Genomic DNA, 230,686 nt, shown 5'->3' with positions numbered 1-230,686 from the left:
ATGGGCAAACTTACATCACAGGCAATTTAAACAACTATAGAGTAACTGTATCTGATTATGGAATAAGCCTGAAAGGAAGCCTGCCAAAACTATACTTTGGAGATAACCTGCATACCCTAACCAGGAGCGACAGCAAACGGGCTTTTGAAATGCTTTCTGACACCTTGTGCCTTCCTATACAAAGAGCAACAGTTACAAGGATAGACATAGCTCAGAACCTAATAGTTAAATATAAGCCTGAAGCTTATTTCCCCTATTTAGGACATAGTAATTACTACCAACGGTTAGTTCAGCCTAAATCTATTTATTACAACAACACCCAACGGGTAAAACTCTTTTATAACAAGATAGCAGAAAGTAAAAGGCATGACTGGGAAATTCCACAAGTACTACAGAACCAGCATGTACTCAGGTATGAACTAAGGTACATGCAAAGGCTTAACAAGCAGTTAAAGCTAGCTTCTATAACTCCTCAGACCCTTATAGATGAAAGCTTTTATATGAGCTTAATTGACCAATGGGCCAAAGAATATGAATCAATACAAAAAACAGCATTAATCAAGATGGACTTAAACAATATTAGAACTCTAAAGGATTACCTCAATCAGATAATAACTTTAACCATTCAGGAAAAAGGTTTAGATGCTTTCCTGCATCATGTGGACTTACTTAAAGAGCAGAAAACATTTGATAAGCCAGAATATTATTCCCGGTTAAGAAGTAGGATAAAGCAACTGGCAAAAAGTACTTCTTTGGCCAACACTCCAGAACTGGTAGAAGAACTAAACCGGAAAGTAAACCGTGTAAAACAAAGCTACAGGTAAGATTAAAATAGCAAGTTCCTTAAAGATTTAGGTTATTATGCCCAGACATTCATCTTTCCCTACCTTATTTAATGATGTACTCAATATTTCTATCTCTAACCTCAAACAATGGGAATATCTAAAAACTGAACAAAGAAAAAGTGGGACGATTACCTGGAGTAGGAACTGTAATATGACCGGCAGGATCAATATAATGGTTAATACCTATGCTGAATCGCCCTATTTAGAACTAGATTATAAATCCAGAGATAAGCCAATTAATTATAAAGTACTTCTAGTTACTGTTCCTTCAAACATTGGTAAAGGTAAGGTATGGTACTTCCTTTGTCCAGCTACTAATAAATTATGTAGGATTCTTTATTCAGTTGGTGGAAGATTCCTGCATAGGGAGGCTTTCACTGGCTGTATGTATGAATCTCAAACTTACAGCAAGAAGAACAGGAGATTATTTAAAATGTATGAGAAAGCTTTTGGTAGTGATAAGCTCTATGAGCAGCTATACGAAAAGCACTTTAAGAAAACTTATGCAGGTAAACCAACTAAAATTTATATGAAGCTTATGAATAAAATAGTTGAGGAGGGTAAAAGCATAGCTTACAGTGAAAAGGAACTATGGTTTCTAGCTTAAGTTAAGTGTTGACACAATGAAAATACACAAAGAAAAGTTCTGGAAGATTGGACATTTATATTGACTTTCAAAATGCTTTTCTATTGTTAGTTGGTGTTTAGGGAATAATGTTAAACAATAAAAAAGTGGCTGAATTATCTTCATTTGTTCCTGTTCAATCGGAGGAGAGCGCATTATTGGCTGGGTGTAAGAATTACCCTATAGTAGCTTGATGGTAAAATGTTATCTATTTTAGAGTCATCATTTACTATTCAGAAAGCTTTAATTGAAACTAATCGATATGTACAAGGATTAGTGTTCATAATCTAAAGCAATATTCATATCTATTTTTCCAACTTGGGGAATGGAAATTGAAGGTCCTTCTTGGCTCATATATCAATTAACATTTTTATCCTAATTATTTAATAAATTCATAGCTGTTGAGTCATTCAAAACTTTTTCAACTACCAAATCTGCCCCAAATTTTGTAACATGATTCATATCAAACATATAAGGTTCGTTCTTAGAGGATAATGTAGGAAAGGAATTTTTATTTATTACTTTAATATAACTTGCTCCTAAATTATCACTTAAGTATGTATCTATTTCATAGCAATAATCATCAAGATATTTCTCTCTCTCAATTTTGCTTTCAAAATTTTTTGCAGCAACAACAGGATATGGGATTGTATACCCTTCTGTTTGGCCGATTATAATAGTATTTATATTGTACTTCTTAAGATAATTAACCGCTTCTTTGATATCATTTAAAATTACCTCTTTATCTATATCCTTTACAGCAGCCCAGTGTGCACTTATAATAACTCCATCGATTTTAGCAGCATTCTTGGGAACAAAATCAAGATAAATATAATCCATTAATTCCCTAAGATGTGGATTTCTTTTGCCTCTTTTTTCTATAGTAGGTAAAGTAGCTGAAAGTGTTAATTGCAATAAGTTAATATTCCTCTTTTCTAAATGTTCCCTTAATGATAAAGATAATTGAGCTAAATGGCTATCACCTATAAGTAAAATGTTCTTTTTACCCTCCTTTATACATAGACACCGCTCCTTATTAAAATCCTCCGCCTTAGTGTCAATATGGCAAACGTTCCTGCTAAATTGTTTGATTTGTTCTTTTTGGTGATTCTTATTATAACTTGCTATGCTAATAGCACTCGCATTATGCAAAAATTTATTTAATCTGAAATACCCTAAACAAGCAGCACTAATACAGAGCAATACCATAGCAGCAATAATTATTTTACTACTATAAAATTTATTCGTCTCAATATATGTAAATGAAATATATCCAATAACAATTGAAAGCAAGGTGAATAATGCTGCTGATCCTAAATTGGCTTGTACCCCAAAATATTGAGCTATAACATAAATAGGCCAATGCCAAAGGTATAAAGAGTAGGAAATTTTACCAATAAATTGAATACTTACATGCTTAACTACTTTGAATTCATTGTAATTCGCTATTATAACTAAGAATGTAGCAAATACTGGGAAAATGGTATATACACTTGGCCATACCATAGAGGTGTTAAGGAGTAAAAAGCATGCCAATAATGAAGTATATCCAATCCAAGCTATAGCCTTTCTCCATTTAATGTTTTTTATTAAATCCTCTGAAAAATAAGCAATCCCTCCAAACATCATCTCCCAAGCCCTAGTAGGGAGCAAATAAAATGAGGCAGTAGGATTTATACTTGTATAAATGGCAGATAATATAAATAATATAATTGTTAATCCAATGAAGAATACAATATAGTATGCTCTTCTGTTGAACACTTTGTTTAATATTAATAGAAAAATAGGATAAAGAATGTAAAATTGCCATTCAACTGATAAAGACCACGTGTGCAAAAGTATATTAGTATCAGAAGAAGGAGCAAAATAATCTGAAGTTCGCCAATATAATATATTTGATAAAAACAGAACACTTCCCGCCGCATTCTTTTGGCTTAACCAATAATCTTCGGGAAATAAAACAAAAAAGCCTATTAAAGTAATCGTTAGAATAAGGATTAATAATGCAGGTACTATTCTTTTAAGTCTTTTTTCAAAATAATCTTTAAAGTTAAACTCGTTTTTATTAATTGATTTAATAACGATTCTACTCATTAAATAACCAGAGATAACAAAGAATATATCTACACCCGTAAAGCCTCCTTCAAAAACTTCAATTTTATAATGAAAGAAAATTACTCCCAGAATCGCAATTGCTCTTAGCGCATTTATATCATATCTAAAATTTAATCCTAGGTTATTTTTATTTGTCATTTTGTTTTCAATGGAGTACTATTCTCTTATAAGGAGCAGTAAAAAAATATTTTCCACTAAATTAATACATAAATTGTGATATTCTAACAAATCTAGTTTTTATTAAAAAATAATATATTATGACTTGCTATAAAAAACGCACTTAAACATTATGTTTGTAACAATAAAACAGGGTCATAATGAATAAAATATTTATCGATTATTCCTTGTAAAGAATATGGAATTAAATACATTTAAGAAGTGACTATAAATATTTTAAGATGCAAATAGTCAAAAGATGGTTCATAAAATGTTTTTTCTAAAGCCCCTTACTTTTATTTGAAAAATATGAACCTGTAACCGCAGCCCTAGGAATTCATTTATACCGGCAAGTTAAAGGTAAAAGGGGGTGAAATCGTTATAAAGCTTTTGAGGGTAGTCTGGGTAAATTCTTAGGCATTTCACTTCATTAATCGCAGCCTTACCAATCTCTATCTGCGTGCAAGTAGGTAAGTAAAAACCTTGTATTACTATTCAGGGGGAGGGGGTATAAAATCTCTGGAAGGTTTGGAGAAGTAACCGCAGCCTTAGACAAAAGTTTCTGCTGCCAAAATTAAGGTAAGGGGGGTAAAGGCCATAAATTGAAAAGTAACAGGGATAACAATATAGATTTTGTTACCCCCTTGTTACTTAATTAATAATATCTAATATAATGCTTTGAATATCAAAGCATTATATATGGTGTTTAGTAGCCGCGACGGGAATCGAACCCATATCAAAAGTTTAGGAAACTTCTATTCTATCCATTGAACTACGCAGCCTTAATATGGCAAGAACACTTATAGCTTTTGCCTTAACCAACAATATCAGTTACGCAAATATACATTTTATGGCAACATCACACAAAGCGGTTATAAAACTTACTTGATTGGCATAAGCAGTAATTTCCAGAACCACCTGGAATTACCAATAGAAATAGTTTATTAAAATTCTGTTAAATAAGCATATTAATTATCCGTTTAGTTAATTAACAAAATTAAAGGCAGCACTTAAAGGTAAAGGCAAATTTTGTAGCAACTTAGTTTAAATTCATCTCTTAAAACTAAAAAGCAAAAGATTGGGGAGAAGTTACTTTTTTTGTAAATAACCGTAATAGCGAGGGATATTCCGCTATAAAGTACCTTTACGTATAGTTAAATAAGTTTCAACTTTATGCCCGATTTAGTTTCTGATGCCGATGATATCCAGGCGGCTCTAATTTTTATTCCGGATATTAGCGGCTTTACAAAATATGTAAATGAAACGGGTATAAAGGTAAGCCGTACCCTCATTGCCGAATTATTGGAGATAATAATTGAGGCCAATATTTTGGATATGTCTATCTCTGAAATACAGGGTGATGCCGTTTTATTTTATCGTCTGGGAGAGCCTCCTACTGTACAGGAAGTAGTTAATCAGTGTAAACAAATCTTTCTGGATTTTCAGAACTACCTGCGGATAGTAGAACGGGATACTGGCTCAAGCATGGGGGCATCTTTATCTAATAGCAATTTAACCTTGAAAGTAGTGGCCCACTATGGTCATGTCAGTGTTACCAACATTCGGGAGCACATAAAATTAATGGGTAAAGATGTTATTATTGCGCATCGGTTACTTAAAAATAATGTAGAAGGCGATGAGTATTTGCTGTTGACAGAAGATTACCTGAAAACGCAGCCTAAAGAAACCATTAAGCCTAATTTTGGTTGGACCCGATTAAAAAAGGGATGCACTACTTACGAATATTTAGGGGATATTAATTACCGGTATGCTTTTTTAACACCTTTGCGCTTATTGGTAACTAATAACCGCCCGCTGGATAATAAAAAGGACTTTCCTAATGTTTATTCGGCCAGCATCACTATTAAAGCACCAGCTCGCTTTGTTTTGCGCGTAGTCAGTAACTTTAGGCTAAAACCAGGTTGGGTGTCGGGCATGAAGCAGGTACACTTTGATACAACCAAAGCCAACCGAATGGGGATGTCTTATAAATGTGATTTAAACAACGGGCAGATTGATATCCAGACGGTACAAAGTTTTATAGGGGAAGAGCGGATAGAATACGTAGAGAAGATTGCGAACTTTCGGATATTCCCGAATGCCATGCTATTTTATTACCTGATGGCCGTTGATGAGCACCACACTTATATAAATATCAAATTCCATTATAGCCGTATTATCCTAACTCAGCGGTTTTTCCACTTTTTTATGCGGAGGCGCATGAAGTTGTTTTTAGGAAAATCTTTACAGCGCTTAAAAGCCTTATGTGAGCGTATGTACCAGGCTAATTACGCAAACTAAACAACTAATTCAGGAGCGGCCATTGCTGAAAGCAATCAGGTGTGCCTACAGCAATTACCGCGTGTCTTTAAATCAGTTCTTTGGTCTTAGTTATCTGGACATAGCTACAACAAAGGAAAGCACAGTTAAGATTAGCCCAATCATAAATATGGTATAAGAGATGCGCAGCAGGCGGTACTTTTTACTTAATACCTCGCCCAAATAATAGATATCCGTAATCATATTACTATACAAGGCATCTTTTTCCCGCATGAGTTCGTGCATGCCAGCCTGAAAATCAGAAAGTGGTATTTTAGTAAAGTTACCGAAGAAAAGAATATTTACTTTTTTACTCTTTACTTTATTAGGTCGGATATTAAAACTGGTAACCTCTGGTTGGGCCGACATAATAGCCGATACCACAGAACCCAGCGTAGTTAGTAAAAGTGTGCCCACGGGTACCAATAAAATAGGATTTCGGGTAAACTCAGTACCCAATACAGAAGTTTTAGCTCCTAAATAAGTTATAATTACTGATAATATAATAGAATTTAAGCTGATCATCATGTTTGCCTTATTGTCGGCAATGTTACTTAAACTCATGTGGTTGTTATAGGTGGTGTGAAACATGGTTTCGATGCCACGTTTGGGTTGGGCTAAAGTTTCGCGCTGCTTTTTCTCTTTTTTCTTGTGTTTTTCGCTTACCTCTTTTAACCGTTTCCGCTGCTCCTGAATATTTACCGTAAGTTGTTCGCCAAACCTTTTTTGGGCAGCCTGGGTTTTAAAAGAGGCTGATAATAAAAAGTCAAGCTGTTGCTGAGCCCATTCTGTATCGGAGTAAAAGCGGTTTAAAAAAATTTCCCACTCAACCCGAAGTAATTCTGCAGTAGAAAAGAAAGTGTCTTTACCAATATTAGAAATATCGGCATCGGCCAGAATTTCCTGTAATAAATTAGCAGTAGTAAAATTGGCTTTGGTAGCCATAATACAATCCGTTACTACCTGAATACGGTCTTCGGGGTAGCCTTGTTCCTGAAGAAAAGTTACGGCAATGTCATTGCTTCTGTCTTCGTGGCCATTGTAGGTCTCACTGTATCCCGTATCATGAAACCAAGCAGCTAGTAATAGGGCTTCCTGGTCAGCATCCTCCAAATTATATTCTTCCGACAGGTTGCGGACTTCCTTTACAATTTCAGAAGTATGTTTATAATTGTGATAAACAAGCTTTTTGGATAGCCTTTCTTTAAATAAAGAAAAAACATATTCGCTTGCTTTTCTAATAATTTCTTCGTCTCTCATAATAGTGCTGCGTCAGCCCATATACGTTGCCTGAAGCCGGTTGGTAATAAATATAGATCAAAATATTCAAATAATACTATTGGGTTCTGAAACGCATTTATAAGCGTAAAGTTTAATTTAAAAAAAGCTCATCTTTTGGTAAAGAACTGCTAATAAATTTTTCAGAATAGCTATATAAAAGTAGTAACCTGCCGTATAAGCATTTACTTATTTGAATACTGAAATAAAACTTTCTGGAATGTTCTACGTCAGATAGCATATTCTGTATATAGTATATAAATAATAAACCAGGAAGCTCCTGAATTGTTATGTTATAAGTAGTAAAACAAGTAAAATAATTTAAATATCTCCATATCAGCTAACCTGGTAAAGGTGTAGCTGTTTTAAGTAAAGTATTGTCCATGAAACAAGGATATCGTTTTTATATTTTTTTGATTTTCTTCTTTTTAGTTAACGCCTGTACTTTAATAAAACCCTATTATAATGAGGAGGCGAGAAACTGGGAGTCTAACAAGGCTACACCGGACCCCAGTCAACTTAATTATAGTATCTTTCTTATTGGTGATGTGGGAGCGCCTAACAAAGATCCGTTAGAACCATCGCTTAAATTGCTGCAAAATGAAATAATGAAAGCCCAGGAGAAAAGTGCTACTGTTTTCCTGGGAGATAATATTTATAATTTCGGTTTAACAGAGCCCAATGCACCCGGAAGAAAAAGGGATGAAGAACGGATGAATACCCAACTGGATATTTTTAAGGGGTATAGGGGCGAAAAATACATGATTCCGGGCAACCACGATTGGGCACAAGGTACTCCGGGTGGCCTGAGAGCGGTAATCAGGCAGGAAGCTTATGTGGAAGCTTACCTAAGGGATTCTACCGTGGTAAACGGAGGTAATTTTTACGTGCCTGATCAGGGATGTCCGGGACCATTTGAGGTGATTTTGCAGGATGACGTAGTGTTAATTGTACTGGATTCGCAATGGTGGTTACAAGACCAGGAGCGTCCCTACGGTGCCAATAACTATTGTGATGTAACCGATGAGGCGGAAGTACTGACCCAGTTAGAAGATGTAATAGGGCGTAATGCCGATAAGCATGTAATGGTTGTGGCCCATCATCCCTTATTTACCAACGGTACCCATGGTGGCTATTTTACCTTAAAAGATCATTTCTTTCCGCTAACCATGCTGAAAGATTATTTGTATCTGCCAATGCCCATTATTGGGTCCATATATCCTTTTGCCCGCAAATACGGCGGAATCAGTCAGGATGTAGCTCATCCTAAATACCAGGCCTTTATTCAGGGATTAATGGGAGTTTTCCGGAAATACCCTAATGTGGCCTATACTGCCGGCCATGAGCACGGTTTGCAGTATTTTAAAGTAGATAATGTACCAACAATTGTAAGTGGTTCCGGATGTAAAACGCAGCATATAGCTGCGGGTGGACAAGCTGTTTTTGCCCACGAAGCTAAAGGATATGTAAAAGTAAATTATTATCAGAATGGAGAGGTTTGGGCAGAATTCTGGGAACCGGTAGGCGATGGCAGCGAGGGGAAAATGTTTTATAAAACCCTTATGTACAAGAAAGAGGCCAGAGCCGTAGTAGCCAAAGGCCAGGAACCTCAGATAAATTTACGTGCCGGTCGGCCAAATTACAGCGATAGTACTGTTACCGTAGCGGCTAACCCAGCTTATAAGGCCGGGGCTATAAAAAAGGTGTTGTTGGGAGAGCATTACCGCTCTATTTGGAGTACCCCGGTAAAAATGCCGCTGTTAGATTTAACTACTGAAAAAGGCGGATTACAACCATATAGAATGGGCGGCGGAAAACAAACTATTTCGCTGCGTTTGCGCAATGAAGAAGGGCGGGAATACTCCTTACGTTCCATAAATAAAAATCCAGAGGCTGTGTTACCTGAGCCCCTGCGGGAAACTTTTGCCCGTGATATTCTACAAGACCAAATCTCAGCTCAGCACCCCTACGGATCACTGGTATTGCCTACGTTGTCTAAAGCAGCCGGGGTTTTTCACGTAAATCCAAAATTAGTTTATATACCTAATGATCCTTTATTAGGTCCGTATCTGCCACGGGTAGGAAACACCGTTGCTACACTGGAAGAAAATCCAGACGAAGACCATCAGGATGTAGCCAGTTTAGGGTATGCCCGTAATTTAGTGGGTACTGAAAAAGTACTGGAAAGAAAGCAAGCCGACAACGACAATGTAATAGATGAAAAAGGTTTTGCCCGGGCCCGGTTGTTTGATATGCTGATAGGCGACTGGGACCGGCACGAAGGTCAGTGGCGGTGGGCAGAACGGAAAATGGAAGAAGGCAGATTTTATGAGCCTGTACCGAAGGACCGGGACGTAGCCTTTTTTAAAGCCGATGGTTTGATTCCGTATCTAACCACCCGTAAGTGGGCAGTGCGAAACTTCCAGAACTTTGGATATGACTATAACGATTATATCGGGCTAAATTTAACGGCTTTAACAAATGACCGTACTTTTCTTTCAAGTGTTACGAAAGAGCAATGGGTTGCTATTGCTCAGGATATAAAAGCCAAAGTTACTGATAATGTAATAGCAGAAGCCTTGCGGGAACTCCCGGAAGAGGTATATAAACAGTCGGCTCCGGAACTTGCGGCTAAATTAAAATCTCGTCGCGATCTTTTACCGGAGTTAGCGGCAAACTATCATACTTTCCTCTCTAAAATAGTTGATGTTACTGGTAGCGATAAAAGAGAACATTTTGAAATAAAACGACTTGAAGGCGGCTTGACAGAAGTGCATGTCCGGAATATTAAGCGGGACGGCACGCTAGGCAGGCATTTGTATAGGCGCACCTTTGATCCAAAGGAAACAAAAGAGATCAGGCTGTATGGGCTTGATGGGAAGGATGTATTTAATGTAACTGGTAATGCAAATAAAGGTTCCTTGATAAGGATAATTGGTGGGAATGACCGGGACAGTATTGTCGATAATTCTTCTGTAAAAGGTTTGATGCGGCGCACTTATGTTTATGATACAGAATCAAACAACGTGTTTCATTTTGGTCCGGAAACAAAAAACAAAACAGATGATTATCCGGAGGTTAATAAGTATGAGCGTACCGCACATAAAATTCCTTATGTAGGTCCAAAAATTTCTTTACAGTATAATATAGATGATCGCTTATATATAGGAGGTGGGTTTGTTTACCGCACCCATAAATTCCGGAAAGAACCTTTTGCGGCCCAACATACTTTTTTAGCAAATTATGCCTTTGTTACCTCCGCCTATAATATTAGGTATAACGGGTTATTTACAGATGTTATCAAAGATTGGGATTTAGAATTACATGCCAGCCGAAACGGACCTCAATTATTGGCTAACTATTTCGGACAAGGAAACAGAAGAGATGCAGATGAATCGCGCATTGAAGATTATAGGGTACGGTTTTCCCGGTATATAGCCTCTGCCACCCTTAACTATGATGTTTTTCATTTTGTAAAAGTAGGTATTGGTCCTAGTTTCGACATGTTTCAGGTGGAAAGGAATGAGACAGGAGCCATTGCCCGTGAGCTGATAGCCCAAACGGAGCCAACCTCTTTTGATTTAAATAAATACTTGGGCGCCCGTATGTTTATGAATATATCGGCAGTAGATAATATCATAAATCCTAAAATTGGGATACGGTGGTTAAATGAAGCTAATGTAAGTCGTCAGTTAGGCGGCGAGAATATGTCTTTCACCCGATTTGCTTCCGAGGTAAGGTTTTACCTTACACCGCACTTCCCGTTTCAGCTTACCTGGGCTGGCCGGATAGGAGGAACTCATAATTTTGGTGACTATCGCTTTTACCAGGCTAATACTTTGGGTGGTACAACCAATTTAAGAGGTTATCGGATCGCGCGGTATGCTGGCCGGAGTACCCTTTATGCTAATTTTGAGGCGCGGGTAAAGCTATCTAACTACAATATTTATTTGTTTCCTGGCAGTTTTGGAGTGTTAGGATTAGTAGATCACGGTCGGGTTTTCACAGATGATGATCCTTCAAGAAATCCCTTCAAGGGACTACATCGGGGAGTTGGTGGAGGTCTCTGGTTTGATATAGCTAAACAAGCACTAATTTCTGGTACTTATACCGTTGGAGAAAGCGAAAAACTTTTTAACGTGACCTTTGGCTTCCTGTTCTAAAAAGGATTCCATTAAAATCTATGCTATTGGTTTAAATAAAACTATGAAAATGAATAAGCTTTATTACTGGGGAGTGCTGTTGAGTTTTACATTTTTTCAGATACAGGTAAAAGCACAAGACACATCTAATCCAAGCGAATTACCGGTATCTCCAAAAGAATTTGCTAACCCATCGGTAGAGGGGATGGGCAAGAGCAAGGGAGTAGTTATTAATTACGAACGACAATCAACTTTTGGCATAAGGTCCACTTCCCCGGATCCGAGCATAGGCAACCGGGAGGGAGATGTGCGGCGAAATAATAAATTTAATGTAAAGTTTTATGTGCCGGCCCTTAATAATCCACATTTAAAGATAATTGCTGGTTTTGATTATTCTTTTGAAGAATTTAATTTTAACTACCCGCAGCCTCCGGCTTATAAATTTTATAATAACATAGAAGATAAAAATTTAAAAAGCCTTGGCGGCCAAGTGGTGGTATTACGGCCTATAAATGAGCGAAATTATTTCATTTTCCGGGTTAAAGGTGAGTTGAACGGGGATTATGAATCGCACCAGGTAGCAGTGCCGGATTACCTGAAAACGACAGTAGAGTTTTTGTATGGCTGGAAGAAAAGCCCGATGCTGTCTTATGGCGTGGGAGCTCAATTAGGTTATGTACTTGGGCGCCGCCGTATTTATCCTGCCTTTTTATATAACCGCACCTTTAATGCAAAATGGGGCTTAGAATCTATTTTGCCGGCCAGGTTTGATATCAGGTATAACGCCTCCGAAAAATCTTTGTGGTTTGCCGGACTCTCTGTGGATGGTGCCAATTATAACATAAATGTGGTAGATCCTAAATTTACTAATTTGGAAACGATGGAGTTACGTAGGTCGGAAGTTAGGGGCCGGGTGCGCTGGGAGCGGGAAATATACGACTTCTTGTGGGTTGGAGCAGAAGCAGGCTATCGGGTAAATTTTTCTTTTGATGTATTTGATAAAGAAAGCAACAACGGCTTCCTTTTTTCTAAACGAGGAGAACCCTTAATTGATAACCGATTAAAAGGTTCGCCATTATTTAAAGTAGAAGTTTTCCTGGTGCCGCCAAGAAGATTCCTAAAACAATAAATATCCACTTCAGGTAAATAAAAAAGCAGCCATTTAAAAATGAGGCTGCTTTTTTTATACTGTATACTTTTTAAGAACAGGTAGTTTTATCGGCCCGGAATATCTAATAGCCTGGTGCTTTTTTTCAGGGTACGGAGAACTATGAATAATACGGCTCCAAGAACAAAAACTGCTTGCCATAAAACATCAACTTTAATTTCTTCTAAAACAAAAAAGTTACTGATAATATTAATCAAAACAAAAGATACGACGGTAGCAAACATACCATTGTATTCACGTTTTAAAACGTTTCGGAAAGAGAAATCTAGTTTGGAAGGTACCCAACCAGATAAACGGGGGAAGAAAGCGGGTGTCCGGCTGGCCCAGTTTTCGTAATCAGCTGAGTAGTGGCGGCGCAGGAACTCTTCTTCTGCATACATGATGCGCTCGTAATAAATCCAGTAAGCTAAAGCGCATATTAGTACAAACCACCAAACACCAATAAACATAAAGAGCCCCAGCCACATTAAAAAGTTGCCCAAATAAAGCGGGTGCCGCACCACGGAGTATATACCGGTTTGGTTTAACGTTTCTGCTACCTGACCTTGTGAGGTATTACGACCTGAAGTTCCTTTGGGAGTAAAACCTACAGTAATAGCCCGGACTACCTGACCTGAAAAAGAAACTAGAAAGCAAAAGATGCCCCAGCGGTCATTGGAAATATAGTGATGGGTAGTTTCCGGGTAAAAATAAATAATAGCAATGGCAAATGGGTATAACAATACCGGTAACCAACTTCTTCTTACAAAAAGCCAATTGCCATTTTGTTCAAACTCTTCTCTTAAAGGCATGGATTAAAATACAACTTTACCCGTAGGTATTAGGAAGTCAAAAGTACATAAAAACATTTAGTTTGAAATAATCTTATCAACTCTTCCTTTGCAATAAGTTACTCTTAATTTTATGCCTTATCATGCAATACACATGTGTTATTTAGCCTAAATATTTAATCCATTCATTTAAAGTAGGTAGGTACTTATGGTTTTATAAATACCTATTTGCTACTGGGTTCGCTTTCGGATGGCTTTTCGAGCGCGGGGTTCAACTGCTTTAAATAATCGTACTTAGCATACTGAGATCTTACCTCAGGTTCCTGAGACCGGCGCAAATAAATATTGCGGGAGTTACGGGCTTTTACATTGTCCTTTCTTTCAAACTCTACCATATCCCTAACTTCCTGTTGTAGTTTGGGGTCTAGCAACGGAAATCCTACTTCTATCCGGCGGCTTAAGTTCCGGGTCATCCAATCGGCAGAAGCCACATAAAGCCGTTCCTGATTATTATTACAGAAAATATAAACCCGCGCGTGTTCCAGGTACCGATCTATAACACTACGTACCGTTATATTATCACTTAAACCCGGAATTCCCGGAATTAAGCTGCAGATGCCGCGCACAATAAGTTCTACCTGTACGCCGGCTTTGCTGGCTTCGTACAACTTCATTATCATGCGCTCATCCTGTAAGGCATTCATCTTTAAAATCATGTAGGCCGGTAAGCCTTTTTTTGCGTTTCGTATTTCTTCGTTTATAAGCTGCGTAAATTTTTCCCGCATATTAAACGGAGCCACTAATAAGTTTTTAAATCGCTTATTAGGTAAGCGATCTGTAAAGAACTGGAACACTTTCTCTACATCTTTGGTAATGCGGGTATCAGCGGTAAAAATGGCATGATCGGCATATATATAGGAGGTAACTTCATTAAAATTGCCGGTGCTCAAATAGGCATAACTTACCATTTTTTGACCTTCCTGTCGGGTTACTAAACCTATTTTACTATGCACCTTCAGGTCCGGAATACCATAAATTACCGTTGCCCCGGCCTTCTCTAATTTGCGAGCCCAATAGATATTAGATTCTTCATCAAAGCGGGCCTTTAATTCTACTACCACCGTAACTATCTTTCCATTTTTTGCTGCCTTCACCAAGGCTTTAGCTACCTGCGATTTTTCTGCCACCCGGTATAGCGTAGCACTTATAGATTTCACGGCCGGATCTACAGCTGCTTCGGAAAAAAAACGAATTACATACTCAAAGGACTGGTAAGGATAATGTAATAAAAAATCCTGGTGATGAATAGCCTCTAACAAACTTTTATGGAAACGCAATTGCGGATGGGGCAAAGTTGGTTGCGGTTCGTATTTTAAATCGGGCAAATTAAAGTTAGGAAAACCAAAAAAATCCCGGAAATTATGGTATTTGCTGCCTGGTATTAATTCATCGGAGGTTATGCCGGTTTTATCCTGAATGATTTTTAATAAAGAATGAGGGGTATCTGCATCAAATAGCAAACGAGCAGGATATCCGGTTTCTCGTTTTTTTAAGCTTTTCTGAATTTTGGCCATTAAATTTCCGGATACTTCCTCTTCAATATCCAGCTCTGCATCCCGCGAAATTTTTATGGCATAAGCCTGCGCACTTATGTAATCGGGAAATACTTGCGGCAAAAAGTAACGGATTACATCATCCAAAAACATAAAGTAACGGTTTTCGCCTTGCGTAGGTAGTTTCACAAAACGACCGCCGTGTTTTTTTACCGGTACCTCCAGTAAGGCAAATGCCTCTTGCGCTAAATGCGAGTGGCGTGGTTGAACGAGACGAATAATCAAGTATTCTACCTGATCTTTTAAAAAGAAATAACTTAAGCCGTTTAGCAGTACGGGAGCAAGAATGTCCTTTATATGTTCTTCGTAATAACCTTTTAAAAATTCCTCCTGTTCAGGCTGTAATTCTTTTTCAGTTACCAGAAATATTTGCTGCTTTTTTAGGTCTTCCAGAATTTGCGTCCGGAAAATTACTCCGAGTTCATCCTGCTGTCGGGCAACCTCCTCCAGTACCTGTTCCAGTTCCTGAGCCGGATCTTCCGTTAATTTTTCCCGGGTCTTTTTCTTAAGTTTAATAAGCCGTTTTAGCGTGGCTACCCGTACCTTAAAATATTCATCCAGATTAGAAGAAAAAATAGCCATGAATTTAATGCGTTCCAGTAAAGGCACAGAAGCGTCTTTAGCCTCCTGCAATACTCTATAGTTAAAAGCCAGCCAGCTTAATTCACGGTTTAGAAATTTTTTATCTTTTTCCATAATAGATTATCTGCCAGGTAAGCATAGAAAAAGCAGTTTACTTTTGCTAATGCGTTTTATACCTGTTTAAGCTCAAAAAATAATGCTTCATCACCAACCAGGCAATCAGCTAGTGGTGTTTTATTTGTATACTTGTATTAAGAATGGTTTTTGGGATAATCAAAGAAAAGAAAGGTGCTGTTTTCTTTAGTTATCTCGCGCCAGGTAGTACAGGTAAAGTTAAGGCCCACCACGCCGGCAGTTGGTATTTCAGCAATTATTTCTGGCGAAATCAAATTGGCCACTTCGGTAATAGAGTAATTATGACCAAGTAATAATACCTTGTCAAACTGGTTAGGTATACTCCTGATAATATCCAGCAGCTCGTGCTTGTTGGCTTTATAAATGCTTTCCTCAATAGCTATTTTTTCCGCGTCATATTCTAATTCTTTGGCCACCAGGGTTGCGGTGGTAAGCGCCCTAACGGCAGAGCTGGACATAATCAGGTCTATTTCTATTTCTCTGGATACTAGTTCCCGGCCCATGAGCGGCGCATCTTTCCGACCCCGGTTGTTTAGTGGTCGGTCGTGGTCGCTAAGGTCTTCAAAATCCCAACTGGATTTGGCATGACGCATTAAGAATAAGGTTTTCATAGGTTAGTGTTTAACTAGTACAGGGTTTATGCCTTTTACTTATTTTTAATTAAAAAGATGCTTTCTCTATATTAAGTGGCTTGCTAGCTTTAAGCAGCATAGCAGTACACTAGAAATAAAAAAGAGTATAAGCTGACTTATACTCTTCACCTAATTTATTAAAGTCTTATTTGAATGGTTCTTGTAACCATTATTATTGGTTATTATCTAATGGCTGCTCAATATTATTAGGATAACGCACAAAATGAACGGCCGCAATTCTACGGGAGAGTTCTTCCCGCAGGGTATCAATGTTTAGGCGTTCGGCCGCCGAAATAAATATAGCCGGCGCATGCATTTTGGCCATATAGGTTGTTTTTAGTTCTTCTATCGTTGGCCTTTCCGCACCTTCTCCCATATCATTCATCTCATCTGCTTCCTGTACCCGGTACTGGTCTATTTTATTAAATACCAGCATTACCGGTTTATCAGCAGATTCTATATCCTTAAGAGTTTGATTTACTACTTCAATGTGTTCTTCAAAGGAAGGATGCGAAATGTCTACTACGTGAATCAGTAAATCAGCTTCTCGGATCTCATCTAGCGTAGATTTAAAGCTTTCAATTAAACGGGTAGGCAGTTTCCGGATGAAACCTACAGTATCAGAAAGCAAAAATGGTATGTTATCAATGACTACCTTTCGTACAGTAGCATCCACGGTAGCAAATAGCTTGTTTTCAGCGAATACTTCTGATTTGGAAAGCAGGTTCATTATAGTAGATTTGCCTACGTTGGTATAACCTACCAAGGCTACGCGTACCATTTCAGTCCGGGATTTACGCTGCTGGAAATTTTGCTTATCCAGCTTTTCGAGTTTATCTCGAAGCAACGCAATTTTGTCCCGCACAATCCGTCTGTCAGTTTCAATCTCTGTTTCACCAGGACCACGCATTCCAACTCCACCTTTCTGCCGCGATAAGTGGGTCCAGAGGTTGGTAAGCCGAGGTAAAAAGTATTGGTACTGGGCCATTTCAACCTGCGTGCGGGCCTGTGCTGTTTTTGCCCTAATAGCAAAAATATCCAGGATAAGTAAGCTCCTATCAACAATTTTAACGCCTAATTCGGCTTCAAGATTTCGAACCTGGGAAGGCGTAAGGTCATCATCAAAAATGACCATATCTATATTAAACTCTTTTACAAAAGCCTTTATTTCTTCAAGTTTTCCTTTGCCTACATAGGTCCGGATATCCGGTTTATCCAGCTTTTGTATGAACCGCTTTACAGTAACGGCGCCTACTGTTTCGGTTAAAAAAGCTAATTCATCTAAATATTCGTTTGTTTTTTCCTCTGCCTGAAGTTTGTTTGGTACGGCAACTAAAATAGCCGTCTCTTGTTCCTTTGCAGTTTCGTGAAGTTTTTTTGCCATGTAATTTATTTATTTCGCCATTTCAGCTATACCAATTTTTATTAATGGTTACCAGCCACTTTTACTGGAACCAGTCAAGTGTATACGCAGAATGCGTGGGTAAAAGTAATTAATCCTACCAGAAAAGATGTATTAAAATAACTGAATCTAAATAGAGTAAAAAACAGTAAAGGTGGGAAACCCTAAAAATACTTAATATCTGTCCGGCTATCTTATATTTGTCTCCGGAACCAACGCTTCTTATGCGCATCGCCATTGTAATAAATAAATCCTGGAACATTTACAATTTTAGGATGGGATTGGTAAAAGCTTTCTTGAAATTAGGACATGAAGTTATTGCTATTGCTCCCGAAGATGAGTATTCTCCCAAGTTGATAGCGGCTGGCTGCCAGTATGTGCCGGTTGAAATGGAGAATAAAGGGACTAATCCGCTACAGGATTTGCTTTTGACCAAGCAGTTTTACAATGTCTACCGACAGGTAAAGCCGGATGTTATTCTGCAGTATACAATTAAGCCTAATATTTATGGTACTATTGCCGCTAAATTAGCCGGTATTCCCACCATTAATAATGTGTCGGGCCTGGGTACAGTATTTATTGTAAAAAATTTTGTTTCGAAGGTAGCATTAGCCTTATACAAATTTGCTTTTCAGTTTCCGGCTAAAGTTTTTTTTCAGAATGAAGATGACCGGCAGCTTTTTCTGGAAAATAAATTAATAAAAAACAAGATAACCGATGTCTTGCCCGGTTCAGGTATTGATACAGATAAATTTAAGCCTGCAGAAGTCTTTATCCGGAATCCGGATTTCACCTTTTTGATGATAGCCCGGGTGCTATATGAAAAAGGGGTAGTAGAATATGTAGAGGCGGCCCGGATAATCCGGCAGAAATATCCGAATGTACGAGTGCAATTATTAGGCGGAATAGATGAATCCGGTAACGTAGGTATTAAACGAGCAGTTTTTGAACCATGGGTACAAGAAGGGGCTATTGAATATTTAGGCGTTTCGGATGATGTGGCGGCGCATATTGCCAAAGCAGATTGCATTGTGTTGCCTTCTTACCGGGAAGGTACTCCAAAAACATTGTTAGAAGCAGCGGGTATGGGTAAGCCTATCATTACTACTAATGTGCCGGGCTGCAAAGAAACCGTCATAGATGGTTATAATGGATTTCTATGCGAAGTGCGAAATGCCGTTGATTTAGCCCAAAAGATGATTGAGATGTATGAATTATCCAATGCAGCTTTAGAGCGCATGAGTAAGGCCAGCAGGCAATTGGCCGTGGAAAAGTTTGATGAACGTTTTGTTATAAGTAAATATTTATCGGCTATACAATCTGTAAAAACTAAATGAGTTTATGCTTAGCTTTACAACCGGAAAAAAAATCAATACCAAATGGAGTTTAAAAGATATCCGATTGAAGGCATTATAGAAATCATACCCCGCAAATTTGGAGATCCACGAGGTTATTTCTTTGAATCGTATAGTCAAAAAGTTTTTGCAGAGGCAGGAATAGACGTTACATTTGTTCAGGATAACGAGTCTTTCTCGCAAAAGGGAGTATTACGAGGCCTGCATTTTCAGAAACCACCTTACGCGCAGGGTAAACTAGTCCGAGTTTCCAGAGGCAGCGCTTTGGATGTAGCAGTAGATATTCGGAAAGATTCACCTACTTACGGGCAGCATGTAACCTGTTTGTTAAACACAGAGCAGAACAACATGTTTTATGTGCCGGAAGGATTTGCGCATGGTTTTGTAGCCTTGGAAGATAATACTACTTTTTTATATAAGTGCACCAATTACTATCATCCGGCTTCGGAAGGGGGGATTATCTGGAATGATCCGGCTCTGGGCATAAACTGGAATATTACTGATCCATTGGTATCTGCTAAAGATCAAATATTACCAACATTGGCCAAGCTTAATTCTCCTTTTTAGTTAATGTATAAAAAAAAGGTGCCAACTTGAAATTATATAGCTGACACCTTTTTTTTAAATTAAATCGGGGATATTATTTTCTGGAAGTAATTAATATTAGTTGCTTCTAATATTAATTACTTCCAGAAAATAATGTTTTTTTGTTGAACTTAAAGCTTATAAAAGTTCTACCAGGTTTTCCAGCCCCATCCCTCTGGATCCTTTAACTAAAATACTAGCGTTTTGAATAGGATTGGTTTGTAGCCACTCCTGGAGCTTATCCCGGTTCTGGAAATAAATAAATTCGGGATGCTGGGCTGCCGCGGCCTGCATTTCTTTTCCGCATAAAATTACTTGGTCAAAACCAGATGCAGCAGCCAACTGCCCTAACTTTTCGTGTTCTTCAACACTATCCGGACCAAGCTCAAACATATCACCCAGAATAACTACTTTCTTGTTGGCTTTAGCTTTTGCAAAATTTGTAACTGAGGCACTCATAGAAGAAGGATTAGCATTGTAGGCATCCAGTAAAATAGTGTTGCTACCTTTTTGTACTACCTGCGAACGGTTATTGGAAGGAGTATAACCGGCCACTGCCTCGTTAATTTTTTCAATAGGCACTTCAAAATATTTTCCTACACAGGAAGCCGCCGCAATATTTTCAAAATTATATTCTCCTATTATTTGCGTGGTTACTGTGGCGCCGTTTTCTGATTTATAGATAACAAAAGGTGAAGCCTCCAGAAACTCGCAATGAAAGAAGTCTTGAGTTGCCGGATACATAACTTTATTCTGAATGCGACGAGCCATGCGCATTAAATGTTCATTTTGACTGTTTATAAAAACAAGTCCTTGGTGGTTGTCCAGGTGCAGATACAATTCGCTTTTAGCACGGGCTACGCCTTCAAAACTTCCAAAGCCTTCTAAGTGGGCTTTGCCAATATTGGTAATTAAACCATGAGTAGGCAAGGCTATACTACAGAGCTGAGCAATCTCGTTTAAATGGTTGGCGCCCATTTCTATAATGGCCATATTGTGTTCGGGCTTAATGCTAAGTACCGTAATGGGCACACCTATGTGGTTATTTAAATTGCCTTTGGTATAAAGGGTATTATATTTCTGGCTTAAAACGGCATTAGTTAGTTCCTTGGTAGTAGTTTTGCCGTTACTACCTGTAATGCCTATAACCGGTATAGTTAGCTTTTGCCGGTGATAGCGGGCCAGATCCTGTAAGGCCTGAAGTGTGTCTTCCACCACAATACAACGGTCGGTGGCGTAAGTGGCATCGTCTATTACAGCATATAGGGCGCCTTTGGCTAAAGCTTGTTCGGCAAAACGAGCACCTTTAAAATTAGGACCGTTCAAGGCAAAGAACAGCGAATTATTCTGTTCCGCCCGGGAGTCGGTGCTTACGTACTGGCACTGTAAATATTTTTGATATAGAGCTTCTATGCTTTCAGCCATTATTTGGTGTAGTTTTATTTTAAATTTAAAGCCAATGAAACACTTGCGACTCGTAGCGCTTTTTAGCTTTCTTTTCTGGTTTCAATCAGTAGTTGCGCAGCAGCAATATACGTTTCAATTCCGGAATGATGTAAAAATAGTTATTGATTCTGATACATTAAAGAATGCCTGGGCAGGTGGCATTAATAGTGCTGTTTTATCTAAAATAGATCTTAATGGCGACGCCACGGAAGATTTGTTTATTTTTGACCGAACTCACAGTAAAATTTATACTTTTTTAGCTAAAGAGTATAATAGCGGGTGGCAGTGGCAATATGCGTCGCAATTCGAATTGCTTTTTCCGGCTGATTTAAACAGCTGGGTTTTATTGCGCGATTACAACCAGGATGGCCTAAAAGATATTTTTACTAAAACCAGCCAGGGAATAAAAGTTTATAAGAATACTACAACAGCGGGTGGTTCCCTTTCTTTTGAATTGGCAAAAGAGTTTATCCGCTTTAATAATAATGCAAACCTACAGGTAAGTGGTGATAATTTACCGGCCTTGCAAGATATGGACAACGACGGTGATTTAGATATTCTGACTTTCGATTTTTCGGGCAGTACAGCAATTGAGTATTACCGGAACCAACAGATGGAGGAAAACTTGTCCGGCGAAATCTTGAAATTTACTTTAGAAACCAGCAAGTGGGGCAATGTAAGCCGTTGCCAGCATGTTTGTAATGGATATGTGTTTAATGGCAATTGCCGAACAGCTGGCACAAACCATAACGATGGAGTTTCCTTACTCGCTATAGATCTGGATGGAGATCTGGATAAAGACATTTTAGTAAGCAGCGATGCCTGCCCGGATTTAGCCAGGATTATTAATAGTGGTAATCCCACGGTGGCAGCTATGACGAGTGCCGATTTGCAGGTAGCATTTCCTAACAATACCACCAGGGCCAGCCTGAATTACCACCCCGTGGCTTACTACGAAGATGTAGATTTTGATAATAAACCAGACTTATTTGTTTCGCCTTTTGTTAGAAGCAACACCAATGATGAAATAAATTTTTCGCAATCGGGGTGGTTCTACAAAAATACCAGCAATACTAATGTGCCGGCTTTTAATTTTCAGCGACCAGATTTCCTGCAGAAAGATATGGTGGATGTGGGAGAGCAATCGGCACCAGCCTTGGCAGATGTAGATGCCGACGGTGATTTAGATTTGCTGGTTGGTAGCGGAACGGGAACTATTTGGTTTTTCCGGAATAAAGGTACTGCTAGCAAGGCTGTTTTTGAACGTGAAAGCTTTAACTATTTAAATCTAAGCAGCTTGAATATTCGAAATATCAGGCCTCAATTTACAGATATCAACAGCGATGGTACTTTAGATTTAGTGTTAGCAGGTACATCCGGTTCGGCCGGGACTATAAAGTATGTGTTAAATACCGGGGCTGCTGGTTCTCCTTTTAAATTTGATTTATCCGCTGTAAAAACGCTGTCTGTCGGTACTGGAGTGGGCGATAATCCAGCTTTTTATGACATAGACGCCGATGGAGATAAGGATTTGATTTTAGCTTCAAATATTTATCCAACTGAGAAAAGTGGCGCCCTCCGCTATTACCGGAATACGGGTACGCCAGCGAATCCAGTTTTTACGTTAGCTAATGAAGCGTGGGGTAATATTGCTGCTGATTTTAACAGGCGTAATGTCTTTCCTTTGATAATGGATTTAAACCAGGATAATAATCCGGAACTTTTATTGGCCGATGAAACGGGTGAGATCCGGATTTACAGTGATTTTCTGCAAAATACGAGTAGTACCTTTACTTATGCTTCTGATATATTAATGAACCCAGGCAGCAATGCCTACCAGGCTAGCAAACTTGGCGGTGGACTTACTTTGGCCGCGGCAGATTTGGATGGCGACCGCAAGCCCGAAATAATTTCTGGTAGTCAGGGGGGAGGCTTACATTTGTTTAATCAGCAGGTTCGTGGCGCCTTGGGAAATAAAGAGCCAGTAGAAGCTATCTTAAAGTCGGTGGTTTATCCTAATCCGGCTACAAATGAAATTACGGTAGAGAGTGCAAAAAAGGTGACAGTTAGCATTTATAATATAACAGGACAGCTAGTATTGCCAGCTACCGGGCAATATCTTTTAACTCAGAAAATAAATACAGATACCTTACAACCTGGTCTTTATGTCGTTCAACTCGAAACCCAGGAGCATACACGAATTGGTTATAAATTAATTATTCAGAAATAATGGCTACGGCTTTTTTATTTATTCAATTAGCAGAGTCTGCCTCTTTTATGTACCAGCAACCGTTGTTAAACTGGGTAAAAGCACATTGGCCTCAGACGGATATTATAGATATCGACTCGCAATCAGATGATTCTCTGGTGAGCTACGTGGTTAGATTGGCCAAAGAATCAGAGCAGCTAGTTGTGTATTTCAGAACTTCATTCCCCAACATGGCTTTAGGAAAAGCATTTCGGGTGGTAGAGGAAATTATTGGGGAACGTAAACCTAACTTAATATTATTGGAAGGAACACATCGCCAGTTATCTGGAATTTTTGGTGCGAGGGAATATTTAAATTTTGTACAGGCAACAACTGAAGAACCGTTAAAAGCGGAACTGGAGAAGTTTTTAAACCTTAGTATTTAAATGGATAGAATCAGCATCCAGGTAAGCTGGGAAAACTTCCCTATATTTTTCTAAAGCACTTTTGCTAAGACGAATGGTGTGCATATCTACGGCGTGGTCGCGTTGCCAGAGTATTTCGCCAGAAGGCCCATGTACAACAGAACCACCCGAATAATAAATACCATTGCCATCTACACCCACCCGGTTTACACCCGCAACATAAGCTAAATTTTCAATAGCCCGGGCCTGCAATAAAGCTTTCCAGGCCAAACTGCGTTTGTCGGGCCAGCTGGCAATGTAAATTAATAAATCATAAGCATTATTTAAGTTGCGGCTCCAGATTGGAAAACGCAGATCATAACAAATAAGCGGGCAAATGTTCCAACCTTTTATTTGTTCAATTAATCTGGAAGTGCCCGCGCCAAAAGTATGGTGTTCATTAGCCATCCGGAACAAGTGTCGCTTATCGTAGTAAGAATAACTGCCATCCGGACGCATCCAGATTAGTCGGTTAAAATTCTGCCCGTTTTCCTGAATAATTAAGCTCCCGGTAATAACAGCTTTATTTTTAGCCGCCTGCTCAGTTAGCCACTGCATGGTAGGACCAGCCATGCTTTCAGCTAAATTAGGAGCTTCCATGGTAAATCCGGTCGTAAACATTTCCGGTAATATAATTAAGTCGGTGTTCCTGCCCAGGCGCTCAAATTGCTCTTCAAGTTGGTGTCGGTTGGCCTCGGGGCTATGCCAGCGAAGAGCGGTTTGAATGAGCGTTATGGTCAGGTCCTGCATCATAAGAAAGTTTGCCTTCAGGTTTTAGATTAGCTTTCCAGTAAAAAAACTTTTTACAAGTTACATAATTTATCGGCGGCAAGTCGCAAAGTATCTTCATTTTTAGCAAAGCAGAACCGCAAAATTTTGTTGTCTTGCCGGTTCTGGTAAAAAACCGAAATAGGAATGGCCGCTACCCCTAACTCGCGGGTTAAACGTTTAGCAAACGTCAAATCTGGTTCATTGGTAATATGCTGGTAACTTACTAATTGAAAATAAGTACCGGGAGAAGGGGTCAATGTAAACTTGGAACGGGCCAATAACTGGCAGAATAAGTCCCGCTTTTGTTGGTAGAAGTGAGGTAAGTTTAAGTAATGTTCTTTATTATCTAAAAAATCGGCAAGGGCGTATTGAATGGGCGTAACGGTGCTAAAAGTTAAGTATTGGTGGATTTTTCGAAACTCGGTAGTTAGTGCCGGGGGAGCAATACAATAACCAACCTTCCAGCCCGTAGCATGATAAGTTTTACCGAAGGAAGATATTACAAAGCTTCGGGCTGCTAAGGCTTTATGCCGCAAAAGGCTTTGGTGCTGACGTCCATCAAAAACAATATGTTCATACACCTCATCCCCAATTATGTACATGCCCGTATGGTCTGCTATTTGGGCTAGATTTTCTAAATCTTCGCGGGTTAAAACAGCTCCGGTTGGGTTGTGCGGGGAATTAAGAATAAGTAAGCGCGTTTTGGAAGTAATTTTGGCTGCTACCGCTTCCCAGTCGATTGAGAAATCCGGAAGGGTTAGTTGTACAAATACCGGAATACCGCCATTCAATACAATAGCCGGTACATAAGAGTCGTAAGCCGGTTCTATTACAATAACCTCATCGCCGGGGTTTACTACGGCTGCAATAGCCGCAAATAATGCTTCAGTAGCGCCGGAGGTTATGGTAATTTCTGTTTCAGGGTTGGGTGTATGTTGGTAAAGAAGCTGGGTTTTAAGGCTGATTTGCTCCCGCAGCGTAGTTAAACCAGCCATAGGCGCATATTGGTTAAAACCAGCTTTGGTATAATGGCTAACTAAATCGGCCAGAATTGTTGGGCAATTAAAATCCGGAAACCCCTGCGAAAGATTAATGGCTCCGTATTCTGAAGCTAATTGTGACATAACCGTAAAAATACTGGTACCAACAGCCGGTAGTTTCGAGTCAGGAATCACGTTTAAGTTGTAAAAGGTCCAGAAATGAAGCGGGCCAGAAGGCTAATCAGCGTTGGCAGGAAAATAATCTTTAATTATTTCTTTCACATCATGATCGGCAAGAGGTTTGGAAAAATGCCTTTTTACCTCTTCGTAAGTTTCCAGTTTTTTCAAATCGTAAAAACTGGCCGAAGAAGTAAGCATCATGATTGTAGTAGGTGCTGTTTTACTTAAACCTAATGTTTTGTAAGCTTCCAAAAATTCAAAGCCATCCATAATAGGCATTTTAATGTCTAAAAATATCAGGTCCGGGCAAGGGTTTAAAGCTGTTCCGTCGGTGCCGCAGACAGAGTTCTTGATGTAAGTTAAAGCCTGTTCTCCGTTTGTAAAAACTTTTATTTCGTGAGCAGCATTGGTACGTTGTAAAGTTCGTTTATTAACGTAATTGGTAGTGTCATCATCGTCCACTAATAAGATCAGATCTAAAGGTCTCATTCGGTAAAGCTAGTAATTTTTTTAAATCATTTTAAAATAAACCCGGAAAGTGCTGCCTTCATTTTCTTTGCTTTCTACCTGAACATACCCGTTGTTATTTTGCATTATCCGGTTTATAATATAAAGCCCTAAGCCTGTACCCGGTACATGGTTATGGAAGCGTTTAAACATTTGAAAAAGCTTATTTTGATGTTGGTCTAAATTGAGGCCCAGGCCGTTATCCTGCACGCTCAATACGTTATAATCATCCTGGGGAGTTATACTGATTTTTACTACAGGCAGCCGTTCAGGTGAGGCATATTTAATGGCATTACTCACCAGGTTATACAAAATGCTCCGCAAATTAGCCCGGGAAAAATTTATTTTAGGACAGCCTGTAAAATCTGTTAGAATGGTAGCACCAGCGGTTTTAATCATTTCCTGAATACTCAACTTTACCTCTTCCAGAAGTTCTGGTACATTTATTTCTTCTGTTTCGGCATCTATATTCTTCTGGATTTTAGCTATCTCGGATAAGTCTGTAATAGTGGTATGTATCTGTTCCAGCGATTTATGAAACATTTGAATAAGTTTCACATTATCCGGATCTGTAAATTCACAATTGGCGACTAACTCTTCAAAAATGCTTCCCATGTTAATAATAGGAAGTTTTAAATCGTGCGAAGCGGTATAAACAAACCGGTCTAAGTCATCATTCCGTTTTGTAAGCTCATTATTGATAGCAATTAAATTTTGCTGGGCTATTTTTTGCTCATGAATATCGGTGTTGGTGCCTACCCACATTGCCACTTCCCCTGTATCATTTTTCATGGGAATACCCCGGCTTAAGTGCCACCGGTAGGTTCCATCGGCATTTACCAGCCGGTGTTCCATCTGAAAATCAGTAGCTTGTTGTAGCGCATTTTCCCAGATTACGGTGGTTAAGTGCTGGTCTTCAGGATGAAAAGCTTTCGTCCAGCCAAAGCCTTTTAGGTTCTCAAATGATAGGCCTGTATAAGTTAGCCAATGCTGGTTAAAATAATCTATATAACCATCAGCTTGGGCGGTCCAGACTTTTTGTGGCATAGCTTCGGCCAGGAAGCGGAAACGGTTGGTACTTTCTTCCAGTTTTTCCTGAATAAGTTTTTGTTCGTGAATGTCAGTACAGGTGCCAAACCATTTAACAATAGTGCCATACTGATCGCGCATGGGAACTCCTCGGCCCAAAAACCAACGGTAAGTACCATCAAATTTGCGCAACCGGTATTCTATTTCGTAGGGTTCGCCGGTTTTGGCCGAATTATTCCATTTTACCAGGGTAAGCGGTAAGTCTTCCGGGTATAAAGCATCCTCCCAGCCCCAACCTAGACTTTGCAACGGATCTACGCCTGTATATTGCTGCCATTGTTGGCTAAAGTAATCTACAGAACCATCTGGGTGAGCCGACCAAACCAGTTGGGGTACAGACTCAGCTAAGAACCGGAAATTTTCTTTTTCGTGCTGGAGGCGGTTTGCCAGCGCCTGGGCCTGATGCTTGGCCAGTACCTGCTCTGTAACTTCTACCGCAAAGCACATAACGCCTTCTACTTGCCCTTTTTCATTTAAAAGGGGTTGAATAGAAAAATTAAAAAAGCCGGAATCCATTTCCCCATTACCGTAGCGGTCATAATTTAAAGGATACTCATTGCTTTTATAGGCTGTGCCTGAATGGTATACATTTTCAATAATGTGAATAAAATCTTGAGCTTCCAGTTCTGGCCAGGCCTCTTTGGCCGGTAAACCTATAAAAGTCCGGTTATTGTATAATTTATTAAAGCTAGGGTTGGTAAAAGCGCAAACTAAGTTTTCCGTCCGGAGCATGAAAAACAAAATTGGTGCATCCGAAAGCATGCGTTGCAGATACGCATCCCGCTCCAGAATTACCTGTTGTACTTCTTTTTGTTCCTGAATATCAATAGATGTACCAAACCATTTTACAATGGCACCAGCTTCATCACGCATGGCATGGGCCCGGGAAAGAATCCAGCGAAACTCGCCACTTTCAGAATGAATGCGGTGTTCTATTTCGTAAGGCCGCCCGGTATTTACCGATTGAATCCATTTATTAACTGTGTCTTCCCGGTCTTCCGGATGAATAACTGTAGACCAGTCAAAATCAGGATTATTTACCTGGTGTTTGCCTATGTAGTTATAATAATGTTTATTCCGATAATCGGTGGTGCCATCCGGGTTGCTGGTCCAGATAAAGGCGGGAACAGTATCTGATAAGAACTGAAAACGTTTAGTGCTTTCTATTAAATGCTCATTTAGTTTTTTCTGGGCATCAATATCGGTTGCCGTTCCTACCCACTTAATTATTTCTCCATTGGTATTATATTTAGGAGTGGCCCGGGCTAATGTCCAGCGGTATTCCCCGTTTTTAGCCCTAATATGGACTTCCATTTCAAAAGGCTGGCCTAGCATCAGGTTAGTACGCCATTGGGTTGCAACTTGCTCCCTGGTGTCAGGAGGCAGAAGTTCTGAGAAATGAAAAGTGGCAGATTTATCTTTGCCTACGTAATCCAGGTAATATTTATTCCGGTAATCTGTAACGCCATCAGGATTAGTCGTCCAAATAAAAGTAGGAACGGAATCAGCTAAAAACTGAAAGAAATCCGCTTGTTCCTGTAATTGTTTTTCATACTTCTTCTGCAGGGTTATATCCAGCATGGAACCGATCATGCGGCATGGTTTTCCCTGTTGATCGTAATGCAAATAGCCCCGGTCCAGAATAAAACAATAGGAACCGTCGGCACATAAAAACCGGTATTCATCTGACCAGAACTTATCACCGTTAGCTTTAACTTTTTGTAAACTTGCGGATACCCTATCCCGGTCTTCAGGATGAATGAGGTGGTACCAGGAGGTAAGGGTAGCGTCTATTTGAATATAACCAAATAAGGTTTTATAGGCTTCGTTCCAGGTAATAACATCGGTCTCCAGGTTCCAGTCCCAAACAGCATCATTGGTAGCTAATGATAAGGTTTCGAAGCGTTCCTTGTTTTGTTTAGCTTCCTGAGATGCTAAATACTCATTGGTTATATCTTTCGCTTCATGCAAAATATATAGTAGTTGCCCTAGCTCATCAAAAACCGGCGTATTTACTGTGTGCCAGTATTTTGTTTCACTTTGGCCATGCGGGATGGCTACCGTAATGCAATCTGTTCCCAGATTATGTGGCTTCTGGTATTGGATAAGAAAATTTAAAGAGTTTTGCCATTTTTGCTGATGGTCAGATACGGTGCCGGGTAAAAATTTAGCACAAAATTCTGCCATGCAAGTGCCAATAAGGTCAGACTCAGTAGTGCCGCTAACCCGCTCAAAACTTTTGCTGACTGCCAGTATTTTAAACTCTGGCGAAACAGCAACAAGAAGACCTGGTAAAGCTCTGAAAATTGCTCTAAAGTTAATACTGGAATCGGGCAGATTCGATATCATGGGGTAACTGAATGTAATTGAAATTCAGGAAATAGGCTTTGTAAGTAAATGTAAAGGTTTTATCGGTTGGATTTAAAAAAAATGCTTAAAAACAGAAAATAAGAAATAAAGTTTGCAGATTTACGCTTTCTTTAAATATCTACGTAGTAATACTTATTCGTGCAATTCATACTTCAGGAGTTTTGGGGTTGAATTGAATAGGAGATAGTGAAGACAAGCATTGAGTAGCAGCATTGGCTATAGGTAGCGGGTTTAATGAATAACCTTTATAATACATTAAAAATCTAGTAGGGCAAAAACGTATGGCACTTGAAGTGTTGGTTCGTAAACCATTTATAGAAATTTCCTATGATACAGAAGGGAAATGGATTTATGCGAACTGGTTAGGTTTTAATACGGTAAGAACAGTAAAGGAGGGATGTGAGGATATTTTACAAGCCCTGAAACAATATTCTTCTGACCGGGTACTGAATGATAACACCCATGTGCAGGGTATATGGTCAGGTGCTTCTGAATGGGTGGCGGTAGATTGGTTTCCGCGCATGCGGGATGCCGGGATGAAATGGTTTGGCTGGGTTTACTCACCAAGTGTTTTTAGCCAACTTTCTACTGATAAAACATTAAATCACACCAATGAAGGTTTTGTGAAAACCTTTTATGATTATGAACATGCCGCACAATGGCTACGCTCTGTTTAAAAGTTAAATAACTTATTTAGTAATCAAAATTAAGAGGCCTTTTAAAAAGTATATAACCTACTATATACTTTTTAAAAGGCCTCTTAATTTTAGTAGTTTACAATTATTAGATGGCTAGCAAATCAGTAAAAATTCCTTTTGCTTTATCTACTGAATTTACCTTATCAAATATAACAATTAATTTATCCTTGCTATCTTTCAGGCGGCTGTTACGGCTGTGTTGTTGCACGTATTTTAATATTTTACCAAACTGCTCGCTCTGGAAATAAGCTTCGTTTTTTTCTGTAGGCAGGTAGCCTTTCATGGTTTCTTTTTTAATTGTTAACTTCTCAAAACCAAATTTTTGCGCCTCCCAGCGCAATTTTACAATGTCAACGAGTTGCACAACCTCCCGTGGTAATGGCCCGAAACGGTCGGTAATGCTATTGACAATTTTGTCCAGGCTTTCCAGGTCTTTTACCCGGTCTAGTTTGCTGTAGAGATTTAACCGTTCCGAGATATTGCTTACGTAAGTGTCTGGTATTAATATCTCCATATCGGTTTCCAGCGTACATTCGCGCACCACATCTAAAAACTGGTTCAAGTCTTTTTCTGTTCCCAGGAACAAATCGCGGAATTCAGTTTCCTTTAGTTCTTTCACGGCATCATCCAGAATTTGGTGGTACATCTCAAAGCCTAAATCGTTAATAAAACCGCTTTGTTCACCTCCTAATAGATTACCAGCTCCCCGAATATCCAGATCGCGCATAGCAATTTTAAAGCCTTCCCCTAAGTCAGAGAATTCTTCCAGGGTGCTTAAGCGCTTACGGGCATCCGAAGGTAAACCTGAAACGGGCGGCGTTAATAATATACAATAAGCTTTTTTATTGGAACGACCCACCCGACCCCGCATCTGGTGCAAATCGCTGAGGCCAAACATGTGCGCCCGGTTTATAATAATGGTATTGGCATTCGGAATATCCAGCCCCGACTCGATTATATTGGTAGAAACCAGCACATCGTATTCGCCTTCCACAAATTTCATCATGCGCTTTTCCAGTTGCTCGCCTTCCATTTGGCCGTGAGCATAACTTACTCGGGCATCCGGTACCAGTTTTAAAATCAGGTTCGCCATTTCTTCAATGTCGCTAACCCGGTTATGCACAAAAAATACCTGGCCACCGCGTTTCAACTCATTCATGATAGCATCCCTGATAATAGTCTGGTCGAAAACATGTAGTTCCGTAGTTACCGGTTGACGATTAGGCGGGGGAGTGGCAATAACCGACAAATCTCGGGCTCCCATTAATGAGAAATGCAGGGTACGGGGAATAGGGGTGGCCGTTAAGGTTAAAGAGTCTACGTTTACCCGCATTTCTTTCAAACGTTCTTTTACCTTTACCCCAAACTTCTGCTCTTCATCAATAATCATCAACCCCAAATCCTTAAATTTTACGTCTTTGCTGGCAATGCGGTGAGTTCCTATTAATATATCGGTTTTGCCTTCTGCTACGCGTTTAAGGGTTTCCTTAATATCTTTGGCGGTTTTAAAACGGTTAATAAACTCCACATTTACCGGAAATTTTTCCAGGCGGTCGCGGAACGTTTTGTAGTGCTGCATGGCCAGGATAGTAGTGGGTACTAAAACCGCTACCTGTTTGCCATCGCAGGCAGCCTTAAAGGCAGCCCGGATAGCTACTTCGGTTTTCCCAAAGCCCACGTCGCCACAAACCAGCCGGTCCATCGGGTGGGGTTGCTCCATATCGGCTTTTACATCTTCGGTGGCTTTGCCCTGGTCCGGGGTGTCTTCATAAATAAACGACGACTCTAGCTCGGCCTGTAGAAAACCGTCTCGGGTAAAAGCGTAGCCAGGAGCGGTTTTGCGTTTAGCATAGAGCTTTATTAACTCCTCTGCTATATCTTTAACTTTTTTCTTAACCCGCGACTTCTTGTTTTCCCACTCCGGCGAACCCAGTTTACTCATGGCAGGAGGGGTGCCTTCTTTGCCGGTATATTTGCTGATTTTATGCAATGCGTGAATACTCACATAAAGCAAATCGTCGTCGCGGTATACCAGCCTAATGGCTTCCTGCAACCGTCCGCCAACGTCCACCTTCTCTAAACCGGCAAAGCGGCCAATACCGTAATCTACGTGCGTTACATAATCGCCGGGAGAGAGGGCGCGTAGTTCTTTTAACGTTAAGGCTTTGGTTTTAGAAAACTTCTCCTTGGTTTTGTACTTATAATAGCGCTCAAATAATTGGTGATCGGTGTATAGCGCAAGTTTCAGGATATGGTCTACAAAGCCTTCGCGCACCGAAATAGCCAGGTGCTGGAACCGTACATCGTGGTCCAGTTCGTCAAAAATAGTGGTCAGTCGATCAATTTGACGCGGCGAATCCGACGAAATAATATTGACTAAATCCTGGCCCTGGTTTTCGTGTAGGTTGTTTACCAGTAATTGAAAATCTTTATTAAAGGAAGGTTGTGGCTTGGCCTGCCAGGTAATAACTTCATTTGCTTTAAAATGGAAGCGCTTGCCAAACTCTACCGTTACATAATTATCCAGGTGCTTCTTAAAGGTTTTGCTGCTTTCGAATAGGTCTTCTGGCTTGGAAACAATTTGCGTATTGCCACTGGTTAGCATGAGGTACTCAAAGGCCTGATTGGCCTTGTCAAACGATTCATCAATAACATCAAAGGCCTGTTTTGCATCTTTAAACCAGATTTTAGTACTATCCGAGATAAATTGTAAAAAAGGCTCCCGGGTTTCCTGCAACAACTTGGTTTGCACGTTAGGTACAATGGAAACATGTTTTTTAGTTTCTACCGAAAGTTGGGTATTAGGATTAAAAGTCCGGATGCTTTCAATCTCGTCGCCGAATAATTCAATTCGGTAAGGTAAGTCGTTTGCGTAAGAAAAAATATCTACAATGCCCCCTCTGATAGCAAATTGGCCGGCTTCATACACAAACTCAGTGCGCTCAAAATCATACTCAGTTAATACCTCCGTTAAAAAGTTGGTATCAAGCTTCTCGCCTACTTTTACACCAAACGTATTTTCTACCAGCGACTTTTTATTGATTACCTTTTCGGTAAGGGCTTCTGGATACGTTACTATTAATAAACCTTTGCCGGTTTTATTATTTAAATGGTTTAGTACCTCAGCCCGCATTAAAATATTAGCGTTCTCGGTCTCATCAAAAGAGTAGGCCCGTTTGTAAGACGAAGGAAACAATAATACTTCTTTTTCACCGTCTGTAATATTCTGCAAATCGGCGTGAAAGTAAGCGGCCTCCTCTTTATCGTGTAGAATAAACAGGTGATGGCTATCGTCCAGCAAGGTTGAGACAGCAGCAGCCAATGCAGCATCCAAACTGCCCACTAACCCTTTCAGGTGAATATGATATATTGGATCAGACTTTAACCGTTCGGCAATGGTTTGTACCAAGGCATCGTGGCGGTAAAGGTCCAGGAAATCTTTTATTTTCAATGCGTTGATTCCTTTACTTAATGAAAGTGCAAAGATACGGCTTTTTGTGCTCTTACTCCTTAGTATTGCCTGATGTTTCCTTAACTGTCAGAATATCGTTTTCAGAATAAATTCGTAATATTAAGTAATCGGGATACTGTAAAGTAGAATTCTATGGAAAATGCCGCCGCCCTCAAAGGTAATACCGGTTTTAGAAGTTCTGTAAATGCACATCTAAATGCCATAATTAACGCTTTTACTTCTGGCTTATTACTAACTGGTATGGGCGTTTTGTTAGGAGTAGTTTTAAAACTCATGCATTTGATAGGACAAGATGTTGTGTTTGTCTTTTCCTTATCAGTTATGGCCTTGCTGTTGATTTTGCAGATTGGGCTTTCGCTGGTTTATATTTTTTCTCATCTACGATTAGCTTTGCTGGGTGCTTTTAGCAGTTTAGCCAACGCTATGGCTTGTTTAAGCCTGGTATTTTTGTTTGAGCAATGGTGGGGTAGTTCCCTCATGATTTTTCTCACAACACCCATCTTTGTTTTAAGCGTTGTTTTTTTAATAGCCTATTTTCTGGTGGGTGAGCACCGGCATACTACCCATCGTAAGTTTTTATACCTGAATATTCTGCTGCCATTTCTGTTTGTATTGGCTTTAGGAATAGTGTATGCCGTGTGGAGTGGAAAGCAGGAAAACGAAGAAGTACCAGACCCAAATTCGGCTATAGCAGTAACCGGAAATAGCTTTACAGCCTGGAAGTACTAGCAGAGGTTACGCCTCGGTCTTAATCGGTATAAAATTTTATTAGTCTTATTCTATCATTTGGCTTTAGCTACATCCAAATTTATGGGTTTTAATTAAACAAGTTTTTAGAACCATAAAGCACACCAAATCTATTCCAACTGAAAAGTACCAGGGTTTACCTAAAATGCTAACTTTGCTTTTCCTGCTACGTGTAATAATCATTCAAAAATTTAATTTAAACTTAAAAGATAAACATGGCCTCTTTTGATATTGTAAGCAAAGTAGATCCTCAAACCTTGGAAAACGCCATCAATACGGTAAAAAAGGAAATTCAAACCCGATACGATTTCCGGGATACCAAAGGAAGTATTGAATTAGACAAGAAATCCAATGTTATCCATGTTACTACCGAAAACTCTATGCGGGTAAAGCATATTGAAGATATCATCATCAGTAAAACCGTAAAACAAGGTATTGATGCTACTGCTTTGGATTTTAGTGAAGAAGAATTTCCTTCCGGACCCATGATAAAGAAAGATATTAAGGTTAAGGCCGGGGTAGATAAAGAAACTTCTAAAAAAATTATAAAGCTTATAAAAGACAGCAAAATAAAAGTACAGGCTGCTATTATGGATGATCAAATTCGGGTTACCGGCAAAAAAATTGATGATCTACAGGAGGTCATTAGTTTGTTGCGCCGGTCTGATCTGGGTTTACCCCTGCAATATGTAAACATGAAATCCTAAGGTTCTTTTTGTCTTCCAAAATACTTTACCTATGGCCTCTTTAGCTTGCGGTCATTTATTTCCTGCAAACCCAAACAAATTAATGGTTGTAAAGTATTTATCGGAATATACCACGCTAAACACAAAATAAAACTATGTTTGATATCTTTCTTACCGCCGATACTTGGATTAGCTTGCTAACCCTAACCTTTATGGAAATAGTATTGGGTATTGATAATATTATATTCATTTCTATTGTAGCCAGCAAGTTGCCGGCCTCGGAACAAGGCAAAGCCCGTAAAATTGGTTTAACCCTGGCTCTTATTTTCCGAATATTGCTGCTTTTATCCATTTCCTGGATTGTAGGTTTAAAAGAACCGCTTTTTGTGCTGGATTTACCTTTTAGAGAAGGAGATTTTGGGGTTACCGGTCGTGATTTAATTTTATTAGCCGGTGGTTTATTTCTCATTGCTAAAAGTACCACCGAAATACACCATAAGTTAGAAGGGGAAGAAATGAGTAATGATGGACCGGCCAAAGTTGTTCAGAGCTTGGGTAAAGTAGTAGTACAGATAATTATGGTTGATATTGTTTTCTCGTTTGACTCTATTTTAACTGCAGTGGGTCTCGTGGATCATGTTCTGATCATGATTATTGCGGTTGTTATTTCTATGGGAATTATGCTGGCCTTCTCTAAATACATTGCTGATTTTGTAAACAACCGCCCAACCATAAAAATGTTAGCTTTAGCCTTTTTAATTATGATTGGGGTCATGCTGGTATTGGAAGCTACCCATTTGCACGTGCCAAAAGGCTATATTTATTTTGCTATGTTCTTCTCGTTATCCGTAGAAATGTTAAATTCCAAAATACGCGGAACGAGCACCCCTGTTAAGTTGAAGGATGATAATATAGTAGAATAAATATTTTTTAAAAGCGTAACTAAAAAGCCTGCAACAGACAAATTGCAGGCTTTTTAGTTTTTTATGTAAAATTTAAGCAAAAGTTTAGAATTCTACTTTGGTTAAATAATCCCAAACTACTACGCCAACGGTCACGGAAATATTTAAAGAGTGTTTAGTACCAAACTGTGGAATTTCTACTACCGTATCAGTTAAACTCATAACTTCTTCAGCTACTCCAAATACTTCGTTGCCAAAAACAAAAGCGTATTGCTGTTCCGGGTCCGGTTTAAAATCTTGCAACATGGTACTGCCTTCTGCCTGTTCCAGCGCAATTATTTGATAACCGTCTGCTTTCAACCTTTGGGCTAGCTCGCCTGTGTCCGGAACATGCTCCCAAGCTACTGAATCGGTGGCACCCAGAGCGGTCTTATTTATTTCTTTATTGGGCGGAGTGCCGGTAATGCCGCATAAGTAAATTTTTTCAACCCGAAAAGCATCACCGGTTCGGAAGGCTGAACCAACATTATGCAGGCTGCGCACATTATCTAATACCAGCACGACCGGAATTTTAGGTAAGGTTTTAAATTCTTCTACCGAAACTCGGTTTAACTCATCCATTTTAAGTTTGCGCATAATTATACCTGTTTAAGCTATTTAAAAAATATGTTCTGGGGGAGCAAAATTAGGCAGATACACTGTATCTTGCTATAATATTTTGGAAAAGGGACGATTTGTGAAATCAAAAGAAAACGATCCGGAGATTCTGGAGATAGAAGATAAAAAAAAGAATGCGAAAGGAGCGGAAGCCACTACAACCCCGCTCATGAAGCAATATAACGCCATAAAAACCAAGCATCCTGGAGCTTTGCTCCTTTTTCGGGTGGGCGATTTTTATGAGACCTTTGGCGAAGATGCCATTAAAGCAGCTAAAATTTTAGATATTGTGCTTACTAAACGCGGTAACGGGACGGCTTCTGAAGTGGCACTGGCCGGTTTTCCGCATCATTCCCTGGATACTTATTTGCCCAAATTGGTAAGAGCAGGCCAGCGCGTAGCTATCTGCGACCAACTGGAAGATCCTAAAATGGTGAAAGGGATTGTGAAACGAGGCGTTACGGAATTGGTGACGCCGGGCGTTTCTTTTAACGATCAGGTACTGGAAAGGAAATCCAATAATTACCTGGCGGCTCTGCACATTGGCCGCGACCAGACGGGCATTGCTTTTCTGGATATATCTACCGGTGAATTTATAACAGCTCAGGGAAACCAGGAATATGTTCGGAAACTTTTACAAAATTTTAATCCGGCAGAAATACTTTTTTGTAAGCGAGCTAAGGAAGAATTTTTTACCAATTTTAATCAGGATTACTGTCATTATGCTTTAGATGAATGGGTTTTCGGGTATGATTTTGCCTATGAAAATTTAACCCGCCATTTTAATACCGCTTCTTTAAAAGGTTTTGGAATCGAAAATTTGCGTGAAGGCATTATAGCGGCTGGTTGTATTTTACATTACCTTTCCGAAACCCAGCACCACGACATTAAGCACATTGCCGCCATATCCAGGCTGGAGGAAGATAAATACGTTTGGCTCGATAAATTTACTGTCCGCAACCTGGAACTGATTTATCCGCAGCAAGCGGAAGGTATTCCGCTTATCCAGATTTTAGATCAGACGGTAACGCCCATGGGTGCCCGGTTGCTGAAAAAATGGGTGGTGCTGCCTTTAAAGGAAATAAGCCAGATCCAGCGCCGCCTCGATACCGTGGAAGCCTTGATTAAAAACCAGGAGTTGCTGCAGGATGTGGTGCATTACCTGAAGCAAATTAATGACCTGGAACGATTAATTTCTAAAGTAGCTGTAAAACGGATTAATCCCCGAGAATTACTGCAACTTAGCCGAGCCCTGGAAGCTTTGTTGCCCATAAAAGAATTAATGGCTTATAGCAATATTCCGGCATTACAAAAACTGGCCGGACAGCTGGCGCCTTGCGAAGAACTACGGGAAGAAATAAAAGCTAAAGTAAAGCCCGATGCTCCTATGCTAACTAACCTGGGTAATATTATTAATAATGGTATTCACGAGGAGCTTGACGAGTTACGCAAAATTGCTTTTTCGGGCAAAGATTATTTATTGCAATTACAGCAGCGCGAAGCTAAAAATACAGGTATCACTTCGCTAAAAATAGCTTATAATAAAGTGTTTGGCTATTACCTGGAAGTAACGCATGCCCATAAAGATAAAGTGCCGCAGGAATGGATTAGAAAACAGACCTTGGTTAATGCGGAGCGTTACATTACCGAAGAGCTAAAAACTTACGAAGAAAAAATACTAAATGCTGAGGATCGTATTTTTAGCATTGAACAGCAACTATTTAATGAACTAGTGCTGTCGTTGGCGGATTATGTGCCCCAGATTCAGCAAAATGCCAAAGTAATTGGTATGATTGACTGTTTGGCCTCTTTTGCCAGCACAGCTGTTCAGTTTAATTACGTGAAGCCTGATGTTAATGAGAATAAAGTTTTAAATATTAAAAAAGGCCGCCATCCGGTAATTGAGCGGCAGTTGCCTCTTGGCGAAGGCTATATTCCAAATGATATTTTACTGGATACGGATGAGCAGCAGGTAATGGTAATTACCGGGCCAAACATGGCTGGTAAATCTGCTTTACTACGTCAAACGGCTCTTATTGTATTAATGGCTCAGATTGGCTCCTTCGTGCCAGCCGAGGCAGCCGAAGTAGGGATTATTGATAAAATATTTACCCGGGTAGGAGCATCTGATAATTTAAGCCGGGGAGAAAGTACGTTTATGGTGGAAATGACCGAAACGGCGAGCATTCTGAATAACTTAAGCGACCGAAGCCTGGTGCTGATGGACGAAATTGGCCGGGGAACAAGTACCTACGATGGTATCTCTATTGCCTGGGCAATTGTGGAGCATTTACACAATCATCCAAAATCACGGGCTAAAACGTTATTTGCTACTCATTATCACGAGCTAAACCAATTAGCTGAAGATTTACCCCGGGTGCGCAATTATAATGTGTCGGTAAAAGAAGCGGGCGATAAAATTTTATTTATGCGCAAACTGGTGCCCGGAGGCAGCGAGCATAGCTTTGGTATTCATGTAGCGCAAATGGCCGGTATGCCTAATGACGTAGTTATTAGGGCAAATGAAATTATGCACCACCTGGAGAAAGATAAAATAAGCAAAGGCGATGGTAAAAAGCTTTCTCAAATGCCAAAGCAGAAGCTGCAATTAAATATGTTTGAGCTGAACGACCCGTTAATGATAAAAATAAGAGAGCTGTTTGATAAACTAGATATCAATACCATTACGCCGGTAGAAGCTTTGCTTAAGTTAAATGAATTAAAAATGTTATCCAACGAAGGAAAGCAGGTTTAGGAGTAGCCTAAACCTGCTTTTTAATTATTTAACCTTATGATTTATTTTAAAAGTGTTGGAGTGCAGGTAAGGAACAAATAGTTGTAAAATAGGTCTGGTTCTTTATAAAGACTGAAAAAATATTCCTCTGATAATCAGTAGGGAACATAAAAAAGGTAATTTTTTTTAGAACAGGGCTTGACAAATAAAAAAACGTACGTATCTTTGCATCACTAATTCGAACAGCGGGTTGGTAAAAACAAAAAAACGCGAAAGTAGCTCAGTTGGTAGAGCGCGACCTTGCCAAGGTCGAGGTCGCGGGTTCGAACCCCGTCTTTCGCTCAAATAAAAAAGACGTTGCCCAGCAACGTCTTTTTTATCTAAAACATTGAAGGTCAGACCTTCATGCCGGGGTGGTGAAACTGGTAGACACGCAAGACTTAAAATCTTGTATTCATTAGAATGTGCGGGTTCAAGTCCCGCCCCTGGTACTCTTACTAAAATAAAAAAGCCTTGTAAATGGAAATTTACAAGGCTTTTTTATTTTGCCAGTAACCAATTGGCAACAACATTTAAAGTTATCAATAGCAAGTAAATAAGAAGAGTAGCACAACAAGTAAAGGTTCTATTTCCCCTTGCCTTTATTTTGGCAGCAGCAACTTTTGCCTATGGCTGCGGTTGCTTATCCAAATTTCCCATAAACCTTATCCTTTCTTCTTCTTTCTGCAATATTTCCTCTATAACTTCTTATTTGCACCTTTGCCTTAATATCAAATGCAGCGGTTAATTTTATAGTGCTTCCGGAGGTTTACCCATTTCTGCCTCAATTTAAGTTTCTAGGTTTCTAAAGGTTGTATTATAGGTGGGAGAATAAATATTAGCAAGGATAGTGGACAGGTATTTAGAATAGAAATCGAAGAGGGGATTCTGAAAGCGTTAATCATAATCGATCAATTAATAAAGCAGCAGCAGCAGCAGCAGCAGGGCGGATAGCTGATAACTTTAAGTTTACCACCAGGTCAGAAGGTTTCCTGATTTAGGTAAGAAAAATGAGGAAGTAGTAATGAGGTGTAATCATTTCTTTAAATAAAAGTTATTATACCTTTTTCGTCCCTAAAGCAAGAAAATGCCATGATATCCGGAAAGAAACGAGAACGCAGAACTAGTAACTTTGTTAAAATTTAAGATGCAAAAATGAATATTTCTACCATTGTTGTGCAGATAAAACAGTAAACTTTTGATCCATAGTAAAGCTTAAAGAATTAAGATTTTAAGTAATGGTGTCAAGAAAACAACTATGATTGTTTTTGAAGAAACCTTCTAATTCAGGATTGGTTTTTAACTCATTTAATCCTGATTTATTTAGTGGCTTCATTATGAATTTTATTACCAACGGGTTTAGCTCGAAATCCTCGATATCCTTTGTATCCATTGTTGAAGAAATAACAACAATTTTGGTTTGGTTTAGCAAGTGAGGGAAATGTATGGGAAATATTTTTATAAATTCCCATCCGGTCATTTCAGGCATATCCAAGTCCAGAAAGATTAGGTTTGGAGCCTGTTCTATAGGGGCGTCTGCATTACTTTTAAGATACTCAAAAGCCTGTTTTCCATCAGTGAAAGGGATTAGCTCCCTGGCAAAGCTTGTGTTAATTAACCAGTATTCTAATAGTCTGAGGCAAATGCGGTCGTCATCCACCAGTAAAACCTTATTTAGCATAGCTTTTAGTTTAACGTCTTAATTAATCAGGTTTAAAGTTTTAGATCAACAATATTATTATCTGAATCCCCATCAAATTTATTTTTGTCTGGAGAATTCTAATTCGTTTCTAGATCAGTTATTACCTAATGCTTTAACAATTACAATCTTTTCCTTAGGCTGACCAACTGGGTGATTTAGGAAAGCCGGATTCCCTTGGGGCCTGAACCTGACCAGTTGGAAAACCCGTTTAAATATTTGGAGGTTAGTAGCTGTATATTATTCTCTTGTTTTGCAGTTTCATGTTTTTGCCTGTTGCCTTCTGATAATGAGCCATGCTCTAAATTATGATTACTGGTGGCTAGGATATGTGAGGAATGGCCAAGTACATTTGGTAATTCCTTAGTTTTTGAAGGAGAAGTCTTGGCACGTTTGTAGCTAAACCTGAAAAAGCGTTTACGTCTTTTCCCCTGCATTAAATCTTTTCTTCTATTTACACTTTTTACGTAATCGTAAATTAAATACAACAATAAAATAGTGCAAATTACAATAATGGAAAAGCACAATTTTACAACTGTATCAAACTCCTCTAAAAAAAACGCCTTCACTTAAACAATAATTAAAAAACTGAAACCGTTTGCAATATATAAATTAAAAAATAGCAATAAAATTCAACATTCTAATAAATATTTTAATTTTTCAAATAAGATACCTGAGCTTGTTTAAACTTTACATTTATTTATTAAACAGGTATAAATCTTTAAATTGTTTAAATAGTAAAATCACATATTTATATTCTTTTAATTATAGTAAAACAGAAACCAATAAAGTTTTTAAATAGAGTAATCTAAAGAAGAAGCTTAGCGGTTATTTAACAATATAAATTGTGTTAACAAATCAGCAGGGTCCGACTAATAGTTGCTTTGGGTAAGAAAAGATGAAGTAGTAATAATAAGAGGTAAAGGATTGGATTTAAAATAATTGAGTAATCTCTTGTAGGTAAGGGGTTCTTTTGCCTACAGTCAAAGGAATCAGTTAGACTTAGGTTACTTCTTTCCGCATTCTTATTTAAATAAGCAGAAAATTAGGAAGAGCATTTTAGTTTTAGTCTGGTAAAAATAGAAGGAGGTACAGGTTTTGTCCTTATTATTTAATATTTTAAGCTTTGAAGCTGGCTCCTGGCCAGATGATTTTACTAAAGTGACGAATACCAACCATTCATGAAGAGAAGGAATTTTATTAAAGCCACTACTTTAGCTGGCCTTTCCATTTATACAGTTAGTTTTAATGCCTGCCAGCAGGTTAGTCCGGGAGGGAAAGAATTTCAGGCAGATACAAGTGCTAATTCAGTAGAAGAGTTTGAATTAAATGAAATAACCATAGATCAGTTACAGGAGAAAATGAATAGTGGCGAGTATACCTCCCGATCTATCACAGAACTGTATTTAAAGCGCATTGATGCAATAGATAAAAATGGTATTCAGTTGCGCTCGGTAATAGAAGTGAACCCGGATGCTTTACAAATTGCCGAGGCCAGGGATAAAGAACGAAAAGCTGGTAAGTTAAGAGGGCCACTGCACGGTATACCGGTTTTAATTAAGGATAATATCGATACGGCAGATCAAATGTTAACCACTGCTGGCTCCATTGCGCTTGAAGGTAACAAAGCCACTAAAGATGCCTTTATTATAAGAAAACTTCGGGCTTCAGGAGCAGTATTATTAGGTAAAACAAACCTAAGCGAATTTGCCAACTTTCGTTCTACCCACTCGGCCAGTGGCTGGAGTAGCAGGGGTGGGCAAACTAAAAATGCCTTTGTGCTAGATCGTTCGGCCTGTGGGTCCAGTTCAGGGTCGGGTACAGCCGTAGCGGCTAACTTATGTGCTGTAGCCATTGGCACCGAAACTGATGGGTCTATTGTTTGTCCATCGGCGGTAAATAGCTTGGTTGGCATAAAACCTACGGTGGGTTTATTAAGTCGCTCCGGTATTATACCTATTTCTCAAACGCAGGATACCGCTGGCCCTATGGCCCGTACAGTTAAAGATGCGGCCATTTTATTAAGTGTGTTAACCGGTACCGATCCGGAAGATGCCGTCACAAAAGAAAGTGAGGGGAAGGTGCAGCCCGATTACACTCAGTTTTTAAATGTTGCCGCCTTAAAAGAGAAAAGAATTGGCGTAGAAAAAGCTTATTTAAAAGGTCATAGTGGGGTGGATGCGCTTTTGCAGCAGGCCTTAGATGTGTTAAAAAGTCAGGGAGCTACCATTGTAGAGGTAGATGTACTTAGTAAAATAAACCCTCTTTCAGATAATGAATTCAAAGTGTTACAATATGAGTTTAAAGATGGTTTAAATAAATACCTGGGTAGCGCAAAAGGTAAAGTGAAAAGCTTAAAAGAGCTTATTGCTTATAATAAAGAGAATGAAGCTAAGGCGATGCCTTTTTTTAAGCAGGAGATTTTAGAAAGCTCAGAAGCTTTAGGCGATTTAAGCAGCAAAGAGTATCAAAAAGCTTTAAGTAACAATCTGGCAGTCTCTCGTCACACTATCGATGCGGTATTAAAAGATAATAGTTTAAGTGCTATTGTTGGACCTACCTACGGGCCCTCCTGGTGCATTGATTTAGTAAACGGTGACTACGGTACCGGTTATGGTTTTACGTCTCCGTCGGCTATTTCGGGTTATCCGCACATAACCGTACCCATGGGTTTTGTGCAGGAATTACCTATTGGGTTATCTTTTATTGGTACTGCTTACGCTGAGCCGGAATTAATAGGGTTAGCGTATGCGTATGAACAAGCTTCTAAAGCCAGAAAAGCACCCAGGTTTTTAAAATCTACTGGTGTATAAATGCCTTGAAGATAGGTTTAGTTTTTTCCCATTTCATGTCTGGCCAGATAAAGCATGCAGTTTAAGTTTGCTCCTGATTTTTATCTATATAAACTTTATGCCGGTTTATCTAAAAGGTTTAAGGGAGCGTGGAAAAGGTTTATCGATTGCAGGAGGTAGTTTGTCTGGTTAAGGTATAGGTTAAACGAAATATAGTAACGGGCTATATTAGGTAGCGTATCTTTGGGTATACATAAAAACAAAAAGGATATGAAAAGCAGCCTCATCACCCTAGCCTTAACCATAGTAGTAACCGTAACAGGATTTGCCTATAGCTTAACCGGTCAGCATCAGTTACAGGTTTCTATCGAGCAGGCCGCCCGTGTGCAGGTTCGGCAGATGCAGGAATCTATCCGGTTCAATGAGTTTGAGTATATCCAGATCAAGAAATTAACAGGCGCTTATTTAGCGGCCGTACAACAAGTAAAACAAACCACAGCAGCCGATCAGCAGCCGGAAAGAATAGCTCAACTAGAAGCTGCTTATAAAGCTGCTATAGCAGGAATGCTGACAGAGGTGCAAAAGCAGGCTTTTGCTACTTATGCTGCTGCCCATTCGCTTCAGAGCCTGTTAGCTGCTAAGTAGTAGCTTACGCTGTTTCTATATAAAACAAAAGCCGGTTATCAACCGGCTTTTTTGTTTCTATTACTTAATATATTCCTTTTATAACTCTTTACTCTTTAATAAGCAGTATGAGCCTCAGGTGCCCACTAAAGCAAATTATAATTACTTGGTAAGAGCTAATCTTTCTTTATTAGGAGCAGCATCCTTATGTGCTCCTTTTTTAGCAGTAGGATAAGATTTGTAGTCTCTGTTATGAGCTATATAGCGTTTATAAACAGAAGCCTTGGAAATACTTCTGTTATTGCTATGAAAGTAAAATTTAGCAAAAGATTTTTGTTTTAGTCCAGAAGCACCTACTTTTTCAGAGCAAGAAGACACAGAAATAGCAATTGGAATTAAAAATGAGAATAGTAATATTTTAGGCATATATAGTGAGTTTAAATCGTTAATACTGCCTGAATAATTATATTGTTATTAGATAAGTTCCCTTGATTATATTTTATTAAAACTTCATAATATCTTCTTTAAATAATTAAACATAAATAGATAATATGTTTGAATTAAGAAGTTATTAAACGTTTTTGTCCTATTTTAAAGTGGTAAATATTGTTTGTATCAGTAGCTTCAAATAATTTTAGAAATTTAAATTGGAATCTGTTTCTTTTGAGGCAAATTTAAGATGTTGTAAGTGTTGCTCTAAGTGCTCTAATAGGTACTGGTATTTTATTATTTTATAATCCTTTTGCTCTCGCCGGATAAGGTAACGTAAATACAATAATTTTTCTTCTGTTTCAACTAAGGTATAGTTCTCAATATCTCTGATATCGAAACTAAATTCACTGTGCATACTCATATAATAGACTATCTCGTTAGTAAGAGATTATGTAGCTAAATACGTAATAGAAGAAAGGTTAATCAGCCCTTTTAGATGAACCCCATCATAAACTCGTTAAAGCTAGTTTTCCGAGCATTAAAGCAGTTTATTCTAATGCTTAAACTGCTTTAATGCTTACAGGATATGGTAAAAGGGAAAGACTATAAATGGATCTGGTACGTTCCTGATTTTAGCGGAAATATTACTTATAATCTGTTTCAATACGCTTTTCCGGAACTATGTTAGTAAATTGCCTGCTGGGGGACTGGTAAGGATTATAGCTAAATAGGTATAACCTTACTGGGTAATGTGTTAAAAAAGCATTAATATGCATTTATGGAAATTGAAGAAGTAGCATACGAAGACCGGATACGACAACATCAGCTTAAGATAAAACAGGTATTTACAGAAGTTGGAAAAGTAATTGTAGGGCAGCATTACATGGTTAACCGCCTGTTAATCGGGTTATTTACCAATGGGCATATTTTGCTGGAGGGGGTACCTGGCCTGGCCAAAACTTTAACCATTAATACCCTATCTAAGGTATTGCATCTTGACTTTCAGCGGATTCAATTTACACCTGATCTATTGCCTTCTGATTTGGTAGGCACCATGATATATAATCAGAATTCATCTGCATTTGAGGTAAAGAAAGGGCCTATTTTTGCCAATCTGTTATTAGCCGATGAAGTAAACCGCTCTCCGGCCAAAGTGCAGTCGGCTTTGTTGGAAGCTATGCAGGAAAAGCAGGTAACCATTGGCGAAACTACTTATAAATTAGATCTGCCATTCCTGGTGCTGGCTACTCAAAACCCCGTAGAACAGGAAGGAACGTATCCTTTGCCGGAGGCCCAGGTTGATCGTTTTATGATGAAGGTATACGTGGACTATTTAACCAAAGCGGATGAGCTGGAAGTAATGCGCCGGATGGCTAATATGTCTTTTGTAAATAATGTGAATACTGTTTTAACCAAAGAAGATATTTTCGCTATCCGAGATGAAATTAATCAGGTTCAGATTTCGGAAACACTGGAGCGCTACATTATTGAATTAGTTTTTGCTACCCGCAAACCAGGAGATTATGACCTGATAGAGTATGCTGATTACATCCAGTTTGGCGCCTCGCCCAGAGCCAGTATTGCCTTGAACTTGGGTGCGAAAGCGGTTGCTTTTTTTGATGAACGGGATTATGTATTACCAGAAGATATTAAAGAAGTAGCTGCGGATGTTTTAAATCACCGCATTATACTAAATTATGAAGCAGAAGCCGATGGTATTAAAACCAAGGACTTTGTAGAGGCTATACTTCGTAAAGTGCCGATTAGTTAATATTTGTTGTGCCTTATTCAGGAGGAAGCTTAATAACTATGATATTAGTGCTTCCTCCTGAGTAAGGATAAATAACCTTAATTTTTATCTGAATTAGCCTGATGAGAGGCTACTATTTCCTGCAGAAATTGATAGAAAGGATCTGCAAATTCTTTTCGGCGCAATGCAAACTCAACCGTAGTTTTAAGGAAGTCCAGTTTATTGCCAATGTCGTAACGTTTACCTTCTATGGTATGCGAGTAAATATTCTCTGTTTTTAGCAGGTTAAGCATTGCATCCGTTAACTGCAGTTCGTTGTTTTTGCCTTTAGGCGTTTCTTCAATGGCCTTAAATATTTCGGGCGTTAAAATATATCTTCCGGCAATGGCCAGGTTAGAAGGAGCACTTTCTATCGAAGGTTTTTCAATTAACTGATCTAACTGTAAGATAGAATCACTTATACTTTTGCCGCCTACAATACCGTAACGATTTACTTTATCTGCCGGTACGGTTTCTACGGCAATCACACTGCTGTGGTACTGGGCATATATATCACTTAGTTGTTGGGTAACTGGTATTACAGAATCCATGATAGTATCTCCTAGTAATACCGCGAAAGGTTCATTTCCGGTGTGCTGGCGGGCATAATATATGGCGTCGCCCAGTCCTATAATTTCTTTTTGCCGGATGAAATAAATATTTGCCATCTCGGAAAGTTTGCGCATCTCCCAGTACATAGCCTCTTCTTTTTCCTGCAGGCGCTCTTCTAATTCAAAGTTGCGGTCAAAATGGTCTTCAATGGCCCGTTTGCCTTTGCCGGTAATTATCAGGATATCTTCAATTCCTGAATCTACGGCTTCCTGCACCACATACTGAATAGTTGGCGTGTCTATTATAGGAAGCATCTCTTTTGGTTGCGCTTTGGTAGCGGGTAAAAAGCGGGTGCCTAATCCGGCGGCAGGTATTACGGCTTTTTTTATCATATATTTATTTTTTTTTCCACAACAGGCTTAGCCCTAGTTTATTTAAGTACAAGCTTTTCGGCGTTCAGTTACACGTAAGTATATTCGTTATACAAGCGTTGGTTTAACTACGCGGGCATTTATTTTTTTGAATTCAGCTACTAATTTGTTCAGCATCTCATTTCCGTAATAGATACCTATAACAGAACCGCCAGATCCGGTGAAGGTTGCCGAAGCACCGCAATTTCGGGCCGTATTTATAAGCTCCATATTGCTCTGGCTGATGTTCATGATTTTACATCGCTGATCAAAATTTTCATTCATAAGGGCGTGCAGGTTTTTTATATCCTGATTTAATAATGCTTCTTTTCCCTGATCAGCTAAACCCGCAATGGTATTTAAAGTATCAATTACAAATTGGTCACCTTTATCGTAGCGGGTCCGGACATCGTTCAGTACTTTGCCCGACACTTTTCCTAACTCGGTTTTATAGGCTATGTATAAATTTGGCAGCAACGCCGGGTTCAGCGGTTCGTAAATGCCATGGCCGTGCTTTTGTATGTGTTCTTTATTAAAATCCATGTATACTAGGCCTTCATACACCTGAATAACGCGATCCTGCAAGCCGGCATTAATGCCTAATTCATCTATTTCAGCGGATAATGCTAAACTGGGGAATAATACCTGCGGAATCTGTACCTCATAAAACTGCATCAGAGCCCGCATGGTAGCTACAATAATGGCACTTGAGCCCGCTAAACCAACCTGCCTGGGTATGGAAGAACTGTACCGGATGGTGAAGTTTTTATTAGGTAAGGTAATTTGTTCTTTTTCGCAGTAATCACAAAATTTTTTAATAGCTGCTTTTATTAAAGGCACGCCACCATGATAGCCGGTAAGGTTAATCTGGTCGCGGAGTTGGTAAATATTTTTATATTGGTTTATATCTTGCTTCTGTGGCTCAATTACCAACTCCGGCGTTTGATAAAGTAAAATATGAGCGCCAAAATTTTTAACAATTAAAGATATTGTTTTGCCAAAATAGCCATCTGAAGGGTTTCCTAAAATGGCGGCTCTGGCATAGGCCCGGGATTCTATTATCATGCGGCGTTAGATCTGTTGGAAAAGCAAAAATATAAGAAATACAGGTATAGCTGGTAAAGGAGGATTAGTAAATTTAATCGTAGCTACAAGGTTTTCCTGTACCCGGCGCTTAAATAACCAGAAGTCATTCCGTATTTAAGAAGGGCTCCAGATAAATTTTTATACTTGCTTAAGCTGCTAATTTTCCTTCCAGAGCGGAAAGAATTTTGGTAAATCTTTCGGAAAGAAGATCTATTTTATTCAACCCATCGTGGGCTTGTTCAATTTTGCCGCTTTTATAAAGATTGAATAGCAGATTGGCAGTAGCATTTAATTCCTGCTGCACCTGTATCAGTTCCCGCATTTCTGTTTCGTTCCGGTACCGGGATAGGCCAATGGCGTTGAACCAAATATTAATTGGGCCATTAGGAGAAAAGAATTCAGCATCATAGGAGCCGCCGTAAAGTACCGAACGTACCTTTGACTTAAACAGAATGTGCTTAATCCTTAACTGTTGAAAATCTACTTGGGCCTGGTTCATCTGGTGTAGTCGTAAGGCTACTTATAAGGTAAAACCTTTAGGAGGTAAGTGGAATAAAATTATTTGCCGCTTTTTAGTTTGTCTAATTCTTGTCTTAGTTTTACTTTTTCTGTTACTTCATAACCAAAAGCAATAATTCCGGTTACCTCATTATTTTCTACCAGAGGCTGATACGTAGTAGTAAAAAAGGCTTCTTCTAACTGGCCGGTATTGTACCAATCTAGTTTTACGCCAATTTCACTCGCTATAAAAGGCTCCCTGGTTTTAAAAACATTATCCAGAATCTGAACAAATCCCTGATCTACAACTTCCGGTACGGCCTCGGCTACTGTTCTGCCTATAAGCTCCCGGTTTGGTAGTAGTCGTTGATACTGTGGGTTTACGAGTTCATATCTATGTTCAGGGCCTTTTAAAATAGCAAAAATGGCCGGTGCCTGCATAATCAGTCTTTCCAGGGTTAGGCGTTGGTCTTCTGCTTTCTGGTAGGCCAGTTGTACCTGGTCCGATAAAGCTGACATTTGCTCGTTTGCCTCCAGCAGTTCCTGCACCATTTGTTTGGTGCTGTGGATATCATAAGAGCTACCAACCCGCATAATTACCTGGCCTTGCTCATCTTTCATAGGGAGACTTCTAACCAGGTGCCACCGGTAGTTGCCGTCTTTATTTTTTATTCGCAGTTCTGCCTGAAATTCTGTTTCAGCATAAATGGCTTCTTTTTGGCGATTTAAAATTTGCGTTATATCATCCGGGTGAATAACCTGTTGCCATTTAGGGCCTAAAAGTTCTTCAAGGGGAACACCGGTATATTCTACCCATCGTTGGTTTACATAGGTGCAGCTGCCATTTGGCTCGGCCGTATGGATTAACTGCGGAACAGCATCGGTTAAAAACTTGAATTTGCCTTCACTTACCTTCTGCGCTTGTTTCGCTAATTCCCGTTCCGTAACATCGGTCGTTTTTTGAATAATATATTCAATATTCCCATTATCATCGAGAACAGGAGTATGCGAGGCTTCCCAGTAGCTATCATAAAAACCGCCTCCCTCTGATTCTGGTACGGCTATCCGGTAGCTAACCAGATTCATGTAGTCTACTGCTTTTGTTTGTAACACCTTCTCAAAAGAAAGACGCACAGGGTTGGCCTCAAAAGTGTAATTTGGGTCCGGATACGCTTCTAATAAGAAATGCCGACCTTGTATTTCTTCCCTTTTTTTTAAGGTTACTTTCAGATAGGCATTTGTAGCATCAATGATTTTATAATCAGGAGAAACTGCAATTAGGTTTTCCGGGATATAATGAAATAATTTAAGCGTATCCATAGCTTTTTGGTAGGTGCTTTATAGAGGCTAAATAGTATAAAAGCAAAATTAAAAATTTCAGCTTTATATCTATTTTTAATTTTAAGGTTTAACCGGTTTAGTCTAATAAAGTTTACTCAAAAAGAATTACAAATAGTTTAGAGCAGCCTTGTTATCAAAGAATAGTTTAATTACGATTTATTAAAGCGGGAAAAGGCTGGTAGCCAAGAGAAATTGAATAGTTAGAAAAATTTTAAGCACTATATCTATACATGGCTTTGGATCTCATGGCAACATAATTAAAAGCCATTAATATTACGCAAGCCATGTTAGCTAAAGATTACAGGAATGTTATCCTTAATTAATATTTATACCTTTTATAAAGTAATCTCTAATTCCAAAAATTCAGATGCGCCGTTATCATTATCTGTCATGGCAATTGCGCGGTAAGTTCTTTCCCCAATTTTTTCAAGAATTGCTAACGATTCTACTTTGCCAATAAACGGTTCGCCTTCTTCATTAAGAATTAAAGCCGTTTCCAGACCCATGGGTTTAGTAGTAGGTTTAAGCGTTTTTAAATCAATGGTTCCAACAAAGCTTCCCAGTATTTGCCCGTCCAGAATGGCATCTGTCGTGTTTTCAACGGAGGCCGTAAAAAACAGTTTATCAGCAAACGTATAAGCTCCCGAAAAACGAGCGCTTAGGCCAGATAAGTGCGGCAGTTCAAAGTAGTAAGCCTGGTAAGCAGGTACGGTAGAAGTAGAATCAGTAAGGTGCCGGAAGAGCTCATTTTTATCAAAAGATAACAATACATTGGGGCCTGTGGCAATAGAGCGCTGGAGTAAAAATAGCTTTTGCCCCGAGGTGGAAGCTGCGGCCTCAATGTTCAGTAAATCTTCTGCTAGCAAGTCTTTGTTAATTTGAAGTGCAGCGTATAGTTTTTGTAAAGAGTATTGTTTTATTTGAATAACGTCTCCGGGCTTTTCGGGTAACTGAATAAGGTAACAATGAGCACGGGTAGGGGCCGCCCCAGACCCAAAAGCAGCCAGATAGTTTCGGTCGTTAATATTCAAGGTAGTTAAACATTCCAAATCTGGTTTAAAGGCTTTGGGTATGCGGCCATTGCCAAAGAACTCCGATTCAAAAAGCTGTACCTTATTTTCTATTTTTAAATTCTTTTGGTTCAGAATATATAGTAATGGCGAATCATCCCCAATTACATAGATTTTATCTCCTACTACTTCCATGCCTGAGGCAGAAGGAATTTCTCTGAATAGTTTTCTTTTGGTAATAATGGCTTTCATTTTTACTGGAGACGTTGTTACCGGTTCTTTCGTTTGTGGTTTACATGTTACGAAAAGAATGCAATACGTACACATTAAAATAGAAAACCTAAAAATATTTAGCATGTATTTTGTATTATGTGCCAGTGCCAATAGTGCCTACAAAACTAGTATTTGTATTTAATGTTCATGCTTATAAGTAGCCAAATTATATAAAAAACTTAGCGGTGCACGATTTTTCAAAAGAGTTCGAGTTTAGAACTTCCCGAAGTGGTGGTCCGGGAGGACAAAATGTAAACAAAGTATCATCAAAGGTAGAACTTCGGTTTCATGTGGCTAACTCTGAAATTTTAAACCCCGAAGAAAAAATATTAGTGCAGGAAAAGCTAGCTAATTATATAACGGGAGAAGGTTATTTGCAAATAATTTGCCAGACCGAGCGCAGCCAGCTTGGGAACAAAGAGAACTGTATTAAAAAATTTTACGAATTACTAAAGAAGGCTTTTGCCCGGCAGAAAGTCCGGAAGCCTACCAAGCCGTCCAAGGCTGCCCGCCAGGAGCGTTTAAGTGGGAAGAAAATGCAAGCCGACAAAAAAGCCGCGCGCGGAAAAATCAGACCAAACGAATTTTAATTACTAGCTGAAATTTTTTATTTCTTCACCAAAGTCATAAACGGGTTGGTTTGGTACAGCCTGGGCAATAATGCTGGCGCCAATAGCGGAGCGATAACCTCCGGCACAGTGGACTAATACCGGTTTATCGGTAGGAATCTCTGTAGCCCGCAACCTTAGTTCTGATAAGGGAATGTTAAGGCTCTGCGGAAATATTTTATTTTCTTTCGATTCAGAGCTGTTCCGGATATCCACAATGGTAAACTGATCTGGATTAGTTTTAAAAGTTTCTACCTCAAAGGTGGGAGAGACTTTTGTGGCATTATCAGGATTAATAACCGCTCCTTTTATAAATTTTTCATAGCCAATTTTAGCAGTTTTGGCAATTACTGTTTCTAGAGTTTCTTCGGTATGAGCTATTAAATAAAATCTTTCTCCGGGGGCCAGTATGCTACCTAGCCAGGTTTCAAACTTTAAGCCATCCTGCAGGTTAATGGCATGTTCCAGGTGCCCTTGCCTAAATAATTCTGCCGGCCGTGTATCAATAAAATAACCAGTCTTACTAAAAATACAATCAGGTTTTAAACGTGGAACAGCTAAGGTACTTTCTCTATAAAAGGGCGCACCGGTTTTATTAAGCTCTACATTATACTTAAAATATACAGGCACGAAGGGCTGGTCTGCCAGTAAATAATCTACAAAGGAATCTTCAGGCATAGGCTGCAGTGCTTTGTTGTGCTGCTTTTCGTCGCCCAGGGTGCTCCATTTGGCATCGCCTATGCCCTTACCGCACAGCGAGCCGGCTCCGTGGGTTGGGTATATCAGCACATCATCAGGCAATGGCATTAATTTCTGGCGGGTAGATTGATACATGTGCTGAGCCAGGGATTTGGCCGTAGCCGTTATGGAACCAGCACTTTCCCGCAAATCTGGACGGCCTACATCGCCAACAAATAAGGTATCTCCAGTGAATAGGGCCAGTGCCTTATTTTGCTCGTCTTTTACCAGCACACATATACTATCGGGAGAGTGACCTGGGGTGTTAATAGCATGTAAAATAACATGCCCTACCTGAAAAAAGTCGCCGTCGTCAAAGGTATTATGCGTGTAATTGGCCTTAGTTAATTTACTTGTATAAATTTCGGCCTCTTTGGTATGCGCAATTTCCCGGTGGCTACTAACAAAATCAGCGTGGGGGTGTGTTTCTATTACCGCTACAATGCGGGCATCGTGCAGCATGGCAAATTCATAATAAGGCTGCGGATTGCGGGCCGGATCGATAACAACAATTTCGCCGGCACTCATTACAATATAAGAAAAATGGGCTAAACCTTTATCTTCAAACTGTTCTATCTTCATGGTGCCAGGTGTTGTTATAAAAAGGCCTGTAGCCGCAAGTTGTTAAACTTACCGGCTACAGGCAAAGATGTATTATTAACGAGTTTTACTGGTTTAAGTAAGGTTTTGTACTATTAAATTTTACCCGAACAGGCTGCCTAACAAACCTTTTTTTTCTTCGATTTTGTAGCCAGCCTTTTTTACAGTTTCCACTACTTCTTCGGCCTTTATATTTTCTCCTTTTACGGTTAATATTTTCTCCGGATTAGTTGTATCTACTTCCCAGTTTTGCACATTTTCTACTGCGTCCAGGTAAGGTTTGGCGTTGGCCACACAACTGCCGCAATTTATGTTGGTTTTAAATTTTAAAGTCTTCATTGTAGGTAAAAATTAAAGGTTGTACGAAATAATCTGCATTTAAAAAGTTTCGCCTATAGCGTAATTGTTCGTAATCTAAGGCTGTTGGTTACTACTGATACGGAACTTAGCGCCATGGCGGCTCCGGCCAGCATGGGGTTTAGCAGGAATCCAAAGAACGGAAAAAGTATACCGGCCGCAATTGGAATGCCTATCAGGTTATAGATAAAAGCCCAGAAAAGATTTTGCTTTATGGTTCGAACAGTGGCCCGCGATAATTTAATAGCTGTAACAATATACCTTAAATCTGACTGCATTAAGGTTATTCCCGCTGATTCCATAGCAATATCGGTGCCTTTCCCCATGGCAATTCCTACATCCGCCTGAGCCAGGGCGGGAGAGTCGTTTATGCCATCGCCTACCATGGCTACTACGTGTCCCTTGGCTTGCAACTGTTGGACATAAGCCGCCTTTTCGGTTGGTAATACTTCCGCCTGTACCTGGGCAATGTTAGCTTGTTTAGCTATAGCCTGAGCGGTTTGTATATTATCGCCGGTAAGTAAATGTACCTGCAAGTGCAGGTGTTGTAAAGCCTGTACGGCTGCCGCCGAGGTTTCTTTTATGGGATCTGTTACCGGTATTAGCGCCACTACTTGTTCTTTCCGGCTAATAAAAATTATAGTTTTGGCTAAGGCAGCCTGTTGTTCGGCTATTGTTTGTAAAGATTCGGGTACCGGCAAGTTGTAAGCCGCCAATAAATGTTTGCTGCCAATAAAATAAGTTACTCCGTCCACATCGGCTTTTACTCCCTTTCCCGTAATGCTTTCAAAATTAGTCACAGAAGCAGGAGTGAAGCCATCGGCTTTTAATTTTCGGATAATGGCGTCGGCTAAAGGATGCTCAGAACGGGTTTCAATACTTAGAATGGCCTGAGCTATTTTTGTTTTTTCAATTACTGGTTCATTCCATATAATTTCTTCTGCTTCTGGTTGTCCTTTGGTAAGCGTACCGGTTTTGTCTATTACTACTACAGTTGCTTTACGGGCTTTTTCCAGGCTTTCAGCATCCTTTATAAGAATACCCTTTTCAGCACCTTTACCCACTGCTACCATTATAGCGGTAGGAGTAGCTAAGCCTAAAGCACAGGGGCAGGCAATTATCAGAACGGTAATCAAAGCTTGTAAGGCATAGGTTACATTGTTATCTACCCCAGAAAAGTACCACACAATAAAGCTTAACAAAGCAATAGCCATCACAATGGGTACAAAAATTCCAGCAATTTTGTCTACCAGTTTTTGTACCGGTGGTTTGCTGGCCTGAGCCTGTTGTACAGTTTTTATAATCTGAGCCAGCATGGTTTGGGAGCCGGTTTTTTGAGCTAACAATTCAAAACTGCCCTTTTGGTTTACGGTGCCGGCAAATACGGTAGCTCCTGCTTTTTTAAGTTGAGCCACTGGTTCGCCGGTAATCATGCTTTCGTCCACGAACGATTCTCCTTTATGTACCAGGCCATCTACCGGTATTTTTTCTCCGGGCCTGATTAAAATCTGGTCGTTAGGCTGCACCTGTTCAATGGGTAGTTCTTCTTCTTCACCAGTATCACGCATTATTCGCACGGTTTTGGGCTGCAGGCCCATTAATTTTTTTAAAGCGGCCGATGTCCCTTTGCGGGCTCGCTCTTCCATTAGCTTGCCAGTTAAAATAAAAGCAATAATAGCAGCAGCCGACTCAAAATAAACCTGCGGCTGCAGGTCCCGGCTTAAGAAGTACTGTGGATAAACGGTATTAAAGGCGCTAAACATAAAGGCTACCCCGGTACTTAGGGCCACCAGCGTATCCATATTAGCTGTTAAATGACGCGCTTTTTTAAAAGCGCTTATGAAAAAGCTTCTGCCAAACCAAAATATGACCAGGCCAGTAAGCACCAGCATAATAAGATTAGCTCCCGGAAACCCATGGTGAAAGAACATGCCTATAATTACTACCGGCAGTGTTAAAACAAATGCGGCTATGGTTTTCTTCTTTAACTGTGCATACTGGTCGGCATCGGCTTTTTCTAAATCTTCAGCAGAAATAGTAGCATCGGCTACTAACTCGTATCCTAGTTGCTTTATAACTTTCTGAAGTGCTTTTACATTTACTTCCTGCGGGTTGTATTGTACATCTGCCGACCGGTTGGCATAGCTTACATTAGCCTCTACTACCCCAGGCTGAGCTTTTAACATCGACTCCACGCTTACGGCACAGGCAGCACAAGTCATTCCGTTCACCGGAAAAGTATTTCGGGTGGTGCTGGTTGTAGCAACGGGTTGGGTTGTAGTACTCATACTTTTAGCTTTTATAATTTTATGTACTTGTTCTTTTTTTACAATACAAAATTATGGTACGGTTAGGGGAAATATGTTACAGGATATTTTTTTAATGTTATAAGATTTTGGAATAGGTACAGAACAAAAAAGCAGCCCGAGGGCTGCTTTTTTGTTCTGTACTGGGTGAGAGCGGGTAACTAGCTTCTGCTTCCGCGGCCGCGTAATAAAGCAACTAATAATAAAACAAAAACAGCACCACCAACAACCCACATCCAGGGGGCTACCGGAGAACCGCCACCACCACCTTTATTAATATCTACATTAATATCTGCACCAGTTTCCTGAGCAAAAGCAATTATGTTGAGTAATGTGGCGAATAAAACTAATATGGCTCTTTTCATAGTTTAAGAAAATTTTAAAGTTACATTCCCAGAAATCTAATTAGTAAAAGCAAGGCGTAAAAAGGATTCTGCTGGCGGAAAATAAGTGTGCCAGTGGCTTTATTGCTTAAATAATTAGTTACCTGTGTTATATATAGGTATACTTTAATTTTATAATATTTGTTGTTTTTTTAGGTTGTATTTTTCGGTGAAATAACCCTAGGAAATAAAATATTTTAACCCTGCCTTTTTCGTAATACCATATTTTTATCTTAGCTCTGGTCTTGCCGTAGTTAAAGATTAATTAATTTAAAAAAATTATTTTAACTGGCCGGAAAACAGTAGCCGGTTAATAGTATAAGTCACAGCGAAAGTTCTATGAAAGCTCCCAAAGGTACCCTTATTGCATTAGGTGGTGGTGGTGATGATGGTTTAATAAAATTAATAGAATCAGAGTATTGTCATGAAAAATCAGCAATTGAAGTAGTTACTACAGCTGCTCCTGAGCCCGAAGAATCGGGAAAAGCTTATGTAGAAGCCTTTGAAGAAACTGGCTTGCCTAATGTACGCTTTATGCATATAGATGAGAATAATGAGGCGGATAAGGCAGATTATATAAAACGAATAAAAGCGGCTGATGTAATCTTTTTTACGGGTGGCGATCAGCGCCGGATCCTGGAATTTCTGAAAGGAACTGAAGTGCATAAAATCATGCGGGAGCGGTACCGTACCGACGATTTGATTATTGCCGGTACCAGTGCCGGTTCTGCGGCTATGTCCGATAGGATGATTTATGAAGGGTACGGTCCTTATGCCCTGGAGAAAGGAAGAACCAAAACCAGTGCGGGTTTATCTTTTATTCATAAGGTTTACATAGATACTCACTTTACGGAGCGGGGCCGGTTTGGGCGATTATCTATTGCGGTGTCACAACACCCGGAATACATTGGCATAGGATTAGGCGAGGAAACGGGTATTATTATTCGGGAAGGAAATCTGGTAGAGGTCTTTGGTATTGGTGTGGTAACAATAATAGATGGATCTGAAATAAAATACTCTAATATACATGAAGTAGAGCATGGTTTACCAATTGCTGTAGAACACCTGGTCATGCATCTATTGGTAGAGGGGCAGCAATATTGTATCCGGGAAAAGGAAATTAAGCCGGTGCTTAAAAACTGAAAAAGCTTGTATATAGTACAAGCTTTTTCAAAGGTGTAATTATATTACCGGTTTTCACCGTTTTACCGGAAACTTCATGCGGTAATCGGCATCTACATCCCCTTTACTGATTTTGGTTAATTTACCTTTAATAAGGCGCTTTTTTAGCCCTGAAAGATGATCTGTAAATAAAATACCTTCAATATGATCGTATTCGTGCTGGATAATACGTGCTACCAGGCCATCAAAAACATCTTCGTGTTCCTGCCATTCCTCGTCTAAATACCGGATGGTAACAATAGCGGGCCGGTAAACATCTTCCCGAACGCCCGGAATGCTTAAACAGCCTTCCTCAAATGCCCACTCTTCGCCTTCTTCTTTTAATATCTGAGGATTAATAAAGGCTTTTTTTACCGCTGTTGCTTTCTTTTCTTCATCTTCCTCAAAAGGAGCCGAGTCAATAACAAATAAACGGATGCTTTTGCCTATTTGAGGAGCGGCAAGTCCTACACCATGGGCGTTATACATGGTATCATACATATTTTCCACCAGTTTTTTCAAATCCGGAAAATCCTGTGGAATATCCTGCGCCTTTGCTTTTAATACTGGGTCGCCGTAAGCAACAATCGGATAAATCATAAACTTTGCTGAGCTAAATAAGATTGTAAAATAATAGTTGCGCTTACTTTATCTACGGTAGCTTTGTTTTGGCGATCTTTCTTTTTTACACCACCATCAATCATTGCCTGAAAAGCCATCCGGGAAGTAAAGCGCTCGTCTACTGTATAAACGGGTATTTCGGGTATTTCTTTTTTTAATTTCCGGACAAATCCTACTACTGCACTTGTAACATCAGTAGGGGTGTTATCCAAGGTTTTAGGCATGCCCACCACAAAAGCTTCAACCGCTTCTTTCTGAATATAATTTTTCAGAAACATAATTACATCTTTGGCATGTACGGTATCCAAAGGATTAGCAATGAGCTTTAACGGATCGGTAACAGCTAAACCCACCCGTTTATTTCCGTAATCTATTGCTAATACTCGCGCCATTTAAATAAAATTGAAAGACAAAGGTATTCAGTTTTAAGTAATCTTATTCTATTGTTCTAAAATACTTCGGACTAAGCAGGTTTGGGTTTATGTTTTTTAGAATATTTCAGTAAGTAGTTGAATTTGGTAAAAAAGCTTTCCTCTTTTATGAAATAAAAGCTTTGTTGTAGCCATGATGCAGGATACACAAATAAGCGAAAATTTGTATTTTGTAATGTTTCGCCTTTCTTATTTAATTAGAAAAGCGGCCTTGGGGAAAAGCTTAAAATTGGCTTAAAAAGAATAATAAATACTTTGACTGGTTAGGTAATCAGTTCAATTTTGATTATTTAGTTGAATAATTGATATAATTAAAAAAAACACAAAAGCCTTTACTTAAAAAATTGTATTTTACTAAACTAGGATTAAATTGTAACTCCTTTATAAATAAGATGGATATGAAACTATTTTATTGTAAATTACTTTGAAAAGGATTATCAGGTTTTAGCTGTTAAACTTATACTTAAATCTCTTTTAAATTTTTATGGATAACAATCCAAAGAATTCAGTCTTCCAGGTCAGGTTACCAATTATTATTGCACTTGCTTTATCTTTTGGTGTTTTAATTGGCGCTAATAGTTTTAAGGCATCCCCCAACAATGCGCAACAAACTGCTAAAGGTTACCTGAAGTTTAGGGATATTTTAAGTTACATTGACCGCGATTATGTAGATACAGTTAATGTAGAAGAGTTAACAGATTTTGCTATTGCCAAAATGCTGGAGAAACTTGATCCGCATACCTCTTATATTCCGGCAAGCGAAATTAGTATTGCGCGCTCTTATCTAGAAGGCAATTTCGATGGTATTGGCATAGAGTTTAATGTTTTCCGGGATACGGTTTATGTAGTGGCACCTTTAAGTGGTGGCCCATCAGAGACAGTGGGAATTCAGGCCGGCGATAAAATTGTAAAAGTTAATGGGGAGAATATTGCCGGAGTGGGTATAACTACACAGAAGGTGCTGGAAAAATTACGTGGTACTAAAGGATCCAAAGTGCAATTAAGCATTTTGCGTAAAGCCCAAACCAAACCAATGAATTTTGTGGTTACCCGGCATAAAATACCCTCTCACTCGGTAGATGTAAGTTACATGCTGGATAAGCAAACCGGTTATATTAAAATAGCTCGTTTTGCCAATAATACTTATGCTGAATTTAAAGAAGCTTTATCAAAACTAAAGAAATCGGGTATGCAGCGCCTGGTGCTCGATTTACGGGGTAACCCCGGGGGGTATATGGATAGGGCTACTAAAATAGCTGATGAGTTTATTTCGGGTAATAAAAAGATTGTATATACTGATGGAAAAGGAACCAAGTATGACTCTGATACCTATGCAAAAGTAAAAGGAGAGTTTGAAGAAGGTAAACTAGTAGTTTTGATAGATGAAGGCAGTGCTTCGGCTTCTGAAATTTTAGCTGGTGCTTTACAAGACAATGATCGGGCTTTAATTGTTGGTCGTCGTTCTTTCGGAAAGGGGTTAGTACAAATGCCTATTTCCTTAAACGATGGTTCTGAGTTGCGTTTAACTATTTCAAGGTACTACACGCCCAGCGGTCGTTCCATCCAAAAGTCCTATAAAAAAGGAACAGAAGAATATGGAAATGATATTTTGAACCGGTATAAAAAAGGTGAGTTCTTCCACCAGGATAGTATCCGTTTTGATGACTCCTTGAAATATAAAACTATAAATGGTAGAATTGTTTATGGAGGTGGTGGTATTATGCCTGATGTTTTTGTTTCCCGCGATACTTCTGACGTAACCAATTATTTAAACCAATTATTTGCCAAAAATCTAGTTCGGAAATTTGCAGTAAATTATTTCCAAGATCACCGTAAAGAGTTTGAAAAAATGCCTTTTGAGGATTATAAAACGTCCTTCTTGGTATCTGATAAAATGCTGCAAGGTATTATTAAGGAGGCAAGCAGCCTGAAAATAGTTTATAAAGAAAAAGAATTTGAGCGCTCTAAAGACTTGCTTAAAAATCATATTAAGGCTTACATTGCCAGAAGTGCTTATGGCTCGGAAGGCTTTTATACCATTTTCCAGGAGCGGGACAGAGAACTAAAGCAAGCCTTACAGAGTTTTGGGCGGGCAGGCCTGCTCGAAAAAAATTATGTGCAGGCTCATTCTGTGCCGGAATAAGCGCCATAAGCTTTTAAATAACACGCCCTTCCGGTTCTCTTTAAACCTTTTTACAGGAAAGAGAACCAGAAGGGCTTTTTGCTGCGCTTTACTTCTGAGGACTAATTTTTAGATTTTTCTGAATAATAATTCTTTACTTTAAGCATTAAGTAAGTAAAGAGCGTATTTTACTTCTTTTACCGGTTCTTAATCTTCAAGCCTTAAGATATCGTAAAATGCTTTTACCAGTACCTAATGTAAAAATTATGAAATCTACTTTGTCTTTTTTATTGCTTGCCCTTTTGTTTGTATTTAACTCCTGTAAGGAGATTGATAAACTGCTTACCTTCACGATTAAAGAATCTCAAACCTTTACCGTACCCAAGCAATTTATTATTCCGGGCCGGCAATTACCCGGAATGCCGGTACCCTCCGCTGTTAGCATGGAGCAGGAATTTAAAAACCATAATACCCGGGCAAATTTAGTTAAAAATATTACCCTCGATGACTTAACACTCACCATCGAAAATCCTGCTACTGAAGATTTCGGGTTCCTGAAGGATATTGATGTTTTTATTTCTACTGATAATACCAATGAAGCTAAATTGGCTTACCTGCATGATATACCAGCTAATGTCGGAAACACCTTAAAACTTAATTCGGCTAATCCGGATTTGATGAAGTATATAAATGCGGAAAACTTTAAAATAAGAGCTAATGCAACCATTGATGAAAGTGTGCCAGATGATGTAACAATGAAAATAGACGTAATTTTCAAAGTGGTAGCCAAGTCATTGTAAACTAGGGTAATTATAACATTTTGGTTTTGTTTTTGTTAATACAGCAAGAGTTGTAAAATATTAACCTAAATAAGGCCCTCGCCATATAATATCATAAATAAAGATATTATGTATATTTGCAGCCAATTTCTGAAAATTGCATGCGTGTATTGGAAACAAACAAATTAGAAAAGGTTATTATTGTTGGAGATCGGGTTTTAATAAAACCGAAGACCTCCCAGGAGCAAACTAAAAGCGGCTTGTTCCTTCCGCCGGGTGTTCAGGAAAAAGAAAAGGTTCAGGAAGGGTATATCATGAAAACGGGGCCTGGTTATCCTATTCCGGCCGATTATGGTTTTGATGATGAAGTCTGGAACCGGGATGAACAGGATGATGTCCGTTACATTCCGCTGCAAGCCAAAGATGGCGATTTAGCTATATACGTTCAGCGGGATGCCATTGAAATTGTTTACCACGGCGAAAAATATTTTATTGTTCCGCAGTCGGCTATTTTAATGCTGATTCGGGAAGAAGATCTTGACTAATACAATACTAGATCAATAAAAAAACCGCTCCCTAAAGAGCGGTTTTTTTATTGATCTAGTATTGTATTAAATGGATTTGGTGAATCAGTTAATACAAGATTATTTTTTATTAACTCAGGAGAAATGAAGCATATTTTAGTAAGTCTTCTAATAATGACCTTAGGTTGTAAAACCCCAGCCCAAGAGCACCAGGATAATAAGGGAGAACTTAATGCCACAGGATCAGTGAGAGAAATAAATCAGGGCATGGCACTGCCGCCGGGAAAAGAAAGAGAAGAAAGAGGCCAATTGGCACCAAACACCTGCCGGATTTTGGGAAAAATTGTAAATATATCAGATGATTTAGATACTAATAAAGCCACGCCCTGCGGGAAAACGCCTTGTAAAGCCTTGGTGCAAGTGGTGCGGGTGTTGGGTTATGGTGCCGGGTTTGGTACACTGGCAGAAGGAAGTAAGGTAGAAACCCACTTCTCGTTTACCTTGCATCATACAGCTGATTTTTTTCCGGAATTAACCAATCCTCTGCCGGGTTTAAAAGAAGGGGATGTTTTTCAGGCTGATATTTCCAGAATGACAGAAGGAACATCCTCCGGAAGTGCTTTTTTAGTTACCTCTTATATAAAGAAATAAAATAGTGTTTTAGATAAAATTTGTGCTGCCTAAACAAGAGTAGGAGCTCAAATACTTTGTGGATTTCCTAGTTTATTCCCTACTCCAAAACAGATCTTTATCTTCTCATAATCAATGGTATAAATAGTAAATTTCCTGGTTGTATTCGGTGGTTCTTCTGAACTATTTTGCTTTAAAAAGGTTAATTATTAGCAGGATATTACCTGGTGTATTTGCCCTGAAACTCATGGATTTTTAGCGGCATGTTTTTTGCAATCAGATTATAATTTACATGAATATAGATTCGTCTGTTAGAAATAAAATAAGTATCATCAGCATTATATTGCTTGTACTTTTTGGCTTAATTTTTTGGTTTAACTTAAGCAATCCTATTTCAAAACGCTCTTATGTTACACTCGAAATTGAAGAAGCGGCAAAAGCTATCCGGAAAAACCGGAAAATGTTGAAAGCTTCTGTCGGAACGCCGGATGATCCGGATGCCCGGGCAAAATGGGAATTTAAACGGTTACGAAACCCATATACCGATGAAATTCCGGTTGATATCCGGCAACGAGAGCTGTCGTTTTCCGCCACTATACCAATTGCTGAAGTGGTTTCCATGAATCAATTTGGGCGCAATGCGCGAGCTTTTGTGCAAAATTGGGATCATCGTGGGCCCTATAACATTGGTGGAAGAACCAGGGCTCTGGCGATAGATATTAGCAATGAAAATATAATTCTGGCAGGTGGTGTTTCCGGAGGCATGTGGCGTTCTACTGATAATGGGCAATCCTGGGTTAAAACAACAGATCCGAGTGTGGTACAAAATGTAACTACTGTAGCACAGGATACCCGCACCGGGAAAAGAAATACCTGGTATTATGGTACCGGCGAACGCATTGGCGGGTTCCACCGGAGCAGTATAGCTTACCGGGGAAATGGCATATTTAAATCTACCGATGGTGGAGTTTCCTGGAAGATTTTGCCTGCTACAGCTGCCTCTGGCCCGGCTACTTTTAATAATGTTTTTCAGTGGATTAACCGCATTGCTGTAAATCCGGCCAATACTTTGCAGGATGAAGTATTCGCGGCTACTATTGCAGGTATTCAGCGCTCAACTGATGGCGGTGCTACCTGGGCCAATGTTTTAGGCACTATAAGTAACGTTGAGAGCGTGTACCGACAGCACAGTTATTTTACCGAGATAGCCATTGGTCAGTCAGGAGTCATGTATGCTACCATGAGCCAGTTGAGTAACAATGGCGGAACGGCTACTGTTCGCGGCATTTTTCGGTCTACTGATGGGGTAACCTGGACGAATATAACCCCGGCAAATTTCCCACAGGTTTATGAGCGGATAGTTTTAGATATAGCGCCTTCCAATGAAAATATAGTTTATTTTCTGGCCAATACTCCTAATGCTGGGAAGTTTGATACCAGCTTATATAAATATACCTATAGTTCCGGAAATGGAGCAGGCGCGGGTGGTATTTGGGAAAACCGCTCGGTTAATATTCCGGGTTTTGGCGGTGAAGTAGGGAACTATAACCACCAAAACAATTATAATATGGTGGTGGAAGTAAAGCCGGATAATAGCAACCATGTAATAATAGGCGGAACTAATTTATATTTATCTACCGATGGTTTTGCTTCTTCTGCCAATACCCGTTGGATAGGAGGGTACAGCCGAAAGAATAATGTCTCCAAATACGCGAATCATCACCCGGATCAGCATGCGTTGGCCTTTTACCCAAGTAACGCGAACCGTTATATATCCGCTCATGATGGTGGATTAAGTCGTACCGCTAATATTCTGGCCACCGATACCGTGCGCTGGGAAAACCTGAACCGGGGGTATTTAACTACTCAGTTTTACTCCATTGCCCTTGACCATAGTGAGGCTAATAATACCTTGATTGGAGGGATGCAGGATAATGGTACGCATATCACTGGCGAGTATGACCCAAAGGCAGAATGGTATGAGTATGGCAGTGGTGATGGTGGTTTTGCATTTATCAAGCCATCATCTGTATTTGTATCGGTATACGAAGGTTATGTACTACGCCACGAGTTTAGCAGCCAGGGGAAATATGTTGGCTCTACCCGGGTGGATCCTAAAGGTGCCAAGGGGTACATGTTTATTAACCCATATATTATTGATCCGAATAATGAATTTGTCATGTATCAACCCGCCGGCGATTCGTTATGGCGAAATACTAATTTAAAAGCAATACCAGTAAGCGGAAACAGTAACACCAAGGGTACAGATTATGAGCCTAAGTCAACGAACTGGAAAGTAATTTCTGTGTTAAACGCCAGCCAAAGCATCTCTGCTATATCGGCAAGTAAGAGTACGGCTAACCTGCTTTACTTTGGTACGGATGATGGTAAGATGTATAAAATTACGGATGCTTTGTCTGGAGATAGCCCTGCCCGAACCGAAATAACCGGTACCAATTTCCCCCCTAATGCTTATATAAACAGCATTGCAGTGGACCCTGCTAATGGCGAGAATGTAATTGTGGCCTTTTCTAATTACGGGGTAATGAGCTTGTTTAGAACTACTAATGGCGGAAGCTCCTGGACAGCTATTGGTGGCAATTTAGAAGAAAAGCCCGATGGTGGTGGAAATGGGCCATCGGTAAGGTGGATAAACATTTTGCCGCCAGCTGTACCAGGTGGGCAATATAAATATTTTGTAGGTACCAGTACTGGTTTGTATGCTACCTCTAATTTCAGTGGTAATACAACAACTTGGATAAAAGAAGGAGCAGCTACCATTGGTAGTGTGCCCGTAGATATGGTTGATAGCCGCAGTGTAGATAACATGGTTGCCGTAGGCACCTATGGGAATGGGGCCTACAGTTACCGGCATACAGAACCTTTGGCAGTGCCAGAGGAGGTAGAGGTACCAAAGACTTTTACGGTTAAGCAAAACTATCCTAATCCATTTAGTGCCAGTACAACCATTACTTACAGTTTGGTAAAATCAGGGAAGGTATCAGTAAAAATATTTGATTTAACCGGAAGAGAAATTGCCACCCTGATAAATGCCCAACAGGAGGCGGGTACGCATGAGGTAACCTGGAACGGCAGAAATGGAAGTGCATTAGCCGACGGAATTTATATTTACAATGTTCAGGTAGGTAGCCAGCAAATAACAAAGCAAATGCTGTTACTCCGCCGTTAATTTTAATAAGCCGATATTCTAAATAAAAAGAGTCAGGAGGTTTTCCTGACTCTTTTTATTTATTAAAACAGGGTATAGTTTTTAATAAATGTAATAAACCCAAAATTTGATAGGGTGTCAAAAAAAAATAAATTTTACCGCTTTAAATATTGCGCATATTCCTTTGCAAAATAAGTAAGGATTATATCGGCGCCAGCCCGTTTAAAGCTTAACAAAATTTCGTTTCTGGCACGCTCGCCATCTATCCAGCCTTTTTCGGCAGCTGCTTTAACCATGGCATATTCTCCACTGATGTTATAAACTGCAATAGGTAAATGAGAATGATCGCGCAACAGTTTTACAATATCTAAATAAGGTAACCCTGGCTTAACCATCAAATAATCAGCTCCCTCCAAGGTGTCGAGTTCTGCTTCCAGTAAAGCTTCCCGGCTGTTGGCTGGGTTCATCTGGTAGGTTTTCTTATCGCCAAACTTAGGGGCTGAGTCTAAAGCATCGCGGAATGGTCCGTAAAAAGCACTGGCATATTTGGCCGTGTAGGACATAATACCAACGTTTTGGAAACCATTACTATCCAAATAATTTCTCAGGAAGCCAACGCGGCCATCCATCATGTCCGACGGACCAATAATATCGGCACCTGCCCGGGCCTGGGCTAAAGCCATTTTGCCTAAGAATTCCAGGGTAGGGTCATTTAGAATTTCACCGTTGTCTACCAGGCCATCGTGGCCATCAGAGCTATAAGGGTCCATCGCTACATCCGTCATTAAAACTACATCCGGAAAATTTTTCTTAACGGCTTCTATAAACTTTATGAAAAGGCCTTCTGCATTATAGCTTTCCTGGGCAAACCGGTCTTTTTTAGCTTCATCAATAACCGGAAAGGGAGCAAAAGTTTTAATGCCTAATTCCCGGCAAGCAGCAATTTCCTCCAGCATTTTATCGGTACTGTACCGGTAAATGCCAGGCATGGAAGTTATTTCTACTGCTTTATTTTCGCCTTCAATTACAAATATGGGAAATATCAAATCATTTACCGACACGGTATTTTCCTGAACTAAATCCCTGATTACTTCATTTTTCCGGTTCCGGCGAGGCCGCCGTGTTAAGTAGTGGCTCATATGTAAATTATTTAATAGGCAAAGTTATCTTTCTGCCTGAACAAAACTCAGTATTTAAAATTCGGCAATTGTTTTTTCAATAATAAGGCAGCATTCTATTAATTGCTCCTCCGTAATAACCAAAGGCGGAGCAAATCTAATAATATCGCCATGAGTAGGTTTGGCCAGCAAGCCATTGTCTTTTAACGCTACACAAAGGTCCCAGGCTGTTTTGCCATCAGGAGTGGGTTTGATTACTACAGCATTCAATAAGCCCTTCCCGCGGACTAACGTAACTAGATGAGGAAACTGATTATGTAAAGCCTCCATTCGGGCTCGGAAAATATGGCCCAAACGAAACGCATTATCAGTAAGGCTTTCTTCTTGTATTACGGCCAATGCGGCCATGGCTACGGCGCAGGCCAAAGGGTTGCCCCCAAAAGTGGACCCATGCTGACCTGGCTTAATGCAAAGCATAATCTCGTCATTAGCCAGGGCTGCCGATACTGGCAATACGCCACCAGATAAGGCTTTGCCCAATATTAAAATATCGGGTTTTACCTCTTCGTAATCCGAAGCCAGTAATTTGCCGGTGCGGCCTATGCCGGTTTGTATTTCGTCGGCTATTAACAATACGTGGTGTTTCTCGCACAGCGCTTTGGCAGTGGCCAGATAGCCTTCGTCGGGTACAAAAACACCGGCTTCTCCCTGTATAGGCTCCACTAAAAAACCACATACATGTGGGTTTTGCAAAGCTTCTTCCAGCGCTTCCAGATCATTATAGGGAATAACTTTATAACCGGGCATATAAGGACCAAATCCACCGGTAGAGTCCGGATCTGTAGAAAAAGAAACAATGCCGGTTGTGCGGCCATGAAAGTTATGCTCAGCAACAATTATTTCTGCTTCGTGCTTTGGTATGCCTTTTTGCTCATAGCCCCACTTGCGGGCCATTTTAATGGCTGTTTCCACAGCTTCTGCGCCAGAGTTCATCATTAGCACCTTGTCGTAACCAAAATATTCGCAGATGTATTGCTCACAAATTCCCAGCTTATTGTTGTAGAAGGCCCGGGAAGTTAGGGTGAGTACTTGGGCCTGTTCTGTTAAAGCCTGAATAATTTTGGGGTGGCAATGGCCCTGGTTTACGGCGCTATAAGCGGATAAAAAATCGTAGTACCGTTTCCCTTCTATATCCCAAAGGAAAATACCTTCGCCTTTTGCTAATACAACAGGGAGTGGATGATAATTATGAGCCCCATATTTGTCTTCGAGGAACATGGCTTCCTGACTGGTAGATATAGTAAGTGTATCCATAACCTTATAATTTTAGTGCTTTGCCGGGCAATATGCAGTATAACGAAGTAGGCGGCAAAAGTAGCTAATGCCACAGAGATAAAAAATATAGCCGTCTTTACCATTTTGTTTAAGGAGCAGCACAAGTAGGGCTTTATTACATTTTGTGCTCTTTTCCTTTTTATGTTTTATTTTTGGCTAAAAAAGTAATTTGAGCAAAAAACAAATACCTCCCTTAGAGCCAGGTGATTATTATTTTAATGAACAAGGGCTTATGGTGTTTACACAAAAATATCACTTAAAACGGGGTCATTGCTGTAAAAATGGCTGTTTGCATTGCCCTTACGGGTTCAGTACCAGGAAAACCAAAGGCTAGAAACGAAAAAATATTTGCAGACCATTTGAATTTTAAAGCTGAAGTCCGTACATTTGCACTCCCTTAGAATAAACTGAAAAAATAATAATGGCACGAGTTTGTGATATAACTGGAAAAAGACCTCAGGTTGGAAATAATGTTTCGCACGCGAACAATAAAACAAAGCGTAAGTTTTACCCAAACCTGCAAAAGAAAAGATTTTACATCCCTGAAGAAGATGCTTGGATTACTTTAAAAGTATCTACATCTGCTATCAGAACTATCAATAAAAACGGTATTTCAGCTGTTTTGAAAAAAGCAGTTGCTGACGGCTATATCGTTTACTAATTAACCTTAGTTTCTTTGCTAACTCAAACAGCAGCTACTAATAGCTTCTGGTAGGGGAGTAGGTTAATTTTGTAAAAAGAAGGTATTAACAGCGGCGGAGTTAGAGTTTTAAATTCTAACTCCGCCGCTGTTTTATTTAGGCTTTTTGTTTCTGCAGGAAGGAAAAGGAATTATCCTTTTTCGGTGTTGGTTTTCTTTGGCGCTAGCCCTGCAATGGCCGGGCCTTCCAGAACTTCGCCATCAATGCTAAACCTGCTGCCGTGGCAAGGGCAGTCCCAGCTTTTTTCGGTATTGTTAAAATGAACAATACAGCCCATATGTGGGCAAACTGCTGAAACTACATGTAAATTGTTTTGTTCGTCGCGGTAAGCTGCTACTTGTCCTGTTCCTACGCCAACAGTTGCGCCTTCGCCTGGCTTAATTTCATTAAATTTATCAGCATCGCCACCGGTTAAATAATCCTTAGCCAGTTCATAAGCCACATTTATATTTTCTTTCGCAAATTTTAATGCTGAAGCCACCGGGGTAAACCTGTTGGCGTCGTAAATTTTTCCCCACGGATTGTCAATGCCCTGGATCTGATCGGCAATAATCATGGCCGCTAGTGTACCATACGTTAAGCCGTCAGCCGAGAAACCGGTGGCAATGTAAATGTTAGAATTTTTCCCGTCTGGCCCAATAAAAGGTAAGCTATCCGAAGGTTTGTAATTCTGGGCCGACCAGGTAAAGGCAATGGAGTCAACGGAAAAGCGGGTGCGGATGTATTCTATTAGCTTTTGGTAATTTTCTTCGTTATGTTCTTTCTGACCCACTTTATGTTTCTCGCCCAGCATCAATAAATAGGTGCCGGTTTGGTCGGTATAAGTCCGGATAGAAAGGTGCTGCATCATGCGCATGTTCCAGTATATACCTGGGTTTGGATAAGGCTCTTTTAACCGAGCGGCAATGGCATACTCGCGGTAAGGCCCCATGGTGGTGTGCACACCGTAAATGCCTTTTGGCGTATGCGTAGCCATAATTATTTGGTTGGCTGTAACGGTATGACCATTTTCGGTGCGTACGGTGCAAGGAGAGCCGTTATTAAATTCTACGGCTTTCGTATTTTCGTATATCTGACAGGTAGGGCTTTCAATTTTTTTAGCGAGTAATTGAGTATACCGCAGGGGATTAAACTGGGCCTGGTTCGGTACATAAAAAAAAGAGTCCGTAGTAAAAGGAAAATTGGCCGGAACCTCTTCACTTATGGGTAAGCCTGCTCTTTTTACAGCTTTTCTTTCTTCTTCCACATTCAAGTCATTTTCGCCGGGTTCAGTAAAGAAAAACCAGGGTACTCTTTCAAAATCACAATCTAGCTGGTAATCCTGTACCTGTTTCTGGATAAAGTCTATGGCTGCCGAACGGGAAGCGGCCACCTTTTCCAATACCTCCTGATTAAACTTTGTTTCGACGGTATGCAACCGTTCCCCAACTGGAGCATATAGATTGCCAGTGGAGGAGCCGGTAGTGCCTTTGGCAACCTGCCAAGCTTCTAAGACAGCAACTCTTTTACCGGCCTTAGCTAAAATAGAAGCAGCAGTAATGCCGGTTATGCCACCGCCAATTATAGCCACGTCCACTGTAATATCATTGGTTAAAGTTGGAAAGGAAGTTTCTTCCGAACGGTTACTCCAGATAGATGTTGTGCTCATATTTCCTGTATTTATAGTCTTTCATACTCATACTTATTTTTATTAGTTAGAGATTTAAAAGTGGAAGAATAAATAAAGGATGAGCAAAAAGTAAAATAGCCCGGTAAGAGCCGGGCCATTTACAGATAGGCGTTTTCAGGTTGGGGTTATTCTACCTCTACTTCCTTGGTAGCAAATAAAGTAATTTGTTTAATAATGTTTTTTAACCCGGCATATAGCACAATGTCCGTAAACATTTTAAACTCGTGTTTGTAGCCCTCCAATAACCCCAGCTTCTCTGCCTTATAGGTATTGGTAGCTGACCAGGGTATCCACCGAACGTCGCGTTTATGGCGTTGCATGTAAAGGTTAATTGCCAGTTCTATCTGGTAGCCATTTACCTCTTCATTTAGAATTTTGATGAGGTCTTGTTTTTTCACTATTCGCTCCCCAGATAATAAGGTGTCGCCGCGGTCAAATTTTACAAACCAAGGGGCATTAATTCTTCGTAGAATTACCATATCCAGGTTATGTTGTGCTATGGCCTGAATAGCTTTTTCAACTTCGGTTTTATTAATAGACTGTAAATCAGCATCCATTAATAAAATATTCTCATTTAAAGCCGCTAATACCCCATGCCGGATGGCATCGGTTTTTCCCTGGTTTTCAGGTAACCTTATCAACTCTACAGTAGGATAATTTTCGGCAATTAAATCAGCTGTATTATCCGTAGAGCCATCGTCAATACAAATTACCTGGGTTATATTTTTTATTTGCGTAACTACTTCAAGTACCTGAAAAACACGGTAACCTTCATTATAAAAAGGGATAATACATGTGGTGTTCGCGTTTAGTAGCATAGGTTTCTTTTCATAGTATTATTTTAATTAAAGGATAAGCTTGCATTTGTGGGAACAAAACTACTTATAATAATGACTATTACAAATGCTCTGTATTGTACCTTTTTTTACTTATAAAGTTATTGTTAGAATACAATTATTTTTGCCCCTCCGAAGTGCTTCAGAAAGAAAAATAAAAACGGATGCAAATCGGGGATAATCTGAACCAGAAAAAGACTAAAGTTTTTTAATTAATGCTTATTGCTATTTGTGATTTTTTCTCCTATCTTTGCAGTCCCAAATAAAATATTGAGTTTGAGATGGCTAAAAAAGGAAACCGCGTACAGGTAATAATGGAATGTACGGAGCAAAAAAATTCCGGTGTACCGGGAACGTCCAGATACATCACTACCAAAAACCGGAAAAACACGCCGGAGCGTTTGGAGAAGAAGAAGTATAATCCGAACCTGAAAAAAGTAACTGTACATAAAGAGATTAAATAACCATGGCTAAGAAAGTAGTTGCGACCCTGAAAACCGCGACCGGTAAAGACTGGGCAAAAGTGATTAAAGCGGTGAAGTCACCTAAAACAGGTGCTATCACGTTTAAAGAAGAAATGGTGCCTGTAGATAAAGTACAGGAGTTTTTGGCTGCAAAATAATTGCTCCCAATTAGGTTAGATAATTACAGGAAGTCCCGCAGGTATCGGGACTTTTTTGGTTTGTATATTATTTAAAAAATTAAGTTTTCAACGGCATTGCGAAAAAGCGACTATGGGAATTTTTGACTTCTTCAGTAAAGAGAAAAAAGAATCACTGGACAAAGGATTGGAAAAAACCAAAACCAATTTTTTTGACCAGTTGAGTAAAGCAGTAGTAGGGAAATCTAAGGTAGACGAAGAAGTTCTGGATGACTTAGAAGACATGCTGGTGCACTCCGACGTGGGCGTTGAAACTACTATAAAAATTATCCGCCGGATTGAGGATCGGGTAGCTCGTGATAAATATGTGGGTACATCTGAACTTGATCGTATTTTACGCGAAGAAGTGGCGGCACTCCTAGACGAAAGTTATTCGGGAACAGCTACCAAAGAATTTGTGCTGCCATCAAACATAAAGCCTTATGTAATTATGGTGGTAGGCGTAAATGGGGCGGGTAAAACTACTACTATTGGTAAATTAGCTGCTCAGTTTCATAAAGCCGGTAAAAAAGTTGTTTTGGGGGCGGCCGATACTTTTAGAGCTGCTGCCGTAGACCAGTTAATTATCTGGGGCGACCGGGTTGGCGTGCCGGTTATTTCGCATGGCATGAATACTGATCCGGCTTCTGTTGCTTTTGATGCTGTAAAAAAAGGCGTTGAGATGGAGGCTGATGTGGTAATTATTGATACAGCTGGCCGTTTACACAACAAAGTAGGCCTTATGAACGAGCTTACTAAAATTAAGCGGGTCATGCAAAAGTTTATTGACGCAGCGCCGCACGAGGTATTACTGGTTTTAGATGGCAGTACTGGCCAGAATGCGGTAATACAAGCCCGTGAGTTTACTAAAGCTACCGATGTTACAGCATTGGCCATAACTAAATTAGATGGTACGGCTAAAGGTGGTGTGGTAATTGGTATTTCGGATGAGTTTAAAATTCCGGTTAAATACATAGGGGTAGGTGAGAAAATTGATGACCTGCAGGTATTTGATAAGCACGAGTTTGTAGACTCCTTGTTTACAAAATAATTCTTTCCCTACAAGAATATGCCGGCTCTCGTTCAGCTTTTGTTAAGCACTTTGCTTTTTTCATGTGCCGGTCCTGTCGCTTCTTTTCAACAAGCATCTTCCTTGTCGCAAGGCATCAAGGGTAATATTGTTGTACTGGAAGGTAACTTAATGCCTGGCCTGACCAGAAAGAATAATACCGCAGTATCTTCTGTTGCCAAGAGCATAACTCCCCGGGAAATTTATGTTTATGAGCTTACCAATTTAAGGCAGGTAAAAAGAAATGGTACTTTTTATACTAATATTCAAACTAAATTGGTAGCTAAAGTTGTTTCTACCTCAACTGGAAATTTTCAGGTGGCCTTACCGCCGGGTAAATATTCTTTATTCTCGAAAGAACCTGATGGATTTTTTGCTAATTTATTTGATGGAGAAAGTAACATTTTTCCGGTAGAGGTGAAAGCCCAAAAGGTAACTCCGGTAGAATTTAAAATTGATTATAACGCTGTATATTAACAGGTGAAAGTTAGAAGTTTAAAAAAAGATAAGGTAAACGTTATTACGCTGGGTTGTTCTAAAAACCTCGTTGATTCGGAAGTATTGATGGGGCAGTTACGTGCCAACGATATGCAGGTAGCCCATGAATCAGAGAAAAACGATGCCAATATAATTATTATTAATACCTGCGGGTTCATTGATAATGCCAAGCAGGAATCGATTGATACTATTTTGCAATATGCCGACGAAAAAGTAGCTGGCAATATTGACAAATTATACGTTACCGGGTGTTTATCGCAGCGCTACAAAGATTCGTTAGAAGCTGAAATACCGCAGGTAGATGCTTATTTTGGTACTTTAGAACTCCCTCAGTTATTAAAGACCTTAGAAGCGGATTATAAGCACGAATTAATTGGCGAGCGATTATTAACTACCCCAAAGCATTATGCTTACTTTAAAATAGCTGAAGGTTGTAATCGCCCGTGCTCGTTCTGTGCCATTCCGTTAATGCGGGGCAAGCACGTAGATCGTCCGATTGAAGACCTGGTAAAGGAGGCAAAGCGTTTAGCTTCTATGGGTACGAAAGAATTAATTTTAATTGCTCAGGATTTAACGTATTACGGTTTGCAGCATTACGGCGAGCGTAAACTAGCCGACTTACTACGGAATCTTTCAGATGTTAATGGCATTGAATGGATCCGGATGCAATATGCTTATCCGTCGCAGTTCCCGATGGATGCCTTGGATGTAATGGTTGAGCGCGAGAATATCTGTAAGTATTTAGATATGCCCTTGCAGCATGTTTCGGATAATATGCTGAAAACCATGCGCCGTGGCATCAGTAAACGCCGTACCATTGAATTGGTAGATACTATTCGCCAGCGGGTACCAGACATTGCTTTGCGTACTACTTTAATTGCCGGACACCCGGGCGAGACCCAGCAGGATTTTGAAGAACTGTACGATTTTGTGGAGAAAACCCGCTTCGATCGCCTAGGTATTTTCACGTATTCGCACGAAGAAAGCACCCATTCTTATTCTTTAGCCGATGATGTGCCGGCTGAAGTAAAACAAGAACGTGCCGATGCCATTATGGAGCTACAGCAAGGAATTTCGCTTGAGTTAAATGAAGAGCGCATTGGGCAAACTTATAAGGTATTATTCGACCGGAAAGAAAGTGGTTATTATGTGGGTCGTACTCAGTACGATTCGCCGGAGGTAGACAACGAAGTGTTGGTGCCGGCAAATAACCATTATGTGCGTCTGGGCGATTTTGCTAACGTACAGATTACAGAATCTTCGGATTTTGATTTGTACGGCGAGATTGTAAACTAAAGTTTACTTATAACAAAGACCAATCCTCATCCTGAAAAGATGAGGATTTTTTATTTTTAATAACTTATTCCGGAAATATTGAGTAACAGGCAGCGAGGGGAAATTATTTAGAGATAAAAATTTCTTATCTGTAATTATAAAATATTGCTGTTACTTTGTGCTTTGCGGATGCACTAGTTTCTATTGAAAAAAGAATGAAAATTTCTAAAATAGATTATCGCGCTACCGGCGCTTTTTCTTCCCTGTTAACTGATTATATTGCCCAGGACCCAAAGTTAACCCCATTTTATAATCGCTATCCTGCTCTTGAGAATTTCAAGAGCCAAATGCAGGAAAAGCAGTTTTCAGGGGAACAGCGGACAAATTTAATCAATTCTCTGCAGCGGCAATACGCATCTGTTTTAAATATACAGGCAGAGGTTCAGCAAAATCTGGAACTGCTGAAAAAGCCCACTACCTACACGGTTACTACCGGGCACCAGCTCAATATTTTTACCGGACCGCTTTATTTCGTCTATAAAATAATAAGTACCATTAACTTGGCTAAGCAGTTAAAAAGCGCTTACCCGGAATGTGATTTTGTGCCGGTTTATTGGATGGCCACCGAAGACCATGACTTTGCCGAGGTAAATCATTTTACTTTATTTGGTAAGCCTTATTCCTGGGAAACAGATCAGAAAGGTGCTGTGGGGCGGTTTTCTACTGAAAGTATGTCTGAATTACTGGCTTCCTTACCAGAACATTATCCTTTATTTGAAGAAGCCTATACACAATCGGCAACTTTAGCTGATGCTACCCGGGTAATTACCCATGCATTGTTTGGGCAGTATGGTTTAGTGGCAATAGATGGGGACGATAAAGAATTAAAGCAGGCCTTTAAACCAGTTATCCGGAAAGAATTACAGGAGCAGAGTTCCCAAAAATTAGTAAACGAAGTAAGCGATAAATTAGCGGAGCATTATAAACCACAGGTAATGTCGCGGGAAATAAACCTGTTTTACCTGGATGAAAATCTACGGGAGCGCCTTGTACTGGAGGATGGACAATATAAAGTGTTAAATACTACTTTAACATTTTCACCAGCGGAAATAGAAAAGCTCATAGAAGAAACGCCGGAAAAGTTTAGCCCAAATGTAATTTTACGCCCACTCTACCAGGAAATGGTTTTACCCAATCTGGCTTATATTGGGGGAGGAGCGGAAGTAACTTACTGGTGTCAGCTAAAAGGGGTGTTTGATGCGAATGGCGTTACCTATCCTATGGTGATGCTTCGCAATTCGGCTTTGTATATTTCCAAGCCCAATGCGAATCGCCGGCAGAAGCTAAACCTGAGTATTGAAGATTTATTTAAAGATACGGCTGCGCTTAAAAAGCAAATTATGGCTCAGTTTGAACAGGAAGAACTAACCTTGGAAGCAGAGCGGAAGCAAATAGAGTCTGTTTTTGAACAAATAACACAACTGGCCAATAAAGTAGATCCTACCTTAGCCAAAACAGTAGCCGCCGAAGCCCAAAAGACCCAGAATTCGCTGATGATGCTGGAGAAAAAGCTGGTGAAAGCAAACGAAACCAAATACGAAACCTACTTCAGTCAGCTGACCGGCCTAAAAGAGAAGTTGTTCCCGAACGGAACTTTACAGGAGCGGGTAGATAATCTGTTAACCTACCAAACCAATAATCCAGAATTTATTCAGAACCTGATAGAGGCTTTTAACCCATTAGAAAATAAATTTACCGTTCTGGAAGAAGAATAAAATGCTGAAAACAGTATTACGCCAGGATATGTTACAAAAACGGGCGCAATATGCTGCGTCCGAAACAGCTGATTTAAGTAAACAGATTTGTGAGCAATTCTTTGGCGCTTTCCGGTTAGAAGCTATCAAAGTCCTGCATGTTTTTCTGCCCATTGAAAAGCATAATGAGGTAAATACCTGGTACATCATCCGGAAGCTGCAGGCAGCTTACCCGCATATAAAAATAGTAGTGCCGGTATCTAATATAGCCGATTTTTCGCTGACTCATTTTGTTTTAACGCCTGATACCATTCTGAAAGTAAATAGATGGGGTATACAAGAGCCGGAAGGAGCAGAGGAAGTAGATGCCCATGAGATAGATATGGTGTTGATCCCGTTGTTAGCTTTTGATTTACAAGGTCATCGGGTGGGATACGGGAAAGGTTTCTACGACCGGTTTTTATCTGCATGCCGACCAGAGGTTTTAAAAATCGGATTATCTTATGAGGCATCTATCCACCAGATTACCGATACGCATCCAGATGATATAGCCCTGGATTTTGCCGTTACCCCAACCAGCGTATACAGCTTTGCTTAATTGGGTTATGATATAAGGTGTATTTCCTGGTATTGTATCGGTGCGGTTCTAAAAGCACTTAATAATCCTTGTTGTGAGATATCAGATTTAATCAATTTTTTATACGGAATGGTAATGGTAAGCTCTTGTATAAAAGGGAAAGGTGTTACCTGAATTTGATTTTCAGATAACCAGGTAGCTTGTATGTTCTTGCCGTTGGTAAAGGAAAAGAAGCTGGAGCTGGGGATACCATTCTTAAACCAGGAGATATTATCCGTATTTGTGGCTCCGGGTTGAATTAAACATACATATAAAGAAAGATTGTCGCAGAACTTTAAGAGCTGCAAATAATAGTTTAATACTTCTTCCTGGACAGGAGAAAAGATTTGAAGTTCCTTTTTTAGTCGTTGTTGCCGGGCTTTTTCAAAGTCGATGAATCTCTGGCTGCCTGTACTAATAGCTGGGTCAATAAAGGAATAGTAATGCAGGCTGCAGAGCAAACCAGCATAAGGATCCATGACTTCTACTTCCTCTATCCCAAGTTTATAATGTGCTAATTTGGGGTTTTGTGGGAGTTCTACAAAAGAATAGGGCTTTTTAGCTTTATCATCCCAGAAAGGATTTTCGTCTAAATTTATCCAGCCCCTATCATGGTGGTAAATCGCCAGTATTACTTTGTCCCGCCATTCTTGCCCAGTAAAATAAGCTGGGTTCCAATGCTCCGCCATTACTCCTGATACCTGGGCGTGGTCGTGTTGCTGAATCAATAGAAAATGATCATTTGTTTCCCGCAAGAGCATACCTTATCAGATTAAAAAATACACGCTCAGATAGAAAAGGACCTTAATTTTTAATAGCTCGGGTCATTTCACGCTTACCGGCTGGGCCCGCTAAAGCCTCTAATGTAAAGCCAGCTGCTTTCAGGCTACGTTTAAAGCTACCTTTGGCGCAATAACTTACCAATACGCCTCCGGGTACTAAAGCTTGGTATAATCTGGCAAATATCTCGTCTGTCCAAAGTTCTGGCTGCTTTTCAGGGGCAAAGGCATCAAAGTAAATAAGGTGGTAATAGTTATCCGTAAAAGTGTAAATAGTTAAGTCGTTTTCTACCTTTCGCAGTTCAAAGTTAGGCGTTACCGGTACTGGTTCATGCCACGGGGACGTATGCAGTATTTGTAAGTACTCCATTAACTCAGGGTTCAGAATAAATTTTTCAAAATGCATATCTGCAATAGTAGCTGCTGTTACCGGAAACTTTTCCAGAGCATCGTATTGAATGGTTTTATTGGGGTGTAATAAAGCATGTTGTAAGGAAAGCAATGCATTTAGACCCGTACCAAATCCAATTTCCAATAAGCGTATTTCCGGATGTTGCGATAAAATATATTCCAGTCCCGCCTGAATAAAGACATGCTGCGATTCTTGTAGAGCACCATGTACGGAGTGATAATGCTCGTTTAATTCCGGAACATATAAGGTAGTAGAACCATCCTTGGTTTGCCTGATTTCTGTTTTCACAATTTTAAGTATTAGGTCCTGTTTATTTAAAGCAAGTATACAAGGTAATTCTTAACTTTCTGCCTTTAACTTGTATTTACGAAATATGGCACGCATCAACATTGATTTACCTGCTACATTTACTTTCGCTACCACTATTTCGGTTCGCGTTTCGGATATAAATTACGGGGGGCATATGGGTAATGATGCACTACTTTCTATTTTGCACGAAGCCCGGATGCAATTTTTGCAAAAGTCTGGCTACTCCGAATTAGATGTAGCGGGCAAAAGTTTAATAATGGCTGATGTGGCCATTGCGTATAAAGGGGAGGCTTTCCGGGGAGATATGCTAACAATACAAGTAGCCGCTCAGGATTTTAACAAATACGGTTTTGATGTGGTTTATGAAGTGAAAAACCAGGACCTAAAACTAATTGCTTTGGCTAAAACCGGAATGGTTTGTTTTAATTACCAAAACAGGACAATGGTATCTTTACCAGTAGAGGTAGAGCAAAAATTATCAGGCTTTTAAGCCTTTTCATGCCTTCAGAAATAAATTTTAAATTCAAGCAAACTAGCTGATTATAAGCCCATATTGGCACGATTTTTAAAGTTTATAACTACAATTAGTTATAATTTTTTAGGGTATGTCAATCATGGATAAGGCTAGTTTTAAACGATATATAGAAAAGTTGGAGCAGGAACGGGAAGAATATATTTCGCGTTTGAGCCCTGAAGGTCAGGAAGAATATCGGCGGAAAGAAAATGATTTAAATGAAGGCTTAAGGAGGAAAAATAACTCAGACACGAGTGCAAATAATCAGAATAAATAAAAGCTGTTTATTTTACCTTTAGTATCTGCCCGGTTAGTTCAAAATTTTCATTCTGAATTTTATCTTCTCTCATAAAAGCAAAATACTTACTTATAATCTTTAAGAAAGGAAGAACTCATGAAAGATGATGCTTCTCGTAAGATGAGGCAATTTCTTCCTTGGGTTCTTTAAGTTAAATTGAAATTGCCCGCTAACTCTTCTAATTGAGAAACAAGCTTTGATAGATGATAAGCATTAGCCTTATTTACTACAAGTAAATGAAACTAAAGCCCTATATTTTTTGTAATTTTGCTATATGGAAGCCACTCAAATAAAAAAAGATATCCGAAAATTTTCCCTGGACGAGCTTAAAACCTGGTTTGTGGAGAATGGAGAAAAGCCTTTCCGGGCCAAACAGGTATACGAATGGCTTTGGAAGCATGCAGCACAATCATTTACTGAAATGAATAATGTGTCGCTGGCTTTACGTGAGAAACTAGATCAGAATTTTGCTATAAATATAGTAACTGTTGCTAATCACCAACGGAGCAATGACGGTACTATTAAATCAGCTTTTAAGTTGTATGATGCCAATATTGTGGAAGGCGTTTTAATTCCCCATGATGAACGCATGACGGCTTGTGTATCCAGCCAGGTAGGTTGTTCCTTAACCTGTAAGTTTTGTGCTACTGGTTACATGGAGCGTAAGCGTAATCTGGATGCAGCTGAAATTTATGACCAGGTAGTGCGCATTAGCGAGCAGTCGCAGAAGAATTATGGTGTGCCGCTTACCAATATTGTGTATATGGGTATGGGTGAACCCTTGCTTAACTATGCAAATGTGGTAAAAAGTGTGGAGCGTATTACCGCGCCGGATGGATTGAATATGGCAGCGCGACGAATTACTATAAGTACTGCCGGTATAGCTAAAATGATAAAAAAGTTGGCTGATGATGGCGTAAAAGCAAACTTAGCTCTTTCGTTGCATGCTGCTAACGATGTGAAGCGTAACGAAATTATGCCGATAAACGAATCCAATTCGTTAGATGCACTAGCTGAGGCGCTTACGTATTACCATCAGATTACAGGCCGTAAGGTAACGTACGAATATATTGTTTTTGAAAATTTCAACGATTCTTTACAGGATGCCGAAGAGCTATTACGGTTTACCCGCATTATTCCGTGTAAAGTTAATTTAATAGAATATAACCCAATTGCTGCGGCCTTATTCCGGAATACCGACGATGACCATTTATCTAAGTTTGTGCATTATTTAGCCGATAGAGGAGTCCAGGTAAATGTGCGAAGAAGCCGAGGGAAAGATATAGATGCTGCCTGCGGACAGCTCGCCACTAAAGAAAAACAGCTCGCCTAAAAGCGAGCTGTTTTTCTTTAGTATTAGATACACGGTTTGTTTCGGATACAGGTTTATAAGCGAAAGTATTTTTAAATAAATATCCTATAGATTTACTTGTCAGGCAGGTTTTAGGTAAAGTACTCCAAAGGGTTAAGTAGGCCTAAAAGAAAAACAGCTCGCTTAAAAAGCGAGCTGTTTTTTTCTATTTAATTATCCACCACAATAATTAAATCACCTATACAAATAGGACTCTTCATTTCCGGTAAAAACTTCAGGTTATTTTTCTGAAGACCAGAACTATATCTTTATTTAATTTTTTGCTCTTTTGTTTTTGATTATCGTTGAAACGACAATTATTAATTGAACAGTACAAATATACGATATTTACTAATAAAGTTGCAAGTAACTTAAAATATTTTTAATCCTTATTTTGAAAATTTAATATTTTCATAATACCATATATGTTTTTGAACCTGATATTTAGGTTAAAAACATATAGACCTATTTACATTAAAAATTTCTTATACCTGCAGGTTATTTATTAAACTCTTCCAGTCTCAGAATGTTGTATTAATCCCCATGAAAATTTTTTGCAGGAATGTGTCTATCCCTATTGCCATCTATCGGAGCAAGCGTGAGAATCGGTTTAGGGTAGATATTGAGTAGGAATGGCGTAAAAAATAGTTTTAGACTAAAAAGTTATAGTACCACTATCGTCACGAGAATCTAAAAAAATAAGTTTAAATTTTGATCTAGTTTTCTGTAGCAGGGAGCTTGGGTAAATAGCTTTTGGTGATGCTTAATCAGGCTCCCTGCTAAATTTAGCTTTTAAGCTAAGGCCATTTGTTTTAACTGGTCAAACTCCAGCTATATTTTGTTTTTAACCTCTAGCGGCTGGAGAAAACTACAACTGAAATAACTGTTTTTAGTTGCTTTAACTAAATACCCTTTACCACGGCTATCTTCTTTTATAGGAGAAGCTAGCGCATTAGTATCCTTTACTTCCTTGGTACAAGAGTTCAGGGTAACTAATAGGGCAATAAAAATAAGTACGTGCAATACCAGGTTTGTAACAGAAGAAAACTCGCGTTTTTGTTTAGCAGATAATTTAATCATGTAAAAAGAACTAAGGTTACTATCTACATGATCCAATAACTAGCTTTACCGTTGCACGGTAAACAAAATATTTTTCATTTTACCGAAAGATTATTCTTTACGAAAACGACCTTCAGATTTTGGACGACCAGCCTTAGAGTCATCACTGTCTTCGTGCTGCACTTCCCGAATCTCAATTTCTACGGCGTGTGGTTTTGGCCTTATTTTTTCCCCAAAGGTATTGGCATATTGTTGCGTAAATTCTGATCCAAAAAAGATTATTAATGAAGAATAATAAATCCAAACCAAAATAATAATTACCGATCCGGCTGCGCCATAAGGAGATGCTACATCACCCCTGCCAATATACCAGCTGATTAAAAATTTGCCAATAACAAAAAGTAAGGAAGTCAGAAAAGAACCTACCCAAACATCTTTCCAGCGAATAATGGCATCTGGCAGATATTTGTATATCAAAGCAAAAAGAAAAGTTATAAAAGCCAGTGATACAATTATGTTGAGGATATGAATAAAAATAATAGCAATGGTTGGAAAAGTTTGTTGTAAGTAATCAGTGAATAAAGTCAGAATAGCACTAATCAAAAGTGAAACCAACATCAGGAGCGCAATACTTAGTATAAGCCCGAAAGATAGAAATCTGTCTTTTAATATTTTGACAATATTATTAGTGGGTTTAGCTCTTACGTTCCAGATACTGTTAAGCGAATCCTGAAGCGTAATAAAAAAGGTGGTTGCAGCAAAAATTAGCGTGCCTATACCTATGGTAGAAGCAATTCCGCCTTTGCCTGATTGGTTAATATTCTTTATCATATTTTGTATGGAGGCCGCCGCATCGGCTCCTACCATACTTCCTAGCTGACTTTCCAATTGACCGGAAACAGCCTCCTCGCCCCATATGGCACCAGCAGCTGCAATAATGATAAGCAATAAAGGAGGCAAAGAGAATATAGTGTTGTACGCTAACGCGGCCGCCAACCGGAAAGAGTTATTCTCCATGAATTGCCCAACGGTGTTTTTAGTTAGTTGCCAGATGTCTTTTAAGGTATAATGTGCCATTGCCTCTTAATATCCTTGTATTTCAGAAATATAGTAGAATGAAGTTGTTACGATTGTAGCACACTTTAGTTAGTTATAATATTGTTAGCTCGCTGGTGTTAGTATACCTCAGAAGTATTTAATACATTTATTGTCTGGGAGCTATCCTTTAAAATTCCTGATTTTCAGATGATACACATTTATAATAAGCTAAGCCAAAAGATATACTGGCCAGTGTTTTTCATGGTGCTTTTATTTTCTTTTTCAGGCAAGGCTCAGGATGCTAATAATGCCACTGACTCCGATAAAAAAGCTGTTGATATTGCCACTAAGGTTATTAAAAATATGGGCGGAACAGACGGCTGGAATAAAACCCGTTACATTGCCTGGACCTGGCGTAACCAATATCATGTATGGGACAAGTACGAAAACAAGTTTAGACTGGAGCGCGATACGTTGGTAGTAGTGGCCGATTTGAATACTAAACAAGGAAAGGCCTATAGTAAAGGGAAAGACATTTCGGATTCTCCGCAAGGGCAGAAATTAATCCAAAGCATGTATCCGGTTTGGGTAAATGATTCTTACTGGCTGATAATGCCTTTTAAACTTAAAGACAGTGGCGTTACCTTAAAATACAAAGGCGAAGGTAAAACTAAGGCCGGAGAAGAGGCCGATTTATTAGAGCTTACTTTTGAAAATGTAGGTGTTACGCCTAATAACAAATATGTAGTAGCCGTAGATAAAAAATCAGGTTTGGTTACTGAATGGTCATTCTATCGCAGTGCCACCGACGAAAAACCAGGTTTTACCCGTGCCTGGAACAATTATAAAACATACGGAAAAATAAAGATGGCTTCTGGTAGGGCAATGGACGGTGATCCAAAAATGGACATGAGCAATATTGCTGTATCCCAAAATATACCGGCAGCTGTTTTTAACAGTCCGTTGCCCATGAAGAGACTATAGAAACAGGAACGTACAAAAACAGAGCAGGCCGGATAATCCGGCCTGCTCTGTTTTTGTACGTTCTTTGAAATTAGATACGTGTTATAATTTATCTATTTGAGCCGTTAGATTGCCTTTAGCATTTACTACCGCCCGAATAGCGGTTGGCGTTAGGTAAATAGCATCCGGAACAATTTCGGTTATTCTGCCTTTCAGTAATACAGATTCATGTACCCGGCCAGATTCATCTAACGTCTTTTGAAGCATTTTATGAGCATCCTCTAACTGCGATTTGACCGGGAATGAAATTTGATTTTGGATACTCTCCACAAATCTGTTCTTAGCCAACCAGCTGGCGGTTTTTAATAATTGATCTTTGGTATCTAAATCATAATCCAAATCCCTTACCCGAATGCTGGTAGAGGCAACATCGTAATAGGGTACAGCTTTCAGGAATACTTTGCCGGCAATATTTTTAGTAAACATACCAGCCTTGGTTTTTCCAGTAACATCCAGCATCAAAACTACTTTATCACCACTTCCAGATAGTTTAATATCATTTACGGTTATTACGTCTTTCCCGTCTTCAAAGGTAAATTTTTGTCCGGCAACTTGTTCTTTTAACAACTTAGTGGCGTGGTCATAGGAGATTTCGCTTACCAGGCCAATCTGCACCACATTGCTCAAGCGGTTGTCTGTTATTAGCTTAGGTAAGTTTTTGTTTATTTTAATTTTAGGTTTACCATTGGTAATGGTTTGTAAATAAGAAGTAAAACCAATATTCAGGTGGAGTTCGCCGTTCCGGGCTACCAGCGGAGAAACTTTAATATCTTTAGGAGTTACGGTTAGCCAGGCATCCAGGTCTTTATCTAAAGGTATGGGTTGTTGCATTTGTACCCAGGCTTCTTGTATGTAATCTTTAATTTTGATGCGGTCTTGTATTTCTTTGTCCAGTTTGGCAGTAAGGGTACTCATTTGGTTACGCATGGCTGGTTCTACAAAACGCGCCAATCCAATTTGTAAGGGACCCACCGTTAATACAGGTTTGGTATTTCCCCATTCAAAGTCGCCTACCGTAACTGTTTTTACTTTATAGTCATCGCTAAAAGATAATTGACTCTCGCTCTTAATAACTAAATCAAACTCAGTATCCTCAGTTTTTTGTAAGGTAGGGCACATCTTACAGGCTGCCCACATCCAGCGGCCTTTGGCATAAATATGTAAAGGTACCGTAAAAGCAATTTTATTGCCTTCGGCTTTAACGGCTACTGCGCCATTCTTTATTACCGTTACCGCTACATTGTCATCCTGCAGGTTATCATCTTTATAAAGTACTCCGGCAAACTCTTTATTTAGTTTTTCTTGCAAGGTATTTATTTTGAAAGATACCGGTACATTAATGGTAGATAGCTTAGGCTCAAAAGTAGGGGCAGCAGCTACGCCATCGGTAGGTGCTTGCGTGTTTAAATGAGTGGACTTGGAACAACCCTGTAGCATTAAAATAGGAACAACTACAGCTAGAAGCCAGCAACGGAATAATATTTTCATACAAACAATTTTGAGACGCAAAATTATAACAATAATTATTGCCCTAAAAGAACAGATTTGGTGGCCAGATGGTTCGGGCGTATTAAAAGCAAAAAGGCTGATGAACCTCATCAGCCTTTTATTAATAAGGAAGATTGTTGTTAAAATATAATCCCAACCCGAAGACCATTATTTACAAAAGGATTTATATTAATATTTGACTCACCTTTAGCGGTAAGGATAGTATTTCCGCTTTGTTTAACTTCGACATCTTTCGCTTTGGTATAGTAGAATCCATATCCTAATTCTATCCCCGCGTAAAATCTTTTAGCAAAATAATAATCTACTCCCGCCAAGGCATTGACTCCGATTTGTGAATAAGCATCATATGAAATATTTTGGCTGTTACCATCAAACGACATTTGGCCATTTTTAACCTCATAATTGACAAATCGCCGCGTTAATTCCTGTTTTGCAAAGGAGGTGCTTAAGGCTAATTCTGCACCTAAATAAGGAGATAATCTAGTGGTGCCAGCAAAATGCTTCTCAAATCCCGGATTAATACTTAGTCCGAAGCTTTTAAAATTATTTTGGAGCCGCTCATCTTTATTAGAATTAAAAGAGCCAGAAAATCCCAAACGTAAAGCAGTGGTAGGGGAGGTGAAGTGCCTTAGTCTGATTTGATTCAATGAAAAGCCCCCGTTATTATTAAATAAATTTAAGTTAACCTCTGTGGTGTAATCGCCAGCGGTTGGTTTAAACCCATCAGTAGTGTTCTGGGCGTAAGAGGTAAATACAAACAAACTCAAAAAGGCGAATAAGAATAAAGGTTTTCTCATTGGGGGTTTTTAATTAAACATGATTTTAATTAAAAACAAAAGAACAAAAATTAAGCTATTATATATAGTTTTTTAATATATTACTTAGAAATAGTCCACTCTTTTAACTGAATAGGGCTGTTCATCAAGGCTTCGGTTAATTCTGCCTCATCCTGAAATTGCAGTTGGGTTAAGCAAATAAATTCTACGGAAACGGTAAAGTGCCTTTTCTCAAATGGCCAGGGGGTTACTTTTATTGAACCATCTTTTTGTTGTATTACATGGTATTGCACCCCATCCGGGCCTTTGCTGACTTCCAGCGTCCGTTCTGCTTCCGGTAATTGGCTCCGGCATAAAATAAGTGAAAACCGATCGCACCATTGCATCAGGTCATAAGCCTGTTGGGCTTTCTTTTTGTTTATTTTTAATTCCTTGCGCCAGCGCGCCTGGTTTTCCAATTGATTATTTAAAAATTCGTCTGTTCTATTGTTTTGCCCACGGAGCTCTTCGTATAAAAAAGATAAATGCATGGAGGTAAGTAACGCCCGCCACCGGCCCTGAAATTTTGCCTCATACATAACTTGGGTAGCTTGTTCTAAAGAAAAGGGAAGCATGGTAAAGTTGGCCGGGGCCCCGGCAGGTGTTAATCCTATCTTACCCGCCCAAAATTTTTGCCCATCATCGTGTTGGGCTATGGCTGCCAAGGTTTCTACCCACCTCTCCGGACGGTCGGCTACCCGCCATTCGAACGCTATCTGCGTGGCTAGTAAAGCATGAGCCTGCTGAAAAATTATTTCCCATCCTTCTGGTACGGCATTTACAATCATGGAGGCTTTTTTTAAGCTTAATTCTAAAATTGTAGTATTAAATCCTTGTACGGGAGATTTTAAAATGTAATGGAAGCTATTGGGGTTTTGGTATATTTGTACCTTTATGTTGCTAAACAAAACTTGTGTGGCAACGGGGGCGCCATTACCACGTTTTAACACGAAAAGGCCAAATAAATTAAAATCCAGTTTACCTGTAAGATGACTTTTGAGGAAGATCTGACCAAACGACGAATTGATGTTGCTGCCTTTGCAGCTGGAGAGCCGGAACGTTTTAACGAATGGAAGCATATGTATGCACAAATGCATCCTAATAGCTTTTATTTGGCCCTTAAAATGGTAATAAATGATGTGCGTCGTAAGTTTTGGTTAGCAGAGGCTGTTAAAGTAGTATCTCCGCCAGCGGCCGAAGCTCTTAATAAACCAAATCCGAGACGGGCAGCTATCCCGGGTGCTCCAAAACCAGCCACAACTCCTGATGCTGTACCTGAAACATCGGAGATTTCTGCTGAAATACCTGCTGCAGCGCCGCCAAAGGCCCGGCCGGTAATTCGTAGGCCGGTGGTTGGAAATGCGCCTGCCGAGCCACCTAAGTCAGAAGAAACAAAACAAGATACGCCTACGCTCGAAAATACAGGAGAAGCGCCCAAGCCGGCGGCTCGTCCAAGGCCGGTAATCCGGAAGCCAACTGCCACGCCGGCCAAACCGGAAGAGCCAACCGTAAACCCGGAACAAATAGCCAAAGACGATACCAATTCAGCTATTCCATTTCATACTAATCCGGTACCGGAAACTGAAACTACAGCACCCAAACCTCCGCGACCACGGCCAGTAATTAAACGGCCGGGAACGCCAGCTGCCGCGCCATCAGAAAATGAGAATCCTGTTGCAGCTAATTCTGAAAGCCAGGAAAAACCGGAGGAGGCAACACCTACGCAGGCTCCAACCATAGAACCAGCCGAATCAGCTGCTCCCAAACCACCCCGTCCACGACCAATATTTAAAAAACCGGCTGCCGCACCGGCACCGGAGGCAGAAACTTCGGCAAAAGAAGTTCCAAATGAAATTCCACTAGCTCCTGAGATACCAAATGTTGCACCTACTGAGCCGGCCCCTGAGGAATCTGTGGCAGCCAGGCCGCCAAGGCCAAGGCCAATAATCCGCAGGCCTACCCCGCCTGCAGCCGAGCAACCAGAACAACCACCTAGAGCAGAAGGCAATGAACCTATTGTGCCACCGGTTCCGGAAACGCCTGCCCCGGAGGAGGAGCCACGCAAGCCACCTCGGCCACGCCCTATTTTTAAACGACCCACCAAACCAGATGCGCCTGAGGAGTAATATTTTAAGGAGGACCTAGCTCTTATACTGGCAGTTTGTGGATAACGTGGTATTTACTTTTGCGTTAGAAGAAGTTAATTTTTTAAAGTTTATTTATGCAATTGCATTTTTACGATGAGGAGTTGGGGGCTGTCATCTCCGTTTACGAGGGATTTTTAAAATTTGACGAGTTTAAAGAGATTGCCAGTAGTACATTAGGCGTAATTCGCAAAACCACATCATCAAAAATCTTGGTTAATACCAGCCAGCTTAAAGTTATGGTAAAACAAAACCAGGACTGGATAAATGATGTATGGTTTCCGGAAGCCAAAAGAGCTGGTGTAAGGTATATGGCTTTTCTGGTGCCTGAAGATATTTTTGGTAAAATCAGCATGGAAGCTACCAATAAACAGGTTCTTGCGGAAGGGGAAATAACTATTGAGTATTTTGATCAAGAGTCGTTAGCACGCAATTGGTTAAAATCTGTTGGAGGCTAATTAGGCGGCGGAAGCGGATTTTTCTTTTATAACTTTAGGCTCAATGCCCAGCAGGAAGAAGTTGAGTTTTGACCGCAGATCTGACACCGCAAGGTTCCGGTAAACAATTCCATTTTGCACTAATGAAATTTGCCCGGTTTCTTCCGATACTACTAAAACCACACTATCCGTTACTTCTGTTAATCCTATGGCAGCCCGGTGGCGTAAGCCCATCGAAGCAGGAACATCATTGTTTTCAGTTACCGGTAATATACAACGGGCGGCTTTAATGCGCCCATCTGCAATAATTACGGCACCATCATGCAAGGGGCTGGTTTTATTGAAAATAGAAATCAACAATCGTTTCGAAATTATGGCATCAATCAAGTCACCCGATTCAGCGTAAAAACTCAAATCGGAGCTACGGGTAAATACAATAAGCGCCCCGATATTTTTGCCACCCAGCGTTTTAGCAGCTTCAATGAATGGCGTTAAATTTAGCCGATGATCATCATTTTTGCGCCACGGAAAGCTTTTAAATAACTTATCATTGTTAAAAGCGGTGGTCTTGCCAATCATCATCAAGAACCGGCGAATTTCCTGCTGAAAAAGGATAATGGCCGCCAAAACGCCTACTCCCATAAACTGACCTAAAATAATCGTCAGTAGTTCCATGCCGGCTGCTTTTACAACCAGGTAAAGCATGTAGATGGAAAGAAACCCAACAAAGATTTTAAGCGCTACACTACCCGTTAATACCTTGTAAAGTTGATACAATAGGATAGTAACCAGCAGAACATCTACTATATCCAGCCAGTTTATTTCTAGGAATCCTATGGTAAATAAAAGTATCAAACGGTTACGCTTCTTTTAAATAGTTTTACAGTTTGTACAGCTTCTTTAACGTCGTGCACACGCAAAATATTAGCCCCATACATCAACGCTATGGTATTTAAGGCAATTGTGCCGGCTAAGGCTTCTGCCGCATCTATACCCAGCGTTTTATAAGTCATTGATTTTCGGGATAAACCAACCAATATGGGCAATCCCAAAATTTTAAAATCATCCAGGCGGCGCAGCAGCTCATAGTTCTGATCTATGGTTTTGGCAAAACCAAAACCCGGATCAAGGATAACATCAGTAACTCCCAGCGCATGCAAAGCGGCTACCTTCTGTTCAAAATAAGTTGTTAGTTCCAGTACAATATCATCATACTGGGTTAGGCTAGTCATGTTTTGCGGAGTTCCCCGCATGTGCATTAATATATACGGAACTTTTAAGCGCGCGGCTGTATTAAACATGGCCTCATCCAGTTCTCCGCCCGAAATATCATTAATGATATTAGCTCCTTCCTTAATAGCTAACTCGGCTATACTGGCTCGGAAAGTATCAATAGAAATCAAACAATCCGGAAAAGTTTTACGCAAGGTCCGAATAGCCGGAACAACCCGGGTTTCTTCTTCCTTAACTGAAATCTCAGCAGCCCCCGGCCGGCTTGAATAGCCACCGACATCCAGCATAGTAGCTCCTTCTTCCAGCATTTTTTCTGCCCGGCTAAGCAAGGAATCAGAGCCTTTAATCCGGCTGCCTTCAAAGAAAGAATCTGGCGTTACGTTTAAAATTCCCATTATTAAAGGGTCAGTTAGTGATACTATTTTTCCATGACAGTTAAGCGTGCTCTTTCTGTAAAAAAATGTATCTTTCGCCTTCATTTTGGGTATTAGGAACAATTTCCTTTAAAATAACACTAAAAAAGTTGATTAATCAAACGCTGCAGGAATATAATCGGGTTATTAAAGCCTGTAAAGAAACCTTCATTAAAAAAACAAAAGATTATGGTACGGCCTGGCGGATACTGCGGTTACCGTCTATTACTGACCAGATTTTTATAAAGGCCCAGCGCATTCGGTCTATCCAGGAGAAAGGTGTACAAAAGGTAGAAGAGGATATTACTTCTGAGTTCATAGGCATCATAAATTATTGTGTGATAGCCTTGATGCAGATGAAACTGGCTAATAATACCGAACTGGAACTTCCGGCGGAAACAGTAGAGGAATGGTATAATCAGGAAATTGCAGAGAATATAGAACTGCTCCTGAATAAAAACCATGACTATGGTGAAGCCTGGCGAGATATGCGGATCAGTTCCATAACCGATATAATTCTGATGAAATTGTACCGCACAAAGCAAATTGAAGATAACCAGGGAAAAACCTTAATCTCGGAAGGAGTAGAGGCTAATTACCGGGATATGATTAATTATGCTGTTTTTGTTTTAATAAAATTAAACTTTGCCCCCGATGAAGCTCATTAGTAGAATATGCTGGCTATTTGTAGGCGGCCTTTTTATTTTTTCCGGTTTAATAAAAATTAATGACCCGGTTGGAACAGCCATTAAACTGGAAGAATACTTTGAGGTTTTTAGTACTGATTTTAGCCCTGCCTTTTTAACCTTAATTCCTTATGCGCTGTACTTTTCTATATTTTTAAGCGCATTGGAAATTATATTGGGGGTAGCTTTATTGGTACGCTGGAGATTACGGCAGGTGCTTGTCAGTTTATTGGCCCTGATGGTTTTCTTTACCTTTCTAACTTTTTATTCGGCCTATTTTAATAAAGTAACTGATTGTGGCTGTTTTGGTGATGCTATCAAGCTAACACCCTGGCAATCGTTTACCAAGGACATTGTGCTGCTGGTTATGATTGTTATTTTACTGCTCACGCAGCAATACCTCGTTAAAAAAAGTGGAAAAAGTACAGTTGCCGGTATGGCGGTAGCTTTGGCTACTCTGGTCTCTTTCGGATTGGGTATCTATGCCTACAGGCACGAGCCTTTTGTTGATTTCAGAGCTTATAAAGTAGGTAATAATATCCCGACGCTTATGAAGCCTTCTGCCCAGCTAAAGTATAAATATATAATGGAAAAGAACGGGCAACAGGAAGAGTTTACTGACTATCCGAAGGATACCACCTTTAAATTTGTAAAAATGGTGCCCCTAAACCCGGAAGCGGGGCCGAAAATTACGGATTTTAGTGTCTGGAACAATGAAGGGGACTTTACTCAACAAATTTTTGCCGGTAACAAACTGCTTATTATTGTACAGGACATACGTAAAACGGATGCGGATGCCTTTGTAGCGATTAATAAATTAGTTGGCGACGTAGAAAAATTAGCCGACCCTAAAGTAGAACCGATTGTACTAACAGCCAGCAGCAGCCAGGATTTTGATGTATTCCGGCACGATGTAAATTTAGCTGCTCCCTATTATTTTGGCGATGGAACTGTTCTGAAAACTATGACGCGATCTAATCCGGGGATTATGCTCTTGAAAGACGGTCAAGTAATAGGAAAATGGCATTATAACGATACACCTTCTGCTGGAACCGTAAAAGAACTCTTATGAGAATTATCAGCTTTCTGCTTAACCGCCTGGTACATGGTTTAGTAATCTTACTGGGGGTAGTAGTAGCTGTTTTTCTCTTATTTAATGTTTTGCCCGGCGATCCGGTTGCGCTTTTGGCTGGGCAACGCAACGATTTAGCTACCCGGGAAGCTTTAACGGCAGAACTAGGATTGGATAAGCCTTTGCCGGCACAACTGCTGTATTATGTAAATGACATCTCTCCGGTTTCGGTGCACGAGGCTACCGTGGCCAATCAGGAGAAGTATCAATACCATTCTTTGCTGAAAATTAGCAAAAAAGAAGTGGTCTTAAAAGTGCCTTACCTCCGGCGGTCGTTCCAAAGTAATAAGCGGGTAACGGAAATATTGCTGGACCACCTGACCGGAACCTTATGGTTGGCCGGAGCCTCTATGCTTTTAGCTACCATATTTGGAATATTATTTGGGATAATGGCTTCCCTAAAACCCCATACCTGGCTGGATCACCTGCTCATTACTACTTCCGTGTTGGGGATATCGGTTCCTTCGTTTGTGGCGGCTATTCTAATTGCGCTTACTTTTGGATTTTACTGGAGCGGTTTTACCGGATTAAAGTTAACTGGCCAGTTGTATGAAATAGATGCTTTTGCTGGTAAAAAGCTTGTTCTGCAAAATCTTATTTTACCGGCAGTAGCTTTAGGAATCCGGCCATTAGCCGTTATAACTCAACTTACTCGCAGTTCTATGATTGAAGTGCTGGCCCAGGATTACATCCGGACGGCCCGCGCTAAGGGACTAAATAATTACCTGGTAATAAAGCGGCATGGCTTAAAAAATGCCCTGAATCCAGTTATTACAGCAGTATCCGGATGGTTGGCTTCGTTAATGGCGGGTGCATTTTTTATAGAGTATATTTTTAACTGGAAAGGGATTGGAGCAGTTACTATAAATGCGGTGCAAAACCTGGATTTTCCGGTGGTAATGGGGGCCACTTTATTTATTGCCTTTTTGTTCGTGTTGATTAATATTGCCGTTGATATGCTTTATGCCTTGATCGATCCTAGGGTTAAATTATAGCAAGACGGGCCACCTAAACTTTTTAATCTTTTCTTAAAATTCCTTTTTACAATGCATAATCCAATTTTTCTTGTAGGCATGCCAGGAGCTGGTAAAACAACTATTGGGCAATTACTTTCTGCTGAACTAAACATGCCCTTTATCGATTTAGATGAATACATAGAAGCACAACAAGGTAAAACAGTAAGAGAAATTTTTGCAGCGGAAGGAGAAGTGTTTTTTAGAGAACTGGAAAAGAATGCTTTGCATGAGTTAGTTCAAAAAGCTGAAGGTGCCATTGTTGCTACTGGTGGCGGAGCGCCCTGCTTTCATAACAATATGGAATTTATGAATGAGGTGGGAACCACTATTTACCTTAAAGCGCCGGAGGAAATCTTGGTAGAAAGATTGCTCGGGTATGGTCATCGGCCCTTGATTGCCGGAAAAACACCCGAAGAAGTAAAATTATTTATTTCTGAAACCTTAAGCAAGCGTAGCCAGTTTTATGAAGCGGCTCACGTAACTTATCAGAATCCAGGACTTGATATAACAGATCTTTGCCTGTTTATAAAGAGAATAGAATCTAGTTGTTAAGTAGTATTTACAGGTATTGGCAGGATTTTGGAATATATTTTCTTAATTTTGCCGCAAGAATTTTTATTTAATTGGAGTAACTATGAAAGTAAATCATAAAGGTTCCGCTCAGATTTTCCAAAACCCGGTTTTAGAGAAACTGACCCGAACCCATATTGCCTTACCTATTTCTATTTTTGTTTGTATTGCTATTTCTTTAATTTATTATGGCATTACCCATGGGTTTATTTCTGTTCTTTCAGCTCTGGGGTTATTTCTGATAGGTTGGTTCATTTTTACGTTTGTGGAGTATGCAGCCCACCGCAATATCTTTCACATGGAAACGGATACTGAAATAAAGAAAAATATTCAATATGCCTTCCACGGCAATCATCACGAATACCCAAAAGATAAAAGCAGGTTGGCTATGCCGCCAATTGTGAGTTTATTGATTTCGTCGTTTTTCTTTTTCGTATTCAGGCTAATATTCGGCAATTTCGTTTTTGGGATTTTATCGGGCTTTTTATTTGGCTATGCCCTTTATTTGTTTGTGCATTATGCCGTACACGCATTTGCTCCACCTAAAAATTTCCTGAAAACGCTTTGGGTACACCATAGTATTCACCATTACAAAGATCATGAAAAAGCTTATGGTGTTTCTTCGCCGCTTTGGGACTGGATATTAGGTACCATGCCTGAAAAGAGTAAATAATAAAAAAGGGAAGCTATTTAGCTTCCCTTTTTTATTGGTTTAGGTTAGGTTTTTTACCTGCGTGGACCTCTTATTTTTCGTAGTAACCACATAATAAAAAAGACTACTACGGCTATCAATACCACTGCAGTCCACATGCCTGCTTTAAAGATATCTCCAATTACTTCGCAGCTACTTAAAGTTAAAGTTAGCAAGATGAAGCATATTGATAAAAATGCTTGAATATTTTTCATAGTTTTATTTTGAGTTAAAAGCTTTTAAAATCAAATAATTATACTCCTTGTATAAAAGAATTTGAATATTTGATTTTACTCTAAACCCATAAAAAAGTTTAGGTAGTGGTGCCTCCAGTACAATTTTGGATTTTAAAAACTAGTAATAATCAGCTTACTCTTACATAAGTTAACTGTTTTTTTAGCTATAGTGTGCCTGTATTACTTTATTCTTTTAAGGCAGAATAAAATAGTACGGTTATAAAAAAATATGCCACCCTTAGTTAGTAAAGGTGGCATACTAGAATCCTAAATATAGATTGGGAATTACAGATTTTTCTTCTGTAAATTTTCGTCGTTTATCTCTATCCAATGACCGTCCGGGTCCTGAAAATAAATTTGTTTTACGCCATCTACCCGAATAGTAGGAGCCTTCTCGGTACCGGGCCAATTGGTATATTCAACTTTGTTTTTATTCAAATGGTCCATAAATGCTTCTACTGATTTAACACTAAAGCATAAGTGGTCGTCTTTATCGCGTTTAATATTAGCATCTGCACCTTGTATCAGGTGCAGGGTCATGGGACCTCCAATAGTAAACCAGGTATGCCGGCCATCGTGAAATGGCTCTGGAATAACTTTTAATTGTAATATGTTTTCATAAAAATCCGTGGCTGTTTTCAGGTTATTTACATAAATGGCAATATGATTAAGGCTTAAAGCCTGCGGCATAGTTGAGGTTTGGGCAATTGCACCTAATTGCACAGGGCGGGCTTGAGTTTTAGGTTTTGCCTGAGCGAAGCCTGCTTCGGCTGCCAAAAAGAAGGAAGCCGCCAAAAGAAATTTAAGTAAATTTTTCATGTTTGGTGGAATGTTTAACTGTAAAGATAAAGATTAATTTTCTGATAATCTCAACCTCGCCTTGTAGCATATAAAGGGAAAGCCGGATTTCGGTCTGCCTCCTTTTGGGAAATGGTTTAAGTTAAATAGCTCCCGTAGGTGAGTACAACACTGTTTTATAAATTATAAGAAACTGTTAACTTCTGCTTTGTGCCATTTAGCTTTTGGAAGCATTTTTAGTAAAAGGTTTAATTATCAAGAGTATCTCTTAGGCTTAAATTATTTGACTGATTGCTGTAGCGTGATGGACAGAGCCTGTTTGTTAACTAAACACAATATATTTATAAATTTAGAACATAAATGCCTTTTAGGACGAGTGGCAATGTTTTTTTGTTTAACGGGAGCAATTTTCCTTGAAAATAGATTAATGTAAATAATAAGTGCAGACCTAGAGGCCTGCACTTATTATTAAACTGAGTTGGGATTAATTTTTATAAGGCAACAGGAAATTTAACGACACCTGGAAAACAGAATGTCTGGCATCCACATCATCAGATTTTAAGAAAGAAGAAAGACCTGCGGTATACCGGAAGTTAATGCTGGCTGGGCTATCCGCAGACTTGAACCCGATACCAACGGCGTAGCCATAATCGGTTGGTTTGTAATTATCGGTGCTCTTGTTATAAGTTGTGCCTTCTGTTGTTGATTTGCCCAGTAAGCCTTCCTGGGTAATTCTTTGGTGATCTTTTGTTTCCTGGTTTAACAGAAAGGAGAATTGCGGACCAGCTTCAAAATAAATATTACCAGCACTTACCTGAGCCAATACCGGCACATCCAGGTAATTTACGGTACCTGTTATTTCCCGCTCAGTAGTCGTACTGCCTGCCGAACGCTTGTCATCAATCCGAAAACCTTTAGAAGAATACAGTACTTCTGGCTGAACAGCTACTACCTGAGAAAAGGCGATATTGGTAAAAATACCAGCGTTAAAGCTTAATTTGCGTTTAAGGTCGTAATCCTGGTAAGCTGGAATTTTACCAGTAATGGTGCCGTAATTAGCGCCTCCTTTTATTCCTAATTTAACTGATTGAGCCGTGGCACCCGTCCAGATTAAAAGAAGGAAAGCTAGAGCAGCCGAAAATTTCTTCAGGTACGAAAGTTGGTTCTTATTTTTTGTCATGTTTATCTTTTTTTGCTTATTATTTATTTTATGACCGAAAATTAGAACAGGAAAATGAAGAGAACATGAAGAAAATACAGGCGCATATATTTTGTAAAATTTTATTTAAATAAGGTATGTGCGCATTAGTTAAGCCTGTATAAAAACAAAAACCCTGCTAATAAAAATTAGCAGGGCTTTTTATAAAAAGTTATTAAATTAAGCTAATTGTGCTTCTAATTTTTGCGCTAAAGCATTTTTAGGAACAGCACCAACTTGCTTATCTACTACTTGTCCGTTTTTGAAAACTAATAAAGTAGGGATGCTGCGGATACCAAATTTTGCAGAAGTCTGCGGGTTGGCATCAACGTCTACTTTACCAACTACTACTCGTCCTTCGTAGTCGCCGGCTAGTTCTTCTACTACCGGGCCCACCATGCGGCAAGGTCCGCACCATTCTGCCCAGAAGTCTACTAATACTGGTTTATCTGAATTTATGATTTCTTCAAAATTGGCATCGGTTATCTCGATTGCTTTGTGTCCCATGACATTTGTGGTTTAAGGTTTAAAAATTAAAAAAAAACTAAGGTTCAAAGCCTTATTAAAGTATTTTTAGTTGTTGAGTCCTTCTACGAGAGTTACTTCTTTTTTGTCTCTTAAATCATTGCGGTAAGCAGAAAGATCTTGTTCAGCAGCTGGCGTTTCATCTTCTAAAAACTCTTCCCAGTTATCTACTTTCAATAATTTTCTGCCAGCAAACTCATTAGAGGTAAGTACATAACTGCCTCTCTGTACTTTTAGCCCTTCTATCACCCGGTCAGTGCCAGAGCGTCCATATACAGAAATATACATGGTGTCAGTTGGACTCGCCAATGCTAAACTAATACCTGGCGATATGGCCGACTCTGTAAATATGAATCTTTTTGTAATCCGGTTGTAGCTTAATTGTTGTTCTTTGGCAGCGTTTTCAGGCCGTAAAGAATATACTTTTACTTGTCCGGAAGTTATAGCTTCGTTGGTTAGTTGGTTGCCACTTTTATCAAACAAAGTAAAGGAAATACCTTGTTTGGAAAAGGTCTGAGCCAAAACTAAAGTAGCGCTTACTACTACTAATATTAACGTTAGCCCTAACTTATAATTTTTCATTTTACTTAATATAGTCACTTAGTTATAAAAGTTTAAATATGCCTGCAAATTAATAGCCAACTTTTTTTACTGCCAACCTGGCAGCGTTACTATTATAAAAACAAATTTAGTAAATAGTATGTTCATTCATAAATTTCTTGAAAAGTAAGTAAGAGTTAGTGGATACAGGCTCTTAATAATCCGAAAATAGAAAGAGAATAAAGTTTACTGCTGCACAGTTATTTCATTAGTTGGGGAGGGCTGGCTGGTTAGTTTTTAATAAGGTTGTTGCATTTTTTTACACAATCACCGGGCTACCAGATAATTAATTAATCAGTTGGTTTAGTGTTTGGCTTCTGTAAGTAAGTGAAACAAAATGTGCTTTTATTCTTTCTTCAGAAGCGGTACTGGTCTTTTTCCCTGTAACTGGTCATTATAAGCGGAAAGATCCTGTTTAGCTACCGGGGTTTCATCTTCTAAATATTGGCTCCAGTCATCTACCTTTATTACATTACTTTTAGCAAAATCATTAGATGAGAAAATATAGCTGCCTTTTTGGATTTTAATGCCGTCTATGGTCCGGGGAGGGCCAAACCTGCCATGGGTGAATACATACATCGTTTCAGCCGGTGTTACAAAAGCCAAAGCAATACCATACGAAAGAACAGGTTCGGAAAAAGTAAACAGACCAGTTTCTTTATCAAAAGCTAATTGCGGGTAAAAGGCTTTTGACGATTCCCGTAAGGAATAAACTTTAACCAGACCGGTTTTTAAATCTTCATCGGTTAATTGCTTTCCGGTTTTATCAAATAAACTAAAAGCCAGGATCTGACGGTTCATATTAGATCCAGTACCAGTTTGTGCGTTTGCCCTTTCAAGGCCAAAAACCAACATTATAAAAGTTAAAAGCCCTGTTAAATTTGTGGTAATAGTTCTTCTGATCATAATCAACCCTTAGTATATTTATGGTGGTGCTAAATAACCTACTTACTACTTTTACATAATGAAAAACTTAATCCCCTTAGTATACGAACGGCATAAATTTTATCCACAAACTATTAATAATTGTATGTAAGTATCTGCAAGACATGAGCCTACAATAAAGGTAAAATGAACAGTTAACCTAAGTAGGAAGCGTTTTGGTTTAAGGTTGATCATTGTATTCAGGAATTTGTTTTCTTTTTTCTTTTGGTTGGCTCAGGCGTAGTAGTGCATGTCAAAAAACTTCTTTTCGGATTGCTCGCTGCCTGGCTATTGAGAAGCAGAAGAGGTAGGCTGTTATAGGGCAGTAAAAACAGATGAAACCGGTATTTAGAATGGACCTGCTGACAGATAAAAATGTTAATCCAGATTTATCCATTAAGATAATATTATTGGCAAAGCTATTAACCCGCATGATGGGTTGCGCGGAGTAATGCGTCCGCCAAAGTTTTTTTAGCTAAGTACATCCGGAAATGCATTAATCCATTTTTTTTCTCTGGTTAGGTCAACTTTTAGCCCTGAGAGTGTTTAAAATATTTATGGAGCTAACCAGAATAACAAAACCTCGTAAAAACGGAATCTTTTCTCACCAAGGCTGTATATTTATGACTCAACTACCTACTTTTTCTTTTTTACATCGGTTGCGCCATGTGGTAATAATACCATACCTGTGGTTTGCACTTTTACCGGCTTCGGTTTTGGCACAAGGAACGTCAGATTCACCGGCTACCACCGTTCTGGCAGATACTATACAACAACAAAAGCCGGAAGATCCGCGGGATCCATTCCTCCGCAAGGGTAACTTAAGACGGGGGCTTATTATGCCTGCGGCTTTTATTGGTACGGGCTTATTAATGATAAATAATGGTATTTATGACCGGCATGATGTGCGTTATGATCTTCGAACTAAAACGTTTCCTAACTTTAAAACTGACGTAGATGATTACCTCATTTTTGCACCCGCTGCCGGTTTAGTGGTGTTTGATATCTTGTCGTCGCAGAACCGACACAATGTAACGCGGCAGGTTGGATTATTGGCAGCTTCCGGCGCACTGGCCTCGGGTATTTTGTGGCCGATGAAGAAGATTACAAACGTATCACGACCTAATGAGGCGAACAGCTATTCGTTTCCATCGGGGCATACAACTTATGCGTTTGTGGTAGCCACTATGGTCAGCCGCGAGTTCAGGGGCAAGAGTAAATGGATTGGCATTGCCTCTTACACCGCTGCTTCTGCCACCGGCATGATGCGGGTACTAAACGATGCACACTGGTTTTCGGATGTGCTGGCTGGTGCCGGTGTTGGTATTTTAACTACCAACCTGGTTTACTTGGCTAACGACCGGTGGTTTAAAGATAAAGGACTTAATACCATGTTTATGCCTACCGTGCTTCCAACCGGAAAACCTGGCTTGGGTATGGTGATTCATCTGAAATAATTATGTTGGAAAGTTATAAAGTTCAGGCATTAGTTTCTGTACTTTTAACTTCTTGCCATTTCGCTTTTTCAAATTTGGAGACCATTCTGGATTAAGTCTACTTCAAGTTTGATCGTAGCAATAACTTGGAGTAGAAATAAAGCAAGTTTTCAACTTGCGCCAGTTACAAACTGGCTAAATAAAAGCCACAAGTTTCCGTTTCACTCAAACTTGCGGCAGGTGGGGCAGGTGGAGAAAATTAAAAAGTTTTAAACCAATCGCTTTTAATTTTTATTTTTTCAACCAGTTCAATATCTATTCCTAATCTTAATTCTTTTAATTTTTCAGCAAGATCGTTTCCATCCATTAAATCTATTGGAGGTGCGCCGTCACGTGATGCTTCTCGTTTTGCTTCTCTTGTGAATGTTCCGGTAGTAATAATCAACCCTTTATCTGCCCGGCCTACCATCGCACCTCTAAAATCTCTAACTATAGAAGGAGAAACAGCTCCTTTATATCTTTTGGCTTGGAATATAACGTGAAAGGAAAGCACGCCTCCTAAACGCAACATCCCTTTTCCATCAATTCCTCCATCATTAGGTCGCCCAGTAACTTCTACATTTTGAAATCCAAGCTCACGCAGAAGGCGCTGGCAAAGACGTTCAAATGCTGCTGGACTAATATTTTGAAGCTCCTCAATTAATTTCTCTTGCCAGGAATATTTATGAAGCTCTTCATCCTCTAAAACTTCTTCAATAGGTGCCGCCGGTCTGGATTTATCTTTTGGTCTTTGAAGTCTGTCCTCAGCAACAACCTGACGCTTTACGACTTCTTTATCAACGGATGGTGTTTTAAGTCCTAACTCAGTTAAAGCCCAAACACCTCTGGATGAGTTTTCCAAAAGATTAAATCGCTTTAAATAATTTCTGGCCCATGTAAGTCGATAGGATAATTTACTTGTATTGCCACGATGAACCTCATTAACTTGTTCATCAGTTAATTTAAGGATTAAAGAGACTTGTTCTTCTATCTCTTCAACTGATCCTGAACCACCTAAATTATGTAAAGCTTTTAATGTAGGATTAAAAAGATCGTCATATTTATACTTGAAGGATTCAGGCATACTATTTTTTGATTATTAGAAAAAGTATTATATGATTAGAAGGAAATGTATTAAAGCAATATAGCGTTTACCCACTATTAATTAGAAGATAAACGCTATAAAATTCAAAGCTAAATATAATCTCTGCCGTGTCAGGTATTATCACCTGACACTTATTCGTAAAATCTATAATAACTTACAAGTACCAATACTGTTTTCCTTTACCTTCTGAATAAAGGTTTTAGGATCAATGCGGTATTTGCGGGAGAACATTTCGATGGCTAAACGCTCCGTGGTGTCAATTAGCATCAGTTCTAATTTTTTCCCACCGGGTGAGCTGCTGGCCGCTTCTTCAATCCGGTCAATCAGCAGGTCGTTAAGGGTTAAAATGTCTATATCCAGGCGCACGCCGTTAGCCATTTTGTCGGCAATGTCGCCCAGCAACTGAATATTCATTGGCTTCAGCTCCCACTGGTCTTCCGATTTGTAGCGCAATTGCACTTTACCCCGGATAAACACAAACATGCCCTCTTTCAGGTACGGCGAGAACTTTACATAATCTTCCCCAAATAAGGCCATGTTCAGCGTAGAGTCGTAATCCTCCAGCGTAAACAAAGCAAATGGATTACCGTTTTTGGCCGTCCGAATAACGATATTCGACAAGATGCCGGCTACGTTAATATCCTTATTTTTGTGCTCAACAATTTTATCCAGGCCGCAGGTACAGTACGATTCTATTTCCAGACTAAATTGATCTAAAGGGTGACCGGAAATATAGAAACCTACTACTTCTTTTTCTCGGCGCAGCTTTTCGGTTGGCGTCCAGGGGGTAACTTCCGGTACTTTTGGTAACGGAGCGGCTACGGCAGCGCCTCCTCCAAACAAGCTTTGCTGGGCAGCGTTTAGCTCGGCCTGGTAGTTATTACCAAAGCGTACAGCTTTTTCAATTAAGTTTTGGGTTTCGCCTTCCGGTATTTCTAAATATTGGGCACGGTGGTATTTCTCAAATGAGTCAAAAGCACCAGCCTGGGCCATACTTTCGAAGGTTTTCTTGTTTACCGCCCGCAGGTTTACGCGCTTGGAAAAGTCAAAAATATCGGTGTAAGGGCCGTTTTTCTCGCGTTCTTCCAGGATGGCCTCTACCGCAGATTCGCCGGTACCTTTTATCGCACCTAAACCAAAACGGATAGCGCCTTCGGCATTTACGTTAAATTTATAGATGGATTCATTCACGTCCGGGCCTAATACCGGTACTTGTTGTTTCCGGGCTTCCTCAATAAAGAACGTCACTTTTTTAATGTCGTTCATGTTGTGGGTAAGCACCGATGCCATGTATTCGGCCGGGTAATGAGCTTTTAAATAACCGGTTTGGTAAGCAACAACGGAGTAAGCGGCGGAGTGGGAGCGGTTAAACCCGTACTGGGCGAACTTCTCCATTACGTCGAATACCTCAGAAGCCTTTTTCTCCGGAATATTATTTATTTCTTTGGCACCTTTAATGAATTTCTCCCGCTCCTGGGCCATTTTCTTCATGTCCTTCTTACCCATGGCGCGGCGCAGCAAATCGGCGCCACCCAGTGAGTAACCGGCCAGAATCTGGGCCGTTTGCATAATCTGCTCCTGGTACACCATAATTCCCTGCGAATAATTCAGGATGGGCTCGAGCAGTTCGTGCGGGTAATCTACCTCTTCGCGGCCGTGTTTCCGGTTAATAAAGTTCGGAATGAACTGCATCGGACCCGGCCGGTAAAGGGCGTTCATGGCAATTAAGTCTTCAATGTTGGTTGGCTTCAAATCCTTCAGGTACATCCGCATACCTTCAGACTCAAACTGGAATGTTCCAATGGTATCGCCGCGCTGGTAGAGTTCGTAGGTTTTCTCATCGTCCATCGGAATATCATCAATGTTGATGTCTACGCCATGGTTTCGCTTAATGAGGGTTAAGGCATCCTTGATAATGGTCAGGGTTTTCAGCCCCAGAAAGTCCATTTTCAGCATCCCCGCCGATTCAATTACTTTGCCGTCGAACTGAGTAACCAATAAGTCGGAATCTTTGGAAGTAGAAACCGGGATGTAGTTGGTAATATCGTCGGGCGCAATAATTACACCGGCCGCGTGAATACCGGTATTCCGCACCGAACCTTCCAGCTTTTCGGCTAGTTTCAGGGTTTTGGCACGTAAATCATCTCCATCCCGGATAGATTTCAGTTCCGGCGATTCTTCAAAGGCTTTGGCTAAGGTTGTCCCTGGTGCATCCGGTACCATTTTAGCCAGCTCATTGGCTTCGGATAAAGGCAGTTCCAGCGCCCGCGCCACGTCCTTGATACTCGATTTGGCAGCCATGGTACCAAAGGTAATAATTTGGGCTACCTGGGTTTTGCCGTATTTATCAACCACATAATCGATTACCCGCTGGCGGTTTTCGTCGTCAAAGTCAATATCAATATCGGGCATGGATACCCGTTCCGGATTTAAGAAACGCTCAAAAAGGAGTGAGTACTTAATCGGGTCGATGTTGGTGATACCAATACAGTAAGCAGCAGCGGAACCAGCTGCCGAGCCCCGGCCCGGCCCTACGGCTACCCCCATGTCGCGGCCTTTGTTAATGAAGTCCTGTACAATTAAAAAATAACCGGCAAACCCCATTGTTTCAATAATCTGGAGTTCGTAGTTTAACCGTTCTTCAATTTCGGGAGTTATTTCGCCGTAACGTTTTTTAGCACCTTCAAAAGTTAAGTGGCGCAAAAAGGCATCCGGCCCGGCATGTTCCGGCGGAATCGGGAAGTTGGGTAATAAGATATCGCGCTGCAGCTTGGGCGGCGTAATTTTATCGACAATCTCATTGGTGAAATCTACCGCCTGCGGCACATCTTTGAACAATTCGTTCATTTGTGCCTGGGTTTTAAAGTAGAATTCATCGTTGGGGAAACCAAAACGGCTTTGCGGCTTTGGCTTGCTCATTTCTTCTTCAATGCGGTACAGCATCTGCCGCGCCTTCTGGTCGGTGGCTACACTTTGGCGCAAGTTGTCGTAATGGTCGTAGGCTACTTTGCCGTCGCCGGTTAATAACCGGAAATATTTGGTCTGGAAATCGCCAACCGGTACACTTTCGTCTTCGCCGGTGTTCACACACAACAGAATATCGTGCGCGTTCCAGTCGCTTTGTTCCACGTAGTGGGAGTCATTAGTACAAATTACACTTACCCCGTATTTTTTAGCTAAGCGCAGCAAAACCTGGTTTACATCTTCCTGGCTTTTGCCGGTGTTATCTATGTTCTGTAAACCGTGGCGCTGAATTTCAATGTAATAATCTTCGCCAAATAAATCGAGCCACCATTTAAGTTGTTTTTCGGCTTCTTCTTCGCCTTTCCACAATATGGTTTGGGGCAGTTCGGCACCAATACAACAGCTGGTCGCAATTAACCCTTTGCTATATTTCTGTAATAATTCTTTATCGATGCGGGGCCACTTGCTGTACAAACCTTCAATGTAGCTTAAGGAGCAAAGCTTAGCTAAGTTTTGGTACCCGGCCTGGTCCTTGGCTAATAACAACTGGTGGTAGCGGTTATCGCGACTTTCTTTGGTGAACGTTTTCTGGTGGCGATCTTCTACCAGGTAAAATTCGCAGCCAACAATAGGTTTGACGTTGTATTTATTGGCTTCAGCCACAAAGTTAAAGGCCCCGAACATGTTGCCGTGGTCGGTCATGGCAACAGCTTTCATGCCGTCTTCCTGCGCCTTTTTCATTAGTTTCCCAATGCTGGCGGCACCATCTAACAACGAATATTGGGTATGGGTATGTAAATGCGAATAATCAGGCACGGTAATTAATTAAAATTAATTGTTAAAGGATAAAAGTTGGTTCAGCACTTATTTCTCTGTTGCATTCAGGAGGAAACTCTAAGGTTTCTATAGTGTCACTTGTTAAAAAAACAATAAAGTGTCTTTTCGTTTAGTTCAGGTGTTATTTTTTTGAAAATTCTTTACATGAATAAGTAAAATAAACCCTTCATAAATGTCAATGGGTGCAAGTTTATTGTTGCAAATTTATGGCAGAACTATTATTAAAATTACGAAAAAATGATGGGTTAAAAAACTATATTAGGCGTGGATTCGGCTCTATATAATTAAAATTCTAAAGGTCAATGGAATGATTTAATGAGAAGGTATGAATGTTGTTTATTTAACATAAACATCAAAGCCCATCCTGTTAGGGATAGGCTTTTGTTGAGAAACCAGCCTTGTCTTCTTTGCAGGAAGTTTCCACCAGGTATTTATAGTTGTAATAGATATTACCTTGTCTTAGCCCTGCCGAAATAAATTATTTTTCTCGTGGATCATAGAGCATCAGCTCTGTTAGCACAGTACGCATAGCTTCCAGGTTATTAACATAGGCATACGCTTGGTTTTTATTTGGAGTAGCGGAATAAGTTATAATGCTGTCCATCCCAACATCAATTTTACCGGCCGGGGAAGTATTAAAAAGAGCGCGTGCCGCGGGGCGGGAACCGTAAAGTACCCGCAGCTGATCCCAGGAATAACGATCTTTTGCTACTCCTTTGTAATAAGCTTCATAAGATTTGCGGATAATGTGGTCGGGCCGGGCTTGACTTAATGCCGCGCCAACCTCCAGTTTCAAGCCACTGCCACCAGCAAATACAGTTGGGAAATCCGAGGGGAGTAACCGGAGTTCTCCGTTAGCTGCATGTAAATCCGTGTAATAGTTAAAACCGCATTTCCCTTTGGGCAGGCCGCCGCCGCCGTTTCCGCCAGCCGCATAAAACTTGATTTTGCGGCGCATTAGTTCTACACCGGTTAAAGGGCTATTTTCATCGGGCGCAGAGTTAAGGAGGTTGTAAATATTGGTAGCCGGACCAACCACAATAAGAGTAACACTTTTATCTGGTTGGGTGGCAAGTACCTTCCGGTAGAGTTTGATTACATCGGGAGCAGTTTCTTGTGTTAACGTGTGCGGATAAGCTGCTACAACAGCCTCCATGTACTCGTCGCGGGCATAAGGTGCTTTTCCTTTAATGGTACCTATAGGTAAATCTGGCCGGCCGTACCAGGTATTTACTGCATGTACGTAAGGAACGGCAGCTTTATGGCCAATAACTACGCCCATGGCCAAAAGCTTAATTTCTCCCCGATCGGCAAGGGCATGTAAAATGGCCAGAGCGCCGGCATCGTCAATATCGCCGCCCGGATCACTATCAAAAATTACCCTTTGCACTTCTTTTGTAGAATTGTTTTTATTACCCTGTTCAAAGGAGGTAAGCTGTGGCTGCCCTTTGGACGCACAACCGGATAGGGTAATAGTTATATAAATAAAAACCCAAACAATTTGATTGATACGAAGCAGATTCATGAGGTATTGTTTAGTTATTTTCTTAGTTGTATTTAGCTGTAATATAGGGAAATTAGTTTCGCAATTAAGCTACTTCTTTGAAGAATTATAATGGCAGAGTTGTCTTTTAAATGATTCAGGTATAGGAACAAACAAATAAAACTTCGAATTAATTAAGCGCTAATAAAGGTTATCTATTTGCTTATTGGCAGCCACGAATAAGATTAATTTATCATCTCTTTGACCCGGGTATCGTATGAACTCATCAGGAATAATCTTAAAGTTTAATTTTACATGCGTGATACCCAACCCAGTGCTGCAAAACGACAGGTTTCACTTTCGGAAATGTTCCGGGCATTAAAATACCGGAATTATCGTCTTTTCTTTGCCGGGCAGGGGGTATCGCTTATTGGTACCTGGATGCAGCAAATTGCCATAAGCTGGCTGGTATACCGGTTAACTGATTCGGTCTTCCTGTTAGGTATATTGGGGTTTGCCAGCCAGATTCCATCTTTTCTGTTGGGACCATTTGCCGGAGTTGTATCCGATCGTAACAATCGGCATCGCATATTAATTATCACCCAAATTTTATCAATGGTTCAGGCAACGGTTTTAACTATTTTGGTTTTAACCGATACTATTACCATTCCCTGGCTAATTACTTTAAGTGCCTTTCTGGGTTTGGTTAATGCTTTTGATATAAGTGCGCGCCAAGCCTTTGTAGTAGAAATGATTGATAAACGGGAAGATGTAAGCAATGCCATTGCCTTAAATTCATCAATGTTTAATATGGCCCGGCTAGTAGGACCATCTATTGCTGGTATTTTAATTGCGGCAGTAGGAGAGGGCGTTTGTTTTTTAATTAATGCACTAAGTTACTTAGCCGTAATTGTTTCGTTACTTTTAATGCAGGTAAAGCCGCGCGAAATACCTAAGACTGAAACACGGGTCTGGGAATCTCTAAAAGAAGGGGCGGGGTATGTATTTGGGTTCCCTCCCATCAGGGCTATTATTTTACTAATTGCCAGTATAAGTTTATTTGGCATGCCTTTTACAGTATTAATGCCAGTTTATGCCCGCGACATTTTACACGGTGGGGCTAATACGCTCGGTTATTTAATGGGAGCATCCGGAATTGGGGCCTTGGTGGGGGCTTTGTATCTGGCTCAACGTTCTACAGTACTGGGTTTGGGAAAAATAATAGTTGCCGCCACCATTTTGCTAGGAGCCGGATTAATTTGCTTCTCTTTTACTACTACGCTGTGGCTGGCTCTGATTTTTATATTCTTTACCGGTCTGGGCATGATAGTGCAAATGGCCTCCAACAACACCATTTTGCAAACCATATCTGATGATGATAAGCGTGGACGGGTAATGAGTTTTTATTCGATGGCTTTTCTGGGTATGGCCCCGTTTGGATCTTTGTTAGCAGGAGCGGTGGCGGATAAAATAGGAGTGGCTTATACGTTTCTGGGCTGTGGCATTTTGTGTCTTGTAAGTATTGTCCCTTTTGCCGTGCAATTGCCGGCTTTACGTAAAATGGTTCAACCTATATACCAGCGCCTTGGTATTTTGCCGGAAGTGGCTAAAGGTTTACAAGTAACAACAGGTTTAACAGCCGCTGCAAAAAAATAGTAAAACGGTTAAAGTTATTCACAGGGAATAAAAGATAAAGGGCGAAATGAATATTCACTGCGCCCTTTATTTTAAATATTTACTCTTAATTCCGGCTTTCAGATATAACTTTTATCTCTAACCTCTCGCCCGGTTTTACATTAAAATCAACTTTGTTATTCCAGTCCATTATCTCTTTAATGGTAACACCATACCTGCGGGAAATTTGGTACATTGTTTCGCCGGTTGCTACAGTATGGGTAGTAACAGTCCCGGATGCTATAGAAGCAACTACTTGTTTAGCTGGTTTTAATGCTGGTGCTTCATTAGTGATTGGTGTAGCTGCTACTTTTGGGGTACTTACTGGTCCGGATACCTGTAAATGCTGGCCAATTGCTAGAGGCGTCCCTCCTATGTTGTTCCAGGCCTTCAGGTTTTCTACTGTAATGCTGTATTTCCTGGAAATACTAAACAAGGTTTCTCCCTGACTGACCACATGTACCCCCGAATTTTGGTTGGCTACTGGTGCCATGGCGCCTGGTTGTTCTTTTGAAACGGGTGCGGAAGCACTGGGTCCGGCAGGTTCTTTGGTAACCGCTGCTGTTTTTATTGCTTCTTTTTTTGCTCCTGGTGCGGCATCTTTTAGCACTACCGGGTTGGCATTAGCAAAAACAGATTCTTCGGTTTTTACCGGAGCGGCTTTAGTTCTTTTCCTGTACAGAATAAGCTCTTCCTGCTGATTAATTTGTTCTACCTGCGTATCAATATTAGCCGTTAGCACTTGTTCTGTTTGATTTCCGGCTCCATTGGTTTGGGCTAAAGCCGCATCCACCGGAGCTGATTCTGTGAGAAATACGTCATCATCGTCTGATTCAGTACCATTAAAAGCTTCGGTAATAACTGCTTCTTTTTGGAGATCACTAACTTTGTCGGTTTTATTTTTATTTGCCGGTAATCTGGTGCCTGCAGTTGCTTTTTTAGTTTTTACCTCATCCAGTACTTCATTCTGCGATAGCACAACCGGATTGGCCGGCGCTTGTACCGGTTCTACCTCCGGATAGGTTTTCTGGTACTCTATTGGTGTATGATTTGGACGTCGGTGTTGTAGCCATAGTAAACGGCCTTCTGCCAAAGTTTCATTTTGTTTCATGCGGTTGTACCACATTACAAACTTAACCTTCATGCCATGCTTCTGTGCAATCTGGTGTACCTGCTCACCTTTTTTCACAACATGGTACTGCGATTCCGCTTTGTTTTTCTTCCGCTCAATATAGTAAGCTTCCCCTTCTACAATGGGATCAAAACTATACATGTCGTTATAGGCCAAAAATTTTCTGGTAGATAAATCAGCTGCTGAGGCCAGCTTTTCTTTGGTATCGCCTTTGCGGGCAATAATAACTTTTAAGCCATTTTGTTTTCTGAATTCCCGCTTGGCAACTCTGCCGGTTCTCTTATTGGTTTCAGGTAAGGTGGCCGAGGCGGTAGCCGGAGCATTACCAACTTGCTGGGAGGCAAATACGGCTTGTTGATCGGGGTTAGTAACCGGTACAATAACGGTATAAAGCTTATCTGATGGAATATAGTTATTGGCTACCCATTTGTTGTATTTCTGTAGTTCTGCAATATCAAGTTGGTTTTCTAGCGCTATATCCGATAGGTTTTTGCCGGAGGCTTTAATTTCAGCCAGCATTACGGCAGGAGCAGGATTTTTATTTACCGAACTTTCATAAGCAACTTTATGAGCCAGTAAGGTTAAAATGTACGGATGCGTTTTCTCCGTAATTTCCATTTCCTTTTTATTTACATCTTCGGTTTTAGCGTAGCTTTTGGCTCCTGTAAAACCTAAATTGTAGGAAAGAATCGTGTTATGCCAATTTTTATAGTACAGATTATTGCTCTTAATCAGGTAACGGGCCGCACTTCTGGTAGATTCTATAATGTGTTTACGTTCATCTACATCCTGGTTTATTCTTAAACCATAATCGCCGGCGGCTTCTTTTTTAAATTGCCAAAAACCCACCGCATTGGAGGTAGATACAGCTTCAGAATTTAAGCCACTTTCTTGTAAAGCCAGGTATTTAAAATCATCCGGCAGGCCTTCTTCCCGGAAAATTCGCTCAATTACCGGAAAATAAATATTCGCGACATCAACTTTTAACTGAAAATATTTCGGGTACTTATGCAGGGCGTCCACCATGCGCTGGATTTCCTTTTGGGCACCCTCATTTACAATCAGGTGCTGATCAGCAAAATAAATATTAGTTGGAACAATAACGGACTGGGCCTTAGCCACCAAACATAGGAGACTCAGTAAAAGAAGTAAGCTTTTTCTCATAGCAACAAATAAATTTTATGAGCGAAAAATAAAATTTAAAAGCAGGAAACGTTCCGGAAGGATTATTAAGAACTACCTAAAGCATAAGGAAAGATTATGCCTGAAAGCAAAATAGCAGATTAAGAATGGAAGAATAAATTTTAAGCGGTAATATTTATCTACATTTTATCCACAAATCTGAAAAGTGCTGCTTGAAGGCATATGGGACAACTTTCATAAAATGAATAAATTGTATTAGGAATAGGAAGAGCATTGGAGGACAGATGTTCTGCCAATGTTACATTTGTAGAGTGATTGTAATATATAATATTTCCTATGAATGAATCAGTTTAAAGTCATTATTTTATTTTTTGCGGACTAATAACAACCCATCGCGGAGCGGAAGTAAAATGTTTTCTACCCGTTCATCCTGGTGTATTTTCTGGTTGAAATTTTGGAAAGCCTGGGTGCGTTCATCATTTTTAGGTGCTGCTCCTTTGGTTACTTTTCCGCTCCACAGTACATTGTCTATCATAATAAAGCCACCTGGAACTACTTTGTCAAAAACCAAGTCATAATAGGTTGCGTTATTTTTCTTATCCGCATCTATAAAAACCAAATCAAAAGCATAATTTAGCCCAGGAATAATGGTGGCAGCATCCCCTAGGTAATAGCTGATCTTTTCTGCATAACCCGCCTGACTAACATAGTCCCTCACCATTTCCTCTAACTCGTCATTTACATCAATGGTATGAAGTTGGCCTTCCGGAGCTAAGCCTTCGGCTAAGCAAAGTGCGGAGTACCCGGTATAAGTTCCTATCTCCAGAATTTGCTTTGGCTTTATCATGTGGGAAACCATAGAAAGGAACCTTCCTTGCACGTGCCCGGAAAGCATGCGGGGCTTTAGTACATTTAAATGCGTTTCCCGGTTTAATTTTTGTAATAAGGCCGATTCCGGACTGGTATGCTGAGCCACATATTGCTGTATTTCTGGAGAAAGAAAGTCCATTTTTTTTAAGGTAAAGCTGGCTTAACCAGGTAGCTAAATTTTAGTGGTACCTTAAATAGTAAAAGTACCACTTCGGTTATGTTTGGGTGGTGTTACTTCTGCAAAAACTACAGGAGAAACAGGAATAAATTTACGCCGGAATGTAATTGAGAAAGCTTAGATTATCTTCAAATAAAACTTCGTTAGCAATATCCTGCAGTTGTTTCGCATCAATCTGGCGAATCTGATCGAAAATTTCATTCAGAGTATCCACTTTGTCCATATCCAGAATACTTTTCCCTAACATCATCATCAAACCAATGTTACTTTCTTCGGCCATGGCTAATTGCCCCATTAATTGCTCTTTTGCTGTGTGTAGTTGTAAGGTACCTAAAGGTTTTTCCCGCAGCTTCTTTAGTTCTTTTAGTACCAGGTCAGTTGTGCGTTTTAGTTGTTTTTTCTCGGTGCCAAAGTAAATGCCAAACAAACCGGTATCAATGTAGGTGGCATAGTTGGCATCAATGGTATACACTAACCCATGTTTTTCGCGCACACTTAAATTTAAACGGGAGTTCATGCCGGGGCCACCCAAAATATTCACCAACATAAAAAATGGAATGCGTTTAATGTCGGCCAGGGCATAAGCCGGACAGCCAATAACGCAATGGGCCTGTACAATAGGTTTTTCTACACTAATTATATTGGCTTTATAAGCCGAAAAGGGCTGTCGGGCACGTTCTTTGGTGATAGTAGGAATATTGCCTAGGTATTTCTGGGCTAGTTTTACTACTTTTTCAAATGGTAAATTACTCACCGAACAAAACACCAGATGGTCGGTGCTTAAATTATCCGCAATAAATTTCAGGAAATCTTTTTTAGAAAATCCTGATACGCTTTCGCGGGTACCTAAAATATTATTCCCTAAGCTGTGGTTCTGAAAAACTACTTCATCAAAATCGTCCACAATGGCATCTTCGGGCGCGTCCAGGTACATCGACATTTCTTCCAGAATAACCCCGCGTTCTTTTTCTATTTCTTTAGAAGGGAAAGTAGAATTAAAAGTAATGTCGGTAAGCAGTTCAAAGGCCTTCTCAAAATGCTTATCCAGAACCGAAGCATAAAAGCATAACTTTTCTTTGGTGGTATAGGCATTTAGCTCGCCGCCTACGGTTTCTAACCGGTTTATAATATGGAATGACTTCCGCTTCTTGGTACCTTTAAAGGCCATGTGCTCCCAGAAATGGGCTAACCCTTGCTGGTCCTGGTTTTCGTCGCGGCTGCCAATATCTAAAATAAAGCCGCTGTGGGCTATTTTGGTATGACTAACTTGTTTATGTATAATGCGAATGCTGTTAGGCAAGGTATGCAAGTGATAATCAGGCATGCAGTTTTGGTTTTGGGACGACAAAATTACTAAAAAATAAGCAATTTTGGTGGCATTTATATACGATTAACCTTTTAATAAGGAGGTGTAAAGTTGATGGATCTGAGGAATTGTTTTTTCGGCGCGAAATTGTTTTGCGTATTCTCTTCCCCGGGCAATTATGTGCTGGCGTAAAGCAGTGTTTTGTAGTACTGTTTGTAAGTGTTGGGCCAGCTCTTCTGGTTTATTCGGGTCGGCATAAAGGGTATCAGGCCCACCGGCTTCGGCAAAGCAAGAGCCAGTGGAGGTAATAACCGGTACTCCGCTATTTAAGGCTTCTAAAATTGGAATGCCAAAACCTTCGAATAAAGAAGGATATACAAAAATGGTGGCTAATTGGTAAATTACTGGTAATTCTCTTGTAGGTATGTAGGGCAAAAAGAAAACCGCATGGGTTAGCTGATTAGCGACTAAATAAGCCTCCAGTTTTTTGGTATATTCAGTTCGTCGGCCGATAAAAACAATGGGTATATTTTGGTGCGCACCCGCCTGGTGCCACGCTTTCAGTAACATTAATTGGTTTTTCCGATCTTCCAGGGTTCCGACGCATATAATAAACTCTTCTGGTAGGTTGTATTTCTGTTTGATCAAAGTTTTTTCCGCATCCGAACGTACCTCATGAAAGCCAGCATGGCAATCCTGATAAATAACCTGGATCTTTTCAGCGGGTGTTTTATAATTAGTTAATATATCTTGTTTAGTTTGTTCGCTAATAGCAATAATTTTGTCGGCTTTTTCACAAGCATATCTAAACTTTTGCTTGTAAATTAACCGGTCAATAGGTTTGTATAACTCCGGATACCTGATGAAAATAAGATCATGAATGGTAACAACGTACTTGGTGCCGGAGGTTTTTGTAAAAGGCAATTCATTGCTTAAACCGTGGTAAAGCTCAATGCCATCCTGCCGGAGGTTACTTTTTATGCCGGCTGTTCGCCATAAACCCTTGGTGAATTTGGCTAATCCTTGAGGTTGTTTAATTTGTACCTGGTTAGATGGGGTATAAAAGTTTTGAAATTGTGGAGATAAACGCGGGGTGTATAAAAAATAATTTTCCGAAGGAAAATAATTGCGTAACTCCGATATTACAAAGCGGCTGTAATTACCTAACCCGGAAGTATTATTAAAAGCTCTTTTGGCATCAAAGCCTATTCGCATCATGCATTAGCTGTAAAGAAAAGTAAAATTACAGTTCTGCTTTTACATTTTATAATAATAAAGCCGGGTTATTCTTTTATTTTAAGTAGCAGAAGTTAATATTTGCTCAAAGGAATGCGTTGTAACACACGTTAAAAGAATTTTAGGTTAGCTGTAACCTGTATGGCTCTTATCAATAAATTTATAAACTATGAGATACTTACCTATTGATTCCAATTTGTTTATAGAAAACAGGAAAAGGTTTTGCGATCGGATAAAGCGTTGTTCATTGGCTGTTTTTCATTCTAATGATATAATGCCTACCAATGCCGATGGCACGATGCCTTTCCGGCAGAACAGTGATTTATTTTATTTAAGTGGAATTGATCAGGAGGAAAGTATTCTATTAATTTATCCGGAGGCCAAGGATGCCCGAAATCGGGAAATTCTTTTTCTGCGGGAAACAAATGATCATATTCTTACCTGGGAAGGGTATAAACTAACCAAAGAACAGGCTTATGAAATATCCGGCATCAAAAGTATTTATTGGATTACTGAGTTCAAGCAGGTGTTTAATTCTTTGATGGCCGAAGTAGAACATATATATGTTAATACGAATGAACATATCCGGGCCGATGTAGAAGTGGAGTCGCGGGATGCCCGCTTTATTAAATATTGTAAGGAAAAATACCCGGCGCACCAATACGAACGCAGTGCTCCGGTGATGCACTACCTGCGAGCAATAAAATCAGAAATTGAAATAGAATTAATAAAGAAGGCATGTAACATTACCGAAATGGCTTTTCGGCGCTTGCTTAAATTTATTAAGCCGGGGGTTATGGAATATGAAATTGAAGCTGAAATTTACCATGAGTTTCTGAAGCACCGGTCGCGCGGACCAGCGTATAGTTCAATCATAGCATCGGGAGCCAACGCCTGTATATTACATTATGTGGATAATAATCGGGAGTGTAAGGAAGGAGATCTTATTTTAATGGATTTTGGAGCGGAATACGCTAATTATGCTTCTGACTTAACCCGAACGGTGCCTGTAAATGGTACGTTTACCAAGCGCCAGCGGGAAGTTTATAACTCCGTGTTACAGGTAATGAAAACCGCTAAAAATATGTTAGTGCCGGGTAATACCCTGGATCAGTACCATGTTTTTGTAGGTACTGTTATGCAAAACGAACTAATAAAGCTAGGGCTGCTTAATGAAAGCGATGTTAAAAATCAGGACCCGGAGAAGCCATTATATAAAAAGTATTTTATGCACGGTACTTCTCACTTTTTAGGGTTAGATGTACATGATGTTGGTAATAAGTACCGGCCATTTGAAGCCGGAATGGTGTTTACGTGCGAACCTGGTATTTATATAAGAGAGGAGGGTATTGGGATCCGGCTTGAAAATGATATTCTGGTAACGGCAAATGGTCCCGTAGATTTAATGCAGGATATTCCGCTGGAGCCAGATGATATAGAACGGCTGATGAAGGAATAATAAAATTTACTAAGCCAAAAAAATGAGCACCTCCTGTTTTAGGGGTGCTCATTTTTTTTACAGAAAGTGCATAGTTCTTGGAAACTTCAAATTTGAGACAGAATCTCCCGCTAGTTTTGAGCTGTTTGTTTAAAAATTTCAAATTAAGGATCAAAGAAGTTAAGTAGGTGAGGAGATTTCGTTTTATAGGCTTTCTTATATTTATCACTCTTCAGCTTGCAACGCTTGTAAAGGCCCAGGAACATGCTCCGTTACGCGTATTCACCCTAAAACAAGTGGTGTCTTTAGCTAAGTCACAATCATCCAGTTACCGGTATGCGTCTGTGCTGCTCGAAAACAAAACGTGGCAATACAAAAATTACAAGTCTAACTTTCTGCCCCAGCTAAATTTAAACGGAACGCTACCTGAATTTAATAAAACCATTGAGCCTCGTCTTACAGATAAAGGTAGCCTAACATTTATTAATACCCATAATGCCAATTCTTCCTTGCAATTATCGTTGGGGCAGGAACTTGGTTTTACCGGAGGACATATTTCTATTAATAGCCAGATCAAAAGAATTGACGACTTTCAGGTCGCAGCTAATGGTACCCGTTATTCCTCAATACCCTATACCGTCACCTATAATCAGCCTTTTTTTGGGTACAGGTGGCTAAGCTGGGAGAAAAAGATTCAACCGCTTAAGTATGAAGAAGCTAAGCGGGAATATTTAGAGCGAATGGAAATTATCTCGGAAGAGGCCTCTACTCATTTTTTTAATTTGTTATTGAGCCAGATAAGTTTTCAGATTGCTAAAAAAAATGTAATAAACAGCGATACGCTCTACAAAGTATCCTTAAAACGGTTTAATGAGGGGAAAATGCCTGAAAATGAACTGTTGCAAATGGAGTTAACCTTGCTGAATGCCAGGCAAAACCTGGAGCAGGTAGCTTTGGATGTAGAAGGTAGTACACTGCGCCTGAAGGTTTATATTGGTTTGGTAGACGACGAACCCATGCATTTAGTGCCGCCAACGGAAATTCCTAAATTTGACGTAAATGAAAAGGTGGCATTGGAACAAGCGCATAAAAACCGGCAACGCATGATTGGTTTTCAGCGGGAGTTACTGGAAGCAGAGCAAAACCTGGCCCGTGCTAAAGGCGAAACCGGAGTAAGAGCCAATTTATTCGCTTCATTTGGTTTAACCCAGCAGTCGTTGCAATTTGCGCAGGTGTATGATGATCCTTCTGCGCAGCAACGGGTACATTTAGGGTTTAATATTCCTATAATGGATTGGGGTCGTACAGCAGGACGTTTGGGAACGGCCAAAGCTAATCAGGAGCTGGTTAAAACTAATGTCGAGCAGCAGCGGATTAACTTTGATCAGGATATTTACTTAAATGTTAAAATGTTCAGGGTTTTACGGGACCAAATGGAAATAGCCCGGCGCAGCGATGAAATAGCCGATAAAAGATACATAATCACAAAAGAAAGATATTTAAAAGGTGGAATTAGCTTAGTGGATTTGAACATTGCCACTGAAGAAAGAGATAAAGCTACCAAAAGCTATATTAGTGCTTTAAATAAATACTGGCACGCCTATTATCATATCAGGAGAATAACTTTATATGATTTTGAGCTGGATGAGCCACTTATGGGGATTTAGTTAAATGTTTAAAAAATTTATTTAATGCTTATCTAAATAAAGAGCTTTAAATAGCAGATAACTAAACATTTATAAAGGTATTAAAGTATTTAGATAGTTAGTTTAATCCATATTTATTCAAATGAAATTTTACTATATAGGAAAAAAAATTATTTTTGCGGTCGGATAGTTGGTACATAGGAAGTGTCAGATGTATCTAATAATAATTTGACCCGTATTAAAACAAATATTTAAAGCAAAAAGGTAATAAATGATAACAGACCTGAAATGAAAAGAAGGGCTTTAATTAGGAAAAAAGCCTTTGTTAAATAAAAACTAAATTTTAAAAGGATTTATTTTATTGGAACATTTTTCATGAATTAGGGTATATACGCGAAAATTAATATTCCATTTTATAATTATTACAAGTAAATCAACACTAATTTAAAACTATGAAAAGAATTTTTAACAAAACGGTAGCAGCGGCATTTGTGCTATGTTCCTTTTTGGCTACTAGTAGTTATGCACAAAACGCCGACAATAAGTGGGCTCTCTCTGGCTTTGCCAGCGTATATCAATACAAAGGTAATGTGGGTTCCGAGTTCTTTAAATTCGGAGAAGGAAGAACCGGTGGTGGTATTGGTCTTTCCCGTTACTTAAGCCCTTGGTTTGACTTAACGTTAAACTTCAGCCGGGCACGTATTGATTATAACAACAACGTACAAGGCGGTGTGTTTGCAAGTGGCCGTTCTCAGAACTATTATTTCAATGGTGAAATGATGAATGTGCTGGGTGGTGTGAAGGTTAAATTTGGTATTAAAGACGATGCTCTTTTACATCCATATGTATCCTTCGGTTATGGTGGAGCCTTTACAGACGTTTCTGGTCGTGGTGGTTTCGGTACTTTCCCGCCAAACGGTACTGACGGCGATTTAGCTCACGATTTATGGTGGGGTGCTGCCGGTGTTAAACTTAACGTAAGCGAGCGTGTAGGTTTATTTGTACAAACTGGTCAGATGTATTTAACTACCGACCAAACTGACGGTTTCAGAAGACCAAATGATAAATTACACGACCGTTTCTTACAACACAATGCAGGTTTAACTTTTGCTTTAGGTAAAGCTAAAGATACTGACATGGATGGTGTGCCTGATAGAAAAGATAAATGCCCTGATACTCCATCTGGCGTAAAAGTTGATGAAAACGGTTGCCCAGTTGATACTGATAAAGACGGAGTTCCTGATTACCAAGATAACTGCCCAGATGTTGCTGGTGTAGCCTCTCTTAACGGATGCCCTGACCGTGATAACGACGGTGTAGCAGATGCGCAAGACCAATGCCCAGATACGCCAGGTTTACCTGCTCTGAATGGTTGCCCAGATGCTGATAATGATGGTGTAGCAGATGCTCAAGACCAATGCCCAGATACTCCGGCTGGTACTCAGGTAGATGCTAAAGGTTGTCCATTAGACGCTGATGGTGACGGTGTAGCTGATGCTTTAGATAAGTGTCCAAATACTCCGGCTGGTACTCAGGTAGATGCTAATGGTTGCCCATTAAGAAAACCAATCCCAAGAGGTGTTAACCGTGGTAACTTACAAGATACTACTTACATCCAGTTCGAATTTGACAAAGCTGTTCTGCGTAAAGTTTCTTTCAGAAAATTAGATCAAATTGTTCGCTTCCTGAAACAAAACCCAGACTTTGATGTGAACGTTTCTGGTCACGCAGATGCAACTGGTACCGATGAGTATAACCAAGGCTTATCAGAAAGAAGAGCTGCTGCTGTTGCTCGTTACCTGACTAGCAGAGGTAGAATTGCAAGAAACCGTGTAACTACTGTTGGTTATGGTGAGTCCAGACCACGTGGTGATAACGAAACAGCTGCCGGACGAGCACTTAACCGTCGCGCCCAGGTAGAGTTAGTATTTGAATAAGAACCTTAAGAAGATTAGTTGGCCTAACAGCCATAGTACTTAGCAGAACTAATCGGACAATAAAGCAAAAGAGCGGTGGAAATATCCATCGCTCTTTTTGTTTTTATATAGTTTTTTACCAAGGCTTAAATTCAGGAATAAAAAAGCCCGCACAAAAAATTGTGCGGGCTTTTTTATTCCTGAATTTTTTTATTACAGTAGTCTATTAGCTCGTTTTAGAGGCTAGTAAGTATAGAACAGCCATCCGGATAGCTACGCCGTTTTCTACCTGATTTAATATAATAGAATGATGAGAATCGGCTGCATCACTACTTAATTCCACACCCCGGTTTATGGGGCCTGGGTGCATAATCGTAATTTCCTTATCCAGTGTGTCTAATAATTTTTTATCAATACCATAGTATAAGGTATATTCCCGTAAAGAGGGGAAATACTTCATTTGTTGCCTTTCTAACTGAATCCGGAGTACATTTGCTACATCACACCAGGCCAATGCTTTCTTAACGTCCAGTTCTACTTTAACACCTAATTCTGAAATATACCTTGGTAATAAAGTAGCAGGACCACATACCATTACTTCGGCCCCTAGCTTTTTTAGTGCAAAAATATTGGAGAGTGCCACCCGAGAATGTAAAATATCTCCTATAATGGCGATTTTTTTGCCGCCTACTTCGCCATATTTTTCCCGGATAGAGAAAGAATCCAGCAAAGCCTGGGTTGGGTGCTCATGAGTGCCATCACCAGCATTTACAATGTTAGCCTTAATGTGGCGCGATAGGAAGTGAGGCGCTCCAGCACTGGCATGCCGCATCACAATCATATCTACTTTCATGGCTAAAATATTATTAACGGTATCTAGCAAGGTTTCTCCTTTTTTTACGGAGCTACCACTGGCCGAGAAGTTTATAATATCTGCTGATAATCTTTTTTCGGCTAGTTCAAATGAAAGCCGGGTACGGGTTGAATTCTCGAAGAAGACGTTAGCGATTGTTATATCACGCAGGGAAGGTACTTTTTTAATAGTCCGGCTCAGCACTTCTTTAAAATTATCGGCTGTCTCAAATATCAGTTGGATATCAGCCGGAGTAAGATCTTTTATGCCTAGTAAATGCCGGACGCTTAATTGTTGCATATTTAAACTTCGTCGTTTTTGGTAAAAAGCCAAATATTATCTTCTGGGGTATCTTCGTTTTTCCATTCTACCAGCACCCGTTCAGAAGGTAAAGAGTTCACGTATTTACCCACATATTTGGCTTCAATGGGTAAATGCCGGGTATAACGTCTATCAACCAGAACTAATAATTCTACGCTTGCCGGACGACCATAAGCAATCATGGCATCCAAGGCGGCTCTTACTGACCTACCAGTAAACAGCACATCATCAATTAGAATTACTTTCTGACTTTCTATATGGAAGTTAATATTGGTAGCATTGGCGGTTATCGGGCTTTCACGTCGGCGGAAATCATCGCGGTGAAAGGTAATGTCTAACTGACCAGTCCGGATAGAAAAACCTAATATTTCCTGCAGTTTTTTCTGAATTCGCTCGGCTACAAAAATACCACGGGGCTGTAAGCCAAGAATTACAGACTGCGAAAAATCTACATGAGTCTCGATGAGCTGATGCGAGAGGCGCTGAATCATGATGTCCAGCAACTGATTGCTTACGATAAGTCTTTTCTGCATGGCCTTTTTCCAGCACAAATATAAATATTAGAATCTAGGCACAAAATAATTATTAGCAATTCGGGATAAGTACTTATTTTTTTGCCCAGTAAAAGGTAATGGTATAAGTAATGTCATAGTTGCCTAACGGCATTTATAACCTTTTGTGTCGTATGCCAAAATCCTTTAGAAGTATCTCCTTTACTTAAAAGAGACTTTGTTTATGAAAAAGATCCGTTTGTTCGAACTGCGGGGAGAGCGAATATAGTGGTAACCAAAGGCAATAAAATGGGGGCCGTACCAGTGCAACAGCGTGGTGTTGTCAGCAGAGGTTATTTTTTCATCCGGAGCATTTGTTCTAAGAGGCTCTACTAAAGCTTCTTCGCTGGTACTATCTTGATTCACAATTTTATACCTGATTTCTTTCTCGTAGGCATAAGCCATAATTGTTTTGTCCTGATAAAACCCGAATTGGGAAACAGGTATTAGTTCATCATCTTCTACATCTTTAATTACTAAGCTATTATCCCATAGGTAGTTGCCGTCTTTGTCGAAAACGCAAACCAGGGAGTGCGAATACTTATAATTGCGGTTATAGCCGGGGTTTGTCCGGTAGGCATTTTCCAATAAGTCAGGTCGCCAGCGAGCTCGGGCTAATATGGCGCTGCTGCGGTAGTTATACAAGGAACGATAAGTGGTAGAACGCTGATTATACACTTCCCCCACTAAGTATAATTTTTCCCCGTGCCAAATAGCATCATGAATAAGCAGTTGGTATTGTTGCCGGAATGTCTTGTTTTTAGCCGCGTATTTTTGGGCTTTTGTGAAAAGCCGCTCCCGGGACTTTTTCCGCATAAAATCGAAAAAGTGCTTCAACTGGATAAAATCGTAATACCGGATCGTTTCTAAATTATTTAAGGTAGTAGAAAACAAACCTTGTGCAAAGCGGGAATCGCGGAGAGAATAAGCTCCTATTATTACTTTACGAGTACTATCGCCGGGACTTATTTTTGCTGTAATTAAACTCTGCCGCTCCACTGGCCTTATAAAATTGGAAGTAAAAAGGTTGCCCTGGCTGTTAAAACGTTTTACTTGTAGCCGCCCAATATTACTTTTAGATTCGGCCAGAATAAACTCTGCCCGCCTGGTGAGGGTGTCTAAATGAAAATCTACTAAAGTATTTAATGGTCCATAAAGAGCCGGTATAGTTTTAAGCTCATTGTTTATTTCATCTAGGTGAATAACAAAGGAGTTAACAGAACTTTTAGCTGTAATAAATATGTGGTTTTCTAAAATCTGAAAGCTCTCTAGGTCTACTTCGTATTTTATATCATGTTGCCGAAGGTTATAGCTGTTTAATATATTTGTACCGGTTTTAGGGTCTATTTTAAGAATGCTGAACTCCGAAGAGTTACTGTGTTTATAAAGAGCATAAACAAAATCAGGACCCGGGAAGAACTGATAAAACTCCAGCCGATTTTCCAGTTCTACCTTTTGTGACCAAACCAATTTGAAATCTTTGGAATACTTTTGGAAAGAATGTTCTTTTTTAAAGGAAAAGTAAGGACGTTTATAAATCAGAAACGTGCTATCGGGTAAAGGCAACACCTCTATTGGATTAGAGTCTTCATCTTCTATTTCTATCCGGTGCGGTTGAGAAATAGATTGAGCAGCAACAACCAGAGCCGTTCCCGAAAAGAACCCAAGGCAAAATAAAAAGCGAATTACGTTAGAAAGGTAGTTCATGCTTGTAGCATTCTAAAAAGAGTCGCCAATAGGTATTGCTGCTCAATGGGAACAGGCGGTAAATTAATTACCTAAGCCCAGAATTACTTCAAACTCCTCTGCCTTTAACGGCATTACCGACAGACGAGATTGTTTTAATAAAGCAATATTTTCTAAACGAGTATCCTTTTTAATTTGATCCAGGGTAACTTTTTCTTTAAAATCACGAACGGGCTCCAGGTCTATAGTAACCCATCTCGGGTCGTCACTGGTAGTATCCGGGTAGGCTTCTTTCGCTACTTTTGCCAAACCCACAATCGCTTTTTCCGATATACTGTGATAAAACAACACCAGGTCGCCGGCTTGCATAGCCTGTAAATTATTACGAGCCTGAAAGTTTCTTACTCCCGTCCAGGATGTTTGTCCATCTTGAACCAAATTGCCCCAGCTATAAGCCTCAGGCTCTGATTTTACTAACCAATAACGCATTTAAATCTAACTTATTCTGATTACTTTAATGAATGAGGATCAAAAGTAATAAATCTATTTTTTTGAATTAGAATGAAAACGCAGGGATAGTAAATTTTCTGAAATGGAAACGAACTCCAAATTTAAATTATAAGTAGCGTCCTTAAACGTTACCTGCAGCTGGTTTGGCTTAATGAGCTTCCAATTACCTTCATGTTCTTCTAAGCCATCTGTAGGGGCAATGGTATACAGTTTAAAAACACCTTCTTTTTCCAGGGCAAAACCAGTTCTGCCGCGGGCTGGCGGAAACGGATACGTATTAGGCCGATAAACTTTGATTTCTAAATTATCTTCTTCTGCCGCGTGAATCCAGATTTTACCAAATAAAAACGGCGGTAATTCCTCGTTCTGGCTACAGGTAGTACCGGTTAAAGTTAAGAACCCAAAAAGAAACAGAATGTAATACTTCATGGCAGTAAGTAAGCCCGTTGTTGCTAATATACATTTTTCTAACGAGAAATAAGGTATCTTGTGTTGTATTGTTAGTGGCTATATATCCCTGCAAACCTACTGGATTTTAAGGCAACCCACGGGATAAGGTAAAACCAAAATTCTTATCTTTGTAAAAAAGCTAAGCTTCTATCTTTGGAAAATAAAAAAGTTATACGTGCTTTTCGACTGGCAACTTCTTTAATGGAGTTGCACGACGAGAACCCTTTTAAAATTCGGTCATATACCAATGCGGTTGCCGTATTAGAGCGCTTCGAAACACCTTTAGCCGGTTTGTCTGCGGCGCAACTGGAGCGCATGGATGGGATTGGGAAAACGCTGGCAGCTAAAATTGTAGAGTTAACTGAAACAGGTTCATTCGCCGAGTTGGATCAATTTATTACGGCCACTCCTCCGGGCGTTATTGAAATGCTTAGCATAAAAGGCATTGGTCCGAAAAAAATACGTGCCATCTGGAAAGATTTAGGAGTAGAAACCTCTGAGGCTTTGCTGGAAGCTTGTGAAAAAAATGAATTGGCAGCTCTTAAAGGGTTTGGTGCTAAAACCCAGGAAACTATAAAGAATGCTTTGCTCTATAACCAGGAAAGCAAAGGTAAAGCCTTGTATGCCGAAGTTGAAACACTAGCCTATAACCTACGGGATTACCTGCAGGAAAAGTTAGAAACAGCTTTAGTAGAAGTAGCAGGAGAGGTGCGTCGTCGGTTAGAAATTATTCAAACCTTATCTTTAGTAGTAGCCTCTGAAAGCCCGGTACAGGTACAGGAAGTTCTAAATAAGGTACCGGAATTAGAACAGGATGGCGTTGCATCTGGCCCTTTTATGTGGCGCGGACGCGAAACAACTTCGGGTTTAGCGGTATCAGTAAAAATGGTGCCACCAGCCAGGTTCTTCAATGAGCTACTTTTGTTAACCGGCTCTGAAGAACACCTAACCAATACTTATAATGAAACGGATTGTTTGCTGCAACTAACCCGAAAGGAACTTTTTGTTTCGGAAGTAGCTATTTATGAACGGGCGGGTTTAGCTTATGTGCAACCTGAAATGCGGGAAGGAAGGCATGAACTGCTGCTGGCCAAAGAAAATGCGCTGCCACAATTATTATCCGATGATGATTTGCGTGGAATTTTGCATAACCACTCTACCTACAGTGATGGCGCCCATACCTTAGAACAAATGGCTGTTTATTGCCGAGATAAAGGTTATGATTATTTAGGTATTTGCGATCATTCTAAAGCTGCTTTTTATGCTAATGGATTACAGGAGTTCCGGGTAAAAGAGCAGCAGAAGGAAATAGATAAACTAAACGAGCAGCTGGCTCCTTTTAAAATTTTTAAAGGTATTGAATCTGATATTTTAGCAGATGGTTCCTTAGATTACAGCAATGACATACTGGCAACCTTTGATTTTATTGTAGCCTCTGTTCATAGTAATCTTAAAATGGACCTTAGTAAAGCCACCAACCGCTTGATTACTGCCATTGAAAATCCTTATACTACTATATTGGGGCATCCAACCGGCCGGTTATTATTACGACGCGAAGGTTACCCGATTGACCATAAAGCAATAATTGATGCCTGTGCCGAAAATGGAGTTATCATAGAAATCAATGCTAATCCGTGGCGCCTGGATTTAGATTGGCGCTGGGTTGAGTATGCTTTAAGTAAAGGAGTAATGTTGAGTATTAATCCAGATGCCCACAGCATGGAAGGTTATCATGATATGCGGTACGGGGTTTTAATGGGTCGCAAAGGAGGACTTGCCCGGGAAATGACGTTTAATGCTTTTTCAGTAGAAGAGGTAGCCGCTCATTTTGCTAAACGGAAAGCACGCGCCGCAGAACTAGTAGCCTCCTAATGAAGCAAAAGATATTAATCATCCGGTTTTCTTCCATTGGTGACATTGTACTTACTACACCAGTTATACGGGCACTGAAAAAGCAATTAGCCAATGCTGAAATTCATTATGTAACGAAGCAGAATTTTAAAAGTATTGTTGCACCTAATCCTTATTTAGATAAAGTACATTACCTGCAGGAGAATTTAACTACTTTAATAGAAGAATTACGGCAAGAAAATTTTGATTACATTGTTGATCTGCATAATAATTTACGAAGCCGGTTAATCCGGTTTAAATTAGGTGTGCCCGGAGCCAGTTTCAATAAGTTAAACCTCCGCAAGTGGCTGTTGGTAAACTTTAAAATTAACAAAATGCCAGCTGTTCATATCGTAGACAGGTATTTGGCAACCGCTAAAAAATTAGGCATCAAAAACGACGGAGCAGGGCTGGATTATTTTATTCCTGCTCAGGATGAAGTTTTCTTATCAACTTTGCCGGCTACGCACCAAAACGGCTATGTGGCAATTGCCATCGGAGCTCAGCATTATACCAAGCGTTTGCCCACTGAACGCATAATAGAATTATGTGAAAAGATAAACAAGCCCATCTTATTACTTGGCGGCAAAGAAGATACAGCAGCAGGAGATGTGATAGCGCAATACTTTCTAAACAAAGAATCTAAGGGTACAAAAATATATAATGCTTGTGGTAAGTTTAACTTAAACCAATCGGCCTCTTTGGTTCGGCAAGCTCATATAGTTTATAGCCACGATACAGGACTAATGCACGTGGCAGCAGCTTTCAAGAAAAAGGTTGTAAGTATTTGGGGTAATACGGTGCCGGAGTTTGGTATGTATCCTTACAAAACAGAATTTACGGTGCTGGAAAACAACAATATTCTTTGTAGGCCTTGTTCTAAAATCGGCTATGCAAAATGCCCGCAAGGACATTTTAAATGTATGCGCGAGATTGAATTTAATAATGTGTAAGTTTAGCTAGCTCAGATTTTATAAAATTGGTATAATTCAAATTATGAGTTAATAAGTAAATATTGGCTTTTACTGAAAATAATACAAAAAATGGACCCACATTCTAGAGAAGTGGGTCCATTTTTTGTATTATTCTTAAAATTGGTTTTTAATTAATCGTGTCAAATCCGCAGTATGGGTGCAGCACTGAAGGTAATTTTATGCCTTCTGGTGTTTGATTATTTTCCAGAATAGCTGCTACAATACGAGGTAAAGCCAGGGCACTACCATTTAAAGTATTTAATAGCTGTGTTTTGCCATTTTCGCCTTTGTAGCGCAACTTTAACCGGTTAGCCTGGTAGGTTTCAAAATTACTGGCCGAACTTACTTCCAGCCAGCGTTTCTGGGCAGCCGAGTAAACTTCCATATCAAATGTAAGGGCTGCAGTAAAGCTCATATCACCGCCGCATAACCGTAGTACCCGGTAGGGTAATTCTAGCTTTTGCAATAAACTTTGAATATGCTGACTCATTTCCTCCAGGGCCGCATACGATTTTTCAGGTTCCTGAATCTGGACAATTTCAATTTTGTCAAACTGATGCAAGCGATTTAAACCACGAACATCTGCTCCCCAGGAGCCCGCTTCGCGCCGGAAACAGGGGGTATAGCCGGCATTTTTTATCGGAAGCTTTTCGCGGGGAATAATTTCATCACGGTAAATATTAGTAATCGGTACTTCGGCCGTAGGTATTAAATAATAGTTATCGGCGGTAGCATGGTACATTTGGCCATCTTTATCCGGTAATTGGCCAGTGCCATAACCAGAGGCCTCATTTACCAAAATAGGTGGTTGTATTTCGCTATATCCCGCTTTAATTGCTTCATCTAAAAAAAAGTTTATTAAAGCTCGTTGCAAGCGCGCACCTTTATTTTTATATACCGGAAAGCCTGCTCCTGTAATTTTATTGCCTAATTCAAAATCAATTATATCGTACTTCTTAATCAGCTCCCAATGCGGTAAAGCATTTTTGGGTAACGTCGGAATTTCTCCATGCTGGAGAACTATTTCATTGTCTTCAGCTGTTCTACCTTCAGGAACACTGCTGTGAGGTAGGTTTGGTAGCTTTACCAAAGTAGCCTGCAATTGTTCTTCCAGAGAAGCTAGCTCCTCTGAATATTGCTTGGTTTTAGTTTTTAGTTCAGCGGTTTCCGCTTTTAATTTTTCTGCGCCTTCTTTGTCGCCGCTCTTCATTTTATTGCCAATTTCGCGAGCCAGGTTATTTGCTTTTGCCTGGGTGTCGTCGTGTTCGGTCTGAATGCTACGGCGCTGCTGGTCAAGGTCTAGAATAGCACGAACATCTTGCTCGGCCGTTTTATAATGCTTTTTGAGCAATCCGTTAATTACGTGCTCAGTTTGTTCTCTTAAAACAGTTAATTGTAACATGTTTATCTCTTTTGGGCCTGCAAAAATATACTTTTTTAAGTAGCAGATTAAAGAATAGAAAATTTTAATATATTTATTGAAACATTTTATATAAAATCTACCGTATTATTTGGTAATTAGGTTACATTGCTATAACATTGTAGTGCTAATTAAAAAAACCCGAGCTATTTCCTGGCTCATTCTATTAACAATAATCACTTTTCCAGAAAAAAATCGCTCCTGTTGCCTCCCGCAATTCTGTGAAGCAAATGTTACTAACTACCTAATTTCTGTATGTACAATATTGAAGAATTGAAAGACAGGCTTCTTTCAGAACTTAAAGAGATTGCTGAAGAGCTTGGTGTTACCAATTTCAACAAATTAAGCAAGCAAGATCTTATCTATAAAATATTAGATCAACAAGCCGTTACCCCTCCTGAAAAGCTTCCTAAAAAATATCGTTCCTCAGCTCGTAAACAGCCAGAAGCCGATACGGCAGAAAACACTGGGCAGGCTTCTATTTTTGAAGAAGCATCTCCCATGACAGATTCTTTAACTGGAGATGCCCTTCCGGTGCCGGCTCCAGTAGAACCAACTGTTGCCACAAATGAATTGACTGATACTCAGGTTCGGCCCGTAATAAAAAGAGAGCCGCGCCAGCATACCGAACCACGCACACCAAGGGAGCCAAGAACACGGGAGCCAAGAGAAAACCGGGATAATCAGGTACCGCGTGAATCAAATCGCGAACCTAAAGAACCGCAGCAGCCACGGGATACGCCGCAGAACCGGGAAAGTGCTCCTCCTCGGGAAAATGTTATTCCTAGGGAAAATATTCAACCACGGGAGCAAGCTCCAGCCCGGGAACCAAGGGAGCCGCAGCAACCACGGGAACAAAATATCCAGCCGCGCGAGAACCGGGAACAGAATGGACAACCACGGGATAACCGGGAGCAAAATCAACAACCGCGCGAGAACCGGGAACAAAATAATTTCCAGCAACGCCGGAATAATCAACCGCAGGGCCAGAATCCAGGTAATAACACTAATGCCAATTTGACATCGGCACAGGTGGCCATGGCCAACAATAATAATTTTAAAGAATTTGATGGCGTAATTGTAAACGAAGGGGTATTAGAGCTGATGCAGGATGGCTATGGCTTTTTACGCTCTACCTATTATAATTATTTAGCTAGCCCGGATGATATTTATGTATCGCCGTCGCAGATTAAATTATTCGCGTTAAAAACAGGAGATACAGTTAAAGGTCAAATTCGTCCACCGAAAGAAGGAGAAAAATATTTTGCTTTATTAAAGGTAGAGTCCGTTAATGGCCGTACTACCGAAGAAATCCGGGACCGGATTCCATTCCAACACTTAACACCGCTTTTTCCGCAGGAAAGGTTAAAATTAAGCACCAAATCATCCCAATATTCAACCCGTATCATGGATCTTTTTGCACCCATCGGTAAGGGACAGCGGGGTATGATTGTGGCACAGCCTAAAACCGGTAAAACCGTTTTGTTGCAGGAGATTGCTAATGCTATTTCCGAAAACCATCCAGAGGTTTATCTCATGATTTTATTGATTGATGAGCGTCCGGAAGAGGTTACCGATATGTCCAGGAATGTGAACGCAGAAGTTATTTCATCTACGTTTGATGAAACGGCGGAGCGCCACGTAAAAATTGCCAGCATCGTACTGGACAAAGCCAAACGTATGGTAGAATGCGGACACGATGTAGTAATCTTATTAGATTCTATTACGCGTTTAGCCCGTGCTTATAATACTGTAGTGCCAAGTTCTGGTAAAATATTATCGGGTGGGGTAGATGCCAATGCTTTGCATAAACCTAAGCGTTTCTTTGGAGCAGCCCGTAACGTAGAAAATGGTGGTTCTTTAACCATTATTGCTACAGCCCTAATTGATACCGGTTCTAAAATGGATGAAGTTATCTTCGAAGAATTTAAAGGTACTGGTAACATGGAGTTGCAATTGGATCGGAAACTGGCGAATCGTCGTATTTATCCGGCTATTGATATTCCGGCATCCAGCACTCGTAAAGAAGATTTGTTGATGGACAGAGATGAACTGAACCGGGTATATATTCTGCGCAAGTTTATGGCTGATATGAATGCCGTAGAAGCCATGGAGTTTTTGAAAGACCGTATGAAAGGTACTAAAGACAACGATGAATTCCTGATATCGATGAACAGCTAATCAATTCTATAATAATTAACAAAAGGCCTGCTTTCTGAAAAGGAAGCAGGCCTTTTCATTTTTAATATAAGTTATGACCACAGGATCATCAAGATAAACGCCAGGCTAATGGAAAGGGAAGATGTTTTATTCATCCGCATGGTGTTTTCGAAATTTGCTTCGTCCGGGTTTTTAGTAACCTTCCAAAACCATTGACTAAAGAAAACAACAACTGGTGCGGTACATACTAAGAATATAAACATATTTTGGAGCTGCTGATTCTTAAAATAAGCAATTCCTAAAACAGCGGAGGCTACTAACAAACTAATAGCTGCAAATAGTAAAGTACCTTTAATGCCAAGTAGTAAACTTAATGTTTTATCACCCCGGCGGGCGTCTTCCTCGTGCTGGTATATTTGGGTAATAGGGTAGGAGCCACAAAGAAAGAGCGAACTCACGGCTGCAAAAACCAGGTTCTGGGGGCGGAATAAATATTCTGTTTTATAGCCTAAACCTACCTGCACCATTATAAATGTGAACGCACCCTGAAAGAATATTACTACTAAGGTGCTGATGATCGGGTATTTTTTGAGCCGGATTTTATCGTAACTGTAAGCTTTGGAAACCAGCAGGTAAATAGTAATACAAGCTGCAAAGGCAGCCGATAAAAGAAATGCCATACCTATGGCCAGTAAATCAAAAATTACGACTAGCCAGAATAAAGATTTATTTACATTAGGAGGGTTTTTTAGACCGCCAATGCTGCCTTCATCTTTATCAAAATAAGAATTGTACCCATTACTGGCCGGGTAAACCAATAAATGAATGATCAAAAATATACCTAATGCTCTTGTGGTACTAAAGCTATCTGCAGTACTTACCGAAAACCAGAAAATGGGCATCAGGTAAACTGAAAAAGGTATGCGCATTAATTTCAGAGCATCAAGCATTGTTGTGTTATTGGTGTAGTTTGCAGGAAGTAAATATTTAAAAGTATATGGTTGTTCTTTTAACTAGTCCTATACTGCACTGTATTTTTCCTCCTCCGGAAAGCCAATTAAATAAATAATCTTTGCGCCAGACTTGTGTGTAACTTTTCCTGCTTTCCAGGCATAATTCTTTGCCGGTATAGTTTCTGTAAGCTTTAATAAATGCTCGGGCGAGTATAAGCGTAAAATAGAAACACAGCCGTCCCAGATGGTGAAAAGCGGAATTAAAGGAATAAAATAAGTGAAAAATAACCGGCTAAGACGAAAGGGTTTTATAAAAGGCGTACAAAAGATAAACACCACTGGGAAAATAAAAATGGCGGCCATTATTTCCCAATAACTTTTACTTGCTCCTTCAAAAATGCCAATGGGTACTCTTTTTTCTGCGGCATCGGCTAAAATATTACGGGCTTGCTCTGGGTTGAAATGATGAAAAGCTGAGAATATGGTTCTGCAACCTTCCAGGTTTTTAGGAACATCCATAGCGTCTACCGAATCAGTAATGTAAGTAATTTCACCATTGGTTTTTTGTTTTACTAGTTCAAAGGCCGGAATATTGGGAAATTTATCGCTGATGGTAATTTTTACATTTTTGCCTAAAGCAGCATCTAACTTTGCCTTGGTTCCAATAATGCCACCACCTCCTCCAGAGCAAAGATCTAAAATTTCTGATGGAGTACTTTTTTCTACCAGGACCTGCAAGAGTGGAACAATAGGATCATAAATGCGGAGAGTACTAATGGCAAAGCGCAGGAAGTCCATCATGTTTTGTCTGAGCATATCCGGAAACCAGGACAAATCTTCAAATTCAAATAAATGGATACGCTTCATGTCTTATAGTATATAATTGTCTAAATATATAGTTTCTTAATTACGGATAATAGTAAACTTTAGCTTTCCTGTCTTTGGATTTTGTGAGCCCTTAACACCTGTATGCTATTTATAAATGATTTTATTTATACCAGTTTACCTTAAAGTAAAACACATAAAGTATATTTGTGAAATTTTTTATGGAGACATTGTGTTGAGCTCTAATAGGTTTTAGTTTGTAGGCATGTCCGAAGAAAGACCCAAAGAAAAAGTATCCAAGTATAAATCTATCATTAAGAATATCTGGCGATTATTTGCTTTAGGTATTGCATTTTTATTTATATATATATTCTGCGTTTCTGTTAATTTTCTATTTCTTTTTGGTGATACCCCGGGTACTGAAAAGTTAGAAAACCCTAGTACAGATCTGGCTTCAGAGTTATATACATCCGATGGGGTATTGTTGGGGAAATATTTTAGCGAGAACCGCAGCCCGGTAACCTACCAAAAAATATCCCCCATTTTAATAAATGCCTTGGTTGCTACCGAAGACATCCGGTTTTATGAGCATTCGGGCATTGATGCTAAAGCCTTAGCTTCTATTTTTTATTTTACTATTCGAGGCGATAAAAGAGGAGGAAGTACTTTAACCCAGCAATTAGCTAAAAACTTATATAAAACACGACGGCAAGAAACCAAGGGTGTACTAGGCTATATTCCCGTAGTAAGTACCATTATTGCCAAAACTAAAGAATGGATTACCGCCATTCGTCTGGAGCGCAATTATACCAAAGAAGAAATTTTAACCATGTATCTGAATACCATTGAGTTTGGGTCAAATGCATTTGGTATAAAAGTAGCCTCTAAAACATTTTTTAATACCTCACCTGACAGCTTAAAAACTGAAGAAGCGGCCATGTTAGTAGGAATGGTAAATGCCCCAACCCGCTATAGCCCCCGCTTTCATCCCCAGGCTGCTTTAGAGAAACGCAATTTTGTAATAGAAAAGCTAGCCAAATACAATATCATTACGAGACAAGAAGCCGACTCATTAAGTGCTTTACCAATTGCCCTGAAATACCACGTTGAAAACCATATAGAAGGTCCGGCAACGTATTTCCGGGGAGCGGTAAATGAATTCGTGAAAGAGTGGTGTGCAAGGGAAAACGAGAAAGCCGGGTATGAGAAGTATGATATTTATACCAGTGGCTTAAAAATTTATACGACCATTGATTCCCGGATGCAGAAGCTGGCAGAAGAGGCCGTAGCAGATAAAATGAATGATCTGCAGAAAAAGTTTGAACGCCACTGGAAGGGGAAAAACCCATGGGTGGATGAGAAGGACAGGGAAATACCTAATTTTATTGAAACCAATATTAAGCGAACTGAATATTATAAAAAGTTAAAACGCTTATACGGTAATGATGAAGCAAAAATTAACCAATTGCTGAATACACCGCGCCCGATGAAAGTATTTACCTGGAAAGGGGATAAAGATACTACGCTTGTTTTGAGTCCGATGGATTCGTTGCGGTATTATAAGCGCTTCTTACACGCCGGCATGATGACCATGGACCCGTTTACCGGACAAATAAAAACATGGGTGGGTGGTATTAATTTTAAATTCTTTAAATACGACCACGTTAAGCAAGCCCGCCGGCAGCCTGGTTCTACTTTTAAACCATTTGTTTATTTAACTGCCATTGATAATGGATATGCCCCTTGCGACCGAGTGCGGGATCAGCGGGTTACTATTAAATATGTAGAGAATGGCAAGCCAATGGTTTGGGAACCTAATAACGTAACCCGATCTTATACCGGAATCAACATGACCCTGCGCCAGGCTATGGCTCGTTCTGTGAATTCGGTTACTGCTCAGTTAACAGAATTAGTAGGTTGGGATAAAGTGGCAGAATATGCTAAAAAACTCGGCATAACAAGTCCTTTGCAGGCAGTTCCGTCTATTGGTTTAGGTTCTGGGGGTGATGTATCGGTGTATGATATGGTAGGAGCCTACAGTACTTTTGTTAATAACGGCTTCTGGAGCGAACCGATGTATGTGACCCGTATTGAAGACCGTAACGGTAACGTAATTCACCAATTCAATCCAAAACAAAAGCGTGTAATCAGCGAAGAGACAGCTTTTTTAATGGTACATATGCTAAAAGGAGGCATGGAGGAACCAGGCGGAACATCGCAAGCTTTGTGGGAATACGATCTTTGGAAGAATGGGAATCAAATTGGTGGTAAAACCGGAACAACCTCAAATTATTCTGATGGCTGGTACATGGGAATTACCAAAGATTTGGTTTCCGGCGTTTGGGTAGGAGGGGAAGATCGAAGTATTCACTTCCGGACATCCTCTACCGGGGAAGGGTCTAAAACAGCCTTACCTATTTTTGGCTTGTTCATGGAGAAACTTTACAAGGATAAGGATCTAGGCTACAAAATGGGAGCTTTTCCTAAACCAACTATCAAGATCCGGAAAAAATACCAATGTGTTTCGCCAAGAATTTACGTGCCGCAGAAAGATACTTTACAAACCGATCAGATACTGGAGCAAATAAATACAGATTCGCTGCCGGGTATTTAACGCCAGGAGATACTTTTTCCTACTGTCAATAGCAATTAATAGGTGCTTATTTAAACGTTTTCTGCTGCGTAAAAAGATTCCAGGGCTTGCTGCACATTATGATAGTCAAAGGTAAAGCCCATGCGCATCAGTTTATTGTTACTTACCCGCTGCCCAGCTAACACTACTTCGCTCATCTCACCTAACGCTAATTTTAAACCAATGGCTGGTACTTTTAAACCTGTTAATGGTTTATGCATAACAGAGGCTAAGATCTTGGTGAATTGTTCGTTAGTCACTGGATTGGGCGCCACAGCATTATAGACACCTTGAAAAGAAGTGTCCTCAATAGCCCTGATAAACAACCGGCATAGATCATCAACATGAATCCAGGACATGTATTGTTTACCGGAGCCTAATGGGGCGCCAGCCATTAATTTTATTGGGCGAGCTATCTGAGGCAGCGCTCCTCCTTTATTACTAAGTACTACACCTACCCGAAAAATACAGGTTCGTATTTGTTGTTCATGTATTTCCCAGGCTGCAGATTCCCAGTGTTTACAAACTTCAGCTAAAAAGTCATTGCCGTAGGTACTTTCTTCGGTAACTAATCGATCACTGGTATCGCCATAAATGCCAACGGCCGAAGCAGAAATAAAAGCTTTTACGTGGTGGTTGGTTTTACTAAGGCACTCGCGGAGGAGGCGGGTGCTTTTAATGCGGCTATCAACAATTTCTTTTTTTCGTTCCTTGGTCCATTTACCTTCCGCCACGCTAGAGCCCGCTAAATTTATAATGTAATCTGCATAAGAGAGTACATTGTCGTCTATATAATTTCGCTCTAGGTCCCATTTAAATGTTTTATAGTGAGAAAACTGGGGTACTTGCCGACTCAGATGCGCTACTTCATATCCTTGGTCAATAAGCATCTCTGAAAGGCGAGTCCCAATCAGCCCGGTACCACCGGTAATTAATATTCTGCCTGCCATGTTCTAATATTCAGTAATTGTCCAAAAGCGGAACGCAAAATTTGATTGGTGTTCTACGCGTTTATTGTACTAAGGTCTGGGTAAGGATTTCTGAGTTGATAATGAAGCTTAAAAGCTTCCAGGACTATTTCCGAACATAATTTAAAAACTCGTTGCGGTACTGCTCTTGCTGAAATAAACCAGAGTATTCGGCTGTAATGGTACTGCTACTTACATCATTTACACCCCGACTCATTACACATAAATGGTCTGCTTCAATAAATACCGCCACATTTTCGGTAAATAACATGGATTTTAGCTCTTCCGCAATTTGCATAGTTAACCGTTCCTGTACTTGGGGCCTACGGGCATAATATTGTACAATTCGGTTTAGTTTAGATAAACCTACTACGTGCTTATCCGGAATGTAAGCAACGTGGGCTTTTCCTATGATAGGCACAAAGTGATGCTCGCAATATGAGTATAAGGTAATATCGCGCTCCACCAACATCTGATTATAGTTAAACCGGTTTTCGAAAAGTTTAGCGGCTGGCTTATTAACCGGGTTTAAACCCTTAAATATTTCATTTACATACATTTTTGCTACCCGATGCGGTGTGCCCTGTAAGCTATCATCTGTTAAATCAAGGCCCAAAACATGCATGATCTCCCGAAAATGCTTTTCAATTAATTCAATTTTTACATCATCGGTAAGTTTGAAGGCATCTTCGCGCAGGGGAGTGTGTAAGGAAGAAGAGCCCACGTGGTCTTCAGATTCTATATCAAAGTTATCCATTATATTCTACAAGGTTTCGGTCGGTTTCCTGTAATACTACTGATAGTTGGTAGGAAGCATCTATTTTTGGTCGTAACCGATTCCAGATAACTATCGCCATATTCTCGGCCGTAGGGTTTAGTTGTTTAAATTCTTCGGTATCGAGATTTAAATTTTTATGATCAAATTTATTTATAATTTCTGTCTTTACCAGAGTACTTAATACCTTCATATCAAAGACGTATCCAGTATCAGGATCAACCGGTCCGTTCACTTTTACAGTAAGTTCATAATTATGCCCATGATAATTAGGACTATTACATTTGCCAAAAACAGCAATATTTTTTTCGTCGTTCCAAGCAGCATTGTGTAACCGATGGGCAGCATTAAAATGTTCTTTTCTACAAACTGTTACGTTCATGGTAATTAAACAACCATACAGGTTAAAATGTTCGGTGAATGACAGAGAATAGCTATTCTATTTGCTATCCCAATAAATTAAAACTGAAGAAACAAAAGTAAGTAACTTTCTTAAAGAAACGTTATAGTAGCTGTAATTTACGTATCAAGCAATTAAGTGGAGAAAAATTTTAGCTTACTAATTACTAAATAACAATTATCTAAAAGGATAAAAGAAAATAGTAAGCTATTTAGTTAAAGGGACGGAGTGCAACTATTACTTAAGGTATTTTTGTATAAGTTGTTCTGTAAACCGTTCATCTTTCCACCCAATAAATTTGTAACTTTTATGTTTAAAAGCAGCAATAAACCAACGCTGAATGATTTCTTTAGCTGCCGGGTAATTGGCTGAAAAAGAAGCTAAATCTGTAGCTGAAATAATTTGTTCACTTGGGCGGGAGGGCACTGCAACCACAATGTATTTTAATTCTCCAGCTGTTTCTACCAGTAAAGTAGCCAAAGGTGTTGTTTCATATATTGTTCCCACTGGGGCTTGTTCGGCTAATACAATTGCTTCTAAAGGTTTGCTTGTTGATAGGTTGTTTATTCGTAAATCTGTAGATGGAATAAAGCCAAAATTACCGGGGAAAGGCAAAAATTTTATTTCTTCAGCTAATCCAGCATTTTGCTGCGGTTCAAATTCCTGCGATTTTGGGTTGTAGCTTTGCGGGTGATTCGTGCCAGCTGGGGTAAGGACAACTACCTGTACTTGTTTATTTGCCGAATAGGCTGGTAAGTTTTCATAATTTGTTTTACAGCCAAAACAAAAAAATAAAAAAGCTAACAGAAGGCACCAATGTGGGGTAAACGTTTTAAGCCCACAAGTCCATGCATAAGAATATGAAACAGCCAAAAGGTAAGTAATAGTTTAAATACTTTTATCAGAACTAAGATAAGGGTGGCAGAGGAATTTAAAAAGATATAAATAAAAAAGCCGGTTATAAAACCGGCTTTTAATATAAGGGAATATGTACAGGTAATTAAGCTGTTTTCATCCGACGCTCTTTAATACGGGAAGCTTTACCAGAAAGGCCCCTTAAGTAGTACAGACGAGCTCTTCTTACTTTACCACGACGTACTAATTCAATTTTTTCGATATTTGGAGAAAGTAAAGGAAAAATACGCTCCAAACCGATTTGATTAGATACTTTGCGAACAGTGAAAGTTTCACCTGCAGTGTTCACATTTTTACGCTGAATTACAACGCCTTGGAATTGCTGAATTCTTTCTTTGTTACCTTCGCGGATTTTAACGTGAATGTTTACAGTGTCACCAGCTGCGAAAGCAGGAATGGCGGCACGTTGCTCACGATATTCTTCGTTTAATACGTCTAATATATTGCTCATGGCTATTGTAATTAATGCTATTGTATCTTCAAAATTCGGACTGCAAAGATATAAAACTTTTTTGTAGAAAAATAGTAGCTTTAAAAATATTTATTCCGAATATAGATACTAGTTTTTTGATAGTTAAATATTTAATCTTCTAACAAATCCGGCCGCCGTTGTTTCGTGCGTTCAATGGCTTTCTCAAAACGCCATTGTTCAACTTTAGGCGTATCGCCGGATAATAAAATTTCTGGCACTTTCATACCTTCGTAATCAGCTGGCCGGGTATAAACCGGTGGCGCTAGTAGCCCATCCTGGAACGAATCCGTCAGGGCAGATGATTCATCGTTTAGAACACCAGGAAGTATGCGAATAATGGCATCGGTTAAAACAGCTGCTCCTAGTTCACCTCCTGATAAAACATAATCCCCAATACTAATTTCATGGGTGATGTATTTTTCTCTGACCCGCTCATCTACACCTTTGTAGTGTCCGCACAAGATAATTACGTTTTCCAACAACGATAACCGATTAGCTATTTTTTGGTTCAGGGTTTCCCCGTCTGGAGTCATATAGATAATGGCATCGTAAGAACGGTCTGCTTTTAAAGCCTCAATGCATTTAGCTATGGGTTCAATCATCATGACCATGCCGGCCCCACCGCCAAAAGCATAGTCATCTATTTGTCCATATTTATTAATGGCAAACTTGCGTAAGTCATGAATATGAATTTCTACCAAACCCTTATTTTGGGCTCGTTTTAAAATAGAATGGCTAAAAGGACTTTGGAGTAAATCAGGCTGACAACTAATAATATCAAACCGCATCGTCGTCTTTGTCTTCGTCGTCAGGTTCCGGAGCGGTAGGGTTTAGGTAAATATCCACCAATCCTTCCGGTAAGTTCACAAAAAGTTTTTTTTCTGCTTTATCAGCCCGTAAAATCAATTCATCCTGAATAGGAATCAATACTTCGGTACCTTGGTAATCCATGGCCATCAGATCCTGGTAAGGCATTTCGTAAATTTCTTTTACGGTACCAAGATCGCCTAAAGTTTTATCTACTATTAAATACCCGATTACTTCATGAAAGTAAAACTGGTCTTCATCTAATTCTGGTAAATTCTCGAGGGGCAGGTAAAGCTGAGTATTTTTTAGCTTTTCAGCTTCAACGATAGAGTCCACATCTTCAAATTTTATGATAATGCGGCCGTTAGGTTGAATGTCAAGGGCATCAATAAAAAAAGGAACCAGTTTCCCGTTTAATTGCAGGAAAACTGATTCCAATTCTTCGTAATCTTCAGGGTAATCTACATCAAAGAATGCAATTACCTGACCTTTTACGCCATGCGTCCTGACAATATAGCCTAACTGATAACAGGCGTCAATATTCATGGCAAATAAAGTTATTAAGCTTCTGTTTCTTCAGCAGGAGCAGCAGCTTCAGGCGCATCAGCACCTTCTTCAGCAGCAGGAGCAGCAGCTTTAGCAGCTTCTTCTGCACGCTTACGTAATGACTCAGCACGCTCTTCGTTAACTTTACGCTCAGCAGCTAAAGCAGCTTTAGCTACATCAGCTTTTTTCTGGCTTAAAGCATCGCGTTTGCCCTGGATTGCAGCTTCTTTAGATTCTTTCCAATCGTTAAATTTAGAATCAGCTTGTTCCTGAGTTAAAGCACCTTTAGCAACACCTACTTGTAAGTGTTTCTTGAAAAGAATTCCTTTGTAAGAAAGAATAGCTTTCATGGTGTCAGTTGGTTGTGCACCATTCATAACCCACTGAAATGCTTTGTCCTCATTAAAGTTGATGGAAGCAGGGTTAGTGTTAGGGTTATAAGTACCTAACTTCTCAATAAAGCGACCATCACGTGGTGCTTTAGCATCGGCTACAACGATATCATAAATTGCAGCTTTTTTACGGCCTCTGCGGGCTAATCTGATTTTAACAGGCATAATAAATAATTTTTTCCTAAGCGACGGAACCCGTCCGTCTTTTTTGAGTTTGCAAAGGTAAGCAAAATAATGCTTAACTAAGCTGATTATTAGCAATTTTTATTTGAATTTAGTTCCCGTAGTAGAGAAATGCTAAGATTCAATTTATCTCAGGCTAAGATAAATTATTTATAGTTGCTCTAAGCCCAGGCAGGTTCTTTATGGATTTAGTACGATGCTGAATTCAAGAAGCCGTGTATTTTCTCTGTCAGATGAAACACGGTAAATAAAATCGGTAAAAAGTTGCTGATTTTAGTTTTATAAGACAAACTTATAATCCTGTTTGGCTAATACATTGATACCGTTAATTATTTGCCTCTAATAAAGAGGAGCTTTTACAAATAGTACAAGCATGTTTGCAATGGCGGTAATAATGTCTTCTACTGAAAGTAAGATTTATGTTATAAAATTGCTGCCTTTAGCAAGGCAGGCGATAAACTCTAGGTGAAAAAAAGCGGATGCTTATTAACACCATCCAGTCTGCTGGTAAGGGTTTTTGGTTGGTAAATTTAAAATAATAATCAAAAAAAAGATCTTACCTGGTGAGCCCTGGTAAGATCTTATATTGTATAAAAATAAGTTGTTTAGTTTGGGAAGTTTAAGCGTGTACTTTTTTCAAACGTATGATTCTAAGTTTATCAAGTGTCCAAATAACAGGATAGGTAGGATCAACTTCCCACCATTTTACCCCGAAGTTTACCCGGTTTGGTAATTTATGATGGTTGTTCTGGAACAATTCACCACCAGTTAGAAAATCAAAGAATAAAGAATTTCTAGATTTGTCATGGTTGTCAAAATTCTGATAGCCATATTTATGACCACTCCAGTTTACAATGGCTCCGTGCAATGGGCCCATTAAAAAGTGTAATGGTAATAACAAGAACATCCACCAATGGGTAGCAAACTGAATATAAAAAAGGGTGTAAAGAGTACCCCAGCCTAAACGGGAAAATTTAGTATCGCCAAATTTTTCCAGCCCATCCCATAATGGATAGTTGCCTTCAAAACGTGCTTCCGTTTCAACTCTTTTGTTTAATACATCATTGTAAATATTTTTTGTTTTCCACATCATGGAAAAAGCATTGTTTGAAAAATGCGGAGAATGTGGATCACGTTCAGTGTCGCTAAAAGCGTGGTGCATCCGATGTAATACAGCATAGGCGCGGGGCGATAAAAAAGAAGAGCCTTGCGAAGCGTATGTCAGGAAGAAGAAAAAACGCTCCCAGAATTTGTTCATAGTGAACATTTTATGCGCCGCGTAACGATGTAAGTAAAATGTTTGAACAAACAAAGAAAGGTACCAGTGAGCTACAAAAAATATTAGAATGGGCATTAGGTTATTTGAATTAAAATAAAATATTTAGTCTGATATACCTGAAATACTACATCTACAACAGCAATCCAGGGTTTAAGTTCACAAAACTACTACATGTTAAATTATAACGTGCATTCCTACCTGAAAAATATTGGGAAACTGATGAATATCATCTTTTTCATTTAAGAGAAATTGAAATTTCATTTGTAAAGTTTTGCCAGGGCTGCTTATTGGGTGGCATCGCCGAAATAGTAAGAAGTGTTTTTTGAATGGGGTGCTCAAATTCCAATTGGAAAGCATGCAGGCAAATGCTTTTATCAGGCATAGGGGTGGGAGCTCCGTATCGTAGATCACCGGTAATAGGGCAACCCTGGGAGGCTAATTGTACCCGTATTTGGTGAGGGCGCCCTGTTACTGGATTAACTTTAAATAAATTATAATCGGCTTGAGTGGCGAGAAGGTTATAACTTAGCTCTGACCGAAGCCCCTGTTTATTTTCTTTGGCGAAGGCTTTGGTGGTGTTCCGGGCATCATCTTTTACTAACCAATGAATCAATGTATCTTTGGCATGAGGCGGACGCTTTCCAGATATGGCCAGGTAGGTTTTCTTAGTTTTGTTACTCCTGAATAACTCATTCATGCGCGAAAGCGCTTTGGAAGTTTTAGCCAATAGCACCACTCCGCTTACAGGTCGGTCCAAGCGGTGTATAACGCCCATGAAAACATTACCGGGCTTATTATATTTGGTTCTTATATAGTCTTTGGCTAATTCGGAAAGTGGAACATCACCTGTGTCGTCACCTTGTACTAATATTCCCGAAGGTTTATTAATAGCTAACAGATGATTGTCTTCATACAAGATATGATGATCTTGTAATACAAAGTTCTCCATTCTCCTCTATCTGGTTTATAAGTGTTTTATTGAATCTTTAAGCATCCAATAGAAGGGATAAATGATAGTAACTTCCGAAACTAATATGCTTCATCTTCATTAGGGAAGTTCCGGTCCTTTACATCCTGCACGTAATTACTAACAGCATTGGTCATGATGTCATGTAAATCGGCGTACCTGCGGAGGAAACGAGGTTTAAACTCTTTGGTGATACCTAATAAATCGTGCGTTACCAGTACCTGACCGTCTACGTGGGGGCCGGCTCCAATCCCAATTATGGGTATGTGTAATTGCGACGCCACTCGTTGAGCCAAGGATGAAGGAATCTTTTCCAACACAATGGCAAAGCAACCTAATTCCTGTAACAAAATGGCGTCTTCTATTAGTTTATTGGCCTCTTCTTCTTCTTTAGCCCGTACCGTGTAAGTGCCAAATTTGTAAATGGACTGAGGTGTAAGTCCTAGATGGCCCATAACCGGTACGCCGGCGCTGAGAATCCGGATGATTGAATCTTTGATCTCGCTGCCGCCTTCCAGTTTAATACCATGAGCACCGGATTCTTTCATGATGCGAATAGCAGACCGTAAAGCTTCAGAAGAGTTACCCTGATAAGAACCAAAAGGCATATCAACCACTACAAAGGCTCGTCTTACAGCTCTTACCACGGAAGAAGCGTGGTAAATCATCTGGTCCAGGGTTATTGGTAGTGTTGTTTCGTGGCCGGCCATTACGTTGGAGGCTGAATCACCAACTAATAAAACATCTACCCCGGCGTCATCTAAAATAGAAGCCATGGAATAATCGTAAGCCGTAAGCATAGATATTTTTTCGCCCCGGTCTTTCATGGCCTGCAACTGGTGCGTGGTAATTATCTTGATGTCTTTTTTCTGTACAGACATTTTATTCAGGTTATAAAAGTATTCTTAATAAAAAACGCCTCTTAGTTGGTTGCAAAAGAGGCGTAAAATTATGATTAAATTCTTAAATATATTTCAACTGTTTTATTCCAGTAACAAAATTATCGCTGGAAAGGAGTATTACGTTTTGATAATTTTAAGTCCCGAAGAATGGAGGCCCGGGCGTTAATATTAATAGAGTAAGACTGGAATCGTCCAAAAGGAACCCACATAATACTCATAGTCCAGCAATGCAGATCACGATCTATATTAACACTGGTATAGGCAATTGTTTTATTTTGGAAGTCATAATTAGAGCTGTACCGAATCTTCCATTTTTCAGTTAAATTCAAAGAACCATCAATACCAACTGTCTTAGCTACATTGGGTCTGGCTCCCAGAGTAGTGGCTGCAAAATAGCTACCTTGAAAATTTAACCGGAGCGTCCACGGTATACTGAAGTCTACATATTGATCCTGCAAACGTACATCCGTTTCCAGCGACGGGCGGTTGGTAGTAGGAGCTTGTCGCTTTCCCCGGATAGCTTCCGGATTCAATTCAAAGTCAACGTTTACGTTAGCAGAAGTAAGGCGGGCAAATCTTAAACTACTTTCGTTTATCATTAACCGGTCTAATCTTCGTCCCTGCGAATTAACCTGGTATGGGTCCAGGTTGGCGCTGGAAAATATGTTTACTCTTTTAAATAAAGTGGTTCTGAATTGGGCATTCAAGGGTTGTAACTGGAAGGAATCCGCTGCAAAATTATAGCCACCCGAAATACTAAAGTTGTCAATCAAACTCACTTTTTCAAAGGTAGAAGCTGTATCACCTTTTGGTTTCATTTTTGCCTCTACCTGATTCTGGATACCAAAGGAAACAACACTCTGGCGGCCAGCGCTTGGTGTGCCAAACAGGAAATTGTTGTACCTCGATAAAAATTGGGTAGGTACATAACCGGTAGTGCTGTTTACAATGTCGCTTAATTGTACAGGCTGCGAGTATTTATTGACTAGATCAGGGCTGTAGCTGTAAGAGGCAAAGGGCGTAAGCTGATGCCGGATAGCTTTTAAGCGTTCTCCGTTAAAATTAGCCATACCATAAATACGAGTAGTTAAACTCGCATTGGCACTATACACACTCGCTACACTAAATTTGTTAAGAGTGTCAATCCGGATAGCATTAGCTTCATTTATGTAAGTATAGTTTAATTGTTTTAAGTATGTGGTGGCACTATAAGAAACACCCGGAGACAAACTGAAATACCTGAATAACCGAATGCTGTTCATAGTTATTGGCAGGTTGTGCTGCGCTCCAAACTGGCCATTCTTAAGGATCATGGCGAAGTTATTCGGGTTAATAGGTAAAACCCGGTTTCCAGCCGGACTTCCGATTAAATTTACGCCGCTTAAAGTAGAGCCACCAGTAATATTATTGGTAAGGCGGTTACTGGCAGTCATGTTATAAGCAATAGCTATATCTGCCAGGTTCTGAAGAATTGGGTTTCTGGGACTGCTCCCTAATATTGGCCGGAACAGATACTGGCGGTTTACAGCAAAGTTTACCTGTGGCAAAGTTAAGTTCATGACCTTGGTGCTAACATTTTGGTCATGCAAAGCTGATACGGTAAAGGTAACCGGCGAATTAGGGTTAGCAAATTGGTATTGTACCGATGAACTAAACGAGCCCGATAAAGCCGCTGCCGGATTATTGAATTGATTTTGTTGGTTATAGAAAGTACTACCTGCCCGCACACTTGCTGAGAACTTTCCGCCTGGTTTTGCTCCGGGCGAGTGGTTCCAGCTAATCCAGAATGACTTGGGTTCCTGCCGGGCAAAAGTTGAATTAGCATCAATTAAACTGTTGGTGGGGGTGTTTTGTGACTTAAAAGCAGTATAATCAACCCGAAAATTACCTTGGTACGAATAGCGTTTGGAGTAATTGGTGTTGAATGAGGCCCCCCAGCTTCCAAAAGAATAGATATCGCCCAGCAACTGCATACCTATATATTCATTTAAAGCTAAATAATAACCTCCTTGTCGTAAATAAAAGCCTCTTTGCCGGGTTTCACCAAAGGTTGGAATTATTACTCCTGAAGACCCGGTACTTCGTTTTTTGCTTGGTGTTGGGAAATAACCAAATAAAAAGCCAAGTGGCGTAGGAATGTCAGCAAAAACGAGGTTAAAAGGACCCGTAAATATTTTTTTGCCTGGTATGGCTTTTATTTTAGGAGCATTTATATAAAAGTGCGGGTGGGGCAAATCACAGGTGGTGTAGCGGGCATGGGCACCAAATATGCTTTCATCTGGATTTCTTTTAACAATTTCTGCATGCAGGAAACCTTCTCCCTGACGGGTTACTACTCCGTTAATTTTCCCTTTTTTACTTTTAAAATTATAATCCATCTGGGTGGCCGTGTAGGTTTCGGCACCTTGCCTGAAAACAGGAGTTCCTATAGCTTTGCCCGTAGAGTCCTGGGTGCCGTAGGCAGAAACAAGGTTGGTATTATAATTGATAATGGTTTTAGCAGCCTTTATTGTTAGGTCGCCATAGTTAATATTGGCGTCGCCATACATATTCACTACTTTTTTTGCTACATCAAAAACAATAGAGTCTCTGGCAGAATATTTTATAGTAGTTGTAATGTCTCCCTGAATAGAGTCTTTTCTGGTTTTGGCGCTATCGGCAGGCAACCGGACAACAGCCTGATTATTAGTAATAGTAGGAGCAGTTGGGGGTGTAACAGGTCTGGTGGTATTTTGAGCAAAGACCCCAGATCCAGAAAGCCATACCACTTGCAACAACAGTAAAATCCTCAAGGCGGATGGTAATCTTTTCAGAATAAACGTAAATTTTATATATTTTTGCAAAGTTAATATGATTAGCACTAAAGAAACGAATGTTGTGAAAAATATTGTTTGCTTTTCTTTCCTCCTCATCTTTTTTATAATCAGTAGTTTTCAACCTTCCGGAAGCAAAGACGGAAAGGTCCGGACAGTGGTCATTGATGCCGGACACGGGGGGAAAGATATTGGTTGCCGGGGTGGTTCTGCCCATGAAGCAGATGTAGCCCTCAAAGTAGCTTTGGAATTAGGGAACGAAATAGAACACAATTTGCCGGATGTAAAAGTAGTTTATACCCGGAAAACCAACACGTTTGTGGAGTTAATCGACCGGGCCGGGATAGCTAATAAGAATGGTGCTGATCTATTTATTTCTATCCATTGTAACTCAGGGCCTTCTACTGCCTTTGGCACCGAAACCTATACCATGGGTTTACATAAAACCAACAGTAATTTACAGGTAGCTAACCGGGAGAACTCGGTTATTTTAAAGGAAGATAATTACCAGAAAAATTATGATGGCTTTGATCCAAGGTCTCCTCAAAGTCATATATTAATGAGTTTGTACCAGAGCGCTTACATGGATAATAGTTTGCGGTTTGCGCAGAAAGTACAGCATTATTTTAAAAATACCTTAGGCCGAAATAGCCGCGGGGTAAAACAGGCAGGTTTCATTGTGCTATGGAAATCAGCCATGCCAAGTGCCTTAATTGAAATAGGTTTTCTTACTAATCCGGCAGAAGAAAAATATCTAAACGATAAATCCGGGCAATCGTATATTGCAACAGGTATATACAAGGCTTTTAAAGAGTATAAGCAAGAACTCGAAGCCATGAATTAAAACAATCTTTTGACCCTACTTACGTGAGAATATCCAAAGAAGTAAAAGTTGCTCTGCTAGGTGTAGTTGCACTTGGATCCCTATATTTCGGTTATCTTTTCTTGAAAGGAACCGATTTTTTCACTTCTACCAGGAAGTTTTATGTTATTTACGAGAATGTTGATGGCTTAACAGTCTCGAGTCCGGTTATTTTAAATGGCGTTCATGTGGGTTTGGTGGAGAATATGCAAATTATGCCCGAACCAAAGCACCGTATTAAAGTTGCCTTAAATATAAATAAGGAAATTCCAATAGGCGATTCTACTATTGCTACCTTAGCCAGCAGTGATTTATTAGGTGGCAAAGCCATTACCTTATATGTGCGCCCCAATTCAAAAGAATATCAAGGCGGCGAAACTTTAATATCCTATGTGCAGCAGAGTTTAACTGATATGTTAACGGCTAAGGCTATGCCCGTTTTAGGCAAAGTAGATTCTACTTTACTTAAATTAAATGCCTTTTTCAATGAAGATGCTAAAAAAAGCATACGGGCTACTATTCTTAATACCCAGGCTACTACCGAAATGGTTAGGAGCATGTTATTATCTAATCAAAGAAATATAAATGCTATTACCTCAAATATGGCGGAGCTTAGTGCGGCATTAAATGTAACAGAACATAAGTTTGATAAATTAGCTACCAACCTTACCCAAATTACTGATTCATTAAAAACCACACCTATTAATGCTACGGTCCGTGAGCTGAATGCTACTGTTTTAGAGGCACAAAATGCTATTAATAAGTTTAACCAGAATAACGGAACAGTTGGTAAATTAATGAATGATGATTCTTTGTATGCCAATATGAATGCTTCTACCGAGAGCCTGAATGCCCTTCTGAAAGATTTTAAAGCGAATCCGAAACGTTATGTACATTTCTCTTTAATAGGGGGAGGAACAAAAGTAAATAAAGCTGAAAATGTAAAAACAGCTACTAAAGTAAAAAATGCCAATACAGTAGAAAATACGGGCGTGGTAAATGAAGTAGATAAATAGTGGTGTCTTTTCTCTGATTCTAATTAAAGCTATAATAATTAATCCGCTTCATGCGGATTTTTTATTCCATAGAGTTATGGTGTAGCTGGGTCCATAAGTAGTAAATAAAACTGCCAGGTACAAGGTGAGTTTATTACAGGTAAAACTGAATATTAGAAATCCAATTTCAGCGGAGGCTTCAGCGTAATTTTATTACCTGGAGTAAAAGAATGTTTAGGAAAAGGGTGCCGGGGGCATTAAATAAATTAGAATTTAGAATTTAAAATTTAGAAATTTGGCAATACTTTCTGCATATAAATAATTGTAGGAATAACTTTGATAGCATTAACAATATATTTTATAGGAAGAACGACCTAGTTGTATTCTCCGCTCATAAATTATAATTGTAAACTTTTATTTAAGATAGTGACAAATAAAGAGATAAAGGCATTAATTTCCTTACTGGAAGATGAAGATGAAAACATTGCATCGCATGTAGAGGAAAAAATAGTATCCTTAGGAGAACCTATAATTCCTTTTCTGGAAGAAGAGTGGGAAGAAAGCCTGAACCCGGAAGTACAGAAAAAGATTGAGGAGCTGATTCATAAATTGCAGTATGACGGCCTTACCAGTAAGCTTAAAGCCTGGAAAGAAAGCGGAGCTGAGAATTTGATTGAAGGGATGTGGTTAGTAAATACTTATCAATACCCGGATGCCTCCATTGAGAATATAAACAAAACCTTGGATCAGATTTATTATGAAGCCTGGTTGCATGTTAAACCCGATATGCATCCGTATGATCAAATAAAAGCCCTGAATCATGTATTGTTTAAGCTTTATAAGTTCTCAGCCAATACCAAAAATTTCCATTCACCGGCAAATTCTATGTTGCACCTGGCTTTGGAAACGAAACGAGGCAACCCGCTTACCTTATGTGTTATTTATTTGACCATTGCACAAAAGCTTAACCTGCCGATCTTTGGAGTAAATTTGCCTAACTTATTTGTCCTTACTTACAAACAGGACAATTTGCAGTTCTACATTAATGTCTACAATAAAGGATTAATGTTGTCTAAAGGCGATATTGATAATTATATCCTACAGCTTAATCTTAACCCGGTTGATATTTTTTATGAACCTTGTTCTAATTTAGATATTGTAAAACGGGCATTACGTAATTTAGCTCTTTCTTTTGAAAAACTGAACGAAGCGGAGAAGGCAGTAGAAGTTAATAAATTGCTGGACGTGATTACGGACGAACCAACATCAGCCTCGCAGCCTGGGGAGGATGGCGATGAAAACGATGAAGAATAAGTAATTGAAAAAGAAAAGGCTGCCTATAAGGCAGCCTTTTCTTTTTAACCCGCTCCCACAAAGGCTAGTACAATACTTTACAAGCAACAATAAAAAGCAACAATAAAATAAGAGCAACAGGTAAACTAGTATTCAATTGGTAGCAGCAAATAAAAATAGGAGCTGCAAAAAAAAGACCTTGCTTAAATTACCAGGCAAGGTCTTTTTGTAAATGGTTACAGTTAATTATTTGCCACCTAAAGTATAACCTAAAGATGCCTGGAATAATGAATGACGGGCGTTCATTAAGTTGTTATTGTTATTGTCGTTAGCAAGACGGCTGATGCTGCCATTATAACGAACACCTAAGCTTACCCCAACAGGAAGCATATAGCCAACACCGGCAGCATATCCTACTTCAAACTTAGTTAAGCCATTTTTGCTTACTGTAGTGGTTCTTTCAAAGCTTTGGTCATTAACCTTCGTTTCGACGTTATCTTTAATGCCTAGTAAATAAGATCCCAGTGGACCACCTTCGAAGAATAAACCACCCGCTTTAACTTTTAAAAGTACTGGTACATCAATATAGTTATATCCTACATCACCTTTCATTTTAATTCTTTGTCCAGAGGTGTTAGTAAATTCCTCATCGCGGTACTGATAACCTTTTTGAGAAAAAAGAATTTCCGGATTAATGGAAATAAAACCATCAGAAGCTAGTGGAAAGCTTGTGGTAATACCACCCACAAAACCTAACTTGTTGCTGTAAATATTCTGGTGTTGTAAGTCACCTGAAATATTAGAGTAGTTAGCACCAATTTTAAATCCGATTTTTGGGGATGATTGAGCTTGTGCAAAAGTTGCACTTAAACCTGCTATTAATAAAAAGAATAATTTTTTCATAGTTTTATAAAGATTAATTAAATATTTACTTTTATTCAAATTTGTATTTTATTAACATTTGAATTTGCGTTTCTATACGTGATACAAGCAATATGTTACATAATGGGTATAAAATTACACAGGGTGCAATAATTTTTTAAGAAAAGTACAATTTATGTAATTGTAATATTTTGTTATTCTACAACTTGTTAACCTTCAGGAAGTAAATAGTTAATATTGATGTTTCCTATATTTCAGATTAATCAGATCCATAACTTGTACAAATGGCTTTTTACCGCTTGCTCACGTTAGTTTTTATTTGTTATGTTATACACCAACCTTTAGTTGCGCAAAATCATCAGCCCGCTATAGTTGGCGTTGCCTATCAGCCTGGTACTATTATTATCCATTCGCCCAACATCAGGCACCTGTCTGCTACGCACCCAACTGGTATAGAAGTTAATATACAGAGCCAAACTACTGGCAACAAATATTGGCACCAACTTTATCGCTACCCTAGAATAGGAACCTCCTTTATATATTTTGATTACAATAACCCGGTTATTGGCCGGTCTTTTGCCGGTAGTGTTTATTTGAATTTGCCTGTAGCGTATTTTCAGAAAGGGCAATTAAATTTCAGGTTTGGTTCTGGATTAGCTTATCTTACAAATAAATATGACCGGCAGGAAAATCCGACTAATAATATTATTAGTGCCCATGTTAATGCTGTAATCCAGTTCCGTTTGGAGTATGAGTATAAGCTAAATCGGGGACTTGCTTTGGTAACAGGTTTTGGTGTAAACCATTATTCTAACGGAGGTAATTCTAAACCAAATTTGGGGGTTAATATAGCCACTGGTACGGTAGGCCTTAATTTTGATAGATCATCATCTTATATACCTGTCAAGCAAGAGGAGCGTCCTGTAGAACAGCGTAATTTTTTTGCCTTCAGTAGTAGTTTTGGGACTAAGCAACGAAACGAATTTGATGTAAATACCTATTCTGTAACCTCAATGGCCTTAGCCTGGCACCGCCGGTTAAACCATAAAAGTACAACAATATTGGGTTTAGAAGGGTTTTATGATAAATCGCTTTATCCCCGTCGTCAATGGGACCCACGGGTAAGGGCCGGTACTACTCCGGATATAAAAAGAGTAGCCTTACATATAGGGCATGAGCTTAACTTTGGAAAATTAGCCCTTGGCTCCCAAGTAGGCTATTATCTCTATCGACCTTATAAAGCAGATGCCGCGTTTTATCAGCTCCTGGAAACACGTTATTATATTCATAAAAATATGTTCCTGGCAGCTGATTTGAAACTACATGATGTATTTCGGGCAGATGTTATTTCTTATAGGCTAGGATTTAAAATATAACCTTAACCTGCCCAGCCTTCCCGGTCTAAGCTACGGTATTGAATGGCTTCTGCCAGGTGTTCTATTTTGATCTCAGTACTACCGGCTAAATCGGCAATAGTACGGCTTACTTTTAATATACGGTCGTAGGCGCGGGCCGAAAGTCCTAACCGTTCCATAGCTGTTTTTAATAAAGTTTTGCCGGCAGCATTTATTTCACAGATATCTTTTACCATTTGCGAAGGCATCATGGCATTGGAGTGAATTTCATCAAAGTCTTTAAAGCGGTCTTCCTGAATTTGACGGGCTTGTATTACCCTTTCCCGAATAGCTTCGCTGCTTTCTGACCGACGGGTTTCTGTCATTTGGTCGAAAGTTACCGGAGTGACCTCTACGTGCAGGTCAATGCGATCTAATAATGGACCACTTACTTTATTTAAATACCGTTGTACCATGCCGGGTCCGCAAACACAATCTTTTTCCGGATGGTTGTAATAGCCGCAGGGGCACGGGTTCATGCTGGCGATCAGCATAAAGTTGGCAGGAAAATCGATGGTTTGTTTTGCCCGCGAAATACTTACGCGTCGTTCTTCTAAAGGCTGTCGCATTACCTCCAATACCGTGCGCTTAAATTCTGGCAATTCATCCATAAACAAAACTCCATTATGGGCAAGCGATATTTCGCCAGGTTGGGGAACACCGCCTCCGCCTACCAAAGCCACATCAGAAATAGTATGATGCGGTGAACGATAAGGCCGGGTAGCTAATAAGCCTGCGGCAGTGCCTAGTTTACCGGCTACCGAATGAATTTTGGTTGTTTCCAATGCCTCTTGCATAGTTAAGGGCGGCAGAATAGATGGAAGCCTTTTTGCCAGCATGGTTTTGCCAGCACCTGGAGGGCCAATCATGATCACATTATGGCCACCGGCAGCAGCTATTTCCAAAGCTCGTTTAATATTTTCCTGCCCCTGGACATCCGCAAAATCAGCTTGGTATTGATTTACAGTGTTCTGGAAAATCTCCCGGGTATCTATTTGTAAGGGCTTGATATCTATGTGGCCATTAAAAAAGTCGATGGCCTGCCGGATATTAGAAACACCAATTACGTCTAGTTTATTAACAATTGCTGCCTCATGCGCATTTTCCTCGGGCAGTATTATCCCTTTAAAACCTTCTTTACGTGCTTGTATTGCAATGGGTAATACACCTTTTATAGGGCGTAATATGCCATCCAGCGAAAGTTCTCCCATAATTATGTATTGGGCTAATCTTTCACCCTGCATCTGGTCAGAGGCGGCCAGTATGCCAAGTGCAATAGGTAAATCATACGCTGAGCCCTCTTTTCTAATATCAGCGGGAGCCATATTTACTAATACCTTCTGGCGGGGCATGCGAAGGCCATTTTCTTTTAAAGCCGACTCTATCCGTTGCTCACTTTCCTTTACCGCATTATCGGGTAACCCAACTAAATAATACCGGGTGCCGGGAGTTACGTTTACTTCTATGGTAATGGTATAGGCATTAACTCCATGTACGGCGCTGCCAAAAGTTTTTGTAAGCATATCAGACGTATTGGTTTAAAGAATGATTGGAGTACGAACAATAAGGCTAGGCAATAAATTCCTTTGTAAATGCAGGAAGTATTAAGCCTGGTCTGCCAGGGCCTTTTCTATTAATAAAATCAGAATATGGATTACCTTAATATGGATTTCCTGAATACGATCCGCATAACCAAAATGAGGTGCCCGGATTTCTACATCACTTATAGCGGCCAATTTCCCTCCGTCTTTGCCCGTCAGGCTTACTATTTTTGCTCCTTTGCTTCGGGCTACTTCAGCCGCTTTCAATACATTAGCCGAATTGCCGCTGGTACTGATGGCTAGTAAAACATCCCCGGAATTACCCAAGGCCTCTACATACCTAGAGAACACATGATCGTACCCGTAATCATTGCTAACGCAGCTCATGTGGCTGCCATCGGCAATTGCAATGGCTGGTATGGCTCTCCGGTCATCGCGGTATCTGCCCGTAAGCTCTTCGGCAAAATGCATGGCATCACACATGGAGCCGCCATTGCCGCACGATAAAATTTTGCCGCCGGCTTTAACCGAATCGGCCATTAGAGTGGCTGCTTCGGCTATTTTGTTTAAGTTATCAGCATTATTTAAAAATTGAGTCAGTACGTTTTGGGCTTCAATCAACTCAGCCAGAATTATATTGGAGGAATCGTTCATAAAAATTTTAGGAGTCGGAATTTTGAGGTAGCCGGCGTTCCGGATTTTGTATGCCGGGAGTTGGGCTAGGCGTTATTATTACATTAGGATAGGGTTCCGTTATCGGAGTTGCCATGGGCGGTATAGGATTTGTGCCTGTGGGCGCACCCAATGCTGGTTCCGAAAAAGGAGTAGAGCTGGTATCCTTGGTAGCATAGCTGGTATCTTTCAATGAAAAAGTGGCGGCTAATTCATCTGCATGTCTTTTTTTAATTTCCTGAACTTCTTGTTGCTGGTCGTATAAACTAGCTTTCAATTCATTGATTTTTTGCTGGGTTTGTACATGGCCTCTTTTTAAGCTAACGATGTATAAGTTTTCTGCAAGTAACTCAATTAGCATTAATATACCGCCAACCATAAAAAAGGTGGTATAGAAATCTGGATTGCTAGCCTGGCCAACATTTAGTATACCTAAATAAATAAGGGCTGCGGCAACCAGGTATATCATTACTAAAATGTTTACAAATTTTTTTACACCTTCCATATCTATGTATATTAATTATTAAATATTCAGGTTTTTGTACGTAAACTTTCAGAACTAGATAAAACAGAAACCAATTAAGGAACCTGCTTGAACAAAGAAATTTTAGCAGCCCATTAATCCAGAGATCTGGCCTGGAGTAATCTAATCTTAATCAATTACTGATGTCGTAATCTGCATCTTATTTAATTTAGTATATAATCCGTTTTGGACCAATAGGGCTTCATGGGTTCCTCGTTCTAAAACCATGCCTTTCTGCAACACAACAATTTCGTCGGCGTGTTGTATGGTGCTTAATCGGTGAGCAATAACAATGGAGGTCCGGTTTTTCATAAGGTTGATTAGGGCTTCCTGTACCAGCTTTTCTGATTCCGTGTCCAGCGCTGAAGTAGCTTCATCCAAGATTAAAAGGGGTGGATTTTTAAGAATAGCCCGGGCAATGCTGATGCGTTGGCGCTGCCCGCCCGATAGTTTTCCGCCCCGGTCTCCGATAAAGGTCTGATAGCCTTCCGGACTTTGCATAATAAACTCGTGGGCATTAGCAATTTTGGCGGCCGCTATTACTTGTTCTTCGGTAGCATCGGTTTTGTTGAAGGCAATGTTATTGAAAATAGTGTCATTAAATAAGATAGACTCCTGGGTAACAATTCCCATTTGAGCCCGCAACGACTCCAGGGTGTACTCCCGGATGTCATGCCCATCTAGTAAAATAGCGCCGGCAGTTGGGTCATAAAATCGAGGTAAAAGATCTGCTAATGTAGATTTTCCTCCTCCGGAAGGTCCTACCAAGGCAATGGTTTTCCCTTTAGGTATAATAAGGTTAATATTTTTTAAAACGGTTTCGCTCTCATAAGCAAAAGAAACATTTTTAAATTCTATTTGATGGTTGAAAGCCGGTAAAGGTGTAGCATTGGCAGAATCTTTGATTTGAGCTTGGGTATCAATAATAGACAGCACCCGATCACCGGCTACTAAACCCCGCTGAATATTGCTGAAAGCAGTAGAAATGTTTTTTACCGGAACCAGTACCTGCGAAAAAAGCACTAAATAACCAATAAATTCTTCCGGCTGTAGTTCTGATTCGCCGCTTAATACTAAAGAGCCGCCATAGTATAAAATACAAGCTACAATAGAAACACCTAAAAATTCTGAAATAGGGGAGGCCAGGCTGCGCTTATTGGTAATAGAATTAATAATGCGGGCGTAATAATCGTTTTGCTGTTTAAATTTCTCTTTGATGTAAGGTTGTGCATTAAATCCTTTTATTACACGCATGCCTCCCAGTGTTTCATCAATAATACTTAAGATGCTACCCAGCGAAGATTGCCCTTGTACAGCCCTTCTTTTTAAGGATTTGGATATGCGGGAAATTATTAAACCTGAAATTGGTAAAACCAATAAGCTAAACAAGGTTAGTTGCGGCGACATTTTAAGCAAAAGAAAAAATAAGCCAAATAACATAAAAGGCTCCCGGAAAAGCACATTAAGGGTACTTACCACCGAGTTTTCTACTTCCTGTACATCGTTTGTTAAAGTAGACATTACATCGCCTTTACGCTGATTAGAAAAAAAAGCGATATGTAATTCTGTAATGCGCTCATAAACCTGCATCCGCAGATTCCGGACAACCTGGGCCCGGACAGCTCCCTCAATCCGTAATCCTAAATATTTAAATAGGTTAGAAAGAAATACGGAGCCTGTAAGAATTAAACAAACAAAGCGAAGCGCACCCAACTGCCCGTTGTTTAAAATAATTCGTCCAAAATAATAGTAAAAGAAATCTTTAATATATTCAGCAGAGAAAGCAAATTCCGGTTTTTGCACCATAGTGGTTGCCTCCTGCGAATTAACCTGGTTAAACAGAATTGTAAGCAGTGGTATTAATAAAGAGAAATTAAGTAAGCCAAAAATGACTGCCAATAAGGTAAAAATGAAATATCCTGGCACATATTTACCAAAGGGTTTGGCAAAGCTTAATATCCGAAAATAAGTTTTCATAAGAATAATCAATTGCCAGGATTAAAGTTTTGCACTTCTGACTACCCCTGATACTGACAATTGCTTTAGATTGCTTGCAAAGATACAATAAAAACAAACGCGGCAGGTTTTACCTAACCTGCCGCGTTTGTTAACATACATTTTTTATCTTAGAATTCATGTATACGTTGCGGAATGTTCCACCGAAAGGAAACAGAACTTACTGCCGTATTATTGGTGTAGGCCGCTAAATCACTATCTCTACGGCGAATTATTTGCTTCAGGTCAAAAAACATGTTGTGACGAATTTGCCAGGAGGCTGTAAAATCCAGGTGCAGCAGCGAAGTAGTATTGCCCTGAGCTATCGTGTTGCCGTATTCCTGTACCCGGCTGTTATAATCTTTCAATACATTAGTACCCCAGTTTAAGCCGGATATACCTTCATCTAAACCATATTTAGTATAAATGGCTTTCCCGGCTAGAAATAATCGGCCAATGGGTTGGTACCTAACCACTCCAATAAATTCATACAAGTTTGCTCCCACTGGGTGGGCAAGTGGTTGTTGGTAGTGCTGGTAATTTGTAAATCTGTTTTCGTGCTGGTAGGTGTAAGGGCGAATAAAATTAAATTCTCCCTGAATGTCTAAATTAGAAATACCTGCCACATCTAAATATTTTGCTCCTAACTGAATGGCTTGTTTGTTGGCCCACCAGCCGTTACGGGACCGCACCGCACTTAATAAGAATTCATCCAGTATTAACTGGCCGTAAACCTGGCCACGCCGTTTTATATTGGCCTTAAAGTCTAAACCTAATAATGCGTTGTCTTCAGATCCTAATTGTTGCTCTATGCTGCGGTAAAAAATTACGGGGTTTAAGTATTGTAATTCAAATCGGCCTTTACCCCGGGCAAATACCAAAGACTCAAATAACCCTATGTTTATGGCCGGGGTAATATTGATACTTAAATGGTGGTAAGCAAAATACTTTTTGGGGTACAACTGATCTCTAAAGTCAAAATCAGCATTCATTTCTGAGAATAAATTCATGTAATGAATTTTCCAGAACTGCGTATTAACTTTCAGGAAGAAATAGGGGGCTGAATAGTCGGAGAGTACCAGGGAACGATAGCCATTGCCAATAAAATTTCTGTCGTGGCCAAACTGAACATTTATGTTTTTGGTAACGCCATAGTTTATGTAGCCACGGGCCGTAAAAAAGTCGTAACCACCTGTTTTGAAAGGTTTGTAATACCCTTCGTTGGGTACAATGGTGTCTCGGGCAATGCGTTCATTTACGTAATCCGGAAATCTTACCTGGTTTTCAGTAAAAAAGGTATAAAACCCTAATTTATTGCTAATGTTGCCTTCTATTTGTGCCCCACGGGTATTTACATAACGTAAACCGCTGGAGTCGGTATCGGCACCCAGTTGAAAATGAATAACAGGGTTAATTCGAATATTGAAATCTTCTCCTTTAGCATGAAAAAAGTCGGCTTTGTTTTTATAAAAATGTTTTAGAAAAGGTTTATTCTCCTCTTGTGGCGCTTCAGTACTGTAATTCCAGTTATCATTTAGCAAATAGGTTCGGTTAAAACTATCAGCTTGGGATAAGGTAACAGAATCCGGAGAAACGGCTGCGGCTAAGTTAGCAACATCTTGCCGCCGGTAGGGCCGGATACCGGTATGGAGCTGGGGCACCTTTTCACCGTGCTTTATTTGGAAACGATCTATCAGGTGGTAAACTTCCCGGTCTAAAGGAACAAAGGTACTTTGGCTATAAACCGTAAAGGGTAATACAAAAAGCAGGAAAAGCAGGGGTAATACGTATTTCATAGTAGCATCTGGGTTCAAATAAAAAGGAAAGTAAGTAGTTAAAAACTTAAAATACAAACTAGTACTCCAAACCAGAATTTAGGTTTTTAAAAGCTACAGTATGTAAGGTTTGCCAAAAAAGTTAAGCAACATTGGGGCTCTTGCTGTACCGTATATATCTTTAAGCAAAAAAATAGTTACTTATATATTAAATGGCTAAACAAATGACTTATATTCTTAATCAGGAACCTTCCGTGGCCAATCACTTTATTGCTGAACTAAGGGATGTCACTGTCCAAAAAGATAGTATGCGGTTTAGACGTAATTTAGAAAGACTGGGAGAAATATTAGCCTATAAAATATCTGCCGAGCTTGATTATAAAACGGAAATAATACAAACGCCATTGGCTTCTACAGAAGAAAAGGTGCTGGCAGATTATCCGGTACTGGCTACGGTTCTGCGGGCTGGTTTACCTTTTCACCAAGGCTTCCTAAATTATTTCGATGGCGCCCCAAGTGCGTTTGTAGCGGCTTACCGTATCGAGGCCTCCTCTGATATTTCAGTTAATGTAGATTATTTGGCTGGCCCTTCCTTAGATAATAAAGTGTTATTATTAGTAGACCCCATGTTAGCCACCGGTAAATCGCTGGCGCTTACTTACAAAGCCATGTTACGGTTTGGTACGCCCCGGCAGGTACATATTGCGGCAGCTATTGCTAGCCCCGAAGGAGTGGCGCATATTCAGGCGGAGTTACCCGACGCCCGAATCTGGTTAGGGGCATTGGATGAAAAGCTAAATGAGCATGCCTATATAGTACCTGGTTTAGGCGATGCCGGTGATTTAGCCTTTGGGTCCAAACTTTAGTTTCTGTTAAATTTTTGTTAACCTGTTAATATTTAAGTATTAATAAATCTGCACGTAAGTTTTATTACGTAAATGTATACTGCTCTGGATTAGTTTTACGATATTTAGAGTATAGAAATAGTGCAAATGATAGCATCTGAAATTTTTAAATACCTTTCTGTTTTTTTACTAAGTATGGTTAAATTTTTTGGAGGGCCATTAGCCGGAGTCTCCATGGGATTACCATTTTTAGCTACTTTAGCCTTGTCAGTTACTGGTATGATGACCAGTGTTTTTATTTTTTCCGGAGTAGGATGTATCCTGTCTAATTGGTATGTGCAGCAGCGCCGTTTAAAGCAAAAACCCATCTTTAATAAAAAAAGCCGCAATATCGTTCGTATTTGGCAGCGGTTTGGCATCACCGGCATTGCCTTCTTAACACCTGTACTTTTAAGCCCTATTATTGGTACAGTAGTGGCAACGGTATTAGGCGCTCCTCAGCGTACCATTTTATTAAACATGCTTTGGAGTGCTGTGCTGTGGGGTTGTGTTTTTACTTTTATGCTAGCTAAGTTAGGTCATATTTTTCTGCCTTTGCTACATAAATAAAAAGTGCTATTTTTTTATTACTTGTTCTAAATAATCTGTATTCTTGCCTCTCTATCTCTAACCTTAACCATTAAACTATGAATTATAATTTATTGGCTGATACTGGTGTGCTGGTATCGGAGCTGTGTTTTGGAGCCATGACTTTTGGAGGAAAAGGCAAGGGTGGTATGTGGGAGCTTATTGGCCAGCAAGAGCAAACCGAAGTAAACGAGTTAATGAAAACGGCAGTAGATGCCGGAATAAATTTCTTTGATACAGCTAATATGTATTCTTTTGGTGAATCTGAGCGGTTACTTGGCCAAAGCTTAAAAGACATGGGTATTGCCCGTAACAGTTTATTTATAGCCACCAAAGTTAGAGGACGCATGGGTCAGGGCGTAAATCAGTTAGGATTGTCCCGTTACCACATTTTCCAGCAGGTAGAAGAAAGCCTGCAGCGATTACAAACAGATCATATTGATTTATTATACGTGCACGGTGTTGATTTAGCAACCTCAGTTGAACAGGTAGTGCATACCTTACATGATGTAGTAGTAAGCGGGAAAGTACGTTATATAGGGGTTTGTAATTGGCCAGCCTGGATGGTAATGAAAGCGTTGGGTATTGCACGTAAACAGGGATGGCACGAGTTTATTGCCATGCAGTATTTTTATTCAGCGGCTAACCGCGAAGCCGAATATGATTTAATTCCGGTAGCGCTGGAAGAAAATATTGGCTTTATGCCTTGGAGCCCTTTAGCCGGCGGATTTTTATCTGGTAAGTTTACCCGGGAGCAAAGCAATACCGGGGGACAATCCCGTCGAGATAATTTTGATTTTCCTATCATCAATAAAGAACGTGCTTATGACATTATTGATGTGCTCATCCGGATAGGTAAAAATTATGATGTTTCGGCGGCGGAAGTGGCTTTGGCCTGGGTACGGCAGCAAAAAGGTGTAACCAGTACCATTATTGGCGCAAAAACACCAAGCCAACTAAAATCTAATATTCATTCTACCACCTTTGATCTGACAACTGTTGAGCTGGAAGAACTAAGAGCAGTAAGCCAACCTGATAAAATTTATCCTTATTGGATGGTGGACCGGCAGATGGGAGATCGTTTTCCGAAGAGAAGTTAAAGGTACTTTAATTATAAAAAAAAGAGGTGGAGTTTATCTATAACCAATAAGATAACTCCACCTCTTCTTTTTATGCAGGATCAGGCTGGCATCAGAATAACTTTTTGAAAACCCTTGCCTTTCAAGGTCTTCAGCAACATAAATTAGCTATTTGATAAAAAATTAAGATTTATTTCTGCGGAAGCCACGGATTTTAGTTGGTTTTTTCTCTTCAAATGGTCGGCCAGTACGTTTATCTATTACCCCTTCACGCAGTGTTTCTTTTTTATCATGAAAAGCACCTTTAAAGTTAGGGTCGGCTTTCCGTTTCTGGTTATCTATTTCTTTAGCAATGTCTTGTTTCTCTTCAAAACCAGTTGTAGCTACGGTTATTTCTTCCGGAAATGTTGCCTGCGGAATCTGCATCTTTATGATTTTCTCTATTTCGCGGATATGATGCATTTCGGCTTCATTTGCAAATGTTATAGAAGCTCCTTCTTTTAATGCCCGCCCTGTACGACCAATCCGGTGCACATAATCTTCATAGATCATAGGTACATCAAAATTAATTACGTGGCTCACATCCGAAATATCTATACCACGGGCAGCCACATCTGTAGCCACTAAAAAGCGCACCTCCCCACTTTTGAAAGCTTCCATAGCATTTATGCGGGTGTTCTGACCTTTATTGCCATGAATTACCCGAACATCACCCTGAATCTTTCTCTCCAGAAACTTAAATACATTTTCTGCATTTTTTTTGCTCTTGGTAAAAATCATTACCCGGGTAAATTGCTCCTGGTCGCGGAGTAAATAGGCCAACAGGTTTATTTTGGTTGGCAGGTTAGGCACCTCGTAAAGTACCTGCGACACGGTTTCTACCGGGGTGGCCGAAGGGGTTATTTCTATTTTCATGGGGAATTCCAGAAACTCTTCGGAAAGTTTTTCTACCCGCTCCTGCATAGTAGCTGAGAATAACAGGTTCTGACGCTTACGCGGAATAACTTCTAATATCCGGCGAATTTGAGGCATGAATCCCATGTCCATCATTTTGTCCGCTTCGTCCAGTACTAATGTTTTAAGCTCTTTCAAAACCAAATCGCCTTTCAGGTATACTTCCATCAGGCGGCCTGGTGTAGCTATTAATATATCAATCCCTTTTTTAATGTGTTCAATCTGAGTTTTGGGCCCAACACCTCCATAAATCGATAAAAAACGAATGTCAGTATATTTGCCTAACACCTTAATGTTTTCTTCTATTTGCATAGCAAGTTCCCGGGTAGGGCACAGGATTAAAGCGCGTGGATTTGTGCCCTGAGCAAATTTAACCTTCATGAGCAGCGGTAATACATAAGCTGCTGTTTTACCGGTACCGGTCTGGGCAATACCTAATACATCGTGCCCGGCTAAAGCCAACGGTATAGTTTTCTCCTGCACCGGCGTAGGAGTAGTGAAGCCGGCCTCGGTAACGGCATTAAGTAATTGTTTATTTAATTTAAAATCTTCAAAAGTTGTGGCCATGCTGGTATTATTTTATACAAAGGTACGTTTTTAGCGCTAAGCCGTTAGGTTTAAACTTGTTTTGTTACTACTTCTTTCCGTGCTTTGCCTTTTGGACTTATTTTTTAAGGAGTATATATTAAATAATCCTTGTCGTTAACCATTAAAATTCAGATACTCAGAAATGAAAACCTACCTCATCAAAAACGCGCAATTAGTAAACGAAGGCCAAATATTTGCCAGTGATGTTTATGTAAGAAATGGGCGGATAGAACGTATTGCTCCCAGTATAGATTTGCCTGCTGATGAGGTAATAGATGCTACCGGAAAATATTTATTACCTGGAGTAATTGACGATCAGGTGCATTTCCGGGAGCCAGGGTTAACACATAAAGCTAATATTTTTACAGAATCGCGGGCAGCGGTAGCAGGTGGGGTTACTACTTTTATGGAAATGCCTAATACCGTACCCAATGCTACTACCCAGGAATTACTGGCGGATAAATATGCGGTTGGGGCCAGCACCTCCTTAGCCAACCACTCCTTCTTTATGGGTGCCACCAACGATAACCTGGAGGAGGTGTTGAAAACTGATCCTAAAACCGTTTGTGGTATCAAAATATTTATGGGCTCTTCTACCGGTAATATGCTGGTAGATAACCAGGAAACCCTGGGGCGGATATTCCGGGAAGCACCTATGTTGATTGCGGTACATTGTGAGGATGAGGAAACCATTCGGCGGAACCAAAAAATATACGACGAGAAATACGGGGAGGATATTCCTATGCATTGCCACCCGGAAATTCGGGACGAAGAAGCTTGTTATAAATCTTCAAACATGGCAATTGCTTTAGCCAAAGAAAATAATACGCGGTTACATATTCTGCATATTTCTACGGAAGAAGAACTAGAATTATTCCGTAACGATATTCCGCTGGCGGAAAAAAGAATTACATCGGAAGTTTGTGTGCATCATCTTTATTTTGATAAAGATGATTATGCAACATTAGGTGCTCAAATTAAATGTAATCCGGCTATCAAAGAAAAGCGGCATAAAGCAGCTCTGCTAGCCGCCTTACTAGACAATAAGTTAGATATAATTGCTACCGACCATGCCCCGCATACCTGGGAAGAAAAGCAGAATTTATATAAGAAAGCTCCTTCGGGTTTGCCTTTGGTACAGCATGCATTGCCGGTAATGCTGGAGTTTTTTAAAGAAGGAAAAATTTCTTTAGAGCGGGTGGTAGAAAAAATGAGCCATGCACCAGCTATTTGTTTCCAGATAGAAGGGCGCGGATATTTACGCGAAGGTTATTGGGCTGATTTAGTTTTGGTAGATTTAGACAAAGAACAAACCGTATCTAAAGAAAATGTGCTTTACAAATGTGGCTGGTCGCCTTTTGAAGGCAAGACCTTTTATTCAGTAGTAACCCATACATTTGTTTCCGGCCATTTAGCTTATGCAAACGGTGAGTTTAACGAGGCGCAGATGGGGCAACGCTTATCCTTCGAGCGTTAATACAAATTAGTTTTGTATTAAGAGTACTGGATGTAATCATTTTAAAATTTCTGGTAAACAATATTGAACCTCCTCCCTTAAAAGAGGAGGTTTTTTGCTTATAGTGCCCTGAATATAAGTTTATTACCTAAGATTATAATTGGTGGCGCCAGCCAAATTATCAAACGAAACTTTCTTGTAAGTAGCAGGTATGGTGTTAACTAAACTCCAAAATTAAATTTAAATGGAAAAAAGAAAGTTAGGAAATTCTGGTTTAGAAGTAGCACCTCTGGCATTTGGAGGCAATGTTTTTGGCTGGACAGTAGATGAAGCAAATTCTTTTACCTTATTAGATGCTTTTATAGAGGCTGGTTTTAATTTCATAGATACGGCTAATTCTTACTCTTCCTGGGTGCCGGGAAACAAAGGCGGCGAGTCCGAAACCATAATAGGAAATTGGGTAAAGCAGCGGAGCAACCGCGATAAAATAATAATTGCGACCAAAGTAGGCAGCGACATGGGGCAGGGCCACAAGGTTCTTAAAAAGCACTATATACTCCAGGCAGTGGAAGAGTCGTTGCAACGCCTGCGAACAGATTATATTGATTTGTATCAATCGCACTACGATGACTTGGATACACCTATAGAAGAAACTCTGGAGGCATACGCCCAACTCATAAAAGAAGGCAAAGTACGGGCTATTGGTGCTTCTAATTTTAGTCCTGAGCGGTTAAACCAGGCAATTGAATTAAGCCAAACAGGATTGCCGCGTTACGAAACTTTACAGCCAGAATACAATCTGTACGACCGGGAAGAATACGAAAAAGAACTGGAACCGCTTTGCCTGGAGAATAACATTGGTGTGATTAGTTACTTTTCCTTAGCAAGTGGATTTTTAACCGGTAAATACCGCTCCGAGAACGACTTAAGCAAAAGCCAGCGGGGTGGAGGGGTTAAAAAATATTTAAATGAACGAGGTTTCCGGATATTACAGGCCTTAGACGAGGTTGCCGAAGATTATAACTCCGATCCGGCAAGTGTTTCGCTGGCCTGGTTAATTGCCCGTCCCAGCATAACCGCGCCTATTGCCAGTGCCACCAGTTTAGGGCAATTGCAATCTTTAATTAAGGCGGCGGAGCTTAAACTGGATAATGCCACCATTGAAAAGTTAGCCCGGGCAAGTGCCTATTAAATGCCTAAAAATAAAGCCTGAGTTAAGTAAACTCAGGCTTTATTTTTTAACTACCTTATTGCAGCATCTGTTAGCGTTTGGCTTTAAACTCGGTGCCTGGTTTCCATTGCGGCCATTTATTTCCCTGCAACACGTCATAGCCAACCATAAAGTAAAGCTGTAAATCTTCTACCGCACCCGATAAATCCCAATCTGGGTTTACTTCGTCGGTTACTTTGTGGTAATTGTTTTCAGTATATTCAGCGGCTTTCTTTTCCATATAATCAGCGCCCTTGTCTACTGATTCTGTTCCTGATTCTGCATATAAGGCAGGTACCCCTTCTTTTGCAAATTCAAAGTGGTCGGAGCGGTAAAAGAATCCTTTTTCCGGGGTTGGCTCAGGAGCAATTCTGCGGTTTTGGGTAGCGGCTGCTTTGGCTAATAAGTCATCCAAGGTAGAGTTGCCGTAACCCACAACCACAATATCTTTGGTCCGGCCAAACCCATTTAAAGCATCCATATTAATATTGGCCAACGTTTTATTTAGTGGGTAAAGGGGATGCGTGGCATAATGCTTGGAACCCAATAAGCCTTGTTCTTCGCCGGTAACAGCCAGGAACAAAACCGAACGTTTAGGTTTCTGGGGCAAGCTGGTAAAGGCTTGTGCTAGTTCTAGTAATCCGGCTGTACCGGTAGCATTATCTATGGCGCCATTAAAAATATTATCACCTTTTAGTTGCGGGTCTTTTCCTAAATGGTCCCAATGGGCAGAGTAAATAACATACTCATTTTTAAGTTGTGGATCGGAGCCTTCCAGTTTAGCAATAATATTTCGGGATTGAATTTCGCGTAGCTTATTTTTGATTGTAAAATTAGCTTTAGCACCTAAAGGAACGGGTTTAAAGGATTTATTTTGCGCCTGTTTTTTAAGGGTATCAAAATCTTTACCGGTAGCTGCAAATAATTCTTTGGCTTTATCCAATGAAATCCAGGACTCCACCTTAGCGCGGTCCATATTTTTGTTTTCGTTGTTAATGTCAAAATTTTCACTGCTCCAGCTACCCGATACTACTTCAAAAGGATACCCAGCCGGTCCGGTTTCATGGATAATAATGGCCGCTGCCGCTCCTTTCTGGGCTGCTATTTCGTATTTGTAAGTCCAGCGGCCGTAGTAAGTCATGGCCCGGCCGTTGAACATTTTTTGATCAAGTTTAGAAGTATCCTGCGGGTCGGGAATCTGCGGATCGTTAATCAGCATCACAATGGTTTTGCCTTTTACATCCAATCCTTTATAATCATCCCAGCCGTATTCAGGGGCTACAATGCCATACCCTACAAATACCATATCGGAGTTAGTGACTTTAATATCCGGGATAAATTGGCGGGATGTGGCCACATAATTGGTAGCCGGTTGTAAGTTTATTTTTATATTTCCGGCCGTAAAAGAAGCCGTCGGCAGGGAGGTATACCCCACTAGAGGAACATTTTGAATGTAAGTGCCATCCGGGTTACCAGGTTGTAAGCCCAAACGGGTAAACTGTCGTGTCAGGTAAGTTACGGTAGAGTCCTCACCGGGAGTACCGGGGGCACGACCTTCAAAGGCGTCTGAAGCCAATATGCTGGTATGCTTTAATAAATCAGTAGTATCTATTTGAGTTAGGGCGGCTATTACTTCAGCGGGAAAGCGGTTCTTCTGAGCATCGGTTTCTGCTTGGCCTACCTGTCGGGAATTTTCGTTGCAGCTAGTCAGTAATCCAGCTAAAACTGCTGCAAACCAAATATTTTTCATAGTTGCTTAATTAAGAGGTGCGTACTAAGTTATTAGATTTATGCATAAACTAAATAAAAAAAGCCGGTACTGTTCCAATACCGGCTAATCCTCACAAACAATAAAAACAAAAATAAAACAAGCTACTCAATTACAAAACTTACATCGACCGAAGCCGATACCGTAATCTGGCCTACTGCTATAGTGGGGCCACCAGCATCTACCGCGACTGATTCCATCATTTTATTCGCACCGCGTCCACGATACAAGGGGGTTGGATAACCTTCGGAGCCCGATTCATTAATAGCATATACCCGGCCCACTTTGCTGCCTAATTCGCTGGTTAAGGCCATAGCTTTTTGCCTGGCCGCCTGAACGGCTAATTTGCGGGCCTGTTCGCGGTGTTTCTGCAACTCCGAGGTGCGGTATTCTATTCCTTCTACCCGGTTGGCCCCGGTTTTATATATACCTGTTAGTATTTCATCAAATTTTTTAATATCCCGAATGGTAACCGTAATTGATTTTTGGGTCATGTAGAATTCAGGAGTAGTTTGGCCATATTCGCCTACATAATTTGGATAAACACTCAAATTAGTCGTTTGAATATCTTTTGCATCAATGCCAGCTCTTTTTAAGTAATTCAGTAAGGCTGCAATTTTTTGGTCGTTTTGGCGGCGGGCGTTTTCTAAGTTTTTATCCCGTACATCAATGCCTACATTTAAAGCAATTTGGTCGGGTGCTACTTTTACCTCGCCCAATCCGGTTACACTTACCAACGGAGGCAAGGCCGGTTGCACCTGGGCGAAGGCAGAAAGGCTTAAGCAAAAAAGAACAAAAGCAAATAGGGGTTTCATAGTTTTATTTTGATTATAGATCAGGTTGGTGCAAGTATCATGCCTAATCTATATAGAGCTTTTCTATACAACGGCAGGCTTGAAGGCTGTGGTATAAAGGGCCGGTAAAAAATTTACCAAAAAGATTTCCATCTGCTTGCCTTATCTTTGCCGAAAATATTGATTTGTTATGTCTTTTCCTTCTTTATATGATCCTTTTGATGGAATGTGTTTTAACAGCCATTCCTGTTTCTTGTGTGGGGCGGCTATTACGCCGGACGATGTGACGCCGGTTTTTCCAAACTGGCTGATGAAACAATACAACTTTGCTGATAAACAATTACTGTTACTGGATAAAAGTATTATTACTTACCGCGAACTTACCATTCCGTGCTGTTCGCATTGTCGCGAAAATTATGTGGCTCCGCTGGAAAGTAAAATTGAAATGGCTTTACAGGAAGGAGTAACCGGATTTAGAAAGCTGGATGAAAAAGATTTGTTCCTTTGGCTAACAAAAATGTTTTATGGCATCCTGGTGCGGGAGTTACTAAACGAAATGAATCCGTTGATTAAACCGGAACATGCCGTAGGCGAAAATCCGAAAATGTTCCTGAAGTTTCAGTCGTTATTTAAGTTACTGCAGGCTTTGCGGGTGCCCATAGTTTTTGATGATTTTGAACCAGCCTCTATTTTTATTTTAGAAGTAGATGCAACCGAAGACGATACGCCTTTTGAATACCGGGATGAACTAAGCACTATGATGTTCAGTATTAAATTAGGACCCGTAGCCATTGTGGCCTGTTTACTGGACAATGGTATTGTTAAAAAAGCTTTACGCCCGGTTTGGGAAGATATAAAGGATAAAAAGTTGCACCCGATCCAAATGGCTGAATTTACAGCCCGTGCGTATTACGCTGGTTATTTATTAAATATTATACCGGAATATTTTGAGCGGCGACCTAAAACTGGTGAGGAGTATTTAATTTATGATACCCTGGTGGATGATATTACCATGGATGTTTTTAATCCGTGGGAGCATACCGCTTATGCCAAATTACTGGAAGAAATGTGGCGGAAATGGAATATTACCTATGGCGATATCCTAAAGAACCCGCGTGAGCCGCAAAGCTATATTTACGATGAAACCGGCATTTTCAGGGAGACCATCCGGCTTTCGGAATAATTGAAAATAAAAAAGACTTTCTTAACAGGAAAGTCTTTTTTATTACTTATAATTTGAATTTTACTTATATAAATTTCAGACTTTAAATAATTATTATCCTGTACTGAAAGATTATTTTACCCTAAATCGGCCTTTGACTTCAAATGATTGCCCGGGAATATTTTTGTTAGGGAATGGCAGGTATTTCCGGTATTTTCTGAATAAAGCTTCGGGCTGTTCCTGATTATTAATGTACATGGCTGAGTTTGTAATCCGGAAAGTATAAAGCTTATCGTTGCTGTAAAGGTTATCACTTCTCAATTCCTGTAGTAGGAGGTCTTCTTTATCCTGCCGGCTTAATTTTCCTATGGGATTTTCAGAAGCCCTATTTTCTGCAAGCTTTTCAATGGTAGCGGGCTGCTCTTGTATCTTTATAACATCTTTTGTAGTGTTGTTAAACAGATCTTTTTCGTTTGAATTTTCAGCTGTTTTTGTAGAAATCAGAATTGCACCATACTCTGCTTCTTGCCCAAATTTTTCGGTTGCAGTATTATTTTTATATACCTCAACTTGTGCGATATTTTCGGGGTTTAAAGCTTTAAATTCACTTTTGCTGATCCTTTCGCCATTCAGAAAATATATTGGATCTCCCGAAGGGCTTTGAGTTGTAGCCTCTGAGTTGCCCGCATTGCTTTTGCTACCTAAAATAATTTGATTCCCAATAGGTACTTCTATAGTTATCTGATCACTATTCTTTCTGGAAGGTTTTGTAACGGGTTCAGTAATAGCAGGCGGGGCCGGCGGATTAGCCGGAACTTCCGGATAAGCTGGTGCTGGAGGGGCCATAGGGGCTGGGGGCGGCGGTACTAATTTATCAGGCCTGGCTTGTTTAGACTTTACTGTCTGAGAAGGTTTTTTATCTACTGAGTTTGTAGTTTGAGCTACACCATTAAAGGCAATAACTAAACCCACCACAACGGGCAAGACCAACAGAAATTTAAGCTGATGGGCTCTGGTACTAGGCATTTTGTTCATCATGGCTATTCTGGTTTTTATGGTTATAAAATTAAAATTATTGGCAAGTGGAGTGCCTTGGGCCAGGCTGCTAATCCGGATTAAGCTATATTGGTATTTTTTCGTATTCAGCCCGCTTTGCAGTACTTTATGGTCGGTTATAAACTCCAAATTTTGTTTAATGGCACCTTTTATAAGCCAGGCTCCCGGGTTAAACCAGTAAAATATGGTATTGATTTCGGCAAGTAGAACATCCAGCGTGTGCCACTCCTGTAGGTGAATCAATTCATGGCGCAGGATGGGTAATAATTCTTCTTCCTCGTGGTTATCAGGGTTTAAGTAAATTAGTTGCCAAAAAGAGAAAGGATTAATATTTTCTTGTATGCGCTGGAAGAATATATTCTGGTAACTGGCCGGTTTAGAGAGCGCGTGTATCCGGTACAGCGAGGCGAGCTGCATTAACAGCCGCAAAAACATAAGTATAGCTCCCACCCAAAATAAAAGAAGGAAAACCTGCTCATAATTAAATGACGAAGCAATTGCCGGAGCGTTTTGGGTAGGCTGCCAGTTCGCATTAGGTATATAAAGGCGGGCCGTTAGTTCCTGGTGCTGGCTCAATAATTCCGAAACATCAATAAAAGGATAACTAGTTGAAAATAATATACTAAAGACCAGGAAGAGCCTGTTTAAATAATAAAACGTTAGGCGCCGTAAAACCAGCAAGTAAAAGAGGTAAAAGAGAACTAATGCTACATTTACTTTAAATAAATAGATCAGTAATTCTGACATATTATTCTGATTTTTTATTTTCGATCATATCAATTATCTCTTTCAGTTCTTCGGCGCTTATTTGTTTTTCCCGGGCAAAAAAAGCCACTAATTCTTTATAAGAATTTTTAAAATAATCGCCCACAAATCCTTTCATAAACTTCTTCTTGTAATCTTCCGCGTTTATTATTGGATGGTACCGGTAGGTATTGCCTAGTCGTTCACTGGTTAAAAAACCTTTCCGCTCCAGGTTTTTTACTGTAGAAGCCAGTGTAGTATAAGGGGGCTTGGGTTCAGCCAGCTTATCCAGAAAGTCTTTAATAAATCCGCCATTCAAGTCCCATATAACTTGCATAGCTTCTTCTTCTTGGGTGGTTAATTTCTCCATGTACGATCTTTTCGTAATATTACGAAAGAATCGTAGCTGAGTCTACTTTTTTACCTGAAATTTTAAAATAATTTAATAGAGGATGTTTAGAATATGGAAACAGCAAAACAGTTGCTCCAATAGAAGTTTTAAGGTGGTAGAAGTAGGGAAATATAAGAATGATTAAGCAGTAAGGCAGAAAATGCTGGTAAATAAAAAGGCTGCCCAAAATTTTGGGCAGCCTTTTTATTTACCTACTTGTTGAATTAGCTGTCTTTCCGGGCAAATTCACTTAATTCATCACCTTCATCGTGGCGCGGGTTTTCGCCGCCATGAGGTTGTTGGTTGCCACCCTGGCCACCCTGGGTATGACCTTTGGGTTGACCTCCCTGGGCAAAGCTAGCCTGCTCTTCCGGTGATTTATTAGCTAAGTTCTCAATGCTATTGTTTTCAGCTTGCTTTTGATCTTGTTTATCTTTTTCTTCCTGAGCCATAGTTTTATGTATTTAGGTTTAAAATCTTATTAAAGTGATTCAGTTTTACGGCTCATTTCCAGAAAAGGCTAATCTGTAAATGAATTATTCTTTTTCTGAAGTAGTAAATATGGATGGCAGGAAAAGGAAACCCTAACCTGATTTCTCGTAAAAAGGAAACCTTATTTATGAATTTAACAAAGAGCAGCTATGGCAAATATTCCACATCATCCGCTACAAACTACCAAAGACCTGGATTTGTTAATGCAGGAAATTGGCGATTCCCGAATTGTTTTGTTAGGAGAAGCTTCGCACGGCACTTCTGAGTATTATACCTGGCGCACAGCTATTTCTAAAAGGCTTATTGAGGAGAAAGGATTTAATTTTATTGCGGTTGAAGGCGATTGGCCCGACTGTTTTGAAGTAAATAATTACATAAAAGGCCATGCTCAGGCTAAACCTTCGGCTCTGGAAGTATTAAGCACTTATAACCGCTGGCCAACCTGGATGTGGGGCAACTGGGAAATAGCCGCCTTAGCCGATTGGTTAAAACAATATAATACCGGAAGACCCGAAGGCGCCAAGGCTGGGTTTTATGGCTTAGATGTATATAGCCTCTGGGATTCTTTACAGGAAATACTACATTACCTGGAAAAGAAAGATGGTTCGGCGGTGGCAGAAGCCAGAAAAGCATTCCGCTGTTTTGAGCCCTATAGTGAGGATCCGCAGGAGTATGCCCGGGCCGTAGCCTTTGTATCGCAGGACTGTGAAGATGAAGTGGTAGAAATGTTACATGCTTTGCGTACCAAAGCCTTAGGAACCGGTGCTAGTCGCGAAGCAGAATTTGATGCGGAGCAAAATGCTTTGGTAGCGGTAAATGCAGAGCGCTATTACCGGGCCATGATTAGGGGTGGTGGCAGTTCCTGGAATGTGCGTGATCGACACATGATGGAAACTTTGACCCGCCTATTAGATTTACACGGACCAGATTCCAAAGCCATTATTTGGGAGCATAATACGCACGTGGGTGATGCCCGTTATACCGATATGGCCAGGAGTGGTATGGTAAATGTAGGCCAGTTGGTACGGGAACAATACGGCGAAGAGAATACCTTTATTTTGGGTTTTGGCTCTTATCGGGGTACCGTTATAGCGGCCGATGAATGGGGCGAAGCTATGGAAAAAATGGAAGTGCCACCTGCGCCTGCCGGAACCTGGGAGTACATGCTGCACGAAATAAGCCCGAATAATAAATTAATATTTTCGAAGGATTTGCGGGATATTAAAGGACTGGAAAAGCCTATTGGGCATAGAGCTATCGGGGTGGTGTATCATCCTAAAATGGAACGCTTTGGAAATTGGGTTCCTTCTATTGTGCCTAAACGTTACGATGCCTTTGCCTTTATAGATACCACTAAAGCTTTGCATCCATTAGCCATTTATCAGGATCATACCCAACCACCAGAGCTGTACCCATGGGCCGAGTAAAGCTAAATTTCTAATGGAGCAAATGAGATAATTTAATGGTGTTTTTCATTTTTTCACTCATTTGCTCCATTAGAATTAAGTGGTGGTATAGTGCCTTCTCAACCATTGGCTTAAACCAGCCAGGCCCGGAAATAATACGCGTTCGGTAATATTTACCTGATCTAATTTGTCGCGAACTTCCCATTTCAGGCGCGAGGGTATAATAATCCGAAAGAATAGCTCCGGGTGGTCTGAAAGCCAATCACTCAAAACAGCGGTGGGGGTAGACATCATCGAAAATAAAGCAAATTGATGTACAATGCGGGTATCTAGTGAAGGGGGCTCTAAAAATAAAACATATGGATCTTCTTGTAAGGCTTCTAATTCTTGTAATGAAGAACATACTGGCTCTAATACCTCTGGTGTAAAAACATTAGAACCTTCTTTCTTGATAGCTTTCCGGAGGGGCTCAGGAATAAATTCATTTGATTTGACATAGTTTACACACCAGATAGCTGCATCCTGATCATAGTTCATAAAATCAGCAGTGGCAAAATGCAGGGCTACGTACGGTGAATAGGTCCAGTCTAATAGTCGGGTAGGCAAGCCATGATGTTGGGCTACAGCCAGCCAGTTCCAGATAGAGTTTCCCGGAGAAGCATTTTCATGCGCATATTTCCGGAAGTTGCGCAATAAATGATGTTCTAGTTTTTCGTAGGCGCCGCCTAACCGGATAAGACTGGTTTTTAAATCATAATCTTTGTTCCACAAGCCCCGGTAAATAAAAGGCGAACGGAAGCGGTTGATGCGTTCATCCCAGGAATTTTGAAATAAAGCTGACTGTAGTTCTTCCCACGTCTGAACCACAATATCATTCTTTAAATCCATGTTCTTTAATTTGGGTAGCGGTTCCAAGTTGATCTGTTTATACGTGTCTGACTTTTTTATATTACAGCGATATGTACGTAAAATAAATACAACTTATACGGATAAACGGGAGACGTTAAAACAAAAATAATAGATACCGTATGGCAAAAAGCTAATGGTTAGTAAAAGCTCCTTTGGTATATTATCCAGATAAACAGAATGAAAAAATAACTAACAAAATGATGAAAAGAATATTCTGGTGGGCTGGTTTATTGCTTTTGGGTGGCGTATTGTCGGCGTATCTTTTAAAGAATTCATCTTTTAATAAAGTAAAAATGAACAAACCAATTATAGAGGTAAAAAAGGAGCGGCTATATGCCGATGTTAAATTTTTAACTGAATTAAACCCACCGCGTCAGTTTCAGCACATTACTTCTCTCAATAAAAGTGCAGAATATATTTACCAGGAATTTGAAAAAGTTTCTACCCGCGTGAGTTTCCAAACCTTTACTATAGATGGCCAGGAATACAAAAATGTTATTTGTAGTATGGGGCCCGAAACAGGTGAGCGTTTGATCTTGGGTGCGCATTATGATGTGTGCGGAGACCAACCCGGCGCCGACGACAATGCCAGTGGAGTAGCAGGCCTGTTGGAAATTGCCAGGCTGGTTCAGGAACAAAAAATAGAGTTAAAATACCGTCTGGATTTTGTTGCCTTTGCTTTAGAAGAGCCACCGTTTTTCAAAACCGACGGTATGGGCAGTGCGGTACACGCTAAATCTTTAGCGAAAGAAAAGGTGCCGGTAAAAGCTATGATTTGCTTGGAGATGATTGGATATTATTCGGAAAAAAAGAATTCCCAGGATTTTCCAGTGGCGGCTATGAAAGCCATTTATCCTACTACCGCTAATTTTATTGCTGTAGTGGGAAATATGGGGCAGACCTCATTAGTTAGTCATGTAAAAAAGCAGATGCTGGCAGGTAGTAGTATAGATGTTCAATCGCTTACAGCTCCGGCCTCCGTACCCGGCGTCGATTTTTCTGATCACCTGAATTACTGGCGCTTTAACTACCCGGCTGTAATGATTACCAACACTTCTTTCTTCCGGAACGAAAACTACCATATGCCCACTGATACAATAGATACCTTAGATTTTGATAAAATGGCAGAGGTGGTTAAAGGAGTATTTTGGGCGCTTATACAATTTTAAAATGCTTGGCCAAAGTTCTATATTTAAATAAACTAATAGCCAAATTAGCTCGTACGCATAAGGTAATAATATTCGGCAACGCAAGATTAAAAATAAGTTAATTATTTGTAAAGTGTTGCTGGCATAAACCCTGAAACGTATGCAGAACTCATTGTCAATTTTTGAGAATCTTGTAAAGAATGATTTAATAGAAGTAGCTCCGGGAATACATTGTTTACAGATAGTAATGGTAAATGTGTATTTTGTAAGAGATATAGAAGGAAACCCCAATAACTGGGTTTTGGTAGATGCGGGATTGCAAGGTTCAGCTAACCGGATTAAGCGGGCCGCCGCCAAGCTATTTGGTGAAGGAGCCCGCCCCAAAGCCATTATTTTAACGCACGGACATTTTGATCATGTTGGTGCTTTAAAAGCCCTGGCCCGTGATTGGAATGTTCCGGTTTATGCTCATTTGCTGGAATTGCCGTATGTAACCGGCCGTTCTTCTTATCCGCCACCTGATCCAACAGTAGGCGGGGGAGCCATGTCTTTCTTATCACCATTGTATCCTAAAAAGCCCATTAATGTAAGTGCTTGGGTGCGTAAACTTCCCAGCGATGGCGATGTGCCTTACCTGGCCGGTTGGAGCTTTTTACATACCCCGGGCCATTCTACCGGTCACGTTTCCTTTTTCAGAGAAAGTGATCATGTATTATTGGCCGGAGATGCTTTTGTGACTCAAAAGCAGGAGTCCATGATGGGGGTTATCTCCCAGAAAAAAGAAATACATGGTCCGCCAGCTTATTTTACTACAAACTGGGAGTTATCTAAACGTTCTATCGAGCGGCTAATGTTGTTACGGCCCAAAGTGGCAGCTACCGGGCATGGTTTGCCCATGTACGGCGAAGAAATGCTGCACGAACTGGAACAATTATTCCATGAGTTTGATGAACGGGCTTTACCAAAACAAGGACGTTATGTAAACCAGCCGGCAGAAGCTGATGAGACAGGTGTAACTATAATACCTCCTAAAGTAGCTGATCCGTTTCCAAAAATTATGGCTGGCGTAGGTGTTTTAACTTTAGTGGGGCTGGTGGCTTTGGCAATAAAACGGCGCAAAAATCAAGATGTGCTTTTAGATGATCATAGCTTTTTGAATGGCATAGCCCGGTTTTAATAAAATATAATGCATAAAAAAAGCCGGTATATTACCGGCTTTTTTTGTTACTAATATCTGTCGTCATCATGATCCCGACGACGGTTTTGCCGGTCCCGATCATAGCGGTGTCGGTCGCTTTCATCGGCCCAACGCGGACCTGATTCATAACCCCGTGGTTGATTCCGGTTCTGGTAATTTGGATCTGGGCGATATCCTGTATGGGTGCTGTTCCGGTTGTTATTGTTTTCATCAAAAAACTCGGTAAAGTTATCCCAAGCCCGGCTTATTGAATTGCCCATCCTGTCAAACATGCCTTCATCCTGGTTTCTGCTTTGGTTGTAACGGTTATCCCGTCGCCGGTTATCATAATCCTGATCAGATGAAGTCCCAGGGGTATGCCAGTCGCCCCGATGGCCGCTGGTATAGCGGTAATCATCTTCTTTATACTGATCGCGTTCGCCCCAGTACCTGGTTCCGCCATGGTCACCTAGTGGTGGGTTGTCAAAGTCCCGTCCTCTTTTGTCGTTATCCAAGTTGTTGCGGTAACCAGTATTATATTGGGAATTTTGGTTGGAACGTTGCCAGTTATTCTGGTTTTGCCCCCGGTTATCGCCGTAGTTTATGCGGTTCGGATCGCGGTAAGCGCTGTCAGGCCGGGAACCGTAATGCGTTTGCTCCGATGAGTAACCTTCGTTGCGGTTATGGTAATTCTGGCCGCTGCGATATTGATCTTGCGGCCGCTCATTTCCCCGTTCACGGGCAATTTCGCGACCTCTTCTTTGGTTTTCTTCTAAGTTCCAATCCTCATCGCGATTTGAATTATTTGGTCTTGAATTCATAGTTTATTTATAAGTTTAGGTTGATTAATTTTTTAAGACTAAACTTTTTCTACGCAAGGAAAGCCTGGAGGTTAAAATATTACATCAGCTACCAGGTAGTTAAAGTAGTTAAAATTGAGGAAGGCACTTGTTTAACCTGAAGTAAAAGCATAAATAATCTGCTGCTGCTAACGGTTTATTTTCTGGTAGTTCTAGTAGTAAAATAGATATGCCTTAATGGCTGGCTTTTTCTGAAATAAGAATTTTTAATGTGTCAGTTTGGCATTGTTAGGGTGGTATAAGTATTATCGAGGTCTTATGGCAGAACTGGTATACCATTTGCACTAACCTACCTGAATAAAGCAGATGAGAAGATGAATATCATAAAGAATAAAAAGATACTTAAAGGTTTAGGTCATCAAATCGATCAGCTGAATACTTTGAATGGTGGCATAAGCATGGCCCAGGTAGAAGTGGCTAAGAAAAAAGATAAAATGGTTGTTACTGTAAAGGCGCCGTCGGTAAGACCGGAAACGATACAGGTACAAGTAGAATATAATAAGTTATTTGTTTATGCTACCTTGCCACAATTGGATGATAAGGAACAAATGGGTATAAACTTTCCAATGTTTGCCCGCATTATAGAAATTCCTTTTCATGTGGCAGCCGAAGAAATAAGAGCTGTTTATACAGAGGGCCAGTTAAAAATTATAATGCCCTATAAGGCTGAGCGGTTAAATGGCCGTCGTTCCATTGAGATTGAACAGTTGTAAGAAAAACGAAAATAAATTTTAGGAAAGGGCTATTAAATATGGCCCTTTTTCGTTTACTTTATACAAGCCGCAAAGTAAGGGTATTTGTAACCATACCGGTAAAAGTTACGATAAGCCTTACCTAGCCGGAACGTTTTTTCTTATAAAGCAGTTTATTTTGTATGGTTAATCTGATTGTACCACCTAAATACCTGGCAGTTTATGCACAGTGCATAGACGATACATTGCCAACCTTTTCTCCGGAAGAATGGATTGAAAAAGGGCGCATTTACCAGGTGAAGCATTATACTGAGCCCTTAAATACAAGCGAAGGTTTTGCCGTAACAATCCTGGACAAAAACGGGGAAGAAATTCATCCGTCACCTTCTCATTGGAGCTTTGCCTCACATCGATTTGAAATTTTTAGTATCTGTTTAAACTAATAATCGTAAGTGCAGGAACGGTTTTAATGTTTGAAGTAAGGGCAGGAACATCAATATGTTGGAATTAAAAGAATTTAAAACTCTATCAACTAAAGATCAATTAGAGATTTTGCGTACCCAGGGCCGCTATATGCATTATCGTATAAAAGGCTGGTGTAAAATAGATCTTTATTATTTTCATAATTATTATGTAGAAGTATGGTACCTGAATCATATGGGTACTATTGGCCTTATTCGAGTTTTAAATGGCAAGCCAAACCTGGATCCTTACTTAGACACTATTAAACTGAAAGTGATTAATGAATCAGACCTTTAAGATTGAAAAAAATTTACTGATCTGACCTTTCTAATACAAAATAAAAGGCCTTCTTTTCAGAAGGCCTTTTATTTTGTTATTTTTTTTATTTATCTGTTATGGACTGCTTTATAAATGAAGATAAATATTTACCTTTCAAAATATTTCTGGTAGTACACATAGAGAATATTTGAGTTAAAGGTAGAATTTAATCAACTAATATTTATTAAGAATCTTAATGAAAACAATTGCATTAATCGCTCATAACGAAAAGAAAAATGAATTGCTGGAATGGGCAAAGCAGCACATCGAAACCTTACGTCAATTTGAATTAATAGGTACAACCAATACTGCTAAGTTACTAAATAGCGTATTAGGGTTAACTGTTAAGCCTTTTGGACACGGGCCAAGTGGTGGTGATATCTTATTATCTGCCAAAATACTACGGGGGAAAGTATTTAAGGTGGTTTTCTTTATAGATTCTGAAAGCCCGCATGGGCACGAGCACGATATTCAGACTTTGATCCGGACGGCAGTTATCAATAATGTTCCAATTGCCTTAAATCGGGCTTCGGCCGATTATATTATTCTGGATCGGGCAGAAGATTAAAATCATATAAAAAAAAGCCTCAGCTCCTTTTAAGGTGAGCTGAGGCTTTTTTTAATTTTTTTCCTGCTTAGGCAGCCTGGTTGTGGAAATCTAAATTGCCATCTTCTATTTGCGACACCACAAATATAGTAGCAACTGCAACTGCCGCAACTGCCAATACTAATTGAGTAGGAGTAAGTTTTTTACTTGCTTTATATAATAAATTACCCGCATCCTGTAATAAATCAGGTAACTTATCATGGTTGCCCTGACGGAAAACATGCAAAGCATTTTCTACCGTACGGGATAAATCTTCAGGCTGAATTAATTGATTATTTCCTTGGTTCATAGTTTTAATATTTTAATTGCTTCTACCTTTAACGGTTAGCTGCTAATTGCGCCAACAGAAGTGGTATACGGAAAAATAAAAACTGTGTCTAAGGATTTAGAATTTAGCTTTACGGAAAATTACGCGACCTGTCCGCCTGCCCTTTGAACTTCCTGGGAAATAGTAGAAATAATTTTATCCGGGCTATACATCATGCTCGCCGGGAAACCTACCTTCACATTATTTACCGAGAGTGTTTGAGTAGTCTCATCAAAAGTATATTCAGCCGAAACGCCTTTTTCGGAAATGCGGCCGTTATTCCCGGCCAGGTTAATACCAAATCCGGAAAGTTTAGATCTTAAGTTATTGTATATTTCTGGAGAAATACCGGAATATTTTACGCTGTTTGACATAGTTTTTTAAGTGAAATTTATTGGTTAAACGCTTTTGTAAAATTGAAGTTTAGGCCTGACCTAAAGGGCAAAAGTACAATTTAAACCTAATACTTCTTTGGCTTGCTAAAAATATTATTAACTGGAATATTAGCATTACTCTAACGATCCAGATCAGCTTGGAATTATTATCTGTTTTACCTTTTTCAGCTAACAGCACATATTAACCTGATTCATCCATCAACTGCGAAACCTCAATAAGCAGCTCCATCATTTGCTGTTCTTTTTCTGAAAGTTTGGAAAGACCAGAAATGAGTTTTACCAGTTCATGTTTATTAAGCGCTCCAAGAAAGGAGTTGCCCCTATGTTAGGGGGGATTTACACTTGTTCTTCTGTATTAGCAGCGGATATAGTGGTAAAAGTTGTATTCGCTAAGTTTGTAGCCGGAATCATAATCACGTATTTAGATTAACCATTTCCCTTAACGTGTGTACTAAATTTCGTAAAGCTCTAAAGGTAAACCATCAGGGTCCTGAAAGAATGTAAATCGTCTGCCGGTAAATTCATCTACCCGGATAGGTTCAGTTTCAATGTTCTTGGTGTTGAGGTCCTGGACAGTGGCATCCAGGTCAGACACTTCAAAAGCCAGGTGGCGTAAGCCGGCCGCTTCCGGCCGGCTGGGACGGGCGGGTGGTTCTGGGAAAGAAAAAAGCTCTATTTGGTAGGTGCCGTTCACAGCTAAGTCCAATTTGTAAGAATCGCGGCCCTCCCGGTAGGTTTCGCCTATAATGGTTAAGCCTAATTTATTAACATAAAAATCTTTGGAGACAGCATAATTTGTGCAAATAATAGCAATATGATGAATTCTATTGAGCAGCATCAGGCAGAATAACTTAAAATGATTTATTAATATTAAAAATTTTAATAGAGCCAAAGTAAAAATTAAAACTCAACCAACCTGAATATTTTTTGCTCCTTTTAAAACTTTACGCAAATTTTTCGTTTACAGGAATTCGAGCGGCGACTCTTGGCCCATGTGGAAAAAAATAGTTATTTCTTTATTGCTTGTTTTACTGATTATAGCAGTAACCAAAGGGCTATTCTTCTCAGGAAATACCCAACCATATGAAAAAGGTACTTTCTTTTATAAGGCAAAGGAGCCCGGATATGTTTGGGCTAGTGCAGGAACCCAATATAAATTAGGTAAGATAGGTGAATTCTGGCTAGGCAAGCATTACCGGGATGTGTGGGCAGTACCAATAAAAGCTCCTATTTTGAATATTACCAATATATTCGGTGGTCTGCAGGTTGGAAAACAGGGAGGAGGCATGCAAACAATCAGCATAAACCTATTGGGTAAAAAAGGTAGAACTTATGTGTTACGCTCTCTGGATAAAGATCCGATTAATGTTTTGCCCCCCTTTTGGCAAAGAACAATTGCCGCCGATTTAGTTCGTGATCAGATTTCGGCCTCTAATCCGTATGCTGCTTTGGTTGTAGCACCCTTGGCGCAGGCAGCCAATATTTATCATACCAATCCGCGGATTGTATTTGTTTCTGGCAGCGATGTTAACTTCAAAAAGCATCATAAGCTTATAAAGAATAAATTATTTTTATTAGAGGAAAAGTATTCAGCTCCTCAAAGCTTTGCTTCTGCTACTACTGATACTGGTTTACTTGATATAGTAAATAGTGTGGAGATGCTGGATAAACGCTTTCGGTATAGCCAACACCAAATTAACCAACTAGGTTACGCTAAAAGCCGCTTGTTTGATATTTTGCTTAGTGATTGGGACCGCCACGAAGGGCAGTGGAATTGGGCAGCCTTTCAGCGAGGAACAAATGTAGTTTATGTACCGGTGCCTAAAGATCGCGATCAGGCCTTTAGCAAATACCATGATGGCTTAATCCCTTGGCTACTTACCCGAAGGTTTGCTCTGCGTAAAATGGGCAATTTTGATGAAAAGATTTCAGATGTGTATGCCTATACCGTAAATGCCGCTTTTCTGGACGAAAGAGCTTTGAATGGCGTAACGCTACCAATGCTTAAAAAGGTTGCTCAGCAACTTCAGCTGGCCTTAACGGATCAGGTTATAGAGGAGGCCGTTAAAAATTTTCCTGCTCCGGTATTTAACTTGGTAGGGCAGGAAACAACTCGTAAATTAAAAGCAAGGCGAGATCAATTAGTAGAGGTTGCAGAAAGGTATTATAAGCTATTAGCAGAACATGTAGTGGTGGCTGGATCAGATGAGCAGGAAAAGTTTGTGGTGAAGCGCCTAAATAATGATCAGACTGCCATAACAATTTATCAGGTAGACAACCGCCAGAAAATTATCAAGCCTTTGTATCATCGGGTTTTTCAAACCAACGAAACCAAAAGTATTACCCTTCATGGATTAGCCGGAAGAGATATTTTTGAGGTTTCGGGCCGCGTTGCTGTGGGTATTAAAATAAATTTAGTTGGAGGTCCTGGCGAGGACACTTTCGGCGATGTTTCTGAAGTGATACAGGAAAAAGGCAAATGTTTAATTTATGATACAAAAAAGGGGAACAAAATCAAATGGGGAAAGCAAACAGTAGATAAAACTACTAAAGATATAGCTGTTCATTTATACGACCGGGAAGGATTTTAAATTTAGCTATTAGTTTTCTTCAATCGGTAAACTTTCCTTTAGCCAAGCATTTATGCCGCCGTCCAGGTTATATATATTCTTAAAGTTGCTCTCCTGTAATAAATCACAAGATTTAGCACTTCGTCTACCGGATGCACAATAAACTAAAATTTTTTTCTTTTTATCTAAACCCTGTATCAGGTTCTTAAAGTTTGGATCATTATAATTTATGTTTATGGCGCCTTTTAAGTGTGATTTCTGAAATTCTTCTGGCGTTCTTACATCTAATAAAGTGGTTTTTCTTTTCTGAATAAGCTTTTGAAATTCAGTAGTAGAAATGGTTGTATAGGCTTTGTCTGGGGTTTGGCTAAAGCTGCTTTGGCAAACCAAAAACAGAAAAATAAATACAAGTTTCTGAAAGTTCTTTTTCATTTAAGTTTTCTTCTCCAATAGAATTGTTAAAAATAAAAAATTTATAATCTTTTTAAGGTAAATAGCGTTTATAATTTAACGTTTTTTAATGTTTTTTATTAAAACTCTTTCTAATTACCACCCTCGGTATAACATTTATAGATTGAGAATTAATCATATTTGCTTATGCGAATTTAGAATTTGCATGCTTCGTGCTAATAATCTTATATTTGCCAAATTTAAATAATTACTTCTTATGGATAATTATTCTTATATCGCGAATGCACATGCTGCATACATCGATGAATTATATAAAAACTACCAGCAAGATCCGGAATCAGTGGATTTTGGGTGGCGTAAATTCTTTGAGGGTTTTGACTTTTCTGCTAAGTTTTCTTCCAAGAATGGTTCTAACGGACATGCTGCAGCAACTGAGCAAAAAAGTGCACCTGCCGTAACTTCTGAATCTGATAAAGAAGTGCAGGTACGTAACCTGATCTATGCTTACAGAAGCCGTGGTCACCTGCGTTCGAATACTAACCCGGTTCGGCCGCGTAAAGATCGGAAAGCTCGTCTGGATTTACCTGACTTTAATTTATCAGAAGCAGATTTAGATACTGTATTCAGAGTTGGTGAAGAAATAGGAATTGGCCCTGCCAAATTACGTGATATAATTGCTGCATTAAAGAAAATTTACGAAGGCACTATTGGCTTCGAATATATGTACATCCGGGACCCGGAGATTTTAGATTGGTTCAGACAAAAAATCGAACGCGAATCTTTAAGTTTTCAGCCCTCATTGGATTATAAAAAAAGAATCCTTTCCAAATTAAACGAAGCTGTTGTTTTTGAAAATTTCCTGCACACTAAATTTTTAGGTCAGAAACGATTTTCTCTGGAAGGTGGCGAAACTACTATTCCGGCTTTAGATGCTATCATAGATAAAGGAGCGGAATTAGGAGTAAAAGAAGTAATGATTGGTATGGCGCACCGCGGTCGTTTGAACGTGTTGGCCAACATTATGGGTAAAACCTACGAGCAGATCTTCAGCGAGTTTGAAGGAACCGCTGTGCCAGATTTGACTATGGGTGATGGTGACGTCAAATACCACATGGGCTATTCCAGCGAGGTAACCACGCCATCTGGTAATAAAGTAAATCTGAAACTAGCTCCTAATCCTTCGCACCTAGAGGCTGTTAACCCGGTAGTAGAAGGTTTTGTACGGGCAAAGGTAGATACCATGTACAAAGGCGACTACAAAGCTGTATTGCCAATCTTAATTCATGGTGATGCTGCTCTAGCTGGGCAAGGTATTGTGTACGAAGTTACCCAAATGTCTAACCTGCACGGTTACCGGACTGGTGGTACCATTCACTTTGTAATAAATAACCAGGTAGGTTTTACTACTGACTTTGAAGATGCCCGTTCTTCTATTTACAGCACCGATGTAGCTAAAATAATTGATGCGCCGGTATTGCACGTAAACGGTGATGATCCGGAAGCAGTGGTTTTTGCCGTTCATATTGCTACAGAATACCGTCAGCGGTTCCACAACGATATCTTTATTGATATGGTATGTTACCGTCGTCATGGTCATAATGAAAGCGATGAACCAAAATTCACGCAGCCGCAGCTTTATAATATTATTTCTAAGCATCCAAACCCACGCGAAATCTATAACAAAGTATTAATAAGTCGTGGCGATGTAGATGCTCAATTAGCAGGAAACATGGATAAAGAATTCCGTGATTTGCTGCAGGACCGCTTGAACCAGGTAAAACAAAAACCACTTCCATATCAATTACAAAATATGGAAAAAGAGTGGAAAAACCTGCGTCGGTCTAAGCCAGAAGATTTTGAAAAATCGCCGAATACCAGCGTAACCCAAGAAGTTATTGAAAAAGTAGGTAAGGCTTTAAGCACTATTCCAGAAGGATTTAAACCACTTAAACAAATAGAGAAACTGTTAAAAGAACGTCAGGATATGTTCTTTGGGCAGAAGGTGTTAAATTGGGCAGCAGCTGAATTATTAGCTTACGGTTCTATATTATTAGAAAATAAAATAGTTCGATTAAGTGGTCAGGATGTGCAGCGTGGTACTTTCTCGCACCGCCATGCAGTTCTGCGCGATGCTGAAACCAGTGAATCTTATAACAGCTTAAACTACATTCAGGAAGGCCAGGAAAAAATGCGGATTTACAATTCGTTGCTTTCTGAATATGGCGTTTCCGGTTTTGAGTTCGGCTATTCAATGGCAAATCCAAATGCACTAGTAATCTGGGAAGCGCAGTTCGGTGACTTCGCTAACGGAGCGCAGGTAATGATTGATCAGTTCATTACGCCATCTGAAACTAAATGGCAACGGATGAACGGATTAGTAATGCTATTGCCGCATGGTTACGAAGGTCAGGGCCCAGAACACTCGAATGCCCGTCCGGAACGCTTCTTACAATTATCGGCGGAATATAACATTGTGGTAGCGAATTTAACTACCCCGGCCAACTTATTCCACGTAATGCGCCGGCAATTGGCCTGGCCGTTCCGTAAGCCGTTGGTAATTATGTCGCCTAAGTCAATGTTGCGTCACCCATTATGTATTTCTCCTGTAGAAGACTTTACAAATGGATCTTTCCAGGAAGTAATAGGAGACAATTATGCAGAAGCAAATTCGGTGAAAAAGGTGTTACTATGCACTGGTAAGGTTTATTATGAACTACTGGAAGAACAGCAAAACAGCAAACGGAATGATGTAGCTATTGTTCGGATTGAGCAGTTACATCCGTTCCCACATACACAATTAGAAGCTGAGTTGAGCAAATATCCAGGTGCAAAAGTACATTGGGTACAGGAAGAACCTTCCAATATGGGTTACTGGGCTTATATGTTACGTGCGTTGCGTCATAAAAATATATTGCAGGAAGTTGTAGCTCGTAAAGCGGCTGCCTCACCAGCTACTGGTTACAACAAAGTACACGTGAAAACGCAAAAAGAATTAATAGAGCGTGCCTTCAGCATTTAATAAAAGTATTTTTAAATAAATTAAGAAATAAATTGATCTTGTGCAGGGGGATTTCCTAATTTGCGCAGATCAATAAAAACACAGATTTAAAATCATTATTCCAAAATAGAAAAACTATGGGTCTTGAAATTAAAGTGCCGGTTGTAGGCGAATCGATCACAGAAGTTACTATTGCCAAATGGCTTAAAAAAGACGGTGATCAGGTAGCTATGGATGAAGTTATCTGCGAACTGGAATCAGATAAAGCAACCTTTGAACTACCCGCTGAGGGCGCAGGCATTTTAAAGATCCGGGTGCCGGAAGGCGAAACCATTGCGGTGGGTTCAGTTATTTGCGAAATCTCTGGTGACGGGGCTGTAGCCGCTCCTGCAGCAGGTGGTGAAGCTCCGGAAGCCAATACTCAATCAGGTTACGGCGGATCCGGCCAGCCAACGAGTAGCGCACCTACTGCAGAAACAGTATCCGGACAGGGTGGTGGCCAAGCTAGTGCCGGAGGTGAAGTAAAAGAAATAAAAATACCAGCTGTAGGCGAATCAATCACTGAGGTAACCATCTCTAAATGGTTGAAGAAAGATGGTGATAGTGTGGTAATGGACGAAGTTCTTTGCGAATTGGAATCGGACAAAGCTACGTTTGAATTACCTGCTGAGGCTGCTGGTACATTAAATATCAAAGCACCGGAAGGTGAAACCGTGCCAGTTGGTGCCGTAATCTGTACCATTAATACCAACAGTACAGCTGGTGTTACCAGTGCTGCACCAGCTGTTGCTGCTCCAGGTGCGGCAGCGCAACAAGCCCAGGCGGCTACTGCTACCATGGGTGGTTCTTCTGCCTATGCAGCAGGTACGCCATCTCCGGCTGCAGGTAAAATACTAGCAGAAAAAGGTATTGCTCCAGATCAGGTAGCTGGTTCTGGCCGCGATGGTAGAATTACAAAAGAAGATGCGCAAAACGCACAGGCTAAACCTGCCGCAGCACCTGCTGCTCCAGCTAAAGCCAGTGCTGCGCCAGCCGCGGCACCAGCAGGTGCCCAATCTGGTAACCGTAATCAACGTCGGGAGCGGATGTCTAGCTTACGTAAAACGGTAGCGCGTCGTCTTGTACAGGTTAAAAACGAAACGGCTATGCTAACTACCTTTAATGAGGTAGATATGAAGCCGATTATGGATATCCGGGCTAAGTTCAAAGATAAGTTTAAAGAAAAGCACAGCGTTGGTTTAGGCTTTATGTCGTTTTTCATTAAAGCTTGTACCGTTGCTTTAAAAGAATTCCCGGCTGTTAATGCAATGATTGATGAAGGCGAAATGGTATTTAATGATTTCTGCGATATTTCTATTGCCGTATCAGCACCTAAAGGCCTGGTAGTACCGGTTATCCGGAATGCTGAAGAACTTTCTTTAGATGGTATTGAAAAAGAAGTTATCCGGTTAGCTACCCGTGCCCGTGATAATAAAATTTCATTGGAAGAAATGACAGGTGGTACCTTTACCATTACTAACGGTGGCGTATTTGGTTCCATGATGTCTACTCCAATCATTAATGCCCCTCAGTCAGCTATTCTGGGTATGCACAACATCGTGCAGCGTCCGGTAGCTATTAACAATGAGGTGGTAATCCGTCCAATGATGTACATAGCATTATCTTATGACCACCGCATCATTGATGGCCGGGAGTCGGTAAGCTTCCTGGTTCGGGTAAAAGAATTACTGGAGGATCCAATGCGTTTATTATTAGGCGTTTAATTTTTAAAATTTGAAGAAGGAGGGAGGATTTTATTATTTTCCCTCCTTTGTTTTTATACAAAAGATAAAATCGGCTTGGGGTAATTTCCAAAGCCTAAAATGAAAAACAAATGAAATACGATGTAACTGTAATTGGTTCCGGACCGGGTGGTTATGTAGCGGCTATTCGTTGTGCCCAGCTTGGCCTGAAAACCGCTATTATCGAGAAATATAATGTATTGGGTGGTACTTGCTTAAACGTAGGCTGTATTCCGTCTAAAGCATTATTAGATTCTTCTGAGCATTTCCATAATGCTGCTCATACCTTCACAACCCACGGCATTGAGTTGGATAACTTAAAGGCTAATATGGAGCAGATGATCAAACGCAAAAGCGAAGTTATTAAGTCTAATAACGATGGTATTGCGTTCCTGATGAAGAAGAATAAAGTTGATACGTATTATGGATTAGGCTCATTCGTTTCCAAAAACAAAATAAAAGTTACGGGTACCGACGGTAATGCGCAGGAAATTGAAACAGATAAAACTATTATTGCAACTGGTTCTAAACCTACCATTTTGCCTTTTTTACCGGTAGATAAAACGCGCATAATTACCTCTACCGAGGCTTTAAATCTGAAGGAAATTCCAAAGCATTTAATTATTATTGGTGGTGGGGTAATCGGTTTAGAATTAGGTTCGGTTTATGCCCGTTTAGGGGCTAAGGTATCGGTGGTAGAGTTTATGGATTCTATTATTCCAACCATGGACCGTGCATTAGGTAAAGAATTACAGCGGGTACTAAAGAAAACATTAGGCTTCGAGTTCTTCTTCCAGCACAAAGTTACAGGTGCTACCAATACTGGCGAAGGTGTAAAAGTTACGGCTCAGAACCCAAAAGGCGAAGAAGTTACATTTGACGGTGATTATTGCTTGGTTTCTATTGGACGTAAACCTTATACAGAAGGCTTAGGCTTAGAAAATGCAGGTGTACAAATGGGCGAACGCGGCATAATAGCTGTTAATGACCTTTTAGAAACCAATGTTCCTGGCATCTATGCTATTGGCGATGTGGTACGGGGCGCAATGTTAGCGCACAAAGCCGAAGAAGAGGGGGTGTTAGTTGCTGAACAAATAGTAGGTCAGAAACCACATATTAATTATAACCTGATACCAGGCGTAGTATATACTTGGCCGGAAGTTGCGGGTGTCGGTTTTACCGAAGAGCAATTAAAAGAACAAGGCCGTGCTTATAAAACAGGTTCTTTCCCATTCAAAGCTTCTGGTCGTGCTAAAGCCTCAATGGATACTGATGGTTTTGTAAAAGTAATTGCGGATAAAGCTACTGATGAGATCCTGGGTGTGCATATGATTGGACCACGTGCGGCGGATATGATTGCTGAAGCAGTAGTGGCAATGGAATTCCGGGCATCTGCCGAAGATATTGCTCGCATGAGCCATGCCCACCCAACCTATACCGAGGCTATGAAAGAAGCGTGTTTAGCAGCTTCTGAAAACAGAGCTATCCATATTTAATTATAGAGTTCTGATTAGAGCTCCTGATTTTTATTACCTAAACATGAAAGCCAGCTATTAGCTGGCTTTCATGTTTAGGATGGGCTAGTCGTCTTGTACGTTTTATCTAAAACAATAACGTTACGTTAAACTAATATTTCCTCCACCTTATATAGGGCGTGGGTTGATTAAAAAGTATAAAAAGCATGGAAAAAGGTAAAGTTGTTCTGGAATTTGATAATACTAAAAGCTTTAATGGTGATGGCAAACATGTTCGCGATGGCTTATCGGCAGCCTTTCGGACGGGCAATTATTTATGGGTAAGTTGTGATGAGCGGAGTAGCTTGGAACGCCTGAAGTTAACTTCCGAAAATACTTATAGCGAACACGAATCTTACGAGCTGAATAAATTTTTAAGTTTACCGGGCGGAGCTGATTGCGAAATAGATATTGAAGGTTTAGGGCATAACGGAAATTACTTGTGGTTGGTAGGGTCACATAGTTTGGCTCGTAAAAAACCCCGTAAAACAGATCCGCCAGCCAAACAAATTAAAAGATTAGCTAAGTTAAAAGAAGATCCAAACCGTTACCTATTAGCTCGTATTCCTTTAGTGGCTGATAAAAATACCGGGGAGTACAAGCTTTATAAATCCTGCCCTGATCCCAATAATCCAAAAAAGTTGTTAACCGCAGCTCAATTATTAGGTGATGCCAAAAGTAATGAATTGCTGGATGTTATGCGTGATGATATTCATTTTAAAGACTTTATGCGCATTCCGGGTAAAGATAATGGGTTTGATATAGAGGGCTTAGCCATAAGTGGAGATAAAATTTTTCTAGGTATTCGGGGACCAGTTTTAAGGGGCTGGGCTTCTGTTTTAGAAATAAATGTAAAAGATATAGGAGCGGATACTTTCCGGCTGAAACCAGACCATTGCGGTAAATTATATAAGAAACACTTCCTGCATTTAGAAGGAATGGGCGTTCGGGAGCTGCGAGTTTCAGGCGATGATTTACTTATTTTAGCGGGGCCTTCCATGGACTTGGATGGTACTATTGCTGTTTACCGATGGCCTTATGCCTTAAAAAAAGAGGAAGAAAGTATTGTGCACCGGAAAGAATTGCAGCGTTTATTTGATGTTCCGCATGGTTTTGGCGAGACGTCTGGTCAGGACAAAGCAGAGGGAATGGCTTTGATGGATGAAAACACTGTTCTGGTTGTTTTTGATTCGCCGACGGATAACCGCAAACCGGATGATAAATGTGTTGTGGCCGATTTGTTTGCCATCAGCTAAGTCCTATAAAAATTGTTAAGTAAGGATACGTTTTATATCCTTACTTAACTCTATTTCACTTCAACACCATACAATTCTGGTTTTACCCGGGTAACACTATCCGTCATCCAGCATTCTCGGTATGGGGCGTCGTCTTGTTTAGATAAACTAAACAAAAAGCCTGCATCCGTTCCATCCTCTTCCTGTACCACAATTATCTGTTGCGCTCGCTCCCCATCGGTAATTAATTCGCTACATTTATAGGTGCAAAAATTTAGCATGGGCTGAAACAATGGCTCTCTGACTAACTGCTTAAAATTATTCAAAGGTCCGGTAGCTAATTTGTTACCAGGTGAGGCAAAATTAAAAGCGACCTCAATGCCAATATCAGCTGCATCGTTTTGTTGCAGAGACTCTATTACTAACTGAATTACCTCGTCGGCCGATAAATCGGGTGAAGGCATGGGTAAGTCAATGGAATATTGGTAATTTGCCATGTTTTCATTCATTAAAGATTAAGGATAAACAGGCTTATACTACAATGCCGTTTGGCACCAAAGCCCCTATGCAACAAACATATAGGTAATAATACTGCAGGCTGTTCGCCTAATGGATGTACTTACGTGAAATATTGTTAATCAGATTTGCAATATTTCTAAGTTGTGTATTTAACGGGGAAAGTAGAAAAAGATATATAATTGTACTAAGAATTTAATGGTACCCGCTGAAAAATCATGACACCATTGTGATAAGTTATGTGCCCATTACGGAAAGTTTTTACATCTAATAATAGTTTGTACTCGTGCTTACTATTTTTCATAAAGTCCAAAGTAGCCTGCCGCGGATCATCCCAATTGGTATCGTCTACTAATACAAGACAGTTATCTGTAAAATAAGGCTCAGCTACCTGCAGCCCTTTTAGCTGATCCTGGTAAGAATGGCCGCCATCATAAATATAAAATCCTATTTTGGTCTGATGTATGCGCGCAAAGTACTCCTGGTAATCCATGTCGTAAAAAGAGTGGTTTGCACTTTTCAACCTGTTAAAGCGTTTTAAAAATGCTTCGCGGGGGCCACCAAATTGCGAGAAATTATCTACCCCAATGCATATTTTATCAGGATTATGCGCTACTCCGGATAAAAATGTGAATCCATTCCAAACGCCCACATTTACGAAAACCTCATTTGGCTTTAGCTGAGAAACGGCTTTATTAATCATGGCGCCTACGGCAAACGTAGACATACGAGGTACTTTACAAACCTCTTTTAACCGGTCTTTCATTTCTGCGTCCTGCTCCGGCAAAACGGTATTAAGTACATCTAAGGAAATACCGGCTTTGGGTAAAGTACGCTTTAGTGTGCCAAGGCCAATTGGTTGTTTGGTTTGTGGTTGCAAAAACCGAAAAGAAATTTTATTAATAAAGTCAGCGTAACTCATCATAGCTAAAAGACAGAAAACAGGCATATTAAACCTAGAAGCCAAGGTACTTAAAATTCGGAGAAGGAAATATAAAATTTATCAGCTACCAAGTAAATTTTTTTCTCTTGTTGAAAAAATACTAAATATTAAGATATAGCAAAATAAACTTTATCTAATACGAAACCCTTCAGCAGTTTTCACGATAATAAAATAACCGATTTAATATTATGAAGGTATAGTTGTAGGCTTCTATCCTAAAAGATTAATAGGAAATAAAAGGGATTTTATTAAACTTAATTTGAAAACTATGGAAAATTCAACAAATAACACAGCTCAAGGTCAAACTGGTACTAATGGTTTCATGGGCAAAGCAACCTCTTGGTTTGAGAATGTGGATATGAACAAAGTACCAGATTCTTTAAAACAATATGGCACTACTGCTGCTGATACAGTGAAAAGCATGAGTACCACACAGAAAGTATTGGGTGGAGCTATAATAGCTGCCGGAGCCTGGTACTTATCCAGCAGATCAAAAAATAATTTTAAAATGAATGCGGCGCATGCAGCCCGTGAAACAGAATAGATAGCTATATTACTTGAAAAGTAAAAAGCCGGTAAGAAATTACCGGCTTTTTACTTTTCAAGTAATATCTTAATAAACTTGTTTCAATCTCATAGATGACCTTTAAGCATAAAATTCCAATCTTTAATAACCTTTAAATTATTCAGCACGTTTTGACTGGACATTGTAAAAAAGGATAAAAGGAGCTGAAGGTTATGGAAATGTATATTCGTGAATTTATTGGTCCGGATTCGGATGCCATCACCTGGTGGCAAATGTGTATCAGAGGGGTATTAGGATTTATTTTTGCTTTAATAATAATTCGGGCTGGCGATAAACGTATTTTTGGCAAAAGCACTGCCCTGGATGTTGTGTTGGGAATTATCCTGGGTTCTAATATAAGCAGAGCGATTACGGCAAATGCTCCCTTTTTTCCAGTATTTATTACAAGTGCGCTGTTGGTCTTTTTGCATTGGCTACTGGCCAAATTATCTTGCCATAGTAAGTTTGGCTATTTAGTAAAAGGGCACGAATTTCAATTAATAAAAAATGGGAGGATGCTCCAGGATGAAATGAATAAACACCACATAACCGCAAATGATTTGAATGAAGCAATGCGAACTAATGGAAGTACTCTTAAAGTAGAAGATGTTGAAGCTGCTTTTTTGGAACGGAGTGGAAATATTAGTGTAATCACAAAGAAGTAATTTCCGTATATAATAGAAGTTTAATATTTATGGTTAAATCTTCCAGCGTTACGATACCACCTAATTTGAAAATGATTATGAAAAAACCTTCAACTGCATTATTAAAAAGGCCTTTGGTAGCATTGGCTAGTGGCATTACCGGTGCGGTAACATTAACCTTAGTTCATGAAGCAGCCCGACGGTTAGTGCCTTATGCTCCCCGGATGGATGTATTAGGTATGCGAGCCATTGCCAGAGGAATGTACAAATTCAATGAGCGGCCACCGGCCGAGGAAACTCTTTTTAGGTATTCTATACTAGGTGATATTATTTCGAACTCTTTGTATTATAGCCTGACTGGTACGGGCCGGAAGGCCTGGTGGCGCGGAGCTGCTCTGGGTTTAGCGGCTGGTGTTGGAGGGGTTGCTCTCCCAGGGCCAATGGGCTTGGGAACGGAACCCAGTGGGCGCACTCCCCAAACGAAAGCAATGACCGTAGCCTTATATTTTTTGGGTGGCTTGGCTGCTGCCACTTTATCGCGGGTTTTGTTTGAAAAACCCAGTGTTGAAGAATTAGACGAAGATGATGTAGCGGTAGTATAAGCTACTGGTATTAGTAATAAGGACAAATGCCGCTGAATTAAACTATTTCAGCGGCATTTGCATATTTATAGGTACCTTAGTTAAAAAATAAATTTCTTTTATCAGTGGTTATCGTTTCCTCCGCTTCTTTGTGTTAAAGCTTATTTTTACCTAAAAGAATTATATTATTATATTGATTGGAGAAATAGTTTTTTCTGCTTATCCTGAAAAATCCCGTCGAATTTTTCAATGAAAGGATAAGCTAAATTTAGAGCTATTTTGAAAGCTGATTTAATAATTATATTGTTGTATTCTTGTAGGTGTTAGTATATAAAATAATTCTACCTCCGGTTTTTAATTATTCATGTTTAAAAAAATAGGGCAGTTTTTACGGGCACAATTTACAGCTTTAGTTGTTTTCGTTGCCTGTATGTGTATTACAGTATTTGGTTATTTCTACTTAAAAGAAAAGGCCCGGAAGCATAATGAGGTAGTTTTTGCTAATGTTATTCGTCAAACAAAAGAAGTATTAGTTAGACGAATAAATAACCATATTCAGATTCTGAAAGGCGGAAAAGGGCTCTTTTTAGCCTCTGATAGTGTAAGCCGGGAAAATTGGCGCGATTATGTAAATTCGGTAGAGCTACAGAAAATTTTTCCAGGACTGCAGGGTATTGGTTTTTCCAAGGTGATTAAACCCGCTGATTTAGAAAAACACATCCAGGATATTAAGGCAGAAGGTTTTCCGGATTACACGGTTACGCCGGTTGGTCCACGTTCTGTTTATACTTCAATTCTTTACATAGAACCATTTACAGGGAACAACCTGCTGGCATTTGGATACGACATGTTTAGCGATCCTACGCGTAGAAAAGCCATGGAACTAGCCCGCGATACCGGGAAACCTGCCATTACCGGTCGGGTATCTTTAGTTCAGTCGGGGTATAATAAACAGGAGCCAGCTTTTCTGATTTATATGCCGGTATATAAAGGAACCGCCTTGCCAGCAACCATAGCCGAAAGGCGGGAATTACTAATTGGCTATGTATATTTCCCGTTTCGAGCCCGGAATCTAATGGATGTTATGTTTTTCCGGAACTATAGTACTGTAGATATAGATATTTATGATGGCACCTCCTTAACTCCTGAGAACCTGCTCTATGATAAACATACAGAAACCGGGGATATATCTGATGAGGAAGCTGCTTATCACCAGGTAGAGCCGTTGCAAGTACTAAACCGAACCTGGAGCATCCGGTACAGGAGCTTACCTAATTTTAATGCAGGCGAATACAATTTAGCAAATTTGCTTTTGGGAGGTGGTACATCTATTAGTTTCCTTTTGTTTTTTGCGGTGTGGTCCGTTTCTAAACTAAGACGGTCTAACCGCTTACGGCAAACCATTACCAATAATGCCACTTCTGCTCTTTTTATGATGGATGCCCAAGGATACTGCACCTTTATGAATCCGGCAGCAGCAGAAATGACAGGCTTTACTTTTGAGGAAATACGGCAAAAGCCCCTGCATTATATGATCCATCATCGTCGGGCTGATGGGTCATTTTATCCAATGGAAGAATGTCCGATTGACCGGGCTTTGCCAACCAATAATGATGTAAGAGCTCATGAAGATGTATTTATTCGTAAGGATGGTTCTCTTTTTCAGGTTACCTGTGCGGCTCGTCCTATATTTGAATCGGGCACTCCTGTAGCTACAGTAGTAGAGGTCCGGGATATTACCGAAGAACGAAAAACCCAAATGGCTTTTCTGGAAAGTGAAAGCCGTTTCCAGACCATGGCCGATAGTGCCCCGGTAATGATTTGGATCAGCGATACCAACTCGCAGTGTATTTATGTAAACAAGCAATGGACTACATTTACCGGCCAAACGTTAGAAGAAGCCACCGGAAATGGTTATCAGAAGGTAATTCATCCGGATGATTTGTTAGTTGCCAAAAAAGATTATTTACAGGCACTCAAAAATCAAACGATTTTTCAGCAAGACTATCGTATTCAGGGAAAAGATGGTACTTACCGATGGATGGCATCAACAGCCACTCCCAGGTTTAACGCCAGCGGTGAGTTTTTAGGTCATATTGGCTCCATAGTAGATATAACCGAGCGAAAAGAAGCTGAAAGAAAAATCAAAGAAAATGCAGCTCTCTTACAGCGGATTTTTTTAGAAGTGCCGGCTTCCGTAGCCTTAGTACGCGCGTCTGATCAGGTTTATGTTTTAGCCAATGCCCGATATAATGAGCTGCACGGGAATAGAGAGTTGTTATACAAAAATATCAGGCACGCCCACCCGGACCTGGAAGGACAAGGATTTTTTGAAACAATTGAAGGAGTAATTTCGAGTAGAAAAGCCTTTGTTGGCAATGAAATGCCTGCCACTATTGAAAATTTAGGTGTAAGCAGGTCAGGGTATTTTAATGTTGTTTTTCAGCCTTTATTTGCCGAGGAAGGACACGTAGCGGCTGTTTTATTATTTATCATTGATGTAACAGAACTAGTAGAAAGCCGCCAAAAGCTACAGCACACGATTGGGGAGCTTCGCCGGACAAATGCCGAATTGCGACGAACAAATACAGACCTGGATAATTTTGTTTATACAGCTTCGCACGATTTAAAAGCACCTATTGCTAATCTGGAAGGGCTAACCAATGATATAGAATTTACTTTCCGGGACAGGATGGAGTCGGAAGATAAATATTTATTAGAATTGCTGACCGACTCTATTCATAAGCTTAAACGAACGGTTAACGATCTTACAGATATTACCAAGGTGCAGAAAGACCTGGATATAAATGAAGAAGTAATCAGCTTTGATGAGATGTATGAAGACATTAAAGGAGATTTAAAAGGTCAGATTTTAACCAGCAAAGCCATTATAAAAACAGATTTTGCTGTGCCGGAAATTATATATGCCCGGAAGAATCTGCGGAGCATTATGTATAATTTAATTTCTAATGCTATTAAATACCGATCTCCGGAAAGAGTACCTGAAGTAACTGTTTCTACAGAGGTAGCAGGAGGTTTTATTCGGTTCACCGTTAAAGATAATGGTCTGGGTATTCGGGATGATCAACAACATAAGCTTTTCTCTATGTTTAGAAGAGTACATACCCATGTAGATGGTAGTGGTATCGGTCTTTATATAGTGAAAAGAATTGTAGAAAATAATGGAGGCAAAATAGTGCTCGAAAGCGAAGAAAATAAAGGTTCTGTCTTTTCTATTTATTTAAAAAGAACCGCGGCTAAAGCTTAAACAAAGCCGATAAGCCTAAATGAAAATCAGGCTAGCCAACAAACCAATGAAAGGTTGCTGATTAGCCTGCTTTTATTTTTATAAATTTGCTTTTTACTAAAAGGAAACCAGGATAATAAATTGATCTTGTACAGCTTTTTAATTAAGAAAGTCTACTTTTATTTGTACTTGCTCCTCACTTTCGTGAGTTAAACGAGTTACCTTCACCGTATCACTTTCCTGGTAATAATTAGCGATTCCTTTTATTATACCCACAGCTACTCCCGCCATTCTACGTTTAGAATAATAATCAACTAACAATTGCTTTTCGCCTACCTTCTTTATTTGTAAAATGGGTGGACTAGTTCTGCCATCTTGTTGTTTTACCGCCCCATGGAAAGTGCTTTCTGTATTTAGCAGCATGTTATAAGTAGTCCATTCCGGATTAATGAATTTATTATACATTAATAACAAATCCGGTACCAGGTACTCACCAAACTTTTCCGTTAAATCGTATGCCGGAATACCCGTCATTGTAGAAGCAGCAGTTACAATAGCATAAATTTCTTGCGTCGGATACATTTCATCTATTTTATAAGGGGCATGGTCTATACCAGCCGCCTCCAATAATTTTATCCAGGTACTGTAGTCGTAAGTGCCTTCTACAAATCGTTTAAGTAAAATGTAAATTGACCCATGCATCCGGTCTACTGCAATACTTTCTTCTTTCATATTTGGGTGTTCAATATAAGTTATTTATTCTCTTATAAACCGTAAGTAAATGTTAAATAATAGGAATTCCGCCCTTTAAATTTTAACTAAATACTGGTGGTTTACTTTTCTGATTATTAACTCTTCTCAATTATGCTGCCACTTTAAAAAATCAGTGAACAGAAAAGAAGAGATAGTGATAAATGATAAAACTCTTTTATTTGATAGTGTATTTGGAATGATATTGTTGAATACCCGCATCTAAAAAAGTAACAAAATCCTTTACCTTTAAATTATAAGCCATAGGAGCTACTAAGGGTTGTTCAGTAGCAGGGTCCATAATTATATAAAAAGGCTGGGCGTTATTTTTAAACTTAGTTATTTGGTAATCAGCATTTTTCTTCCCGATAGTACGCTTTTCTTTCTGGTCATAAACTGATACGTACCACTCTTGCCGGGGTAATTCCGCTTTATCATCTACATATAACGCTACCACTACATAATCGTTCTTTAACCGTTGCAAAACTGCCGGGTCAGACCAAACATTGGCTTCCATTTCGCGACAGTTTACACAAGCATGCCCGGTAAAATCAATGAACAAAGGCTTGTTTTGTGCCTGAGCACAACGTTTAGCCTGTTCTAAATCAAAAAAGCCCTGTAACTGGTGGGGCAATTTAAGAAAATCAGCATATTTGGGCGTTTCACAGCGTTCATCAGCTTTGAAGCTAATATTTCCCTCATTATTTAAACTACTTTCGTTGTTCAGAGAGGTTAAATCAAAATCCAGAGACGATTGAGGCGGTAAATACCCGGCCAATCTTTTTAAGGGTGCTCCAAACAAACCCGGTATCAGGTAAACTACAAAAGCAAAAACCAGGATAGCCAGAAGAATACGGGGCACACTAATAAATTTAAGATCACTATCGTGAGAAAATTTTAATTTGCCTAATAAATAAAAACCAAGTAGCGTAAAAATAACAATCCAAAGTCCCAGGTAAATTTCCCTATCTAAAATACCCCAATGATACGCTTGGTCGGCCATACTCAAAAACTTAAGGGATAAGGCTAATTCAATAAACCCCAGGCATACTTTAACACTATTTAGCCAGCCACCCGATTTAGGCAAACTCTTTAATAAAGACGGGAAAGCAGCAAATAAGGTAAATGGCAGCGCAAAAGCCGAAGAATAGGCCAGCATGCCCATTATGGGTTTTAATGTTTCGCCGCCCGCCGACGAGACTAAAAGGCTGCCAACCAAGGGGCCTGTACAAGAAAAGGAAACTAAGACTAAGGTAAAGGCCATAAAGAATATGCCATACCAGCCGCCCTTATCGGCTTGCGCATCCGCTTTATTTACAAACGAACTGGGTAAGGTAATTTCAAACAAGCCCAGGAACGACATCCCAAATAACAGGAATATCAGGAAAAACAACATGTTGGGTAGCCAATGCGTGCTAATAAAATTGGCAGCTTCCGGACCGGCTAGTTTAGAGAAAAGCGTACCTATTAGGGTATATGTAAAAACAATAGATAACCCATAAATAAAAGCTTTAAATATGGCCTGTCCTTTATTAGAGCTATTGCCGGTAAAAAAAGAGACCGTCATGGGCACCATGGGAAATACGCACGGGGTAAGTAAAGCCAATAAACCCGTTAAAAAAGCAACTAGCATAAAGCCCAATAAATCAGGATTATTGTCAGCTACGTTAGCACCCGCATAAGTTGGTGCGGTTAATGTTGTGGATGCAGAATCAGGTTTCAGGTTTGTACTGGCCAATGCCCCGGCTTTTTGGGCTGAATCGGCCCGAGCAGCATCTACCTCTGCAATAATGTTCTGAAAAACAGGATCATCAGCTAAAACCCCATTCTCCTCTAAATTAGTAGCTGGTGAAGGAGTTGTTGTTGCAGTAGCAACCTGTTCTACTGGGCCAGGAGGAGTAACTGCTGCAACGCCATTAACTTTTATCTGATCAAAAACAAAGTTATCGTCGAAAGCAATGCATTTGCCGTCTTTGTCTGTACACACCTGGTATTCATAACTACCCTTGATTGTCAAATCTGGACTTAAGATTTTTATTTTTTGGCGGAACTGTGCGGTTTTGGTAAAATAAGTGTACTCGCCACCAAAAACTTTATCAAACTTTTTTTTCGGGTTTATGGGTATTATCTTTCCTACTAAAGCATAAGAAGGGTGTTTTTGAAATGTAAAGGTGGTAACGGTTGGGCCCAGATCCGGGTCAAAATCGCTGGAATATAAATACCAATCCGGATGTATGGTAACATTAAAAACTAATTCAACCTCCTCATTTACCTTTGCTTCGTTCCGGGTTACATCGTAACTCCAGCGGGCAGGTTGCAGAATTTGAGCCACGGCTGCTAAGTGGCTTATACTTAACAATAAAATCAGCCATACAATTTTTTGGAATTTCATTACTCAGTCCGCTTTTGCGGTGTAGGATCATTACTATTACAAAATAACGAATTAAAACCCGTAAAACTTATTTTTTGTAAATCCATATAATACTATTTGCTAATATGGAGCAGAACTAAGCCGTAATCCTTTGAATATATTTCCTTAATGATATCTTTGGGGTTTATTAGGCTAAGGCACGCCGCTCCTTGCAATTGCGAAACTATGATTCTGAATATATTATTAACAATACTCCTGGTTTTCCTCAACGGTTTTTTTGTGGCTGCCGAATTTGCAATAGTAAAAGTTCGGGCTTCCCAGATGGAGTTGCGGGCCCAAACCGGTAACAGGCTGGCAAAAATTGCATTAAAAATGATAAATAATCTGGATGCTTATTTATCGGCTACCCAATTAGGCATTACCCTGGCCAGTTTGGGCTTAGGTTGGATAGGGGAAAGCGTTGTGGCAGAAATTGTTATCAAAATTATGCATGCCTTTGGTTTTGCCGGTGATGCTGATCTGGCGCATAAAATAGCCATTCCAATTGCTTTTGCAGTTATTACGGTTTTACATATTGTTTTTGGCGAGTTGGCACCCAAATCTCTGGCCATTCAGCGCTCGGAAGCTACTAGTATAGCCATATCCATTCCATTACAATTCTTTTATTTTCTTTTCCGACCATTAATCTGGTTTATGAATGGATTCTCTAATTTGGTTTTACGGGCTATTGGCATTACGCCTATACATGGTTCGGAGGCGCATAGCTCGGAAGAACTTCGTTTGATATTTGAACAGAGTAGGGAGAGTGGCGCTTTTCAGGATTCTCAGCACGTTTTGATAGAAAACGTTTTTGAGTTTAATGACCGGATGGTGAAGCAGATTATGGTGCCTCGTACCAAGTTATGTGCCTTAGACCTGGAGTCCACAGAAGACAAAATCCTGGATTTGGTTTTTACCGAGGGGTATTCCCGTATTCCTGTTTATCGCGAAACCATTGATAATATTGTAGGTATTCTGTATGTAAAAGATCTTTTGATTGTTATCCGGCGCAATGAGCCTATTAACCTGGAAAAATTAATACGACCGGCCTATTTTGTGCCCGAGACCAAAAAAATTAACCGCTTGCTGCAGCATTTTCAGGCCAACCACTTGCACATGGCTATTGTGTCTGACGAATTTGGTGGGGTGTCGGGTATTGTAACCATGGAAGACATTATGGAAGAGCTGGTAGGCGAAATTCAGGATGAATACGATGAAGAAGTGCCGGTAGTGGAAAAGTTATCTGACTTTGAATTTAAGGTAAGTACCGCTGCTTCTATCCTGGATGTAAATGATTTTCTTCCTTTTCCGTTGCCGGAAGGCGAAGATTACGAAACCGTGGGAGGCTTAATTAATGTTATTTACGGTACAATACCAGAGATAGGCGATACTACTGTTTATAATGAATATGAGTTTAAGGTACTTGAGAAATCGCAGCGCAATATTGAGTCTGTTTTATTAAAAGTTACCGAAGATAATCAGAGCGAAGAGGTAGTAAAATAAAGTTAGTTTAAGCTACTTTCTATACCCACTTTCGCGTAAACCTTAAATTGGACCGTGCAGATAATCCAGCGCTAAAGCAACTTGGCTATGTTAGTTCCGGAAAATTATTAGATTAATATTCTGAATGCTGAGTCAACCTTTGGACCGATAAAGTTCACTTTTGGTAAAGGTGCATAAAAGCCTATACTAAAAGCTATACATAACCTATCTTTTAAATTCTTTTTGATCCCGTAATAATCCTTAACTACATGGAAGAAGAAGTTCCTGTTTCATCCAGAAGAGAATTTATAGCCAAGACCTTACTGGCTACGGCAGGGATGGCATTCCCTATTATAACCACCGAAGCCGGAAAATCGACTAATATTATTACACATAGAGTATCTTCAGGCGCAGATGAACCAATGAAGGTTTGTATTTTCTCTAAGCAAATGCATTGGTTAGGATATGAGGCCATGGCCCAAACCGCCGCCCAAATAGGCTTTGATGGCATAGATTTAACGGTAAGGCCAGATGGGCATGTGAAACCGGAGCATGTGGAAACAGAGTTGCCGAAAGCTATAGCTGCAATTCATAAGGCTGGGCTTTCGGTGCCCATGATTACAACCAAAATTACGGATGCAAAAGACCCATTGACCGAGCCCATTCTTAAAACGGCCAGCCAATTGGGTGTTAAATATTACCGCCTCGGATACCTGCCTTATCCTGATGGCGTGCCTATGGAAACAACCCTCCAGAAGTATAAGCAACAATTAAAAGCCTTGGCTGACCTTAACCGGAAGTATAACATTCAGGGGGCTTATCAGAACCATTCCGGCACGGATGTAGGTGCTCCGGTTTGGGACTTGTGGTACCTGATAAAAGAAATGGACCCGCGCTGGATGGGGAGCCAATATGATATTAAACACGCCACATTAGAAGGCGGGTTTTCCTGGCCTTTAGGATTTAAAGCTATTCAGTCTCATATTAAGACGTTGGATATAAAAGATTTCTTCTGGATAAAGAAAAATGGGAAATGGGATATTCAATACACCCCCTTGGGAGAAGGAATGGTAGATTTTAAAAAGTTCTTTGCCCTCGTAAAGCAATATAATATAAGCGGACCTATTTCGCTGCATCTGGAATACCCCTTAGGCGGTGCCGATACCGGAGCCAGAAAATTAACGGTACCGGAATCTACCGTAATTGAAGCCATGCGGAAAGACTTAACCACCTTAAGAGGCTGGCTTAAAGAAGCCCAATTATCAGGTTAAAAGTAAAAAAACAGCTGAAAAGTAAACTTGCCAAATATTTAGTTTATTTTTAAGCCTTATGAAAAGACGCAACTTTGTAAAAACATCCTTGTTGGCGGGTACGTTAGCAGGAACTATGTCGCAGACAAGTTTAGGAAATAATCTTGCAGATACACAACAAAAATCAACCCCGGAATTTTACGAATTGCGGGTGTATAGTTTAAAAAACAGCACACAGCAACAGCTTGTAGAAAATTACTTTGCGCAAGCCGCTATACCTGCCCTAAATAAATTCGGTAGTAAAAATATTGGGGTATTTAAAGAATTACAGCCAGAAGGGCAAAGTAAAATATATATTTTAATACCTTATAGCTCGGTAGAAAACTTTATTAAAATGCCGGCTAAACTGGCTGCCGATGCCACCCATAACAAAGCAGGCGCCGCTTATTTAAATGCTCCAGCTACCGAACCAGCCTATGAACGCATGGAGAGTTCATTGATGGAAGCCTTTGCCGGAATGCCCCGTTTATTTGTGCCAGAGAAAAAGTCGCGCATATTTGAATTACGTCGGTACGAAAGCCACAGCGAGGTAGCCGGAAAAAAGAAGATCGACATGTTTAACAATGTAGGCGAATTAGCTATTTTTAAGCGGGTTGGGTTAACTCCGGTATTCTTTGGCGAAACCATTATTGGCGAAATGCGCCCGAACTTAACATACATGCTTACCTTCGATGATATGGCTGAACATGATGCAAACTGGAAAGCTTTCGGTGGTGATCCGGAGTGGCAAAGAATTAGAACTTTGCCGGATTATTTAGATGCTAAGATTGTGTCCCGAATAACCCGAACCTTTCTGACACCAACTGCATCCTCTCAGATATAATAAAATTATTGCCAAAGGCCATTCTAGTAGGAATGGCCTTTTGTTTAACTGCTACCAGTATGGCTAACAGAATTATTCAATTACCGGATAAGTTTGGTTTCCGTGCCTGACCTAAACTTTTTTTGCCTGATGAAAAGTAGGACCATTAATAATTGGGAATTACCTTAACCAATAGAATCCAAATAAAATAATTTTGCCTCAGGCAATAGCGGAGCTGCTACTTTTAGGAATACAAAGTGCCTAAGATTTAATCTGGTAAATTATTTGAATTTAAATAAACCTTTAACTATATAATTGTTTACTTCTTAAACAGCTATAACTATGAAAATTAAAAACATCCTGTTCCTGCTTTTAGTTTTTACTTATTACTCGGCCATAGCGCAACTACCAGCTCCCGATCAATTAGATACCAAAAATGGGAAACTAGTTATTCAGCCCATTCAGCACGGTACAGTAGCTTTTAAATGGAATAACAAAACTATTTTTGTGGATCCTTATGGCGGGACCCAGGGCTTTGCCGGGCTAGGCGATCCGGATTTGATTCTGCTAACCGATATTCACGGCGACCACTTAGACTTCAAGACGTTAGAAGGCATAAATACAGCTAAAGCCGTAATTGTAGCACCCCAAGCCGTTGCCGAAAAATTAACTGATAACCTGAAGAAGAAATTAGTTGTTTTGAAAAATGGCGACAAAACAACCCAATTAGGTATTCAGATTACTGCCGTGCCCATGTATAATTTGCCGGAAGCACCCGATGCCATGCACGTGAAAGGCCGGGGTAACGGCTATATTTTAAATATGGGCGGTAAAAATGTGTACTTATCCGGCGATACGGAGGATACTCCGGAAGTTCGAGGGTTAAAAAATATTGATGTAGCTTTTCTGAGCATGAACCTGCCTTACACCATGGATGTGAACCAGGCGGCTCAGGCGGTGCTGGCTTTTAGACCAAAAATCGTTTACCCGTATCACTACCGTGGTCAGGGCGGGTTGAGCGATGTAGAAAGTTTTAAGAAACAGGTAAACGCCGATAATAAAGAAATTGAAGTAAGGTTACGGAACTGGTATCCAAATAACTAACTGTTCCTGATTTAAAACAAAACAACCACCAACTGGAAAGTTTAGCAATTGGTGGTTGTTTTGTTTTAGTAATAGCTTATTTTTTTGCTGGTCTGCCAGAATAAATAATTATATACAAAGTAAATCATGTGGGTTTGCCCCAACTGTCAGCACCGTTTCTTACACACCAACCAGGGGCATTCGTGCAACGACAAATCGGTAGCCGATTTTACCAAAGGTAAAACTACCCATACGCTGGAGCTCTTCCACCATTTTTTAGAGGAGTACCAAAAAATTGGGGATTTTATATTGCACCCAGCTAAATCCCGAATTGCATTAGCTAAGAATACCCGCTTTTGCTCCATCAACCAATTAGGAAAAGATTTTATACATTTTGTTTTTCAGTTTAGCCAGCCTTACCACGAAAACTTTTGCTTTATAAAGGTTTCGCAACTACCGGGTACCAACACCTGGAACCATCATTGTCGCATTTACAGTAAGGATGATTTAAATGAGGAGGTGCGTAAGTTTATGCAGTTGGCGTATGAGCAGGATGCCAAGAAAACAGGTATACCCAAAAATACCCAGTAAATCAAAACAGCTGCTCCTATTGTCAGTTTTAAAGCAATTCAATTAAAAAATCCGCTATTCGGTTTTATTAACTATTCCTTTTATACGCTGGGGTAAAGAGCTTAAATTTTTAAAGTTATTGGTATAGAAGCCATAAGTTATGGTGCCAGATATATCTTCTTCGGCTACCAGGCATCCATCCCATCCCAAAACCGTACAGCAACAAAGTAAATACAGTTGCCATGGAAGTTATTCACGATAAAGAAGATCTGCGTTTTTACGCCGATATAGAAGGAGAGGAAGCCGAATTGACCTATAGTTATCCGGAAGCGGATGTGTTGGATTTGGATTATACGTTTGTGCCGGAAGCTGCCCGTAATAAAGGCTGGGCTGATAAATTAGTAAAAGCCGGGTTAGAATTTGCTCGGGAAAATAACCTGAAAGTAATACCGTCCTGCCCGGTGGTGGAGGCCTATGTAAAACGGCATCCTGCCTACCAGGACCTGATTATTTAATTTTGTTCAGTGTAAGGCAACCGGACCGTAAATCGGGTACCCTTGTGTAGTTCGCTTTCTACCTGAAGGTCGCCTCCGTGGCGGTTTACCAAGTCCAGGCATATCATTAAACCTATACCTGTTCCAAGCTCATTTTGGGTACCTCTGGTAGAGAAGTACTTTTTATTTTTAATGTTTTGGATGTGCTCTTTGGTCATGCCTATCCCTTCATCCTCAATCTGAATAAGAATGGCTTTAGACGCTTCTACCAGGGAATTTAGCTTTACTTTACCATTGGTTTTGGTAAACTTTAGTGAGTTTGAAAGCAGGTTCCTGAAAATTACCTTAAGCATTTCTTTGTCTCCCAAAACCGCTAAATTGGGGGCTACTTCATTCAGGATGCTAATCTTTTTCTCCAGCACCGGTATTTCCTGTTCCTGAATGATATCCTCCAATAAACTTTTTAAGTCCGTTCTCCTTAACTCAATGGTGCCCTGCATCTGGCTTTTCATCCAGAATAATAAACTGTCCAGTAGGGAAAGGGAGCGGCCGTATTGTTTTTCTAATTCTGATAGTAAATGCAATGTATTGGTGTTACTTAATACACCTTCCTGAATAACCTGTAACAAACCTTTCGTGTTTACCAGAGGGAGCCTCAGATCATGCGAAATAATAGAAATTAGTTTATTTTTTAAGAGGATAGCCTCTTCTAACCGGGTATTTTGTTTTAAAATAGCTTGGTTTAATTCGTTTAGCTGGGCAGCATTTGCCTCAATCACTTCGTTTTTATTTTTTAATTCTTTACTGTATAATTTGGCTTTCTGATAATTTTTATACCACATAAAGGCCACGAATGATATTATGATTAGCCCCAGGATTACCAGGAACAGAATAAAATAAGATACTTCTGCTTTGTGTCTGGCTTCAACGGCTTGTTTCTCATAGCCTAGTTGTTCTTCCTGTTTCTGCTTCAGCATATCCAGAAAATCTATGGCATAGGTTCTTTCTTTTTCGAAAAGGGTTTCCTGGGCTTTTATTAAAGCTTCCTGCATTTCTGCCACCCGGACATAATCTTGCTGTTTTTTATATAAACCTGCCAGGTTTTTAAAGGTTGCAATCTCCAGTTGCATCGCCGAAATAGCCTGGGCATCCTGTAAGGCAGCAGTGGCTAAGGCAATGGCTTCTGGCAGGTTTCCTTCCTGAGCGGTAACCTCTGATAATTTATTTTGGGTAAGCGAAAGACCATACCTATCATTTTTCTGCTGATCCAGAGTTAAGGCTACTTTAAGGTAAGCGCTGGCCTGTCGCAAATTATGCCGGGCCAGGTGGAGTAAGCCCAAATTGTAATTAGACTTTTTGGAGCCGTAGTGGTAATTATTTTTTTTACTTTCCTGAAGCGCTTCCTCCAAATACTGTTCTGCTGCCTTTACATCTTGCTGCTGCAGGTTTATTAAACCCAGGTAATTTTTAATATTTATGACATCCTCGGCGCGGTGCAACTGCACATAGTTACTCATGGCTTCTTTAAAAATAACTTCAGCCTCTTCCAGCTTATTCATTTCCATTAAAGCGTTGCCAATTTGCTGATTTGCCCGGGCAATGTTAAAAGTATCCTTGATGGTTTTGCTTATCTCCAGAGCCTTATAATATAAAGACAAAGCCCTTTTAGAATACCCATTTTGATGAAAAATACCTGCTTCGTATAAAAGTGAGGTGGCTTCGCCTTTAGAGTATTTATAATGAATAGCCAGGTTGGCAGAGGTATTCAATAACGTGAGGGCTTTATCTACGTGGTGGCGTTTAACTTCAAAAGCAAGTTCGTTTAAAGAATCAACGGTTTTATAAGCGTGGGTATAAGGATGCAGCTTACTAGGTACTTCATTTTGGGCCCATAACCGGTGATTAGGAGTAAGTAATAGAAATATTGAAAATAAAATAAGTAAAGAATAGGAAATTCTTAGTTTGGGAATGAAAATTAAAGTAGAAGTAAAAGGGCGCATCAAGGGTAAATATATCGGAAAAGATTTATTCTTTTGTTATCCTGATAATCTGGATTAGGATAATAGGAGATTGTTATGAAAGTGATATAAAAAATCTGATAGTTTTGAGCGCAAACCTTTATAACCAAGCTACAAAAATACAAGTTAAACAAAAGAAGTAAAGGCAATAAATAACTTAAATGGTAAGACCTGTTACTTTTTTTAAAGAAAAGAAATAATTTCGGAATTCGTTTTAATTAACGTTAAACAGTATGAATGCTCCAAGAGTAGAAATTAACTATTGTACCCAATGCAGGTGGTTATTGCGGGCAGCCTGGTTAGCCCAGGAGATATTAACCACTTTTGAGGTAGAAATGGGCGAGGTGGCCCTGGTACCGGGTACCGGCGGCGTATTTACTATTTCTCTTAATGGCAAATTGATTTATTCGCGTAAAGAAGAGGGGCGTTTTCCGGAAGCCAAAGAAATAAAACAACTGATTCGCGATCGGATAGCGCCGGATAAGTTTTTGGGCCACAGTGATCGTAAAGATAATGTAGCTTAACCTACGTGGGTAAAATGGTTGATAGCTCTTTATCTGAAATATATTTAAATATCATTAATTTCTTTTAAGCTTAGCTCTTGATTTACAATAACAGTTTATTCCGCTATTTTTTTCTAATAACCTTTTTGGGCTTAACAACTGCCCGGCTACAGGCGCAGGTGCCAGTCTTCACTAAGCAGGATAGCTTACGCGGATCTATTACAGAAGAACGAGCCTGGTGGGATTTAGTCCACTATAATTTAAATATGCACCTAAACCCCGCTGATAGTAGCATTAGAGGTATGAATGCTATTGCTTACCGGGTACTGCAGGAAAAGCAAGTGATGCAGATTGATTTGCAACCACCTATGCGTATTGATAAGATAACGCAGGAAGGTAAATCTTTAACATTTTTCCGGGAGGGCAATGCTTATTTAGTAACCCTGACAGCCCCTCAAAAAATAGGGGCAATCAATAAAGTAGAAGTATTTTATAGTGGAAAGCCCCAGGTAAGTGAACGACCGCCCTGGAGTGGTGGAATAACCTGGAGCAGAGATAAGCAGGGGAATCCGTTTGTGGCTACTTCTTGTCAGGGTGATGGAGCCAGTTTGTGGTGGCCCTGCAAAGACCATATGTACGATGAGCCAGACAGTATGCAAATAAATGTTACAGTTCCCAAGCAGCTGGTTGAGGTATCGAATGGACGATTACGAAAAGTGGTAGACAACCCGGACGGCACCAGAACTTTTTACTGGGCTGTCACTAACCCAATAAATAATTACGGGGTTAATGTTAATCTGGGAGATTATGTTCATTTTTCTGAAGTTTATAAAGGAGAAAAAGGTAACCTGGATTGTCAGTATTATGTGCTGCGGGATAACCTGAGTAAGGCCAAAAAACAATTTAAGGAAGTGCCCCGGATGTTGAAAGCATTTGAGCATTGGTTTGGGCCTTATCCTTTTTATGAAGATGGTTTTAAACTGGTAGAAGTGCCTTATTTAGGTATGGAGCACCAAAGCTCGGTTACGTACGGAAATGGCTATAAGAACGGTTATCTGGGGAATGATTTGAGCTCTACCGGTTGGGGTTTGAAGTTTGATTTTATCATAGTACATGAATCAGGGCACGAATGGTTTGCAAATAATATAACCTATAAGGATGCTGCCGATATGTGGATTCATGAAAGCTTTACGGCTTATTCAGAAACACTTTTCCTGGATTATTACTATGGTAAGAAAGCTGGAAACGAATACGTTATAGGTACCCGTAAAAAAATACATAACGATAGGCCCATTATTGGTTATTACCATGTTAATTATCCTGGCTCCGGCGATATGTATTACAAAGGAGCTAATATGCTACACACTTTACGGCAGCTCATTAATGATGACGATAAATGGCGGAGTATTTTGCGGGGACTGAATAAAGAATTTTATCATCAAACAGTAACCACACAACAAATAGAGAATTACTTGGCTAAACAAGCTAACCTAGATTTAAACGCTTTTTTTAACCAGTACTTGCGCGATGTGCGGGTGCCCAAGCTGGAGTATAAAATAATAAATAATAAAATAGCTTATCGTTGGGCAAATTGCTTGGAAAGCTTTAACATGCCGGTTAAGGTTACAATAAATGGTCAGGAGAAATGGCTGAAGCCCGAAACTACCTGGAAAGAAATAACTGGGTCAAGTACCGGTAAATTTGTGGTAGATGCTAATTTTTATGTGAATAGCAGCCAGGTTAGCTATAACGACTAAGCAGGCTTTGATAATGAAAATTAAAGCTTTATACTTATAAAATTTTGAATAATTAACAGGCAAAACTAAGCTCCAATGCCTTGTTTAAATTAACGATGATCCTACTACCCTCAATGAGCGACCGGAATAAGACCTTAATCATTTACACATTAAAAAATATATCGGGGCTGTTATTGTGTTACGGAATTGCCCGGCTAATTCCCGAAATTGATTATGCCTGGAGTTTAATTTCTGTGGTTTTGGTGTTGTCGCCGGAAGGAAAGGACGCCTTAAACCTTACCAAAACCCGCATAAAAGCCAATATTGTTGGTGGTCTTACTGGTATCCTGATCTTATTAACCCGCGTTCCAAATCCTGTAAATATTTGTGTAGGAGCTGCTATATCTTTGTTTATCTGCGACCGGTTAAAACTGAATGATGCCGCCCGGTCTACTTTAGCCGCCTTAATTATTATTTTACTGCATGAGCCAGGGGTACATCCCTGGGATGCTGCCCTAAGCAGAATAAGTGCTGTTGCCTTTGGTTGTTTGGTAGGTTTAGGCGTATCCCTTGTTTTTCATTCTATTTTCAAAATTAATGCCCCGGTAACCAGTCCCGATCGTCCTCAGCCCAAAGCTCCCAATGAGGCTTGAGATGTTGCCTCTCGTCAGGTTGTAAAATATAATTAGGCGTTGGGAAAATTAAGGTTAGCATTAATCTAATAAGGCTTTCACGATAGTAAATTCCTGATTTACCAAAAGCTGTAGCGATACTTTTTCCCGGCAGAAGTCTTTGAAAAAGAACATAGGTTTAAGCTAATAGTCCAAATCTTAGGTTATGTCCATTTTTGCGGCAAATACGTACTAAAAGTATTTATGCTGATAATCATTCAAATAAGATAAGGAGCGGGAAATTAAATATGAAGCTTACCCCAAAAGTATTTTTGCCATGGGTTATTATAATTTGGATTTTAGGCGGAGTAACTTTTCCGGGCTATGGTTACAGTGTATTAACGCACCAGGCAATTATTGATGTTTCCTGGAGTAAGTCTTTAGAGCCTTTACTGAAAAAAAGGTTTCCGAATGCCACCGAAGAAGAATTGCGAAAAGCCCATGCGCATGCTTATGGTGGGGCCATTATTCAGGATATGGGGTACTATCCTTTTGGGAGTAAGTTTTTTACCAATCTGGTCCACTATGTCCGTACCGGGGACTTTGTGCAGAATTTAATAGCAGAATCTCAGAATTTGGAGGAATATGCTTTTGCTCTGGGCGCTTTAGCACATTATTACGCCGATAATTACGGACATTCAATTGCCACCAATAAATCAGTTCCTTTGGTCTATCCGGAATTAAAAGCGGAATTTGGAAATACTATTACGTACGAGGAGGATCCCATTGCGCACGTTAAGATGGAATTTGGTTTTGATGTGCTTCAGGTGGCACGAGGCAATTATGCGCCAGAGGCGTACCAAAAATTTATTGGGTTTGATGTTAGCAAGGAAGTGCTTGAGCGGGCATTTAGGAAAACGTATGGTTTGGAACTAAAAGAGCAGTTTGTTAGCCTGGATTTAGCCATAAATACCTATCGCCGTTCAGTTAGTACTATTATTCCGGATTTAACCAAAGCCGCCTGGAGTATGAAGCGGAATGATATTCAGGAAGCTAAGCCCGGCATAACCCGACGTAATTATCTTTATCGGTTAAGTAAAGCTGATTTTCAAAAGCAGTGGGGAAAGGATTATCAGAAACCAAATGTGTGGCAGCAATTTCTTAGCTGGACATTTCGGATTTTGCCAAAGGTTGGCCCCCAACGTACTTTTGCTTTTAAGCCGCCTACTCCCGAAGCAGAAAAGTTATTTATGGAAAGTTTTATGACCACCGTAGATAACTACACTACCGGCTTAAATCAGGTTAGAGCTAAAACGTTAAAATTAGAAAATACAGACTTTGATACCGGTAGTAAATCAGAACCTGGTAGTTACAAAAAAGCCGATGAAGCCTATGATCAGCTGGTGCTGAAATTAGCCAAAAATGACTTCAAGGAAATCAGTCAGCCATTGCGGCAAAATATCTTGCGCTACTACGACCGGACTCCTAAACCCGATGCAAATGCTAAGGAAGAAAAGAACCGGGATGAAATTCAGGAGGCTTTGCAGGTGCTTCGGGCAGAATAGAAGTAAAGGTTAAATTTTTATTTAGGTTTGTTAAAAAACCGCTTTCTACCGCGACATGGTTGAGCAGCTGCAAAGAACTTCCCGCATGGGTAACGCTGTTTGATAATTAGGAAGGGATACTTCTTTCATGTAGATCACGTCTAAGGTATTAATTGATTCATTCGGGTGCTCCTCGTTCCAGCGGCGAAGCAGGTAATTGCAGTAATAAGGCCGCATAAAAGCATGCTGAACAAATAAATAATTTTCTGAATATTTTCGCCAGCGATCGTTTTTAAACAGGCTCATTACCGATGCGGGTTTTTGAAAGTCCGGCTCTTCACCTTCCTGGTTTAAGTCTACGTGGCGGTTTTGCGAGGTAATCCCCTCCAAAATATACCAGCCATCATCTTTAAATACGGCTGGAGCAAACATTCCCCAGTATTGATCGATGCGCAGAAAATTTCCGAACCAACGGCTGTTATCATTCATTATTTTGCCGCGATACAGTGCAACATTAGCATTCCACCATACAACGTAAAACAGCAAGAGCAAAACCGTAGTTTCGCGGATAAAACGGGTCCGGGAAGTGGAAAGCCAGGTTGGGCGGTTGAGCTGTATAGAAATAGGGGGTTGCCAACTATTAAAAAAGCTTTTAATATAAAAGCCTATACGGCTGAAATGCGGGAATACTTTTTTATCTAACCAATCCATGGCTACCGGAGGTAGAAAGCCTGCCAAGGATGCAAAATTAATAAGGTAAAAAAGACCAACAAATAACGTTAAACTAATACCAACATGAAAAGAAGTCAATACGCCAACAAATACCAATCGGAAAAAAGTAGTGTAAACAGGTATAAACAAAACCAAGGGTAATAGCAGCTCGGTGTAAAAGGTAAAATGGGTTAAAACCTTCAGCAATTCAGGATAAGGGTAAATTAATCTGCCTCCTGGCATTAAAATCTGATCCAGGCTTAAAGCATAGTATAGGGCGGTTCCTTCTGTGCGCCACTCCGGAGCATTTTTTAACATAGCGGTACAGAAGTACATGATGCATATCTGCAGAATATAGGCGGCCGTAGCAATGCTTACGTAAGGCTCGGGCCGTGCAGGAGTTTCTTTTTTACGCAGGGTATCTAAAGAATAATATTTACCCCAAGGCATAAACATGGCCCAGAAAAGCAACATCCGTAATAAATCATCGCCCCCCTGAGAAATAAGGGTGTTGCGGTTGTGGAGTGAAACCATTAAAATCCAGGAAACAATAGTTACTAATCGGGTTTTGTAGCCAATTAATAAAAGGAAGGCAAATAAGGCCGCAATACCAAATAATACAGCTTGTACCTGCCACAGGCCGCTAAGGGTGTGGAAAGAAATGTAATATGGGTTCCAGGTATGTTGAAATAAAACATGCAGCGGGAGCACACCCATATTAGAGTAATGAGCTTCCAGGTCAGTAGCTCTAATAACTAAATCGGTAATAATAATAGCGGCTACCCAAATGCGCATAAATGCCAGGGCACGCAGATCAACAGAAAATATTTTTTGAAAATATTGTAAAAGAAGCTTCATAGCCGGAACCTGGGAAATTGTTTGTAAAAATAAAAAGGCAAAGTACAATACGTGCACTTTGCCTTTTTATTTTTACAAACAATCTATTAGTTCACTTCTTTTTTATCTGGTGCCGGATGTTGTTCCGCTAGTTGACCCACTTGTAGTTCCTGAAGTTGTTCCTGAACCGCTAGTAGTTCCGCCACTTGTTGTTCCGGAAGTAGATCCGCTGGTAGTGCCGGAAGTAGAACCAGAGGTAGATCCACTTGTAGTTCCTGAACCGCTGGTAGTGCCACCACTACCCGTTGTGCTTCCGCCAGAGGCACCAGAAGTTGTACCGTATGCTCCTGTTCCGCTGGTAGAGCCACCAGCAGTTGTTCTCCCAACTTCTCTTCCTCCTTCATTAATGGAGCCAGAGGTTGAGCTGCCTCCAATTACTCCGGTACCGGAAGTAGAGCCAGTACTCATGTCAGAGCCTGTAGTGCCATCCGTTGTACCCATAGTATTAGAAGAAGAGCAAGAAAATAATACTGATCCCAACATGGAAGCAGCAATTACGGTTAAATAGGTCTTTTTCATAGCTTTATTAATAACTTTTTATTTAAATTTTAATTAGTTCCTATAATACGGTGTTTAATTTGCTAAAGGTTATAATAATTCTAAGAAGTTAATTGGAGTTGATTATATATTTATTGAGTTTGTATACTTTGTATCTATTGGTATTTAATTAGTTATGAATAGAAAGATTTGGTAATGGGTTGTATTAAATATAAATATATTAATTTAAGGATATTTAATTATGTATAAAGTTTAAGTATAGTTGTTGTTATGATAAGCGTTTATCGGGTTATAAAAGGCAGCAAAATCAATAACAGAGTGGCCGGGTAAGCGTATCTTGGAACAAATTAGTGTTAATAATTACCTTATGAAGGAGGATGAGTCCATAATATTATTTGATGGCGTTTGTAACTTATGTAATGGGTTTGTGCAGTTTGTTATTGAGCGCGATGCTGCTAATCGTTTTAAATTTGCATCGTTGCAGTCAGATGTTGCACAAAGTTATTTAATGCAGTTGCCTCCGGCAGTTCGTTCTATTGAATCTATTGTGCTTATCCAAAACGGACGGTACTATCAACAGTCTGCGGCGGCTCTGCGCATATTGCGGGGGTTGACGGGCGGATGGCCTTTGCTTTACGCATTTATGATACTGCCGGCATTTTTAAGAGATGGCGTCTATCGTTTGGTTGCTAAAAATCGGTACCGGTGGTTTGGCCAACAGGCAAGCTGTATGTTGCCTACCCCCGAACTAAAAGCCCGCTTTCTTTAAAAGTAGCTACCTTAAGATAGCTACACTTAAAATCTTGCCAGAAAAAAAAATCAAATCTGGTTATTTATCTTTTAGGTACTAATTGGTTTGGTAGTAAAAGGTAACTTATTAATTATAAATAGTTTATTTGTTTTGAATTTAATGTAGAGGACAGGGTGATTTTAAGGTTAATCAAGTTTTTTCAGCCTTTTACCAAAAAGTTTTATATAAAATTTAACTTTCTTGCCTACCTTTGCGCAATTTACACATACAGCACATGCCTCGCGATCTAAGTATTAAGTCAGTTTTAATTATTGGTAGTGGCCCCATTATTATTGGTCAAGCCGCTGAATTCGATTACTCCGGAACTCAGGCTTCCCGCTCCTTAAGGGAAGAAGGTATTGAGGTAACTCTCATTAACTCCAATCCGGCAACTATCATGACCGATAGTGTAACGGCAGATAATGTTTATCTAAAGCCTCTGGAAAAAAAATACATTATTGAAATTCTGGAGAAGCATAAAATTGATGCCGTATTGCCTACCATGGGTGGTCAGACAGCATTGAACTTAGCTATTGACTGCGATAAAGCCGGTATCTGGAAAAAATACGGTGTAAAAATTATTGGCGTTGATATTAAGGCCATTGAAACCACGGAAGACCGGGAAAAATTCCGGTTGAAGATGCTGGAATTAGGCGTTAATGTTTGTAAAGGCGCTACCGCTACTTCCTTCTTAGAAGGAAAAGAAATCGCCCAGGAAATCGGCTTCCCGCTAGTTATTCGTCCTTCCTTTACCTTAGGTGGTACAGGTGGTGGTTTCGTGAACGATGCCTCTGAATTTGATAAAGCCCTAACCCGTGGGCTTCACGCTTCTCCAACGCACGAAGTTTTGGTAGAGCAAAGCATCCTGGGGTGGAAAGAATTTGAGTTAGAGTTGCTACGTGATAATAACCAAAATATTATCATTATCTGTTCTATCGAGAACTTCGATCCAATGGGTATTCATACCGGCGACTCGATTACGGTAGCTCCTGCCATGACCCTGCCAGATACCGTTTACCAGAGAATGCGTGATCTGGCCATTAAAATGATGAACGGTATTGGTCAGTTTGCCGGCGGATGTAACGTGCAGTTCTCAGTTAATCCGGAGACCGACGATATTATTGCTATTGAAATCAACCCTCGGGTAAGCCGTTCTTCGGCCTTAGCTTCTAAAGCTACTGGTTACCCAATTGCCAAAATTGCTGCTAAACTAGCTATTGGTTATAATTTAGATGAGCTGAAAAATGCCATCACCAAAACTACGTCGGCTTTCTTTGAGCCAGCCTTAGACTACGTAATTGTTAAAATTCCTCGCTGGAACTTCGATAAATTTAAAGGAGCTAACAAACAGTTAGGCCTGCAAATGAAATCGGTAGGTGAGGTAATGGGTATTGGTCGTACTTTCCAGGAAGCATTACAAAAAGCTTGTCAGAGTTTAGAGATCAAGCGGAACGGTATCGGTGCCGATGGTAAAGAAATGACTAATTACGATCAACTGATCGAAAGCATGACGTATGCAAGCTGGAACCGCGTATTCAGTGTGAAAGATGCCATGCGTTTTGGTATCCCAACTTCTACTATCCAGAAAATTACCAAAATAGATCCTTGGTTCCTGCACCAGATAGAAGAACTGGATGCTACCGAAAAGAAAATAAAACAGTATACGCTGGATACAATTCCAACTGAATTGCTGCGGGAGGCTAAAGTACAAGGTTATGCTGACCGACAAATTGCTTACCTGTTGAATTGCAAGGAAAGCGAAGTACATACAAAACGTATAAGTCTAGGCATCAATCGGGTATTTAAAGTGGTTGATACCTGTGCAGCTGAGTTTGAAGCTAAAACACCTTACTATTATTCTACTTTTGAAGGCGAAAACGAGTCTGTTGTTTCAGATAAGAAAAAAGTAGTGGTATTGGGTTCTGGTCCGAACCGGATTGGCCAGGGTATAGAGTTCGACTACTCTTGCGTACACGGCGTATTAGCCGCCCGCGAGTGTGGTTACGAAACCATCATGATTAACTGTAACCCGGAAACAGTTTCTACCGACTTTGATATCTCCGATAAACTTTATTTTGAGCCGGTATTCTGGGAGCATATTTATGATATTATTCTGCATGAGAAACCAGTAGGGGTTATTGTGCAGTTAGGTGGCCAGACGGCGCTTAAATTAGCGGAGAAGTTAGAACGTTACGGTATCAAAATTTTAGGTACCAGCTTCGAAGCTTTGGATTTAGCTGAAGACCGTGGAGCTTTCTCCAGCTTATTACGTGATAACAATATTCCGTATCCGCCATTTGCTTCTGTAACCAGTGCCGAAGAAGCTTTAGAAAAAGTAAAAGATTTAAAGTTTCCGCTGTTAGTACGCCCTAGTTACGTATTAGGTGGCCAGAGTATGAAAATCGTAATCAACGAGCAAGAACTGGAAGCGCAGGTTGTTGACATTATCAAAGATAACCCGGGTAATAAAGTATTGCTCGACCACTTCCTGGATCATGCCATTGAAGCGGAAGCGGATGCCATTTGCGATGGGGAAGATGTGTACATTATTGGAATTATGGAACATATTGAGCCGGCTGGTATCCACTCCGGTGACTCGTATGCCGTACTACCTCCGTTCGACTTAAGTGAAAACGTTATTCGCCAGATTGAAGAACATACTAAAACCATTGCAGTTGCCTTAAAAACTGTAGGTTTGATAAATATTCAGTTCGCGATTAAAAATGAGGTGGTGTACATCATTGAAGCGAATCCTCGTGCCAGCCGTACGGTACCGTTTATTGCCAAGGCTTACCAGGAACCTTATGTAAATTATGCTACCAAGGTAATGTTAGGGGAGAAAAAGGTAAAAGACTTTGATTTCAAACCATTTAAAAAAGGTTATGCAATCAAAGTACCGGTATTCTCGCACAGCAAGTTCCCGGAAGTAAATAAGGAGCTAGGTCCTGAAATGAAATCTACGGGCGAGGCCATCTATTTTATTGATGACCTGGAAGATGAATACTTTACAAAAGTTTACTCAGAACGGAATTTGTATCTGAGTAAATAAATAACATAAATTTTAAAAAGCGGCGCCCTTAAAGGTGCCGCTTTTTGTTTTATACAAACTTGTAGAAAAGTCTTCTTATCAGCTTCTGTAAATTCTTCTTACTTTTGCGCATAAATTTGTTTCTCAGGTAATCTATTGAAAGCACTACGTAAATTATTAATTAATTCGCTCGGTTTTAAGCGTTATATCCGGTTTGTAAGCAGAGTTTATATTATGCTGGTAAAGGCGGGATTAATGCAAAAAAAGTACCCCGAGTTGTTTTTCCTGAAGAAAATAATTCAACCAGGTTTTACCTGTATCGATATAGGGGCCAATCTGGGTTACTATTCTACTTTTTTATCGCGTTTGGTAGGGCCCAAAGGAAAAGTGCTGGCGGTGGAGCCGATCAATGCTTTCCGGAAAATCTGGAAAAAGAATGTGAAGCTGAGCGGCATTGCTAACTTATCTATGTGGCCGTATGCTTTGGGTGGTGAAAATACTTGGGTAGAAATGGGAACGCCGGAGCGTGATGGTCTTTTGCATCATGGCATGACCAAAATCATGAGTTCGGCTAAAGATAATTATGCCCGTAAATACAAAGTAGAAATGAAAATTCCGGATGAGTTGTTTATCAACTTAAACCGGTTAGATTTTGTTAAGTGTGATGTGGAAGGGTATGAGTTTGAAGTATTCCGGAACATGCAGGAAACCCTGCGTAAGTTTAAGCCCCTTATACAAACGGAACTAAACGGAAAAGAAAACCGGGAACAGGTTTGTCAACTTTTAACGGGTTTGGGCTACGAAATATATATTTTAGGGCAGAATCAAACGTTAATACCTGGAGACGAAGAGTCGTTAAGTACCCATCAGGGTGATTTTTATTTTAAGTTTGCAGCAGCATGAAGTTTTTCATAATTCTAACTATTTTATTCTTTTTATTCCGGCTTATTATGCCGCACGTAATGCGGTGGGCACTAAAAGCCTTTGTAAAGAAAACAATTAACAACGGTACTTTTACCAATGCCGCCGGACCATTTACGCAAAACAGGCCCCCACAGCCAGAAGGAGAGATCAAAGTAGAGTATATTCCGAAGGATCCTAAACCAAAAGACTTTCGGGGCGGCGAGTACGTGGATTATGAAGAAGTAAAATAATTGCCTAACTTCCGCAATCCTTTTGCTATCATTTAAGAATTTATTGATAGCTCCTAATTCTAATAATTATTAACCAACACATGCGTCCTTTTGATTTTAAACGCCAGGTATTACCGCATTTACTGGCTGTTACTTTTTTCCTGGTTTTAATGGCCACTTATGTCTCGCCTATTTTATTTGAGAATAAGCAACTAGTACAAAATGATATTTTACAATCCAAAGGAGGCTCCAAGGAAATAATAGATTATCGGGAAAGAACTGGTAAAGAAGCACTCTGGACAAATGCTATGTTCAGTGGTATGCCAGCGTATCTTATCAATACCAATTTCCCGGGCGATTTATCAAAATATGTACACGTGGCCATGACGCTGAATTTGCCAGCCGTAGCCGCTAATATTTTCCTGACCTTAGTTTGTGCCTATGTTCTGTTTGTGGTAATGGGTATGAGTACCTGGCTTTCTATAGTAGGGGCCATTGCGTTTACGTTTACCTCCTATAATTTTGTAATTCTGGAAGCTGGGCACAATACAAAATCGTTAGCTATTGCCTACATCCCATTGGCATTGGCAGGCTTACTTTATGCCTTCCGAAAAGGTACGCGTCAGCTAATAATAGGCACTGCCCTGTTTACATTTGGCTTTACCATGCACGTTCGGGCCAATCACCCCCAAATCACTTATTATTTAATGTTGCTGATCCTGGTGTTTGGTATTGTACAACTTGTTTATGCCGTTCGGGAAAAATGGGTGGGAGATTATTCCAAACGAGTTATATTACTTGGTTTTGGATTATTAATAGCCGTAGGTGTAAGCTTTGGCCGGTTATATACAGCCTGGGAATACGGTAAATATTCCATCCGGGGTAAATCTGAATTAAAACCTATAGAAAATAATGGAAATACTTCTTCTGGTCTTGATCGGGATTATGCTTTCCAGTGGAGTTATGGGGTAAGTGAAACCATGACCTTGCTTATTCCCAATTTTAGAGGAGGGGCTAGTCAGGGAGCTCTGGATGCTGATTCGGAAACTGCTACTGCTTTTGCCCGTTTAGGAATGCCTGCCGACCAAATGCAGCAAATGCTGAATGCTTTGCCGCTTTATTGGGGCGATCAGCCTAGTACCAGCGGCCCGGTTTATGTAGGTGCCATTATCTGTTTCTTATTTGTGTTAGGCTTACTGGTAGTAGAAAGCCGTTTGCGCATCTGGTTATTGGCAGCCACTATTTTCTCTATTCTACTGTCTTGGGGTAAAAACTTTGAGGCTTTCAACTACTTCATGTTTGATTACTTCCCGGCTTATAATAAATTCCGGGCAGTATCTATGGCACTGGTTATTGCCCAGGTTGCTATGCCTCTCTTAGGTATTTTTGCCTTATCCAGCTTATTAAAAACTAGTATTGATAAAAAAGTAGCCCAGAAAAAAATATTATTAGCGGCCGGTATCACAGGAGGGCTTTGTGTGTTGGTATTCTTATTCGCAGGTATGGCCGATTATGTAGGGGCTGTCGATGAGCAATTGACTCAAATGCAATGGCCGGTGGATGCGTTGCGAGCTGACCGGGAAAGCATGATGCGCAGTGATGCCTTTCGCTCCTTAGTATTTATCTTGCTAGCCGCTGGAGTATTATATTTTTATTTAAAAAACAAACTTACTCCTGCCACCACAACACTTGTTATTGGGCTTTTAATTCTGATTGATCTTTGGTCGGTGGATAAGCGTTACTTGAGTAAGGAAGATTTTCAACCTAGACTTCTGGAAACCCATTTCGAACCATCGCCGGCTGATCAGGCCATATTACAAGACAAAGATTTAAGCTATCGGGTAATTAATATGGCTAACCCATTTAATGATGCCCGTACTTCTTACTTCCATAAATCTATTGGTGGTTATCATGGTGCAAAGCTTCGCCGTTATCAGGATGTAATCGATCAACATATTTCCCAGAACAATGTAGAAGTTTTAAACATGCTGAATACCCGGTATATAATAACTGGAAATCCGCAGCAACCGGTACAACGTAATCCGCAGGCTTTAGGTAATGCCTGGTTTGTTAAAGAATTGATTCCGGTTAATTCACCAGATGAAGAGTTAGCTGGTATTAAAGGTTTATATCCGGCCAACGAAGCGGTGGTAGATGTTTCTAAGTTTCCGGTTAAAGAAAAACAGTTTAACCAGGCCGGTTCTATGATCAGACTGACAGAATATGAACCTAATTATTTAAAATATGTAGCAACGGCCGTTCAGGATGGTTTTGTTGTTTTCTCAGAGATTTACTACAAAGATGGTTGGCAAGCTTATTTAGACGGCACTCCAGTAGATCATATTCGGGTGAATTATATATTACGGGGTATGCCAGTGCCCGCTGGAAACCATACTATCGAATTTAAATTTGCGCCAAAGGAATATGACCTGGGTAACACTGTTTCTTTAATATCATCTGTGCTGATGCTATTGGTGGTAGTAGGAGGTGTATATTATGCCTTCAAGGGAACACCAGGTAAAGAAAGGTAATTTGGTAAATTATAATTAAATAAAATAGCGATGGGGGTTCCTATCGCTATTTTTTTGAGCAGGTATTTTAAGTCATTGGCAGCATCAGTTTCATTACAATTAATTCAGAATTCGCTGTTTTCAGAAAAGCAGGTGCAGGTGTACCTCAAGCGGGAAGACCTGATCCATCCCACTATTTCGGGAAATAAATGGCGAAAGCTAAAGTATAATTTATATGCTGCCCGGGAACAGCAAAAAACCACGCTATTAACCTTTGGAGGTGCCTATTCTAATCACATTGCAGCGGTTGCAGCTGCGGGTCAGGAGTTTGGGTTTGAAACTATTGGTTATATCCGGGGCGAGGAACATTTTCCTTTAAATCCAACTTTAGCTTTAGCTAAAGCCTCCGGAATGCAACTGGAGTACCTGGATCGGGAAACTTACCGGGAGAAAAGCCATCCGGATTTTCTCCGGCAAATAGAAAAACTACATCCCACGGCTTATATCATACCGGAAGGAGGAACTAATATGCTGGCGGTAAAAGGGTGTACTGAAATTGTACAGGACATTCCTGTTGATTTTGATTATATCTGTTGTGCCGCTGGTACCGGCGGAACTTTGGCCGGAATAATAACCGGATTAGCGGGAGAAAAAACAATTATTGGTTTTCCGGCTTTAAAAGGTGGTGAATTCTTAAAAGAAGATATCCGGAACCTGATTCGGAATTATACGAAGTATGACCTGCAAAATTGGGTACTGGAAACAAACTACCATTTTGGGGGTTATGCCAAAATAAAACCAGAGCTGGTGAGTTTTATTCAACATTTTAAACAAGAGCATCACATTCAATTGGATCCAATTTACACGGGTAAAATGATGTTTGGGGTATATGATTTAATCCAACAGGATTACTTTAATAAAGGAAGTGTTATTATAGCTGTACATACAGGTGGTTTACAAGGAATCAAGGGTTTAGAAGAGCGGCTGGGAATAATTCTTGGTTAACTATGGGCGGGTAATTTTCAAGGAAAGGGTTAGGTAGTACTATTGGGCTAAATAATTTACCTTACAACCTGAAACCAATTAAATAATAAACATCAATAAATAAGCGTAATTACTTGGAATAGCTTTTGCTTTCTTATTTTCACTGCCTGATATCATCAAGCTAATAGCTTTTCAGATTTAAACCCGTTGATAAACAAATAAAACTTACATGACCTTCTTTTTTTATCTGATTCGGAAATTCCTTCCTGTAATTCTTGTGCTGTTGTTGGGGATATTTGTTTGGAAGCGCTGTAAAGATACTCTTTTAGGAAAGCCCGATGAAAAAGTGCAGGTTACGCATAATACCATACTAACTAAAATTGAGGATCTGGGAAAGATGGAACTGGTACGGTATAATTTTAAGGATGTGGTTGAATACAAAAAAGAAATATCGAGGTGGTTACCCGACTCTAAAACAGTTTTAATTGTAGCAGGCGAAGCAGTTGGTTGTATTGATATGAAAAAGGTAAACCGTCAGGATATAACATTTCCCAATGACTCTACCATTATTATTAAATTACCAGATCCCGAGATTTGTTATTTTAAAATAGACCACGATAGATCAAAAGTGTACGATATTCAAAACACTTATTTCCGGGATGCAGAGTTGGTAGACGATAGCTATAAATTTGCGGAAAAAAATGTGCGGGCGGCGGCTTTGAATTCCGGCATTCTGGAGCAAACAGCAGATAATGCGAATAAAATATTACGGCCCATGTTAGAAGCAATGACCGGGAAACAGGTAATTCTTATAAGAAAACAAACCACGGCCGCACCAGTTTTACCCCGAAGAGATTAAGGTGTGGAACTGGTACTACTGCTCCATGCTTTTCAGGGCATCTTGCACCAGGTCATTTTCATAGCCTTTACTCATTAAGTAATAAGTAAGCTTTTGTTTACGCAGGTGCGGGTTCTTTTCTTTTTCGGTAGTATTTTTCTTTTCCAGTAAATAAAGTAAGTTTTCTTCGTAACGCTCCGGGTCAACCTCTTTCATGCCTTGTTTTATACAATAATCAGAAATTTGGTGAGCTTTTAGCCCTTGCAGTATTTTTCGCCGTCCCCAGCGCTTAAGGCCATACTTCCCCCGAACGTACGACTTTGCAAACCGCTCTTCATCTATTAGTTTTTCAGCAGATAGTTGAATAATAAGCTCATCCACTTCATCGGGATCTAAACCATAACTAAACAGCTTAGTGCGTACTTCTTGTTGGGTCCGTTCCTGGTAAGCACAATAAGCCGCCGCTTTTAAAAGCGCTTCCTTTTTTGTATAATTTTTCTTCTTTTTAGGTTCGTACATAAGCGCGATAGGGCGTTGTTGCAACCAAAATGGTATAGGTACGCCTCAAAATTTCTTTATAGAATAACCAAAATTACGTGAAAACAGTTTGATTTATGCTTTGGTGATTGTAACTAAAACTATTATTACGAAAAGCATTAATTTTTTAATTTTTGTAATAATGGATATCTAGTAACTGTTATAAACGTGCCTGAAATATGTTTATACGGTTTTGTAAGAATATGCAACGAACCTTTAGTTTAAATTAGATGATTGGTGTTAATTGGAGGTTAGCCAGAAAATGTATGAATGCTGTCTTCGTTGTAAAAACGAGGAGTGGTATTATGACCTTTTTAACTCCTAATACCTTTGTTTATGCTTAAATACTTCCTCCTGATTTTGTGTGTAGCAGTAGCACTGGGTGCACATGCGGCAGTAGTAAAAGGTCGGGTGCTGGACGAAAAAGGAGAACCGTTGCCTTTTGCCACTTTATATGTGCGGAATACTACCACCGGAACGGCTTCTAACGAGCAGGGGTATTATCAATTAACTTTAACACCTGGTACCTACCAATTGGTATTCCAATATGTAGGTTATAAAGCTAAAATAGAAGAGATAGAGATTGGTATTGCTGATGTAGTACGGGATGTGACACTGCAGTTAGATGTATACAACCTGAATGCAATTGAAATAAATGCTAATGATAAAGATCCGGCTTATGCCATTGTAAAGGCCGCTATAGGACGCCGAAAGTACCACTTGCAGGAAGCCCTGGCATATACCTGCCGCGTTTATACGAAAGGTTTGGGGCGCTTAACAGAGGTGCCAAACCGGGTTATGGGTATAAAGGTAAATGATTTAAAAACAGGTATTGTTTATTTATCGGAAACGGTAAGCGAAATAAGCTTTCGGCAACCCAACCGCATCCACGAACGCATGGTATCTTCAAAAGTAAGCGGCGATCAAAGAGGGTTTAGTTTTAATCGTGCATCCAGGGTAAATCTTAATTTTTATGAAAATTTATTACGGGCGCAAGGGTTAAGTGAGCGGGCTTTTGTATCGCCGCTGGCCGGAAATGCCATGCTGTATTACCGGTACAAATTAATTGGAGCAACCCAGGAGCATGGCAAGTTTATTAATAAAATTAAAGTAACGCCTATTCGCCGGAATGACCCGGCTTTTGAGGGATATATTTATATTGTAGAAGATGAGTGGCGCCTGCATAGCCTGGACCTTAAACTAACTAAAGCCCACCAGATAGAATACGTAGATACGGTACGCGTACAGCAAACATTTGGAGAAATGCCGGAAGGCATCTGGATGTTACTAAACCAAAAAATTACCCTTCAGTTTGATTCGTTTGGGTTTAAAGGAAACGGGTATTTTACTACGGTATATTCTAATTATAAGGTACAGCCAACCTACCCGAAGAATACTACCCCAACGCCTGCTGTTGTTATTCCCACTACACCAGGGCTTATAGACGAAGCTGCGGATACCAGGATAGCTGCCCAAAAAAAGATTTTTAAGCGCCAGCAAAAAGCAAAAGCCGATGCCTTATATAATAAGCAAAAGCTGAAGAACGAAGTAATGGCAGTAGAGAAGGATGCTAATAAACATGACTCTGCTTATTGGGCTGAAATCAGGCCAGTGCCGCTCACGCTGGAAGAGCAAAAAGATTATGTTGTAAAAGATAGCATTCAGGTAATACAGGAATCTAAAGCTTACAAAGACTCAGTAGATAAAAAGGCTAACAAATTTGAGGTAGGAAGTCTGTTTTTAGGCGGATACCGCTACCGTAATTCTTATCAGAATTATTACGTTACGTTAAATCCATTAGTAGCCATACCGCAGGGTGCTTCTATTTTACAATATAATACGGTAGAAGGCCCTGTCATAAATCTTGGGGTGCGGTATCACAAAATAAAGTATGCAGAATCGGAGCAGGGATTCGAAATTGCGCCTACCATTCGTTATGGATTTGCTAATGAAAAGTTACAGGCAAAAGTGGGTGGCCGTTACCGATACAATCCGCATAAGTTTGGCGATATCTCCGCAGAGGGAGGTCGGTTTGTTAGCCAGTTTAATCCCACAGATCCTATTTCTTCTACCTGGAACTCGCTGTATACCTTGTTAGGGGAGCAAAACTACATGAAGCTTTACCAACGAAATTTTGCGTCGGTTACGAATAGAATAGAAGTAGTGAATGGCTTTTTTCTGAGCACTGGCCTGGAATATGCCGATCGACTTCCCTTAGAGAATGCACATGATTATAAATTCAAGGATTTTGAGAACCGGCAGTTTACTAGTAATTTCCCTGTAAATGCAGAATTAAATAAAACTTTTTTCCCGAGGCACCAAGCTTTAATAGGTACTGTAACGCTGCAATACAGACCCGGGCAAAAATATATTATGCGGCCAGAGGAAAAATGGCGGTTAGAATCAAAATCTCCTACGTTCCGGTTAAATTATACAAAAGGCTTTTCTGCTATTTTTGGCAGCGATGTAAATTACGATCAGTTAGCTTTTAACATAAGTGACCGGTTAGATTTTAAATTATTAGGGCGAAGTAATTATAGTGTGCAGGTAGGTGCTTTTTTGAATAAAAAGCAATTGCACTTCATGGATTATAAACATTTTTCTGGTAACCGAACCGTTTATGCCGGGAATTTTGGTGGGTTTCAGCTGCTGAATTATTACCTCTACAGTACTACAAACCGGTATTTAGAAGCCCACTTTAGCCATGAGTTTAATGGCTTTATAATTAATAAAATACCTTTACTGCGGAAGTTAAAGTGGCAGGAAGTGGCAACCGTTAATTATTTAAATACACGACATTCCAATCATTATCTGGAAATTGGCTTTGGAATAGAGCACATCTTTAAAATTTTTAGGGTTGATTTTATTTCTAGTTTCCAGTCAAAAGAAAAAATAGGGTCTGGCTTTAGAATTGGCTTTGGTTTTTAAGCATCTTCAAGCAAACTGAATAGGAATATATTTAATTTTTAGTATCAAAATTGATATAAGAGAGGTGGTCCAGTATCGGAGGAGACGTGGATAGGTTGCGGGCAGCTATCTTGAATTCTGTTTCTGAATATAAGACGGAGGCAAATAAATGTAAACCTTCTAACAAATCCCTCGTTTAACTGGAGTGCGTAGTCAGAATTAAACTATGAAAAAGAATTGCGGTTAATAAATAAAGTAATTTTACTTTAAATATTAACCGCTTCTAACAGAAATGGCATTTACTCTTTCTGTACTAATATCAAATAGAGGCCTGCTATTAATGCAGGCCTTTTTATTGGTTATTTATGACCAGTGTAGCTTTAGGAATGCTGTTGGAGGTCCCGGGGTAAGGAGTCACATCTTTCAAAATAAGCTGATAAGTCTGATTATTCCAGTTTAAGGCTACGGTATCAGCTGTTAAATTTCGTTTATTGCGTGGATCATTATTCATAAAGTCACCAATAAATAACGGACTGTTTTAGCATCAGTTGCCTTTGTAGAAATAATCTTTAAATGTGTAACGGCTGACCCTTGCCGGATGCACATAGCGTTAGCCGGACACTGGGATTCCTCTAACTGAACAAATTGAATCCTGCCTATTTCTTCCTGCTGATTATTAGATCTAATAACAAAGGTTTGGTTTAAGGCTATTTTAAATTCCTGAGGTAATATAATGGTTTCACTGCTTTTTTCAGATAAAGGAATCTCCTCTTTCTGGCATTGGGTAAACAAGGTGATAATACCCAGCATAAGTATCAGATTTTTCTTCATAATATGTTTTTAAATCTATACTTATAAGAGCCAATACCCGGAGCTAACGTTGCATGATTATTTATTCAGCCGGAAGTATTTTTCGTTTCTTTTTAAATTTAAGGTTATAGATAACCACCGATAAAAAGATTAAGCTGTATGCAATAGCCTTGGATGAAGAGGAAACTTCGTTAAAGTAAAAGAATGCCAACAGGAAGTTAATAATGGGGTTTATATACATCAAAATTCCCATGGTGCCTGATTTCAGATCCTTCAGAGCATACATACTTAAAAAAAGCGGTATCACCGTAAAGGCAAGGCTGAGAATGGAGATAACCCCAAAGAAATACATGTCTGCTCCTAATGGATGTTCAGCATTAAAATAATTGTGAAAGGGTATTAAGAATAAAGCCGATACTGATAATTGCAGCATCATCATTGTAATCTTGTCGTAATTCCGCAATACCCGTTGAGTAATTAAAAATAAGGCATAACTGGTCGCAATTAATAAACTAAAGAGCAGGTGCATCAAAGAACCGGTACCTACTAAACAGCAGCTCAGGAAACTGATGAAGATAGCTATCCACTGATTAGATTTTAATTTTTCCTTCAAAAGTAAAAAACCTAATAAGGCCGTTAAAATAGGGCAAATCAGGTAAGAAAAGGAGCCCGTTTGTACATTTATATGGTTGACCACATAAATAAAAACAAACCAGTTAACCAGCAAGAGCATGCCACTGGCAATGGTTAGGATAATAAAAGTTCGTTTTTCTTTGGTTGCGCCAGCTTTGTAATGGTCAAATAAAGCCATTACACTGTCGCGCCTAAAAATAAGGTTTAGTGCAATTAAGATCATGACCGAAAATAATATCCGGTAATATAAAATCTGGCTACTAGGATAATCGGTAAGGGCTTTTAAGGGCAGCGGAATAAATCCCCAAATCACATAGGCCCCAATGGCCGCCCCGTAAAATTTATTTAGTTTCAAAATATTCTGATTAAAAGAAAGCAAAGGTACGAGAAAGCAATTAAATAGAATAGGGTTAGGGTTTATTTCAGACTTGGCTGAACCGCCCACTACACATAAGTAGTTCTGGGAAGTTTTGGTAAACATAAAGCTCAACAAAAATAAAAGGTTGTTTATGAGTAAGTTGTAATATTACGGATTAAGCCGATGGCCACATTGGTTACAAAAGTTAGCTTTTTCCTCATGCCCTTCCTTATAGCAGTTGGGGCAAACCTGAGTTGTGGTTTTAGGATGAGAAGCGTTAGCCATTTCTACCGTAACAATACCCGTTGGAATGGCAATGATTCCGTAACCTAAAAGCATAACCACACTGGCCAAAAACTGGCCCAGGGTGGTTTGGGGAGCAATATCGCCATAGCCAACTGTAGTTAAGGTAACAATAGCCCAATAAATGCTTTTAGGAATACTGGTAAAGCCATGTTCGGTACCCTCTATTACATACATCAGGGCCCCTATAATAACTACCAGCATCATTACGGTAGCAATAAAAACAATTATTTTAGTAGCACTTGCTTTTAAGGCATTAGATAATATCTGGCCTTCATGGAGGTAATGGGACAATTTAAAAATGCGGGCAATACGCAATAAACGTAACACCCGGATTATCATGAAATAGTGTGAACCCGGTACTAATAAACTTATGTAGGTGGGCAGAATAGAAAGTAAGTCTACTACACCAAAAAAAGAGGTAAGGTACTTTTTGGGTTTAGGAGAAGAATATATTCGTAGAATAAACTCAATGGTAAATAAAATGGTAAATGTCCATTCAGCCAGAACAAACGTTTGCTGAAAATCTTGCCGCAGCTTGGCTACGCTTTCCAGCAGAACAGTTAGAATGCTGAGCAGGATAACTATAATCAGCATCACATCGAAAAGTTTTCCGGCGCGCGTCTCGGCTTCAAAAATTATAGTATAAAGTTTTTCTTTTAAAGATGTTTGGGAGCGGTTGTTGACCATACTAAATCCGGCTAATTGCTGTTACTACAGAAACTTTTACGGAGTAGTTACAAGGAGGATAGGTAATATATAATTGGATTGATGCAGCAATGCAGTAATGCCGGGGTTTTGTACCTTTGCAGGATTAATGTTTTAGTATGCTTTCTTTAGAAGAGATTACCAAAGTTACAGCCGGGACTATTTTACAATTCAGCCAAAACTATTCTGTGCAATATTTGCTGACAGATAGCCGTAAAATCTTGCATCCGGCGGGCTCTTTATTTTTTGCTATTAAAGGAAGCTTTAACGATGGTCATGATTACCTGGAAACCTTGTATGCAAAAGGTGTAAGGCAGTTTGTGGTAGAGTATATTCCGGATATTCTAAAAAAAGACGACCAAACTGGGTTGGTGGTGGCTTTGCCGGAAGCTAATATTATTCAGGTAAAAAGTAGTTTAAAAGCTTTACAACAGCTGGCGGCTTTTCATCGAAGTTTATTTCAGATTCCGGTTTTTGGCATAACCGGCA

202 protein-coding genes and 3 tRNA genes (2 of these 205 only partly in view) are annotated in these 230,686 nt (G+C 39.9%); 101 read left to right on the top strand and 104 right to left on the bottom strand.

From position 1 onward, the window contains the following. Both ADHAQ_RS0105070 and ADHAQ_RS0105065 read left to right on the top strand, forming a co-directional pair. Positions 1–824, top strand: partial view of a phage/plasmid replication domain-containing protein gene (locus tag ADHAQ_RS0105070; protein ID WP_026462018.1) — the 3' portion only. The gene continues 103 nt to the left of window position 1, outside the view; 824 of the gene's 927 nt are visible here — the last part of the coding sequence; the start codon falls outside the window, past its left edge; its stop codon occupies positions 822–824. Positions 825–996: 172 nt separating this feature from the next. After that, positions 997–1,452, top strand: a complete 456-nt coding sequence (locus ADHAQ_RS0105065) for a hypothetical protein (RefSeq protein WP_245590576.1) — start codon at positions 997–999, stop codon at positions 1,450–1,452. Between the two features lie 393 nt (positions 1,453–1,845). Here the strand turns inward: ADHAQ_RS0105065 and ADHAQ_RS27085 are convergent, their stop codons facing one another. Together ADHAQ_RS27085 and ADHAQ_RS0105055 are read right to left on the bottom strand one after the other, a co-directional pair. Further along, a complete protein-coding gene (locus ADHAQ_RS27085; RefSeq protein ID WP_051359720.1) occupies positions 1,846–3,723 on the bottom strand; it encodes an acyltransferase family protein in 1,878 nt (625 codons plus the stop codon). A 728-nt stretch (positions 3,724–4,451) separates the two neighbouring features. Further along, positions 4,452–4,523: transfer RNA gene (locus ADHAQ_RS0105055), tRNA-Arg, on the bottom strand. Between the two features lie 391 nt (positions 4,524–4,914). On the opposite strand from ADHAQ_RS0105055, the gene ADHAQ_RS27080 reads away from it, so the two are divergent. Then, positions 4,915–6,042, top strand: coding sequence for a DUF2652 domain-containing protein (locus ADHAQ_RS27080; RefSeq protein WP_051359719.1), 1,128 nt, complete (start codon positions 4,915–4,917; stop codon positions 6,040–6,042). A gap of 90 nt (positions 6,043–6,132) precedes the next feature. On the opposite strand, the gene ADHAQ_RS0105045 is transcribed toward ADHAQ_RS27080, so the two are convergent. Further along, a complete protein-coding gene (locus ADHAQ_RS0105045; RefSeq protein ID WP_026462016.1) occupies positions 6,133–7,320 on the bottom strand; it encodes a Pycsar system effector family protein in 1,188 nt (395 codons plus the stop codon). A 401-nt stretch (positions 7,321–7,721) separates the two neighbouring features. Between ADHAQ_RS0105045 and ADHAQ_RS0105040 the strand changes: the two genes are divergently transcribed. Both ADHAQ_RS0105040 and ADHAQ_RS0105035 read left to right on the top strand, forming a co-directional pair. Continuing rightward, entirely contained in the window at positions 7,722–11,501 is a 3,780-nt protein-coding gene (locus tag ADHAQ_RS0105040; RefSeq protein ID WP_051359718.1) for a metallophosphoesterase, read from the top strand. Between the two features lie 43 nt (positions 11,502–11,544). Next, a complete protein-coding gene (locus ADHAQ_RS0105035; RefSeq protein ID WP_157433346.1) occupies positions 11,545–12,609 on the top strand; it encodes a DUF6268 family outer membrane beta-barrel protein in 1,065 nt (354 codons plus the stop codon). An 86-nt stretch (positions 12,610–12,695) separates the two neighbouring features. On the opposite strand, the gene ADHAQ_RS0105030 is transcribed toward ADHAQ_RS0105035, so the two are convergent. The 4 genes from ADHAQ_RS0105030 to hflX all read right to left on the bottom strand — a co-directional run bounded on the left by ADHAQ_RS0105030 (position 12,696) and on the right by hflX (position 17,764). Further along, positions 12,696–13,439, bottom strand: a complete 744-nt coding sequence (locus ADHAQ_RS0105030; protein WP_026462013.1) for a methyltransferase family protein — start codon at positions 13,437–13,439, stop codon at positions 12,696–12,698. A gap of 203 nt (positions 13,440–13,642) precedes the next feature. Next, on the bottom strand, positions 13,643–15,727 hold the full coding sequence (gene ppk1 / locus ADHAQ_RS24540) for a polyphosphate kinase 1 (protein WP_034256591.1): 2,085 nt from the start codon (positions 15,725–15,727) through the stop codon (positions 13,643–13,645). A gap of 137 nt (positions 15,728–15,864) precedes the next feature. Next, positions 15,865–16,359 carry a SixA phosphatase family protein gene (locus ADHAQ_RS0105020; RefSeq protein WP_026462012.1) on the bottom strand — a complete coding sequence of 165 codons (495 nt, stop codon included), beginning with the start codon at positions 16,357–16,359 and terminating at the stop codon, positions 15,865–15,867. 193 nt (positions 16,360–16,552) lie between these two features. Next, entirely contained in the window at positions 16,553–17,764 is a 1,212-nt protein-coding gene (gene hflX / locus ADHAQ_RS0105015; protein ID WP_026462011.1) for a GTPase HflX, read from the bottom strand. A 242-nt stretch (positions 17,765–18,006) separates the two neighbouring features. Between hflX and ADHAQ_RS0105010 the strand changes: the two genes are divergently transcribed. Together ADHAQ_RS0105010 and rfbC are read left to right on the top strand one after the other, a co-directional pair. Beyond that, entirely contained in the window at positions 18,007–19,119 is a 1,113-nt protein-coding gene (locus ADHAQ_RS0105010) for a glycosyltransferase family 4 protein (protein WP_026462010.1), read from the top strand. Between the two features lie 42 nt (positions 19,120–19,161). Continuing rightward, positions 19,162–19,704, top strand: coding sequence for a dTDP-4-dehydrorhamnose 3,5-epimerase (gene rfbC, locus ADHAQ_RS0105005; RefSeq protein WP_026462009.1), 543 nt, complete (start codon positions 19,162–19,164; stop codon positions 19,702–19,704). A gap of 156 nt (positions 19,705–19,860) precedes the next feature. Here rfbC and ADHAQ_RS0105000 read toward each other — a convergent pair whose 3' ends face one another. Beyond that, positions 19,861–21,147 carry a UDP-N-acetylmuramoyl-tripeptide--D-alanyl-D-alanine ligase gene (locus ADHAQ_RS0105000; RefSeq protein WP_026462008.1) on the bottom strand — a complete coding sequence of 429 codons (1,287 nt, stop codon included), beginning with the start codon at positions 21,145–21,147 and terminating at the stop codon, positions 19,861–19,863. A gap of 34 nt (positions 21,148–21,181) precedes the next feature. On the opposite strand from ADHAQ_RS0105000, the gene ADHAQ_RS0104995 reads away from it, so the two are divergent. After that, on the top strand, positions 21,182–23,398 hold the full coding sequence (locus tag ADHAQ_RS0104995) for a T9SS type A sorting domain-containing protein (protein ID WP_169727982.1): 2,217 nt from the start codon (positions 21,182–21,184) through the stop codon (positions 23,396–23,398). Next, complete coding sequence (locus ADHAQ_RS0104990) at positions 23,398–23,802, top strand: hypothetical protein (protein WP_026462006.1); 405 nt, start codon at positions 23,398–23,400, stop codon at positions 23,800–23,802. Before ADHAQ_RS0104995 ends, ADHAQ_RS0104990 begins: the two co-directional genes overlap by 1 nt. Here the strand turns inward: ADHAQ_RS0104990 and ADHAQ_RS0104985 are convergent. From ADHAQ_RS0104985 to ADHAQ_RS0104970, 4 genes are all read right to left on the bottom strand, one after another. Then, the gene (locus tag ADHAQ_RS0104985) at positions 23,785–24,573 is read right to left on the bottom strand and encodes an amidohydrolase (protein WP_342667267.1); all 789 of its coding nucleotides are present in this window, start codon (positions 24,571–24,573) and stop codon (positions 23,785–23,787) included. The two genes, ADHAQ_RS0104990 and ADHAQ_RS0104985, sit on opposite strands and share 18 nt — an antisense overlap. A 50-nt stretch (positions 24,574–24,623) precedes the next feature. After that, positions 24,624–25,715 carry a methionine aminotransferase gene (locus tag ADHAQ_RS0104980; protein ID WP_051360152.1) on the bottom strand — a complete coding sequence of 364 codons (1,092 nt, stop codon included), beginning with the start codon at positions 25,713–25,715 and terminating at the stop codon, positions 24,624–24,626. Between the two features lie 93 nt (positions 25,716–25,808). Then, positions 25,809–26,240, bottom strand: coding sequence for a response regulator (locus ADHAQ_RS0104975; RefSeq protein ID WP_026462003.1), 432 nt, complete (start codon positions 26,238–26,240; stop codon positions 25,809–25,811). 21 nt (positions 26,241–26,261) lie between these two features. Beyond that, positions 26,262–29,696, bottom strand: coding sequence for a PAS domain-containing protein (locus ADHAQ_RS0104970; protein ID WP_026462002.1), 3,435 nt, complete (start codon positions 29,694–29,696; stop codon positions 26,262–26,264). Positions 29,697–29,998: 302 nt separating this feature from the next. On the opposite strand from ADHAQ_RS0104970, the gene ADHAQ_RS0104965 reads away from it, so the two are divergent. Continuing rightward, a complete protein-coding gene (locus tag ADHAQ_RS0104965) occupies positions 29,999–30,394 on the top strand; it encodes a hypothetical protein (RefSeq protein ID WP_034256589.1) in 396 nt (131 codons plus the stop codon). A gap of 106 nt (positions 30,395–30,500) precedes the next feature. Here the strand turns inward: ADHAQ_RS0104965 and mfd are convergent, their stop codons facing one another. Next, positions 30,501–33,866, bottom strand: a complete 3,366-nt coding sequence (gene mfd, locus ADHAQ_RS0104960) for a transcription-repair coupling factor (protein ID WP_026462000.1) — start codon at positions 33,864–33,866, stop codon at positions 30,501–30,503. A gap of 153 nt (positions 33,867–34,019) precedes the next feature. On the opposite strand from mfd, the gene ADHAQ_RS24535 reads away from it, so the two are divergent. The 3 genes from ADHAQ_RS24535 (at position 34,020) to ADHAQ_RS0104945 (ending at position 36,243) form a co-directional block, all read left to right on the top strand. After that, complete coding sequence (locus ADHAQ_RS24535) at positions 34,020–34,616, top strand: hypothetical protein (protein WP_051359717.1); 597 nt, start codon at positions 34,020–34,022, stop codon at positions 34,614–34,616. A gap of 233 nt (positions 34,617–34,849) precedes the next feature. Continuing rightward, complete coding sequence (locus tag ADHAQ_RS0104950; RefSeq protein ID WP_026461999.1) at positions 34,850–35,341, top strand: YajQ family cyclic di-GMP-binding protein; 492 nt, start codon at positions 34,850–34,852, stop codon at positions 35,339–35,341. Positions 35,342–35,475: 134 nt separating this feature from the next. Beyond that, positions 35,476–36,243 carry a TerC family protein gene (locus tag ADHAQ_RS0104945; protein ID WP_034256588.1) on the top strand — a complete coding sequence of 256 codons (768 nt, stop codon included), beginning with the start codon at positions 35,476–35,478 and terminating at the stop codon, positions 36,241–36,243. Between the two features lie 84 nt (positions 36,244–36,327). Here ADHAQ_RS0104945 and ADHAQ_RS0104940 read toward each other — a convergent pair whose 3' ends face one another. Continuing rightward, positions 36,328–36,858: an RNA methyltransferase gene (locus ADHAQ_RS0104940; protein ID WP_026461997.1), complete on the bottom strand. Its 531-nt coding sequence runs from the start codon at positions 36,856–36,858 to the stop codon at positions 36,328–36,330. Between the two features lie 190 nt (positions 36,859–37,048). Here ADHAQ_RS0104940 and mutS point away from each other — a divergent pair, with 190 nt between their 5' ends. The 3 genes from mutS to ADHAQ_RS0104925 all read left to right on the top strand — a co-directional run bounded on the left by mutS (position 37,049) and on the right by ADHAQ_RS0104925 (position 40,104). Further along, a complete protein-coding gene (gene mutS / locus ADHAQ_RS0104935; protein ID WP_051360151.1) occupies positions 37,049–39,634 on the top strand; it encodes a DNA mismatch repair protein MutS in 2,586 nt (861 codons plus the stop codon). A 248-nt stretch (positions 39,635–39,882) separates the two neighbouring features. After that, positions 39,883–39,955 (top strand) — tRNA-Gly (locus ADHAQ_RS0104930). Between the two features lie 65 nt (positions 39,956–40,020). Further along, positions 40,021–40,104 (top strand) — tRNA-Leu (locus ADHAQ_RS0104925). A gap of 779 nt (positions 40,105–40,883) precedes the next feature. Here the strand turns inward: ADHAQ_RS0104925 and ADHAQ_RS0104920 are convergent. Both ADHAQ_RS0104920 and ADHAQ_RS0104915 read right to left on the bottom strand, forming a co-directional pair. After that, the gene (locus tag ADHAQ_RS0104920; RefSeq protein WP_026461995.1) at positions 40,884–41,333 is read right to left on the bottom strand and encodes a response regulator; all 450 of its coding nucleotides are present in this window, start codon (positions 41,331–41,333) and stop codon (positions 40,884–40,886) included. 176 nt (positions 41,334–41,509) lie between these two features. Continuing rightward, a complete protein-coding gene (locus ADHAQ_RS0104915; RefSeq protein WP_026461994.1) occupies positions 41,510–41,920 on the bottom strand; it encodes a hypothetical protein in 411 nt (136 codons plus the stop codon). 612 nt (positions 41,921–42,532) lie between these two features. Between ADHAQ_RS0104915 and ADHAQ_RS0104910 the strand changes: the two genes are divergently transcribed. Continuing rightward, positions 42,533–44,164: an amidase gene (locus ADHAQ_RS0104910; protein WP_026461993.1), complete on the top strand. Its 1,632-nt coding sequence runs from the start codon at positions 42,533–42,535 to the stop codon at positions 44,162–44,164. A 249-nt stretch (positions 44,165–44,413) separates the two neighbouring features. Continuing rightward, the gene (locus tag ADHAQ_RS0104905; RefSeq protein ID WP_026461992.1) at positions 44,414–44,788 is read left to right on the top strand and encodes a hypothetical protein; all 375 of its coding nucleotides are present in this window, start codon (positions 44,414–44,416) and stop codon (positions 44,786–44,788) included. 141 nt (positions 44,789–44,929) lie between these two features. On the opposite strand, the gene ADHAQ_RS0104900 is transcribed toward ADHAQ_RS0104905, so the two are convergent. Further along, positions 44,930–45,193, bottom strand: a complete 264-nt coding sequence (locus ADHAQ_RS0104900; protein ID WP_026461991.1) for a hypothetical protein — start codon at positions 45,191–45,193, stop codon at positions 44,930–44,932. A 208-nt stretch (positions 45,194–45,401) separates the two neighbouring features. Beyond that, positions 45,402–45,620 carry a hypothetical protein gene (locus tag ADHAQ_RS0104895; RefSeq protein ID WP_026461990.1) on the bottom strand — a complete coding sequence of 73 codons (219 nt, stop codon included), beginning with the start codon at positions 45,618–45,620 and terminating at the stop codon, positions 45,402–45,404. A 357-nt stretch (positions 45,621–45,977) separates the two neighbouring features. Between ADHAQ_RS0104895 and ADHAQ_RS0104890 the strand changes: the two genes are divergently transcribed. Beyond that, positions 45,978–46,970 carry an AAA family ATPase gene (locus ADHAQ_RS0104890; RefSeq protein WP_051359716.1) on the top strand — a complete coding sequence of 331 codons (993 nt, stop codon included), beginning with the start codon at positions 45,978–45,980 and terminating at the stop codon, positions 46,968–46,970. A 77-nt stretch (positions 46,971–47,047) separates the two neighbouring features. Here the strand turns inward: ADHAQ_RS0104890 and galU are convergent, their stop codons facing one another. From galU to ADHAQ_RS0104865, 5 genes are all read right to left on the bottom strand, one after another. Next, positions 47,048–47,932, bottom strand: coding sequence for a UTP--glucose-1-phosphate uridylyltransferase GalU (gene galU, locus ADHAQ_RS0104885; RefSeq protein ID WP_026461988.1), 885 nt, complete (start codon positions 47,930–47,932; stop codon positions 47,048–47,050). An 87-nt stretch (positions 47,933–48,019) separates the two neighbouring features. Beyond that, positions 48,020–49,015, bottom strand: coding sequence for a mevalonate kinase family protein (locus ADHAQ_RS0104880; RefSeq protein WP_026461987.1), 996 nt, complete (start codon positions 49,013–49,015; stop codon positions 48,020–48,022). Positions 49,016–49,184: 169 nt separating this feature from the next. Next, positions 49,185–49,535: a hypothetical protein gene (locus ADHAQ_RS0104875; protein ID WP_026461986.1), complete on the bottom strand. Its 351-nt coding sequence runs from the start codon at positions 49,533–49,535 to the stop codon at positions 49,185–49,187. Between the two features lie 59 nt (positions 49,536–49,594). After that, the gene (locus ADHAQ_RS0104870; protein ID WP_026461985.1) at positions 49,595–50,854 is read right to left on the bottom strand and encodes a PAS domain-containing protein; all 1,260 of its coding nucleotides are present in this window, start codon (positions 50,852–50,854) and stop codon (positions 49,595–49,597) included. Positions 50,855–51,210: 356 nt separating this feature from the next. Beyond that, positions 51,211–52,137 (bottom strand): DUF6929 family protein, encoded by a 927-nt coding sequence (locus tag ADHAQ_RS0104865; RefSeq protein WP_026461984.1) that lies wholly within the window; start codon positions 52,135–52,137, stop codon positions 51,211–51,213. A gap of 206 nt (positions 52,138–52,343) precedes the next feature. On the opposite strand from ADHAQ_RS0104865, the gene arfB reads away from it, so the two are divergent. Continuing rightward, positions 52,344–52,748, top strand: a complete 405-nt coding sequence (gene arfB / locus ADHAQ_RS0104860; RefSeq protein WP_245590575.1) for an alternative ribosome rescue aminoacyl-tRNA hydrolase ArfB — start codon at positions 52,344–52,346, stop codon at positions 52,746–52,748. A 3-nt stretch (positions 52,749–52,751) separates the two neighbouring features. On the opposite strand, the gene ADHAQ_RS0104855 is transcribed toward arfB, so the two are convergent. From ADHAQ_RS0104855 to ADHAQ_RS0104840, 4 genes are all read right to left on the bottom strand, one after another. Then, positions 52,752–54,086, bottom strand: coding sequence for an MBL fold metallo-hydrolase (locus tag ADHAQ_RS0104855; RefSeq protein ID WP_026461982.1), 1,335 nt, complete (start codon positions 54,084–54,086; stop codon positions 52,752–52,754). Between the two features lie 120 nt (positions 54,087–54,206). Then, entirely contained in the window at positions 54,207–54,443 is a 237-nt protein-coding gene (locus ADHAQ_RS0104850; protein ID WP_026461981.1) for a heavy-metal-associated domain-containing protein, read from the bottom strand. Between the two features lie 53 nt (positions 54,444–54,496). Next, complete coding sequence (locus ADHAQ_RS0104845; protein ID WP_034256586.1) at positions 54,497–56,749, bottom strand: heavy metal translocating P-type ATPase; 2,253 nt, start codon at positions 56,747–56,749, stop codon at positions 54,497–54,499. 179 nt (positions 56,750–56,928) lie between these two features. After that, positions 56,929–57,132: a hypothetical protein gene (locus tag ADHAQ_RS0104840; protein WP_026461979.1), complete on the bottom strand. Its 204-nt coding sequence runs from the start codon at positions 57,130–57,132 to the stop codon at positions 56,929–56,931. 357 nt (positions 57,133–57,489) lie between these two features. On the opposite strand from ADHAQ_RS0104840, the gene ADHAQ_RS24530 reads away from it, so the two are divergent. Beyond that, entirely contained in the window at positions 57,490–58,293 is an 804-nt protein-coding gene (locus ADHAQ_RS24530; RefSeq protein WP_034256584.1) for a cyanophycinase, read from the top strand. A gap of 54 nt (positions 58,294–58,347) precedes the next feature. Here ADHAQ_RS24530 and def read toward each other — a convergent pair whose 3' ends face one another. Then, a complete protein-coding gene (gene def, locus ADHAQ_RS0104830; RefSeq protein ID WP_026461978.1) occupies positions 58,348–58,911 on the bottom strand; it encodes a peptide deformylase in 564 nt (187 codons plus the stop codon). Continuing rightward, on the bottom strand, positions 58,908–59,324 hold the full coding sequence (ruvX, locus tag ADHAQ_RS0104825) for a Holliday junction resolvase RuvX (protein ID WP_026461977.1): 417 nt from the start codon (positions 59,322–59,324) through the stop codon (positions 58,908–58,910). The genes def and ruvX overlap by 4 nt, the downstream gene beginning before the upstream one ends. 523 nt (positions 59,325–59,847) lie before the next feature. Between ruvX and ADHAQ_RS0104815 the strand changes: the two genes are divergently transcribed. The 5 genes from ADHAQ_RS0104815 (at position 59,848) to ADHAQ_RS0104795 (ending at position 66,608) form a co-directional block, all read left to right on the top strand. Continuing rightward, on the top strand, positions 59,848–61,506 hold the full coding sequence (locus tag ADHAQ_RS0104815) for a S41 family peptidase (RefSeq protein WP_026461976.1): 1,659 nt from the start codon (positions 59,848–59,850) through the stop codon (positions 61,504–61,506). A 245-nt stretch (positions 61,507–61,751) separates the two neighbouring features. Next, complete coding sequence (locus tag ADHAQ_RS0104810; RefSeq protein ID WP_071781155.1) at positions 61,752–62,285, top strand: hypothetical protein; 534 nt, start codon at positions 61,752–61,754, stop codon at positions 62,283–62,285. Between the two features lie 140 nt (positions 62,286–62,425). Further along, a complete protein-coding gene (locus ADHAQ_RS0104805) occupies positions 62,426–62,809 on the top strand; it encodes a co-chaperone GroES (protein ID WP_026461974.1) in 384 nt (127 codons plus the stop codon). A gap of 123 nt (positions 62,810–62,932) precedes the next feature. Continuing rightward, positions 62,933–63,439: a hypothetical protein gene (locus ADHAQ_RS0104800; RefSeq protein ID WP_157433345.1), complete on the top strand. Its 507-nt coding sequence runs from the start codon at positions 62,933–62,935 to the stop codon at positions 63,437–63,439. Between the two features lie 271 nt (positions 63,440–63,710). Further along, positions 63,711–66,608, top strand: coding sequence for a T9SS type A sorting domain-containing protein (locus ADHAQ_RS0104795; RefSeq protein ID WP_051359714.1), 2,898 nt, complete (start codon positions 63,711–63,713; stop codon positions 66,606–66,608). Between the two features lie 134 nt (positions 66,609–66,742). On the opposite strand, the gene hemB is transcribed toward ADHAQ_RS0104795, so the two are convergent. Together hemB and rocD are read right to left on the bottom strand one after the other, a co-directional pair. After that, positions 66,743–67,726 carry a porphobilinogen synthase gene (hemB, locus tag ADHAQ_RS0104790; RefSeq protein WP_026461971.1) on the bottom strand — a complete coding sequence of 328 codons (984 nt, stop codon included), beginning with the start codon at positions 67,724–67,726 and terminating at the stop codon, positions 66,743–66,745. A gap of 54 nt (positions 67,727–67,780) precedes the next feature. Further along, positions 67,781–69,019, bottom strand: coding sequence for an ornithine--oxo-acid transaminase (gene rocD / locus ADHAQ_RS0104785; protein WP_026461970.1), 1,239 nt, complete (start codon positions 69,017–69,019; stop codon positions 67,781–67,783). A 190-nt stretch (positions 69,020–69,209) separates the two neighbouring features. On the opposite strand from rocD, the gene ADHAQ_RS28300 reads away from it, so the two are divergent. Beyond that, positions 69,210–69,374 (top strand): C1orf53 family protein, encoded by a 165-nt coding sequence (locus ADHAQ_RS28300; protein WP_169727981.1) that lies wholly within the window; start codon positions 69,210–69,212, stop codon positions 69,372–69,374. An 87-nt stretch (positions 69,375–69,461) separates the two neighbouring features. After that, a complete protein-coding gene (gene rpmB, locus ADHAQ_RS0104780; protein ID WP_026461969.1) occupies positions 69,462–69,701 on the top strand; it encodes a 50S ribosomal protein L28 in 240 nt (79 codons plus the stop codon). A 170-nt stretch (positions 69,702–69,871) separates the two neighbouring features. On the opposite strand, the gene ADHAQ_RS0104775 is transcribed toward rpmB, so the two are convergent. Both ADHAQ_RS0104775 and ADHAQ_RS0104770 read right to left on the bottom strand, forming a co-directional pair. Next, complete coding sequence (locus ADHAQ_RS0104775) at positions 69,872–71,389, bottom strand: FAD-dependent oxidoreductase (protein ID WP_026461968.1); 1,518 nt, start codon at positions 71,387–71,389, stop codon at positions 69,872–69,874. 146 nt (positions 71,390–71,535) lie between these two features. Continuing rightward, a complete protein-coding gene (locus ADHAQ_RS0104770; protein WP_026461967.1) occupies positions 71,536–72,228 on the bottom strand; it encodes a glycosyltransferase family 2 protein in 693 nt (230 codons plus the stop codon). Between the two features lie 299 nt (positions 72,229–72,527). Here ADHAQ_RS0104770 and rpmG point away from each other — a divergent pair, with 299 nt between their 5' ends. The 7 genes from rpmG (at position 72,528) to ADHAQ_RS0104735 (ending at position 78,080) form a co-directional block, all read left to right on the top strand. Beyond that, on the top strand, positions 72,528–72,710 hold the full coding sequence (gene rpmG, locus ADHAQ_RS0104765; RefSeq protein ID WP_026461966.1) for a 50S ribosomal protein L33: 183 nt from the start codon (positions 72,528–72,530) through the stop codon (positions 72,708–72,710). A 2-nt stretch (positions 72,711–72,712) separates the two neighbouring features. Next, a complete protein-coding gene (locus ADHAQ_RS27595; protein WP_071781092.1) occupies positions 72,713–72,868 on the top strand; it encodes a DUF4295 domain-containing protein in 156 nt (51 codons plus the stop codon). A 112-nt stretch (positions 72,869–72,980) separates the two neighbouring features. Further along, positions 72,981–73,937: a signal recognition particle-docking protein FtsY gene (gene ftsY, locus ADHAQ_RS0104755; protein ID WP_026461965.1), complete on the top strand. Its 957-nt coding sequence runs from the start codon at positions 72,981–72,983 to the stop codon at positions 73,935–73,937. Positions 73,938–73,955: 18 nt separating this feature from the next. Then, complete coding sequence (locus ADHAQ_RS0104750) at positions 73,956–74,432, top strand: hypothetical protein (RefSeq protein ID WP_026461964.1); 477 nt, start codon at positions 73,956–73,958, stop codon at positions 74,430–74,432. Positions 74,433–74,435: 3 nt separating this feature from the next. Further along, positions 74,436–75,749, top strand: a complete 1,314-nt coding sequence (gene rimO / locus ADHAQ_RS0104745; protein WP_026461963.1) for a 30S ribosomal protein S12 methylthiotransferase RimO — start codon at positions 74,436–74,438, stop codon at positions 75,747–75,749. Positions 75,750–75,943: 194 nt separating this feature from the next. Further along, positions 75,944–77,503, top strand: a complete 1,560-nt coding sequence (gene bshC, locus ADHAQ_RS0104740; protein WP_026461962.1) for a bacillithiol biosynthesis cysteine-adding enzyme BshC — start codon at positions 75,944–75,946, stop codon at positions 77,501–77,503. Position 77,504: 1 nt separating this feature from the next. After that, positions 77,505–78,080, top strand: a complete 576-nt coding sequence (locus ADHAQ_RS0104735; protein WP_026461961.1) for a 5-formyltetrahydrofolate cyclo-ligase — start codon at positions 77,505–77,507, stop codon at positions 78,078–78,080. A gap of 5 nt (positions 78,081–78,085) precedes the next feature. Here the strand turns inward: ADHAQ_RS0104735 and ADHAQ_RS0104730 are convergent, their stop codons facing one another. After that, complete coding sequence (locus ADHAQ_RS0104730) at positions 78,086–78,859, bottom strand: DUF3891 family protein (RefSeq protein WP_026461960.1); 774 nt, start codon at positions 78,857–78,859, stop codon at positions 78,086–78,088. 43 nt (positions 78,860–78,902) lie between these two features. Beyond that, positions 78,903–79,577, bottom strand: a complete 675-nt coding sequence (gene mnmC2 / locus ADHAQ_RS0104725) for a tRNA (5-methylaminomethyl-2-thiouridine)(34)-methyltransferase MnmC2 (protein ID WP_026461959.1) — start codon at positions 79,575–79,577, stop codon at positions 78,903–78,905. Between the two features lie 85 nt (positions 79,578–79,662). On the opposite strand from mnmC2, the gene ADHAQ_RS0104720 reads away from it, so the two are divergent. From ADHAQ_RS0104720 to rlmN, 3 genes are all read left to right on the top strand, one after another. Then, a complete protein-coding gene (locus ADHAQ_RS0104720) occupies positions 79,663–80,088 on the top strand; it encodes a thioesterase family protein (protein ID WP_026461958.1) in 426 nt (141 codons plus the stop codon). A 124-nt stretch (positions 80,089–80,212) separates the two neighbouring features. Continuing rightward, the gene (locus ADHAQ_RS27975) at positions 80,213–80,389 is read left to right on the top strand and encodes a hypothetical protein (RefSeq protein ID WP_157433344.1); all 177 of its coding nucleotides are present in this window, start codon (positions 80,213–80,215) and stop codon (positions 80,387–80,389) included. A gap of 295 nt (positions 80,390–80,684) precedes the next feature. Then, a complete protein-coding gene (gene rlmN, locus ADHAQ_RS0104710; protein ID WP_026461957.1) occupies positions 80,685–81,743 on the top strand; it encodes a dual-specificity RNA methyltransferase RlmN in 1,059 nt (352 codons plus the stop codon). An 849-nt stretch (positions 81,744–82,592) separates the two neighbouring features. Here the strand turns inward: rlmN and ADHAQ_RS0104705 are convergent. Together ADHAQ_RS0104705 and ADHAQ_RS24525 are read right to left on the bottom strand one after the other, a co-directional pair. Further along, positions 82,593–82,841 carry a hypothetical protein gene (locus ADHAQ_RS0104705; RefSeq protein WP_026461956.1) on the bottom strand — a complete coding sequence of 83 codons (249 nt, stop codon included), beginning with the start codon at positions 82,839–82,841 and terminating at the stop codon, positions 82,593–82,595. 90 nt (positions 82,842–82,931) lie between these two features. Beyond that, positions 82,932–83,897 (bottom strand): YihY/virulence factor BrkB family protein, encoded by a 966-nt coding sequence (locus ADHAQ_RS24525; RefSeq protein WP_034256582.1) that lies wholly within the window; start codon positions 83,895–83,897, stop codon positions 82,932–82,934. Positions 83,898–84,119: 222 nt separating this feature from the next. On the opposite strand from ADHAQ_RS24525, the gene ADHAQ_RS24520 reads away from it, so the two are divergent. After that, positions 84,120–84,842: a hypothetical protein gene (locus tag ADHAQ_RS24520; RefSeq protein ID WP_051359712.1), complete on the top strand. Its 723-nt coding sequence runs from the start codon at positions 84,120–84,122 to the stop codon at positions 84,840–84,842. Positions 84,843–84,923: 81 nt separating this feature from the next. On the opposite strand, the gene ADHAQ_RS0104690 is transcribed toward ADHAQ_RS24520, so the two are convergent. From ADHAQ_RS0104690 to ADHAQ_RS0104675, 3 genes are all read right to left on the bottom strand, one after another. Beyond that, entirely contained in the window at positions 84,924–86,369 is a 1,446-nt protein-coding gene (locus tag ADHAQ_RS0104690; protein ID WP_026461955.1) for a DUF4403 family protein, read from the bottom strand. Positions 86,370–86,509: 140 nt separating this feature from the next. After that, entirely contained in the window at positions 86,510–87,187 is a 678-nt protein-coding gene (locus ADHAQ_RS0104680) for a hypothetical protein (protein ID WP_026461954.1), read from the bottom strand. Between the two features lie 80 nt (positions 87,188–87,267). Further along, positions 87,268–88,155: a DUF3891 family protein gene (locus ADHAQ_RS0104675; protein ID WP_211240571.1), complete on the bottom strand. Its 888-nt coding sequence runs from the start codon at positions 88,153–88,155 to the stop codon at positions 87,268–87,270. Between the two features lie 39 nt (positions 88,156–88,194). On the opposite strand from ADHAQ_RS0104675, the gene ADHAQ_RS27075 reads away from it, so the two are divergent. Further along, positions 88,195–89,331 carry a hypothetical protein gene (locus ADHAQ_RS27075; protein ID WP_026461952.1) on the top strand — a complete coding sequence of 379 codons (1,137 nt, stop codon included), beginning with the start codon at positions 88,195–88,197 and terminating at the stop codon, positions 89,329–89,331. A 95-nt stretch (positions 89,332–89,426) separates the two neighbouring features. Further along, entirely contained in the window at positions 89,427–89,807 is a 381-nt protein-coding gene (locus ADHAQ_RS0104665; protein ID WP_026461951.1) for a hypothetical protein, read from the top strand. Here ADHAQ_RS0104665 and cdaA read toward each other — a convergent pair whose 3' ends face one another. Then, entirely contained in the window at positions 89,808–90,641 is an 834-nt protein-coding gene (gene cdaA, locus ADHAQ_RS0104660; protein ID WP_026461950.1) for a diadenylate cyclase CdaA, read from the bottom strand. After that, the gene (gene folP, locus ADHAQ_RS0104655) at positions 90,638–91,414 is read right to left on the bottom strand and encodes a dihydropteroate synthase (RefSeq protein WP_342667266.1); all 777 of its coding nucleotides are present in this window, start codon (positions 91,412–91,414) and stop codon (positions 90,638–90,640) included. The genes cdaA and folP overlap by 4 nt, the downstream gene beginning before the upstream one ends. A 128-nt stretch (positions 91,415–91,542) precedes the next feature. Here folP and ADHAQ_RS0104650 point away from each other — a divergent pair, with 128 nt between their 5' ends. The 5 genes from ADHAQ_RS0104650 (at position 91,543) to ADHAQ_RS0104630 (ending at position 95,509) form a co-directional block, all read left to right on the top strand. Beyond that, on the top strand, positions 91,543–92,100 hold the full coding sequence (locus ADHAQ_RS0104650) for a DUF1599 domain-containing protein (protein WP_026461948.1): 558 nt from the start codon (positions 91,543–91,545) through the stop codon (positions 92,098–92,100). Beyond that, on the top strand, positions 92,087–93,190 hold the full coding sequence (locus ADHAQ_RS0104645; protein WP_026461947.1) for a BT_3928 family protein: 1,104 nt from the start codon (positions 92,087–92,089) through the stop codon (positions 93,188–93,190). Before ADHAQ_RS0104650 ends, ADHAQ_RS0104645 begins: the two co-directional genes overlap by 14 nt. Before the next feature lie 2 nt (positions 93,191–93,192). Further along, on the top strand, positions 93,193–94,245 hold the full coding sequence (locus tag ADHAQ_RS0104640; protein ID WP_026461946.1) for an ABC transporter permease: 1,053 nt from the start codon (positions 93,193–93,195) through the stop codon (positions 94,243–94,245). Positions 94,246–94,296: 51 nt separating this feature from the next. Then, positions 94,297–94,818, top strand: coding sequence for a shikimate kinase (locus ADHAQ_RS0104635; protein WP_026461945.1), 522 nt, complete (start codon positions 94,297–94,299; stop codon positions 94,816–94,818). Positions 94,819–94,900: 82 nt separating this feature from the next. Beyond that, positions 94,901–95,509: a sterol desaturase family protein gene (locus ADHAQ_RS0104630; RefSeq protein WP_026461944.1), complete on the top strand. Its 609-nt coding sequence runs from the start codon at positions 94,901–94,903 to the stop codon at positions 95,507–95,509. 539 nt (positions 95,510–96,048) lie between these two features. On the opposite strand, the gene ADHAQ_RS0104625 is transcribed toward ADHAQ_RS0104630, so the two are convergent. The 5 genes from ADHAQ_RS0104625 to ADHAQ_RS0104605 all read right to left on the bottom strand — a co-directional run bounded on the left by ADHAQ_RS0104625 (position 96,049) and on the right by ADHAQ_RS0104605 (position 99,790). Further along, positions 96,049–96,582, bottom strand: coding sequence for a VOC family protein (locus ADHAQ_RS0104625; protein ID WP_211240570.1), 534 nt, complete (start codon positions 96,580–96,582; stop codon positions 96,049–96,051). A gap of 463 nt (positions 96,583–97,045) precedes the next feature. Continuing rightward, positions 97,046–97,741, bottom strand: coding sequence for a porin family protein (locus ADHAQ_RS0104620; protein WP_051359711.1), 696 nt, complete (start codon positions 97,739–97,741; stop codon positions 97,046–97,048). Between the two features lie 198 nt (positions 97,742–97,939). Continuing rightward, complete coding sequence (trxA, locus tag ADHAQ_RS0104615; RefSeq protein ID WP_026461941.1) at positions 97,940–98,266, bottom strand: thioredoxin; 327 nt, start codon at positions 98,264–98,266, stop codon at positions 97,940–97,942. Positions 98,267–98,332: 66 nt separating this feature from the next. Continuing rightward, the gene (locus ADHAQ_RS0104610) at positions 98,333–98,866 is read right to left on the bottom strand and encodes a hypothetical protein (protein ID WP_026461940.1); all 534 of its coding nucleotides are present in this window, start codon (positions 98,864–98,866) and stop codon (positions 98,333–98,335) included. A gap of 363 nt (positions 98,867–99,229) precedes the next feature. Then, entirely contained in the window at positions 99,230–99,790 is a 561-nt protein-coding gene (locus ADHAQ_RS0104605; protein ID WP_026461939.1) for a hypothetical protein, read from the bottom strand. A gap of 641 nt (positions 99,791–100,431) precedes the next feature. Here ADHAQ_RS0104605 and ADHAQ_RS0104600 point away from each other — a divergent pair. Then, positions 100,432–101,265: a phosphatase PAP2 family protein gene (locus ADHAQ_RS0104600; protein ID WP_071781152.1), complete on the top strand. Its 834-nt coding sequence runs from the start codon at positions 100,432–100,434 to the stop codon at positions 101,263–101,265. 238 nt (positions 101,266–101,503) lie between these two features. Here the strand turns inward: ADHAQ_RS0104600 and ADHAQ_RS0104595 are convergent, their stop codons facing one another. The 3 genes from ADHAQ_RS0104595 to ADHAQ_RS27070 all read right to left on the bottom strand — a co-directional run bounded on the left by ADHAQ_RS0104595 (position 101,504) and on the right by ADHAQ_RS27070 (position 107,714). Further along, positions 101,504–102,367 carry a restriction endonuclease gene (locus ADHAQ_RS0104595; protein ID WP_026461937.1) on the bottom strand — a complete coding sequence of 288 codons (864 nt, stop codon included), beginning with the start codon at positions 102,365–102,367 and terminating at the stop codon, positions 101,504–101,506. 165 nt (positions 102,368–102,532) lie between these two features. Then, positions 102,533–106,168 carry a DNA polymerase III subunit alpha gene (dnaE, locus tag ADHAQ_RS0104590; RefSeq protein ID WP_026461936.1) on the bottom strand — a complete coding sequence of 1,212 codons (3,636 nt, stop codon included), beginning with the start codon at positions 106,166–106,168 and terminating at the stop codon, positions 102,533–102,535. Between the two features lie 499 nt (positions 106,169–106,667). Beyond that, positions 106,668–107,714 carry a nucleoside hydrolase gene (locus tag ADHAQ_RS27070; RefSeq protein ID WP_051359709.1) on the bottom strand — a complete coding sequence of 349 codons (1,047 nt, stop codon included), beginning with the start codon at positions 107,712–107,714 and terminating at the stop codon, positions 106,668–106,670. A gap of 273 nt (positions 107,715–107,987) precedes the next feature. On the opposite strand from ADHAQ_RS27070, the gene ADHAQ_RS0104580 reads away from it, so the two are divergent. Further along, positions 107,988–109,328, top strand: coding sequence for an MFS transporter (locus ADHAQ_RS0104580; protein WP_211240569.1), 1,341 nt, complete (start codon positions 107,988–107,990; stop codon positions 109,326–109,328). 85 nt (positions 109,329–109,413) lie between these two features. Here the strand turns inward: ADHAQ_RS0104580 and ADHAQ_RS0104575 are convergent, their stop codons facing one another. From ADHAQ_RS0104575 to ADHAQ_RS0104560, 4 genes are all read right to left on the bottom strand, one after another. After that, positions 109,414–111,642, bottom strand: coding sequence for a LysM peptidoglycan-binding domain-containing protein (locus tag ADHAQ_RS0104575; protein WP_026461934.1), 2,229 nt, complete (start codon positions 111,640–111,642; stop codon positions 109,414–109,416). Between the two features lie 343 nt (positions 111,643–111,985). Next, complete coding sequence (locus ADHAQ_RS0104570; protein WP_026461933.1) at positions 111,986–112,630, bottom strand: O-methyltransferase; 645 nt, start codon at positions 112,628–112,630, stop codon at positions 111,986–111,988. A gap of 130 nt (positions 112,631–112,760) precedes the next feature. After that, positions 112,761–113,993, bottom strand: coding sequence for a M16 family metallopeptidase (locus tag ADHAQ_RS0104565; protein ID WP_026461932.1), 1,233 nt, complete (start codon positions 113,991–113,993; stop codon positions 112,761–112,763). A 66-nt stretch (positions 113,994–114,059) separates the two neighbouring features. Further along, positions 114,060–115,193 carry a glycosyltransferase family 4 protein gene (locus tag ADHAQ_RS0104560; RefSeq protein WP_084523737.1) on the bottom strand — a complete coding sequence of 378 codons (1,134 nt, stop codon included), beginning with the start codon at positions 115,191–115,193 and terminating at the stop codon, positions 114,060–114,062. Positions 115,194–115,380: 187 nt separating this feature from the next. Here ADHAQ_RS0104560 and ADHAQ_RS0104555 point away from each other — a divergent pair, with 187 nt between their 5' ends. The 3 genes from ADHAQ_RS0104555 (at position 115,381) to ADHAQ_RS28820 (ending at position 120,232) form a co-directional block, all read left to right on the top strand. Further along, the gene (locus tag ADHAQ_RS0104555) at positions 115,381–116,670 is read left to right on the top strand and encodes an aminopeptidase P N-terminal domain-containing protein (RefSeq protein WP_026461930.1); all 1,290 of its coding nucleotides are present in this window, start codon (positions 115,381–115,383) and stop codon (positions 116,668–116,670) included. 167 nt (positions 116,671–116,837) lie between these two features. Continuing rightward, positions 116,838–118,316, top strand: a complete 1,479-nt coding sequence (locus ADHAQ_RS0104550; RefSeq protein WP_084523735.1) for a TolC family protein — start codon at positions 116,838–116,840, stop codon at positions 118,314–118,316. Between the two features lie 431 nt (positions 118,317–118,747). After that, a complete protein-coding gene (locus ADHAQ_RS28820) occupies positions 118,748–120,232 on the top strand; it encodes an OmpA family protein (RefSeq protein ID WP_051359706.1) in 1,485 nt (494 codons plus the stop codon). A 205-nt stretch (positions 120,233–120,437) separates the two neighbouring features. Here the strand turns inward: ADHAQ_RS28820 and ADHAQ_RS0104535 are convergent, their stop codons facing one another. The 5 genes from ADHAQ_RS0104535 to ADHAQ_RS0104515 all read right to left on the bottom strand — a co-directional run bounded on the left by ADHAQ_RS0104535 (position 120,438) and on the right by ADHAQ_RS0104515 (position 124,561). Next, the gene (locus ADHAQ_RS0104535; protein ID WP_026461928.1) at positions 120,438–121,364 is read right to left on the bottom strand and encodes an aspartate carbamoyltransferase catalytic subunit; all 927 of its coding nucleotides are present in this window, start codon (positions 121,362–121,364) and stop codon (positions 120,438–120,440) included. A 2-nt stretch (positions 121,365–121,366) separates the two neighbouring features. Then, on the bottom strand, positions 121,367–121,918 hold the full coding sequence (gene pyrR / locus ADHAQ_RS0104530) for a bifunctional pyr operon transcriptional regulator/uracil phosphoribosyltransferase PyrR (RefSeq protein WP_026461927.1): 552 nt from the start codon (positions 121,916–121,918) through the stop codon (positions 121,367–121,369). 180 nt (positions 121,919–122,098) lie between these two features. Further along, positions 122,099–123,643, bottom strand: a complete 1,545-nt coding sequence (locus tag ADHAQ_RS0104525; RefSeq protein WP_026461926.1) for a hypothetical protein — start codon at positions 123,641–123,643, stop codon at positions 122,099–122,101. A 63-nt stretch (positions 123,644–123,706) separates the two neighbouring features. Next, a complete protein-coding gene (locus ADHAQ_RS0104520; RefSeq protein ID WP_026461925.1) occupies positions 123,707–124,111 on the bottom strand; it encodes an EVE domain-containing protein in 405 nt (134 codons plus the stop codon). A gap of 54 nt (positions 124,112–124,165) precedes the next feature. Continuing rightward, complete coding sequence (locus ADHAQ_RS0104515; protein ID WP_026461924.1) at positions 124,166–124,561, bottom strand: hypothetical protein; 396 nt, start codon at positions 124,559–124,561, stop codon at positions 124,166–124,168. Positions 124,562–124,735: 174 nt separating this feature from the next. On the opposite strand from ADHAQ_RS0104515, the gene polX reads away from it, so the two are divergent. Continuing rightward, on the top strand, positions 124,736–126,454 hold the full coding sequence (polX, locus tag ADHAQ_RS0104510) for a DNA polymerase/3'-5' exonuclease PolX (RefSeq protein ID WP_026461923.1): 1,719 nt from the start codon (positions 124,736–124,738) through the stop codon (positions 126,452–126,454). After that, a complete protein-coding gene (locus tag ADHAQ_RS0104505; RefSeq protein ID WP_026461922.1) occupies positions 126,454–127,425 on the top strand; it encodes a glycosyltransferase family 9 protein in 972 nt (323 codons plus the stop codon). Before polX ends, ADHAQ_RS0104505 begins: the two co-directional genes overlap by 1 nt. 148 nt (positions 127,426–127,573) lie before the next feature. On the opposite strand, the gene serS is transcribed toward ADHAQ_RS0104505, so the two are convergent. Further along, positions 127,574–128,848, bottom strand: coding sequence for a serine--tRNA ligase (serS, locus tag ADHAQ_RS0104500; protein WP_026461921.1), 1,275 nt, complete (start codon positions 128,846–128,848; stop codon positions 127,574–127,576). Positions 128,849–129,121: 273 nt separating this feature from the next. Here serS and rho point away from each other — a divergent pair, with 273 nt between their 5' ends. Further along, positions 129,122–131,047 carry a transcription termination factor Rho gene (rho, locus tag ADHAQ_RS0104495; RefSeq protein ID WP_026461920.1) on the top strand — a complete coding sequence of 642 codons (1,926 nt, stop codon included), beginning with the start codon at positions 129,122–129,124 and terminating at the stop codon, positions 131,045–131,047. A 71-nt stretch (positions 131,048–131,118) separates the two neighbouring features. Here rho and ADHAQ_RS0104490 read toward each other — a convergent pair whose 3' ends face one another. Together ADHAQ_RS0104490 and ADHAQ_RS0104485 are read right to left on the bottom strand one after the other, a co-directional pair. Next, the gene (locus tag ADHAQ_RS0104490) at positions 131,119–131,976 is read right to left on the bottom strand and encodes a UbiA family prenyltransferase (protein ID WP_026461919.1); all 858 of its coding nucleotides are present in this window, start codon (positions 131,974–131,976) and stop codon (positions 131,119–131,121) included. A 69-nt stretch (positions 131,977–132,045) separates the two neighbouring features. Further along, a complete protein-coding gene (locus ADHAQ_RS0104485; protein ID WP_026461918.1) occupies positions 132,046–132,846 on the bottom strand; it encodes a hypothetical protein in 801 nt (266 codons plus the stop codon). A 223-nt stretch (positions 132,847–133,069) separates the two neighbouring features. Here ADHAQ_RS0104485 and ADHAQ_RS0104480 point away from each other — a divergent pair, with 223 nt between their 5' ends. Continuing rightward, positions 133,070–135,418, top strand: coding sequence for a penicillin-binding protein 1A (locus ADHAQ_RS0104480; protein ID WP_026461917.1), 2,349 nt, complete (start codon positions 133,070–133,072; stop codon positions 135,416–135,418). A 50-nt stretch (positions 135,419–135,468) separates the two neighbouring features. On the opposite strand, the gene ADHAQ_RS0104475 is transcribed toward ADHAQ_RS0104480, so the two are convergent. The 12 genes from ADHAQ_RS0104475 to ADHAQ_RS0104420 all read right to left on the bottom strand — a co-directional run bounded on the left by ADHAQ_RS0104475 (position 135,469) and on the right by ADHAQ_RS0104420 (position 146,885). Continuing rightward, positions 135,469–136,386, bottom strand: a complete 918-nt coding sequence (locus ADHAQ_RS0104475) for a TIGR01777 family oxidoreductase (protein ID WP_026461916.1) — start codon at positions 136,384–136,386, stop codon at positions 135,469–135,471. A 124-nt stretch (positions 136,387–136,510) separates the two neighbouring features. Further along, positions 136,511–137,161, bottom strand: coding sequence for a GTP cyclohydrolase I FolE (gene folE, locus ADHAQ_RS0104470; protein WP_026461915.1), 651 nt, complete (start codon positions 137,159–137,161; stop codon positions 136,511–136,513). Continuing rightward, positions 137,154–137,561 carry a 6-pyruvoyl trahydropterin synthase family protein gene (locus ADHAQ_RS0104465; RefSeq protein WP_026461914.1) on the bottom strand — a complete coding sequence of 136 codons (408 nt, stop codon included), beginning with the start codon at positions 137,559–137,561 and terminating at the stop codon, positions 137,154–137,156. The genes folE and ADHAQ_RS0104465 overlap by 8 nt, the downstream gene beginning before the upstream one ends. Positions 137,562–137,816: 255 nt before the next feature. Further along, positions 137,817–138,452, bottom strand: coding sequence for an inorganic diphosphatase (locus tag ADHAQ_RS0104460; RefSeq protein ID WP_051359705.1), 636 nt, complete (start codon positions 138,450–138,452; stop codon positions 137,817–137,819). 127 nt (positions 138,453–138,579) lie between these two features. After that, positions 138,580–138,945: a 50S ribosomal protein L19 gene (rplS, locus tag ADHAQ_RS0104455; protein ID WP_026461912.1), complete on the bottom strand. Its 366-nt coding sequence runs from the start codon at positions 138,943–138,945 to the stop codon at positions 138,580–138,582. A gap of 131 nt (positions 138,946–139,076) precedes the next feature. Continuing rightward, positions 139,077–139,754: a tRNA (guanosine(37)-N1)-methyltransferase TrmD gene (gene trmD, locus ADHAQ_RS0104450; protein ID WP_026461911.1), complete on the bottom strand. Its 678-nt coding sequence runs from the start codon at positions 139,752–139,754 to the stop codon at positions 139,077–139,079. Next, positions 139,744–140,319, bottom strand: a complete 576-nt coding sequence (gene rimM, locus ADHAQ_RS0104445) for a ribosome maturation factor RimM (protein ID WP_034256579.1) — start codon at positions 140,317–140,319, stop codon at positions 139,744–139,746. Before rimM ends, trmD begins: the two co-directional genes overlap by 11 nt. A 14-nt stretch (positions 140,320–140,333) precedes the next feature. Continuing rightward, positions 140,334–140,876, bottom strand: coding sequence for a 30S ribosomal protein S16 (locus ADHAQ_RS0104440; RefSeq protein WP_026461909.1), 543 nt, complete (start codon positions 140,874–140,876; stop codon positions 140,334–140,336). 637 nt (positions 140,877–141,513) lie between these two features. Continuing rightward, a complete protein-coding gene (locus ADHAQ_RS0104435) occupies positions 141,514–142,248 on the bottom strand; it encodes an acyl-CoA desaturase (protein WP_026461908.1) in 735 nt (244 codons plus the stop codon). Positions 142,249–142,408: 160 nt separating this feature from the next. After that, positions 142,409–143,122 carry an RluA family pseudouridine synthase gene (locus ADHAQ_RS0104430; protein ID WP_026461907.1) on the bottom strand — a complete coding sequence of 238 codons (714 nt, stop codon included), beginning with the start codon at positions 143,120–143,122 and terminating at the stop codon, positions 142,409–142,411. A gap of 80 nt (positions 143,123–143,202) precedes the next feature. Then, positions 143,203–144,021: a 3-methyl-2-oxobutanoate hydroxymethyltransferase gene (gene panB / locus ADHAQ_RS0104425; protein WP_026461906.1), complete on the bottom strand. Its 819-nt coding sequence runs from the start codon at positions 144,019–144,021 to the stop codon at positions 143,203–143,205. Positions 144,022–144,140: 119 nt separating this feature from the next. Continuing rightward, positions 144,141–146,885: a putative LPS assembly protein LptD gene (locus tag ADHAQ_RS0104420; RefSeq protein WP_157433341.1), complete on the bottom strand. Its 2,745-nt coding sequence runs from the start codon at positions 146,883–146,885 to the stop codon at positions 144,141–144,143. A 7-nt stretch (positions 146,886–146,892) separates the two neighbouring features. On the opposite strand from ADHAQ_RS0104420, the gene ADHAQ_RS0104415 reads away from it, so the two are divergent. The 3 genes from ADHAQ_RS0104415 to ADHAQ_RS24495 all read left to right on the top strand — a co-directional run bounded on the left by ADHAQ_RS0104415 (position 146,893) and on the right by ADHAQ_RS24495 (position 150,026). Further along, positions 146,893–147,699: an N-acetylmuramoyl-L-alanine amidase family protein gene (locus ADHAQ_RS0104415; protein WP_157433340.1), complete on the top strand. Its 807-nt coding sequence runs from the start codon at positions 146,893–146,895 to the stop codon at positions 147,697–147,699. 23 nt (positions 147,700–147,722) lie between these two features. Continuing rightward, entirely contained in the window at positions 147,723–148,733 is a 1,011-nt protein-coding gene (locus ADHAQ_RS24500; RefSeq protein ID WP_051359704.1) for an MlaD family protein, read from the top strand. A gap of 405 nt (positions 148,734–149,138) precedes the next feature. Further along, positions 149,139–150,026, top strand: a complete 888-nt coding sequence (locus ADHAQ_RS24495; RefSeq protein WP_051359703.1) for a transglutaminase-like domain-containing protein — start codon at positions 149,139–149,141, stop codon at positions 150,024–150,026. A 225-nt stretch (positions 150,027–150,251) separates the two neighbouring features. Here the strand turns inward: ADHAQ_RS24495 and ADHAQ_RS0104400 are convergent, their stop codons facing one another. Next, positions 150,252–150,908, bottom strand: coding sequence for a porin family protein (locus tag ADHAQ_RS0104400; RefSeq protein ID WP_026461903.1), 657 nt, complete (start codon positions 150,906–150,908; stop codon positions 150,252–150,254). Between the two features lie 263 nt (positions 150,909–151,171). On the opposite strand from ADHAQ_RS0104400, the gene ADHAQ_RS0104395 reads away from it, so the two are divergent. Beyond that, entirely contained in the window at positions 151,172–152,263 is a 1,092-nt protein-coding gene (locus ADHAQ_RS0104395) for an acyloxyacyl hydrolase (protein ID WP_026461902.1), read from the top strand. Positions 152,264–152,265: 2 nt separating this feature from the next. Here ADHAQ_RS0104395 and ADHAQ_RS0104390 read toward each other — a convergent pair whose 3' ends face one another. From ADHAQ_RS0104390 to ADHAQ_RS0104370, 5 genes are all read right to left on the bottom strand, one after another. Continuing rightward, positions 152,266–153,804, bottom strand: coding sequence for a YifB family Mg chelatase-like AAA ATPase (locus ADHAQ_RS0104390; RefSeq protein WP_026461901.1), 1,539 nt, complete (start codon positions 153,802–153,804; stop codon positions 152,266–152,268). Between the two features lie 81 nt (positions 153,805–153,885). Beyond that, a complete protein-coding gene (gene lpcA, locus ADHAQ_RS0104385) occupies positions 153,886–154,476 on the bottom strand; it encodes a D-sedoheptulose 7-phosphate isomerase (RefSeq protein WP_026461900.1) in 591 nt (196 codons plus the stop codon). 7 nt (positions 154,477–154,483) lie between these two features. Further along, complete coding sequence (locus tag ADHAQ_RS0104380) at positions 154,484–154,999, bottom strand: hypothetical protein (RefSeq protein ID WP_026461899.1); 516 nt, start codon at positions 154,997–154,999, stop codon at positions 154,484–154,486. A 147-nt stretch (positions 155,000–155,146) separates the two neighbouring features. Beyond that, positions 155,147–156,994 carry an ABC transporter ATP-binding protein gene (locus ADHAQ_RS0104375; protein ID WP_034256577.1) on the bottom strand — a complete coding sequence of 616 codons (1,848 nt, stop codon included), beginning with the start codon at positions 156,992–156,994 and terminating at the stop codon, positions 155,147–155,149. A 149-nt stretch (positions 156,995–157,143) separates the two neighbouring features. Continuing rightward, the gene (locus ADHAQ_RS0104370) at positions 157,144–158,808 is read right to left on the bottom strand and encodes a hypothetical protein (RefSeq protein WP_026461897.1); all 1,665 of its coding nucleotides are present in this window, start codon (positions 158,806–158,808) and stop codon (positions 157,144–157,146) included. A 203-nt stretch (positions 158,809–159,011) separates the two neighbouring features. Here ADHAQ_RS0104370 and upp point away from each other — a divergent pair, with 203 nt between their 5' ends. The 3 genes from upp to ADHAQ_RS0104355 all read left to right on the top strand — a co-directional run bounded on the left by upp (position 159,012) and on the right by ADHAQ_RS0104355 (position 161,359). After that, a complete protein-coding gene (upp, locus tag ADHAQ_RS0104365; RefSeq protein ID WP_034257111.1) occupies positions 159,012–159,653 on the top strand; it encodes a uracil phosphoribosyltransferase in 642 nt (213 codons plus the stop codon). Between the two features lie 174 nt (positions 159,654–159,827). After that, on the top strand, positions 159,828–160,241 hold the full coding sequence (locus tag ADHAQ_RS0104360) for a hypothetical protein (RefSeq protein ID WP_245590574.1): 414 nt from the start codon (positions 159,828–159,830) through the stop codon (positions 160,239–160,241). Positions 160,242–160,318: 77 nt separating this feature from the next. Beyond that, positions 160,319–161,359 carry an aldo/keto reductase gene (locus tag ADHAQ_RS0104355; RefSeq protein ID WP_026461894.1) on the top strand — a complete coding sequence of 347 codons (1,041 nt, stop codon included), beginning with the start codon at positions 160,319–160,321 and terminating at the stop codon, positions 161,357–161,359. 162 nt (positions 161,360–161,521) lie between these two features. Here the strand turns inward: ADHAQ_RS0104355 and ADHAQ_RS24490 are convergent, their stop codons facing one another. Next, positions 161,522–162,859: a DEAD/DEAH box helicase gene (locus tag ADHAQ_RS24490; RefSeq protein ID WP_034256574.1), complete on the bottom strand. Its 1,338-nt coding sequence runs from the start codon at positions 162,857–162,859 to the stop codon at positions 161,522–161,524. 163 nt (positions 162,860–163,022) lie between these two features. Here ADHAQ_RS24490 and ADHAQ_RS0104345 point away from each other — a divergent pair, with 163 nt between their 5' ends. Beyond that, a complete protein-coding gene (locus ADHAQ_RS0104345; RefSeq protein ID WP_026461893.1) occupies positions 163,023–164,357 on the top strand; it encodes a dihydroorotase in 1,335 nt (444 codons plus the stop codon). Positions 164,358–164,580: 223 nt separating this feature from the next. Next, on the top strand, positions 164,581–165,528 hold the full coding sequence (locus ADHAQ_RS0104340; protein WP_026461892.1) for an aldo/keto reductase: 948 nt from the start codon (positions 164,581–164,583) through the stop codon (positions 165,526–165,528). 70 nt (positions 165,529–165,598) lie between these two features. On the opposite strand, the gene ADHAQ_RS0104335 is transcribed toward ADHAQ_RS0104340, so the two are convergent. Together ADHAQ_RS0104335 and ADHAQ_RS0104330 are read right to left on the bottom strand one after the other, a co-directional pair. Further along, entirely contained in the window at positions 165,599–167,296 is a 1,698-nt protein-coding gene (locus tag ADHAQ_RS0104335; protein ID WP_034256573.1) for a M28 family metallopeptidase, read from the bottom strand. Positions 167,297–167,418: 122 nt separating this feature from the next. Beyond that, positions 167,419–168,129 carry an SIMPL domain-containing protein gene (locus tag ADHAQ_RS0104330; protein WP_026461890.1) on the bottom strand — a complete coding sequence of 237 codons (711 nt, stop codon included), beginning with the start codon at positions 168,127–168,129 and terminating at the stop codon, positions 167,419–167,421. A 169-nt stretch (positions 168,130–168,298) separates the two neighbouring features. Between ADHAQ_RS0104330 and ADHAQ_RS24485 the strand changes: the two genes are divergently transcribed. Beyond that, positions 168,299–169,291, top strand: a complete 993-nt coding sequence (locus ADHAQ_RS24485; protein WP_245590573.1) for a hypothetical protein — start codon at positions 168,299–168,301, stop codon at positions 169,289–169,291. Positions 169,292–169,402: 111 nt separating this feature from the next. Here ADHAQ_RS24485 and ADHAQ_RS0104320 read toward each other — a convergent pair whose 3' ends face one another. The 3 genes from ADHAQ_RS0104320 to ADHAQ_RS0104310 all read right to left on the bottom strand — a co-directional run bounded on the left by ADHAQ_RS0104320 (position 169,403) and on the right by ADHAQ_RS0104310 (position 171,913). Continuing rightward, positions 169,403–171,073 carry a M56 family metallopeptidase gene (locus tag ADHAQ_RS0104320; protein WP_026461889.1) on the bottom strand — a complete coding sequence of 557 codons (1,671 nt, stop codon included), beginning with the start codon at positions 171,071–171,073 and terminating at the stop codon, positions 169,403–169,405. 1 nt (position 171,074) lies between these two features. Further along, positions 171,075–171,440 carry a BlaI/MecI/CopY family transcriptional regulator gene (locus tag ADHAQ_RS0104315; RefSeq protein WP_026461888.1) on the bottom strand — a complete coding sequence of 122 codons (366 nt, stop codon included), beginning with the start codon at positions 171,438–171,440 and terminating at the stop codon, positions 171,075–171,077. 245 nt (positions 171,441–171,685) lie between these two features. Beyond that, positions 171,686–171,913, bottom strand: a complete 228-nt coding sequence (locus tag ADHAQ_RS0104310; RefSeq protein WP_026461887.1) for a hypothetical protein — start codon at positions 171,911–171,913, stop codon at positions 171,686–171,688. Positions 171,914–172,102: 189 nt separating this feature from the next. Here ADHAQ_RS0104310 and ADHAQ_RS0104305 point away from each other — a divergent pair, with 189 nt between their 5' ends. After that, positions 172,103–173,380 carry an erythromycin esterase family protein gene (locus ADHAQ_RS0104305; protein ID WP_026461886.1) on the top strand — a complete coding sequence of 426 codons (1,278 nt, stop codon included), beginning with the start codon at positions 172,103–172,105 and terminating at the stop codon, positions 173,378–173,380. Positions 173,381–173,455: 75 nt separating this feature from the next. On the opposite strand, the gene ADHAQ_RS0104300 is transcribed toward ADHAQ_RS0104305, so the two are convergent. After that, positions 173,456–174,247, bottom strand: coding sequence for an FRG domain-containing protein (locus ADHAQ_RS0104300; protein WP_026461885.1), 792 nt, complete (start codon positions 174,245–174,247; stop codon positions 173,456–173,458). A 218-nt stretch (positions 174,248–174,465) separates the two neighbouring features. Between ADHAQ_RS0104300 and ADHAQ_RS0104295 the strand changes: the two genes are divergently transcribed. Then, entirely contained in the window at positions 174,466–175,437 is a 972-nt protein-coding gene (locus tag ADHAQ_RS0104295; protein ID WP_245590572.1) for a M28 family peptidase, read from the top strand. 139 nt (positions 175,438–175,576) lie between these two features. Continuing rightward, complete coding sequence (locus tag ADHAQ_RS0104290; protein ID WP_051359702.1) at positions 175,577–176,593, top strand: MBL fold metallo-hydrolase; 1,017 nt, start codon at positions 175,577–175,579, stop codon at positions 176,591–176,593. Positions 176,594–176,643: 50 nt separating this feature from the next. Here the strand turns inward: ADHAQ_RS0104290 and ADHAQ_RS0104285 are convergent, their stop codons facing one another. Continuing rightward, positions 176,644–177,414 (bottom strand): hypothetical protein, encoded by a 771-nt coding sequence (locus ADHAQ_RS0104285; protein ID WP_026461882.1) that lies wholly within the window; start codon positions 177,412–177,414, stop codon positions 176,644–176,646. 353 nt (positions 177,415–177,767) lie between these two features. Between ADHAQ_RS0104285 and ADHAQ_RS0104280 the strand changes: the two genes are divergently transcribed. The 4 genes from ADHAQ_RS0104280 to ADHAQ_RS24480 all read left to right on the top strand — a co-directional run bounded on the left by ADHAQ_RS0104280 (position 177,768) and on the right by ADHAQ_RS24480 (position 179,493). Continuing rightward, a complete protein-coding gene (locus tag ADHAQ_RS0104280) occupies positions 177,768–178,166 on the top strand; it encodes an Hsp20/alpha crystallin family protein (protein ID WP_051359701.1) in 399 nt (132 codons plus the stop codon). Between the two features lie 161 nt (positions 178,167–178,327). Continuing rightward, positions 178,328–178,588 (top strand): hypothetical protein, encoded by a 261-nt coding sequence (locus ADHAQ_RS0104275; protein ID WP_026461880.1) that lies wholly within the window; start codon positions 178,328–178,330, stop codon positions 178,586–178,588. A 55-nt stretch (positions 178,589–178,643) separates the two neighbouring features. After that, on the top strand, positions 178,644–178,904 hold the full coding sequence (locus ADHAQ_RS0104270) for a hypothetical protein (protein WP_026461879.1): 261 nt from the start codon (positions 178,644–178,646) through the stop codon (positions 178,902–178,904). A 217-nt stretch (positions 178,905–179,121) separates the two neighbouring features. Beyond that, a complete protein-coding gene (locus ADHAQ_RS24480; protein WP_034256571.1) occupies positions 179,122–179,493 on the top strand; it encodes a methylglyoxal synthase in 372 nt (123 codons plus the stop codon). A gap of 67 nt (positions 179,494–179,560) precedes the next feature. Here ADHAQ_RS24480 and ADHAQ_RS24475 read toward each other — a convergent pair whose 3' ends face one another. Together ADHAQ_RS24475 and ADHAQ_RS0104255 are read right to left on the bottom strand one after the other, a co-directional pair. Beyond that, positions 179,561–179,821, bottom strand: coding sequence for a hypothetical protein (locus ADHAQ_RS24475; RefSeq protein ID WP_051359700.1), 261 nt, complete (start codon positions 179,819–179,821; stop codon positions 179,561–179,563). A 119-nt stretch (positions 179,822–179,940) separates the two neighbouring features. Beyond that, entirely contained in the window at positions 179,941–180,213 is a 273-nt protein-coding gene (locus tag ADHAQ_RS0104255) for a hypothetical protein (protein ID WP_026461878.1), read from the bottom strand. A gap of 307 nt (positions 180,214–180,520) precedes the next feature. Between ADHAQ_RS0104255 and ADHAQ_RS27970 the strand changes: the two genes are divergently transcribed. Continuing rightward, complete coding sequence (locus ADHAQ_RS27970) at positions 180,521–180,664, top strand: hypothetical protein (protein ID WP_157433339.1); 144 nt, start codon at positions 180,521–180,523, stop codon at positions 180,662–180,664. 21 nt (positions 180,665–180,685) lie between these two features. Here the strand turns inward: ADHAQ_RS27970 and gloA2 are convergent, their stop codons facing one another. Further along, positions 180,686–181,075, bottom strand: a complete 390-nt coding sequence (gene gloA2 / locus ADHAQ_RS0104245) for an SMU1112c/YaeR family gloxylase I-like metalloprotein (protein ID WP_211240614.1) — start codon at positions 181,073–181,075, stop codon at positions 180,686–180,688. A gap of 151 nt (positions 181,076–181,226) precedes the next feature. On the opposite strand from gloA2, the gene ADHAQ_RS24470 reads away from it, so the two are divergent. After that, positions 181,227–182,825 (top strand): hypothetical protein, encoded by a 1,599-nt coding sequence (locus tag ADHAQ_RS24470; protein WP_051359699.1) that lies wholly within the window; start codon positions 181,227–181,229, stop codon positions 182,823–182,825. Between the two features lie 9 nt (positions 182,826–182,834). Here ADHAQ_RS24470 and ADHAQ_RS0104235 read toward each other — a convergent pair whose 3' ends face one another. Next, the gene (locus tag ADHAQ_RS0104235; protein WP_051359698.1) at positions 182,835–183,236 is read right to left on the bottom strand and encodes a rhodanese-like domain-containing protein; all 402 of its coding nucleotides are present in this window, start codon (positions 183,234–183,236) and stop codon (positions 182,835–182,837) included. 235 nt (positions 183,237–183,471) lie between these two features. Between ADHAQ_RS0104235 and ADHAQ_RS0104230 the strand changes: the two genes are divergently transcribed. From ADHAQ_RS0104230 to ADHAQ_RS0104215, 4 genes are all read left to right on the top strand, one after another. Beyond that, on the top strand, positions 183,472–186,234 hold the full coding sequence (locus ADHAQ_RS0104230) for a 2-oxoglutarate dehydrogenase E1 component (protein WP_026461875.1): 2,763 nt from the start codon (positions 183,472–183,474) through the stop codon (positions 186,232–186,234). Positions 186,235–186,350: 116 nt separating this feature from the next. Beyond that, positions 186,351–187,976, top strand: a complete 1,626-nt coding sequence (gene odhB / locus ADHAQ_RS0104225; RefSeq protein WP_026461874.1) for a 2-oxoglutarate dehydrogenase complex dihydrolipoyllysine-residue succinyltransferase — start codon at positions 186,351–186,353, stop codon at positions 187,974–187,976. Positions 187,977–188,086: 110 nt separating this feature from the next. Further along, complete coding sequence (lpdA, locus tag ADHAQ_RS0104220) at positions 188,087–189,490, top strand: dihydrolipoyl dehydrogenase (protein ID WP_026461873.1); 1,404 nt, start codon at positions 188,087–188,089, stop codon at positions 189,488–189,490. A gap of 185 nt (positions 189,491–189,675) precedes the next feature. Further along, positions 189,676–190,764: a DUF3616 domain-containing protein gene (locus tag ADHAQ_RS0104215; protein ID WP_026461872.1), complete on the top strand. Its 1,089-nt coding sequence runs from the start codon at positions 189,676–189,678 to the stop codon at positions 190,762–190,764. A 50-nt stretch (positions 190,765–190,814) separates the two neighbouring features. Here the strand turns inward: ADHAQ_RS0104215 and ADHAQ_RS24465 are convergent, their stop codons facing one another. Both ADHAQ_RS24465 and ADHAQ_RS0104205 read right to left on the bottom strand, forming a co-directional pair. After that, on the bottom strand, positions 190,815–191,240 hold the full coding sequence (locus tag ADHAQ_RS24465; RefSeq protein WP_169727979.1) for a DUF4864 domain-containing protein: 426 nt from the start codon (positions 191,238–191,240) through the stop codon (positions 190,815–190,817). Between the two features lie 206 nt (positions 191,241–191,446). Then, the gene (locus tag ADHAQ_RS0104205) at positions 191,447–192,184 is read right to left on the bottom strand and encodes a class I SAM-dependent methyltransferase (protein ID WP_169727978.1); all 738 of its coding nucleotides are present in this window, start codon (positions 192,182–192,184) and stop codon (positions 191,447–191,449) included. 286 nt (positions 192,185–192,470) lie between these two features. On the opposite strand from ADHAQ_RS0104205, the gene ADHAQ_RS0104200 reads away from it, so the two are divergent. From ADHAQ_RS0104200 to ADHAQ_RS0104185, 4 genes are all read left to right on the top strand, one after another. Beyond that, positions 192,471–192,746 carry a hypothetical protein gene (locus tag ADHAQ_RS0104200; RefSeq protein ID WP_026461870.1) on the top strand — a complete coding sequence of 92 codons (276 nt, stop codon included), beginning with the start codon at positions 192,471–192,473 and terminating at the stop codon, positions 192,744–192,746. 194 nt (positions 192,747–192,940) lie between these two features. After that, positions 192,941–193,432: a DUF421 domain-containing protein gene (locus ADHAQ_RS0104195; protein ID WP_026461869.1), complete on the top strand. Its 492-nt coding sequence runs from the start codon at positions 192,941–192,943 to the stop codon at positions 193,430–193,432. A 77-nt stretch (positions 193,433–193,509) separates the two neighbouring features. Continuing rightward, positions 193,510–194,013, top strand: coding sequence for a hypothetical protein (locus ADHAQ_RS24460; RefSeq protein WP_051360146.1), 504 nt, complete (start codon positions 193,510–193,512; stop codon positions 194,011–194,013). A 343-nt stretch (positions 194,014–194,356) separates the two neighbouring features. Continuing rightward, on the top strand, positions 194,357–197,260 hold the full coding sequence (locus ADHAQ_RS0104185) for a CHASE domain-containing protein (RefSeq protein ID WP_026461868.1): 2,904 nt from the start codon (positions 194,357–194,359) through the stop codon (positions 197,258–197,260). Between the two features lie 138 nt (positions 197,261–197,398). Here ADHAQ_RS0104185 and ADHAQ_RS0104180 read toward each other — a convergent pair whose 3' ends face one another. Together ADHAQ_RS0104180 and ADHAQ_RS0104175 are read right to left on the bottom strand one after the other, a co-directional pair. Beyond that, positions 197,399–197,971 (bottom strand): heme NO-binding domain-containing protein, encoded by a 573-nt coding sequence (locus ADHAQ_RS0104180; RefSeq protein ID WP_026461867.1) that lies wholly within the window; start codon positions 197,969–197,971, stop codon positions 197,399–197,401. A gap of 196 nt (positions 197,972–198,167) precedes the next feature. Then, the gene (locus ADHAQ_RS0104175; RefSeq protein WP_034256569.1) at positions 198,168–200,381 is read right to left on the bottom strand and encodes a protein-disulfide reductase DsbD family protein; all 2,214 of its coding nucleotides are present in this window, start codon (positions 200,379–200,381) and stop codon (positions 198,168–198,170) included. A 204-nt stretch (positions 200,382–200,585) separates the two neighbouring features. Here ADHAQ_RS0104175 and ADHAQ_RS0104170 point away from each other — a divergent pair, with 204 nt between their 5' ends. The 6 genes from ADHAQ_RS0104170 (at position 200,586) to ADHAQ_RS0104135 (ending at position 206,161) form a co-directional block, all read left to right on the top strand. Further along, on the top strand, positions 200,586–201,902 hold the full coding sequence (locus tag ADHAQ_RS0104170; RefSeq protein ID WP_034256567.1) for a hemolysin family protein: 1,317 nt from the start codon (positions 200,586–200,588) through the stop codon (positions 201,900–201,902). Positions 201,903–202,150: 248 nt separating this feature from the next. Next, a complete protein-coding gene (locus tag ADHAQ_RS0104165; protein WP_034256565.1) occupies positions 202,151–203,152 on the top strand; it encodes a sugar phosphate isomerase/epimerase family protein in 1,002 nt (333 codons plus the stop codon). Between the two features lie 58 nt (positions 203,153–203,210). Beyond that, positions 203,211–204,014: an NIPSNAP family protein gene (locus tag ADHAQ_RS0104160; protein WP_026461863.1), complete on the top strand. Its 804-nt coding sequence runs from the start codon at positions 203,211–203,213 to the stop codon at positions 204,012–204,014. 321 nt (positions 204,015–204,335) lie between these two features. Beyond that, complete coding sequence (locus ADHAQ_RS0104150; protein WP_026461862.1) at positions 204,336–205,097, top strand: MBL fold metallo-hydrolase; 762 nt, start codon at positions 204,336–204,338, stop codon at positions 205,095–205,097. 126 nt (positions 205,098–205,223) lie between these two features. Beyond that, complete coding sequence (locus tag ADHAQ_RS24455; RefSeq protein ID WP_051359696.1) at positions 205,224–205,667, top strand: DUF5655 domain-containing protein; 444 nt, start codon at positions 205,224–205,226, stop codon at positions 205,665–205,667. A 221-nt stretch (positions 205,668–205,888) separates the two neighbouring features. Next, positions 205,889–206,161 carry a GNAT family N-acetyltransferase gene (locus ADHAQ_RS0104135; RefSeq protein ID WP_026461861.1) on the top strand — a complete coding sequence of 91 codons (273 nt, stop codon included), beginning with the start codon at positions 205,889–205,891 and terminating at the stop codon, positions 206,159–206,161. Here the strand turns inward: ADHAQ_RS0104135 and ADHAQ_RS0104130 are convergent. After that, positions 206,158–208,140, bottom strand: a complete 1,983-nt coding sequence (locus ADHAQ_RS0104130) for a tetratricopeptide repeat-containing sensor histidine kinase (RefSeq protein WP_026461860.1) — start codon at positions 208,138–208,140, stop codon at positions 206,158–206,160. The genes ADHAQ_RS0104135 and ADHAQ_RS0104130 overlap by 4 nt on opposite strands. A 251-nt stretch (positions 208,141–208,391) precedes the next feature. Here ADHAQ_RS0104130 and ADHAQ_RS0104125 point away from each other — a divergent pair, with 251 nt between their 5' ends. From ADHAQ_RS0104125 to ADHAQ_RS0104105, 4 genes are all read left to right on the top strand, one after another. Next, positions 208,392–208,682 carry an Rdx family protein gene (locus tag ADHAQ_RS0104125; RefSeq protein WP_026461859.1) on the top strand — a complete coding sequence of 97 codons (291 nt, stop codon included), beginning with the start codon at positions 208,392–208,394 and terminating at the stop codon, positions 208,680–208,682. Positions 208,683–208,807: 125 nt separating this feature from the next. Next, entirely contained in the window at positions 208,808–210,418 is a 1,611-nt protein-coding gene (locus ADHAQ_RS0104120; RefSeq protein WP_245590571.1) for a M1 family metallopeptidase, read from the top strand. 95 nt (positions 210,419–210,513) lie between these two features. Next, complete coding sequence (locus ADHAQ_RS0104115) at positions 210,514–211,050, top strand: FUSC family protein (RefSeq protein WP_084523729.1); 537 nt, start codon at positions 210,514–210,516, stop codon at positions 211,048–211,050. 266 nt (positions 211,051–211,316) lie between these two features. Beyond that, the gene (locus ADHAQ_RS0104105) at positions 211,317–212,573 is read left to right on the top strand and encodes a zinc dependent phospholipase C family protein (RefSeq protein ID WP_051360145.1); all 1,257 of its coding nucleotides are present in this window, start codon (positions 211,317–211,319) and stop codon (positions 212,571–212,573) included. Between the two features lie 45 nt (positions 212,574–212,618). Here the strand turns inward: ADHAQ_RS0104105 and ADHAQ_RS0104100 are convergent, their stop codons facing one another. Further along, positions 212,619–214,178 (bottom strand): HTTM domain-containing protein, encoded by a 1,560-nt coding sequence (locus tag ADHAQ_RS0104100; RefSeq protein WP_245590570.1) that lies wholly within the window; start codon positions 214,176–214,178, stop codon positions 212,619–212,621. Between the two features lie 45 nt (positions 214,179–214,223). After that, complete coding sequence (locus ADHAQ_RS27965) at positions 214,224–214,679, bottom strand: hypothetical protein (protein ID WP_071781089.1); 456 nt, start codon at positions 214,677–214,679, stop codon at positions 214,224–214,226. Between the two features lie 346 nt (positions 214,680–215,025). On the opposite strand from ADHAQ_RS27965, the gene ADHAQ_RS0104085 reads away from it, so the two are divergent. The 7 genes from ADHAQ_RS0104085 to ADHAQ_RS0104055 all read left to right on the top strand — a co-directional run bounded on the left by ADHAQ_RS0104085 (position 215,026) and on the right by ADHAQ_RS0104055 (position 223,962). After that, complete coding sequence (locus ADHAQ_RS0104085; RefSeq protein ID WP_026461853.1) at positions 215,026–215,427, top strand: thiol-disulfide oxidoreductase DCC family protein; 402 nt, start codon at positions 215,026–215,028, stop codon at positions 215,425–215,427. A 256-nt stretch (positions 215,428–215,683) separates the two neighbouring features. Further along, complete coding sequence (gene carB, locus ADHAQ_RS0104080) at positions 215,684–218,497, top strand: carbamoyl-phosphate synthase large subunit (protein WP_026461852.1); 2,814 nt, start codon at positions 215,684–215,686, stop codon at positions 218,495–218,497. 213 nt (positions 218,498–218,710) lie between these two features. Continuing rightward, positions 218,711–219,379 (top strand): FkbM family methyltransferase, encoded by a 669-nt coding sequence (locus ADHAQ_RS0104075; RefSeq protein ID WP_026461851.1) that lies wholly within the window; start codon positions 218,711–218,713, stop codon positions 219,377–219,379. Next, positions 219,376–219,630: a hypothetical protein gene (locus tag ADHAQ_RS0104070; protein ID WP_026461850.1), complete on the top strand. Its 255-nt coding sequence runs from the start codon at positions 219,376–219,378 to the stop codon at positions 219,628–219,630. The genes ADHAQ_RS0104075 and ADHAQ_RS0104070 overlap by 4 nt, the downstream gene beginning before the upstream one ends. A gap of 80 nt (positions 219,631–219,710) precedes the next feature. Next, positions 219,711–222,140 (top strand): YfhO family protein, encoded by a 2,430-nt coding sequence (locus tag ADHAQ_RS0104065; RefSeq protein ID WP_026461849.1) that lies wholly within the window; start codon positions 219,711–219,713, stop codon positions 222,138–222,140. A 30-nt stretch (positions 222,141–222,170) separates the two neighbouring features. After that, positions 222,171–223,124, top strand: coding sequence for a 1-aminocyclopropane-1-carboxylate deaminase/D-cysteine desulfhydrase (locus tag ADHAQ_RS24450; RefSeq protein WP_084523727.1), 954 nt, complete (start codon positions 222,171–222,173; stop codon positions 223,122–223,124). A gap of 208 nt (positions 223,125–223,332) precedes the next feature. Next, the gene (locus ADHAQ_RS0104055) at positions 223,333–223,962 is read left to right on the top strand and encodes a DUF4230 domain-containing protein (RefSeq protein ID WP_026461848.1); all 630 of its coding nucleotides are present in this window, start codon (positions 223,333–223,335) and stop codon (positions 223,960–223,962) included. A gap of 15 nt (positions 223,963–223,977) precedes the next feature. Here ADHAQ_RS0104055 and ADHAQ_RS0104050 read toward each other — a convergent pair whose 3' ends face one another. Further along, positions 223,978–224,460 (bottom strand): regulatory protein RecX, encoded by a 483-nt coding sequence (locus ADHAQ_RS0104050; RefSeq protein ID WP_026461847.1) that lies wholly within the window; start codon positions 224,458–224,460, stop codon positions 223,978–223,980. Positions 224,461–224,814: 354 nt separating this feature from the next. Here ADHAQ_RS0104050 and ADHAQ_RS0104045 point away from each other — a divergent pair, with 354 nt between their 5' ends. Continuing rightward, positions 224,815–227,406 carry a DUF5686 and carboxypeptidase regulatory-like domain-containing protein gene (locus ADHAQ_RS0104045; protein WP_034256563.1) on the top strand — a complete coding sequence of 864 codons (2,592 nt, stop codon included), beginning with the start codon at positions 224,815–224,817 and terminating at the stop codon, positions 227,404–227,406. Between the two features lie 331 nt (positions 227,407–227,737). Here the strand turns inward: ADHAQ_RS0104045 and ADHAQ_RS27960 are convergent, their stop codons facing one another. From ADHAQ_RS27960 to ADHAQ_RS0104025, 4 genes are all read right to left on the bottom strand, one after another. Continuing rightward, positions 227,738–227,896 carry a hypothetical protein gene (locus ADHAQ_RS27960; RefSeq protein ID WP_157433337.1) on the bottom strand — a complete coding sequence of 53 codons (159 nt, stop codon included), beginning with the start codon at positions 227,894–227,896 and terminating at the stop codon, positions 227,738–227,740. Next, positions 227,893–228,216 carry a hypothetical protein gene (locus ADHAQ_RS0104035; protein ID WP_026461845.1) on the bottom strand — a complete coding sequence of 108 codons (324 nt, stop codon included), beginning with the start codon at positions 228,214–228,216 and terminating at the stop codon, positions 227,893–227,895. Before ADHAQ_RS0104035 ends, ADHAQ_RS27960 begins: the two co-directional genes overlap by 4 nt. Before the next feature lie 61 nt (positions 228,217–228,277). Next, positions 228,278–229,309 (bottom strand): EamA family transporter, encoded by a 1,032-nt coding sequence (locus ADHAQ_RS0104030; protein ID WP_084523726.1) that lies wholly within the window; start codon positions 229,307–229,309, stop codon positions 228,278–228,280. A 45-nt stretch (positions 229,310–229,354) separates the two neighbouring features. Beyond that, a complete protein-coding gene (locus ADHAQ_RS0104025) occupies positions 229,355–230,179 on the bottom strand; it encodes an ion transporter (protein WP_026461843.1) in 825 nt (274 codons plus the stop codon). 137 nt (positions 230,180–230,316) lie between these two features. On the opposite strand from ADHAQ_RS0104025, the gene ADHAQ_RS0104020 reads away from it, so the two are divergent. Beyond that, positions 230,317–230,686 carry the start of a bifunctional UDP-N-acetylmuramoyl-tripeptide:D-alanyl-D-alanine ligase/alanine racemase gene (locus ADHAQ_RS0104020; protein WP_026461842.1) on the top strand. 2,111 nt of this gene lie beyond the right edge of the window, so the window shows 370 of its 2,481 coding nt (coding positions 1–370); the start codon lies at positions 230,317–230,319; the stop codon falls past the right edge of the window.

Source organism: Adhaeribacter aquaticus DSM 16391 (genome assembly GCF_000473365.1).
GTDB classification, from domain to species: domain Bacteria; phylum Bacteroidota; class Bacteroidia; order Cytophagales; family Hymenobacteraceae; genus Adhaeribacter; species Adhaeribacter aquaticus.
The sequence above is the reverse complement of the archived record's forward strand: the minus strand, read 5'-3'. Positions and strand labels throughout refer to the sequence as shown.

Coding starts and splice junctions, on each gene's coding strand:
- ADHAQ_RS0105065 (WP_245590576.1), top strand. CDS start 997: ATGACCGGCAGGATCAATATAATGGTTAATACCTATGCTGAATCGCCC.
- ADHAQ_RS27085 (WP_051359720.1), bottom strand. CDS start 3,723: ATGACAAATAAAAATAACCTAGGATTAAATTTTAGATATGATATAAAT.
- ADHAQ_RS27080 (WP_051359719.1), top strand. CDS start 4,915: ATGCCCGATTTAGTTTCTGATGCCGATGATATCCAGGCGGCTCTAATT.
- ADHAQ_RS0105045 (WP_026462016.1), bottom strand. CDS start 7,320: ATGAGAGACGAAGAAATTATTAGAAAAGCAAGCGAATATGTTTTTTCT.
- ADHAQ_RS0105040 (WP_051359718.1), top strand. CDS start 7,722: ATGAAACAAGGATATCGTTTTTATATTTTTTTGATTTTCTTCTTTTTA.
- ADHAQ_RS0105035 (WP_157433346.1), top strand. CDS start 11,545: ATGAAAATGAATAAGCTTTATTACTGGGGAGTGCTGTTGAGTTTTACA.
- ADHAQ_RS0105030 (WP_026462013.1), bottom strand. CDS start 13,439: ATGCCTTTAAGAGAAGAGTTTGAACAAAATGGCAATTGGCTTTTTGTA.
- ppk1 (WP_034256591.1), bottom strand. CDS start 15,727: ATGGAAAAAGATAAAAAATTTCTAAACCGTGAATTAAGCTGGCTGGCT.
- ADHAQ_RS0105020 (WP_026462012.1), bottom strand. CDS start 16,359: ATGAAAACCTTATTCTTAATGCGTCATGCCAAATCCAGTTGGGATTTT.
- hflX (WP_026462011.1), bottom strand. CDS start 17,764: ATGGCAAAAAAACTTCACGAAACTGCAAAGGAACAAGAGACGGCTATT.
- ADHAQ_RS0105010 (WP_026462010.1), top strand. CDS start 18,007: ATGCGCATCGCCATTGTAATAAATAAATCCTGGAACATTTACAATTTT.
- rfbC (WP_026462009.1), top strand. CDS start 19,162: ATGGAGTTTAAAAGATATCCGATTGAAGGCATTATAGAAATCATACCC.
- ADHAQ_RS0105000 (WP_026462008.1), bottom strand. CDS start 21,147: ATGGCTGAAAGCATAGAAGCTCTATATCAAAAATATTTACAGTGCCAG.
- ADHAQ_RS0104995 (WP_169727982.1), top strand. CDS start 21,182: ATGAAACACTTGCGACTCGTAGCGCTTTTTAGCTTTCTTTTCTGGTTT.
- ADHAQ_RS0104990 (WP_026462006.1), top strand. CDS start 23,398: ATGGCTACGGCTTTTTTATTTATTCAATTAGCAGAGTCTGCCTCTTTT.
- ADHAQ_RS0104985 (WP_342667267.1), bottom strand. CDS start 24,573: ATGATGCAGGACCTGACCATAACGCTCATTCAAACCGCTCTTCGCTGG.
- ADHAQ_RS0104980 (WP_051360152.1), bottom strand. CDS start 25,715: ATGTCACAATTAGCTTCAGAATACGGAGCCATTAATCTTTCGCAGGGG.
- ADHAQ_RS0104975 (WP_026462003.1), bottom strand. CDS start 26,240: ATGAGACCTTTAGATCTGATCTTATTAGTGGACGATGATGACACTACC.
- ADHAQ_RS0104970 (WP_026462002.1), bottom strand. CDS start 29,696: ATGATATCGAATCTGCCCGATTCCAGTATTAACTTTAGAGCAATTTTC.
- ADHAQ_RS0104965 (WP_034256589.1), top strand. CDS start 29,999: ATGGCACTTGAAGTGTTGGTTCGTAAACCATTTATAGAAATTTCCTAT.
- ADHAQ_RS24535 (WP_051359717.1), top strand. CDS start 34,020: ATGGAAAATGCCGCCGCCCTCAAAGGTAATACCGGTTTTAGAAGTTCT.
- ADHAQ_RS0104950 (WP_026461999.1), top strand. CDS start 34,850: ATGGCCTCTTTTGATATTGTAAGCAAAGTAGATCCTCAAACCTTGGAA.
- ADHAQ_RS0104945 (WP_034256588.1), top strand. CDS start 35,476: ATGTTTGATATCTTTCTTACCGCCGATACTTGGATTAGCTTGCTAACC.
- ADHAQ_RS0104940 (WP_026461997.1), bottom strand. CDS start 36,858: ATGCGCAAACTTAAAATGGATGAGTTAAACCGAGTTTCGGTAGAAGAA.
- mutS (WP_051360151.1), top strand. CDS start 37,049: ATGAAGCAATATAACGCCATAAAAACCAAGCATCCTGGAGCTTTGCTC.
- ADHAQ_RS0104920 (WP_026461995.1), bottom strand. CDS start 41,333: ATGCTAAATAAGGTTTTACTGGTGGATGACGACCGCATTTGCCTCAGA.
- ADHAQ_RS0104910 (WP_026461993.1), top strand. CDS start 42,533: ATGAAGAGAAGGAATTTTATTAAAGCCACTACTTTAGCTGGCCTTTCC.
- ADHAQ_RS0104905 (WP_026461992.1), top strand. CDS start 44,414: ATGAAAAGCAGCCTCATCACCCTAGCCTTAACCATAGTAGTAACCGTA.
- ADHAQ_RS0104900 (WP_026461991.1), bottom strand. CDS start 45,193: ATGCCTAAAATATTACTATTCTCATTTTTAATTCCAATTGCTATTTCT.
- ADHAQ_RS0104895 (WP_026461990.1), bottom strand. CDS start 45,620: ATGAGTATGCACAGTGAATTTAGTTTCGATATCAGAGATATTGAGAAC.
- ADHAQ_RS0104890 (WP_051359716.1), top strand. CDS start 45,978: ATGGAAATTGAAGAAGTAGCATACGAAGACCGGATACGACAACATCAG.
- galU (WP_026461988.1), bottom strand. CDS start 47,932: ATGATAAAAAAAGCCGTAATACCTGCCGCCGGATTAGGCACCCGCTTT.
- ADHAQ_RS0104880 (WP_026461987.1), bottom strand. CDS start 49,015: ATGATAATAGAATCCCGGGCCTATGCCAGAGCCGCCATTTTAGGAAAC.
- ADHAQ_RS0104875 (WP_026461986.1), bottom strand. CDS start 49,535: ATGAACCAGGCCCAAGTAGATTTTCAACAGTTAAGGATTAAGCACATT.
- ADHAQ_RS0104870 (WP_026461985.1), bottom strand. CDS start 50,854: ATGGATACGCTTAAATTATTTCATTATATCCCGGAAAACCTAATTGCA.
- ADHAQ_RS0104865 (WP_026461984.1), bottom strand. CDS start 52,137: ATGAAAGCCATTATTACCAAAAGAAAACTATTCAGAGAAATTCCTTCT.
- ADHAQ_RS0104855 (WP_026461982.1), bottom strand. CDS start 54,086: ATGAAGATAGAACAGTTTGAAGATAAAGGTTTAGCCCATTTTTCTTAT.
- ADHAQ_RS0104850 (WP_026461981.1), bottom strand. CDS start 54,443: ATGAAGACTTTAAAATTTAAAACCAACATAAATTGCGGCAGTTGTGTG.
- ADHAQ_RS0104845 (WP_034256586.1), bottom strand. CDS start 56,749: ATGAGTACTACAACCCAACCCGTTGCTACAACCAGCACCACCCGAAAT.
- ADHAQ_RS0104840 (WP_026461979.1), bottom strand. CDS start 57,132: ATGAAAAGAGCCATATTAGTTTTATTCGCCACATTACTCAACATAATT.
- ADHAQ_RS24530 (WP_034256584.1), top strand. CDS start 57,490: ATGAAAGCTCCCAAAGGTACCCTTATTGCATTAGGTGGTGGTGGTGAT.
- def (WP_026461978.1), bottom strand. CDS start 58,911: ATGATTTATCCGATTGTTGCTTACGGCGACCCAGTATTAAAAGCAAAG.
- ruvX (WP_026461977.1), bottom strand. CDS start 59,324: ATGGCGCGAGTATTAGCAATAGATTACGGAAATAAACGGGTGGGTTTA.
- ADHAQ_RS0104815 (WP_026461976.1), top strand. CDS start 59,848: ATGGATAACAATCCAAAGAATTCAGTCTTCCAGGTCAGGTTACCAATT.
- ADHAQ_RS0104810 (WP_071781155.1), top strand. CDS start 61,752: ATGAAATCTACTTTGTCTTTTTTATTGCTTGCCCTTTTGTTTGTATTT.
- ADHAQ_RS0104805 (WP_026461974.1), top strand. CDS start 62,426: ATGCGTGTATTGGAAACAAACAAATTAGAAAAGGTTATTATTGTTGGA.
- ADHAQ_RS0104800 (WP_157433345.1), top strand. CDS start 62,933: ATGAAGCATATTTTAGTAAGTCTTCTAATAATGACCTTAGGTTGTAAA.
- ADHAQ_RS0104795 (WP_051359714.1), top strand. CDS start 63,711: ATGAATATAGATTCGTCTGTTAGAAATAAAATAAGTATCATCAGCATT.
- hemB (WP_026461971.1), bottom strand. CDS start 67,726: ATGAGCCACTACTTAACACGGCGGCCTCGCCGGAACCGGAAAAATGAA.
- rocD (WP_026461970.1), bottom strand. CDS start 69,019: ATGGATACACTTACTATATCTACCAGTCAGGAAGCCATGTTCCTCGAA.
- rpmB (WP_026461969.1), top strand. CDS start 69,462: ATGGCACGAGTTTGTGATATAACTGGAAAAAGACCTCAGGTTGGAAAT.
- ADHAQ_RS0104775 (WP_026461968.1), bottom strand. CDS start 71,389: ATGAGCACAACATCTATCTGGAGTAACCGTTCGGAAGAAACTTCCTTT.
- ADHAQ_RS0104770 (WP_026461967.1), bottom strand. CDS start 72,228: ATGCTACTAAACGCGAACACCACATGTATTATCCCTTTTTATAATGAA.
- rpmG (WP_026461966.1), top strand. CDS start 72,528: ATGGCTAAAAAAGGAAACCGCGTACAGGTAATAATGGAATGTACGGAG.
- ADHAQ_RS27595 (WP_071781092.1), top strand. CDS start 72,713: ATGGCTAAGAAAGTAGTTGCGACCCTGAAAACCGCGACCGGTAAAGAC.
- ftsY (WP_026461965.1), top strand. CDS start 72,981: ATGGGAATTTTTGACTTCTTCAGTAAAGAGAAAAAAGAATCACTGGAC.
- ADHAQ_RS0104750 (WP_026461964.1), top strand. CDS start 73,956: ATGCCGGCTCTCGTTCAGCTTTTGTTAAGCACTTTGCTTTTTTCATGT.
- bshC (WP_026461962.1), top strand. CDS start 75,944: ATGAAAATTTCTAAAATAGATTATCGCGCTACCGGCGCTTTTTCTTCC.
- ADHAQ_RS0104735 (WP_026461961.1), top strand. CDS start 77,505: ATGCTGAAAACAGTATTACGCCAGGATATGTTACAAAAACGGGCGCAA.
- ADHAQ_RS0104730 (WP_026461960.1), bottom strand. CDS start 78,859: ATGCTCTTGCGGGAAACAAATGATCATTTTCTATTGATTCAGCAACAC.
- ADHAQ_RS0104720 (WP_026461958.1), top strand. CDS start 79,663: ATGGCACGCATCAACATTGATTTACCTGCTACATTTACTTTCGCTACC.
- ADHAQ_RS27975 (WP_157433344.1), top strand. CDS start 80,213: ATGGATAAGGCTAGTTTTAAACGATATATAGAAAAGTTGGAGCAGGAA.
- rlmN (WP_026461957.1), top strand. CDS start 80,685: ATGGAAGCCACTCAAATAAAAAAAGATATCCGAAAATTTTCCCTGGAC.
- ADHAQ_RS0104705 (WP_026461956.1), bottom strand. CDS start 82,841: ATGATTAAATTATCTGCTAAACAAAAACGCGAGTTTTCTTCTGTTACA.
- ADHAQ_RS24525 (WP_034256582.1), bottom strand. CDS start 83,897: ATGGCACATTATACCTTAAAAGACATCTGGCAACTAACTAAAAACACC.
- ADHAQ_RS24520 (WP_051359712.1), top strand. CDS start 84,120: ATGGTGCTTTTATTTTCTTTTTCAGGCAAGGCTCAGGATGCTAATAAT.
- ADHAQ_RS0104690 (WP_026461955.1), bottom strand. CDS start 86,369: ATGAAAATATTATTCCGTTGCTGGCTTCTAGCTGTAGTTGTTCCTATT.
- ADHAQ_RS0104680 (WP_026461954.1), bottom strand. CDS start 87,187: ATGAGAAAACCTTTATTCTTATTCGCCTTTTTGAGTTTGTTTGTATTT.
- ADHAQ_RS27075 (WP_026461952.1), top strand. CDS start 88,195: ATGACTTTTGAGGAAGATCTGACCAAACGACGAATTGATGTTGCTGCC.
- ADHAQ_RS0104665 (WP_026461951.1), top strand. CDS start 89,427: ATGCAATTGCATTTTTACGATGAGGAGTTGGGGGCTGTCATCTCCGTT.
- folP (WP_342667266.1), bottom strand. CDS start 91,414: ATGGGAATTTTAAACGTAACGCCAGATTCTTTCTTTGAAGGCAGCCGG.
- ADHAQ_RS0104645 (WP_026461947.1), top strand. CDS start 92,087: ATGAAGCTCATTAGTAGAATATGCTGGCTATTTGTAGGCGGCCTTTTT.
- ADHAQ_RS0104635 (WP_026461945.1), top strand. CDS start 94,297: ATGCATAATCCAATTTTTCTTGTAGGCATGCCAGGAGCTGGTAAAACA.
- ADHAQ_RS0104630 (WP_026461944.1), top strand. CDS start 94,901: ATGAAAGTAAATCATAAAGGTTCCGCTCAGATTTTCCAAAACCCGGTT.
- ADHAQ_RS0104625 (WP_211240570.1), bottom strand. CDS start 96,582: ATGAAAAATTTACTTAAATTTCTTTTGGCGGCTTCCTTCTTTTTGGCA.
- ADHAQ_RS0104620 (WP_051359711.1), bottom strand. CDS start 97,741: ATGACAAAAAATAAGAACCAACTTTCGTACCTGAAGAAATTTTCGGCT.
- trxA (WP_026461941.1), bottom strand. CDS start 98,266: ATGGGACACAAAGCAATCGAGATAACCGATGCCAATTTTGAAGAAATC.
- ADHAQ_RS0104610 (WP_026461940.1), bottom strand. CDS start 98,866: ATGAAAAATTATAAGTTAGGGCTAACGTTAATATTAGTAGTAGTAAGC.
- ADHAQ_RS0104605 (WP_026461939.1), bottom strand. CDS start 99,790: ATGATCAGAAGAACTATTACCACAAATTTAACAGGGCTTTTAACTTTT.
- ADHAQ_RS0104600 (WP_071781152.1), top strand. CDS start 100,432: ATGACTCAACTACCTACTTTTTCTTTTTTACATCGGTTGCGCCATGTG.
- ADHAQ_RS0104595 (WP_026461937.1), bottom strand. CDS start 102,367: ATGCCTGAATCCTTCAAGTATAAATATGACGATCTTTTTAATCCTACA.
- ADHAQ_RS27070 (WP_051359709.1), bottom strand. CDS start 107,714: ATGAATCTGCTTCGTATCAATCAAATTGTTTGGGTTTTTATTTATATA.
- ADHAQ_RS0104580 (WP_211240569.1), top strand. CDS start 107,988: ATGCGTGATACCCAACCCAGTGCTGCAAAACGACAGGTTTCACTTTCG.
- ADHAQ_RS0104575 (WP_026461934.1), bottom strand. CDS start 111,642: ATGAGAAAAAGCTTACTTCTTTTACTGAGTCTCCTATGTTTGGTGGCT.
- ADHAQ_RS0104570 (WP_026461933.1), bottom strand. CDS start 112,630: ATGGACTTTCTTTCTCCAGAAATACAGCAATATGTGGCTCAGCATACC.
- ADHAQ_RS0104565 (WP_026461932.1), bottom strand. CDS start 113,993: ATGCCTGATTATCACTTGCATACCTTGCCTAACAGCATTCGCATTATA.
- ADHAQ_RS0104560 (WP_084523737.1), bottom strand. CDS start 115,193: ATGATGCGAATAGGCTTTGATGCCAAAAGAGCTTTTAATAATACTTCC.
- ADHAQ_RS0104555 (WP_026461930.1), top strand. CDS start 115,381: ATGAGATACTTACCTATTGATTCCAATTTGTTTATAGAAAACAGGAAA.
- ADHAQ_RS28820 (WP_051359706.1), top strand. CDS start 118,748: ATGAAAAGAATTTTTAACAAAACGGTAGCAGCGGCATTTGTGCTATGT.
- ADHAQ_RS0104535 (WP_026461928.1), bottom strand. CDS start 121,364: ATGCAACAATTAAGCGTCCGGCATTTACTAGGCATAAAAGATCTTACT.
- pyrR (WP_026461927.1), bottom strand. CDS start 121,918: ATGCAGAAAAGACTTATCGTAAGCAATCAGTTGCTGGACATCATGATT.
- ADHAQ_RS0104525 (WP_026461926.1), bottom strand. CDS start 123,643: ATGAACTACCTTTCTAACGTAATTCGCTTTTTATTTTGCCTTGGGTTC.
- ADHAQ_RS0104520 (WP_026461925.1), bottom strand. CDS start 124,111: ATGCGTTATTGGTTAGTAAAATCAGAGCCTGAGGCTTATAGCTGGGGC.
- ADHAQ_RS0104515 (WP_026461924.1), bottom strand. CDS start 124,561: ATGAAGTATTACATTCTGTTTCTTTTTGGGTTCTTAACTTTAACCGGT.
- ADHAQ_RS0104505 (WP_026461922.1), top strand. CDS start 126,454: ATGAAGCAAAAGATATTAATCATCCGGTTTTCTTCCATTGGTGACATT.
- serS (WP_026461921.1), bottom strand. CDS start 128,848: ATGTTACAATTAACTGTTTTAAGAGAACAAACTGAGCACGTAATTAAC.
- rho (WP_026461920.1), top strand. CDS start 129,122: ATGTACAATATTGAAGAATTGAAAGACAGGCTTCTTTCAGAACTTAAA.
- ADHAQ_RS0104490 (WP_026461919.1), bottom strand. CDS start 131,976: ATGCTTGATGCTCTGAAATTAATGCGCATACCTTTTTCAGTTTACCTG.
- ADHAQ_RS0104485 (WP_026461918.1), bottom strand. CDS start 132,846: ATGAAGCGTATCCATTTATTTGAATTTGAAGATTTGTCCTGGTTTCCG.
- ADHAQ_RS0104480 (WP_026461917.1), top strand. CDS start 133,070: ATGTCCGAAGAAAGACCCAAAGAAAAAGTATCCAAGTATAAATCTATC.
- ADHAQ_RS0104475 (WP_026461916.1), bottom strand. CDS start 136,386: ATGGCAGGCAGAATATTAATTACCGGTGGTACCGGGCTGATTGGGACT.
- folE (WP_026461915.1), bottom strand. CDS start 137,161: ATGGATAACTTTGATATAGAATCTGAAGACCACGTGGGCTCTTCTTCC.
- ADHAQ_RS0104465 (WP_026461914.1), bottom strand. CDS start 137,561: ATGAACGTAACAGTTTGTAGAAAAGAACATTTTAATGCTGCCCATCGG.
- rplS (WP_026461912.1), bottom strand. CDS start 138,945: ATGAGCAATATATTAGACGTATTAAACGAAGAATATCGTGAGCAACGT.
- trmD (WP_026461911.1), bottom strand. CDS start 139,754: ATGCGGTTTGATATTATTAGTTGTCAGCCTGATTTACTCCAAAGTCCT.
- rimM (WP_034256579.1), bottom strand. CDS start 140,319: ATGAATATTGACGCCTGTTATCAGTTAGGCTATATTGTCAGGACGCAT.
- ADHAQ_RS0104440 (WP_026461909.1), bottom strand. CDS start 140,876: ATGCCTGTTAAAATCAGATTAGCCCGCAGAGGCCGTAAAAAAGCTGCA.
- ADHAQ_RS0104435 (WP_026461908.1), bottom strand. CDS start 142,248: ATGCCCATTCTAATATTTTTTGTAGCTCACTGGTACCTTTCTTTGTTT.
- ADHAQ_RS0104430 (WP_026461907.1), bottom strand. CDS start 143,122: ATGGAGAACTTTGTATTACAAGATCATCATATCTTGTATGAAGACAAT.
- panB (WP_026461906.1), bottom strand. CDS start 144,021: ATGTCTGTACAGAAAAAAGACATCAAGATAATTACCACGCACCAGTTG.
- ADHAQ_RS0104415 (WP_157433340.1), top strand. CDS start 146,893: ATGATTAGCACTAAAGAAACGAATGTTGTGAAAAATATTGTTTGCTTT.
- ADHAQ_RS0104400 (WP_026461903.1), bottom strand. CDS start 150,908: ATGAAAAAATTATTCTTTTTATTAATAGCAGGTTTAAGTGCAACTTTT.
- ADHAQ_RS0104395 (WP_026461902.1), top strand. CDS start 151,172: ATGGCTTTTTACCGCTTGCTCACGTTAGTTTTTATTTGTTATGTTATA.
- ADHAQ_RS0104390 (WP_026461901.1), bottom strand. CDS start 153,804: ATGCTTACAAAAACTTTTGGCAGCGCCGTACATGGAGTTAATGCCTAT.
- lpcA (WP_026461900.1), bottom strand. CDS start 154,476: ATGAACGATTCCTCCAATATAATTCTGGCTGAGTTGATTGAAGCCCAA.
- ADHAQ_RS0104380 (WP_026461899.1), bottom strand. CDS start 154,999: ATGGAAGGTGTAAAAAAATTTGTAAACATTTTAGTAATGATATACCTG.
- ADHAQ_RS0104375 (WP_034256577.1), bottom strand. CDS start 156,994: ATGAAAACTTATTTTCGGATATTAAGCTTTGCCAAACCCTTTGGTAAA.
- ADHAQ_RS0104370 (WP_026461897.1), bottom strand. CDS start 158,808: ATGAAATACGTATTACCCCTGCTTTTCCTGCTTTTTGTATTACCCTTT.
- upp (WP_034257111.1), top strand. CDS start 159,012: ATGACTTATATTCTTAATCAGGAACCTTCCGTGGCCAATCACTTTATT.
- ADHAQ_RS0104360 (WP_245590574.1), top strand. CDS start 159,828: ATGGTTAAATTTTTTGGAGGGCCATTAGCCGGAGTCTCCATGGGATTA.
- ADHAQ_RS0104355 (WP_026461894.1), top strand. CDS start 160,319: ATGAATTATAATTTATTGGCTGATACTGGTGTGCTGGTATCGGAGCTG.
- ADHAQ_RS24490 (WP_034256574.1), bottom strand. CDS start 162,859: ATGGCCACAACTTTTGAAGATTTTAAATTAAATAAACAATTACTTAAT.
- ADHAQ_RS0104345 (WP_026461893.1), top strand. CDS start 163,023: ATGAAAACCTACCTCATCAAAAACGCGCAATTAGTAAACGAAGGCCAA.
- ADHAQ_RS0104340 (WP_026461892.1), top strand. CDS start 164,581: ATGGAAAAAAGAAAGTTAGGAAATTCTGGTTTAGAAGTAGCACCTCTG.
- ADHAQ_RS0104335 (WP_034256573.1), bottom strand. CDS start 167,296: ATGAAAAATATTTGGTTTGCAGCAGTTTTAGCTGGATTACTGACTAGC.
- ADHAQ_RS0104330 (WP_026461890.1), bottom strand. CDS start 168,129: ATGAAACCCCTATTTGCTTTTGTTCTTTTTTGCTTAAGCCTTTCTGCC.
- ADHAQ_RS24485 (WP_245590573.1), top strand. CDS start 168,299: ATGTCTTTTCCTTCTTTATATGATCCTTTTGATGGAATGTGTTTTAAC.
- ADHAQ_RS0104320 (WP_026461889.1), bottom strand. CDS start 171,073: ATGTCAGAATTACTGATCTATTTATTTAAAGTAAATGTAGCATTAGTT.
- ADHAQ_RS0104315 (WP_026461888.1), bottom strand. CDS start 171,440: ATGGAGAAATTAACCACCCAAGAAGAAGAAGCTATGCAAGTTATATGG.
- ADHAQ_RS0104310 (WP_026461887.1), bottom strand. CDS start 171,913: ATGGCTCAGGAAGAAAAAGATAAACAAGATCAAAAGCAAGCTGAAAAC.
- ADHAQ_RS0104305 (WP_026461886.1), top strand. CDS start 172,103: ATGGCAAATATTCCACATCATCCGCTACAAACTACCAAAGACCTGGAT.
- ADHAQ_RS0104300 (WP_026461885.1), bottom strand. CDS start 174,247: ATGGATTTAAAGAATGATATTGTGGTTCAGACGTGGGAAGAACTACAG.
- ADHAQ_RS0104295 (WP_245590572.1), top strand. CDS start 174,466: ATGATGAAAAGAATATTCTGGTGGGCTGGTTTATTGCTTTTGGGTGGC.
- ADHAQ_RS0104290 (WP_051359702.1), top strand. CDS start 175,577: ATGCAGAACTCATTGTCAATTTTTGAGAATCTTGTAAAGAATGATTTA.
- ADHAQ_RS0104285 (WP_026461882.1), bottom strand. CDS start 177,414: ATGAATTCAAGACCAAATAATTCAAATCGCGATGAGGATTGGAACTTA.
- ADHAQ_RS0104280 (WP_051359701.1), top strand. CDS start 177,768: ATGAATATCATAAAGAATAAAAAGATACTTAAAGGTTTAGGTCATCAA.
- ADHAQ_RS0104275 (WP_026461880.1), top strand. CDS start 178,328: ATGGTTAATCTGATTGTACCACCTAAATACCTGGCAGTTTATGCACAG.
- ADHAQ_RS0104270 (WP_026461879.1), top strand. CDS start 178,644: ATGTTGGAATTAAAAGAATTTAAAACTCTATCAACTAAAGATCAATTA.
- ADHAQ_RS24480 (WP_034256571.1), top strand. CDS start 179,122: ATGAAAACAATTGCATTAATCGCTCATAACGAAAAGAAAAATGAATTG.
- ADHAQ_RS24475 (WP_051359700.1), bottom strand. CDS start 179,821: ATGAACCAAGGAAATAATCAATTAATTCAGCCTGAAGATTTATCCCGT.
- ADHAQ_RS0104255 (WP_026461878.1), bottom strand. CDS start 180,213: ATGTCAAACAGCGTAAAATATTCCGGTATTTCTCCAGAAATATACAAT.
- ADHAQ_RS27970 (WP_157433339.1), top strand. CDS start 180,521: ATGTTTATTAAGCGCTCCAAGAAAGGAGTTGCCCCTATGTTAGGGGGG.
- ADHAQ_RS24470 (WP_051359699.1), top strand. CDS start 181,227: ATGTGGAAAAAAATAGTTATTTCTTTATTGCTTGTTTTACTGATTATA.
- ADHAQ_RS0104235 (WP_051359698.1), bottom strand. CDS start 183,236: ATGAAAAAGAACTTTCAGAAACTTGTATTTATTTTTCTGTTTTTGGTT.
- ADHAQ_RS0104230 (WP_026461875.1), top strand. CDS start 183,472: ATGGATAATTATTCTTATATCGCGAATGCACATGCTGCATACATCGAT.
- odhB (WP_026461874.1), top strand. CDS start 186,351: ATGGGTCTTGAAATTAAAGTGCCGGTTGTAGGCGAATCGATCACAGAA.
- lpdA (WP_026461873.1), top strand. CDS start 188,087: ATGAAATACGATGTAACTGTAATTGGTTCCGGACCGGGTGGTTATGTA.
- ADHAQ_RS0104215 (WP_026461872.1), top strand. CDS start 189,676: ATGGAAAAAGGTAAAGTTGTTCTGGAATTTGATAATACTAAAAGCTTT.
- ADHAQ_RS24465 (WP_169727979.1), bottom strand. CDS start 191,240: ATGGCAAATTACCAATATTCCATTGACTTACCCATGCCTTCACCCGAT.
- ADHAQ_RS0104205 (WP_169727978.1), bottom strand. CDS start 192,184: ATGATGAGTTACGCTGACTTTATTAATAAAATTTCTTTTCGGTTTTTG.
- ADHAQ_RS0104200 (WP_026461870.1), top strand. CDS start 192,471: ATGGAAAATTCAACAAATAACACAGCTCAAGGTCAAACTGGTACTAAT.
- ADHAQ_RS0104195 (WP_026461869.1), top strand. CDS start 192,941: ATGGAAATGTATATTCGTGAATTTATTGGTCCGGATTCGGATGCCATC.
- ADHAQ_RS24460 (WP_051360146.1), top strand. CDS start 193,510: ATGAAAAAACCTTCAACTGCATTATTAAAAAGGCCTTTGGTAGCATTG.
- ADHAQ_RS0104185 (WP_026461868.1), top strand. CDS start 194,357: ATGTTTAAAAAAATAGGGCAGTTTTTACGGGCACAATTTACAGCTTTA.
- ADHAQ_RS0104180 (WP_026461867.1), bottom strand. CDS start 197,971: ATGAAAGAAGAAAGTATTGCAGTAGACCGGATGCATGGGTCAATTTAC.
- ADHAQ_RS0104175 (WP_034256569.1), bottom strand. CDS start 200,381: ATGAAATTCCAAAAAATTGTATGGCTGATTTTATTGTTAAGTATAAGC.
- ADHAQ_RS0104170 (WP_034256567.1), top strand. CDS start 200,586: ATGATTCTGAATATATTATTAACAATACTCCTGGTTTTCCTCAACGGT.
- ADHAQ_RS0104165 (WP_034256565.1), top strand. CDS start 202,151: ATGGAAGAAGAAGTTCCTGTTTCATCCAGAAGAGAATTTATAGCCAAG.
- ADHAQ_RS0104160 (WP_026461863.1), top strand. CDS start 203,211: ATGAAAAGACGCAACTTTGTAAAAACATCCTTGTTGGCGGGTACGTTA.
- ADHAQ_RS0104150 (WP_026461862.1), top strand. CDS start 204,336: ATGAAAATTAAAAACATCCTGTTCCTGCTTTTAGTTTTTACTTATTAC.
- ADHAQ_RS24455 (WP_051359696.1), top strand. CDS start 205,224: ATGTGGGTTTGCCCCAACTGTCAGCACCGTTTCTTACACACCAACCAG.
- ADHAQ_RS0104135 (WP_026461861.1), top strand. CDS start 205,889: ATGGAAGTTATTCACGATAAAGAAGATCTGCGTTTTTACGCCGATATA.
- ADHAQ_RS0104130 (WP_026461860.1), bottom strand. CDS start 208,140: ATGCGCCCTTTTACTTCTACTTTAATTTTCATTCCCAAACTAAGAATT.
- ADHAQ_RS0104125 (WP_026461859.1), top strand. CDS start 208,392: ATGAATGCTCCAAGAGTAGAAATTAACTATTGTACCCAATGCAGGTGG.
- ADHAQ_RS0104115 (WP_084523729.1), top strand. CDS start 210,514: ATGATCCTACTACCCTCAATGAGCGACCGGAATAAGACCTTAATCATT.
- ADHAQ_RS0104105 (WP_051360145.1), top strand. CDS start 211,317: ATGAAGCTTACCCCAAAAGTATTTTTGCCATGGGTTATTATAATTTGG.
- ADHAQ_RS27965 (WP_071781089.1), bottom strand. CDS start 214,679: ATGAAAAAGACCTATTTAACCGTAATTGCTGCTTCCATGTTGGGATCA.
- ADHAQ_RS0104085 (WP_026461853.1), top strand. CDS start 215,026: ATGAAGGAGGATGAGTCCATAATATTATTTGATGGCGTTTGTAACTTA.
- carB (WP_026461852.1), top strand. CDS start 215,684: ATGCCTCGCGATCTAAGTATTAAGTCAGTTTTAATTATTGGTAGTGGC.
- ADHAQ_RS0104075 (WP_026461851.1), top strand. CDS start 218,711: ATGCTGGTAAAGGCGGGATTAATGCAAAAAAAGTACCCCGAGTTGTTT.
- ADHAQ_RS0104070 (WP_026461850.1), top strand. CDS start 219,376: ATGAAGTTTTTCATAATTCTAACTATTTTATTCTTTTTATTCCGGCTT.
- ADHAQ_RS0104065 (WP_026461849.1), top strand. CDS start 219,711: ATGCGTCCTTTTGATTTTAAACGCCAGGTATTACCGCATTTACTGGCT.
- ADHAQ_RS24450 (WP_084523727.1), top strand. CDS start 222,171: ATGGGGGTTCCTATCGCTATTTTTTTGAGCAGGTATTTTAAGTCATTG.
- ADHAQ_RS0104055 (WP_026461848.1), top strand. CDS start 223,333: ATGACCTTCTTTTTTTATCTGATTCGGAAATTCCTTCCTGTAATTCTT.
- ADHAQ_RS0104050 (WP_026461847.1), bottom strand. CDS start 224,460: ATGTACGAACCTAAAAAGAAGAAAAATTATACAAAAAAGGAAGCGCTT.
- ADHAQ_RS0104045 (WP_034256563.1), top strand. CDS start 224,815: ATGCTTAAATACTTCCTCCTGATTTTGTGTGTAGCAGTAGCACTGGGT.
- ADHAQ_RS27960 (WP_157433337.1), bottom strand. CDS start 227,896: ATGAATAATGATCCACGCAATAAACGAAATTTAACAGCTGATACCGTA.
- ADHAQ_RS0104035 (WP_026461845.1), bottom strand. CDS start 228,216: ATGAAGAAAAATCTGATACTTATGCTGGGTATTATCACCTTGTTTACC.
- ADHAQ_RS0104030 (WP_084523726.1), bottom strand. CDS start 229,309: ATGTTTACCAAAACTTCCCAGAACTACTTATGTGTAGTGGGCGGTTCA.
- ADHAQ_RS0104025 (WP_026461843.1), bottom strand. CDS start 230,179: ATGGTCAACAACCGCTCCCAAACATCTTTAAAAGAAAAACTTTATACT.